A 230686-nucleotide genomic window follows, 5' to 3' on the forward strand; every position below is an offset into this window, starting at 1 on the left:
ACCTGGGCTCGAACCAGGGACCTGCGGATTAACAGTCCGTCGCTCTACCGACTGAGCTATTGGAGAATCTGATGCGCATTTTATGGATGAAATCTAAAAGCGTCAATAAGAATATTAAAGAAAATGAATCGTTTGCTTGATTAATATGCTTTTGTTGTATTAAAAATAAAAAAACCACCCCAAATAGGGTGGTTTTTATAAAGAAATAAAATTATTTCTCTACGCCTGCTGGTTGGCCTGCAAGTTTTGCATTTGCATAGTCCCAGTTCACTAGGCTTTCTAAGAAAGTTGCGATGTATTTAGGACGTAAGTTGCGGAAATCGATGTAGTAAGCATGTTCCCATACGTCAATTGTTAATACAGCAATTTGACCATGTGCAAGTGGAGTGTCTGCATTAGAAGTTTTAGTAATAGATAATTTACCGTTTACTTCATCAGCAACTAACCAAGCCCAACCTGAACCGAATTGAGTTGTTGCAGCAGCAGCAAATTCTTCTGCAAATTTTTCGTAGCTACCAAAAGCTTCTTCAATTTTAGCAGCGATTGCGCCAGTAGGTTTACCACCACCATTTGGCTTCATAGAATTCCAGTAGAATGTATGGTTCCAAACTTGAGCAGCGTTGTTGAAAATACCAGCTTTAGATGCATCACCAGCAGTTGCTTTGATGATTTCTTCTAAAGTTTTACCTTCAAGGTCAGTTCCTTTGATTAAGTTGTTTAAGTTAACAACATAGGTATTGTGGTGTTTATCGTGATGGTATTCTAAAGTTTCTTTACTGATATGTGGCGCTAAATCATCATAGCCATATGGAAGTGCAGGTAAAGTAATGGTTGTCATGTTCCTATTCCTTGCATTTGCTGGGTTATACAATATTAAGTGGCTCTATTGTAAATGATTCTGTTCACAATAGGGCATCGTTTTAAAGAACTATACACAATAAAGATCTAATTAATACGCATAACACAGATTGAAAAAAAGACTTAATTAAATCGGATTATTCAATTCAAAATATTCACTTTCAATAGCGAACTGCTGTGAAATTGCTTGTGCCAATCGCTGAACGCCGTAACGTTCAGTTGCATGATGACCACAAGCAAAATAGTGAACACCTAATTCTTTTGCTTCATAGAAAGTTCGTTCACTGACTTCACCTGAAATATAAGCATCACAATTTTGCATAGCTGCTTTAGCAATAAAATCTTGAGCGCCGCCTGTACAGAAACCTACTTTTTGAATGCTTTGTTTTCCAGCAGGTAAATGAATCACCTTAAAATCAAAACTGTTTTGTAGTTTTGCTTTAAATTCGTCCACAGAAAGTGCTTGCTCTAAATATCCAATATTACCAATCGGATGTCTCTCGGTTAAATCAAGTGGTTCTAAATTCTGTAAATTTAATTTCTCTGCAATGGCTACATTGTTGCCCAAAGTTGGGTGCGCATCTAACGGCAGATGATAAACGACTAATGAAATATTATTTTTAATGAGTTTTTTAATGCGGTTACCACGCATTCCTGTAATTGGGTACGGTTCGCCTTTCCAAAAATAACCATGATGTACAAGTAATAGATCCGCATTTTGAGCAATTGCTGCATCAATCGCATCTTCGGAAGCAGTAACCGCACAAACGATACGTTTTACTTCAGTTGAACCTTCAATTTGCAGGCCATTGGGTGCGTAATCTTTAAATTCTGCTGCTTTTAAGGTTTGGTCGCACCACTGAATAATTTCATGCAAATTCGCCATGATATTTCCTGAATTGAGTAGTAAAAAATTGCTAAAGCTATAGAAACATATTTTGTTGTGTAACTAAAGCTAGACAAATCTTTTTTGAGTTTTTTGTGTATATCGACATATTTAATTTAAAATGCTTAACTGAAAACTCTTTTTGTTCAATATATTAATTTAATTAAAAACTTCTTTTCGTAGAGGATATAAACGTGCGCCGCACCTTTACATGGTTACCTTGGGTGTTACTTATTATTGTAATTGCCAGTTTTATTGCATGGCAAAAATACCATCAACCGAAACCAACTGTTGCAGTTGATGGGGTACAAATGCCTGCCGAGAAAGTTGAGCCATTGGTTGATACTTCACGAACGGGCGGGGTGGTGTCTTATAGTGCTGCGGTAAAAGTTGCAGCACCGGCAGTTGTTAATATTTTTACGACCCAGAAAGTTAAACAAAATCATCCATTGTTAAGTGATCCAGTATTCCGCGAATTTTTTGGAAATCAGGTTCCTGAACAACAACAGCAAAATGAAAATAGTTTAGGCTCTGGGGTTATTGTACGTGCTGATGGTTATATTCTTACCAATAATCATGTGATTGCTCAAGCTGATCAAATTGTAGTGGCATTACGTGACGGGCGTCGTGCAGAAGCAACGATTGTTGGAACGGATCCAGATACAGATTTAGCAGTCATTAAAATCGATTTAGATAAATTACCTGTGTTGCCATTTAAGCTCAGCGGTAACGAAGTGGGTGATGTTGTCTTGGCGATTGGTAACCCATTTGGTGTAGGGCAAACGGTAACTCAAGGTATTATTTCTGCCACTGAGCGCTCTGATTTAGGCATTAATACCTATGAAGACTTTATTCAAACCGATGCTGCAATTAATCCAGGCAACTCCGGTGGTGCATTAATTGATGTTGCTGGTAACTTAATTGGGGTAAACACTGCTATTTTCTCTCAGTCGGGTGGCTCTTTAGGTATTGGTTTCGCAATTCCAGCTAAAATTTGCCAACAAGTATTAAACTCGATTTTGAAAGATGGTCGTGTAGTTCGTGGATGGTTAGGCATTAGTTTAGTACCGCCTACACAAGACGATGTCTTGGCACCAAAACAGCAAATTGGTGTAGTTGTTGCTGATGTATTAAAAAGTGGTCCAGCGGCTTCCGCAGGTATAAAAGTTGGAGATAAGATTGTTCAGGTCAATAATGAACCAATCACTTCGGCATCTCATTTGATTAATTACGTTGCATTACAAGCGCCTAATAGTGAAATTAATGTAGTGGTTGAGCGAGCTGGGAAGCAAGAAAACTTTGTGGTAACAGTTGGCGAAAGAAAAAACCAAAATAGTCAATCTCAATTTATACCGTTACCTAAACAGTAAAATAAAAAAGCCTCTTAGTGAGGCTTTTTTATTGGCTTAAATTAAGAGTGGGTTGGTGTCTGATGTTGATGTTTGAACTCAGTTAAAGCATCAATACGATATTGAATTAACATTTCGCCAATTTCAGCACCCTTAATGTTGTCTGGTAAATCCTGAACTTTAATAGAGCGAACCACTTGCATTGCATCTAACATATATTGAGCTTGAGGGTAGGGGCGATCTTCTAGACCTAGTCTTCCTCTAGCATCGCACTCACATGCCTGTACAAAAGCTTCAACTCTCTCAGGACGACGTAACACATCAAGGCGTTGTAATAGACGCCATACCGTTCCTGGTTTTAAAGACATAATCTGATGACATTTTAAATGCTCTTTACACACAGATAATGCCAACTGTCGAGTTTGTGTCGGAACTTTTAAACGTTCGCATAATTCGGTAACTGGTTTCACGCCACGCTCTTCATGCATGATATGGCGAGGAAGTTCGTTAACTGGCGTTAATGCTTTACCTAAATCATGTACTAAAACAGCAAATCGAACATCAAGCGAGTAGTTTGACTTACACGCTTGTTGCAAAGACATGAGAGTATGTATGCCGCAGTCTACTTCAGGATGATATTCAGGGCGTTGTGGTACACCAAACAGGGCGTCAATTTCAGGGAAAAGATGCTTTAACGCACCGCAATCGCGTAATGTCTGAAAATAAATATCTGCATGATCTTCTAAAAGAGCACGTGAAGTTTCTTTCCACACACGTTCTGGCGTTAATGCATCAAGTTCACCTGATTCAGCCATCGTTTGCATGAGTTGTAAGGTTTCAGGTGCAATATGAAAACCATATGCAGAATATCGAGCTGCAAAGCGTGCGACACGTAAAACACGTAAAGGATCTTCAGCAAAAGCTTCTGAAACATGTCGTAAGGTTTTATTTTCTAAATCAGTTTGACCACCATAGGGGTCATATAATTTGCCATCTTGATCCATTGCTATGGCATTGATGGTTAAATCACGGCGAATTAAATCTTCTTCTAAACTTACTGTGGTATCAGTAAAAAATTGAAAACCGTGATAACCCTTACCGGACTTTCGCTCAGTACGTGCAAGTGCATATTCTTCTTTCGTTTCAGGATGAAGAAACACAGGAAAATCTTTGCCTACAGGTTGAAAACCTTGGGCGAGCATATGTTCAGGTGTTGCTCCGACCACAACATAGTCTTTTTCTTGATAGGGATGCCCAAGTAGAGAATCTCGGACGGCACCGCCTACTAAATACACTTGCATGAAAAAACCTCTATTCTTCAAGCAATCATGCTACAGAATAGAGGTTTTCTCAAGTCATTAGACAGGCTTTTCGTAAAAAGCTCTTTCTAAATTACTTTTCTTGTTGTTGGATTTCCGCAACAGTTAAAGCAGTCATATTGATAAGACGACGAGTAGTTGCTGTCGGTGTCAAAATATGAACAGGTTTTGCTGCGCCAAGCAAAATTGGACCAATAGTAACGTTGTTACCAGAAGTCGCTTTCAACAAGTTAAATGAAATATTTGCTGCATCTAGGTTTGGCATAATGAGCAAGTTCGCAGAACCTTTAAAACGTGAACCAGGGAATGCAAATTGACGAATATTTTCGTCTAACGCTGCATCACCATGCATTTCACCTTCAACTTCAAGCTCAGGAGCTTGCTCAGATAAAATACGATAAACTTCACGCATTTTTTGAGCACTTGAATCAGTTTGGTCACTACCAAAACTTGAATGAGAAAGAAGTGCTACGCGTGGAGTAATACCAAAACGACGTACTTCTTCAGCTGCCAAAATAGTCATTTCAGCAAGTTGTTCAGCAGTAGGATTAGTGTTTACGTAGGTATCTGCAATGAACAAATTACGATCTTCAAGCATTAATGCATTTAACGTGAAGAAGTTGTTCATGCCTTCTTTAAGACCGATAACATTGCGTACAAAGTCAAGGTGAATGTTATAGCTACTGTAAGTACCACATAACATACCGTCTGCTTTACCGAATTTAACCAGTAGAGATGCAATTAACGTTGAACGGCGGCGAGCTTCACGTTGAGCATATTCAACTGTGATGCCTTTGCGTTGCATTGTTTGATAGTAATCTTTCCAAAACTCTTCATACATCGGGTTTTGTTCTTGATCAACAATCTCAATATTTACGCCATGTTGTAAACGTAGGCCTAATTTTTTGATATTTGCTTCAATTACAGCAGTACGACCTACTAAAATTGGTTTAGCTAAATCTTCATCAACAGCAATTTGTACTGCACGTAATACGCGCTCGTCTTCTCCTTCCGCATATGCAATACGCTTTGGATCAGCTTTTGCTTGAGCAAAAATTGGTTTCATCAAGAATGCAGAATTATATACAAACTCAGACAATTTTTGACGATATACAGCGAAATCTTCGATAGGACGAGTTGCTACACCTGAGTCCATTGCAGCTTTAGCAACTGCTGGTGCAATTTCTAAAATTAAACGTTGATCAAGTGGGCGTGGAATTAAATAGTCACGACCAAATGAAGCAGATTTTTCACCATATGTTGCAGCATCAGCTTCAACATGAGCCATACGCGCAATTGCATGTACACATGCAATTTTCATCTCTTCATTAATGGTAGTTGCGCCAACGTCAAGTGCACCACGGAAAATGTATGGGAAACATAATGCGTTGTTTACTTGGTTTGGATAGTCAGAACGACCAGTTGCCATAATGACGTCAGAGCGTACTTCATGTGCATGTTCAGGTAAAATTTCTGGATCTGGGTTTGCCAAAGCAAAAATAATAGGGTTCTCAGCCATCTGTTTCACCATTTCTTTGGTGAGAATACCAGCAGCAGAAAGACCTAAGAACATATCAGCGCCAGCCATTACTTCATGAAGCTGAGATGCTGAAATATCTTGAACATAACGTTTTTTAGATTCGTCTAAGCCTTCACGTGAAGTGGTTAATAGACCACGAGAATCGGCAACAATGATATTTTCTTTTTTAGCACCAAGCGCACAAAGCAAGTCTAAACATGAAAGTGCTGCTGCACCTGCACCTGAAGCTACGATTTTGATTTCATCAATTTTCTTATTTACAAGTTGCAATGCATTGAGCAAAGCTGAACCTACAATAATACTTGTACCATGTTGATCGTCATGGAATACAGGAATTTTCATGCGTTCACGAAGTTTCTTTTCAATATAGAAACATTCAGGCGCTTTAATATCTTCGAGGTTGATACCACCGAAAGTTGGCTCAAGAGAGGCAACGATATCTACAATTTTATCTGGATCGTTTTCTGCAATTTCGATGTCAAATACATCTACACCAGCAAACTTCTTGAAGAGAACGCCTTTACCTTCCATTACAGGTTTAGAAGCCAATGGGCCAATATTACCTAAACCAAGAACAGCGGTACCGTTAGTTACTACAGCAACCAAGTTTCCGCGAGCTGTATATTTAGCAGCAGTTGAAGGATCACGTTCAATCTCTAAACATGGCGCAGCAACTCCGGGTGAGTAGGCTAAAGCCAAATCTCGTTGGTTGACAAGTTGCTTACTTGGAGTAACGCTGATTTTCCCTGGGTTTGGATATTCATGGTAATTTAAAGCGGCCTGTTTTAAAGATTGATCGTCCATCTGAGTCTCTATTTGATACAAAAAAGCAAACTAGTCAAATCACTCATTCAGGGAGAAGGCAACTCAGTTCTTTTACTATGCTTTAATTTTTACCAATTAAGAGAATAGTAGACGAATTGCCAATAGCCCTGTAGTGAGCTAAATGCTAAAGAATATAACACTACTTCTTTATTTCTCACAGTCAAAAACGCTCATTTTTGGAAAAAGCAGCATATGTAAAAATAGAGAGTTAGAACAATTAATAAATATGCGAATCTGTTTGTAGATAAGGAATAATCTGCTCAGCTGGAATAGGGCGGCTAAAGAAATAGCCTTGTAAAAAATCACATTGCTGTTTTTGCAAATAGGTAACTTGTTCTTCTGTTTCTACACCTTCGGCGACCAATTTAAGGCCCATACTTTTACCCATTGCAATCATGGCATTTACAATAGCTTCTTGTTTGTGATCACCAATTTTAGAAATGAAAGCACGGTCAATTTTTAGTACATCAATTGGATACTCTGTCAGGTAAGCCAAAGAGGAATAACCTGTACCGAAGTCATCTAGAGCAATTGAAATATCTCGTTGTTTTATCGCATGTAATAGCGTTTTGACGTTATCCGTATTGTCTAATAAAGCCGACTCAGTAATTTCAAGTTCAAGATCAGAACCTTGTATATTATATTTTTGCAAAACTTCATCTAGATCATTAAGTAATAAGCCACGATGTATTTGCTGAGCGACAATATTTACAGAGACTTGAACGTTTGTGTAGCCCGCGTTTTTCCATTCTTGTAATTGTTTTCCAACTTTATCTAAAACGACTTTGCCAATATCTGAAATCAGGCTACTACGCTCAGCAAAAGGTATAAACATATTTGGCATGACTAATCCTTTTTCAGGATGTTGCCAACGGATTAATGCTTCAAAACCGATAATAGATTGATCTAATAGACTAATTTTGGGTTGATAATAAATGACAAATTCATCATTTTGAATGGCTTTACGTAACTCTTGTTCTAAATCAGCAGTTTTATATGGATGTTCTGCTTTATTACAATAGTAAGAAATGGTATTGCCTCCTAAGCGCTTTGCTTCTGAAAGTGCTTGTTCTGCATGGTTATTAAGATGGTCAATTTGTCGGCCATGTTCAGGAAAGCATGCCACACCGATAGAAGCTGTAATAAAATATTCGTGATTATCAATATAAAAAGGTGCATTGAGCGCTTGCAGGATGTTTTGGCAATATTGCTCAATATTTGGATGAATTGGAGAAATTTCATAAATAATTGCAAAATCGTCACTATTTAAATAGGCAACTAAAATTGCATTAATATTGATTAAGCGTAATCGTTGTGCGAACTGTTTAAGGAGTTCATCACCACTATCATTATTTAAAAATTCATTAAAAGCACGAAAACGGTCAATGTTTACTCGTATCAGTGCTAAATTTTTAATGTTATATGAAGGGTTTACAAGATATTGATGTAATTGATTGTAATAGTAAAGGCGATTAGGTAAGTGGGTGAGACTATCGTAATTTTTTAAATAGGATAGGTGTTGTTCCTGACGTTTTTGCTCAGTGAGGTCACGTGCAAATCCAATATAATTTGTAATTTGATGGAACTCATCTTTGACGACATTGATGTGTAACCACAAATAGACGCTTTTGCCGGAACTAAATTTTTCATCGAATTGACCCATATATTCTCCAGTCTCTAGGAGCTGTTGGGTAATTGAGGTGTGAAATTGTTGTTGTAATTCTTTTTGATTAATCGCAATGCTAAATAATTCTTTATTTAGAAGTTCTGATTTAGAAAATCCGGTTAATTTTTCGTAGTAGGGGTTAATATCAATATAGTTCAGATGTTCATCTAAAATGAATATGCCTTCTGCTGCTTGTTCAAGCACAATTGCCGATAGTCTTAAGTGTTCTTGATCTTTTTTCTCTTGATGTATATCTCGGGTCATCCCAACCATTCGAAGCGCTTTTTGTGTTTTGGGATCTCTGGTAATGACACGACCTACATCATGAATCCATCGCCATGAACCATCTCGACGTAAAATCCTGAAATTGATATTAAAATGATCTGTAATTCCTTCCAGATGTTGCTTTAAACGCTCGTTAAACAGTTTTTTATCACTGGGATGTACGCGATCTAAAATAGTATTGAGATGAATAACGGTCGTTTGAGTCTGCTTTTGTTGATCGAAAAAGGTAATTTCTAATTTTTGATTTTCAATATCCCAGTCCCAAGGTCGAATGCCTGCCGTTTCATTTGCAAAAGCTAAATTGTAGTGGTGGCTTTCGAGTTGCTCATTCATTTTAGTGAGATCGTATGTGCGTTCACGTACCTTTTGTTCTAGTAAATGGTTATTAAATTGGAGTTGGGCTTCAATATCTTTCGATTTATTCACTTCTTGTTGAAGTTGTACACATAACTCTTCAGCCCACTGAGTATGTTGTTCTGAAATTTGAATGAGCTGTTTATTTCTAAATAATAGTTGAGAAATTTTTTGATAGTTACGTTGAGTTGCGTATGCACAGAGTATGGTAGCTATGAAAGCGATGTTATAGGCGAAATAAAAAGGCAACTGATTAACGGGTGTATGTGTAAATTGAGCGATTAATAAGGGTAATGTACTGGGAATAAATAAGAGATAAAAGTATCGAGGTTGTTGCGTTAAAAAAGTCAGTCCAATGATATGGGCAGAAGTGATAAACAAAGCAATTAAAATATGAGCATCTGGTAGGGTAACTAGCTCTTGAGGAAGATAAAAATGAATAACCGTAACGGTTGCCCCTAATAAAACTCCTGAAATAAAACAAATACTTTGTAAGATAAGATCAGCTTTTTTAATAAAATTAATAGTACGATAGTGCGTTAAAATATTTGGAACAAATAATAGGCAAGTAAGAGATGCAATAGTCAGGCCCATAGACCAGTTAAATATTGTTATTGAAGATGAAAAATAATAAGAAAAAATAGCGTATGAAATGAGACATAGCAGTATTAAGCTAACTAAATACCAGCGTATATATTGAATTGAAAGTTTTAGCTGCTCAATTTTTGTTTGATGCTGTAAATATTCTTCCTGAAGCCCAGACATAAGATTTTTCTATCCTATTTTTTTACATATACCCAGAAAGAATCTGATTTATCAGTGATAAAGAATTTGAAATTTTATTCATACAATAAAAGTAAATTAACTTTAAATAGCGATTTAATCAATGTTCAAAGAACTTAGGTGGATAAAAACCGATAATTTAAAATAGATAAGGCGACGACTGGTGCAGTTTCTGTACGTAAAACACGGTCACCAATACACCAGTTCATAAAACCAGCTTGATTGGCTTGAGTAATTTCATTCTCGCTTAAACCGCCTTCTGGTCCAATTAACAAGGCAAGTTCAGGTTGTATGCCTGCTAATACATCTTTTTGTTCTTTTTCTGGTGCTAAAACAAATTTAGATTGAGGAAGTTCTGAAGAACTTAACCATTCATTAAGTGAAATAGGGGCTAATACTTCTGGGACTAAGTTCAAGCCACATTGTTCGCATGCTGCAATTGCAACAGCTTGCCAGTGATCTAATTTTTTTTGATCTCGGTCGTATTTTAAGCGCATTTCACAGCGGTCACTTGTAAGCAACTGAATTTGACTTACACCAAGTTCAGTGGCTTTCTGAATCGCATAATCCATTCGGTCACCTTTACTCATGACCTGACCAAGAATTGCTTTAAATGGGGCATTACGGTTATTAGGGTTGAAATTCTCAATGGTGACAAACGCATTTTTTTTATTAATTTCGGTCAGTGTCGCGAGATATTCGCCACCTTGGCCATTAAATAGAGTCGCTTGTTCTTGTAATTGTGCACGTAAGACACGCACCCAATGATGAAATACTGATTCAGTTAGTTGAATAGTTGAACCAACTGTAAGTTCAGTTTCGATAAAAAAACGATTCATTGGGTACGCCTTACAAAATTAATTTAAACCAAGATCAACAACGAGTTGACGAGTTGGTTCGACTTGATTCATTGAATAGAAATGTAAGCTTGGTGCACCACCTGCGATTAGGCGTTCACATAGCTTCACAACAACTTCATGACCAAAAGCTTTAATACTCTCGCTGTCATCGCCATAGGCTTGTAATTGTTTACGGATCCAACGAGGAATCTCTGCGCCAGTACCATCAGCAAAGCGAATTAAATTGCTGGCATTGGTAATCGGCATGATGCCAGGAGCAACAGGAATATTAACTCCAGCTTTTTCCAGACGCTCAATAAAATAAAAGTATGAGTCTGGATTAAAGAAGAATTGTGTAATTCCTGCATTAGCGCCAGCTTGTACTTTTTCAATAAAACGTTGGATATCTGAATCAAGATTTTCAGCTTGAGGGTGCATTTCAGGATAAGCTGCAACTTCAATATGAAAATGATCACCTGAGTGCTCACGAATAAAACGTACTAAATCTTGAGCATAAGGAAGTTCGCCAAGCCCGACTTGACCAGAAGGTAAGTCACCGCGTAAAGCGACAATACGGTTAATGCCTTGGGTTTTATATAAATCTAGTAACTCAGCAATACGCGCTTTATCATCACCAATGCATGAAAGGTGAGGTGCAACTGGTGTACCTTTACCATTGAAATCGTCAATAGCAGCAAGAGTACGTTCGCGAGTAGAACCACCAGCACCATATGTAATCGAGAAGAAATCTGGATTTAATAGTTGTAATTCTTGATGAACAATACGAAGTTTTTCAGCACCGGCATCAGTTTTCGGTGGGAAAAACTCAAAAGAAATGGGTATACGTTTAGTCATGTCAAATCCTTGTAAACAGCGAAACAATATTTTTAGAAAAAAGGGCAGGCGGTTCACCGTCTGCCCTTAAGTTCTTAGTATTTGTAAGCGTCAGACTTGAATGGTCCCTCAACAGCAACACCTAAATAGCCAGCTTGCTCTTGAGTTAATTGAGTAAGTACACCACCAAAACCTGCAACCATTGCCGCAGCAACTTCTTCGTCAAGTTTCTTAGGAAGAACTTCTACACGAATTTTTGCAGTTTTTTCGTTTGCAGGAAGGTCAGCAAATTTCTCTTGGAATAAGTGAATTTGACCTAGCACTTGGTTAGCAAAAGAACCGTCCATCACGCGTGATGGGTGACCAGTTGCATTACCTAGGTTTACAAGGCGACCTTCAGAAAGAAGAATGAGGTAGTTGTTTTCATCTTCAGAACGATAAACTTGGTGAACTTGTGGCTTAACTTCAACCCACTTGTAACCACGTAAATAAGCTGTGTCGATTTCTGTGTCGAAGTGACCGATGTTACATACAACTGCACCAGCTTTTAAGCTATCTAACATTGCAGCATCACATACGTGGTAGTTACCAGTAGTCGTTACAACAAGGTCAGTGTTGCCAAGTAAGTCGTGGTTAATATCTTCTTTTTTACCTGTTTGTACGCCGTTTTTGTATGGAGATACAACTTCATAGCCGTCCATACAGGCTTGCATTGCACAAATTGGGTCAACTTCAGTTACACGAACGATCATGCCTTCTTGACGTAAAGATTGAGCAGAACCTTTACCAACGTCACCATAACCGATCACAAGCGCACGGCGGCCTGACAAAAGCATGTCAGTTGCGCGTTTGATTGCGTCATTTAATGAGTGACGGCAACCATATTTGTTGTCGTTTTTAGATTTAGTAACTGAGTCATTTACGTTAATTGCAGGTACTTTCAAAGAACCGTCTTTCCACATTTCGATAAGACGTTGAACACCTGTTGTAGTTTCTTCAGTAATACCGTGAATGCATTCTAAAAGAGCAGGGTATTTTTCATGAACAAGAGCAGTTAAGTCACCGCCATCATCCAAGATCATGTTGGCATCCCAAGGCTGACCATTAACATTCACTTGTTGTTCAAGACACCATACATATTCTTCTTCAGTTTCGCCTTTCCAAGCAAAAACAGGAATACCGCGAGCAGCAATTGCAGCAGCAGCATGGTCTTGAGTCGAGAAAATGTTACATGAAGTCCAACGAACTTCAGCACCTAATTCAACAAGCGTTTCAATAAGAACCGCTGTTTGAATGGTCATGTGAATACAACCAAGGATTTTTGCGCCAGCAAGTGGTTTAGACGCTGCATAACGTTTACGTAAACCAATTAAAGCCGGCATTTCTGCTTCAGCAAGTTTGATTTCTTTACGACCGTAGTCAGCAAGAGAGATGTCAGCAACTTTATAATCTGTAAATGAAGCATTAACCGCGTTCATCAGGATCTCCTAGGGAAAAAATAGTATGGATCGTTCTGTTCGCGGATGCCGTTGTTGGTTAAAACGAGTGTTTAACCGATTGTCGAGCCTGGCAAATTGATCTTTAGTGCCGATCATTTGTCGCAGCATCCCTCGACTAGCGAAACATTGTACTTGGAAAAGCTTTTAGTGCCAATCCAGTTTTGTTTATTATCTGCCTAATTATCCTTATAGATTCAAATTATGGCAGTAAATATTCCCCAAGCTCTAGCAAACCTCGAAGCAAACTGTGGTGTTTTTACAGTTTGGATGGTGCTTCAACATCATGGAGTACAAATTGATGTTGCTGAGTTGATTAAAGTTTGCCGACACGACGAAGGGGGCACGTATACTATTGCTTTAGCCGTTGCTTTAAAGAAACTAGGATTTAACGTGTCATTTCATTCAGATGAAGATCCTAATATTAGCCCAAGCGAACGAATGAGCTATAAAGAAGCAAAGGTACTGAAAATACCGACAGGACCAGCGTTGAGCTATCAAGATATTCAAGCTGAAATTCAACATGGCAAAATGGTGATTGTCTATTACGATACTTTAGAAGGTGTTGGAAATCAGTCACTCATCTATTCTATTGACCAAAAAGAAATCTGCTTTTTTGATAATTTTGAACCTATGTCAGCAGCAGTTTTTGAAAAGCAACGTCAAGTAGAAGGGATTTGTCGTCAGGCTATCGTGATTGATGACCGTAATTTTCAGATGCATTCGACTAAATTGAATTAGATTAAAAGAGCCAGTAGATTGCTGGCTCATATTGAAGTTATTTTTGTTGATATTCTTGAATCACTTCTAAAGCAGCACGAAAAGCTTCTTGTGTAGCAGGCGCGCCGCAATATGGCAGACTATGTAATAAAGTTTCTTGAATCTCCTCAACTGTACAGCCATTGTTGAGCGCACCACGAACATGGCCTTTGAGTTCGGTTGGTGACTTAAGTGCAGTTAACATTGCCAAAGTAATTAATGAACGATATTTACGTGGTAGCACACCTTCACGCTGCCAAGTCGATCCCCATGCATGCTCGTTGATCCAGTCTTGTAAAGGCTGGGTAAAGGGCACGGTGTTTTCTTGGGCACGTTTTACAAAAGCTTCTCCCATCACTTCTGTGCGAACTTTTAATCCATTTTCGTAATCTTGCTTAGACATTAATTTCTCCTAAAAATAAAAGCGTCGATTGACGCTTTTATAGCTGTTTATTAATTAATGCGAATCAAGTGTGATTGCAATAGTGAATTAGTGGAGGCATCAGTCACACAATTCGATGAGGGTTTGACAAAGGAAGATCTTTATTTAAATCTTTATCAAATACATCTGTAAGCATGCTGTCGAATCGAATTGCATTGTATTGCAATAATTGTTGAGCTTCGCTTTCAGTAATAAAACCTTCTTTTATCGCTTGTTGAATATTCTCTTCGAAAGTCAGTCCAGTAAATTTGCCTTTAGATTCAGCTTTTTTAAACTTATCCCAAAGAGGCTCAAGCGTTCGTAAAATTTGAAATGCATGTTCTAAACGTCCAGTCACATCATCGGCTTTAGTTGAATAAAATACGTGATGTTTAAGCTGCTCTCTGAAAGGATGCTCTTGCATCATAAGTTCAGCGACTTGTTGTTTTAACTCATCGTCAGGTTTTGAAATGACACGGCCAAGAGGGAAACAGATCCATTTTACAAATGCTGCTGGAAGTTTAGCTGGGAAGTTTTCAAATAATCCCCAAAATGCTTCCTGAATATTCAAGAAAGCTTTTTGTAGAGCTAATTTGGCGTGAAGTTGTTCAGCTTCAGTTTTTTGTCCAGCTTCATAAAATTTTAAAATTGCTGTAGAAATAAAGAGGTGCGCGTGAATATCTGCCAAGCGTCCTGATAACATTTCTTTGCGTTTTAAGTCTCCTGCAAGTAAACCAAGTGACATATCCGAAACAAGTGCAAAGTTGGCACTAAAACGGTTGATGGTCTTATAGTAACTGGCAGTAAATTGATCTACTGATTGTGGAGCATCATTTGAGCCACCTGTCCAACCATAAGCAAATGATTTTGCACCACGGTTAAAGGTATAGGCTAAATGTTTAAATAATAAATCATCGAATTTTTTGACTGAATCATTCTTATCCTCAGATTGAAGGAGTTGTAATTCTTCAAAAAGATAAGGGTGACAACGCATTGAACCTTGACCAAAAATCATCAATGAACGAGTCAAAATATTTGCGCCTTCTACCGTAATCGCAATTGGTATCGCTTGATAGGTAAGGGCAAGGAAGTTACGTGGTCCAAGTTGAATTGCGCGTCCTCCAGCAATATCCATTCCGTGATTGACGACTTTACGCATCGTTTCAGTTGCATAATATTTTGCCATGGCAGTCATCACGGCAGGTGTTCCACCTTGATTTAGGCCACATGTCACTAAATAACGGAATGCTTCAAGCATGTAGGCATCGCTGGCAATTTCACTGGTCGCTTCTTGCACGCCTTCAAATTTACCTACTGAAATATTGAACTGTTGACGAATTTTCGCAAAAGCACCAACGGTTAAATAGCTCATTTCACCTGCTGCTGTTGCTAAAGCTGGAAGGGAAATACCACGCCCAACACCTAAGCACTCCATGAGCATTCGCCAGCCTTTACCAGCATTTTCTTGCCCACCAATAATCCAGTCAATAGGAATGAAAACATCTTCTCCTTCTACTGTTCCGTTCATAAATGGAGAACCTGGAAAATGACGCGCTCCTATTTTTACGCCTGCATGACTAGCAGGAATTAAGGCACAGGTAATACCGTACTCTGTTTTATTTTTATCGCCCAGTAATCCTTCAGGGTCATAAAGTTTAAATGCAAGACCTACGACTGTGGCAATTGGTGCAAGAGTAATCCAGCGTTTAGAGAAATTCATGCGGAGCCCAAGAACTTGAGCACCTTCATGTTCGCCGTAACAAACAACGCCTGAATCTGGAATGGCACCAGCGTCTGAACCTGCTTCTGGACTGGTTAAACCAAAGCATGGAATTTCCTCACCTTTAGCAAGGCCTGGTAAATATTGTTGCTTTTGAGCATCAGTACCGTAGTGCATGAGTAGCTCACCCGGTCCCAACGAGTTTGGAACCATGCAACTCACTGCAGTGGTAAGTGAACGTGAAGCAATTTTGCTCATAATACGACTTTGGGCAAATGAGCTAAATTCTTTACCGCCAAAGGATTTTGGAATAATGAGACCTAAAAAACCTTTTTCTTTAATAAATTGCCAAACCTCTGGTGGAAGATCTTTTAAGTGATGATGAATTTCCCACTCATCTAACATGCTACAAAGTAGTTCAACTTCATTATCAATAAAACTTTGTTCTTCTTCTGACAACGTTGGGTAAGGATATTTCTCAAATTGGGACCAATCAGGTGCTCCCATAAACAATTCTTTTTCCCACCAACTGGTACCTGCCTCTAAGGCCTCTTGTTCAGTTGTACTGATGCTCGGCATTGAGTTTGCTAATGTTTTATATGCAGGTTTAGTAATCAGGTTAAAGCGTAATGGTGCAAATAAAATAATGATACTAAGGGCAATGAGGGGAATACCTAAAATGAGAGCCCATGGGGTTAATATGAGTGCAGTAAATATAGCCACCGCAATCGTAATTACACTACCAATGATTCGATTCAGGTTAAAAAAGAAAATTGCCCATATTGCAAAAAGCTGAATGACAATGCTTAAAACAAAGAGTAGGAAAATCATACTTGCTCCTTGCTAGATAAGCCCTCAAGTTAGAAATTACAAAAAAGCGAGGAGAGATTTAAGGCTTAACTAGCTAATTTTAATGCTGTTTAAATTTAATTTTTTATATCGCAATTGATGTATATGCTAGAGCAGGGATATATCGTACTTTTAGGTATAAGATATTTTTCAGTGAAAGTGTAATGGCTTGTTTTATCGATTTGTCAAGAAATGTTATTGATTTTCTTATACAAATAAAAAGCCCTCTGGGTTAGAGGGCTTTTTATAGATATTTAATTTATTAAGCTTCGACGGTTTGAACAGCGATTTTCTTAGCTGGATCTACTTTACGACGAACTTCTGGTACTGGTTCACCGTGGTATTGACGATCAGCAAAATAACTAGAACGAACCATTGGTGCAGACCAGATATTTCTAAAGCCAAGTTTACGACCATGCTCTGCATAACGTTCAAACTCTTCTGGCGTTACAAAGCGGTCGATTGGCGCATGTTGTTTAGATGGCTGTAAATATTGACCAATCGTCACATAGTCAACATCGTGAGCACGTAAGTCATCAAGCAATGCAATAACTTCTTCTTCAGTTTCACCAATACCGACCATCAAACCACATTTTGTTGGGATATCTGGACAGTATTCTTTAAACATTTTTAATAAGGTTAAAGAGTGTTGATAGTCTGAACCTGGACGCATTGCTTTATATAGACGAGGCACAGTCTCGATGTTATGGTTAAATACGTCTGGCGGACATTCAGTCATAATGCGTAAAGCAATATCCATACGTCCACGGAAATCTGGTACTAAAATCTCAAGCAATGTCGTTGGGCTAAGCGCGCGAGCTTCTTTAATACAGTCCACAAAGTGTTGTGCACCGCCGTCAAGTAAGTCATCACGGTCAACTGAAGTAATTACTGCATACTTGAGTTTCAGGTTAGAAATGGTTTCTGCCATGTGACGAGGTTCGTCAGCATCGAGTGCATTTGGACGACCATGTGCTACATCACAGAAAGGACAACGGCGTGTACAAATATCGCCCATAATCATGAATGTTGCTGTACCACCACCAAAACATTCTGGGAGGTTTGGGCAAGCAGCTTCTTCACAAACGGTATGGAGTTTTTGAGCACGTAAAGTCGTTTTAATACGCTGAACTTCTTCTGGTGCCGTCATCTTGACACGAATCCAGTCAGGTTTACGCGGCACTTCAACCGTAGGTACAACTTTTACAGGAATTCTTGCGACTTTTTCTGCGCCACGAAGTTTTACACCCTGTTCAGGTTTACGGTGTTCTGACATATCTAACTTTTCCACTCGTTTATAGAGACATTGACATTGTATTATAGCGAAGTTCTTCAGTTAATAGCGGAAAATAACTATTCATATAATAAATGTGGCTATTCAGAAATATAGGGTTGAGAAATACATAAATTCACCGCATATTAGTCATAATCTATTATAAAATATGGTCATTCAAGAGAGGAAGGAGCTTTCAATGCCACGTAAAAAAGAGGTCGTTAGTGGGAATTTCGTTAAATACGATGCGGTAGTTCTCGGTTCTGGACCTGCGGGTGAAGGCGCGGCAATGAAGCTTTCAAAAGCTGGTAAGCGTGTTGCAATTGTAGATGTGCGTGATCAACTTGGTGGTAACTGTGCACACGTAGGAACGATTCCAAGTAAAGCATTACGTCAAACAGTTTCTAGTATTATTCGCTATCAGCGTGATCCAATGTTTCAAAAAGTAGGTGAATGGAAACAGTTCACCATGAAACAGGTTTTGCGTAATGCACACAAAGTGATTCAACAACAGGTTGATACACATACACGTTTTTATGACCGTAACAAGATTGGTGTCTTCCATGGTCGTGCATATATTCAAGATAAAAATACAGTCTTAGTTTTTAGCCACGAAGGCATTAAAGAGACAATTATCTGTAAGCAAATCGTGATTGCGACAGGTAGTCGTCCTTATCATCCACAAGGTCTCGACTTTGATCATCCTCGCGTATTTGATTCGGACAAGATTCTTGATCTTGATTATTCAATTCAAAAAATCATTATTTACGGCGCGGGCGTTATTGGCTGTGAATATGCCTCAATCTTTATTGGTCTAGATCATAAAGTTGACTTGATCAATACTCAGCAAAAACTATTAAGTTATCTAGATGATGAAATTGCGGATGCTTTGTCTTATCACTTACGTGAACAAGGTGTATTGATTCGCCACAATGAACAAATGGATCATCTTGAAACGTTTGATGATCATGTTGTTTTACACTTACAAAGTGGTAAAAAGATTAAAGCCGATGCCATTCTTTGGTGTAATGGTCGCTCAGGTAACACAGAAGGCTTAGGTCTTGAGAACGTTGGACTAGTTCCAAACAACCGTGGTCAGCTTTCTGTAAATGATCAATATCAAACTGAAGTTGAAAACATTTATGCTGCTGGTGATGTAATTGGTTGGCCATCACTTGCTTCTGCTGCTTATGACCAAGGGCGCTGTGCTGGCGCAAACATGAGTGGTGAAGATGCTAAACCAGTACGAGACATTCCAACTGGTATTTATACTATTCCGGAAATCTCATCAATTGGTAAAAATGAACAGGAATTAACGGAAGAGAAAATTCCGTATGAAGTGGGTCAAGCTTCTTTCCGTCACTTAGCTCGTGCACAAATTACGGGCGATACAGTAGGTGAATTAAAAATTCTTTTCCACCGCGACACTATGGAAATTTTAGGTATTCACTGTTTTGGTAATAATGCTGCCGAAATTATCCACATTGGGCAAGCAGTTATGCACAGCCCAAATAATACATTGAAATATTTCGTTGAAACGACATTTAACTATCCAACAATGGCTGAAGCATATCGTGTAGCTGCACTTAATGGTATGAATCGTTTGTTTTGATTTTAAATAAGTTTTTAATAAAAAAGCCCGCAAATCTGCGGGCTTTTTTATTTTCATTAGACCATAAGTTTTTTATATTTTTATGACAATCCAAAGGATGATTCTAGCTTTTCATCCTACTAGTGTGGACAAAATGCTTGGTTAAAATATTCAAATAAATCTGGTGTTTGTTTCCATAAAATTATAGAAAGCACCAAAAGCGTGATTAAGATAAAAGTCATAATTGTTTTCAAAAGTAAGGCATTATGCATCATGAATAACAGCCTCCTCATTCACAAAGAAGTGTACGATTACACCTAATATACTCAATGCAATAGAGCATAGCCAAATTGCATTGTAATTACCTGTTAAGTCATGGTTAACACCGCCAAGCCAACCGCCAAAGAAAGAACCGACTTGATGAGTGAAAAACACAATGCCGCTGAGCATTGAAAGATATTTAACGCCAAACATATTTGCCACAATACCGTTGGTGAGCGGAACAGTAGAGAGCCATAAAAGGCCCATAATAATTCCAAAAGCATATACCGTATAAATGCTTAAAGGTAATAACAGAAAGGCAATGATCGCGATGCCACGGCTGCCGTAAAGTGCCATTAATAATTTAGGTTTTGAGAAGCGATCTCCTAACCAACCAGCACCATAAGTCCCCACAATATTAAATAGTCCAACTAGGGCTAGAAACACAGTTCCTGTAGCTGCATCAAAGCCGTGGTCGATTAAATAGCCGGGTAAATGTACACCTAAGAAAACAACTTGGAATCCACACACTAAGAAACCTAAAGCTAACCACCAAAAGGGTTTATGTTTTCTGGCAATATTCAGTACTTGTTTAAATGTAAGCTGAGGTTGTGCAATTGCTTTTGGTGTTTGATTGCTTGGTCCTTTTAACATCCATGCAAGAGGAATAATAAGAGCAATTAGTAGTGCACTGACCATTAGGGCGGCTGACCATCCAACATTTTTGAGTAAGAGAAGGGTAGATGGCAACATAATAAACTGACCGAAAGAACCTGCTGCACTGGCAATCCCCATTGCCATACTTCTTTTTTCTGGAGGTGCCGCTCGACCTACTGCACTAAGTAAAACTGTAAAAGAGGTGGCTGATAAAGCTAGGCCAATAATCAATCCTAGGCTTAAATTTAAGATTAAGATGCTTGAGCTAAAAGCCATTAAGAGTAAGCCGAGGGCGTAAAGCAATCCGCCAACAGCAACTACAATTTTACTGCCATATTTATCTGCGATTGCACCAGTAAAAGGCTGCACAGCTCCCCAGATTAAGTTTTGCATCGCAATTGCGAGACTAAAAACATGCTGTCCCCAACCAAATTCATGGCTCATTGGGACCAAATACAGTCCAAAACCATGCCTAACGCCTAAAGAAAGAGCCAAAATAAGGGCACTACCAATCAGCATATAGATAAGTGGCTGGGAAAAGTTGTGAGCAGTTTTAGTCATGATTAATGGAAAATTATAATAATGTGGTCATTTATTGTAGAAGATATATCGAGGAATATCGATATAGATGGCAAGAATATTTAAGAAGAATTAAAAAGTGACTAATGTTAATATTTTATGATAAGAAATTTGAAGAAGCAGACACCATTTTGATCTCTGCTTCTTATAAAAATTAAGCTGTGGAATTACGTTCAAGTAATGCTTGCTCAAAAAGAACTTGTTCTTTTTCTTTATGTTCAGTTGTGAAGCGAATCAAAATTACGCTACATCCTGCGACCATTACCAGACCGCCTAAAATAAACAGGCAAGTTTGGACATCAAGTAAACCTTTGAGTAGGAAACCTGCTGCCACAGCGCCAACATTACCACCCGCACCAATAATTCCTGCGACTCCACCTAATGCAGTACGATCGATAAAGGGTACGAGAGCGTAAGTTGCTCCACATGCCATATGCGTAAACAATGCAAAAATAGTCATGGAAATAATTGCGAGCGCAACAGCATTCATTTGCGAGAAGAGGATTAAGAATAAGCCTTCACCCAAAATCATGAGTACAAGCACTTTAGTACGGCCATCTAAACCTTTTTTGAGTGCGACTTTATCGGAAATGATACCGCCTAGTGCACGAGCAAATAATGCTAAGAGACCAAAGATTCCGGCGGTTAGACCAGCGGTTTTTAAATCCATTTTGAACTGATCAACATAGTACATTGCTGCAACGTTATGGATAAAAATCTCAATACCAAAACTTGCACCATATGCCAAAAATAAAATCCAGACACGATAGTTGCGAGCGGCTTGCATTAAAATGGCAGTACCACCTTTTTTACCACTTCCGACTTCAATACCTTGTGCGCGAACTTCTTTAAAGTTCCCTTGAGGACAGTCTTGAGTTAATTTCCAGTAAAGAATGCCAACAATAACCATCATTACGCCAGGTACGATTAATGCCACGCGCCATCCCATGGTTTGTTCAACACCAAACATCACAATTGCACCGAGCAATAAAGGCATTAAAGCTTGTGTTGCTCCACCACCAGCATTTCCCCAGCCAGCCGTTGCCGCATTTGCTGTTCCTACAACGTTAGGTGCAAACATGACACTTGTATGGTATTGAGTAATGACGAAGCTTGCCCCAATCGCCCCGATAAGTAAGCGAAAGAATAGAAAAGATTCATAGCTATTGGCAGCAGCTACACCAAATACTGGAATGCTGCCAACTAATAGGAGGGTGGTATACGTAATACGTGGACCATATTTGTCGCAGAGTGGTCCGACAATAAGCCGCACTAAAATAGTAATAGCAACAGCAGCAATATTAATATTAGCAATTTGGTCTTTTGTTAAGCCAAATTCCCCTTTAATGACGGGCATTAGTGGTGCACACGCAAACCATGCAAAGAAACATACGAAGAAAGCGAGCCATGTCATGTGGAAGGCACGCATTGCTGGAGTTGAAAAACTAAATAATTTGATTTCAGTTGCTTTTTTTGCATCTAATTGGATATTTGAAGACATACGCCGTCCCTCTGAACTGAACGAAATTTAATTTGCATGGCAATTTATTGCCTATCTGCAGACTGATCAGAGCGGACATCGTTGGCCGTCTTTGTTTATTCATTGAATCATCATTGATTCATCATGCAATGAATAAAGCAAAGCTTGTGCCAAAAAATGAATTTTACTAAAAAGGAAAAATTACTTTCTAATTTTATTGAGTTAGTTTGTGAATATAAAATAATAAAAAAATTGGAAAAAATAAGAGGGTATTAATAAAAAATTGAAAAGGTTTTTTATATCTGTATTTTTTATAAAAAATGCTCATTTTTTTAGCATTTTGATTTAAAAAGAAGCAAAATGTAGATAGAAAGAAAGCTATAAAAACGTGCATAAGTTTTTATAGCTTTATGCGGGGTTAGAAGCGGTAACCAACACCAACATATGAAATGAGTGGGTCAATATCAATTTTGGTATTCGCTTTAATTAGCTCTTTACCTGTATTTTGGTCAGTTACATAGATTTTTGCTTCACTATTCATTTTGGAATAAGAAACTGAACCAACAGCAAACCAATTTGGGTTGAAGTCGTAAGTTGCACCTAAAGTTACAATAGGTGCAAAAGTATCGGTCGCTTCTAGTTTCACGATAGGATTTGCTGATGATGTTTTGCGATCTAATGCTGCCCCAGCTTTACCATCATGGATATTCTGGATCATGTGGCCCGCTTGAATTAAATCAGCTTCAATACCGGAATTCATTTTTAAATCATTAAAGTATGCATACATCACGCCAGCTCCGATATAAGGACGGAACTTATTTACACCTGTTTTACCAAATTGATAATGTAGTTCAACGGCTGGTAACCATGCGCGTGCGGTCGCAGCTTTGCCTCCCTGAGAAAGATCAGTAATATGAAGGTCTTGTTTTAAAGGAATATCTCCACCTGCCTCGGAAATTCCACCTCCTATGATTTCTCCAATCGAAGACCCATCTTTTAATGGAGTCGCTTTTCCAGAAAGAGGAGCGTAAATATTACCTTTTCCATTAATATCTACTTTAGGGGGAATACCACCTTTAATTTCTAAAGATAAATTGTCCGTAAAGTTGTAGTTAAACATAAGACCAACAGTATCAACATCACTAGCTTCTAAGCCAGAACCTTGTTGTTCCCATTGAGAAAGACCATTAACTTCTGCTGTACCTGCAAGTGAAGAGGGAAGAGTATCTGTAAACTTATCAAGAAGACCAATAGTGCTATACCAGAATTTTCCTGAAGTTTTGCTTTGGTCGATTGCATCTAAAACTGCTTTTGTAGATACATCTCCAACTTTAGATGTTGTACCTTCTGCAACGCTAGTATTGATATTGACAGGGTTTCCTGAGCCTTGAGGCATTGCATGTAACCAGCCAGCAGAGACTGAAAAACGTTTGAAACCATCACCATCTTTTAAACTAAAATATGGCGAAGCGGCGTTAGTGATTGTTGGCAGGGCAAAAAAGGCAGCTGTCATACAAAATAATGACTTTTTCATCATAAAAGGACTCCATGTCCGAACATTTGTTTACTGATTTTTATTGAGCCAACCATACCGCGTTTTATTAAAATGATTGTTTATTAAAAATTAATAATTGTAATTTTTTTGAAATATTTGTTTATATTTGGAAAGTTTTATTAATAAAAAGTACAAAATAAAAAATAAAAGGCTACATAAAGTAGCCTTTTATTTAAGTTTGTTAAACTATTAGTTGAAGCGAGATAAGTCCTCTTCAGGGCGTGCAGTTAAAACTTCAATGCCTGTTTGAGTCACTAAAATAGTATGTTCATATTGAGCTGAAAGTTTGTGGTCTTTCGTTACAACAGTCCATTTATCGCCTAATAGTTTAGTTTGCCATACGCCAGCATTTACCATAGGTTCAATAGTAAAAGTCATACCAGCTTCCAGACGCATACCTGTTCCAGCTTGACCATAATGTAATACTTGAGGTTCATCATGGAAAACGGTACCAATACCGTGGCCACAATATTCACGTACTACACTAAAACGTTCTGATTCGACATATTTCTGGATTGCATGACCAATGTCACCTAAATATGAACCATCTTTAACAGTTGCCATACCTCGATACATCGCTTCTTGAGCAACTTTACATAGACGATTGGCTAAAATAGACGTCTCACCACCGACGATATACATCATGTTTGTATCGCCGTGATAACCATCTTTAATTACAGTCACATCAATATTTAAAATATCGCCGTTTTTTAACGTTTTATTTTCAGAAGGAATGCCATGGCAGACAACATGGTTAACCGAAGTACAAATAGAGTGCTGAAAAGCAGGGCGTCCAGGAGCGCCACCATAGCCGACACAGGCAGGAATAGCATGTTGTACATTTTCAATGTGATTACGGCAAATGGTATCAAGTTCAAGTGTACTTACACCCGCCTTGATATACGGCTTGATCATCTCTAGAACTTCAGCCGCCAGTCGTCCTGCAATGCGCATTTTTTCAATTTCATCTGGAGTTTTGATTAATCGACGTGGAGCTGTATAAGTACTGTTCATGATCTCTAAAAACTTTTGGTAATTTACAAGTGTCTATGGTATAAATAGCCGCCCATTTTATCAAATGCTTTTCGTGAATATCTTTTACGAACAAATTTGATAGGTGGAGTAAAAAATCCGCACATATATCGTCACATTACTCTGGGTGCCTGTAAAAGGGTGGAGAATGCGGATATATGGAGGCCTAACCCAACTTTTAAGGTAAAGAAAATGGCAGATTACAACGTAAGCATGCGCGACCTTCTTCAAGCAGGTGCGCACTTTGGTCACCAAACTCGTTTCTGGAACCCAAAAATGCGTCAATACATTTTTGGCGCGCGCAACAAAATTCACATCATCAACCTTGAGCACACTGTTCCTGCGTTAAATGATGCTTTGAACTTCGCTAACCAATTAGCAAGCAAAAAGAACAAAGTTTTGTTCGTTGGTACAAAACGTGCTGCTTCTAACATCATCCGTGAACAAGCTCAACGCGCTGGTCAACCATATGTAGACCACCGTTGGTTAGGTGGTATGTTGACGAACTGGAAAACACTTCGCCAATCTATCAACCGTTTAAAAGATCTTCAAACTCAATCTCAAGACGGTACTTTTGCTAAGCTTACTAAACGTGAAGCTTTAGAACGTGCTCGTGAGATGGAAAAACTTGAGCGTTCTTTAGGCGGCGTTAAAAACATGGGTGGTTTACCTGACGCATTATTTGTAATCGACGTTGATCACGAAGCGATTGCAATCAAAGAAGCGAAGAACTTAGGTATTCCTGTTATCGGTATCGTTGATACAAACTCTAACCCAGACAACGTTGATTACGTTATTCCGGGTAACGACGATGCGATCCGTGCAGTAACTCTATATGCTTCAGCTATGGCTGACGCAATTCTTGCTGGTAAAGAATACGCTCAATCTCAAGCGAACGCTCAAGCAAAAGGCGATGACGCTGCGAAAGACGCTTCTGAGGCTTAATGCGTTTTGACGCAGGCTTGTCATTTTTGCGACATGTAATGGTGGCAAATTAAGCGTCGAGAGTGCAAACGGCCCAGAGTTTCTTTGGGCCGTTTTTGTTGAAAAGATTTATTTTCTACCGATTTTAGGAGATCAACATGACTGCAATTACTGCAAGCATGGTAAAAGAATTACGTGACCGTACTGGTCTTGCAATGATGGAATGCAAAAAAGCATTAACAGAAGCGAACGGTGACATCGAGCTTGCTATTGATAACCTTCGTAAATCTGGTCAAGCTAAAGCTGCTAAAAAAGCTGGTAACATTGCTGCTGACGGTGCAATCACAATCGTTCAAGAAGGCAACAAAGCAATCCTAGTTGAAGTTAACTGTCAAACTGACTTCGTTGCTAAAGACGAAAACTTCTCTAACTTCTCTAAAGCTGTTGCTACTGCTGCTTTAGCTGCTGGTGAAACTGATGCTGCTAAAATCGCTGAATTAAAATTAGCAGACGGTCAAACAGTTGAAGAAGCTCGTATTGCGCTTGTTCAAAAAATCGGTGAAAACATCCAAGTTCGTCGTGCGAAAATCGTTGAAGGCGAAAACTTGGCTATCTACAAACACGGTTTAAAAATCGGTGTTGTAGTTTCTTATACTGGTGATGCTGATACTGGTAAAGGTATTGCAATGCACGTTGCTGCATTCAACCCAGTAGCTGTAAATGCTGAAGCTGTTCCTGCTGACCTTATCGCTAAAGAAAAAGAAATTGCTGAAGCGAAAGCGTTAGAGTCTGGTAAGCCAGCTAACATCGTTGAGAAAATGGTAACTGGTTCAGTTGATAAATACTTGAACGAAGTTGCTCTTGATCGTCAAATGTACGTAATTGACAACGACAAAAAAGTTGCTGATGTATTAAAAGCAACTGGTACTACTGTTGCTAACTTCGTACGTTTCGAAGTTGGTGAAGGTATTGAGAAAAAAGCAGAAATGAGCTTCGCTGAAGAAGTTGCTGCTGCTCAAGCTGCTGCGAAGTAATTCGTATCACAATAAAAAAAGCCCCATTGGGGCTTTTTTTATCTCAGTTAAATTAAGGATAGAAAATGACAAATAAAAAAAATCTCAGTATTGGTGGTGTCATAATTTTATTGATTGCTGCATATTTTGGTCTGGATTTATCTGGGCATAAGCAAAATCAATCGCCATCATTAGTCATACCCGAAGCTCAGCATACTGAAACTACACTTTCAAATAATGGGGCGGATACAATAAAAGCTGCTTATGAGCAGAGACAAAGTAATGTTCAAGTGCAGGGAAGTGGCCGAGTAAAAGCAATTTTAAGAGATGATAATGATGGGTCGAGACACCAGAAATTTATTCTTGTACTAAAAAATGGCCTTTCAATTTTAGTCGCACATAATATTGATTTAGCACCTAAAATTCCTAATTTGAAAAAAGGTGATGCGGTAGAGTTTTACGGTGAATATGAATATAACCCAAAAGGCGGTGTATTGCACTGGACACATCGTGATCCACAAAATCGTCATGAAAGCGGTTGGCTCAAACATGATGGGCAAATCTACCAATAAAGCCGAATAAACAAATAAAGAGATTGTTTTTATAGAGCAATTTTATTCTATTCAGTTTCTTAAAACATGCTATGGTTTTTTTATTGAATAGATGAGACGTATTTATGCAGCGGGAGCAAGCCGATTATCTGCATGTGCGAGAGCTGGGCGGTTTAGAGTTACTAAAAGCACATTATCACCAAACACAATTTTCGAAGCATACTCATGAAGGGTATTGTATTGGTGTAATTGAAGAGGGAGCACAGTCTTTTTTTAGGACGGGCCAACTACATGTAGCTCCCAAAGGCGATATTATTTTAGTAAATGCTGACGAAATTCATACGGGCTCATCTGCTGTTGAATCAGGTTGGCGATATCGGGCAATTTATCCTACACCTGAAATGTTGGCAGAAGTCAGCCAAGATTTTTTTGAAAATTCACGCGGAGCTCCATGGTTTCCTCAAGCTGTCATTCATGACTTAGGTCTGGCTCAACAACTTTGTTTACTCTTTGATTTATTAGAACAAAAAGATAATTTTTTACTTAAAGAAACAATGTATTTATCAACTTTAGCCTGTCTAATGAAGCGACATGGTAAATCAAATCATACTTTTTGTGAGTTGCCAGAAGCATATTCAAAAATATTAAGAGTTAAAGAATTACTAATAGAAATGCCTGAAACGAATTTTTCTTTGCAAGATCTGGCTGATATGGTGGGTCTAAGCGCATGGCACTTCTTAAGACAATTTAAAAAATATGTGGGCTTGCCACCTCATGCTTGGCTTGTTCAAGCACGCTTACAAAAAGCAAGACAATTATTAAAACAGGGTGACCAAATTGCGATGGTGGCACAGCAATGTGGTTTTTCTGATCAAAGCCATTTTAATCGTCACTTTAAAAAAGCAATGGGAGTGACGCCTACTCAATATGTAGTTAGCCTAAATAACTAGATTATTAAAAATTTATTTACAGCAATTTTATTCAATATAAATCAACTCTCATTACGCATTTTATAGAGAGATCTTTTATCTTGGATTTTATATATGAATATTCAGCTTCATCAGTTGGTGAGGTTTCCAAAAAATAAGCCATCCTATCTTTTTTTACGTGGGGCAATGGATATTTTGCCTTTGTCAATTTCTGTTATTCCTTGGGCAATCTTGGCTGGCTCTATGGCAATTCATGCAGGTTTATCTTTTTATAAAGCCCTTGCGATGTCGGGAATTGTTTTTGCTGGAGCAGCTCAATTAGTTAGTTTAAGCATGGTAATAGAAGGGGCATCTACTTTTACAATTTATGTGACGATTTTCTTTTTAACGGCTCAGCATTTTATTTATGCATTAACTTTAAGAAATGACATTTCTGCTTTGTCTCTTTCGAAACGGTTAAGTTTAGGTTTTTTATTAACAGATGAATTATTTGCGGTGTGTGCATCTGGTGAAAAAAGACAGCCAGAATATCTGTTAGGTGCAGGTCTGTCTTTTTATTTATTCTGGGTAGTTTTTAGCTTGGTTGGAATACTTTTGGCAACAGTGATTCCAGATTTACTAAATTATCATTTAGATTTTTCAATTGTGGCTATTTTTATTGCCATGATCGTGCCGCTATGCAATGGGGCGCCTGTAATTGCTGGTGTACTAATGACTTGTTTCAGTGGATTTTTCTTTAAATTGTATCAAGTTGAAGGGGCAATTTTACTTTCAGGATTAATCGGGATGTTGGTTGCTGTGTTAACTGAAAAAATAGGTAAGGAGCAATAATATGTCTTGGTTTATGATTTTAGGTTTGGCAGCAATCGTCTTTTTTAATCGTTATTATTTTTTAGAACCTAACGTTAAAATTAAATTGCCGCTTATTATGAATAAGATGCTTAATTATTCTGCACCTTGTTTATTAACAGCAATTTGTATTCCAGTTGTTTTTTTTGATGACGATAATTTAAAAGGAATTATTGATAATCCTTATGTTTATGCAGCAATCTTTTGTATTGTGATTGCCTTTTATCTGAAGAAAGTGCTTTTAAGTGTTATTGCTAGTTTGGTTTTTTTCTATTTTATAAATTTTCTAATAAATTACTAAAATGTAAAAGCTGAATCGAGATGATCCAGCTTTGATTGAAAAATTAGGATATAGCGTGTTTTTGTCTACTTTTCCATTTAGGTAAGATTTTTCCTAGATAAGCATCCATACACCAGACCGGGCCAATGAGTAAAAATTGTAAATCTTTAAAGAAAGATGGTTTTTTACCCTCAACTTTATGGCCATAGAACTGTCCGATCCAAGCAATTACAAAAATAGCAATATAAAATCCTACTCCTACAGGTAGGGTGTAAATGAGCCACGCCATAACAACAAGTAAAGCTGCCATAGCAACAGCAAGTACAAGATCTAAACGGGCATAAAATACTAAAGTGAGTACAAGTAGTAGAGCAGTTAGTAAAGTGCTGAAATGGGCAATGATTCCAATAATAGAAAATAAAATGGCAGGAACGCAGAGCCAGTGAATTTGTTTGTTAGTTGGATTTTGATGGCTTTCGCTATATTCGTCAAACCATTCTGTAACGGATTTCATTAATGGCACACTCCTTGTTTTTACTTTGATTTATTTTTTCTGGATATATTTTAGCCTGTTCTGGAGGAATTCGACAAGAAACCAACACTATTCAACTATAGCAACTTGGTAGTAAAAACTTTGGAGCGGGTAGGTGAAAAAATAATATGGCAATGATTGAAACAATAGTCCATTCGAACTCAAAAAAGGGTGCAATATTTCATAATATTTTTTCTGTGTTGCTCAATGATGAAAACACCAAAAAAATTGTAATTTTGAGATGGGTGGGAAAATTGTGTGAAAAAGCTCTACTCATCTACTCTAAAAACGCCATAAATAGCCCTTATTTTAGAAAAATGGTACTAGGGTAGCGCAAATTTATTAAAGTCGCTCTAAGCGCAATTTAGAGGCAAAATAGACTTTGATAAAATAAAAGCAATTTTTTGTTCAAAGAATATCCAAAACTGGGGTTGAAGAAGAGCTAAAAAAGCTAATTTTTTTACCCTCAGTTAGGAATTATTTTTATAGTTGAAAAAATAAAAAAGCCGCAGAAAAATTGCGGCTTTTTACATGAGCTCTAGAGTCTATAACTTATGAAGTTGGACCATCAACGCGCTCAATATTTACTTTTGCAGTTCCAGCATTGGTAATACCAAGACGTTTAGCTGCACCGTAAGATAGGTCAAGTACACGATTGCCATGGAAAGGACCACGGTCATTTACTTTTACAACCACACTTTTGCCATTGTCTTTATTCGTTACTCGAATGTAACAGTTCAACGGTAGGCTACGGTGAGCAGCAGTAAGCGCATTCATATCGAATGTGTCACCACTTGCTGTTTTGCGACCATGGAATTGACGACCATACCATGAAGCCATACCAGTTTGGCTAAACTTACGAACAGTGTTTGAAGCTACTGTGTTAAGTTTTTCAATCACTGAAGGCTCATCTTCAGGGATTTCAATTTTTGCTGCGATCGCTTGACGACGGATTTGATCGCCAGAACGTTCAGTGATTGAAAGACTGTTAATGTTAGAAAAACGAGAATTAAAATTTTGAGTATCTTTACTCAATACACGTGCTGCTAAATTAGAACCATCTACATCGCTATTTAATGATGAAGATTGCACCATTTCAGCGTGCAATGGGGCTATGCTTAAACTAGCCGTCAGTGCAAGAACGTATTTCAGCGATAACTGCATTTGTATAAACTCCTGAGAACATGTACTTTTTTCTTTCAGCGATTGACTGAAATTTAAAGTGAACATGTCTTATTATTCACTTTTGCAATTGCTACATTGGGGTGGATAATATTCATCGCTTACGGAGAGTGTCTAGTCTTTAACGAGAAATAGTTACAAAAAGGGCAAAAACTTACAGTTATGGGTTAAAAAATAATCAAAATTGTAACAAAATATTAAATTTGTGTATATTGTGATCTATTTAACAAAAATATTTATTGACTTTTACATAACTAATAAAAAAGCTAGCCTATCGGCTAGCCACTTCAGTGCCTAATAACCATACAGCAGTCGCATACATACGGCTTTTATTATAGGTCGTAATTACTTGAAAATTCGGGTAAGTCAAATAGTAAATTGGACCATTATAGTCTTGTAATTGAATAACATTCACCATATCCAGGTCATCAATTTTAACTAAAGGATTTAAGGGTGAAACCCCGAGTGTCTTTAATGCACCATATGGAAAAGGTTGAGTTAAATCTTTAGCAATAACACTGTCTGGATTTGAGCCTGTGTAACGTGCCATAAATCCGATAGGTTGATCGCGTTGCCATCCTTGTTTTGCTAAGTAATTTGCGATTGAACCGATTGCATCTTCTGCAGAGTTTCTTAAATCGATGTGTCCATTACCATCATAATCGACCCCATATTTACTAATATTACTCGGCATAAATTGTGGATAGCCAATTGCACCTGCATAGGAACCTACAATACTACTTGTTGGGTAACCTTCTTTATAAGTCCATGCAATAAGAGCAGCAAGTTCATCTCCAAAATATTCAGCACGGCGAGGGTAACCAAAAGCAAGTGTGGCTAATGCATCACGTGTAATAAATGAACCTTTATTTGCGCCATAACCTGTTTCAACACCCAAGATGCCCAAAATGACAGCTTGAGATACACCATATTGTTGTTCAGCACGGTTTAAAGCATCTGCATATTGGTTTTTAAAACGGACACCACGTTGAATTGTTCCTTCAACCAAAAACATAGAGCGATAGTCATACCAAGGTTTGCTTTCACCTGGACGAGTCATAATATTTAGAATGTTTGGTAAATTTTTTGCACCATTCATGGCTGCATCAACTTGATCGCCACTTAAACCATAAGCACTCATCGTTTTTTGTTTAAAATTTACATAATCAGGATGCGTGGCAAAATCGTTGGCCTGAGCGAAGTGACTTGTACTGATTAAACCAGTACACAAAGCGAGCATTTTTAAAGTTTTATTTAAGTGTTGAGACAACATATCGTTTTAAAATTCCAGATTATCGATGTGTATGAATGGACATGACTAAACCAAAGGTGGCCATTAAAGTAATAATAGCTGTTCCGCCATAACTCATAAAAGGTAAAGGAACACCTACTACAGGTAAAATACCACTGACCATTCCCGCATTTACAAATACATACACAAAAAAAGACAAACCAAAGGCGCCAGCAACTAAACGTCCATAGTTATGGAAGCTTTGTAAACCGATTTGGAATGTTCTAAAAATAATAGCAAAATAAAGAATAACTAAAATAAGTACACCGATAAGCCCAAACTCTTCGGAGTACGCAGCAATAATAAAGTCGGTATGACCTTCAGGTAAAAAGTGCAAATGTGATTGGGTACCTTCAAGAAATCCTTTACCTGAAAAACCACCAGAACCAATTGCAGTTTTAGATTGAATAATATTCCAACCAGTACCGAGTGCATCTGCCTCTGGATCAAGTAAAGTTAAAACCCTTTGACGTTGGTAATCGTGTAAAAGAAATTCCCAAGCAATCGGAATGACCACCGCGGCACAGGCTCCCGCAGCACCGATCATACGCCACGATAGTCCACTTAAAAATAAAACAAATATACCGCTTGCTAATACTAAAAGTGATGTCCCTAAGTCAGGTTGTTCTGCAATCAATAAAAAAGGAATGCCAATTAACATTAATGATAAAACAACTTGTGAAAAACTAGGGGGAAGGGGTTTACGTGCTAAAAACCAGGCAATCATCATGGGCATGCCGATTTTCATGAATTCACTGGGTTGCACACTTCCGAAACCAGGAATATCAATCCAGCGCTGAGCACCCATTCGGACTTCACCAAATATCATGACTGCCAAAAGTGAAAATAAGCCAAATAAATAAAAATAGGGTGAAAAAGCTTGATAGACCTTAGGTGGAATTTGGGCTAGGCCAATCATCACTAGAAAACCAATACCAAAACTCATGGCTTGTTTACTCACTAACCCTACATCTTGTGCAGAAGCACTATATAGTACGGTTAAACCTAATAGCGCATTTAAGAGCAGAAATAGGCATAGCCAAGGGTCAACATGGAGTTGTTGCCACTTTGAAGGTTGCATAGCAGTGCTAAGACCATCTCGAGGAGCTTGGCGTAAAAATTTATATTGCGGACTAGGAGACATGCGGCGTTAACTAAGGTCAATCAGTGCTTGGCGCATGCTAACATAAACTTGGTTAATGGCAATGTATATCAATATTTTGCAATAAAAAAACCTAGCTTTCGCTAGGTTTCCGATAGTCTATTTTTTATTAGTTAAAGAATAAACCATCATGATATTCAGCCATCGCTTTTAGTTCAGTACGATTTAAGCTTGGAATCAATTTGTCGATCGCAATGTGAACAGCTTTTGTTACAGCTGCTGCACCAATATCGGCTGCTTTACGCTTAATCATGCCAAGGTCTAATGTTTTATTAAAATCAGACATGAAGTGTTTAATCATGGCATCGCCGAATTGTTTATATAACTCAGCTAAAGCAGCTTTATTAATGTCATTGCCTGCTTCAAGCTCAGCAAAGTTATGCTTAAGGTTAGTCACTAAACCTGCATCTAAATTTACGCCTACTTTATATTGGCCTTGTGGGTCTTTAAATAAGCTTTTTTCAGAAAACTCTACTGATTGTTTAACCACATCATTTGGTGCTTTGCTTAACAATTGCTTTAAAAGAACAGCCACAGTTGATTTGACATAGCCTGCTAGTTTTTCGGCAGTATCGCGCTTTTCACTTGCAGGAAAATGCTGAACTAACTGAATTAAGACATTATCAATAATCTCTTCATTAAGTTGTAAAGCAATCTTATCGCGAAGTGGATATAAAGGTTCGCTAGAATTTTTATTCGCAATTCCAGTTTGTATATCGTTCAATAAGCCTTCAGAAGGGGTAAAACCAAAAAACGGCATGGTGTATCCTCAAATTATTCGTTTTATTGTCGTGCCAATCGAATCGGTTTTGGCATCCATGAAAGATCCGATACTCGGCAAGGGTTAATATCAAGTCCGCCGCGACGAGTATAAGTTGCATAAACCATCAGCTTCTCAGGCTCTAGATTTTGCCAAATATCGGCAAAGATCTGTTCAACACACTGTTCGTGAAAGCCGTTATGCTGACGGTACGAGATAATATAAGCTAAAACACTACGATAACAAGGTTTTTTGCCTTTAAAACGAATAAAAACTGTCCCCCAATCTGGTTGTCCCGTGACTGGGCAGTTACTTCTCAAAAGATGAGAATACAGCTCAATTTCAACTTCTTCACCAGACTCATCTCGTTTTAAAAGAGTTGCATCCGGATGATGCTCTAAACGTTCTGGTGCAAGGTCATCAATACAAATGCCTTGAGGTTTAGAAATCTCTAAATCATCAACCTGAAATAAGGTTAATTCAACTTTTGCACCCGCAGCAGCTGAGAGATCTTTTTCAACCGTTTCAATGAATGAATCTTTCGAATCAAATTGAGTGAAATTAAGACTATTGAAGTAAAGTTTTAATGACTTTGACTCAATTAAATTCGGTGAAGAAGCGGGTAGTGTAATTCTGCCAATCGCAACTTGTGGAATACCATGAGCGTTTAACCATGAGATTTCAAAAACATGCCACCAATCTTTACCTTGAGTAATGCCTTCAATATGTGAATAGCTTTCACGAGACTGAGCACGGGCAATTGGAAATAAAACATCAGGTTGATAATTAGTTGGATATTGGGTTTCTTTACCCAATAAAGACTGTTCGACACTCATTCACGCATTCCTGAACCACGAGCAAGTAAATAGTAAGCAATTCCGTAAAGTACAACACAGCATGATGTCACAATGATTAAAGAGAATGAAACATTCACATCACTATGACCTAAAATGCCGAAACGGAAAGCATTAACCATATAAACAATAGGGTTAATTAAAGAAAGTTTTTGCCAAAAAGGACCAAGTGCACTAATGGCATAAAACACACCACCTAAATAAGTTAAGGGTGTAAGAACAAAGGTGGGAATAATAGAAATATCATCAAATGATTTTGCATAGACTGCATTAATAAAACCACCTAATGAGAAAAGAACCGATGTAATTAAGACTGTATATATAGTTACGAACCAGTTGTGTATGAAAAGGTCAGTAAAGAACATGCTCATTGCAGTCACAATAGCGCCCACTAATACACCACGGCAAATACCGCCAATGACATAGCCCCATAAAATGATATGGAGTGGCACGGGGCTCATGATGAGTTCTTCAATACTTTTCTGGAATTTTACGCTAAAGAAACTTGAAGATACGTTGGCATAACTATTAGTAATAACAGCCATCATAATTAAGCCGGGCACAATAAATTGCATATAGCTCACGCCACCCATTTGTCCAATGCGTGAACCCACCAAATTACCAAAAATGACAAAGTACAAACTCATTGTAATTGCAGGTGGTAATAAGGTTTGTGGCCAAATGCGTAGAAAACGGCGTACTTCTTTACGAACGATGGTCCAGAGAGCAATTTGCAGTTGGCTAAAATTCATTTTGCCTCTCCTTCAAGATTTTTCTCGACCATTTTGACAAATAACTCTTCTAAACGGTTCGATTTATTACGCATACTACGAACACGAATACCTTGAGATTCTAATAGCTGGAATAGGTCATTTAATGTATGAGCTCTATCCATCGTTACTTCTAAAGTATTGCTATCAATTAAGTTAAACTTTACACCAATAATATTTAACTGAAGCGGCCCAATCGGTTCGGCTAAATCGAAGATAAATGATTCTTCATTGAGCTGATTAAGGAAGCTCTTCATGCTGGTATCTTCTTTAATTACACCGCGGTCAATAATCGCAATTTGACGACACAACATTTCTGCTTCTTCTAAATAGTGGGTCGTTAAAATAATAGAAGTACCGCTTTCGTTCATTTCGGTGAGAAAATCCCACATAGAACGGCGTAATTCAATATCTACACCAGCAGTAGGTTCATCTAGAATAAGAAGCTTAGGCTCATGCATCATGGCACGGGCAATCATCAGACGACGCTTCATACCACCAGACAGCATGCGTGCTTGTATATTACGTTTTTCCCATAGGCCGAGCTTTTCTAAATAATGTTCGGCACGTTTTTCTGCAATCTTTTTGTGGATACCATAATAGCCAGCTTGAGTGACTAAAATATCGAATGTTTTTTCAAACTGTCCAAAGTTAAATTCTTGAGGAACGACACCAAGCTGCTGTTTTGCCAGAGATGGATGGGTATCGAGATTATGCCCAAAAATCTCAACAGTTCCTGAGGTTTTTTTCGTGAGGGAGCTGATAATACCAATGGTTGTTGATTTGCCGGCACCATTTGGACCTAACAACGCATAAAATTCACCTTCAGGCACAGTGAGGTTAATACCTTTTAACGCCTGAAAACCATTACGATATGTTTTGGACAAATCTCTTAAAACCAAAGCATCAGTCATGAAATTCTCACATTATGAAAGAGGGGTATATTTTGAGCGATAATGATTAATAAACCAAGTAAAATAGTCGGAATTTTATAAAATTGAGATAAATTTATGAAGTTATTATATAAAAGCTGGTGCGCCCGGCGCGCTCACGAAATGAAACATAAGTTAATGATTTTAATCTATTAAAATGTTCACTTTGTGGGATCATACCGTATAACTTACCGTAAAACTCAAAAATGCCTAAAATTGTACCCGCTTTAACCGACTCTAAAATTAAGTCTGAAATCGCTAAAAATAAGAAAGATATTGAGAAAAAAACTCAAAAACTTTCTGATGGTGGTGGATTATACCTATTAATTGATAAAAAAGGGGCTACAACGTGGCGATTCGATTACACCCGGCCAATTATTAAGAAACGCAACACCATCTCAATCGGCCCATATCCTGAAATATCTCTGGCAGTTGCAAGACAAAAGCGTGAGGAATTCAAAAGCCAAATTGCACAAAATATTGATCCAGTCGAACAGCGCAAACGAGATATACAGGTTAAAAAAAGAAATCTAGTTTCAACCTTTGCAGCGGTAGCGGATGAATTTAGATTAACAGAAGAAATCACCGAAAGTACTAAACAGAGAAACGATTCAATCTGGGAAAAACTTTATTTAAGTGTTGGTTCAATTCCAATTTCAGAAATCACAGCTCTACAAATTTTAGATGCATGTAGATTGTACGAGAATCAAGGTAAATATGATTCAGCAAAAAGAATGCGTTCTAAAGCCAGTCAGGTTTTTAAGTATGCGATCGTGTTAGGGCTTTGTCAGTTTAATGTGGCAGATCAAATATCAGGTATTTTAAAATCAGGTACAGTTAAGCACTACGCAGCAATTACTGATGAAGAGCGATTAGGACAACTGCTTTTGGATTTATCAGAACCAAATATTAATGGCTCAATCATCGTTTACTTCGCCACATTAATATTGCCTTATGTTTTTGTTCGTCCAGGTGAACTGCGTTGGGCGGAATGGGAAAATATAGATTTAGAAAAAGGCCTTTGGGCATACACACCACCAAAGACACAAAACAAGACTCAACTGGAACATATAGTTCCTTTAGCTACGCAAGTAGTTGAGTATTTAAGGAAGCTCTACAAATTAACCGGAAGTACAAAGTATGTCTTTGCTTCAATGAAAAAGGGAAATCCTGTTATTAGTGAATCCACTATTAATAAAAGGCTTAAAAATTTTGGATTTGCAAATGGTGAAACCACGGGTCATGGATTACGGGCAACTGCACGTACTTTATTAGATGAAGTACTTCACTATCCGATTGAGCGCATTGAACAGCAACTCGCGCACCAAGTTAAAGATATGCATGGTAGGGCATACAACCGAACAAAATACTTAAAGGAACGTAGCGAAATGATGCAGGCTTGGGCGGATTATTTAGATAGGTTGCGCGAAGAAGCTAGAGTAAGAAGAGTTAATTAATTAAAAAGGCCTTATCAAAATAAGGCCTGAATTTTTTCTTTGTACTTCTCATAAAGTTCTTTGGAAAGTTCAACTCTAGTTGAACCGCCCAATTTAACTTTTTTAAGTTCACCTGAATCAAACATTCTATAAATAGTTGTCTTTGATAAATTTGTGACTTGAATTGTCTGATTAACTGTTAATAACATTTATCCCCCTCCTTACTTTCAGCTTTGGGATTAGCCCACCAAAGTACAGGGCCATCTTCTGAATCAAATGCTGCAATTAAAAATAATCCTTGTTCAGGTGGTTCAGGCTTCCAGTTTGGCCAAACTACTGCATCTTCCGGTATATTTGGAATTTCATCGTAATCTAATAGTTGAGTTTCAATTTTAACTCCAAGACTTAACTGAAGTTGTTTCCACTGATCTTTTGTATAGCTTTCTGTACCTTCTTCAATGGTGTCAAATAGCTCAATGTCTGGATGGAACCAGTTAAAAAGGTTTTCAGGTAGTTCCATTGGCTGGATTTGATATTTAAAACCACTTGGCCCTGAATCACTTACTCCATTTGGCAATTTCATCCAGTGAGTTACATCCTCATATTCAATAAAGTCATCATGGAAATCGTCTTGCCAGCCATCAAACTTTATGTACTCGCCTTTCATTTCGGAGTACTCTTCATCCTGAAATAGATAACCCTGTACAGTTCCTTTATTTGTTTTTATCAAAACCAACTCTTCAAAGGTTGGAAGACGGTCATTAACACTAATCCATCGCGTTACCGCCTGAGCTTCTGCTTTTTCTCGCATGAAGATCACGGCTTTTTTCCACATCGCCCAGCCACTATTTACTCGATGATATATTTCAACAAGGTCATCTTCACTAAAATCTGTTTTTATTCCTTCAGCAAGTTCAAAACAACCGCCAATCATGTCAAATTTAAGTACTTCTAAGTGATCAGGAAGCCAGTATTTTTCTTTAAAAATTGGTAGCTGTTCTACCCAAAATGCTTGTTTAGTTTTTAAGTCAATCATTCACGCCACCATTTTATAAATACGTTTAACTTCTTGGTCTAGCTCATCCATTGCAGAACGACCTTCTTTGAAATACTTCAAAAGCATTAACTTGTAGCGCTCTTGAGCAGCTTTGTTCATTTCACCTTTCTCAGTCAAGGTGAGGGTAGCTTTGTTGCCTTTAATTAGGTTTACGCCATGAGGTGTACCTCTGCCGCGATAACCTGCATTCACATTGAAGACTATGAACTTCTCGAAAAGCTGCTGTGGTAGCAGCTTTGGCTCGAAAAGAAACTCTGGAGAAGTTTGGTTCATCAGGCTTGTTCCTCCAGTAAATACTCAGGGTTTCCTTTCTCCAATAATGCTAAACGAGTGGTAATCGCCTTTAAGAGAGGTTCCATTTGTTTATCAGACCAACCACGGGTATAGCGATAAACAGCATTTACTTCTACTGTGGTTTTAGATTCACTAACTCGTTGAAGTAGGGTGTCTAGAGTTTTTTTATATGCCTCATCCAAGATTTCAGTTTGCTCAACAGGATCTTTTGATGACTCATTTTCAAATGCTGCTATTTCATTTTTAGCTAAGGTTTCAATGTCTTGTTTAACTGCTGTAAGTTTTGATGCTTCAATTTGAGTAAGGGCATCTATTCCTAAGTGTTCACAAACGGTTTTTACATCTAGTCCGCACCCATCAATGAAAGCCTGTAATTCATCACGCTGTTCATTTGAAATACCTTTAAACTCAGGCGGGTTTTTCCACTTCTTCTGCTCTTGGTCAAATGTGCAATTCATTTCGCGGGCACGCAATTGAACTGCATGCCACATAGGCAAGGCATATTTATGTTCTCTATCGAGCGATTCAGTAAGTTGGTTTAAATCACCAGCATGATTAGCTTCAGTACAAGACTGTTTGAAGTTACTGAGATCGGCTTGAGCTTTAATCTCAGCTGCTTGCATTGGAGTCAATGTATTAATGTGGTCTTTAGCCTGCTTAAGTAGATCAGCCAAGAAAGTAGGGGAGCTACTTAATTCTGGTACTGGTACTTGGCCGGTACAAATTTCAGCACCACTCGAAGTAGTCATTACCGCCCCTAATCGGCCGGAGTTTTTAGCATGATGAGTAGGCGTAGGATTGAATAGAATCGTACGATTGGTATCACCATTCTCATCTGTAGAAGAGTGTAAATAGCCCATTACATCGGCCATTCGGTAAAGTAAATTTCTGTTTTTACCAGCTAGATCTGGTCTATACACTTTGAGTTTTTCTTTGCCTGCTTCCTCTTCAACAGCATGGGCAATAAATACAACATCTTTACCAAAGCTCTGCCATTTGCGGACCATAGTCATAAACTTGTTACCAGCTAAACCTTGAGCTTTAAGGGTGAGAGTTTGGTCACGCTGTCTATTATCAGGATTCTTTAAAAGTTGATCCTTAATAGCATCTAACATAGCCCCAACCGTATCGGCCACAATTGTTTGATAGTTGTCGTAAAAACTATCCTTTAAGTTTTCAAGGTCTAACCACGTGTCAATGCGTACAATGGTGCCACGTCGAAGCTCAGGCGCTACACGATGTTGACCTTTGTCAAAGTCAAAAATTACAGGCTTGTTAGCTGTATGAGCAATGGAACTTTTACCAAGACCAGGGTCTGTATATAGGTAACAAATTACGCTTTGAACCAATAACGTTTGTTCGGGTGTAAAAACTTCAATAGCCATAATATTTTGCTCCTATCGACTGCCAGTAAAGCCGCGTTTTTGCTTATACGATTTGCGTTCAATTGATGAGATGTGAGAGTTACCAAGGTCTATTGCCAGCTTTTTCTTTCGTTGAAAGCTGATCTCTTGGGTAAGTACTTCCCACACTTTGGGATATTCAGATTGGAACTTTATTACGTCTAAAGGCGTCTTAACGTCACTTTTAACCTTGTAAAGAACTGTGCCATTTGCATTAGATGCATAAACGATCCACCCAATACGCACTGAGTAAATGCCTGTGTTGTCACGGCCTAAATATGACTTGTATCCGTCAGGGTGTTTTTTGAAGTTAGTCATGATTAGCCTCCAAGCATCCAAGATGCAGCGGCTACTGCAATCACCCAAAGGATGAAAGAGAGGACAATAAACTTTACGAAGTCTATTGCGTTGGCTTTGATAGTGGCGAAACGAGAAGGGCGCTGTTCTTCAACAGTAGGATGTTGATATAAGCGTGCAGTCGTTTGACTAGGGATAGTGTTTTGTTTCATACTTATCTCGCAGTTTGCAAAGCACATCGGAAGGTCAGAGAGTCGGTGTGCTTTTTTGTTGTCTGTGAGATAAATATAAGAAAACTTAGTTTTTGAGTCAAGTAAAAATATAAGAATACTTAAATTAATTTTAAGATAACTTATTTTTCATGTTTTAATAAGCAAAAGAAAACCCACCGTGGTGGTGGGCGAGGTGTCTATGAAATTAGAAAGTCTTGTGTTGATTGGCAATCGTCTTTTTGAAAATTCAACTCAATTATATTTTGAGAACTTTCCTTTTAATGGGGATGAATTTTATGTACCAGTTGGGGATTATACTAAACCAATTGGTTTTCTAAAGTTTAAGCAAATTGCTAAGGCAGGCTGCTTTGAATTATCCGAATTAGTGTCCCTAGATTATCCCAACCCAAATCCACAATTTTCGTTGTCAGGTGTTTTATACTCTCGGAAGAAAGCGCTCGAAGCCCATCAATTAATTTGTGCTTATCAGCAGGCAGTAAGTCGGCTGCCATAATTTTAGATTCAAGAATAGCTTTCAGTTGAACGGCTTCAAATTTAACAGTCACAACTCCTAGAATTGCAGATAAGCCACCATCATCAGCCAGAAAATCCATCCCATTCTGGTTGATTGTGGATGAGCCAAATTGAAATTTTTTAATTCCTTTATCACCGATAGATGCTGAAGCGATTACACTATCGGACTCTACAAGTTTGTGTTGCATTAAGTAGTATAAATTAGCAACAGCCGTATCATACTCAGTGGTTCCGTGATTATATTCTTTGTTGAAATCATAGAAATTAGGGTAAGCCGAACTCATCTTAGTTAATAATTCAAGTTGTAAATTTCTGTCTAGTATCATGGCCTAATTCTTTAGAAGTGTTTTAAATAATAGTGTCGGGACATGGTTTCAATTACACAAAAAGCTGAATCCGCTTAAATTCTTTATTAGCTTCAATATGGCTTCTATAAAATTTATCTTTATCTTTTGAATCAATAAATTCTTTGAATGTATTTGCTTCTATAAGTCTATAAATAAACCTTTCACCTGTTCTGAGCACTACCGTCAATAAGAAATGCTGGTAAAGAACATGGCTAATATTCCGGGAATTAACTTCAATTTTTTCCATATCTTGATTCCCTTTTTTTGAAAATATTGTGTTGTGTACTCATTAATTCATTTTTAACTTTAAATTATAGCTTCATGCTAGATATTGAAATATTCTTTTTCCTAAATAAATATAATGTATTAGGTCATAATTTTCTTTAATTAACTTTTGCGAACTCTTCTTTTTGCGCGATATGTATACCTCATTGAATCAATCACTTGTCCAATGAAGTGACAATTTTCATCAATTGGTAAGATGTTTGGATGAAAGTTCGGGTTTATTGCCTTGAGATATCGTGAGCCGTCAGATTCAATAACTAACTTCTTGAAAGTCGCATCTTTATCATTTCTTACAACAATGATGTCTCCAGATTGCATATCAGAATAATGAACTGTTGGATCTACAACAATGTAATCACCTTCAATGAAGTCTGGCTCATTACTTACACCTTTGACTTTTAGGTAAAAACATTTTTCGCAGTCATCTGGTAATGGAAACCATTCGACAACCTGAGACATATCTACAGATTCAACATTCGTAAAGTTACCTGCTTGAACCCAAGAGAGAACTGGAGCCATTCGAGCTTGAACAGGGGCTACATTTGTAGATGCTTGAACAAGGATTTCACCTTTACCTGTCAGGATATATTCAGTTGTAACTCCAAATGCATTAGCCATTGCCTCTAGCGAACCTGCTTTGGGTAAATAACTGTCTTTTTCCCATTCCGTAACAGCAGGCGAACTAACTCCTGCAATCTTCGCTAATTGCACTTGAGTTAATTTTTTAGCTCGTCTGAGCGCACGTATGCGCTGACCAATAGTATCTATATTCATATAAGTTATCTTACATATTGCTTTTATAAGTTTTCTTTGATTAAATACTAAGAAATCTTACTTTTTGGGTGTGGTTATGACTAAAGAAGAAGCATTTAAGTTGCTTGGGGTGAATGGTGTGGAGTTGGCTGGAAAGTTAGGCATTGAGCCTTCAGCAGTTTATCAATGGCCAGATCAGAAAATCCCATTAGCTCGTGAATACCAAATTCGTGATTTAGCTGAAGGCAAAGTGCCACTAAAACACAAAGCAGCTGTTGAATAAGGAATTTTTTATGAGCCTTGAAAAAGAAGATCTTCGTTTGAAGATGCTCCCCGACATGATGGAGCGATTGCGTCTTATTGCAGACGTTCGAGGGAATGATTATGCACATCAAGCTATTGTCCTTTTAGAAAAAGCAATTATGGGTGAATACCATGAAGTTAGCTTAATGCTTGAAAGAGCTAATAAAAATAGGAAGAAAAGGGAGAGCTTGGGAATTCTTGGTCGTGTTGGGGTAAACCCTGATTCACATATTTTAGAAATTAAAAAAGCCTGATGGTCAAGATCAGGCTTTTCAATTCATCAATACGGAAACCAATGAATATGCAAACTAATTTATCAAATGAGTCAACAAAATACAATCAGCAGGATTTTCTACCCGGTGATGTAGTCGTGCTTGTAAATCCAACTTCATCAAATGATTTATATGAAATCGAAGCATTTCAGCCAAAAGAATATTACTGGCTGGTTGGTAGTGGAATTACTCACAAAAATGAAATACGTCCGGCAACAGTGGCAGAACTTAATGCCAAACGCCGTCTAACAAATGCTGAGCAAGCATTAGCGGAGGTTTCATGAGTATTTCAGAACAACAAAGCCAAAAAAATATCCAATCGTGGCATGAACCAGCATTAAGAACACTGTCTGGTTTATTGGAAGTCCGTAAGAAAAATCTATCACGCCAAAATCGGGATGAGAAAAATGCTGCTGTTACTCGTGAAGAATTTATGCAAGCCCTTATAGATCAACATGGCAAACACGGTCTTTATCTCGGTCATGCTGGTCAAATTATCTCAAGTTTGTATCGGGCAAAGCGGATCCGTTACTTAGGTAGCACTTTCATTCAGATGAATGAAGAGGGGAAGCAATGAGCTTAGACGCATCCATTTGGGCTTTTAAAGCAGAGGTCAAAACCTCTAGTCAAAGACTCGTTTTATTGGCCTTAGCTGATAGAGCAGGTGAATCGCACAAGTGCTACCCAAGCATTAAGCGAATGGTTAAAGATACTCTTCTCAACCGTAAAACTATTATCAAAGTTTTAGATGAACTTGAAGCTGGATCTTTTATTAAATTCACTGGTGAAATAACTGGAAATGGCGTGAAGGTTTACCAGTTAATTGGTGTGATAGGCCGTGAAGAAAATGATTTAACCAATCCCAAAAAAGGGACTAGTACCAATAATGGAACTAGTACCAATTTAGGTACTGGTTCCAAAAGCGGGACTAGTACCAATAATGGGACCGTAACCAGTCCCAAAAACGGTACCGAGACCAGTACCAATATTGGGACACAGAACCTATCAATGAATCTATCAGATGAATCTATAAATAAAAAAACATGGTTGAGTTTGAAAAAACTTGGTGAAGAAATTCGTTTAGCAACAGATCAGGAAACTTACGAGCAGATCAAAAACGCAACTTGGTTTGATCGTGAACTTCGAGCATTTGAACTCTACAACGCTGAAAAGAATCTTTGTGATGAACTCATGAATTACCACTTTGCAGATTGGTTAATCAACGCCTGTGGAAAATACAAATCACGTGAGCAAACTAAAAACTCAAACACTGGAACACAGGTTCGAGTCTCGCAGGGGGATTCAATCGCACTCAGTTCAAAACAAATTTACTCATTCGCTCAAAAACTTTCTGTCCTTCCTGAATTCGCTAGCAAGTATGCGGAAGGAAACGAAAGTTATGAGCAACTAGCTGCACGTATCGCAGTAAAACTTGCAGATGCTGAGCAACAACAAAAATTGATGCCATACCTAAAGCAAGTCGGATTTCAATCAAAACGTAATGGAGAACTAGCATGAACAAATTTGAAATTTTAGCGTGGGCAATGCTCATCTCAATCGTAACTGGAGTCATCTGTGGCGTTGTAGTGCTTTGGTGGCATACGCGAAAGGAGGCAATTCAGGAGTGAGTTCAATGAGCCTTGCTGAATATCGTGAATTATTTCCTATTCAGAAAAATAAAAAGCGCCGTTCAGCAAAGCAAACACGGGAACCAAGTGTGGGGGAGGTTTTATTAGCAACACATCTTAAAGCTTGCAAGATTGATTTTGAGCAGGAATATAAATTCCACCCGAAACGCAAATGGCGGGCGGATTTTTTAATTACGGGAACAAAGATTTTGGTTGAGGTGGAGGGTGGTATCTGGAGTGGTGGACGTCACACAAGAGGCAAAGGTTACATCGGGGATATGGAGAAATATAACTCGGCGGCAATGATGGGTTTTACAGTTTTACGGTTTAGTACAGAGCAAGTGAAGTCAGGTTTAGCGGTTCAGCAGATAGAGAAAATGGTTGGGGGAATGAATGACACTAATGATCGATAAGAAGCATGTTATGCACTCAGTGGACTGGACACGATTCGATCTGGAGGGTTGGTTATATCAGTTCGGTGCATGGTTAGATCAAAAGAGTTTTACCGGTATTCCTTCAGGTGCTTACAGTAACCCGATTGCCTCAGCGATGGTGCAAGTTGAAAAGCAGCGCCGTATAAAAAGATTAGGTAAGAAGAAACAACGAGAGATTATTGCGAATTACTTTGTGAGTGAATCAGATCCATTCCGTAAATCTAAATCTAAAACTCAGTGCCAGATTGATGACAATGAAGCCCGTGCTGTACAACGTTTAATATTGGACTTAATGGGGCAGAGTGAAGTTATGGATGAATGGATGGAAGCGATTATTGACCGTTACTTTCGTGGGCAGTCATGGCCTGAGATGGTACGAGAAGATCGTTCTCAATCAGATGCACGTAGTGATGTAAAGTGTGGGTTAGCAGTGTTGCATTGTCGATATGGGTTTATTGGGTATTAACTATAATTTTAATATCCTTTAAACTGTTCAGGTAAAATAATTAGTCTCCATAAGACTAATTATTGATCCCTTTTAATATAAAAATAAGATATAAAGTACTTTGTTTTTTATTTATTGGGGGTAGTAAGTGGACACTAGAGAATTACGCGTCAAATATAATAATGAATGGCCAAAAAAATTTAACTTTCCTGTAGAAGATATATTCTTTCAAAGAGTTGAAGAAAAAAAACTTGATCAAATATTTTTTCCTGTATCACTTTCATATTCTGAAACATGGGAGTTTCAATATTATTTAGGGTATTTATTAGATGCATTGGATATGTTGCCAAATAGACCTGATTTAGCGTTTGATCATATTTGGAAAGCATTAGATTTAGAGTTTTTTAGAGTAAGAGATGAGCTGGTTTCATATAACGCTTCAAGATTTGACGCATTTGTAGATAAAATTCTCAGTAATTCAAATACAGCAAAAAGTATATTGATATATTTGAAACTTATTCCTTATCAAACTTGTGAGTACGCTGCTAAAAGAATTATTGAGGCCTCTGCTAAAGCAGATGCAGATAAAAATGCGGAAAATTTATTTGATAGAGCAAAAAAAGCTTTAGGAGAAGATTTTATCTTAAAGTTTGTTGAAAAATATCCTGCTCAAGATAACAACAAACCATCATCAGCTGACCAGAGAAAGGCTGGAAGACTGTTAAAGTTGATTTTTGCTGGGAATGAAATTGAAATCAAAGGAGTGAAGTTTTTAATTGAGGAGAAGAAGCTAGCAGTTTTTCTCCTCAAGGTAGTTCTAGCTAACTCAAGAAATGAAAGGTTTCATGGGAGTGTATTTCCGCCATTTAGAAGCAGTGTTGCAAGATTAGAAACATATGCTCATGCTTTTTATTTATTCCATATTTCATATGCTTTATTAATGGATGTATTTTTATATCGTAACTATGGGGAGATTGACTCTTCTACAGTTGAACTTAATATGCAGAAAAATACAGAAATCTTCAGTACTTTATTTGATGGACTTTAAGTAAGAAGAATAAGTAGTTCTTATATTTCAAATTAAAGAGATGTTTTATATCAGCATCTCTATTATTTTTTGAGTTATCAAAAGTCTATTAAGTAATATTTTTAAAACTAAGTGGTTTTAAAGACAGAGAAAAAAGTAATGAAATTTAAAGGATATTTGGACTATACCGATGGATCAAAAGATTATATTGAAGTCATTGAGTTCATCATTCGAGAAAAAAACTCGATTGCATTTGAACTTAAAACCTCGTGGTCTGAGCAAGGTTTTTGGATTTTTAATGGGGTCGCAAAATTTCAAGGCAACAATGTTTATAAATCAGATCATTTAAAGGGACGAATGGCTTCTGATTTATCAATTGAAGAATCAAGTAAGGCTGTTATTGTTTTTCAAATAATGAATATTGATGCAAAGAATTCAGAAGTTGATATTATTGGATCAGTCAACTATGGATTAGAAGTTTTTAATTTTGAAGGACTCCTAGAAAAAGATATTTAATAAAATAGATCATTAATACCTTGAACCTGTACAGGGTAAATGTTATTTTTGCGTTATAGTGGTCGAAGTGTAAATAAAGATCACGTAAGTTATTTAAAAGCTCGCCATATATGACGAGCTTTGTTTTATTCTGGATAAATAAAATTATGAAATTTCTTTTGTTGGGGCTTGTTTTAATGCTGAGTGGTAATTCATTCGCCAATGATAAAACCTCCAACCCTCAAGATGGAATTTTGTGGAAGAATGCGCCATATATCAATGGTCAGAATTTATTGAAAGGCAAGCCAACTTCAATCACTGTTGAAGTGGAAAGTGATGAAGCTGGTAAAGTGGTATCTGTAAGCGTAATTAAAAGTAGCCAGATTTTAGAACTTGATAGCTACGTGGTTAATGCTTATAAAAATGCAAGTTTTTACCCTTTTGTAGAAAATGGAGAATATTTTCCAATTAGAATCCAACAAACAGTTGACTTTATAAAGGATGAAAATGATTCATTTAAAAATAAGTTAATTAAATTTCTTAAATGATATTAATAAGTTAGGTTTTGAAGCTCATCATTTAATGGGCTTTTTTGTTGTCTATGATATATATTTTGATAGATATAAGAGGTTTAAGTCATGGATATGGAAGAATACTATTTAGAATTTCCAGATCAAAATCCTGAAAACTTTGATGAGAACGGTAATTTAAAGGAAGAAATAGCTATAGAAATAGCATTAGAGAGAGATTTTTTCTATCTTGAGAAATTGCAGAAGGTAAAAGACATTCGAGAAGAGCAGAAAGCTCTTTTACTAAAACATAAAGGTATTAAATAATCCTATCTTTTCTGGTTACTGAAAGGTTCAGATCTACACGAAATGTCTAAATTAGTTCTAAATATTTTAAGAGCACCTAAAAATTAAGTATAATATATATTGTAAATACATGTATTAAAGTATAGTATTTATATCAAATACTGCGCTGAAAGTTTTTTGTTTTTGACCCGTTTCTTTTTTAGAAGCGGGTTTTTTAATTTATAATTTGATTTCATTAGAATAATTTAGATTAGAAATTTTATGGAACGGGGAATCCTTTTAGAAAAATCATTAAAAATGATTTTGGAACTTAAAGAAGAGATCATTAGTAGCAAAGTGATCGATTGTGGACCTAGATTAGATCTAGTTGAACAATGTATCTATATTTCATTTGAACATGGAATTGGAGTTAATACTTTATTAACGTTAGATATGCCAATTCAAGCAATGGTTTTATCTCGTGCTCAGTTCGAGTCTGCAGTACGAGCTTACTGGTTATTGTTTTGTGCATCTAATTTTCAAATTTCTAAATTAAGTTTTAGTTATACTTTTGAAGAACAGTTTCTTAAAGATACATTTCCTACGTTAACTGAAATGTTGGAAATGCTGCAGAAATTAGATTTACCTGCTAAAGCAGTAATTAATATGTTTGTTGAATTTAAAAAGTATCATCTCAATCAACTAAACTCATTTGTCCATACAGGTAAACATTCTTTTACTCGTGATGTAATGGGTTTTGATGAAAATTTAGTTCTGACTTTACTAAGACAAACTAATAATTTAATTACAGCTACATCGCAAATTATGTTGACACATACTGTTGCCGATAAACAGAAATTCATTCACTTGTTGATTGAAAAATATCGGGATTGTTTCTTTTTGCAAGAAGATTTAGACCCCAAAGTGAAAGCAAGAGTAGATAGTTATTTTAGCTGATTTTTTAATTTACCGAACGTATTACAGCACAGGAAGCCCCGCTAAATATTGATTATTGGCGGGGCGGTCTGTATGTTAAGTGCAAATTTCCCATACAAAATCAACAGGTACTGTGTAGATAAAAGTTGAAAGTGGCTGCCCCCATGTATTAATTACATTTTCCACATCTGGAATGGATAAATTGGGTTCAGTAGTTGATATGTCTTGAATTTCAAAATGTGCATTATTAAAGCTAGGGTGAAATGGACGTGTAGGTGGAATAAGCACAGAAATTTTATCTCCAGCTGTTTTAACCAAGTAACCTAATACTAAGTTGGCACTTCCAGGATTATCGATATTATTAACCGCCAACTTAATAATTGAATTTATAGCTGGGTTTTTAAGTTGTTGCGTAATTCTAAATTGTTGATCAACAGTTCTTTTTTTAAAGAAAAAAAGTTTATTGGCCCAAGCCGGCTCATTTTGAAGCCCTTTAATTAGGTAGTCTCTAATTAGTTCGGATTTTGATATTTTTGTAGAATCACAAAAGGTATTCAACTGTTCCACTAATCTGGCTGGTAAGTGAATTTTAACAGGGACCGATTTGGTGTCTGTTAAGAAATCTTCTTGGATAGTATTCATTAAGCAACTCCTTAAGTTTAAGTTCTGTATTTGGAACTTTATGGTGACATGTATGGAACTATTATGTTGATTTATTATTAACAAGTCAAATTTATATCAAGCTCTGCTTTTATTTTTGCTTACTTAAACTTATAAAATATCTCGATATCTTTATAGATCACCCAAGTGGTTTTTTTAATGGGCGCAATTTATGAATGAAAAGGAATACTTCTGGAAAACAAAAAAGCGCCCGCCTAAGTCCAAACCACCTACCAGACCATTGCTAAAAGCTAAACAAAAATATTTGGAAGCTGAAGAAACGTTATTTCAAGAATTAGAAGAACATCGAATTGGATATCGACGAAAATTTCAATTTGAATCAACCAAAAATTGGCGGTTCGATTTTTATATTGTGAAGTTGAATCTACTTATTGAAATTGCTGGTAGCCCTTGGGCCGTTGGTCGCGGTGGAAAGAAGATAGCAAATGCCTTGGGTAAGTATGATCTTGCTTTGGATAGAGGTTATGTATTTGAGCGCCTTGAACCTCACCAAATTGAATCAGGTTATGCAATTAACTGGATTAAAAGCGAATTAGCGAGAATCGAAGATGGATCAAATAAGACCATTTCCACCAACTGATTTTATTGACCAAGCTGAAGAAGAGGAAGCAATTCGTATAATTCCAGCACCAGATTTAAAGAATTGGGTTGTTTCAAATTATTTAAAAATTGGTGGGCCTCTTCATAACCCTGATCATGACCATATTGCTGAGCTGCTTCATGATAATGATGAGTTTTTGGCATTTGCTTGGGCTTCAACAGCATTTAAAAGTAAACAGACTATGGTTTTAGGCCAATGTGAAAAAGTTATGTTTAATGTTGGAGGCTGGAAGAAAGCACGCCAGGAACAACAAATGCGTGATTGGTTCGGAGCTGTGCCAACATACTTAATTACTGTCGATGCTTCTTTTTGCGAGCGGGCTAATGATACAGAATTCTGCTATTTGATTGAGCACGAGTTGTATTACATTGGCGTTATGAAAGATGAAGATGGCGAGACCCTTTATAGCGACAATACAGGTTTACCTAAGCACTATCTTGCTGGTCACGATGTTGAAGAGTTTATTGGTGTAGTTAAACGGTATGGACCAAGCAAGAATGTTAAGCGGCTTATTGAAGTCGCCAAGAATCCGCCGTTTGTTTCGGATCTAGATATATCAAGATGCTGTGGTAACTGTGTAATCAACTGAGCCTTGCGGCTCTTTTTTTTAACCTGTTTGCTGTACGTAGCTGTACGAAGGGGAATTTATGGCAGCACTTAAAGAGCCTGTGAAAATATATATTGTTCAAGCTCTTGCATGCCGTGATACCCCTCAAGAAGTGGTTGAACAGGTCAAGCAAGAGTTTGGTGTTGATATTAGTCGCAGCCAATGCGAATGCTATGACCCAACAAAATATTCTGGCAGAAACTTAAGTAAGAAATATGTTGAGCTTTTTGAAGGGACCAGAGAAAGATTTGATGAAGGCTTAATTGATATTCCTATTGCGAATAAGTACTACCGTCTGAAGCAATATCAAAGACAGCTTGATAGAACTAGAAACGTTAAAACAGCGCTAAAAATTCTAGAACAAGCTGCAAAAGATATTGGTGGACAATTTACTAACCGCCAAGAAATAACAGGCAAAGACGGCGGACCAGTTCAAACGGTCAATTCTGATATTCCAGTTCCAATGGAAGAGTATTTAAAAGCGCGGAGGGAGGTCTTAGATGAGTACTGATGCGGCTCGGGATAAAGCCATCCGGATCGAGGCGCAAGAAGATTTATATTTCTTCACAAGGTACATGTTTAAGGAGCGCCGTGGTTATAAATGGATGCATAACTGGCACCATTTAGAACTCTGTGAGGCTTTAATGAAAGTCTATCGCGGAGAAACAAAGCGGTTAGTTATTAATTTGCCACCTCGTTATTCTAAAACTGAAATTGTCGTAATTAATTTTATGGCATGGTGTTACGGTAAAAAGCCCGATTCTGAATTTATTCATATTAGCTATTCGGCAATGCTGGCAGCTAATAATGCATTTCAGATTAGGGGCCTTGTTCAAGAGGAAGCCTATAAGAAAGTCTTTCCTAACTTTGCTTTGAGAGATGACAGTAAGGCAAAAGACTTCTGGCGCACATCTGAAGGCGGTGTCTGCTATGCGACTGGTACAGGCGGTACCATTACCGGGTTCGGAGCAGGAAAACTAAGAGACGACTTTGGTGGTTGTATCATTATTGATGACCCACATAAAGCACATGAAGCATCTTCTAAAACTATTCGAGAAGGTGTGATTGACTGGTTCCAGAACACACTCGAGTCACGTACAAACTCACCTGAAACGCCGATTATTGTCATTATGCAACGTTTGCATGAAGATGATTTAGCTGGCTGGTTGTTAGGTGACAGAAAAGACGGCGTACCCGTTGCTGGGGGTAATGGTGAAGTTTGGGAGCATCTTTGTCTCTCAGCCATACAAGAAGATGGATCTGCGTTATGGCCAGCAAAACACAATATTCAAAAATTAAAGCAAATGGAGCAAGCTGCTCCATATGTTTTTGCCGGGCAATATCGACAAATGCCATCACCGCCAGCAGGCGGTTTTTTTAAGCCTGACAATATTGAAATTGTAGATGCTTTGCCTGCGGATGTAGTGAAGCAGGTACGAGCGTGGGACTTTGGTGCAACTGAGAATGAAGGCGACTTTACAGCAGGTGTGAGAGAAGCTTTAGGTTCAGATGGATATACATACATAGTCCATGTAACGAAGGGGCAACTTGGGCCAGACAACGTAAATAAGCGCTTAAAGCAAACTACTGAGTTAGATGGAATGGGCGTAATGGTAAGGATCCCTCAAGATCCTGGTCAAGCTGGTAAATCACAAGCCAGTTCATTCGTAAAACTTCTTGCAGGATATGACGTCAAAGCTAAACCTGTTTCAGGTGACAAACTCACACGAGCTCAACCCTTTGCGGCTCAAGTTAACGTGGGCAACGTCAGAATGCTTAGAGGTGATTGGAATAAAGAGTTTATAGAAGAGCTTCGAAATTTTCCAAATGGAACGCATGACGACCAGGTTGATGCTGGTTCAGATGCATTTAATGAATTGAATGGAGGTTTTGAAGCCTTCTTTGCTGATATGGGATTTGCTCGATGAGTGACGTAACTTTTAAACATCCTGAGTATGTTAAAAACTTGCCATACTGGCAAAAACTGGATGATGTTTGTGAAGGTGAGGATGCTGTAAAGGCTAAAGGTGAAAAGTATTTACCCAAGCCAAATGCGCATGACAAAACGCCAGCAAACAAAAGTGCTTACTTAGCGTATTTGGTACGTGCTGTGTTTTATGAAGTTACAGGTACAACATCAAACAGTTTAGTGGGTGCTGCATTTGCTACAGATCCAAGCTTTAAGTTTCCAACTCAACTTGAGCATTTAGAGCGCAATGCCAACGGCGCAGGCTTAAGTGCTTATCAATTGGCACAGACGGGAATTAGACACTTATTAAAGCATTACAGATGCGCTTTATATGTTGACTACCCAACAGTTACTCCGGCACGAAATCTTGCTGAGTTTAAACAGCAAAAAGCCTATCCGATGATTCATTTATTAAATGCCATTGATGTAATCAATTGGGATTCAATGATGATCGATAACCAGAAAAAGCTTTGCTTGGTGGTCATCCGTGAATTTACTTCTGAACGTGGCACTGATGGTTTTAGCAAAACTGAGGTTGAGCAGTTCAGAGTTCTGCGTTTAGAACCTGACAGTGAAGAAAATTATATCTATTCAGTTCAGGTTTACGCTAAAGGTGATAAAGGTACATGGGTAGGTGGAGAGAAGAAGTTTCCGACTGATTATAATGGTGATTTTTGGTCATATATCCCCTTTACCTTTGTGGGGGCAATTGACAACTCTGAGGAGATTAAGAAGCCGCCACTGCTTCCATTAGCTAATCTTAATTTGGCTCATTATCGAGACAGTGCGGACTTCCAAGAGTCCGTTTTTTATATGGGCCAACCACAGTTTTATGCAAAGGGAGTCAATTGGGCATGGTATGACGAGGCCAAAAAGCGTGGCATTTATATCGGTGCAAAAGTTCTATTACCTTTACCTGAAAATGGTGATTTGGGAATTGTACAAGCAGATCCAAATACTTTAGCTCGTGAAGCAATGAAGGATAAATGGGACCAAATGAAAGAAATGGGTGCTCGTTTAATAGAAAAGGGTTCGGCAGCTAAAAAGACAGCTACCGAATCAAACAGTGATGACGCTGTTCAGCATTCAGTTCTTTCATTATGTGTTGTGAATATGAATGAAGCCTTTTCGATGGCTTTAAGATGGGCAGCTAAGTTTGTAACGCCTAATGTTGATGTTTTAACTAAAGATGAGCTGATGTTTGAAATCAGTCAGGAATTCAATAAGCAAGGTTATCTCGCTGAACTTGCTCGTCAATTATTTGAAGCAGCCTTACAAGGGCGTTCTTCATTTAAATCTTGGTGGGAATATAACCAAACTGGAATGTTCCCTAAACAAAAATATGAACAAGAGCTGGTCAATGTCGAAGCCGAAAAAGACGGAACAGTAAATCTATAGGTAGGGTGATATGGCTAAAGATAATAAAAATCTTTTAGAGGTACTCACTCAACACCAGGCTTATCTTTATCGTGCTTCTTCGCAATCAGTAAATGAATTATTGGGTTTATTCAATGATGATACGAACGCAATGCTTTCAAAGCTTCGTGATTTACTGGATGAACTTAGTGATTCAGAAAAGATTGCTTTAGCTGGAGGCAAATACACAACTTCAAATCTAAAGGAAATTAGAGATTTAATTACCCTATGGTTCAGTAGTGTTAATACAAGCTTACCTGAAGCATTCGCCGTATCGGCTACGGCAATGGCCGTTTATGAAGCCAGCTATATGGCAAAGTTGTTTGGCACAACGATAAATAAACCAGATGGAGAAAAGCTCTATTCAGCTGCAAAAAAGGTACCACTTACAGGCGGTGCTCTTGTTGAAGACCTTCTATCAAGAATTGCAGAAAGTGCCCGGCAAAAAGTTGAATATGCAATTCGTGATGGAATCAGCACTGGAAAAACAAATCAACAAATAGTTCAGCGTATTCGCGGTACCAAACGGCTCAATTATGAGGATGGAATCTTAAATGGTACCAAGACGGATATTGACCGCACTGTTAGAACTGTAAGAAGTCATGTAGCTAATCAAGCCTATCTGAATAGCTTTAATCAATTAGGCTTTGAATATGTACGATTTGTTAGTGTACTTGATGGAAGAACTTCTAAGTTATGTGCCTCGCTTGATGGTTCAACTTGGGAAATAAACGACCCATCTAAACGTGTACCGCCGTTGCATCCGCATTGTCGCAGTATCTTAGTACCAGTGGAAAAAGATGGGCAATTAGTTGGTGAGCGACCGTTTGTAATGGATGAGCGAAAAGTTAAAGACATCCCGAAAGATGAGCGCAGCCAATTAATAGGGCAATTGGATGCAAACACCACATTTAAAGAGTTCTTTAAGAAAACAGATGATTTCTTCCAAAAGGAGTGGCTAGGGCCAAAGAGGTACAAGCTTTATAAAGAAGGAAAGTTTGATTTTGAAAAGTTCTTTGACCCGGATGGGCGTTTATATAGTTTAGATGAGTTAAGAAAGTTGGATGAGCAAACCTTCAAGGAGTTTGGATTATAATTTTATGCTAGAGTGTTTTTATTAGAAATTTATATAAATACTTGTCATGGAACATTTAATCAAAGCTAGTTTAGACATTTTTAGAACTCATAATATTCTTCTTTACGTTGTTGCCATTACTTCGGGCTTGTTGTCTTACAATACATTTGGCGTAGCAGATTTAACTGGGTATGCTCTGATTAAAGAAGAGTACAAAAATTATATTGGGCTTATTTTTCTATTGTCTACAATTACTATTGTAGTGTTATGCGTAAAATCAATAATCAATTATTTGCGTAATTCGTTAAGTAAAAGTAGCTTCAAAAAACAAGCCAGCAAAAGGATTGACCAAAAACTTGCTAATCTTACGAATCAAGAAAAAGCTGTTTTATTACAATTCTTCATTCAGCAATCAGAAACTATTTGGTTGCCTTTTAGGACACAAGAAGTAGTTGAACTTATTAATTCGAACATACTTACATTGGCCAGTAATGCTGCGAGGATGACCTTAGTGGGAGAGGCAGCTATGTTAAATCTTTCAATAGATATGAAACAAAGACTAGCTAATTCTTATCCGGAAATCTATTCAGAAAACTATAATGAAACGGAGGTAAAAACACTATTAGGTAAATTCACTCCTAAAAGTGTAATAGAGGTTAATAGGGATCGGAGAACGATTGGATATTAACCAGTTTTTAAGTGTTTAGTACAGAGCCGAAAGGCTCTTTTTTATTGCCTGTAGTTTGGATGAATAGGGCGCAACGAGCGGATGCTCATTTTAGATATAGGGTCGGATGACTTATGAAACTTAAAACAGTAACAATCGACGGTAAAGTTTATGCGGAAGTAGAAGGTGATAAACCTATCTATATTCATGATGATGGCAAAGAGACACCTCATGATGCCGCTCACTCTGTAGCAACTATTGCACGTTTAAACAATGAAGCTAAAACAAATCGTGAAGCTAAAGAAGCTGCGGAAAAAGCCTTAAAAGCTTTTGAAGGTATCGATGATCCAACAGCAGCTAAGAAAGCAATTCAGACTATGCAAAACCTTGACGATAAAAAGCTGGTGGATGCTGGCGAAGTTGAGAAAGTGAAAGCTGAAGCTATCAAAGCAGTTGAAGAAAAATATGCTCCTATTGTTGAGCAGCGTGATGCTCTACAAGCCTCTTTGCATAAAGAACTTATCGGCGGTGGTTTTGCTCGTTCTAAGTACATTCAAGACAACATTGCAGTACCAGTTGATATGGTTCAAGCGACCTTTGGCCAGCACTTCAAAATCGAAGAAGGCAAAGTTGTTGCCTACGACCAAAAAGGGGAAAAGATTTATTCCCGTGTTCGCCCTGGTGAACTTGCCAATGTAGATGAAGCTTTAGAGTCCTTGGTTGGTGGATACCAGCATAAAGACTTAATCCTTAAAGGTGGTAAAGGAAATGGCGGTGGTTTCCAAAGCGGGGGCAAAGGTGGAGCACCAGCAGGTATGAAGCGCAGCGAGATGTCAGTATCTCAAAGAGCCGATTACATCAAAGAACATGGCCAAGAATCCTTCCTAAAACTACCGAACTAATTATTAAACATTTGGAGATAAGTCGTTATGACTACAGTAAATTCAGACATGATCATCTACAACCAATTGGCTCAAACTGCCTATTTAGAGCGTTTGCAAGATAATTTGAATGTCTTTAATGAGGCATCTGCTGGAGCGATTGTTTATCGCAATGAAATCATTGAAGGTGACTTTAGCAAAGATTCTTTTTACCGAGTGGGGGGAAGTATCAAGCATCGTGATGTGAACTCAAATGCTAAAGTTAATCCTGAAAAAATTGGCGCTGGTGAATCTGTAGGGGTGAAAATTCCCTACAAATATGGTCCTTATGCTTCTACTGAAGAAGCTTTTAAGCGCCGTGCTCGTACCCCTGAAGAGTTTGCAATGATTCTTGGCTATGATCTGGCAGATGCTTTAGTTGCAGGACGTTTACAGTACAGCTTGGCTTCATTGAAAGCAGCAATTACAAGCAATCCTGATATGGTTGCAAAAGGCAGTATCGCAGTAGATGGTCGTAAAGCTTTAACCAAAGGAATGCGTAAGTTTGGCGATAAGTTTGGCCGTATTAGTTTGTGGGTAATGAACTCAGACACCTATTTCGATATTGTTGATGATGCAATCACTAAGCAGATTTATGGCGAATCTGAAATCGTTATCTATGGTGGTTTACCAGGTACTTTAGGTAAGCCGGTATTGGTTACTGATGCCGTAGGTGATGATGATGCATTTGGTCTGCAAGTGGGAGCGGTGACTGTCACGGAATCACAAGTGCCAGGCTTCCGAGCTTACGACATTAATGATGAAGAAAACTTGGGAATTGGCATGCGTGCTGAAGGTACTTTTAACATGGATCTTCTTGGATATAGCTGGGATACAACCAAAGGTATTAATCCTGATCTTTCTTTACTGGGTTCAAGTACAAACTGGTTGAAACATGCAACCAGCAACAAAATGACGGCTGGTACATTGCTTGATTTGTCGGGTACGCCTTAAAACCTTAAACACCTAAATGTATTGGAGGGCTATTTAGCCCTCTTTTTAATTATTAAGAGAAAAGTATCATGAAGTTAATCTATACGCGTATTGCCGCAGCAGCAGCTTTAGAAGTCGGGACCATTGCTAACCCTGACTACTATGAAAATCCAAATCGTAGTGCTGAAGAAGTAATCATTTATGGTGAATATCCAAAAATTAAAAATGATTATGAAGCTTTGAATATTCCAGTTGAAGTTCGCAAACTGGAAGAGCCTGCAAAAACGACTTTGGCCACAGTAAATGTCGCAGTGGGAATTACCCCTGAGCTGCAAGAGGTCATTGATAATACAAAAGCTGAGTGTGAAAAAGTTATTGAAGAAAACGGGCAACTTAAACAGAAAATCGAAATCTTGGAACAGGCAAGTGGTGATAGTTCTGAATTAATTTCTGAAAACTCACGTTTAAAAGATGCTGTAACCCAAGCCGACAATACAACTAAAGCGGCTGAAGGAAAGGTAGTTAGAATCCAAGCAGAATTTGATGCTTTTAAAAATGATGTTGCTGCTATGCAAGCGCGTATCTCAGAGCTTGAAGCAGGTACAGGTAAAACAGCTCAGCCTGAAGCATCGAACCCAAATGATTATGAAAGCTGGACCAATGAACAGCTCAAAGAGTTTTTAGCGAGTAAAGATATTGGCTATAAACCAACTGCAACAAAAGCAGAACTTCTTAAATTAATCCCGAAGGTATAATCCTATGAGCTTTATTACTTTAGATGACGCAAATTCAATTTTGGGTAGCGATTTTGCACCGGATAGTGATAAAGCTCGTCTAGTCCAGCTTGCAAATGTATGGATGAAAAAACGCATTGGATTTGTGCCGGATCCTATAGATTCACTTCTTAAAGATGCTGCTTGTGAAATCATTAAAGGTATTCTGGCCAAGGTGATTTATAACGGCAAAGAGCAGCTGCTTAAACGAAAGAAAGTTAAAGCTGATTCAGTCGAATCTGAAAAAGAGTATCAAGAGGGTACTGAAGCGATTTCTAGCTTTGAACAGATAGCAATTGATTATATTGAATCGCTCGATTTGAAAGATCCTAATGCAAGTTTTAATAGTTTTGGTATTCCACTTTATAGAGCATGATTTATGGGCCTACGTGACGAAATTCAGGCAGATATTGCTGAAGCACTTAATGACGATTTGGCGGACGCCGTTCATGCTTTTACGTGTGAGCGGATCTCAAAAACAAATTGGGATCCTAAGACTGAAACTTATGTTGAAGTTAAAGAAAACTATTCTGGTCGTGGCGTTCTATTTGGCTCTTACAGTCAATACGAGATTCAGACACTTGGAGTACTGGCCACAGATAAGAAAGCGACTGTGCTTCAAAATGAAGTGACTATGGCCCCAAAAATTGATGATGAGTGGATTACAGCCTTAGGTTCATTCCGGGTAATTCATATTCAACAAGATCCTGCCTCTACTATTTGGAAATGTCAGTTGAGGAAGGTTTAAAGTCTTATAAATTTAAATCTACTTAAAAGCAAAAGTAATTAGCACAGAATATTTTGTAGAGAAAAAATGATTAATTGTTATATTAGCTAAAAGTATATATATAAATTAATCATATTTTTATCACATTCTATTGTATGTTTTAGTCAATAACCGTTATTTTATATTTATGTAAAGAGCGGAAATAATAAATGTTAGTAAGAGGTAGTTATAAAATTGTTCCTATAGAAGATATGGGGGGCGGATCTTTCGGTTTTGTGCAAAAAGTTGAACTTTATAATCAGAAAGACCATCTATGCGGCTTATTTGCAATGAAGACAATGAAGTCAAATGCAAGAGAAATAGAATCTTTTAGAAAGAGGTTTGTTAGAGAAGGACATCTACAAGCCAAATGTAGTCATCCAAATATTGTTCAAATTTATATCTGTGATCTAGAGAGCGTAGAGCCTTGGTTTGTAATGGAACTGGGCGAAATAGATGTAGAAAAATTAATAATAAATGGTAAATTTCCAAATAAAGAAAGATTAAAATGTATTTTAGATTTACTTTTGGGAATGATTCATATTCATCAACAAAAACTTTTACATAGAGACATTAAGCCTTCAAACATGGTAAAAGTTGGTGATAAATATAAAATTGCTGACTTTGGTTTAGTTAAAGATACTGTTTCTAGCCCCGAGACAACACCATTGACTGCTATTGGTCAAGGAATGGGCACTCCAGGATTCCTTGCGCCTGAAGCAGTTTTTGGGCATTTTAGTGATCAATCAGATATCTATGCTATTGGTACATTCTTAGAGTACATGTGCTACTTAGATGATGAGTTAGCTCGAAAGTTAGCTCCAATTATTAATAAGTGCAGAGCACATGTACCTTCTGACAGATACCAGTCAGTTAATCAAATATTGAAAATATTTTTACCAATTTATGAGGAGGGGATGAATGTTTGAACTAACTAATGTAGCTGCTTTCACGCACTCTAAATCTTCAAATAAAACAAATGAAGACTCTATTCTTCTCCCTTTGAAGCTAAATGGCGGATATATTTTTGCTATTGCTGATGGTGTTGGTTCATATCCTGGTGCAAAATTGGCTTCAGAGTTAGCTATTGAATGTATTTCTAAAATAGAAAAAATACCTACAGAGAGTGAAATAGAACATTTATTATTAAAAATTAAAAATAAATTAAGTGGGCTTGAATTAATCAATCCAGAGTTTTTTCAGGCAGCGACAACTTTAACAGTTGGAGTGGTTGAAGAAAACGGTGTACATATTATTCATGTTGGTGATAGTCGGCTCTATATAAAATCTGAACAGAAATTAACTTGTCATACGAAAGACCATACTCAACATCAGAAGTTATTAGAGGCTGGGCTATACACTGAGCGTCAGCTTAAAAAAATGCCAGGTAAAAATATACTGGTAACGGCCTTATCAAAGAGTATTAATTTAGAATATCAGTATTCATTTCTTATGATGAAAGATATTATTGATGAGCAAGGAAATTTAGTTGTAAATATTATGTCTGATGGAGCTTATGAATTCTGGGAAAAAAGACCAAAATTTTCCTTGAATACTATGAATAATCCAACAGCTTTTAGTACTAGTTTGCTTAAACGGATAGAAAAAAATGGGCCAATTGATGATTATTCTTTAATTTCTACAAAATTTAAAATTGGTATTTAAACATATCATTTATTTTAACTAACCACCCTTCAAGGTGGTTTTTTTATGCCTAATTATAGGAATCTTTATGATAAGCACGGATTATGTTCCTTTATGGCATATCTCACCATTTCAACATGTGCATTACACGCTGGCTCGAAATCAACTACACATGGATCTTCTATTTGAGGATATGAATAAGGTTGATCAGTTCATGTCTATAGAAGGAACAGCAGCTCAAGTCGATTACTATTTTGATGGCGCTTATGCAATTGTTCAGATCGGGGATACTTCAGAAAGAAAACCGATTGAAGTCTATGGTTTGCTTTTACATGAAGCTGTTCATGTTTGGCAGAAAATCAGAAAACTAATGGGTGAAAAGGAACCTAGCTAAGAATTTGAAGCTTACTCAATTCAAGCGATCGCTCAAGACCTTTTCGAAATGTACGATGAAAGTGAGGTAAAGCATGGGATGGAAGGGGAAAAAGCCGACTGATTTTAGTATTGATGTGACTAAAACAGCAGAAGACCAGGTAAAGAAAATCACGATGGATACAGTGCAATCATTAGTTGATTCAAGTCCAGTTGATACCGGTGCTTATCGTTCTTCTCATATTGTTTCAATTGGATCAGGTGAGTATGGAGTACGAGGACCAGAAACAAACGCCGTTCAGGATGCTGCTATTCAATCTGTGAAGTTTAAGCTCGGCAATTTAGTCTACATACAAAACAATAAAGCATATGCTGAACGCCTAGAAGATGGTTGGTCAGATCAAGCACCGCAGGGTATCTACAGCACAACATTCACTTATATTACTCAAAAGTATGGTGGTTAAGATGGCAATGACTTTAGAGCAAACTAGACAAGCTATTATTGACCGCATGCAAAGCTTTACAGGCATTGCTCAGGAACGAATTCAGTATCCAAATGCACCAGGCTTTACGGTTCCAAAGGAAGGCTTGTGGTGTCGTTTGACTATTGCTGGTGGACCAAGTTTTATTTCAGGCATTGCTGATAATCCTTGTACACGGCGTACAGGAAATATTATGGTCCAGTGCTTTGCACGTCATCATAGTGGTGTGAAAGGATTAACTGAGCTCAGTGATGCATTACTTCATCATTTTGAATACTTCATCTTAGATCATCTTGAATGTTTACATGGACAATCAATTTTTGTCGGTCAAGATGCTGACTTTATTCAATATAATATAACGATTGGTTATAAAATCCACTAAAATACTCGCGTAATTTTTTAATCGAGTTTGGTTTCTTATGGATTTACTAGAATGGATAAAGACTTTAATTTCTGGAGTATCTACAATTCTAATACCGATTTTAATATGGCGATTAAACAGAAATAGTACCGAAAATAGTAAGCTAAAGCTGCATTCGGATATTGATTTAGATATAGAAGCAGCTAAAGACTTCGAAAAACTAAAAAATGATTCTTCATTATCTAGATTGACCAAGGATAGATTCTCAAAAAAGCTATTCAATAATTCAGCTATTAATTTTGATGAGGCTTCTTATTTCACTCAATATAGAGATGCTGATAAGCTTGTAAATATCTATGTCTTATATAAAGATAGGATTAAATTAATATATGATTCAAATAATTTGGTTAGCTCTTTAGAACCAAAGGCACCCAAAAAACAGCGAATTTACTTTTTTCTTTCTTATATTTTATTTGTAAGCTTAGCAGTAACTCCTTATATCTTTTTTGGAGAATATAAGGCTTATATTTTAAATTATTATCATGCGCAAAACTATACGGTAACTATGGAGCTTATTCTAGGTCCGTTACTGTGTTTTATAGTTGGGATAATGTGCTTAAACGAAGGTGGAAAACAAAGTAGCGTTATACGTTTTATTGATAATTTGAAAAAGGAAGAAACTAAAGTAGATGCTACTGATATGGATGAAGAATTATTGAATTAAAGTGAGAGGAATTTACTTCTAGAAAAAGCTCTCTTTATAGATGGCTTTTTTATTTAACTATTACCACCTCATCGGTGGTTTTTTTATGCCTATAGGAATCACTTATGAGCAATTTTGTTTTTAAGCGTGGTGACACATTCAACTTGAATTTACAGCTAGTTGATATGGATGAAACCCTGCAATATCCACCTGATGATGTTCGCCGTGCTATTGATCTCACAGGCTATACGTTCACATCGCAAGTTAAATCATTGGTAGATGGATCAGCGGTGGCCACATTGACTTGTGCACCTTTAAGCCAGAGCACACAAAAAGGTTGGCTTAATGTGAAGTCGGGAGCAAGCACAGCATCATGGCCAGTAGGTCTATGTCAGATGGACATTAAAGCGGTAGTGAGTGGAAACACTCAACATACTGAGACCTTAACTTTTCAAGTGATTGACGGGGTAACAGCATAATGGCAAATCTTGTATTTAAGTTTAATTGGGACCATCGACCATTCCAATTAAACTCAGCTCAGGGTAAGCGGCAATTTATGCTGCCTTTCGCTTCAGGTATTCCCAACCTAGCTCCCAACTTTTCTCAAGTTGTTGGTACAGCAGCTATCTCTCAAGGTGGTACAGGGGCGACAACGGCAGCTGATGCTCGATCAAATCTCGGAGCTGCTGAAAAGGGTGTGAACAGTGATATCACAGAGCTCAAGGGCTTATCTACTGTTCTTTCGATCGCACAGGGTGGTACAGGCGGCAATACGGCAATTAATGCAAAAGTTGCATTAGGTTTGGGTGATGCAGGTGTTTTGGGTTATTCAGCAAACGTTGTTGCTTCTCTTTTTGATAAATCACTAGTTTCACAATGGGTAACGGTTCTGGGCCTAAATCGTTTAGTGAACATTTCCCATGGTGATTGGCAAGGTGGAAGTACATCTAATCCTCTATTAATGCCAATGCGTTACGGAACCCTTATGGGTTACCAAGCGAATGATTCGATCGGCACTTATTCATGGCAATTCTTTAAAGGTGTGCAAGGGCACCAGATGTCATATCGATATGGTGCTGGATCTGATGCTTGGTCAGCATGGGGGCATTTAAAGACAAGCTTCAACACATCAGTTGATGCAAATGGATTCTTAAAATCAGCATCACCAGTTGTGAAGTTATTTAATGATCACATTGAACTGAATGAAGATGCTCAAAAGCAGCCAATCGAATTTAAGAAAGTAGATGTAGGCGATTATTTACTTAAAGGTTCTTTAGGATTTGCTCAGGAAGGCTGGTATATCGAAGTACCTAAGGATGCAAATGGAAATACAATCGTAGCCGTGGTGTATGACACATTAGAAAACGGTGACATTTCGATTAAGACTTATAAACGTAAGTTTGATTTTGAACTTGCGGCAGTAGTAGCCGATTTAGAAATGCCTATGGATATTCCAGAAGCACGCTGGGTTGATATTCGCTTACATGAAGAACCGGAGCCTGAACCAGAACCACCTACAACTGAAACGCCTTTTGAGTTTCAGCCAACTAATTTATCCGAAGCAGTAGCAGCTGCCATGGTCGGTATTGCACCGCCAGAACTCTCAGAAGAAACCCAGTAAAGACCCGCTAATTTAGCGGGTTTTTTTACGCCCCCCTTTTTTTAACGACCCGCTCATGAAGCGGGTTTTTTTATGCCTAAATTTTGGAGAACTATAAATGAGTTCAGGCGCGAAAATTCGATTATATGCTTGTGAAGAAGCAGTTTTAGGAATGACTCCAGCAAATCCGATTTGGTACACAGTTCGCCGTGTAACGGATGGCTTATCAGAAAACGTCTCTACTGAAGAAAGCAGCGAGGTGGTTGATTCCCGCTATCGTCAAGGTGGGGTAGTTACTGAAGCGGAAGTAGCTGGTCAGTTAGAGTTTGAATTATCACTTGGTACCTTCGATCTATTCTTAAGTGCATTAGCTTTTAATAACTGGGCAACTAATAGCTTAACCATTGGTGGCACAGTCCGTAAGTCATTAACGCTAGTTAAAGTTTTTGAAGATGTTGGACAGGTATTTATATACCGTGGTGTCCAGGTGAATACGGGTGAAATCACTATTCAAACAACTGGGAAAATCACAGGTAATTTTGGTCTGGTAGGTAGCTCATTCACTCGTCAGACTACAAACCCGGTTGTAAATCCTGTTGCTGCTACAACTCGACCACTAGTTAGCATGCCGAACGTTGAAAGCTTATTAATTAATGGCCAATCAATTCAAGGCAAAGCTTGCATGCAATCACTTACGCTTTCGATTAACAACAATCTGGAAGCAATCCGTTGTATCGGTTCAGGTAAGTACACACCAGAGTTCTATTTAGAGAAGATGATGGATATTGAAGCAAATGCTTCATTCATGTTCTCAGCAACGGCAGCAGGCTGGATTGATGCAATCAAAACTCGTGATGTATTTACTCTGGCTTTCGATATTAAAGACAGCAAAGGAAGTAAATACTCGTTCAACTTCCCACAACTAGAAGTAATGGAAGCTAATCACCCGGATGGCGGTGGCGACGATATCATTACTGTAGATATCAACTTTGCCCAAGTTCGTATGGCTCCAACGATTGTGCGCGCTCTTGTGTAATTCAAATTAATAAACGATAGAGCCTGTGGAATCCCATGGGCTTTTTTATTTTCTAAATTTTCGAGGTAGGTATGGCTTTAAAAGTTGGAATTGTACGAAGCTCTGAAGTATCGAAGTGGTGTACGTTTGAAACTGCAGCTGGGCAGGCAGAGTTTAAAATTCGAGGTATTGGTTATAAGCCGTTTCAAGTTGCATTGGAAAAGGCAGGCAATCAGATCTCGTCTAAAGGCTATGATGTGATGGTAAAAGATGAAAACGGAAAGCTTTATCATGAGCTTTTGATGGATGCTGCTGGAGCGCATTTAATTGAAGACTGGAAGGGCGTTGTTTTTGCTGAGGTGGTGGAAGGTGAAACAGTTGAAATTGATCAGCCTTACACGCCTGAGAATGCCTCCAAGCTACTTAATCTCGGTGATATTGGACTATTGATCTGGTCATTCATTAAAGAACAAGCCCGGAAGATCCAGGAAGAAGCAGATAAGGACAAGGCGAAGATTCTGGGAAAGTCATCGAACTCTACAAGTATCGAAAAACCTATGCGTCAAAAACGTCGCACGAAATCGAACAAATCAAGTTCTTAGGTGGTCATGTTCCAGATCTACCAGAATATTCTTATGCGGCTGACTCAATTCTTGCGGCATTTAGCACGATTATCAGATCTAGACGATATGAGCAAAGCGTACCGTTATGCTTAGATCAGCAGGCTATCAATGTCTATGCTGAGCATAATGATATGCCAGTTGATGCTCATATCTTCAATGACTGTATTTTTGCCTTGGATAATCTATTTATTGAAGAGGCTCATAAGAAGATTTCGACTAAATCCAAAAAGTAATAAATAGCTATCTTCGTGATGGCTATTTTAGATAATGAATTTTGATTTATAGAAATATATAATATTTACAATAAATTATATTGAAAATTAATATGTTAGTAAAACTTTTATATACATTAGGGTTGTCTATTTCTTTGGTGGTTTTAGTTAGCTGTACTAAACAAGGGGAAAATAAGGCACTACCACCTTCAGTTGAAGCTCAATTCATGAGTGCGGATAAAAAAATAGGGAAGATGCTCGATGACCTGGAAAATCGAGATATTTCACTTCAAAGAAAGCGGGAGATATTGTGCAACACCTATCCTGATGTCTACAAAAAACAGTACATGCCATCTCTACTTAAGCTTTCACCAAAAGATTACACCGAACAAACGTTAACTAGAGATTTTGAGGCTGTGATTAGCTTTTATAAAAAAACTTTTGTAGTTAATTGTGGTTGATTTTGTCATTTAAGGATTTAATAGTATATGTCTTACTTCAACAAGTATTCAAAATATCATTTTAAATTCTTAAAGGTGAAAATTGTGTCAAATCAAACAAAATTCATATTTGGTTCAATAATTGTCATACTGTTTATAGCGGGATATAGCTATTTTAAAGATTTAAACTTAGTCAACTGGGGACAAAAAGCTGGGTCTTCAGCCGGAAATGAGATTAATAAAAACATGAATAATAATTAAACTACCTTCGGGTGGTTTTTTAATGTCCTAAGTGTTAAATTTTACTCATTATTAAAATGGGTATTTTCATGAAAAAAATTATTATGTTAGGGTTAATTTGTTTGTCTTCGTCTTCATGGGCAGAAAATAAAAACCTCGGTACATGTGAGATTTCAAAAGATAAAATTATTGTTGGTGATGTGGGGCTGGGGAAATCAGTTAAGGAATTAGCATCAAAAGATTATAGAAGGCTTGAACTTGCGAATGATGTTTTTAACAAAAAAGGATCAAAGGAATATCGTGTTTCGATCTTAAATAGGACTAATGATATTTGGTTAGGTAGTCAACCAATCCGTGATTTTAACTTCATTACCTATGATCCAAACAATTATAAAATTTTGAGTTTTGGATTAAGTCTAAGAATGGATGATTTTCCAGTTGCCAAAGTTAAAGATGCCCTTATAACTTTATATGGTTTACCTAAAGTTGGCTGGAGTTTGACTCAAGAAACTGATCCTAGATACGGGCAAGTCAATGAATATCATTATAAATGTAAGGATTATTTGATAGAAATCACACAATCTGGATTAGGAACAAGTATGAGAATGTATGATAAAGGTGTAACGAGATGAAGAGGATTGTTCTCATCGGAAGTTGTTTAATCTTGAGTTCGAGTTACGTTTCAGCAAATGAAAATAAGAAGGAAAGCTTTTGTAGAGGAATCTATGATTATACTGAAATGGTTATGACTAACAGGCAAGATGGTGTTTCTATTAAGGTTATGTTTGATTCTTTAGAAAAGACTAGTGCAAGTGAGGATCAAAAAAAATTAAGCAAAAAATATATTTTAGATGCTTATGAACGACCTAAATATAGTACTAAAGAAAAACAACGTGAAGAGATTAATGAGTTTTCCAAAGATAAATTCATAAGCTGTATTAATAATTTATCTTAGTCTTAACAAACTTAAAACCCCGCAAATGCGGGGTTTTTTATTGCCTGGAGAAAAGTAAAAATGGCACAAGAATCCCGTCTGGTCATTGTTATTGATTCGCAAAATGCTGAACGTAATGCGCGCAATCTAGGCAATGAACTCAATAGTATTGAAAAGAATGGCGACTTTGCATCTAAGTCCATGGACCGTATGTCTGTTGCTACTCGTACATTAGCAGGTTATATGGCTGGGCTAGTAACAGTAGGGGCTGCTATTAGTAAGATGGACCTCTACACTGGTATTAATAACAAATTAAAATTAGTGACTAGTAATCAAAAAGAATTAAATCAGGCAATGGATGATACTTTTGAAATTGCACAGCGCTCTGCTTCATCTTGGAGTGCGGTCAATGATGTGTACTCCAAATATATGTCCAATGCAAAAACACTAAATTTAACTCAAGAACAAACAGCGAAACTAACTGAAATTACTTCGAAAGCAGTAGCTATTAGCGGTTCAAATACTGAATCAGCTGCAGCTGCACTCTTTCAATATGGTCAGAGCCTTGATGGGAATATTTTGCGTGCAGAAGAATATAACAGCCTAGTTGATGGTGCAGGTGGACTTCTAAATGCGATGGCTAAAGGGTTAGGCGTAACTCGAGGTGAACTCCGTCAAATGATGCTTGATGGAAAACTCACTGGAGAAGTTATTACTAAAGCCTTATTAAAAGCTGGCGATAGTGTTGAACAGCTTTATGGGAAAACTAATAAAACTATTGGCGCATCTCTTGAGATGCTGAGTAATGGAATTACTAAATTTGTAGGTGAAACTGGGCAGGGTTCGGGCGCTGCACAGTCTTTAGCTGGAGCTATTCAAATTCTTGCAATGAATTTGGATTTGATTGCGGATGGTGCTTTCGTAATTGGTATTGGATATGTCACTAAAGCAATTACTGCCAAATCATTAGCTGTCTATGCTGATATAGCTGCAACTACTGCAAGCATTCAGGCAAGTCGTTCAAAAGCATTGGCTGAGTTGGCTGAATCCTCAGCTGCTGTTAAGTCTGCCCAAGCTCAAGTCACAAATACTCAAGCTACTTTAACTGCGTTGACTGCGGAAAAAGCATTAGAGGCGGAACGCTTAAAATCACAGATCAATTCAGTTGGGCGCACTCAATCTATTACACGTATGGCTGAGATTAAGAAAATTGAAGCTCAGGTAACACGTGAACTTGCTGCAGCAGAGACTACTTTAGCAGTTGCCCAAACTCGCAATGCAACGGCTCAGAAAGCAGCAGTTGGACTATCAGGTGCTATGTTAGGTGCGGGCCGTAGTTTATTAGGTGTTTTGGGTGGTCCATTAGGTATGGGAATAACAGTAGCTACCTTGGCTGCTGGATATTTGTTGATGCGTGATAATGGCAATGAAGCCAATGACATGCTTAAGGATCAGACACGATATGCTGGAATGGCAGCAGATGAACTCACTAAACTTAATGGTGCACAAAAGCGTGCAGCTGAAGGAGAACTTACTAAGCAATTAAACTCTCAGTCAGCTCAACTTAAAAAATCTCAGAATGAATTCTTAGCATTGACGCAAACTATTGCTGATAGTAATAAAAAGAGTACAGAGGCATATCGCATCTGGGCAGAATTAACTACTGAAACAATAGGAGTAAATCAGGCATTTGAAAGACTAAATCAATTAGATTTTATCAATTCAGACCAGATTAATCAGTTAGTTGACAGTAAGAAGAAAGTTGATGAAAACACTATTGCAGTTAACAAAACTAATGCTGAGTTAAATTTAGTTAGAACAACTGGAGCAAATGCTAAAGCAGGTTTAAACGATGTTGGGCAGGGAGCTAAAAATGCTGCAACTGAGGTTAATCAACTCCACGACAAGCTTAAAGATATCAATAAAACTTTAGCTGATCGTAAGTGGGATGCTGCTTTCAAAACTACACTTATAAAAAAATACGGTAGGTCAGTTGAAGAAGCAGATTTGTTATTGCAAACATATCGAGAAAATCAGAAAAAAGGTTATTCTGGAGTTACTGTTGAGCAAGACAAAATAATTAAAGGGATTGTAGGTCAGGAGAGTGCGCTTGAAGCACTTGTAAATAAGGACAAGGAGCGAACAAGAGAGCTAGAAAAACAGGAAAAAATCACGAAACGCCTAGTTGGTGTTTCTGGCCAATCTGGTATTGGTACAGGCCCTCATCTTGATGTTCGTTATGGTGGCTCAATGTCTGGCCAAAAAGTTTCTAATGAGCATCTCGCTAGGTTGCAGGCGGGTGGCAAACCATTGTCATCCTACAAGATCAGTTCCAACTATGGTCCAAGACAAGCCCCTACTAAAGGGGCTTCTTCATTTCACAAGGGTATTGATTTTTCAATGCCTGAAGGTACGCCGATCACGACCAATGTTGCTGTGAAAGATATCAAGACAAGATATGACAGCAAAGGTGGTGGCTATGTTAGTGAGGTGATCTTTGAAGATGGTGTAACACTTAAACTTCTGCATCAGTCTCCAAGTATGCAAAGCAAGGTTAAAGGTGGGGCAAGTAAAGGGAGTGATAAAGCTTCAGGTGATATCCAATCACAACTTGATCGTCAACTAGATTCCCAACGTTCCCTTGAAAATGAAGTGGCCACTGAAGTACAGCGGATTCAGAATAACTTAAAAGTTAGACTGGAGGATGTTGATAAAGCTGGCTTTACTCCAGAGCGTACAGTTGAAATTAAGGCTGAATTACAGCGCCGTGCTGATAATGAAATTGCGATCGCCAAACAAGCTATTAGAAGCAAACTAGAGGACTATAAGGAGTTCCAGAAAACTGAGGAACAGTTACTTGAAGAGAACTTTAACCGTAAAAAGTTCAATGCAGCTCATGATATTGAATTAAGTAAATCTGAACAGAAACAGGCCGTTGAGTTAGTCAAAGAACAGTATAAACAAGAACTCGCGCTTATGCAGTTGGCACAAGAACAACGTGCATTTCAAGCTCGTTTATCTCTGCTTTCCGAAACTCAAGCCATGCAGGAACGCTATAGACTCGAACGGGAGGAAATTCTTAAGAATACAAAGCTTTCAATTGAAGAACGCCAAAAACTAATCGCGTTGTCTAAAGCTACACAGGACAAAGAGACACGCGACAAAGTGAACAATGCTGTTCAGAACTGGGGCGGTATTCAGGCTGACATGAATGGTAGCAGTGAGTTCTTTAGACAGGATCAGGAACGGTTTAGCCGCTTGGGTGCTGCAAATGATTTAGCTGATAGCCAATATGCAGCAGTTGATTTAGACGAACAAAACGGTCTGGATGGCTTGAATGCACAAATGGAAGCTGGATTAATTCAGCAACAGGATTTTGAAAATCAAAAGACTGCCATTATTCAAGCTGCTCAAGAGCAAAGAAGTCAAATTTACAATGAATTTGCCCAGAACACTAAGGACATTGAAGACAAGCATCAACAAGATAGATTAAACACACAGATTGCTCTTGGTGGGCAAATGATGGGTTCAGTCACATCTATGTTCGGTTCTATGTTTGGGGAGCAATCTAAAGCCTACAAGCTCATGTTTGCTGCCGATAAAGCTTATGCAATTGCTGCCGCTGGTATTGCTATTCAGCAGAATATCGCAGCAGCTTCAAAAGCTGGTTTCCCGTATAACTTACCTTTAATTGCTGGGGCGGTTGCGCAGGGTGCTAGCATTATTGCAAACATCCGGGCAATCAAGGATCAGGGCTTTGCTGATGGTGGTTTTACTGGATATGGTGGCAAATATGATCCGGCAGGTATTGTTCATAAAGGCGAAGTGGTCTGGTCACAGGATGACATCCGCCGTTGGGGTGGTGTTGGTTTAGTCGAGAATATGCGTAAGAGCTCAGGCCCTGAAGCATTTATCAATAACCATGCTCAAAACAACACTTCTACAGAGAATGTCTTTAATCGTTCATTCTTAAGCTCAAAAGCTTTTAATGATAGTCAAAGTACCTCGAATATTTTTAATCAACCTACTCGAGATGATCAGATTATTGTTAAAGCCCTCAAGCCAAGCAATAGCACAGTATCTAAATTAGGAGATGTTCAGAACATAACTAATCAATATGCTCCGAATAACTCAAGCTTTAGTAAAGTGCTGGGTAAATCTATTCAAAGTAGCAAATCCTTTAGTGACAGCAAATCCAATATCTCTAATTTCTCTAACTCGAAAATCTTAAATAGTAATGTTTCGAACAGTACTGTTCAGAATGCTCAGAAAGAATTGCTAAAGGAAGTTGCTGTATTTAGAAGTGATTTAAGCTCAAATCAAATTGTCGTGGATGGCTCGAAAGGCTTTGCTAATGGAGGATATACAGGTAGAGGTAAAAAGTATGATGTAGCTGGCGCTGTGCATAGAAATGAGGTTGTCTGGTCACAAGATGATATTAGAAATTGGGGCGGTGTCGAGAAAGTTGAACAATTGAGGAAGGCTAGAAGTCCAGAATCATTTATATCTAACTATGCTCAAAATAACACCTCTTTTGAAAATATCGTGAATCGGGCAAATCAAAGTTCAAGAGCATTTAAACAAAGTAGAGATATTTCGAACATCTTTAATCAGTCTTATCAAGATGATCAGATTATCTATAAGGGAAATACAAGTGCAGCCAACCCATCTAACATGGTGAACTCAGATCTATTCCATGACGGTAAAGTTTACTTCTCATCAAATGGTTTAGTTCAGGATCGTTCAAATATTGATGATGTCCAGGACTTTACCTTAGGACAGGCTGGTCGTCCTCAATCTGATGTTATGACTTCGTTTGAACCGGCTTCACCGACTATCAACTTTAAAATTGAAGTTGTGAATCAGGTAAATGGTGCAACAGTTGAAACAGAACAGCTTGATGAGAAAACTGTTCGAATCATTGTGAAAGAGGAGTTGGATAAACAGCTTCCAAGAGCGGTACCGAAATTAGTAAGTGAGGATATTAAAAATCCAAACTCTCTAATTAGTCGTTCTTTGACTGAGAATACGACTGCAAGACGAAATCGTTAATGAAAAACCACCTTTCGAGGTGGTTTTAGTCGAGCTATTAAGTTTCATTTCACCCTTTTTAAGAAAGTTTTAAATCTTAAAAAAAATTGAAAAAATGTTAATTTTTAATAGATTCGTAAAACTTTTTAATACCTTTCAGCGACAAGTTAAGTCGTTTATCATTCTCAACCTCTTTCTATTGTTAATTTAGTGATATTTTTCTTTTGAATTAGATTAAAAATGCCACATTGACGAGACGGCCAGAAAAGTTTATATTTCGCGAAAGAAACAGATCGTTCTACTTGAAGCTAGTAATTATCTGTTTTACTTAAATTATCTATAACAATGATAAATTCAATTTTATTGCTAAGATTAAAGAGAATCCAGTTATATGCTAAATCCTGAGCTAATTGAATTGCCAGAATTTATCTTCGCATTTGAGAAAAAATATCTCAATGACGAAGTCACTGCGGATCTTCTAAGTATTATTGAAAGACTTAAAATGGTCAAAGGAGAACATGTAGCTAATGCATATAATAGAATTGGTATCATTCAAGTTTATTTAAACCATTATGAAGATGCCCTAGATTCTTTTCTGTTTTCATTTCAATCCAAATTTCATGATGGTACTTATAGAAATTATCTTCAGACTTTAGAAAGAGTTGGAGCGTATGATCGTCTCTTCAATCAAGGGATTGAAGTATTATGTTCTAATCCTAATAATAGGATAATTTTTGATTGTTTATTAGATATAACTGTTAAGTATTCAATGAAATCAAATTTTGAAATTCTAAAAAAATATGAAAAATATATAAATCAAAATGATAGCTTTCCTGATTTTTATGAAAAGATGGAAGCTTCTGAAGAAGCTATTATAAATGATGTGAATATTATTGAATACAATAATATTAATATTGATTATTTTAGAAGAGTTACGAATATTGGATTCTGTGAGTTTAGAAAATTTTCAAATGAAGAGTTAAGATTTGCAACTAAAACAAATGATTTTGGTGAAATGAGTATTAGATTGCAAGCTAATATTTCTAAATCTGATCTACGTTATTTAAACTATATGTTTGATAAAAAAATTGCTGAATCCGTAACAAGTGGATATTTATCTTTTGAGGATTATAAAACTCATTTAAATAAAATGAGTTTTGGGTATGAAATTAAAAATATCAGTAAGTTAGAGGGGGCCATAGCTTAATATGGATCATGCTAAATTTTATGAATCTGGTACTAAGTTTAATTTCGATCAAATTGAAAATCCTGAAGAAATTGAAATTAGAAATGCTGTAGGAAGAATTTACTATTATATTTATCATGAAGTATTGAAATGGGTTAACTCTGATAATACTTTAAGACCTATTTATTTAAATTTAGATATTAAATCTTTCCATTTAAAGCTTAGAAAAGTTTTTTTTGAAATGGTTCAAGAAACTAATATTGAGTTATATGGTAAAATTTCGAGATTATTAGAAAATTTACATCAAGCTAGATGTGATTGCGATTATGATTTATTAGAAGCAGTTGATAAAGATCTTTTTGATACTTTTATTGTCAATTTCACAGATTTAAAGCAAGCATGCTTAAAATTTAAAAATGACATCTTTCCAGCTTTTGAATGTGAAATTTTGGAAGAGATAGCTTCAACAAATATTGAAAATGCAAAAATCACTATTTTGAAAAAAGGCAAATCTGATAAACCAAAACTTCGAATATTGTAGTATCAATTTATGTACAACTGTTAATTAATTTGTTTTTAATATTATGAAATAGCCCCTTTGGGGCTTTTTTATTGCCTGAAGGAAAGTTATGTACAAGTTAAAGCTAAATCCTCAAACAAATGGCTACGGCGTAACACCAGGTGATGATGTAAAGCGTCAGCAAATGGATGGAGGGCGAGGACGCTATTACATCGATGTAAAACGTAATAGCCACATTGTTGATGTGAACTGGAATTTAAGTAAAACCGATTTCAATAAGATGATGGCTTTTTGGCGACTTTACCAAAGCAAGCCAGCATCATTTTATGCTGATCTGGTGATTGACCAGGGAACACGCCAGCAATATCAATGCAACTTCATTCCCAACTCATTCAAAACTAATGAAGTGAATGGAAATCTTTACCGGGTAACTGCCCAGCTAGAAGTTATTCAAAACCAGCCTAACGCTACTGCTGATCAGGCCCTTATTAGTGATTGGGTGGTGTAATGGATAACGAATACGCTAAGTTCTTTCTCAATCGTAAAGTCGATATCTATCAACTGGAGTGTATTGAGTTATCACACCCTTCTTTTATAAACACGTATCGGGTTGTACGTAATGATGATCGCGGTGTCTATGTACAGCACAAAGAAGGGTCAGGCCAGTTCTACTATGAATATTTACCATTAACGATCCAAAGATCTGGAATGTTAGGTGATCTGGACCAGACTTTAACGGTCTCAGTTTCTGGTCTTGGCGATATATTGCCGGATGAGTTTGAGCGAGTGCTGGAAGGCCAATTTGCAGATGTGAAACCTACTGTCAATTACCGCCTATACAGTTCAGATAACTTGAATACACCAATCCATTATTTGTTAGGACTGCAATTGGCAGGTGTTTCAATGAACAATAAAGCAGTTACTTTTAAAGCTGAATCCCCTCGTTTAAATACTTCCAAAACTGGTGACATTTTCTCCCTGGATAGATTTAGTGGGCTGAAGGGGGCTGTATGAAAAGTCATGATCATTTACTTGATAAGCAATACGACGAAGAGCACTACAACTGTGTTCACTTTGCACATGAAGCCGCTCTAGATCTTTATGGAGTAGACCGGAGTGAAGCTTTGGATTTGTTCATGAAACCTAAAGGTCATATCGAGTTTAAAGTCTCACGATTAAAACTCTTAAATCCGCTGCCCATGCCCAAGGAAGGCTGCATAGTCGCCTTCCATCCAAGACAAAGAAATAAGCCCCCGCATGTGGGGCTTTTTCGTGGGCAGAAGGTTTTACACCTCATGGAGAGTGGAGTCACTTATTTAGCTGAAGACGTCATTAAAGCAATGGGGTTTTGTCGGGTTAGTTACTATGATTAAGATTATTTATAAACAAGATCCTTTGTCTGAAGAGAAGACAATTGAGCAAGCCGAAACTATCGGGCAATGGCTTACTTCAAAATATGAATACTTACCTGAGCATGTCCGTATTTTTCACACATCAAGCAACATGGATCATGCGGAGATCTCTTTTGCCAATGAAGTTACACCTAAGAATGCTTATGACTTAAAGCAGCTTGATTTCTTGCCAGGCACTTTTATTGTGATTGAAAACCCAAAAGGTATGCCTGCACTTATTGCTGCTATCGTTTCTATTGTTTTAAGTGTGGCGATTGCATTTTTAATGCCCGCGCCGTCAATTGCCCAAACCACTCAGAATAACAACCAATCTTCATCTGCAAATAACGAACTTTCAAACCGCGAAAACAAAATGCGAGTGAATGGCCGTATTGCTGATATCTATGGTGCTGCTTGGGATACGCCTGATTTAATTGCAGTTCCTTACAAGGTCTATGAAAACAACGTCGAGGTTGAACATCTTGTTGGCTGTATTGGGCGTGGTCACTATCACATCAAAGGCGCTTACGATGGTGAAACCAATATTGTTGATATTGCTGGTGCGTCGGTAGAAGTCTTTCGACCAGGTGTCGATATCATCTCTGGACAGCCTTATTTTTCGCTTGGTAGCGAAATTACTACACCACCATTAACTGTCCAGCATCAAAACTCAGTGAATGGCCAGATATTGAGACCAGCCGACACGCAAAGTCTGGAGGGTACAAATTATCTTCAATTTGCTTACCCAAACGAGATCCTGCGAGCAGCTGCTAACAATACCGATTTAACAACTAAGTTTGTCAGCAATGACCGTGTAGAAATTACAAATGCCTCTTTTACTTATAACGGTCAAACCTACGATTTAAACGGTTCGTACAGCGTTTTATCCGTAGCTGATGACCGAATGGCCTTATCAAATCCAGCAGCGGTAAATCCGAACTGGCTAAAGCTAAAAGAACTAACTAACCAGCAAACAGGTGCTATATCTCCAAAGCTTTCATCCATTGGTGAAAAATGGATTGGTCCATTTATTCTGGACAACCTTGAACGTAGTCGTGTCATCTTTAACTTTGTGGCGAATAACGGGCTTTATACAGTCTCTTCAGGCGGTAACCAGGCGGCAGTCAATGTCACAATTGAAGTTGAAGTAACGCCAGTGAATGAGTCTGGGGCAGCTATTGGCAACCCAATGCTAAAGCAGATCATTCTCAAGGGTTCAGCTAAGTCACGGCAAACTGTTGGCACGACGCTAGATATGGTCACGTTTCAGGGGCGCTGTAGTGTCCGTGCTCGACGTTTAACACCAACCCCGGCAGTTACAACTGTAGTTGATGAGGTGAAGTGGCAAGCGCTATACGGCGCATTTCCATTGCAAAGCACAATGTATGAGCATGAAACAGTATTTCGTGCACGTACATATGCAACAACTGGAGCTTTATCTGTTAAGTCGCGCAAGATCAATTTTGATCTTCAGCGTATGTTGCCCACCTATAAAAATGGAGCAATAACGACTGAGCTATTTCCAACATCTAGTTTTGCAGATGCACTGGTTTCAATGGCGCTCGATGACAAGATTGGTCGCCGTACGATCGACGAGATTGATATTGAAAACATCTATCGTACTTATAACGATATTGTCGATTACTTCGGTACACCTTTAGCGGCTGAGTTCTGTGCCACCATTGATGATACTAATCTTTCTTTTGAGGAGCTGGTCACCAACCTTTGTGATGCTGTGTTTTGTACTGCTTATCGTCAAAACAACAAGCTCAAGATTTACTTTGAACGACCGACTGATAATTCGGTATTGCTGTTTAACTTCAGAAATATCATTCCAGATAGTTATAAGCATGATCTCACGCTTGGCATGATGGATGACTATGATGGATTGATCTATGAATATACGGATCCTGCCGACGACACCCGCATAAATATCTATCTACCGGATAAAGGAGTCAAAAAACCCAAAGAAGTTAAATCTGTTGGGGTGCGTAATAAATGGCAAGCCCGGTTTAATGCGTACCGGCTCTGGAACAAGCTCCGCTTCCAGCGTAAATCAATTACTTTTGATGCAGCCCCTGAATCGGAATTACTGGTTTTACGGGACCGAATTGCTGTAGCGGATTATCGGAATGGCATCCATCAAAGCGGTGATGTGGTTAAACAAGAGGGCTTAATTCTCACTCTAAGCCATGATGTCGATTTTATAGCTGGCAAGAGCTATGTGATTTATTTGCAAATGGGAGATGGTACCGTTGATCTACTTCCTATTACTGCTGGATCTGCTAAGAATAAGGTGGTCTTAGGCCGCTTGCCAAATGGTGCTCTCAAGCTAAGTTCTGATGATTTTGTTAATACCATTTATACCGTTGTTAATGACGATACAAAGGACTCACTGCCTTATCTGGTAGCAAAGAAGGATCCGGTTGATCAATTCTCAAATACGATTACGGCAGTGAATTACGATGTGCGTTATTACCTCAACGATAAAGATTTCATTGATGTTCCAGTTGATGATTCTCCAATCTACATTCGATATGACCAGCTAGATATTAATCTTGCGCGGTTATATCAGATGCAAAGAGGTGATTTACCAACTACAGGTGAGATTAGTTTTGTAGTTGAAACCGGTGCTTTAGTTTCCAGCTCAAGTACCTACCGACCAGAAACTAGGTTTGTCTATAACCCTAAGTATGACGGCAACCCTCCTAAACGGGTATTTACTGTTGCAGGTGCTAATGAACTTCCTGCAATTGATACGGGAGAATTTCCGCCTGATCTGGTTGTTAATCTTACGATTAAGGGATCTGTAGTAGGACGTGGTGGGGATGGCGGATTACCGCATCTTGCATATGGCGCTTGGGAAACAGATTCTGATTTCAACTTTTCTAAAACACGCCGTGATGGGTTTCAGGGTGCACCTGGTTTATTGAACAAGCACAGTAAATTGAACTTAATTATTAATGGAGGAACTTTAGCTCGGGGTGGATCTGGAGGTGGTGCGACCCCAAGTGGTATTTATGCGGATTCATCATTTGGGGTACAAGGTTGTGCTGGAGGAGGAGGTGCTCCATTTGGGCGTGTGATGTCTGGCCAGCCAGTTTACAGTGATTCTCAGGATTGGAGACTGTACCTTGACGGTTATTTAATAGTTATGAAAAGTACTGATGCTGATGCCGAAATACCTGGTAAAGGTTCAAGAGTGGTAAATAGCTATGTTACCTCGCCATTATCCGGAGATGGTGGAAACTGGGGCGAACGTGGCACCAAGTCCATCAATGATGGAACATGGAACTGGAATTACCATGGCACAACAGAAGGTCAGCCGGGAGCTGGTGGAGCCGCCATAGTTGGAGTGGCACCGTTAACAACACAATTGATCAATGGAGGGAAGATTTTACAAACCCTTTAATACTTTGAAAGAACTTAGAGCACCCATATCGGGTGCTTTTTTTGCCTATGATCTGGAGGAAGGCATGCATGAACGATCAAACAAATAGCGTAGTGGAAGCAGCTGCAAGTACGGCTGCGGCGACTGCAACTAAATTCACTTATGGCTATGTAGTGGGAGGCAGCTTGATCGGGGTAATTGGAAAAATTGACTGGGCCGTTGTCTTTTCAATCTTAATCGGTATAGCCACATACTTAACGAATCTCTATTTTAAAAGTCGAGATGAAAAGCGAAAGAATGAGATTCATGATCTTCAAACGAAGCAATATGAATTAACTAAGAAACGAATCCAAGGAGATAGTGATGAGCAGCGAACAGACTAGAGCATACCTTTCATTTGCTCTTGTGGCGTTAATGTTTGTTTTGGTGATTGCATTATTCTTTGTGGAAATGCCACGGGAAAATAGTACTCTTTTAAATACAGCCTTAGGTTTTATTGCTGGGGCAATGTCTATGGCTTGCGGCTATTACTTTGGTAGTTCCGAGCTAGAAAAGAAAAAGAAAACAGAAGATATAAAGCAGCTGTAGCAAACACACATTTAATGCCGCCTTCGGGCGGTTTTTTATTATCTGAGGAAAAGTGAAATGAACATTGAACAATATCTAGATGAGCTTATTAAACGCGAAGGCGGGTATGTTAATAATCCTGCGGATCGAGGAGGTGCTACCAAATATGGCATTACTGAAGCAGTAGCACGTGCAAACGGGTTTAAAGGCAAAATGCGAGATTTACCACTTGAAACAGCAAAAGCTATTTATAAAAAGCAGTACTGGACAGCACCACGATTTGACCAGGTGAACTCTGTTTCTTCTGCAGTTGCTGAAGAGCTTTTAGATACCGGTGTAAATTGTGGTACCGGCTTTGCAAAACCGCTCTTACAACGCGCTTTGAATTTACTGAATAACCAAGGTAAAGCTGGCTGGCCAGATTTATCAGTAGACGGAATTTACGGACCAGCCACATTAAATGCACTTAAAACTTACTTGGCCAAGCGAGGGAAAGATGGGGAAAAAGTATTGGTGCGAGTACTCAACATCATGCAAGGCCAACGTTACATTGAAATTTGTGAACGCAATAAAAGCCAGGAACAATTCTTTTATGGCTGGATCGCTAACCGGATCTCATAATATGAAAACCTTTCATTTTAAGCGTTCTAAGTTTGGATTTATTCTAACGATGTTGTGCATTCTATTTTCAGGATGCACAGCACATACGATCAATAGTAAAGTAAATATTGGTATTTGTGTTAAAGCCCTCTAAGGAGGGCTTTAAATAAAGATATATTCTTGTAAACCCTTAAATTTTTTTTACTTTTAGAATTTTAGTCATCATAATAATCAAAAAGGTTAATTATTAAATAATTTCTCTTAATAAGAGAATGGAGGTGAACGGTGCAAGAGGGCAAAATGCCAACTAGTGATCTAGTTAAAATCATAATATTTTCATTATTACAGATACCTTATATATTTTTTATAGGCTGGGGAGGGGTGCCAGTTTTAATTTTAATTTTAGGCTTCTTTCTAGCAAAAAGAGATCAAAAAATAAGTACATTAAATGCATCAATTATATGGTGTAAATATTATTTATATCTTACAGCTGTGATTATGTGTCTTTGTGCTTTATATATTGTATTCATTGAGCATACATATGCCACTAATGAAATTTTTCAATATGTGATCATTCCTTTGATAGCTTTTTTATTGCTACCAATAAGCTACTTTCTCTTTTTAGAGCATCTTTACAGACGACCAATTCAAAATAATCCGCACACCTTCCTTGTATCAACAAAAAGAGAGGAACTAAGTATTCTAAAAACTGAGAATATGAAAAGTTATTCCGTTGCAGACGAATTATTGAAATGGAAAGAGCTTAAGGATCAAGGGTTAATTACCGAGAAAGAATTTGATGAAATGAAGAAGAAAATTATAGGTTCATAATTTTTAATTACTCTTTTTTAAGCTGTGCATCATTAATGATGCACAGCTTTTACGATCAATACTAATGCGAGTGTCAGCATTCGCGTGGAAGCCCCTAAGAAGGGTTAAAAATTTTACAAATCTAATTGTTTTATCGCGATTTCAGCTACAACTTTAGCACCTAGATCGGAAGCAAAATCCTTAAATTTGGTAAGAGCTTCTTTAAATTTCCATTCACCTTTCATAGTTTTTTGATGATTTTTGAGAGTGGTAAGTTTAGCTAGTAATTTTGCTTGAGTCACCTCATTCTTAAGAGTTTGAATCTCAGATTCTAGTTGAAGTAATATTTCATTCCGCTGAATAGTTATTTTGCTGGCAAAACTTTCAGGAGTGTGAACTTCATTTCCTTCAGCATCCAAATGAATAATTTCTCCATTTTCTTCAACGTTTACTAAAGCATCTATTTGGGATACATCATCTACAACAATCATATTTCTTTTAATACCCATGTTATGGACTTTGGCACCCTTACCTAAATTTATAAGTTTCATTATTACTCTTTACTGTTTATAAATGTAAATACATTCTATAATCTTTTTTCTTTATTTACTTCAATTCATGGTTAGTATTTAAAATATTTTCAAATATAAAATAATCTTTAGGTTTTAAATTCTCTTCATACTCACACTGAATCCCAGCTTGGGCTTACATATTTTCCTTCAATCAACAGCTTATCTTGTCAACACTGGAATAATTATGATTGAAAAAATATTTGCTCAAAAATTAGTGAAAAAGATTAAATTTGATCAAATCTTTTCTCATTTTCGTAATTACTAATAACTCATACCACTTAAAAGGATTTCTACTCAACTTATCCCTACTCATGGACCAGTTTCGACCAGAGACAATTCTTTTACGGTTGGATAGCTAACCGAGTTTCACTATGAGGATAGTGGTTTTTTTGTGCATTCTGTTATCTGGATGCACAGCTCATGCGATCAATAGTAATATGAATGTAGGCATTTATGTAATCCCTATAAATAAGTTCTTATGAGAGGGTTTAAAAAAATTAATGTAAAAGCAATAAATTTTATAAATCAAGTCATTATAAAAATTACAATTATGATAAATTATAGAAAACTTTTATCTCACAAACTTGGTTAATAGGTATGATGTGTGCTGAAAAAACAGGAGGTTTTAACTTGGTAAACTAAACACACTCATCAGGAGTTTACCATGAGCAAGAAACACAAGACTTACACCACAGAATTTAAAGCTGAAGCCATCAAATTAATTGAAGCCAATCAAGGCAATGTCTCGGAAACAGCCAGACAACTTAGCATTTCAATGCAAACTCTTTCAAATTGGAATACCAAAGCAAAGGCTGGAACTTTAGCAGGTACAAAACAGTATTCACCTGATCTAAACGCTCTACTCGAAGAAAATAAAAAACTCAAACAACAGCTCAAAATAGCTGAAATGGAACGTGAATTTTTAAAAAAGGCAGCAGCGTACTTTGCCAAAGAAAGTCAGTAAGGTACGCCTATATGAAACAAAAAAGATATTCTTTTCCAATTACCTTAATGGCTCGATTACTTCATGTTTCAGTTTCATGTTTTTATGATTGGCTCAAGAGAGGCGTGAGCAAAAGAACGATTCAACGAAATCAACAGACGATATTGGTGAAAATAGCCCATGAGGAGACAAAGCAGAGCTATGGTTATATTCGATTAACCAAATACTTACAAGCTCAGGGCATAAAAATGAGTATGTACGCTGTACGTCAGATAAAAGCGCTGAACCACCTGTATTGTAAGCGACACAAGCGTTTTAAAAGGACTACGAATAGTGACCATAATCGAGCGATCTATGAAAACCTGCTGGAGCAACAATTCTCAATGACTAGACCAAATCAAGCATGGTCAAGTGATATTACGTACATATGGACTGTTGAAGGATGGCTGTACTTAGCAGCGGTAAAAGACCTTTACACGAAGCAAGTGGTTGGCTATAGCTTAAATGAGCGCATGACAACACAGCTTGTTTGTAATGCGCTAAATATGGCTATTCACAATCAAAAACCAACCAAAGAACTGATTGTGCATTCAGACAGAGGAAGTCAATATTGCAGCCATGAATATCGAAATATACTTGAGCAATATGGTTTTCAAGGTTCAATGAGCAAGCGCGGAGACTGTTACGATAATGCACCGATTGAAAGCTTTTGGGGAATACTGAAAAATGAGTTAGTGCATCATTACAACTATCAAACCAGAGAAGAAGCCAAAGCAGATATTATAAAATACATTGAATTATTTTATAATCATCGAAGAATTCAAAAGGGTTTGGGTTTTAAGACACCAAATCAAATGGCCGAAGACTTTTATAAGTTGGCTGCCTAGAATCTCCCAAGGGAAAGTCTCCTGATAATTCAGCGTATATCAGTAATCTATGACTAAAGATGAACTCGAGGCATTATCTGACTTAAGGTTAAAAGAGTCCAAAACTCTATTTGAAAATGAATTATACCAAGGTGCCTATTATCTGTGTGGTTACTCAATAGAGTGTGCTTTGAAAGCATGTATAGCTAAATCTTTTAAACAAAATGAATTTCCTAATAAAAGACTAGTCAATGATTCATATGTTCATGATTTAAATCAATTACTTAAACTTGCAAATTTAAGTATTCAATTCGAAAGTGATTCCAGAACTGACTCTCAATTAGAAATCAATTGGGCCATAGTGAAGGATTGGTCTGAACAATTTAGATATGATCCTTCAATTGAAAAAGTTAGTGCAGAAGAATTAATTAATGCTGTTAGTGATCAACAATCAGGAATACTTCCATGGATAAAAAAACATTGGTAATCCAAAGGGAACTCTCAAAAGATATGGAGTTTTCTGGTCAATTTTTGCTAAAAGAATTGGTTAAAAAAAAGGTTGATATTGATGCTGCGATGTGGTTTCTACAATCCGATTTAAACGAGTGGAAGTATATTTTAGTATTTGATGAGTTTTCTAAAAAAGGTTCCTCTTTTGTTTATGAAATGATTAGCAACATAAATAGAAATAGTTTATCTAAGAAATATAAAGCAATTCCATTAAATGCTGTTGAGGTTAAACCAAAGAATTCTTTTATATACAAAAATATGAAAGGACTTGTTCATATGGATAATGGTATGTGCAGAATTTCTAATTCAATGATAAATGGTTTTGAAATTTATGACTGTTTAATTTATAGATTTTTATAAGAATTATAATTAACTGCCTTATCTATATTGGTATAGTTGAGAAATCATTCTGACTATCTCAATATAGATAATACTTAATATTTCATTTGACGATTGTTAGCTGATCCCACATAAATGGGTTCTTAGTTAGTTTATCCCTCGACATTGACCAAGTTCGACCAGGTAAATAACAAGGACCAACACCGAGCTTTTTCTTTCCGAATTTAGTGTGCACGTTATCTAGTGTTTTCATCAATTGTTCTTTCTTTTCTATTGCTTCAAAATCTGTGAGCAGGTCATATGTATGGCCAGCCTTAGGTTCTAAACCTGTTAGTATCACGCCGCACTTCTTATACTTAATACCTTCTTTATAAATGTGAGATACCATTTTTGTTGCAGCTTTTACGAAATCTAAAGCGCTATCTGTAGGTTCAGAGAAGGAACCCGTGATTGATTTATTATAATAAGGGGCACTTTCATCAAATGGACTTGATTGTACAAACACTAGGAGACAGCCACAAAGTGACTCTTCATCACGCAAACGTTTGCAAGCTTCTTGTGCGTGCATGGCTATTGCTTCTTTCAAATCAGAGAGTTCAGTAACTTTTGTACCAAATGAACAAGACTTTATTATTTGTTTTTTTGAGGTTGGTGTATCTTCAATTTCAATGCATGAGATGCCTTGTAATTCGTAAATGGTTCTTGCCATAACAATCGAGAATTTTTTCTGCATCTCTCGAGGTTCAGCACAAGCTAGATCTAAAACAGTATTAATGCCCATTGATTGCAATTTCTTTGAGTGTTTACGACCTACGCCCCAAACTTCAGATACTTCAATTAATGAGAAGTAATATTCTTTGTTGCAAGGATCCATATTTACGAGATCGCACACACTATTAAAACCGGGATTCTTTTTAGCAATGTGATTAGCAATCTTAGATTCTGTTTTACTTCTGCCGATTCCAACACATACTGGTAAACCGAGCCATTTCCATATTTGCTGCCGCATTTGTTGACCGACCTTTTCAAGATCGAAATTCTTTTCATAAGCAGAAAAATCAACAAAGCATTCATCAATCGAGTACGGCTCAACTTCTTCATCAGTTACGTATGAAGCAAGGATTGTATGAAAACGTCTCGACATTTCAGCATACATTGCATAATTGCTTGAAAGTACGATTACGTTGTGCTGCTGAACAATGTCTTTAATTTGGAATAACGGCACACCCATTTTTATATTTAGGGATTTCGATTCATTGCTGCGCGCCACGGCGCACCCATCATTGTTACTGAGAACAATCACAGGCTTATTGTTCAAACTAGGATCAAAGACTCTCTCGCATGAAACGTACATGTTATTTACATCAATGAGAAAGAAAACTTTGTTTTCATGCTTCATGACTTTTTTCTTGTCATTTTAATGATATGAGTAACAACACCCCAAATTATTAATTCTTGGCCATCCGCTAAATAAATATTTTTATAATCTGGATTTTCTGCTTTGAGCCATTGGCCAGACTCATCGATCATTAAGCGCTTAACTGTGAAATCATTATCAATTAGTGCCACGACAATATCGCCGTGTTTTGCATCGAGACTACGATCGACAATGAGCTCGTCATCAATATCGATACCTGCATTTAACATTGAGAGTGAAGCAACTTTCACAATAAACGTAGCGGTTTCATTTTTTATTAAATGCTCGTTCATATCGAGCGCTTTATCTACATAATCTTGTGCGGGGCTGGGGAATCCTGCAGAAATCTTTTCTAAAGCATAAGGGACAAGTATATGGGTTGAGGGTACAACTAGCTTAATAGATACAACATCAGATAAAACAGCCCCTTGTAAATACGGCTTTATCTGGATAATGGATGGTGCAATTTCGCTCATAGAATATCCCCTAACTTGAATTTGTAACATATTCAAGATGATATGCTAGAGCTTAGTTAAATTTCAAATTTAAAAACTTGTGGATAAATAATGACTAGTCGTAACTTGTCGCTCAATTTTGTGCGTTTGGTCGGAAATTCTTCATATGATAGCTCCTTATAAGAAGACATATTTTAAAGGTGAAAGTTTTATATAGAGCTCATGACAATCATACTTTTTAAGATCTAAATGATAAATTTGCTAGTGGAATTTCAACGATACCGCAGGCTTTATAGGCATGAGGTAAATGATTCGTAAAGAATAAAAATAAAGATTGTTCGTCAAAGGCAAAGTCTAATTTATAGGTATCTATCTCATTTAGAGTTCGAAGTAATATGTCTTTACACCCATCTTCGGCATATTGATTAATTAAATCTGATAAACCTTCAATGTGAGGAATTTCAAAAACTTCGTATATATTAACTTGTCGGGTAGGGGTTAATTTAAAGTTTATTGAATAATTATAGTAATTTGGGTGTATAGAAGCAAAGTCATCAGAATGAGAAAGTGAAATACTTAAATACTCTTGGTCAAATCTATGAATAGTATAATAAGACTGAACTTCAAATGGGTACTTTGAACTAAGTTCAATAAGATGGTCTATTTCGGTGGAAGCATATGTACGAATATCATTAATAATTTCATATCCCAGTCGTTGTATAAAAATATTAATAATATTTAAATCTATATTTGTAGCACCAGAAAAAATAGGAATATTTATTTTAGAATCAATGTTGATTCTTTTATCAATTTCAAGTGGTAATGTCATATTTTTGTAAGAAATTCCATTATAACTGTCTTTAATTTTTTTCTTAAATATATAAGTCCCACCTGCATCCCCCTGTATACTTAATGACCCATACTCTGGTGTCTGTTTCCTTGTACTTGAAAAATTTTTGATAGTGTTTTCACAAAATGCATTGAAAGTTAAAGTATCACTATCATTTTCATTCAAAGTTAATTGGATAGCTTTATTAAAGGGGCTATTATCATTTTCGTGTCCATCACTAACCTTTTCTAATCCTCCAGAAGTTAATGCTTGTCTAGACTTCTTATCTTCTAAGGCATCTAGTCCACCCCCTCTAGTTCTATCAAAAATTGAACCTGAAAAGCAGCTATCAGAAATTACAGCAATATGTTTAGCTTTCGAGTATGAAAGAAATGAAATTAAGTTATTTATATCAAACCATGTAGTAGGATCATCAAATTTGCTATCAGAGCAGAGCCAATAACCTTTCCGTAAATAATGATTATATTCGCCATGACCTGCAAATATTAATAAAATAGAATCATTTTCTAAGGAATTCATAAACTCCTCATTCAATACTCTGTATAAATATGAAAGTGTTGTCTGCTCAGGCTTATTATAAAGTACTAGTCCTAAGTCATCTAAATTATATTCATAATCAGTGTTTAGTATATTAATAATACTATTAATATCATTAAGGCAATTTTTTAAATTTTGATCTGGAGCGTTGCTGTACTCATCTATAGCAATAGCAATTATTTTATCCATTAATTTCCCCTTATAAACTTTGATCCGAAATTTTCTCTAATGTTATGTTTAGTATAGCTAAAATTTTTGTCGGTTATAATTTAATTCAAAAAATAGATTAGATTAAGCCCTTTTTGTTGAATCTCGGAAAATAATTAGATTTAAATCCAGTTAAAGGCATTTCAATGAAAAATTGATTTGCATCTTCATGTTTACAGTTTAACCAATCCTTTCTAAATTCTGGAGGTATGACGATTATTGATCTTTTCTCATCTTCAGGCTTATGAAACTGGTTCATGAAGGGATGGGCATCAGCGTTGATAGTGAGCATAGACATAGATCGAACTTGCTGCCCGTCAATTACGGTTGAGTCATAAATTGCAGCGACTGTAAATGGCAAACCATCTTCTCTATAAATTCCCCAACGTTCGGCTTTACCATTCACATATCTTGGCTCATAAATTTTTTCGACGGGTATTAGTGCAAACTGACTTTTAGCCCAAGCGTGTCGAAAGCTCGGTTTTTTATCAACTGTCTCAGTTCTGGCGTTATAAGTGTATTTCGAAAACTTTAAGTCATGGTTCCATGGTGGAATCATACCGAATTTGACTTGTCGCCATTCAATGTGGCCATCTTTAGAAAAAATAAGAGGGCAGTCGTAACCCGGATAAATATCAGCTTTATAATCGAAAGTAGGTTCAAAGAGATCAAGCAGGTGAACTCGATCCTTGCTTATTGGCTCATAGTTTGCGCACATTGATTAAGCCTCAGAAAGTTCTTGTATTTCTTTAATCCTTTGTTCTGCAAGAATCTTTTTCGATTCATTAGTTGGACAAAGATTAAATGAATTTAGAAGGTCTAAAATATTACACTCAATAAATGGAAGTCTATTTTGCTTAATAGAAATATTATCAGTTTTCCTCCAAGTCTCAGTTGAAAAAAAGAAATAATATTTAACTTTTCCAACTATTTTGTAGAATTTACATGCTTCTAGGTCATAACCAGTGGTGTCAGCTGGTCGATAGGCAAAATACCGATCTAAAATAGTGATCGAATTAACAAGATCAAAATTATACATTCCAACTATCCACAATATCCTCCCAACCCTGCATCATTTCTCTTTACTTAGCTTCTTATCACGCTAATAACTATATAATTATTCTGCAAGCCTAAAGACCAACCGATCTCTTTATAGAATGGCTCACCATATTTGATTGTGTGCTCAATATAAAAATAGACCCAATCTTTCATTTGTAAATTCTCAATTATTCAACTTGCGATTTAATATTTTAGGGGCCAATTAATTAGGCCTACTTCTTACAATGTTAGCTTAATCTTACAAACTTTTTTCTTCTGCTTTTTAATTTGAGTCTAATTTTTAAAAATTAGATATCTTTTTTTGATCCAAGTGAACATAATTTAATCGGCAAAAAATCTTCTAGTACAAATGATCGTACTAAAAATGTTCAATGATTTTAGTTAAATACGGGTTACAAAGAGCTTTTAGGACAAAATTAAATAGGTTTTTTACGGTATGAATTATTGCGGTATCAGACTGTACTGGAAAAAATACCGTAAAGATTACGGTAACTGGTGGAACGTTTTGGTACTTTATGAAACTAATTAGAGTTTGTTATAGTAGTGGTATCAATGGTTTTGGTAAGAATTGATACTTGCTGAAACTAAAAATTGGTGCGCCCGGCGGGGATCGAACCCACGACCCCAGGTTTCGGAAACCTGTACTCTATCCAACTGAGCTACGAGCGCATGCGTGGGGCACATCATAGGAAAAAAACACTGGCAGGTAAAGCACGAAATACGTGCCAAGTGAATTTAATGCTTAATTAAACAGCAAGTTGTTTAATATTTATATACTTTCTTGAAGAAGCTGAATTGAATAGTTAATTGTATGCAAAGCACTTGCAAGTTCCTGAGGAGGAATGCGGGATTCCTGCAAACTGGTAATCCATTGCATTTGGCACAGTTTAAGCTCTTGTATTGTTGTGGCTTTCTCTATTTTTTGAACTAGTGGTTTAGTCATTAGTCCACAATAACTGCTAAGAGTTTTCATCATTAATAGTTGTATTTCTTCGAAAGAAAGAGCCTTAGAAGATATTACTGGTTGAAAATATGTAGTACTGGACTGATCTAAAGTTTTTTGCTCGGAAAGCTGGATTTCTCCAACAAGATTCGCGGAATGTGCTATGGAGCTACCAACAGATTCTTTTTGATTTTCTTCTACTTTATTTGTTGGTAATGTTTTTAAAATAATTTCTTCATCAGTTAACGTTTCTGTAGAGGCAGTTGAGGCAATAAGTTCTAAGTCGACAAGCTGTTGAATCAATTCTGGAGAAGCAATACGTTTTTTAAATTCAACATTTAAGTTTTGAAAATCTTCATGGTCTATTAAGAGTAATAAACGTCTTTGTTTTGCATTTAAAACAATATTGCGTTGTTGAAGCGCAACTCTTCCTAAATTGGTTCTATAAAAACCAGCCATGATGTTTCCCCAATATAAAAAAAAATCAGACTGTTCAATCTTCTGAGTTGAACAGTGCTGTTTTTAATAAAATATAAATGGGGTTAACCATAAAACTCAAAAATGACAATATGATGAAGAATTGATGAATATCATCTATTTAAGTCATTAAAGTACACTTTCTAATGCTTTGCGAAGGTAAATATCAAGCTCATCTTGGCGTAATAACCATTGAATATAGTCTTTAGGAAGTTCAGCAATTGCTGTGCCTTTATGCTTACCAAAGTTAACCGTCGTGGGGATACGTGCTTCTTCAGAAACTCGGTATAGCTCTTCAATATCTTGAATATTTAAATGATAGACAATATGCATCAAAATATTGGCAGTCAAAATAATATCGGCATCGGCACGGTGTGCACCTTTGAGTAATTCACGAGCTTTACTGCTGCCTTGTGAAATCATATAAATGAGGGCGGAGATATTATGTGCTTCTGCTTCAGGCCAAACTTTACGTGCTAAAGCTAAAGTGCAAATCGGTTTAATATTCGATACATCAACACCACAACGAGCAATTGCGGCAATATCGTAATCAATATTGTGACCAATAATATAAGTTGTGGTCTCTGGTAATTCAAAGGTTTTATAGTGAGGCTGGTTTTCTAAATCTGACTCTAATATATGGTGAACTGCCATAGCCGCGTAAGAAATAGGAGTACCCACTTGATAGAGCTGATCAAACAATTTGCTTTTATCTAAGGTGAGTTTGCCTTCATTAAGTTCAATCGGGGCATACGCGATTTCAATAGGCAAACCATTTAGTGTATGTGTTTCTGTATCTAAAATAATGGCTTGCATATTTGGCCTTTCAAATAATTACGAGTAGCTATGAATGGTAACAGTTGGCTATTCACTTTAAAACATGGAGTAGAGCCAGAAATTAGCGAGAATGACAATTCATGCTCAAAAATAGAGTCTTTCATGGATTAATTTTGCTCAAATATGACTTGCCAAAAATTAAGTTTAGGCGTAATTGTTTTTAAGGCATTAGAAAATGTTGATTAAAAAACTAAAGCACAACAAAAATGGAATTTAAGGGAAGATATACCAATGAAAATGAAACTGTTCATGACCAGTGTTCTTAGCACGAGTTTATTTTTAGTCGCTTGTGGAGGAGGGAGTAGTGATGACAGCCCAGTAACTACTAATCCATCTGGTACTCCAGCCAATAATATTCAAAATCCAGTAGTTAAAGTAGATGCTTACACAAGTACTAACTTAGGATCAGTTGCCGCAGAAAGTAGTATTCTGACCTATAAAATGTTAGGTCAAAGTGGCCAAGAAGTACAGGCAACCAGTTTGGTATTCACACCAAATACACCACCACCAACAGGTGGTTGGCCAATTGTAGTCTGGGCACATGGCACTACAGGTGTTGCTGATGCCTGTGCACCGAGTAAAGCAGCTTTAACAGACAGTACAAAAGATTTAATTAGTAAGTTACTTGCAGCTGGTTATGTTGTTGTTGCACCAGACTATGAAGGTTTAGGTACTTCAGGCATACATCCATTTTTAAATGTTAAAAGTGAGGCTTTCTCAATTACAGATGCTGTGGTTGCAACGCGTAACTATTTATCACAGCGTAACTTATTAACTTCAAAAAAATGGCTTACAGTCGGACATTCCCAAGGGGGACATGCTGCGTTGAGTGCTGCACAATATGCGAGTCGTGCACAGCTAGACTATAAAGGTACAGTAGCCGTAGCACCAGCTTCTAATTTAGGTTTTATTTTAGTTGCAGGTGAACAAGCGGTTGCTAATACAACTATAGATAAAAAGATTCCGATGTATGCACAGCTTGATACCTATACTGCGTTAGTTACAGCAGGTATTCGAAATACACAGCCAAGTTTTAATTATTCGCAGGTATTTACTTCACAAACAGAAAGTACAGCACAGCAGGCAGAAACGATTTGTGCGGGGCCATTAGCCCAAGCTTTGGTAGTTAATATGCAAACCTACGCAGCAACACATGGCGGCACACTGGATGGTTTTACGCGTACACAACCTAACTTTATGGTAGTACCCTTGGTTAAAACATTCTTAGATAAAGATTCTCAACCTTTACAGGCAAAAGTATCTACACCAATTATCATTTATCAGGGTCTAGCAGATACAACAGTTCCTAAAGTAGCTACAGATATTTTGATATCTAATGCCACTGTCGTAGGTACTAAAATTAATAGTTATGTGACTGGTAACTGGGACCATAATACGGCGATGAGTAGTAATGTAGACAACATTGTTGGAAATGTTCAGACCTTGCTAACAGCACAATAGAGTTATTGATATTTAAAGTATTTTTAACCTTATTGTAAGCTAAAGTGAATGAGGAAAAATTTTTAAATATAAGCTTTAAACCAGCTTTTTTATTGATTTATAAACAATGGCTCATTTTTTATAAAACTTGAGCCATTTTTATTTAAAACTGAGCTAACTTCATTCTGTTTAATTATAAAGTTCATGCTACAATATGTCGCAATCTTAGCACGGCTTAAAAGCCCTAATTTTATAGGACCCCCGCTAATGTTTGCCAATATTTCCATTTCTGAATTTGATCCAGAATTAGCTCAAGCAATTGCTTCTGAAGGTGAGCGTCAAGAAGCACATATCGAGTTAATTGCTTCTGAAAACTATTGCTCTCCTGCTGTGATGGAAGCGCAAGGATCAAAACTTACGAATAAATATGCAGAAGGTTATCCAGGTAAACGCTATTATGGCGGTTGCGAATATGTGGATATCATTGAGCAAATGGCGATTGATCGTGCTAAAGAACTTTTTGGTGCAGATTACGCAAACGTTCAACCACATGCTGGCTCACAAGCTAACTCTGCTGTTTATCTAGCACTTCTTAACCCAGGCGATACTGTTTTAGGTATGAGCTTGGCTCACGGTGGTCACTTGACTCACGGTGCTAAAGTAAGCTTCTCTGGTAAAACTTATAATGCAGTTCAATACGGTCTGAACGCTGAAACTGGCGAGATCGATTATGAAGAAGTTGAACGCTTAGCATTAGAGCACAAGCCACGTATGATCGTTGCTGGTTTCTCTGCTTACAGCCGTGTTGTAGATTGGCAACGTTTCCGTGACATCGCGGACAAAGTTGGCGCTTACCTTTTTGTTGATATGGCTCACGTTGCAGGTCTTGTAGCTGCTGGCGTATATCCAAACCCAGTTCAAATTGCTGACGTAACTACAACTACGACTCACAAAACACTTCGTGGTCCACGTTCTGGTTTAATCCTTGCGAAAGCGAATGAAGAAATCGAGAAAAAACTTCAATCAGCTGTATTCCCTGGTAACCAAGGTGGTCCATTGATGCATGCGATTGCTGCTAAAGCAATCTGCTTCAAAGAAGCAATGTCTGATGACTTTAAAGCTTACCAACAACAAGTTGTGAAAAATGCTCAAGCTATGGCTGAAGTATTGATTGCACGTGGTTATGATGTTGTTTCTGGCGGTACAGACAACCACTTGTTCTTGTTATCTTTAATTAAACAAGACGTAACTGGTAAAGATGCTGACGCTTGGTTAGGTGCTGCTCACATTACTGTGAACAAAAACTCAGTTCCAAATGACCCACGTTCTCCATTCGTGACTTCTGGTATCCGTATCGGTACTCCAGCGGTAACAACTCGTGGTTTTGGTGAAGCTGAAGTTCGTGAGCTGGCTGGTTGGATCGCTGACGTGATTGACAGCAAAGGTGACGAAAAAGTTATTGCTGACGTAAAAGCGAAAGTTGAAACTGTTTGTGCAAAATTCCCTGTATACGCACAATAAGTTGTAAATGTAAAAAAAGCGCCGTATGGCGCTTTTTTTACATCAAGTTAATTAGGGAAGAATTAACTTTCCGATTTTACCGATGACTCGGCATTATGCCAGCCACCACCTAATGCGCGGATTAAATTTACACTAGCCATCATTCTAGTGCCGTTAAGCTGTGCAGAAAGTTGCTCTTGTTGCAAAATAGTCCGATCCGAGTCAATCACATCAAGATAGCTAATTGCACCTTCTCGATAACGTAAATGAGAAAGCTGATTTGCATGACGAGAAGAAGAGAGCGCTTGGCTTTGAGTCTGAATTTGCTGATCGAGAATTCTTTGATCAGATAAACCATTTTCAACTTCGCGAAATGCATTCAATACAGTTTGGCGATAATTCGCAACGCTTTCTTCATAGGCAGCTCGTGCTTGAGCGACTCCAGCTTTACGTTGTCCGCCATCAAATAATGGCAAAGATAAAATAGTGCCTGCGACTGGACCAAGTAAGAATGTACGGCTCGACCATTTACCTAAATCACCTAAAGTTGATGATTCATAACCGAGTGCACCTGTCAGGTCTAGTTTCGGGAAGAAAGCAGCGCGTGCAATTCCAATACGTGCATTATCTGCTGCCATCGCACGCTCGGCAGCAGCAATGTCAGGTCGTCTTTCAAGTAAAGCTGAAGGTAAACCGGCTGGCAGACGGAGGCTGTTTGCAGTTAAAGGTTCAATTGCCAAGCTAAATTCAGCTGGTGTTTTGCCTAACAATACTGCAAGTGCATGCTCTGCATTGGCCCGGTTACGAGCAATGTTCAGTGCATTGGTTTGGGCGGTAGCTAGTTCAGTCTGTGCGCGAGAAACATCTAATTCATTGACTAATCCATTTCTAAAACGTGTTTGAACTAAGTCTCTTGTCTCACCAAGCAGTTTAATAGTGCGATTATAAATTGCTTGTTCAGCATCTAACTGACGAATGAGAAAGTAACCTTGGGCAACATCTGCTTGCAAAGCTAAAAGAGCCGACTGATATAAAGCTTCTTGTTGCTGTACATCAGCTGTTGCTGCATTGACACTACTGGCGATACGACCAACTAAATCGAGCTCATATGAAACATTCGCTTGAGCACGCCATAAGGTTTGTGCAGATGTATGAGCGTTGTCATCTAAGCCTAATGAAGCAGGAGAGGGTTTTTGACGAGTTGGGCCAAAGCCAGCACCAATACTTGGCAAACGTTCAGCTTGGGCTGCTGAACGTAAAGCACGTGAAGCTTGAATATTAGCTGCTGCCGCTTTAAGACTCTGGTTTCCAGAAATGGCTTGTTGTTCGAGCTCATTCAATTGAGGATCATTAAAAACACGCCACCATTCACCTCGAATCTGCTGATCGGCAGGTTGGGCAATTTTCCAATTATTGTCTTCAAGTTTTGGGTCAGACTCTTTAAATTTGACTGGAACTATCACTTTTGCAGGTTGATATTCTGGAGCCAAAGAGCAGCCTGCAAGCAGCAGGCTTCCCATGAGTGAGGACAATAATAAGCTTTGTTTTGTTGTAGCCATCAAATATCCTCCTTAATGATCATGTGGGGTAGATAAAGGTGCTTCATGAACTGCTGCCGAATGCAATTTATGTTTGCTGTTCAATGTACGAATCAGGACATAAAAGGCTGGGGTCAGGAACAAACCAAACAGCGTTACACCGATCATGCCGAAGAACACCGCAATACCCATGGCATGACGCATTTCAGACCCAGCACCAGTTGAGGTAACAAGTGGGACTACACCCATAATGAATGCAATAGAAGTCATTAAAATTGGACGTAAACGTAGACGACTGGCTTCAACAGCCGCTTTAAAGGCAGTTGCACCTTGCATTTCGAGTTCCCGTGCAAATTCGACAATTAATATGGCATTTTTACAGGCCAGCCCGACCAGCACCATCAGACCAATTTGGGTAAAGATGTTATTATCTCCACCTGTCAGCCACACACCCGTCAGAGCTGCCAAGATTCCCATTGGTACAATTAGAATTACAGCTAAAGGCAAGGTTAGACTTTCATATTGAGCAGCCAGTACCAAGAACACGAGTAATACACTAATTGGGAATACCCAAAGCCCTGCATTACCAGCCAAGATTTTTTGGTAGGTTAAATCTGTCCATTCAAACTTGATACCACGTGGTAGAGTTTGAGCAGCAATACGTTCAACCGCAGCTTCTGCTTGGCTAGATGAATAACCCGGTGCAGGGCCACCATTAATGTCCGCTGAGGTATAGCCGTTATAACGAACGACCATTTCTGGACCATAAGTTTGAGTCACATTCACTAGTGAAGATAACGGAACCATTTGTCCGGCACTGTTACGGGTTTTAAGCTGCAAAATATCTTCAGGATTAGCACGGAAAGGGGCATCTGCCTGTGCTCGAACCTGATAAACACGTCCAAAGCGGTTAAAGTCGTTAACGTACTGAGAACCTAAATAAATCTGCATGGTGTTGAAAACATCAGTCACAGCAACACCTTGTTGTTTGGCTTTTACACGGTCCAGATCTACGTTCAGTTGAGGTACGTTAATTTGATAACTTGAGAACATTGGACCCAGTTCAGGGGCTGATTGTGCTGCTTTCATAAAGTTTTGTGCAGCATCATTCAATGCTGAATAGCCTAAGGCACCTCGGTCTTCGAGTTGGAGTTTAAAGCCGCCCATGGTGCCTAAGCCCATCACTGGTGGGGGTGGGAAAACCGCAATATAGGCATCTTGAATGGCTGAATATTTCTGGTTGAGCGCACCAGCAATTGCATTTGCAGATAAGTCTTTAGCCTTACGTTCATCGAATGGCTTTAAGGTCACAAAGACAATACCGGCACTTGAGCTGTTGGTAAAACCATTAATTGATAGGCCAGGGAAGGCAACTGCACTTTCTACACCAGGCTGTTTAAGAGCAGTGTCACTCATTTTACGAATGACAGCTTCGGTACGATCTAAAGACGCGCCATTTGGTAATTGAGCAAAGCTAATCAAATATTGTTTGTCTTGAGCGGGAACAAAGCCACCCGGAACAATATAAGAAATACCAACAGTTAAACCTAAAAGTACAGCATATACACCCATTGCCGATGCTTTATGGGAGATAACACGACTTACGCCTTTACCATAGTTGTCTGACGCACGTGTAAACACACGGTTAAACAGCGTAAAGAAACGTCCAAATACACGGTTCATAAGGCGTGTTAATGCATCAGGTTTAGCGTCATGTCCTTTCAGTAGCATGGCTGCTAAAGCAGGAGATAGAGTAAGGGAGTTAAATGCTGAAATAACAGTTGAAATGGCAATAGTCATGGCAAATTGTTTATAAAATTGCCCTGTTAAGCCTGTCATAAAGGCAAGTGGAACGAACACGGCAACCAGCGTTAAAGCAATGGCAATAATCGGCCCACTCACTTCTCTCATTGCGCGATAAGTTGCATCTCTTGGGCTTAAGCCTGCTTCAATATTCCTCTCGACATTTTCGACGACGACAATCGCGTCATCGACCACAATCCCGATGGCAAGTACCATCCCGAATAGTGATAGCGCATTGATTGAGTAACCAAAAGCGAGCATGAGTGCGAACGTACCAATAATTGAAACCGGTACGGCAAGCAATGGAATAATGGAAGCTCGCCATGTTTGCAAGAATAAAATTACAACAACAACAACCAGTGCAATTGCTTCAAGTAAGGTATGAACGACCGCTTTAATACTGGCACGTACGAACTGAGTCGGGTCGTACACAATGTCGTATTTAATTGAAGATGGGAAATCTTTTGAAAGCTCCTTCATCGTGTCGCGCACTTGATCGGAAACTTGCAATGCATTGGCACCAGGTGCTTGGAAAATTGGAATCGCGACTGCTTGTTTATTATCAAGCAATGAACGCAAACCATATTGTGAAGCTGCAAGTTCAACACGAGCAACATCACCTAAGCGAGTGACCGCGCCATCTGGTGCAGTTTTTAAAATGATATCTGCAAATTCTTGCTCAGTCGTTAAACGACCTTGAGCGTTCACCGAAAGTTGTACAGGAGAATTAGTTGGCGATGCGCCAATGGTACCTGCTGCAACTTGAATGTTTTGTTCGCGGATTGCACTCACAATTTCAGTTGCTGTGAGATTACGTTGCGCTACCTTTTGTGGGTCGAGCCACACACGCATCGCATAGTCACCTGAACCAAATAAACCGACTTCACCAACACCTTGTAAGCGCGCCAAACGGTCTTTTACGTTGAGCACCGCGTAGTTACGCAAGTAGGTCATGTCATAGCGATTATCTGGCGAAGTCAGATGCACAACCATGGTTAAAGTAGGTGAGCTTTTTAAAGTGGTGACACCTAAACGCTGTACGTCTTCAGGTAAGCGAGGCATGGCCTGAGATACACGGTTCTGAACCAATTGCTGAGCTTTATCTGGGTCAATACCGAGCTTAAAGTTCACTGTAATGGTTAAGTTACCGTCACTGTTTGCCTGAGATTGCATATACAGCATGTCTTCAACGCCATTGATGGATTCTTCAAGCGGAGAAGCAACAGTTTCAGCAATCACTTTTGGATTTGCCCCCGGATATTGAGCACGTACCACCACAGATGGTGGAACAACTTCCGGATATTCTGAAATCGGTAATTTAAATACCGAAAGCAGACCAGCGAGTAAAATCAATACTGATAACACACCAGCAAAGATCGGCCGATCAATAAAGAATTTAGAAATATTCATATGAGATTAACCTTTTGCCGGAGTTGATGTTTTTTCTATTGGCTGAGGTTGAGGAGTGGTGCTGCTCGCAGTGATTTGTGCATTTGGCATTGGAACAAGATGCGGGGTAACAGGGTCACCCGGACGAATCCGCTGTAAACCATTTACCACAATACGGTCACCCGCTTGTAATCCGCTATTTACGATTTGCAAGCCATCTTGTTGTGTGCCAAGTTTTACTTCACGGTAAGCGGTCTGATTTTTAGCGTCGACTACCACAACAAAACGTTTATCTTGATCGACGCCGACCGCGGTTGGACTAATCAAAATTGCTGAACGAGGTTGACCACCACCTAAACGAATTCGAGCATATAAACCCGGTAATAAAACTCCGTTTGGATTGTCGAAAGTCGCGCGAACGCGAATCGTACCTGAGGTCGTATCTAGATTATTGTCGATTGAGTTGATGACTCCTTCACGAGAAAACCCAGTTTCATTGGCAAGCCCCATATAGACAGGAACTTGTGCAGAATTACGCTGATTACTGATGTATTTGAGGTAAGTTTGTTCATCAACATCGAAAGATGCATAAAGGCGAGATACAGAGACTAAACTTGTTAAAACCTGTGCTCCATTACCAGCAGAGACCACGTTGCCCACAGTCACTTCGGCACGAGAAATTCGACCACTGACTGGTGCAGTAATGCGCGTGTACTCAAGATTCAAACGTGCAGATTGAACGGCTGCTCTAGCTGCTTGCAAGTTGGCATTGGCTGAGCGTGCATCATTTTCTGCTAAATCCAGCTCTTGGCGCGAGACAGCATTACTTTGAATTAATCGTTGAATACGAGAAAGATTTGAACCCGTATAAGTCACTTGTGCTTCAGCGGAAGCAAGTTGTGCTTGAGCACGATTGAGTTCTGCTTCGAAAGGACGTGGGTCAATGGTAAAAAGTAACTCGCCTTTTCTAACCAGACTGCCATCTTTGAAATGTACGGCGATGAGTTTACCTGAAACCTGAGGCCGAATATCGACTTGATCAATGGCTTCTAAGCGACCGGAATATTCTTGCCAATCGGTAATGGTTTTGCTAATGACATTAGAAATATCAACAGTAGCAGCTTGTTGGGCTGTTGTCGGTGCAGCTTTTGCATCGGCATTTTCATGTAAAAATATAAAACTGCCTCCTGTTGCTAAAATGGCAACAAAGATGGCAGACAGTGCGAACTGTTTGCGTGAAAATGACATGAGGTGCTCCTAATCATCTGGATACCTGTTTTCAGACTTTTAATTATGGTCCGTATGGGAGAAACAGGGTTTATGGGATGGACGGAGCATAAAAGTTTGTCAATCACGAATAAATATATTAAATTTGATAACACTATTCGTATTTTTATAACAATTGATGTGTTTGAATGAAAAATGCATGAATTGATAGGAGTGTGCGTGTGGATCTATTTCATGCGATGAGAGTATTTAATAAAGTTGTCGAAACAAATAGTTTCAGTTTAGCGGCTGACAGTTTAGGCCTACCGCGTGCTTCTGTGACTACAACCATTCAGGGTTTAGAAAAACATTTACAAGTTCGCTTATTGAACCGAACCACTCGTAAACTCAGTTTGACACCAGATGGGGCGGTTTATTATGAACGTTCTTCGCGAATTTTAGCCGATGTCGAAGACGTAGAATCAAATTTTCATGATTCGGAACGTGGACCGAGAGGCCGACTGCGTATTGATGTTAAAGCTTCGATTGGACGCATGATCTTAATTCCAATGCTCTGTGACTTCCATACACGTTATCCAGATATTGATTTGGTGATTGGAATGAGTGATCGTCCGGTCGATTTGGTACAAGATGCGGTGGACTGTGTCATTCGTATTGGTCAGTTGAAAGATTCAAGTTTGGTTGCACGTCGTATTGGAACAATTCAGTGTGTGACGGTTGCTGCACCGCGTTACTTGGCGGAACATGGCGAACCCAAAATTATTGATGACTTAAAAAAACATCAGGTTGTGCATTACTTTAACAGTCGTACCGGACGCAATATTGACTGGGATTTTATGGTAGATGGTGAAATTCATAGCGTTGGTGTGAAAGGTCGCGTTTCTGTCAACGATGGCGACTCATATGTTGATTTGGCTGTACAGGGGTTTGGCTTAATTCAATGTCCATATTATATGGTAGCTAAACATCTGGAAGATGGCACACTCAAGGAAGTACTCACTGAATGGTTGCCAGCACCTATGCCAATATCAGTCGTATATCTGCAAAATCGTCATTTATCGCCTAAAGTTCGCGTGTTTGTTGATTGGGTCGCTGAATTATTTGCAGGTTGTCCATTGTTGAGTGGTTGCTCAATGTTATGGGATCAGAAATGTGAATTTGCCAGTGCCAAAGAACATAACCATGAATATACGATTCGGACATTGGTCGAAAATGAAAATATGGCAGAGGCTTATACACTCAAAAATTAGCTTCATATTTTGAGTGATTTTTCAACATTTAATCAGTTAATACAATCCACTGTTTAGTCATCTTCATAAATCCTTAATTTACTGGTATAGAAATTGCAATTATTTCGGCAGAAGAGTAATTTAGAAATACTCAAATTTTTATCACCTTATTTGGATTTTAAGGAGAAGCTTCAAGATGGCAAGCTTTATGAAAAAAATGTTCGTTTCAACAACCTTAGTTTTGGCTGCTGTTGCAACGAATGTACAAGCAAAGGATTGGAAGGTGATTCGTTTTGGGACTGAGTCCTCTTATGCGCCGTTTGAATATAAAACACCAGATGGCAAGTTAACTGGTTTTGACGTTGATTTGGGTAATGCCATTTGTGCAAAACTCAAAGCCAAATGTGTTTGGGTTGAAAACTCTTTTGATGGGATGATTCCAGCACTTAAAGCGAAAAAATTTGACGGTATTCTTTCATCAATGACGGTGACTGATGAACGTGCGAAACAAATTTTATTTAGTAGCAAAATCTACAATACGCCAACACGTATGGTTGCAAAAAAAGGCTCACCGTTATTACCAACAGCTGCATCATTGAAAGGTAAGCGTGTAGGGGTACAACAGGGCACAATTCAAGAAACTTACGCTAAAGCTTATTGGGCACCAAAAGGTGTGAGCATTGTTCCTTATCCAACTCAAGACTTGATTTACCAAGACATGATGTCTGGTCGCTTGGATGCAACTTTACAAGATGCAATCATGGTTGATGGTGCTTTCTTAAAACAACCAAAAGGCAAGAACTTTACTTTTGTCGGTAGCAATGTGGTTGATGCAAAAACACTGGGTGTAGGCGCAGCGATTGGTTTACGCAAAGAAGATGCAGATTTGAAAGCGAATATTGATAAAGCTCTTGCAGCAATCATTGCGGATGGCACATACAAGAAACTCGAGAAAAAATATTTCTCCTTTAACATTTACTAATGATGTGAAAAATGTCGGCTGAGTGCCGACATTTTTAGATCTATTCTCATCTCATCAATATTAGATATTGTTTTTAAGGAGAAGATGAGTCATGTTTTTATCTGGCTATGGGCCACTCCTTCTCAGCGGAACATGGATGACCATACAGCTTGCGCTGTTGTCACTTTTGCTTTCTGTCATTATTGGCTTAATTGGTGCGAGTTCAAAACACTCTAATATTAAAGCTTTACGTTATATTGCGACTGCTTATACCACGCTCATTCGTAGTGTGCCTGATTTGGTGATTATGCTGCTGTTATTTTATAGTTTGCAGTTAGGCTTAAACCAAATCACTGAAGCATTACAAATGGACCAGATTGATATCAACCCATTCGTGGCTGGTGTTATTACTTTAGCGTTCATTTATGGTGCATATTTTACAGAGACCTTTCGTGGTGCATTTCAATCGGTTCCAACGGGTCAAATTGAAGCAGCAATGGCCTATGGTATGACCCCTTGGCAGGTTTTTCGACGTGTTTTATTCCCTCAAATGATGCGTTTTGCACTGCCGGGTATTGGTAATAATTGGCAAGTTTTGATTAAGGCAACCGCACTTGTTTCCATTATTGGCCTGACTGATATTGTAAAAATTACGCAAGATGCGGGTAGAAGTACCATGCAATTGTTCTTTTTCAGCATCGTGGCTGCTGCGATTTATTTGGCAATTACCACCGTGTCGAACCTCATTTTAATGTGGCTTGAACGTCGTTATTCTGCTGGTGTGAGGAAGGGACAATTATGATTGAAATCCTTCAACAATATTGGCAGGCATACCTTTGGACCGATGGCCTACAAATGACTGGTGTCGCAATGACTGCTTGGTTATTGGTACTTTCTATTGGTATTGGCTTTGTGCTTGCTGTGCCTTTATCACTTGCACGAGTATCAGAAAATCTTTGGTTGCGTGGTCCAGTTTGGTTGTTTACCTACGTTTTTCGTGGCACGCCCCTATACATCCAATTGTTGATTATTTACTCAGGTATTTACAGCTTTGATTACATCCATGAACATCAAACACTCGATGCATTTTTTCGAGAGGGCATAAATTGCACCATTTTGGCGTTCGCGCTCAATACTGGTGCATATACGATTGAAATCTTCGCTGGAGCGATTCGCTCTATTCCACATGGCGAGATTGAAGCTGCCCAAGCTTTTGGAATGTCAAAATGGAAACTCTACACACGTATTATCATTCCGTCGATGTTACGTCGTGCTTTGCCATTTTACGGTAACGAAGTCATTTTGATGTTGCACGCGACAACCATTGCATTTACAGCCACTGTTCCAGATATTTTGAAAATTGCGCGTGATGTAAATGCGGCAACCTATGACACCTTCAATGCTTTTGGAATTGCCGCGGTGTTATATGCGATGTTGGCATTCATTTTGATTTGGATATTTCGAAAGTTGGAAAAACGTTGGTTGGCATTTTTAAAGCCATCGAATCATTAGGAGACATAAATGGAACACGTTGCAAAACTAGTGATTCGTGATTTACACAAAACATTTGGTGATCATGAAGTACTGAAAGGAATATCACTTGATGCAAATGCTGGCGATGTAATTAGTATTATTGGTTCATCCGGTTCAGGTAAAAGCACCTTGCTGCGTTGTATCAACTTTTTAGAACAACCGAGCAATGGCACCATTAAACTCAATGGTGAAAAATTACGCACAGTCTTTGATAAAAAAGGCAATTTAAAAGTGGTTGATCCAAAGCAACTACAAAAAATGCGTACTCAACTGATGATGGTGTTTCAGCACTTTAATTTATGGTCACACATGACAGTGCTTGAAAATGTCATTGAAGGGCCAATTCATGTGCTTGGTGTGAAGCGTGCTGAAGCCGAAGAGCGTGCGCGGAAATATCTACGCAAAGTTGGATTGCCTGAAAGCGTTGAGAATAAATATCCAGCATTTTTATCTGGTGGCCAGCAGCAACGTGTAGCGATTGCTCGTGCTTTGGCAATGGAACCGGAAGTGATGCTATTTGATGAGCCAACCAGTGCACTTGATCCGGAGCTGGTGGGTGAAGTACTCAAGGTTATGCAGAGTTTAGCTGAAGAAGGCCGTACCATGATTGTGGTGACACATGAAATGGGCTTTGCACGTCATGTGTCTAATCAAGTGATTTTCTTGCATCAAGGGAAAATTGAGGAGCAGGGCCATCCTGATGAAGTACTCAACAATCCGAAAAGTGAGCGTTTAAAACAATTTTTGACGGGCAGTTTGAAATAAGCTGCTCATACCGAGTAAGGTGAAATTTTTTAAAAAAGGATTTGCATCTTACTCGGTTACTTTTTTAATTATATTTTATAGATGAGTATTTTTAGAAAACACATTAATGATTACGATACCTGCAATCATTAAAGTAAGACCAATACAGGCCGCCAAGTCTAAATGCTGTTTGTAAAATATCCAGCCAATTGCAGAAATTAAAATAATACCCGCGCCCGACCAAATGGCGTATGCAATTCCGATTGGAATCGTTTTTAATGTCAGGGACAGTAAATAAAAAGCAATTGCATAGCCCACAACTGTAATGATGGATGGAATGGGAACAGTAAAACCTTGAGATGCTTTTAAAGCTGAAGTTGCAATGACTTCACAAGCAATCGCAATTGCTAAATAAAGATAAGACATGGGGAGCTGCGCCAGAATGAGTTTTAATCAATCTACATGAAATGTTGAAATGGTTTGGCAGTTTTAACGATTGTTTAATTTTTTTGGTACAAAATGTCCATTAAATCAAACTGAACTGATAAATTGATTTTATCACTAGCAAAGTGGTCTCAGCTATTTATTCATTTATTTAATCATTGAGCTGCATAGTCATTTAAGAGGAACAGCAACTTTAGTCTGATCCTCCATAGACTTTTTAAAAAGCTAAATTAGCTGAGTAAATTTAGGCCCTTAAATTTCTCTAGCAGTTGCTCTTTATTTTCAACATGCGCAGGGTCTGGTTTTATGCAATCGATTGGACAGACTGCCTTACACGTTGGCGCATCGTAAAAGCCTACACACTCGGTACAACGAAGTGGATCAATTTCATAAACTTTGCTCCCTTCAAAAATAGCAGTATTGGGGCATTCAGGTAAGCACATATCACAGTTAATGCAGTCACTTGTAATCAAAAGTGCCATGTTTAACTCGCTGAATAAGCTAAAGTTGATGCGGTAATATTTTCCTTAGCATGCGGCAAATTACGTACGAGTAGGGCATAACTAATGTCAACATCTTGTGAGAGTGGAATGTCAACAAAATGCCCTGAACCTTTAGCATCTGTAATTGGGTTACCTTTTAAATCACGCATCTCAGTTAAGGTAAAGGTGATGTTGCCTTGAGGTGTCATGAGTTCAAGAGAATCGCCAACTACAAAACGGTTTTTAACTTCAATGCGAATATAATCGCCATGACGTTCTAAAACCTCGCCGCAAAATTGTTGATAGTCAAAATGTGATGAACCATCAGCATAGTTTTGATATTCGCTATGCACATGCCGTCTTAAAAAACCTTCGGTATAACCACGGTTTGCTAAACCCTCGAGTTGAGACATTAAGCTTGAGTCAAATGGTTTACCTGCTAATGCATCATCAATTGCTTTTCGATAAATTTGAGCAGTACGGGCACAATAAAAATAGGATTTAGTACGGCCTTCAATTTTCAGTGAGGCAATGCCCATTTGGGTTAAACGATCTACATGTTGTACAGCACGTAAATCTTTGGAGTTCATAAAATAGGTGCCGTGTTCATCTTCTTCGGCAGCAAACATTTCTTCATCATTGCGTTGTACAAGCAAAGTTTGAGCTGAAGTTGTCTCTGATTGTGCTGATGAGCAGCAAGATTTTTCAGGTTTATTGAGCTGAGTGACTGGAATAACATCGCCGTTTGCATCTTCTTGGGCCTCATGTAATTTATAGTCCCAACGGCAGGCATTGGTACAAGCGCCTTGGTTGGCATCACGTTTATTCATATATCCTGAAAGTAGGCAACGGCCTGAATAGGCCATGCATAGTGCGCCATGTACAAAAACTTCGAGTTCAATATCTGGCACGTGTTGCTGGATTTCTTCTATTTCTTCTAATGACAACTCACGAGATAAAATCACACGGCTTAAACCGTAATTTTTCCAAAATTTAACAGTGGCCCAGTTAATGGCGTTGGCTTGAACAGATAGATGAATTTGTACTTCTGGGAAATGCTCACGCACCATCATAATTAAGCCTGGGTCAGACATAATGAGCGCATCTGGCTGCATAGCCACAATCGGTTCAAGATCACGAATAAAGTTTTTTAATTTACTGTTATGTGGTTGGATATTCACCACAACATAAAACTTTTTACCTAAAGCATGCGCTTCATCAATCCCAATTTTTAAGTTGTCATGATCAAAAGCATTATTACGCACACGTAAACTGTAACGTGGTTGGCCTGCATATACGGCATCTGCGCCGTAAGCAAATGCATAGCGCATGTTTTTAAGTGAACCAGCGGGAGAGAGGAGTTCGGTTTTCATAAAATAAAAGGCATAAAAAATATATGGTTTTATTTTATTAACTCTGCATTTTTGATTCAACCTACTGAATTAGTAGGGATTTGACCTATATCTTTTTGTATGGGCAGCATATTTTTTGCTAACTCTCCTAAGCGCATCAAAGCATTTAACATTTTAGGATTTAGCTCGAAACACGCAGCTATACGTAAACAATGACTAAAACGTTTATCAGCCGAACATAGAATTCCCGGCATACATAAAATTTTTTCGTCCATTGCTTGGTGAAAAAGTTCTAATGTATCTATCGATTCAGGCAGCTCTAACCATAAAATAAATCCCGCTTGCGGACGACTGACTCGAGTACCGAGTGGAAAATAACGACATATATAAGATTTGATGGTGTCAATTTGTTGTTGATAGCGTTTTTTAAGATGCCTTAAGTGTAGGTCATAACCGCCATTTTCTAAGAAAAGTCCTAAAGTTTCTGTAAGTAAAGCTGGCTCGGCAACTGTCGTTGTTAATTTAATTTGCTGCACAATATTACGAAAGCGCCCAGCTTCTAGCCAACCAATTCGATAGTCGGGTGCCACAGTCTTGGTATAGCTACCACATACGAGTACCCATCCGTTCTGGTCAAACGCCTTAATGTTGGGTAAGAGTGGTTCAGTGAGTTGTAATTCGGCATACATCGCATCTTCAATGACGGGAATTTGAAACTGATTAGCTAACTCTGCCAAGCGACGACGGTTACTTTCAAGCATGCTAAAACCGAGAGGATTGTGTCCTGTTGGAATGGTTAAAATGGCTTGTACACTTTTAGATTTTAACAGTTCTTCAAGAGCATCTAGGCACATACCTGTATGCGGCGAGGTCGGCACTTCTACAATTTTTCGGCCTAAATTATGAAGGAGTGGGTATAGGTTATGAAAAGTAGGGATCTCAAGTGCAATGCTGTCACCCGCTTGAGTGGTTGTCATAATCGCGAGACTTAAAGCCTCCATCGTGCCATGAGTGAGTACAATATCATCTGCTGAAAGAAACATACCAAGTTGTAAACTTCGCCTCGCAATTTGAGTGCGTAAACGTATAGAGCCGGGCGGTAAAGTATAGTTTTTAAAAATGTCTGGCTGTGTTCGTAAAACTTGAGCAGTTAAGCGTTTTAAGCGTTCAATTGGATAGAAGTTTTCTCCTGTAGGGCAAGCTAAGGCCAAATTAACATAGTCGGGATCCATCTGCTTTTTAACAATTTGTGCGAGAAAACAGCTAATTCCTGAAAGAGATACTTTTTCTTCACTGACATAACGTTCTTCGAGTTCTAGTAAGTTTGAAGGTGCATGGCAAACATAGTAACCAGACTGTGGACGAACTGAAATTAAACCTTGGTCTTCAAGCTGACGATAAGCTTCTTTTACGGTGTTAATGCTGACCTGATAATGATTTGCGCAGTCGCGAATTGATGGTAAGCGTGAACCAATAGGCTGCCTGCCATTCTGAATTTGAAGGGTTAGGTCATCACTCACTTTTTTATATTTGTACATGTCAATTCATTAAAAAGCCAAAGCAATGGACACACTTTATAGTGATCTTTTATTTAACTCAAATATTGTGATTGCTTTGATTAGTTCATTTAACACAAATCTAAACTTAAAAACTGTGTCTATTATTTTTCATATTAACTGATACTGTGACCATTAAAAATAAATCAGTAAGATCAAAAAATGGTAAGGACTTAAAAACCATATTTTTTAATTTTAAAAATCAGTAGGAGTGGTCTATGTCTGTTGTTGCATTTAAACAAGTTGATGTTTTTACTTCACAAGCATTTAAAGGGAATCCTGTCGCAGTCATTATGGATGCCAGTACTTTAACGTCTGAACAGATGCAGGAAATTGCGAACTGGACCAATCTTTCTGAAACGACATTTGTGCTCCCTGCGACCGATTCGCAAGCGGATTATCAGGTTCGAATTTTTACTCCGCAAAGTGAGTTGCCATTTGCAGGACATCCTACAATTGGTACTGCCTATGCTTTGCTTGAAGCAGGCCTCGTGACAGCTCAAAAAGGTAAGCTGGTACAGCAATGTGCTGCGGGTTTGGTAACTCTTACCGTGAGTGACTCAGGGCATATTTCATTTGAACTCCCTAAGCCTAAAATTACTCCACTTGACGCAATGCATACTGAGAAATTAGCAGAAATTTTAAAATGTGAAATTAATACTCAATGGAACGCTGCATTGGTAGATGTAGGGGCGCGCTGGATTGTATTACAAGCTGTTAATGCTGAGGCTGTTCTAGATAGCCAACCAGACTTTGCCGCTTTAAAAGAACATGATTTAGAAATGAAAGTTACCGGTGCGACAGTTTTTGGTTTTCATGAAAATAATGATGAACAAAAACACATAGAAGTTCGTTCATTTGCACCTTCATGTGGTGTAAACGAAGATCCGGTTTGTGGTAGTGGCAATGGTAGCGTAGCTTCATTTATTCGTTACTATGGAATTCTGTCTGCACAAAATGATGTCGTACTTTCTTCACAAGGTAGGGCAGTAGGTCGAGACGGACAGCTTCAACTTGAATTATATCAAGATAAAATTTTAGTAGGCGGAACTGCTGTTACCTGTATCGATGGCACAATTAAGTTGTAAAACAGAAATAAAAAACCGAGGACTGTGCCTCGGTTTTTTTATGTCTAGAAAAAATTATTTTTCTACAAACGCACGTTCAATGACGTAGTCGCCCATTTCACCCATACGAGGTGATTCAACTAAACCGTGTTGGTCAAGTAATGCAGCCACGTCTTTTAAGAATGCAGGGCTACCGCAAAGCATTGCACGGTCAGTTTCACGGTTGAAGCGTGGTAAACCGATTTTTTCAAATAAAGCGCCAGTTTCAATTGCAGTTGTTACACGGCCTTGAGTGTGGAAAGGTTCACGAGTAACAGTAGGGTAGTAAACAAGCTTGTCTTTAATACCTAACTCTTCAAAGAACTCATGGTTTGGTAATTCGTTCAAGATAAGGTCTTGATAAGCTAATTCAGAAATATAGCGTGTACCATGAACAACGATTACTTTTTCAAAGCGTTCGTAAGTTTCTGGGTCACGAATAATTGATAAGAATGGTGCAAGCCCAGTACCAGAAGATAAAAGGTACAAGTTTTTACCCGGTAAAAGGTCATCATGAACTAAAGTGCCTGTCGGTTTTTTAGAAATTAAAATTTCATCGCCAACTTGTACTTTTTGCAAAATCGAAGTTAAAGGGCCATCTTGTACTTTAATTGAGAAAAATTCTAACTCTTCTTCGTAGTTTGCACTTGCAATCGAATACGCACGCATTAACGGTTTACCATTCACTTCTAGTCCGATCATTACGAACTGACCATTTTTAAAACGTAAGCTGGTGTCGCGTGTAGTTTTAAAACTGAAAAGGGTGTCATTCCAGTGATGAACATGAGTAATGCGTTCGACGTTAAAAGCAGCCATTAAAGGTCTCGATCACGATTAAAAGAAAACAGATTGCTATTCTAATCTAATTTCATTCCCGATAAACTGAATATATTTAATTGTGTTTATAAGAAAAAGTGATGATCAACTCTGTCACCTTCCCCATAATTGGCCACATGTGTTCCCCATATCGTGAAAAATTTGGCATTCCACGCCAGCCTAATTTGGTAAATATTGAGTCTTATATCGAAATTGCAGAACCTTATAATGACTTATTGGCATTTGAGGGAATTGAGCAGTTCAGTCATCTCTGGCTAGTTTGGCAGTTTCATGACAATAAAAATCAGGAGAGTGCAGATAAATTCCGTCCACAGGTTCGTCCACCACGATTAGGCGGTAATGAAAAAATTGGGGTGTTTGCTACACGTAGCATGTATCGACCATCTCCAATCGGGCTTTCAGTTGTAAAATTGAATAAAGTGGAAAAAGTCGGGAAGTCTGTTCGGGTCTATATCACGGGAAGTGATTTATTAAATGGCACTCCAATTTTAGATATTAAACCTTATATTCAGTATTCTGATGCAATTATTGATGCAGAAAGTGGTTATGCACATGCAGAACCTGAACGGAAGTCGGTCGTTTGGTCAGAAGCTGCGTTAACAGCGCAAAAATATTTTCTGCAAAATAATGAAATGAATTCACAGTACATTGATGAGCTTGAACAAGTTTTATCTTTAGATCCTCGGCCTGCCTACCAAGAAGACGCTGAACGAATCTATAAAATGAAATTTTCAGACTTTGATATTCATTTTAAGGTCGATCAATTTGTAGTTACTGTCGTTGATGTGGTGAAGACTTCTTCGCTTGCGCAATAGGAATTTTTAAAACCAATGGATGTTGAGCCAAAGTAAACTAATAAAAATAGCCATATGAATGAGTTGGGCTGGAACGAAAGCAAGTGCATAGTGCAGCCCACCCGAAATTGCAGAGTTCACACTTTTGGCAAGGGCATGAACTGCGAAACCTCCTAAAAATGCAATTAATAAAGGTGTCATATGCGTGCTATCAGGTTCACCTTGCACAATGACTGCCGCAATAGCTGCGTGTATTTCAAACAAAGAGCCAAGTAGGGTTCCAGCGATTAAGCCCGCATCTCCCAAATATAGACTTAGGCCATATACTCCAATCTGAATGAGAGTGAGTGTGCTGGCAATAATAATTGCTTCTTTTAAGCTGAACATTCTTGAGTCGAGTTCGGGCGAAGTTGTACTGGGCTCTGCTTTACGTAATAAAATGAAGGCCCAGATTGCTAAAACTACTAATGCAATAAGTGTAGGAAATATAATCAGTTTAAACCAAGCAAAGCTAATTCCAATCACAATAATTAAAGTTTGAATGAGTGTTGAAACGCAAGACATCAATGCAGCACCTGCATTTGTCGTTGCATTGGCTTTGCCTGAGCGTACCTCTAAGCCTAAACTGGCAATAGTCGCTGTACTAGAAACAAATCCAGAAGCTAAAGAAGAAAGCAACAAAGCATTTTTAGATGTCAAAAGCCGCTTTGCTATATGGGCGAGGGCTTGCACAAATAAGATTAAAGTCAGTAATTTTAAAATCACATGTGGATTTAGGACTGGCCCCCAGAAAGGCTTATTAGGTACTAAAGGCAGCGCTATTAAAAGTAAGGCAAGTAGGAAAATGCCATCACGTAATTCTGATTCAGTAATCCACTGACTGGCAATGCCATGCATAGATTGTTTAGCCAATAAAATAATCGTCATGATTACGGCAAGTCCAGCCGCCAATGATATATTCCAAATGCACAGTGCCCCAATAAAGTAAGTCATAATAAAGGCAAGTTCGGTGGTCACACCAGGGTCATTGGGCTGATTTTTGAGAGAGGCAATGCTGATCGCGCCAATAAGGAGAGCGCCTACAATTCCAATTTCAGTGCCGAATAAAAAACAGATGGCGCCTAATAATGAACTAATTGCAAAAGATCGAAATCCAGCAAACGTTTTGTATTCATGTTTAAGCTTACTTCGCTCACGTTCTAAACCAATTAATAAGCCACAACCGAGCGCCGCAGCAATCACGGTAATGAATTCTTCAAATGAAGTTGTTTGTAATGACATTGTCATTGGAAGCTCCATGTTACTTCCTCTTTCGTTTATTGTTATAAGTCGATTTGAATCGTTTTAAAAATCATATATTCACGTTCAGTTTATGCTTTTTATTATAATGAGCATAGTGCCTTTTTTAGACAAAACCACAGACACAGTTTCTTTATAAATATGAACTATGACGCAAAAAAATATTAAGTTGAGAATTGGTTTAATTATCTGAAGTTAAAGAATATTTAAAAGTACAGTTTAGCAATTTTGTGACGAGCTAAATCAAAAATATCTCTGCTATATTATAAAAATATATTGGGGATAACGCATGAATGCACATGTACAAATAGATACGTATTGGTGTCTAGAACAATTATTACAAGAAGGTCGTATTACAGAACGAGATAAATTACTGGTACAGTCAAGCCACCGTCAAAAAGACCAATTAAAGTGGCACCCATTACAGTGGATTGCACATTTTAATTTAAAAGATCAGCAGCACACACATGCTCATTTAAGTTTAAACCGCTTATGTTTATGGTTTGCAGATCGGGTTCAGCTCCCTTTATTCGTGATTGATCCTTTAAAAGCAGATGTCAGTGCTTTAACACAAGTAATGTCACAAGAGTTTGCCATTCGCAATCATATTTTAGCTGTTGAAATTCATGCCGACCGAATCGTGATTGGAACAGATCAACCATTTCAAACAGATTGGCTAACCAATTTAGAGCGGAGTCTAGCGCCTAAAAAAATTGAGCGGGTATTACTTAACCCTGAACAGTTGCAACGCTATTTGCGTGAATATTATCAGGTCAGCCGTGCGGTAAATTCCGCTCAAAAAGATGCAGCTCATGAACGTGATACTAAAAATGTTGAAGCGCTTTTGCAGCTTGGCGATAGTCAAAATCCAGATGCAAATGATCAGCATATTGTGAAATTGGTTGACTGGATTTTACAGTTTGCATTTGAGCAGAGTGCCAGTGATATTCATATGGAACCACGTAAAGACAATGGTAAAGTCAGGTTCCGTATTGATGGTGTGTTGCACACTATTTATAACATGCCTTCAAATACGCTGACTGCTGTGATTTCCCGAATTAAAATTTTAGGGCGTTTAAATGTAGCGGAAAAACGTAAACCGCAAGATGGTCGATTAAAAACACGGACACCTAAAGGTCAAGAAACTGAACTCCGTTTATCAACCTTACCAACAGCGTTTGGTGAGAAACTGGTCATGCGTATTTTTGATCCCGATGTGTTGGTACGTTCTTTTCATCAACTTGGTTTTGAAGAGGGCCTCTTACAACAGTGGCAGCAATTAACAAAAAATAGCCATGGGATTATTTTAGTCACGGGGCCAACAGGTTCCGGTAAAACCACAACGCTATATTCTTCGTTAAAGCAGCTTGCAACAGATCAGGTTAATGTCTGTACCATTGAAGATCCGATTGAAATGTTAGAGCCTAGTTTTAACCAAATGCAGGTCAATAATGCAATTGAATTAGGTTTTGCAGACGGTGTTCGTGCACTTATGCGACAAGACCCAGACATTATTATGATTGGGGAGATTCGCGATCAAGATACAGCGAATATGGCCATTCAGGCGGCACTCACAGGTCATTTGGTGTTATCAACTTTACACACCAATGATGCGCCGTCCAGTTTGACTCGATTGCATGATTTAGGTGTGCAGCCATTTTTAACAGCAGCAACTATTTTAGGTGTATTGGCACAGCGTTTAGTACGACAACTTTGTCCACTCTGCAAACAGCAAACTCATATTAATGAAGATGAATGGCAACATTTAACATTTGACTACATTATGGATATGCCAGAAAAAGTTTATCAGGCAGTTGGGTGTGAACAATGTCGTCATACCGGCTATAAAGGGCGAGTTGGTATTTATGAATTTATGCCAGTTAGTCTTGAGCTTAAGCATCTTATTAGTAGCCATATGACCTTAAATGATTTGAGAACGCAAACTAAAAAAGAAGGTGTAGAACCTTTAAGAATTGCTGGGGCCCGTAAGGTGATTGATGGTCTTACGACATTAGAAGAGGTATTGCGGGTTGTGCCATTAAATTAAGTTTTTCTTAAGATTCACCTCATTTATGCTTGATTTAATTGCTTTATCCCAAGAGGGAACCATAAACAGAGGGTAATAATATGAAAATACTTAAAGCAATATTAATGACTACAGGTCTAACTGTTACTTGTGTAGCTATGGCAAACCCGCCTGTGAATCAGGCAGCAATTGCTCCAGCAACTCTGACAACTGTTAAGCATGCATTAACGGCGAAAGATAATACACCAGTCAAATTACATGGTCAGGTTGTAAAGTCTTTAGGTGATGAAAAATATCAATTTCGTGACAAGACAGGTAGCATTACAATTGATGTAGATGATGAACTTTGGCAGGGTCGTCCTATTTCAGCAAATACAAATGTCACTCTAATTGGTGAAGTAGATATCGACTATAAACCTTTAAAACGTGTAGAAATTGATGTGGATCAAGTTCAGTTTTAATTCATGAGTCTGTAGATCTACTACTTTTAGCCGCATTTAAATGATGCGGCTTTGCTTTTTTTATAAAGGCTTGGCAAGATCAAATCAGGATATAACAGGAAAAATAGATGAGAATTTTGCTTGCAGAAGATGATCGCTCTCAAGCTGAAAGTATTCAATCATGGTTAGAGTTAGATGGTTATCAGGTCGATTGGGTCGAAAGAGGTGATTATGCGCTTACGGCAATTGAACAGCATAACTATGACTGTATTTTGCTTGATCGGGGACTGCCGCAATTGGCTGGTGAAAAAGTTTTAACAACGATCCGTCATAAACAAAAAAATGTTCCTGTTATTTTTATTACCGCACGTGACAGTATCCATGATCGGGTAGAAGGACTAGATTTAGGTGCAAATGACTATTTGGTTAAGCCTTTTAGTTTAGAAGAGTTATCTGCTCGTATCCGTGCTCAATTACGCAAACAAACTTTGAGTCAACAATCAATTTTAACGTGGGGTGACCTGCAACTTGATACACAAGCAAAAGTTGTATTAAGTGCGGGCAAGTCTATTGATTTAACGGCAAAAGAATTCCAAATATTGCGTAAGCTTATGATGCAGCCCGAGCATATTATTACCCGTGATCAATTAGAAGAAGCACTCTATGCATGGGGTGAGGAAATTGAAAGTAACGCGATTGAAGTATTTATTTATCAGCTCCGCAAAAAAATCGGAAGTAGCAGTATTAAAACCATACGGGGGCTAGGTTACCGTATGGGAGATTTAAAATGAAATCGAATCGCTCATCCTTGCAGTCGCAACTGGTTAAAACCACAATGTGGAGTAGCGTTGTGGTGGGGCTGTTGGCTTTAAGTTTACTCACCATATTTTCGATCTATCACAACATGTCAGTGCAAGACGAAATTATGGATGAAATTTCAGATACTTTGTTGGTTTCTGACCTTTCTGGACACTCCATGAAACAGTTTGATGAGCTGAGTGATGAATTTGATATTCAGTATGAGTTATTAAACACAGGCCAAGTATTGACCCATTCCCATAGCTATCAGCATGAACTTTTTGAACAAGGTAACTTGTCAGAAGGTTTTTCATATTTTTGGTTTGATGGTCAATTATGGCGTAGTCTGGCTGCACAACAAGAAGACTCTCAACTACAAGTTGAAGTCTTTCAGCCAATGAGTACACGTATTGAAGAAGTACTCAAAGCACTTGCCGGATATAGTGGTCTTATGGTGTTGTTCTGGCTACTACAATGGGTCATTGTAAGTTGGCGTACCGAGCATCAATTGGCCGCACTAAATTTACTCTCAAAACGTATTGCTCAAAAAACTGCATCAAATTTAGAACCGATTCAAGAACCAGATGTCATTACAGAAATTCAACCTGTTATAGATGCTTTAAACCAATTACTTGCAAGATTGCAAAGGGCTCTCGTTGCTGAGCAGCGTTTTACCGCAGATGCTTCGCATGAGCTACGTTCTCCGTTATCTGCCATACAAATGCGTCTTCAGGTTTTACAGCGTAAATACCAGCATCTTCCGGAGCTACATCAAGATTTTGAACGTATACAAGAAGACGTTTCTAGAAGTACAAAGATACTTGAAAATTTACTACTTCTAGCTCGTTTGGAACCGAATGAAGCTGAGCAGCCACAACTTCCTAAGACAGTTATCGATTTAAATTACTTATTGGCAAGAGTTATTGAAACTGTAGATTTAGATGCGAAAGCTAAACAGATGTTGATAGAGACAAATACTTTATCGACAGAAACTAAAACCTTTGCGAATGAAGAATTACTGTTTATTGCTTTTAGAAATTTATTTGATAATGCCATTCGTTATAGCCCGAATTTAGGTTCTATTCATGTCGAGATTAGTCAGGACGAACAGCAAATTAAGGTCGCTATAGAAGATACAGGAAATGGTGTAGATGATGAGGTATTGCAACGTTTAGGGCAGCGTTTTTTTCGAGTATTAGGTACTCAGCAGCAAGGTTCAGGGTTGGGAATTTCCATTACTCGAAAAATTATTGAATTGCACAATGGTGAATTGCGTTTTATGCATGCTGAACAGGGTGGTTTGAGGGTAGAGGTTAATCTTCCATTATAAAAAATAGCATGGTTACCCATGCTATCCATTTTTTGTTTTCCCACGAATATTATTGAAACGCGAGTGTATTTTCTATTTAGTTAAAATTAGACGATTGTTGCGAGTGAGGCGTAAACGATATTCCTCGCCAGCATGCATAATGCGGATTTCACGGCCTAATGCAAAGAGGTTATTAGAATGTAACATTGGTAAGGCATGAGCTGTTTCATTGTTACGAGTAAATAAGCTAAAAGGTGCGTTCATTTGTTGTGCTCCGTGGTATGTTCTTGAACGATTTAAATGATAATCATTATCGAATAGATCTGTCAATGAGATTTTTAAGATTTTATAAAATGATAAAATTTGCTTACACTTGAGAAAAGTTTTAGAGAGTAAAAAAATGCCCAAACCAATCGTCGATGTCGCTATAGCAATCTTGATCCATCGTGGAAAAATACTAGTTGGATGGCGCGAAGAGCAGCAGCATCAAGGTGGAAAGCATGAGTTTCCGGGGGGGAAGGTTGAGCAAGGTGAAACACCCGAAGAAGCCTGTCGCCGTGAAATCTATGAAGAAGTGGGTATTGGTTTAAAAGATTGGCATCAATTTGATTATATTCATCATGAATATGACGACATTATTGTCAATTTACATTTATTCCATAGTTATGTGCCTGATGAACTATTAAATCTTATTCATCAACCATGGGCATGGTACACACGTGAACAATTACTTCACTTAAACTTTCCAAAAGCCAATAAAGACATCATAAAAAGATTATATTGGCCACATTTTATTAAAATTAGTCCTACACTGGCACCAGTCGAAAATGATGACACTTTAGTATATTGGCGTAGTGAAAAAGATAGTTTTGATCAGGTAGATCTAGAAAAATTAGCTATTTTGGATTCTAATCAGCTTTCAAAATTAATCGTGAATTTCGATGTTTGGCACAAGCTAAAACCTGAGTTAAAAACTCATATAAAAACAGTACATCTTAAGCAATCCCAATTAATGAGGTTGCATAAAGGCGACTTAGAAGTGGGAGTACGTTTTATTGCTGCTTGCCACGATGCAGTTTCTTTACAGCATGCTCAGCAAATTGGCTGTGATGCTGTTTTTGTAAGTCCTGTCAAAGTGACAGAGACCCATCCAGATGCGAGCGCATTAGGGTGGGATCGTTTAACTGACTTGATTGAAAAATGCCAGATTCCCGTATTCGCTTTGGGAGGTATGAGTCCTGATGATTTAGCCACAGCACAGCAACACGGTGCGTATGGCTTGGCGGGTATTCGTAATTTTTAATAAAACATAAAAGCATTAAAAGCTAGAGCGCTTTTAATGCTTGCTGTGCTTCTTGAACAGTTTTTTGATTATTACGTTGTTGCCCAGCTTTTAAAATAGTTAGCCAAAGCTGTTTTTTCATGGCCTGACTTTGGGCAAAACTCAAACCACGTCTGGCAAGAGACTCAGCATTAGAATATTGCTGTTTATGATTTGCAGTAAGTGCAAGAAATAAATAAGTCTCAGCTGCTTGCGGTGCTAAACGCTGTGCCTGAAGTGCATAGCGTTCAGCTTCTGACCATTGCTGGTTTTTATAAGCCTGCTGTGTTTTTTGCATTAAGACTTTAAATGCAGGTAACTGGCTGCCATCATCACTAAAATGTTGAGGCTTTTTCTGTTGAGGAACAATCACCTGTAAATTTTTACGTTGAATTTCCGGATGATCATAAGGTGTAATTTTTACACCCGATGGATTTTCCGTCTTTTTGACTGGAGGAGTAGGTGTTTTCTCTTTGGAGTCAGAATGATCAGGCAAAGTTGTACAGCCGACCATAAGAACAGCACCAATATAAAAAACACCTTTCTTCAACATATCCTAATTTCCTGTTTACGCTTAGTTGTTATAACTACCACTTGAAATTACACGTGAGTTATTTGACAGATCTTGTTGCATCTGACTTTCACTCTCACGAATATAACTGTCGGTATTATCATCCTGAGAGTCAGGCGTTGTGTTATCACTTTGTGGCGTATATGTTGGATCAACTTGATAATAAGGTGCTCCACATGGAGTAGCACGGTGCGGAACCGTATGGGTTAGCATCGGAATATACATAGCGCCATCACAAGCCTGAGCAGATAAATCACCTGTTGCACGATCAATCCACTGCCACTGTACAGTGTCTGGTTGACGTATATTCACAGGAGTTTGGCGTAACTGTTTCATCACGTTAGTCCATACTGGCAATGCACCAGATGAACCAGTTAAACCAGTTACTTTATTGTCATCTAAACCTAACCATACTACAGCGACATGGTTACCCGAATAACCTGCAAACCATGAGTCACGTGTATCGTTAGTCGTACCTGATTTACCTGCCAATTTTAAAGCTGGAGATAAGCTACTGTAGGCTGAACGACCAGTACCCGAAGACATGACCTGTTGTAAACCATAGTTCATGATATAGCCAACAGCCGGATCAATCGTTTGTTGAACATTCAGGCCATAACGGTCAAGTAAACGACCATTCGCATCTACCACAGATCGAATTGCACGAGTTGGATATTTAAAACCGCCTGTAGCGAAGTTCTCATAAATCCCGAGCACTTCCATTGGTGACATATTGACTGCCCCAAGGAAAATAGAAGGGTAGGCAGGAATCGTTGATTCAACACCAAACTTTCTTAGATTATTGCTAAATGTTGATAAACCAAACTCTTGACCCAAACGTACAGCAGAAAGGTTATATGAGTTTGCTAATGCTTCGCTCAGACTTACTACACCATGTCCACCACCACTATAGTTTTTAGGTGTCCAGCTTTTACCGCCGTCTACAGGAACACTGATTGGAGCATCTTCAATTTGGCTTGCCCAGTTATAACGTCCAGATTCAATCGCACTTAAATAAATTACAGGTTTCAATAAAGAACCGACTTGGCGTTTTGCATCTAAAGCACGGTTAAAACCAGTAAAGTCTTGTGTAGAGCCAACTGCTGCAACAAGCTCACCATTTTCAGGATGCGCAATCAGTACAGCACCTTGGAGGTTTTTCAAACGTGCTGGGTTGCTGTTTGCTAAGCGGTCTACTGAAGCTTTAAATGCATTTTGAACTTGAGTTTGAGTAATTGGGTCTAAGGTCGTAAAAATACGTAAGCCCTGATTGGTTAAATCACTTTCTTGATATTCTGTACGCAATTGACGACGTACAATATCTAAAAAGTCTGGGAATTTTGCAGGCCCTAAACTTGGTTTGCTTAATACATTTAAAGGACGTGCAATTTCATCTTCATATTCGGCTTGAGTTAAATAACCCATCACACGCATATTATTTAATACGGTATCGCGGCGTTTTTTTGCACCTTCAGGGTTTTTCCAAGGATTATATAAAGAAGGACCTTGTACCAAACCTACTAAATAAGCTTGTTGAGCAACACTAAGCTCACGTAATGGTAAACCAAAATAAAATTGTGAAGCCAAACCATAGCCATTAATTGAGTAGCTACCGTTTTGGCCCAGATTCACTTCATTTAAATAGGCTTCTAAAATTTCATCTTTGCTGTAATGCAGCTCGATGAGCAAAGCCATTAAAGCCTCATTAACTTTACGTTTTAATGTACGCTCAGGTGTGAGATAGAAGTTTTTAACTAATTGTTGAGTCAGGGTTGAGCCACCTTGACGCTTTCCACCCGTGATATTACTCACTAGTGCACGAGCCGTACCGCGAATTGAAATACCATGATGATGATAAAAATTGCGGTCTTCTGTAGAAATTAAAGCTTCAATGAGTGGTTTAGGGACATTATTCAATTTAATGAGTACACGGTCTTCATTGTGTTGAGGATAAATTCCTCCAATGAGTAACGGTTCTAAGCGTGCAACGCCAGTTGAAGAAGGTTTAGTACTTCGAACTTCAACAACTTGATCATTTGCAAAACTTAACTCTAAGACTTGTTCAGGTTCAACACTGTCGCCGTAGTCAAAACCACGTGTGTGAATATACATGTTGCTGCCTTGAGCAACATAACTTCCCGATTTGTCATAATTACTTGAAGTTTTGTAACCCAGTAGCTTCAATTCTTGAGTGAAATTTGCTTGGGAAATAGGTGCGTTGTTATAAATTTCCAGAGGTCGTGCAAACACTTTGGCAGGAATATCCCACCGTTGTCCTTCAAATTTTTCACGGATAATATTATCTAAACGAATCAGATAGATACTAAGAGCAATAAAAGCACCAATGACCAAAATGGAAAAGATTAGTGCAAAGAAACCGATACCACGTTCAAACTTCATAAAAATGAGATAAAACCCTAACAATGCCTGTAATGATGCGATAGCTTGTCATCAATTTGCAATGATAAAACTGTGAATAATTGGAAAACTTAGATTGAATTTTACAGCATCTTGTAGTTATGTTTTTTTAAATTAATCAGGTTAATGTTATTATAGGCAAGTATCGCAGCGGAGCTTACTCATTCGTGCAAATTTCACATAAATCCTTCAGAAACGTCGGGTTAATCGGTCGACCAGATAAATCATCAGTTGTAGAAACACTATGTTTAATTCATGATCATTTATTGAACCTAGGTTTAAACCCCATTTTTGATCAGGAAACTGCTGAATTAGTGCCTTATGATCATGCACAGGTAGTAAGCCGTCATTTATTAGGTGAAGTTGCTGATTTAGTTATTGTAGTAGGCGGAGATGGTTCTTTACTCCATGCGGCAAGAGCTTTGGTTCGTTACAATACACCTGTTATTGGTATCAACCGTGGGAGATTAGGTTTTCTAACCGATATCAAACCGTCAGAAGCGATTTTTAAACTTGACCAAGTGCTTCAAGGGCATTTTCAACTTGATCGCCGTTTCTTACTTGAAATGGAAGTGCGAACAAATGGCGAAGTCATTTATGATGCCATTGCTTTAAATGATGTCGTTTTGCATTCGGGTAAGTCGGTCCACATGATTGACTTTGAACTCAACATTGATGGCCAGTATGTTTATCGCCAGCATAGTGACGGTTTAATTGTTTCGACTCCAACTGGATCAACGGCTTATGCGTTGTCAGGTGGTGGACCAATTTTACATCCAAGTATGGATGCGATTGCATTAGTTCCAATGCATCCCCACACATTGTCATCACGTCCTATCGTAGTCGGTGGACAAAGCGAAATTAAGATTGTTATTCGCGAAAATCGGGTGTTACCGATGGTGAGTGCAGATGGTCAACATAGCATATCGCTCAATGTTGGAGATAGTTTACACATCCGCAAACATCCATTTAAACTAAGTTTATTGCATCCACCAGGTTATGATTTTTATATGGCCTGCCGTACCAAACTTGGTTGGAACCAAGATTTTGAATCTTTCCAAAGAGATGAATCATGAATATTGAACAAATGCTATCTATTTTAAACCCTGAGATTGTAGAGCGTTTAAAAACAGCAGTAGAAATTGGTAAATGGCCAAATGGCGTTGTTTTAACAAAAGAGCAGCGTGAAACTTGTATGCAAGCTGTAATCGCTTGGGAGCTAAAGAACTTACCAGAAGAGCAGCGTAGTGGTTATATTGACCGCGGTACGAAAGAAGAGGGTGAGGTTTGTGAAGATGATCATCACAAACATGAGCCAGAATTTAAACCAATTCGTTTTGTTTAAAACAGCATTTTAGAATAAAAAAATAAATCGTATTAGCATTTGCTATCGCGTGGGCGACATGGATGTCGCCTGTTGAGCAACAGTACAAGAACGTACTGTTTGCTCGACGCAAGATTTTTGTTACTTTTCATCTTTGAAAAGTAAGTATTGCCTCTATGTAACCATATCGAAGAGACATGGCGTATAAGGCTGTATGAACTAAATTTTATCTTTTAGCCCTAAATTTCTTGTTTCCCATAATACTTTTGCTTTCTGCATTGCCTCTTCAAAACTAGCAACAACGCCCATCGTATATAGCGCGATTCCGATGGTTTCTGTTACTGCCATTTCTCCATATTCATGGTGCTGTTGACCTAACCATACTGCTTTAAAAGTTGCTAAATCTAACTCTTCTTCAGTTGGACTACGTTCAGGCGTGAGTTTTGGTAACTCGTGTTCATAAAGTTCACCATTTTTAATGCCACAAATGAGAGTTTTGGCGTCTGGATTTCGCTCAAATTCACCGCCTTCACCCTTAATCACAGCACTATTTTGATAGCCTAAGCGCAGTGCACTATGTTGATGAGAGGTTCTATAAGCTGGATGGAATATCGCTTGTAAGGTGGCTTTAGCATTAAAAGGATTGATTAAGCGGGCTAAAGTATGAATCGGCGAGCGTAGGCCCATTACATTTCTTAAAGAAATTAGTTCACTTAAAACCGGTGAAATCACTTCTAGTGGTAAGTAGGCAAAATTTTGCTCTGTTAGATGCGCGCGAACTTCTTGTTCAGAGTGACAAATTTGATAACCCAGATATTCTAAAACTTGCTCGGTATAGACGCGGTTAAGCGTGTGGCCTGATGCACCATGCATAACAATCTTATAGCCATGTTGGGCAAGCGTAAGAGCTGTTAACAAAAACCATGGGTAATGTTTACGTTTACCCGCATAAGATGACCAGTCTAAATCAACTTCCAAAGATTGAAAATTGAGTTGATCTCTAGTGGCTTGAACAAATCCCGCGAGTTCATCAATGGATTCTTCTTTAACACGAAGTAGCATTAAAAAAGCACCTAACTGAACATCAAGCACTTCACCTTTTAAAATCATGCTAAATGCTTGATAAGCTTCTTCATAGCTTAAAGAGCGTGAACCACTTTTTCCCTTACCTAAAATACGGACATATTGAGCGAATGGGTGTTCAGCATCTTTATAGATATTACGTTTAGTATTCATCGTGGTTCAAAACAATAAAAATGATGGGATGTAGGCAGCTCAGAATGAAATGTCCACAAGTATTTAATCAATATGACATAAAAAACTGTCGAAAAAATATCAAAAGTGTTTCTTATACTAAAGTCTTAAGGCTGCATGAGTGTTTTTTGCGCGTATTAGCTAAAAATTTAACCGAATCATTATTTAATTCGAGTACACTTTCCCGTGCTTTTTTGAGCACTCATATCATAATTTTCTGTGATTCTCCTATATCTTCAGCTTTTTATTGAAAAAGTAAGAGGTTATTTCTAACTACTCAAAGTGGTTAGAAACTTCAGGTATTCTCCTGTTTTAGAAAACAACTTTTTTTGTTTTCATTGAGGTAGTAGGAAGGTTTTTTGTTTACAAAGAACCGTTTCCCTTTTGCGGTGTTCATGTGAAAGGTTAGGGCTGTGTATTCGTAAAGAATAGACGTTTCATTTTGGTATTTCCAACGGACTTGGAAATATAGATTGAAGTAAAGTTATGGCTAAAAAACCGATTTATAAATCACTTTATTTTCAGGTGATTATTGCGATTATTGCGGGTGTTTTGGTAGGGCATTTTTCCCCAAGCTCAACGCAAATTGTCAATGGTGTTGAACAGCATATCCCAGGTTTAGGTGAGAAACTCAAGCCATTAGGTGATGCCTTTATTCGTTTGATCAAGATGATCATCGCTCCAGTTATTTTCTGTACCGTGGTCAGCGGTATTGCTGGCATGGAAAGCATGAAGTCAGTCGGAAAAACTGGCGGCGTCGCGTTATTATATTTTGAAGTTGTTTCAACAATTGCACTTCTGATTGGCCTTGTTGTAATTAACATTGCTAAACCAGGTGTAGGGATGAATATTGACCCTACAACTCTAGACACCTCGGGCATTCAAAAATACGTCAGTTCTGGTGAGTCACAATCTACCATTGATTTCTTAATGCACATCATTCCAGATACGGTTGTTGGCGCATTTGCAAATGGTGAAATCTTACAAGTCCTTCTTTTTGCAATTCTCTTTGGTTTTGCTTTACATAAGTTAGGTGATGCAGGACGTCCAGTTTTAAAATTTATTGATCAAGTTGCACATGTGTTCTTTAACATTGTGAACATGGTGATGAAACTGGCTCCGATTGGTGCATTCGGTGCAATGGCATTCACCATTGGTAAATATGGCGTTGGTTCACTTGTACAATTAGGGCAATTAATTCTCTGCTTCTATGTTACGTGTCTACTCTTTATCTTCTTGATTTTGGGTACAATCAGCCGTGTTAGTGGATTCAGTATTCTCAAAATGATTCGCATGATTCGTGAAGAGTTATTAATTGTACTTGGTACATCTTCTTCTGAATCTGTTTTACCTCGCATGTTGCGTAAACTCGAAATTGCAGGTTGTGAAAAGTCTGTAGTCGGTTTGGTTATTCCAACAGGTTATTCATTTAACTTAGATGGAACGTCAATTTATTTGACTATGGCAGCAATCTTTATTGCTCAGGCAACGAATACTCAGCTTGATATTCAACATCAGATCACTTTGTTATTAGTACTCTTAATCTCATCTAAGGGTGCGGCGGGTGTAACAGGCTCTGGTTTTATTGTTATGGCGGCAACTTTGTCTGCTGTAGGACATATTCCAGTTGCAGGTTTGGCATTGATTTTAGGTATTGACCGTTTCATGTCAGAAGCACGTGCTTTAACTAACCTTGTTGGTAACTCTTTAGCGACAATTGTTGTTGCTAAATGGGTTGGTGCTTTAGATAAAGATAAGCTCAATGATGCTTTAAATAATCCAGATGAAGTCGACAGAAAAATGATGGAACCAAAAAGTCCTCAAGTCGCTGAAGGTCTAGATTAATTCAAAGAAACCTATATAAAAAGGAAGCTAAAGCTTCCTTTTTTATTGGCTGACTGAAAAGTACAGTTTTAATGAGCAGCTATGCCATGACAGTTGCTAAAAAAATGATTAGCATGCACAGCAATGAGATTCGATAAAACAATAAAGCTGAAGGAAAATATTATGTTGGCATACGATGCAGATTTAGAATTATTCCGTGATAATTTTAAACGTTTTATGAGTGAGCATATTGCGCCTCACTATGACCAATGGGAACGCGAAGGAATCATGCCTCGTTCAGTTTGGAATCAACTGGGTGAAAATGGCTATTTATGTGTAGATGTTCCAGAAGAATATGGTGGTTATGGGGTTCCAACCTACTATTCATTGATGCTGGTTGAAGAATCTGCGCGTGCTGGTTTTTGTGCATTATCAACAGCTATTTCTTGTCACTCTGAAATTGCTGCGCCGTATATTTTACACATCGGGACAGAAGAACAAAAACAATATTGGTTACCGAAAATGGTAACAGGTGAAGTTGTTGGTGCAATTGGTATGACTGAACCAGGAGCAGGCTCGGATTTACAATCAATGCGTACCAGTGCCATTTTGCAAGACGATCACTATTTATTAAATGGTTCAAAAACATTTATTTCAAATGGGCAGCATGCGGATCTTGTTGTGCTTGCAGTAAAAACTGATCCTCAAGCACGCGCGAAAGGTGTGTCATTATTATTAGCAGACACACATCTGGAAGGCTTTAAAAAAGGTACCAACCTCGACAAAATCGGCCTACATTCTCAAGACACATCTGAGCTGTTTTTTGACAATGTGAAAGTACCTAAAAACCAGTTACTTGGTCAAGCTGGGCAAGGTTTTGCTTATTTAATGCAAGAGTTACCTCGTGAACGTACTGCAATTGCATCTACTGCAATTGGTGCAATTCGCGGTGCAATTGATTTGGCAACAGCGTATGTAAAAGAGCGCCAAGCATTTGGTCAACCCATTTCACAGTTCCAAAATACTCGTTTTGTTTTAGCACAAGCAAAAATTGATGAGCTTGCTACAGCAGCTTTTTATGAAAGAAACGTTGCCTTATATCAAGAAGGCAAACTAGATGTAGAAACAGCTGCAGCATTGAAAAGTTTCAGTAGTGATATGCAAATGAAGGTTGCAGACAACTTACTCCAACTTTTTGGTGGTTATGGGTATATGACTGAATATCCAATTTCACGTTTCTTTGTAGATGCCCGTATCCAACGTATTTACGGTGGTACAAATGAAATTATGAAAGAAATCGTAGCGCGTGGATTAATTGGCAAAGCCTAATTAAGCATAGAAAAAAACAGCCTGTCTTAGAACAGGCTGTTTTGTTTTTAGCTATTTAGTCTTCTGTTGAATGACAGGATAGTCTTGTTGTTTCGGTAATTGCTGTAATGCATGATTCATCTTTCTTAAAAACTCATCTGCTTCATCTTGATGAAATGAATCTTCGGTGTATTCACTACGTTCTTGAAAGACGACACCACAACCAGTTATTTTCATATTTTCAGGATTAAATGACCAGTCATTTGGATTCTTTAAGTTAATGTTTAAATCACTTTCACAACTTTTCCATAAACGTAAAAAATCATTTGATAACTCTGCTTTAAATCCTCGTGCTGGATAGACCGAGAAGCCTTTCATTTCGGGATTAGAAAACTGTATAAACATGTCTACTGGCATACCGCCCCAAATGATTGCTGTATTTTCTGGTAAAGTAATACCTGATAAATTTTTCTCTTTTAAAGCATGTGATTGCTCAAATTTCTGCCTGAAATTTTGGGACTGATAGGTGAGCTTGGTTTGGGGTGGGATTGGAATACCACGAACTTGATTACTGACAGTTGTCATATAGTACGGAGAATTATCAGTACCATTGCATCCTGCGATTAAGGGGCAACCACCACAAGCCGTTAAACTAAAACTTGTAAGACCCAGTAAGCCTAAAACAATAATTTTATTCATTCTATTTTACTGTTGTTATGACATATTGGGTCAGTATAACCAATCTATGCATTAAGAGGACTATGTTTAAGAACAACGAAATAATCATCTTTAAATGTAATTATGTTTTTACTTGACTGGCTGCTGCAAAGGCGGATCAAATAAAGATTTACAGCTCTCTAGGTCTTTGCACGAAGCAAACATAAGGGCTTTAGGTAGACTCGCATACAAATTTGTAATGTGTTGCTCAGCCGGGTTATAAAAATGCCAATAAGTAAATTGATCTGAATGTTTATTTTCCAGAGCTTTAAAGAAATCTGTTTCATTAAATTTATTATCAAGTTGAGTACGAGGCCCGCCTTGCTCATGTGTACCGACTGTGGTCAAAAGCATCGGAGAATTGCTTTGTTTTTGACTTTGCCAATGATTTAACTTTTGAAATAACATGCCTTGGTCAAACCAAAGAGAAGGGCTTGCAGCAAAGTAACGTTGGAATGCATCTGGCTTTTGAAAAAAATGATAAAGAACCAATAAGCCGCCAAAAGAATGCCCATATAGACTCTGTTGTTGACTATTAACTGGAAACTGTTTTGCAATTTCTGGTTTGAGTTCATCATTTAAGAAATTGATGAATTTGTCAGCACCACCATATTTATATTTACCTTGTACCTGAAATTCAGCAGAAGGTTTTGGTGTGTAATCATAAGCACGTTTTTGCACATCAAAAGTTTTTTGCTGCGGGTAACCAACCGCGACAATCATGAGCGGGTCTAGGCCTAATTTTGCAGAACCTGCAGCAATAGACTGGGCAATATTGGCAGCACTTGGAAATATTGCATTGCCATCTAATATATAAAGTACTGGATAACCATGTTGGGGTGGGGCAACGGGTGGTTTATAAATTTGAATAAGATAATCATGGCCTGTATTTTTAGATTTAATTTGAAACTGTGCCTGATTATTTTGAAAAACGATTTTTGATTGATTTTGTGTAGAAGTTTGAGCCAAAACAGAGCTACTTATTAATGAGCTCAAAAGGAAACAGCAAGGTAAAAAGAAAAATGATTTATACATAATGGGGAATAATAAAATTTATTACACAAATGATAAATGAAAATCATTATCAAATAAAGCAATTCAAGAAATGTGTGCAAAAAGGTTAATGAAAAAAGCTCTTACAGCTATATTGCCTAACAAATCAAAGCAGACTATTGTTATACTCTCGTTTAAAAGATGATTTTACTGAGGCTGCATTCTAATGATCAACGATGATCAAAACAAAACGACTTCTCTTAGTTTAGAACAAATTCGCGAAGATATTGATAGCGTGGATCAACAGATTCAAGAATTATTAAATCGACGCGCAAGCCTTGCTGAAGCTGTTGCGAAAGCTAAATTTGCTTCCGAAGAGAATCCTTTGTTTTATCGTCCTGAACGTGAAGCGCAGGTTTTACGTAAAGTGATGGAGCGTAACCAAGGTCCTTTGTCTGATGTAACCATGGCGCGATTGTTCCGTGAAATTATGTCTGCTTGCCTCGCTTTAGAAGCACCGCAAAGTATTGCATTTTTAGGGCCAGAAGGTACTTTTACTCAATCTGCTGTGCTTAAGCATTTTGGTAAGGATGCGGTTGTACGCCCACTTCCAACGATTGATGAAGTCTTCCGTGAAGTGGAAGCAGGTAGTGCACATTACGGTGTAGTTCCAGTCGAGAATTCATCTGAAGGTGTTGTAAACCATACCTTAGATTGCTTTAAGACATCGAATTTAAATGTGATTGGTGAAGTTGAATTGCGTATTCATCATCAATTCCTCGTTTCTGAAAATACACGTAAAGACAGTATTAAGCAGATTTATGCTCATCAGCAAACTCTGGCCCAATGTCGCCAGTGGTTAGATGCGCATTATCCAGGTGTTGAGCGTGTTGCTTTAAACTCAAATGCAGAAGCTGCGCGCCGTATTCGCAATGAATGGCATTCGGCAGCGATTGCATCTGATATTGCAGCAGGCATGTATAACCTTGAAATCTTACATAGCAATATTGAAGATAATCCGGAAAATACGACACGTTTCTTAGTGATTGGCCGTGAAAAAATTCCACAAAGTGGTAATGACAAAACATCGTTATTGATTTCAGCACATGATCGTGCGGGTGCTTTATTAGAAATTTTAGCACCATTTGCAAAACATAATATTAGCTTAACAAGTATTGAAACTCGTCCAGCATTACCTGAAAAGTGGGCATACGTATTCTTTATCGATTTAGAAGGTCATATAGAACAAGAGAATGTTGCTGCTGCGATTAATGATATTCGCCCAATGGTGAAAGAGATTCGTATTTTAGGTTCTTATCCTGCCGCTGTTCTGTAATCACTTATGTTGGAATAATGACATGCATCAAGATAAGCATGTCATTATGCTTAAAAACAAATTGCTCAATGGTTTAAATAACCTTGAGCAAAAGCAAAGTTGAAGTTATGTCACAACCCCTATTTAAAAAAGTTGCATTTATTGGTTTAGGACTCATCGGGTCGAGTTTAGCTCGTGTTATTGTTGCAGAAAAGTTGGCCACAACAGTTGTTGCATCTACACGCTCACAGAAAACTTTAGAAGATGCAAAATCACTTGGCTTAATACAAGAAGGATTTTCTGATCCTGTTGAAGCTGTGAAAGGGGCAGATTTAGTCGTTTTAGCCTTGCCAGTACGTGCTACGCAAAAAGTGCTTGAGCAAATTAAACCTTATTTGTCAGAAACCACAATTGTAACTGATGTGGGGAGTACAAAAGGTAATGTCGTTGATGCAGCAAAAGCTGTATTTGGTGAAGATTTACCAGCAGGTTTTGTACCGGGACATCCTATTGCAGGTAGTGAACACACGGGTGTTCATGCAGGTAAGGTTGATCTATTTGCAAATCACAAAGTAATTTTAACGCCGTTACCAACAAGCGCAAAATGGGCAGTTGATAAACTGATTCAACTTTGGTCAGCAGCTAAAGCTGAAGTCATTTGTATGGATGTTGCCAAGCATGATGAAGTGCTGGCGCATACGAGTCATCTACCACATTTAATGGCATTTAATCTGGTCGAGCAACTTGCAAATCGTGAAGATAATCTTGATATTTTCCGTTATGCAGCAGGTGGTTTCCGTGACTTTTCAAGGATTGCAGCTAGTGATCCTCAAATGTGGCATGACATTTTCTTTGCCAATAAAACAGCGATATTAAATGCTGTAGATGGCTTCGAAAAACAACTTACCGTACTTAGAAAATTGATTGAAAACGAAGATTCTCATGCATTAATGGGTTTACTCGGCCATGCTCAAGCTGCACGTCAGCATTTCAATCATATGTTAGCCAAAAAACCTTTAATGGAGAAAAATAAGGTGACACAGCAATTCAGTATCTTACCGGGAAATAAGGCCTTTAAAGGTAAATTTACCGTACCGGGTGACAAATCTGTGTCACATCGCTCCATTATGTTTGGTGCTATTGCCGAAGGCACTACCCATGTAACTGGCTTCCTTGAAGGTGAAGATGCTTTGGCAACTTTGCAAGCTTTCCGTGATATGGGCGTAAGCATTGAAGGCCCTAAAAATGGTGAAGTGACTATTCATGGTGTAGGCATGCATGGTTTAAAAGCACCAGCAAGTGCATTGTATATGGGTAACTCGGGTACAAGCATGCGTTTGCTTTCAGGCATGTTATCAGCACAGAAGTTTGATTCAGTGATGACGGGTGATGCGTCACTTTCTAAACGTCCAATGGAACGTATTGCTAAGCCATTACGTTTAATGGGTGCGCAAATTCAGACTACAGGTGAGAAAGGTACACCACCTGTCAGCATTACTGGTGGTCAACAATTAAAAGGCATTCAATACGATTTACCTATGGCATCTGCTCAAGTGAAGTCTGGTATTTTACTTGCGGGCCTATGGGCTGAAGGTGAAATCTCTGTTACAGAACCAGAGCCAACTCGTGATCATACAGAGCGCATGCTTCGTGCATTTGGTTATGATGTTAAAACCGAAGGCAACAAGATTTCTCTTGTTGGTGGCGGAAAATTAGTAGGTACTGACATTCAAGTACCATCAGATATTTCGTCAGCTGCTTTCTTTATGGTGGGTGCTGCAATTACTGAGGGTTCTGATGTTATTCTGGAAGCTGTAGGTATTAACCCAACACGTACTGGCGTAATTGAAATTTTAAAACAGATGGGTGCTGACCTAACTGTTGAAAATGAACGTATTGCTGGTGGTGAACCTATTGCTGATATTCATATTAAAGGTTCACGCACGCTTAAAGGCATTCATATGCCCGAAGATCAAGTGCCTTTGGCAATTGATGAATTCCCAGCTTTATTTATTGCAGCAGCTTGTGCCGAAGGCCAAACGGTACTAACTGGTGCGGCAGAACTTCGTGTGAAAGAATCTGACCGTATTCAGGTTATGGCAGATGGCTTAAAAATCATGGGTATTGACTGCACGCCAACTGATGATGGCATCATTATCGAAGGTAAGGGTAAGTCAGGTGATTGGTCACCAATCTTTGCTGGTGGTGAAATTGAATCACATCATGACCACCGTATTGCCATGAGTTTTAGTATGGCAGGCCTTCGTAATTCTGGTCCGATTACCATTCAGGGTACTGAAACTGTGGCGACAAGCTTCCCAACTTTCACTGAGTTGGCGAATCGTGCAGGCTTAACAATCGAAGTTAGCCAATAACTTTTGACTTAACACATTTTATAATTGCTAACACAATAGCAACGGCAGCAGCGGGCTAAAGGCTTGGCTGCTGTTTGTTTATTGCTTATGCTAAGCGCAGATAATGATAAAAGTGTTAGGACAAAGGATGAAAAAATTACAATTTATTGCCAGTTGCCCACAACATGGGGTGCTTGATCATCCACCAAATGAATGCCATATCACTCAAGAATATGTAGCGGCTTTACTGTTTAAACAATTGGGGCACTATGGCTTTGATGCACAGCATATTGTGCATGAGCATGAAAAGGTAGAAGTGAGTATTGATAATCACCTTTTACCCTTGTCGATTACTTGTCAGAAAACAGACCACGATGGGCATTTGATGTGTGAAATCTCTGCCAATCCAGATGAAGAGCAAGACTGGTTTGAAAAGATTGAAACACAAAGCATTATTCGTCAACTTGCGCAGGCCGTTGAAAATAGTTTGAAAGCTGATCATAGCTTTTCAGCATTTGAGTGGAAAAACTAAAAAATACGCTTGTTAATATTTATTTGTGAAGTACGACCTTTTAAAAAGTCGTACTATCTCTTTAGATTAAAGATAAAAATACAAAATCTTTCCTGAAATTCCTACCTATCTTTAATGCATTGTGTATATTGAAATTATTAAGATATTTACATAATTAGAGTGTGGTTTTCATGACACAAGTTAATATTGCAGCGTTATCTCCTCAAGTGGTTTGGCAGCATTTTCAAACACTTTGCACTATTCCTCGTCCTTCAAAGCATGAACAGCAGCTTCGTGAATTTTTACAAAACTGGGCACAAAGTCGGAATTTAGAAACTTACGTAGATGAAGTCGGTAATTTAATTATCCGTAAGAATGCGACTGCGGGTAAAGAACATGTGTCTGGAGTCATTCTGCAAGGCCATTTAGATATGGTTACACAAGCCAACACTGGCACAGTACACGACTTCTTTAAAGACCCGATTCGTCCAGTTCTTGAAGATGGCTGGTTAATTGCTAAAGATACAACTTTAGGTGCTGATAATGGCATTGGTGTAGCTTTAGCTTTGGCAGTTCTAGACTCAAATGATATTGCTCATGGCCCAATTGAAGTTCTTTTAACTGTTGATGAAGAAGCAGGTATGAGTGGTGCACGGCTTTTACAGGCAGGTGTGCTAAAAGGGAAATGGCTATTTAATATTGATACAGAAGAGTGGGGCGAGCTATATCTCGGATGTGCTGGCAGTATTGATGTTGAAGTTGAGCAACCACTTAATTATGAACCAATTCCTGAAAACTTGATGGTTGTGAATATTCAGGTTGCTGGCCTTAAAGGTGGTCACTCTGGTGTAGATATTCATTTAGGACGTGGCAATGCCAACGTTATTCTGGCCCGCTTTTTAAATGAGTATTTAGCAAAGCTGGGTGGACACCTTGTTGAATTTACAGGTGGTACAGCTCGTAATGCTTTACCTCGAGAAGCATTGGCAACTATTGCAATTTCGCCTAACCAATTACCTGAATTAGAAAAATTACTCGCTGAATATCAAACGACATGGAAAAAACAGCTACAAGGTATTGATGACAATCTGCAATTAACTATTCAGCCTAATAGTGCTGAAGTGACCGAAGTAATTGCTCAACAACAGCAAAACGAGTGGTTACAAGCTTTAGCAACAAGTCCTTATGGCGTTGCAAGTATGAGTCAAGCTCTCCCAGATGTGGTTGAGACTTCAAATAATATTGGGGTGGTGAGACTAAATAGAGAAGGCGGAAAAGCTGTTTTAATGGTTCGCTCAATGGTGAATCAAGAAGCTCAAGATTTTGCAGAAAAAATTCAGGCACATTTTAGTCAATTTAATATCGCCTCTATACTCACACCATTAGTTTCAGGTTGGACACCAAATCCTGACTCGGCTGCTCTAAAGTGCTTACAACAAGCCTATCAAAATGCATTTAATATTGAGCCCAATCTTAAAGTGATTCATGCTGGTTTGGAATGTGGAATTATTGCCGAACATTATCCACATTTACAGATGGTATCGTTTGGCCCAGATATTCAAGGGGCGCATGCGCCGGGTGAGCGAGTGAAAGTAGATACCGTAGATAAATGCTGGAAGCTGTTGGTAACGGCTTTGGCATCTGTAGAGTAATTTTTTAGAAATAAGAAGCTCAGTCATGAGCTTCTTAAACTTTGACCTTTACATGAAAATGATTTTTACCTAACTCGATAAATTCGATTTCATTCCTAATATAACTTTTACTCGATTTTTAAAAGCTGTCCTGTTTTGCTTAAAGTAAACTCATCAAAATCATTTGCTAAATAAAAATGACCTTTATAAAACTGGCGAACTTCTTCAGCAATAGCTTGCTGTCCAGTTCTATCCTGATGTCTAGGGCTAAAGTGCGTCAGAATTAAATTACCCAGAGATTGCTGCTCTGCAAATTGAGCCACCATTTTTGCTGAACTATGCATTGGACCTTTGCCGACTTTATCTAAAACCGTTTGCAAGTAAGTTGCTTCATGAATGAGTAATTGAGCATCTTTGCAAGCCTCTGCTAATAGTTCAGGTTGATCATTATCACCACCTATAATTGCATGGATTTGCTGATTCTGAACTTTGATAAAGTCTTTCGATTTTAAACTTTGTCCTTCAAACTCAACATCGTAGCCTCGTTTTAAATGTCCCCAAATATCGCCTTTGGGTACACCAAGCTGAGTTAAAGTTTGGATATCTAACTTCTTCTATGTAGATTTTATATAAATGCTAAAGGCAAAACTTGGGACACGATGGCTAAGAGGATGGGCCTGAACGATAAAATCATCAGAGATCTGCTGAGACTCTATTACCTCATTAACATCAATGAAATTGATGGGATAGGGCAAATATAAATCTGTAAGTTGGGCAGTGACTTCAAACCATTGCTGAATTTCTTTCGGTGCAATCACGATTAAGGGTTTGCTACAGGCATTCATGCCTGCACTTGCCAATAAACCAACTAAACCATAACAATGGTCGCCATGAACATGTGTAATACAAATGGCAACTAGGTTTTGTAGTGAAAGTTTGGCTTGTTGAATGCGATGCTGTGTCCCTTCGCCAGCATCAATTAAAATCCAGTCCTTATTTTTGCTGTTACGAACTGCTAATCCTGAAACATTACGTGTAAGAGTGGGTACACCTGAAGAGGTACCTAAAAAAGTAAAATGAAGCATATTCTTGGAATTTTTAGTCAAATGTTTAGAGAGATTATAGACACTTATAAAATTTTATAGAAATTATAGTGAACAAATAATAGCGACCGAGTAAAAAATATTTGGCCCATTTTGGATTAAGTTGGAATAATTTTTAGAAGTTACAGGGTTCAAGAAATGAGGGACATCGATCGAATCTATGTCCCTCAAACTACGTTTATTTCATGATAATAAAGCGTGTAATGATTTGACGAAGCTGTTTTAAATAGCCTGTAAAGAAGTGATTAGCGCCCGGTAAAATCGTAATTGGGTGCTTCTGCGGTTTTGCCCATGCAATCGCATCTGAAAGTAAGGTAATGTCATCTTGCTCACCATGAATGAGTAGAATGTCACCTTGAATTTCAGGAGTTTTATAGTGGCGTAAACCTACTACTGTAGCCGTCGGTAAGCCGCATAAAATTAACTGTATAGGTCGTAATTCAGGATTAAGCTGTGCAAAGCATTTTGCTAAAACATGTGAGCCGAAGCTAAAACCGCCTGCATAAAATGGTAGGTCTTCATGAAGCTTACGAACATGTTCAATGACAGCTAAGATATCTTCAGTTTCACCATGGCCTTCATCATGAACGCCTTCACTACCGCCTAAACCACGAAAGCTCGGGCGGTAAACAATGCAACCATATTCATTAAAGATTTGGGTTAAAAGGGCAGGGACTTTATGTTGAGGGGTTCCACCTTGCAATGGGTGCGGATGACAAACAACCGCAAAGCCTTTGATTTCACCTTCAGGGCGGTCAACGAAAAGTTCAATTTTACCTACTGGACCCTGGATGAAAGTTTGCTCAGACATATAAGAACCGCTAAATAATAATACGTGATGCTATTTTACCGATAGTCGTCATTGAAAACACGAGTTAGCATTAAAAAATATCTACTGTTATAGTTGGTATTAAGAATAATTTTTTCAGGTTATGTATGCTTGCTTTAATTTCTCCTGCAAAAACTTTGGATTATGAAACAGCGTTACCTACAGATGAGTTTACTCAGCCTCGCTTGTTAGAACATTCAGAACAATTAATTGATGTTAGCCGTAAACTTTCTGCTTCGGAAATTGCGAGTTTAATGAGTGTTAGTGAAAAAATTGCCATATTGAATGCAGACCGATTTAGAGATTGGAAGCCCGAATTTGATTTTTCAAACGCTCGTCAGGCAATTTATGCATTTAAAGGCGATGTCTATACGGGTTTAGATGCGTACCATTTAAAAGATAAAGATATTGATTTTGCACAGCAGCATTTGCGTATGCTCTCTGGTCTATATGGTTTATTACGTCCTTTAGATTTAATGATGCCTTATCGTCTTGAGATGGGCACTAAATTAAAAAATACGCGTGGTCATAATTTGTATGAGTTCTGGGGTGAAATTATCACCAATCAGATTAATGAAGATTTGGCAGAAATAAGTTCTGAATTACTTGTAAACTTAGCTTCAGATGAGTATTACAAATCGGTCAATGAGAAAAAAATTAAGGCTGAAATTATTAAGCCTGTTTTCCTAGATCAGAAAAATGGCAAATATAAAGTCATTAGTTTCTATGCGAAAAAAGCACGCGGCTTAATGGCTCGTTTTATGATTGAAAACCAATTAGATAAAGCTGAGGATATTAAAGCGTTCAATACCGATGGATACTACTTTGATGTTGAGAATTCATCAGCAAAAGAGTTGGTATTTAAGCGCGATGAGCAAGTGGCTTAGCCTTACTCAAGTTAAACTCTTGTAAGCGGTAACTATCGTGAAGTGGCATGGATGCCACCGTTTCGCTGTATTACATGGATGTAATATCAGCGAAACAAAAGATTTTTGTTACTTTTCATCTTTGAAAAGTAAAATGCCTATACAAGTTGCACTAAAATTACAACGGCAATTAAAGGCTGTGTTCTTGCAAGAAATAAATTATTTAAAGAAATAACCTGTTTCTGGTGAGCTTGCATTTGCCATACGCTTACGTGGCATACGACCAGCTAAAAATGCTTCACGTCCAGCTTCAACAGCTTTTTTCATTGCAGAAGCCATCAAAATAGGATTTTGAGCAGCTGCAATTGCTGTATTCATCAGTACGCCGTCACAACCAAGCTCCATAGCAATAGCTGCATCACTTGCTGTACCAACGCCTGCATCTACCAAAACTGGTACTTTTGCATTTTCTTTAATAATTGAAATGGTGTGAGGGTTTAAAATACCTAAACCTGAACCAATTAGACTACCTAAAGGCATGATCGCAACACAGCCCATACTTTCAAGTTCTTGCGCAATGATCGGGTCATCAGAGGTATAGACCATAATCTCAAAACCATCATCAATCAAAGTTCGAGCTGCTTTTAAAGTTTCGGTTACATTTGGATATAAGGTCTTTTCATCGCCTAGAACTTCAAGTTTTACTAGGTTATGACCATCGAGTAGCTCACGCGCTAGCATACAAGTACGAACTGCGCTATCAGCATCAAAACAACCTGCGGTATTTGGCAAAATTGTATATTTTTCTGGTGGAATGACAGACAGTAAATTCGGTTGATCTGGATTTTGTCCAATATTCACACGGCGGATTGCGACAGTTACGATTTCTGCACCACTGGCTTGAATAGCTAAATCCGTTTCATTTAAGTCTTTATATTTGCCAGTTCCTACCAATAAACGAGATTGAAAAGAACGTGAACCAATAATGAGAGGGGTGTCTTGCATGGATAACTCCGACTTAGCCGCCGCCAACAGCGTGAATAATTTCGATACGGTCATGTTGAGCAATAGTGATTTGCTCTAATTTGCTTTTAGAAACGATTTGCTGATTGTGTTCGACAGCAAAGCGTTTTCCTTCAAGTGCCATTTCCTGAATGAGTTGCAACAGGTTTTGACAAGGCGTGTCCGTTAATTCGCCATTTAAATAAATTTGCATGATCACATTCCAATTATTTTGCGTATTTGAGGGCATTCCAAGCCAAAACGAGCCATCCAGCTATCATAAATGCTCCGCCAATTGGTGTAATTGCCCCTAAAATTCTCGGTAATCCAAGTGCCATGATATAGAGTGAACCACAGAAAAATAAAATACCGATCTGAATCAATAAGAATGGTAATTTAATGGGGAACGTCAGGATAACTTTGCTTAAAATACCAAGTGCTAATAAGCCTAAAGCATGGTAGAAAAAGTAGTCAGTTGCAGTATGCCACCAAACAAGTTGCTCGGGACTCGCGTGAGCTTTAAGACCATGTGCTCCAAAAGCACCCAACATGACTGCAAAGGCAAGATTAAGGGCTGAAATGGCAATCCACATAACAAAAAACGCAAATGAATAATGAAAGGCAACGTTATCATAGATTGGGTTGGCTAAACATAGCCAGATAAAACAAAAGGGCTAAACGCCCTTTTATTTTTAAACTTATTTTTTAGCTTGCAGACATAGCAATTTTAATTTTTTCCATTGCATTCTTTTCAAGCTGACGAATACGCTCTGCTGATACATTATATTCGGCTGCTAACTCGTGGAGAGTAGATTTATCATCATCTAACCAACGACGTTGTAGAATATTACGCGAACGATCATCTAACTGATCCATTGCATCATGTAAAGCAGAGGTACTTTGCTCTTCCCAGTCTTCATTTTCAACTAAACGAGCTGGATCATAGCGATTATCTTCAAGATACAATGCAGGTGCAGTATGCGGAGTGTCATCGTCGTCGTCGCCTTGAGCTTCGAAAGCAGCATCATAAGCGGTTAAACGACCTTCCATCTCCAGAACTTGTTCTGCAGTAACATTTAAGTCATTCGCAATCGATTGAGCTTCTTCGAGCGTTAATTTTTTACTCGATTTTTTTAAACTACGCAAATTGAAAAATAATTTACGTTGTGCTTTGGTCGTTGCAATTTTGACAATACGCCAGTTACGAATAACGTATTCGTGAATTTCTGCTTTAATCCAGTGGACGGCAAAAGATACAAGACGCACGCCCATATTTGGGTCGAAACGCTTCACGGCTTTCATTAAGCCTAAATTACCTTCTTGAATAAGGTCGCCTTGTGGTAGGCCATAACCTGCATAGCTGCGCGCAATGTGAACGACGAAACGTAAATGCGACATTACCAGCATTTTTGCGGCATCAAGATCTTGGTCATAATAATAACGTTCAGCAAGTTCTTTTTCTTGCTCGGCCGTTAAAATAGGAATCTGATTGACAGTACTGATATATGCACCAAGGTTTACACCGGGCGCAGACAATGACAGGGGCATCAATTGATTGCTGCTGTCACTCATGATTTCTCCTTGTAGGATCGGATGGGATAACCAATAAATTCATCTTAATTTGAATCAGCTTCATAATTAAGGAAAATTGGGTAGAGAAATGTAAAATTTTATGCAATTTCTAATCTTTTAGTTTATCAAAGAATCATTGAGTTTCAATTAAATAGTGAAATTCTCTTTCGGATATATGTGTTGTCTGACACATAAAATGATGTAAACCACAGTAACGAGTTACATCTATTTCACTATGAGGGTCAGAAGATTTTAATAAGAATAGCTGTTTACCCGATACTTTTTTGAGTTCGCGTTTTAGCATTAATAAAGGCATCGGACAGGGTTGGCCTAAAGCATTAATTTCAATGGGCGCTGTAGTAGAAGAAGTGTTGGTCATTCATCATCAAAACAACTAAAAAAATTATTCTAACAAATTTTTTTATAAATGCTGCACATTTTATAAAAGAAGAAACAAGCAATTACCTATAAAAAATATTGTAATAAGCTGTTTAAAAAAACGACTAAAAATACGGGGAATAATTGAAAAAAATTCTATTAATTGTCATAAACCCGTGGTAAGCTCGAACCGTTTTAAGATTTACCACACACTTAAATTGGTTTAAAAATCTTATAACAAATGGATGTAACCGGAAATTGTTGATAGTTTTACAGAATGATTACAAGCTTTAAGATTATAAATATTTTAAACACTTGTTTGCTCTGCTGTTTGCAACACCGGAAGGTCCTTTTTTCAACATCTGAGGATTGACTTATGACAGCTCGCGAACAAGGCGTAGTAAAGTGGTTTAACGACACTAAAGGTTTTGGCTTTATTCAACGTAACGGTGGTGATGACGTATTTGTTCATTTCCGCGCAATCGTTGGTGACGGTCACCGTTCTTTACGTGACGGCCAACGCGTAGAATTTAGTGTAGTACAAGGTCAAAAAGGTTTTCAAGCTGAAAACGTTCAGCCTTTAGACTAATTCATCTTTTTGATGAATCATGGACGCTCCAATTTTTGAATTGGGGCGTTTTTGTTTATAATGATCTTCTCATTAGAGAGATTGTTTGTTAGAGCACGTATTTATGACATCTGGTTTTGAAACCTTGAATTTACATCCGCAACTTAAAAAGGCGATTGATGCTTTAGGGTTTAAGCAAATGACCCCGATTCAGCAAAAGGTTTTAAAATATACGTTGGGCGGGCATGATGCGATTGGTAGAGCGCAAACAGGAACAGGTAAAACTGCTGCTTTCCTTATTAGTGTAATTAATGACTTGTTACATAACCCAATTCAAGAGCAGCGTTTTCGTGGTGAGCCACGTGCCTTGATTTTGGCGCCTACGCGTGAATTAGCATTGCAAATCGAAAGCGATGCAAAGTTACTCACAAAATTTTCAGATTTACACATCGTGACACTGTTGGGTGGCGTAGATTTCGATAAGCAAAAGAAACAGTTGGATGCTAATTTTGTCGACATCATCGTTGCCACTCCTGGGCGTCTAATTGATTTTGTAGAACAAAAAGAAGTTTGGCTCGATCAAATTGAATTTTTAGTCATCGATGAAGCTGACCGCTTATTGGACATGGGTTTTATTCCTTCTGTAAAACGTATTGTGCGTTATTCCCCACGTAAGGAACAACGTCAAACGCTCATGTTCTCGGCTACTTTTAGTTATGATGTGCTTAATTTGGCAAGACAATGGTTGTTTGAACCAATCACTGTTGAGATTGAGCCTGAGCAAAAAACTAACAATGATGTTGAGCAGCGCGTTTATGTCGTCGCTAAACAAGATAAATATCGTTTGCTACAAGATATTTTGCGTGAAGAGCCTATCGATAAAGTTATGATTTTTGCGAATCGACGTGATCAAGTACGCCGTCTTTATGATCATTTAAAGAGAGATGGATATCGCGTCGGTATGCTTTCAGGTGAAATTGCTCAAGATAAACGTTTAAAAATGTTAGAGCAGTTTAAGCAGGGTAAAAATAATGTCATGATCGCAACTGATGTTGCAGGCCGTGGTATTCATGTTGATGGCGTATCTCATGTGATCAACTATACTTTGCCTGAGCAATCAGATGATTATGTACACCGCATTGGACGTACAGGTCGTGCTGGGTCACAAGGTGTAAGTATAAGTTTCTTATCTGAAGATGATGCTTTTTACTTGCCGGAAATTGAAAAAGCAATTGGTAAGAAATTACCATTAACCCGTCTAGACGGTTATTGCTAATAAAAAAATCCCAATCAGTTGATTGGGATTTTTTTTGATTAATTAATTTTACAATAGAAGGTAAGGGTTGTTTGATAATCATCGTCTTTTGCAAGTGATGCATTTTTGCCAGTTAAGGTGCCAATTACACCAGCCGCCGCTTCAACCATTTGACCAGTTTTTTCGCTTACAACATCTTTTAATACACCGTTGTATGTTGTTTTTTCATCTACTACAACAGGACTGGTGCTTTTTGAACAAGTTTTTTGAGCGGCAGTAATCGCATTATTTTTTGCAATTAGGTTCGTTTTTCCAATACCTGTGACTTCAAATTGATTATTTTCTTTTTGAACTGCCAAAGTGTTCTTAGGGGTAGTGGCACAAGCACCTAGTAATAAAACAACACTACTCAACGCACTCGCTAAAATTATTTTTTTCATGTTTCACCTAATATCGCTAATTGCTAAAATAATTATATATTTGAACACAGCTTTTCTAATTGTTTTTGAAGACGTTGTATGAGTTTTGATGTTTTGTATTAAAAAATGTCAAAGCATGACCTGATTGTTTTTATGTTTTAGATACGATGGTGGATTATCTGTAGATTATGCTAATCTATTTTGAATTTTTTGAGTTAGATCAATATTAATGACGGATTCAGCAATACAGATAATTCATCAGAATATTCACCAACGTCAATCTATTGGTCAATTGATTGAGCCTGCGCCAAATGCAGATCAATTAGAATTGGCTTTTCAAGCTGCGTTAACTGCTCCTGACCACCATAGACTTAAACCAACACGTTTTGTCGTTATCGAGGCTGAACAACGTGCTGCTTTTGGTGAAGTTTTAGCAAAAGCTTTGGCTGATTTAGGTGAAACTGACTCAGCGCAACTTGAGCGGGTTAAGCAACATCCTTTCCGCGCACCTTTACTCATTTTAGCGCTTACGCAGCTGCATGATCACCCCAAGGTTCCTCATTTTGAACAGATTTTAAGTACGGGGGCTGCCGTACAAAACCTTTTATTGTCTTTACAAGTTCAAGGTTTTTCTACCATGTGGCGTAGTGGCGCTGTTGTCGAATCAAATTGGTTAAAACAGCATTTAGGATTGCAACCACATGATTTAATCTCAGGTATTATTTATGTGGGCACAGCAGCTAAAGCGATTGCACCGCGTGCAGATATTGAAAGTAAAGAATTCGTAAAAGTTTGGCAGGCATAAAAGTCTGTAGAAGTAAGAAATAGGATAATAAAGCATGGCTGAATTTAAGTTTACAGATTTAGTGGAACCTGTTGCGGTCGATAAAAAAACAGCATTACGTATTACTGTTTTAGGTGGAGGCAGTTTTGGTACGGCTATGGCGAATTTAGCTGCACGTAATGGCTGCGACACCATGATCTGGATTCGTGATGCTGATACAGCAGAAGAAATCAATAAAACCCATATTAATAAACGTTATTTGCCAGACTTTGTTTTAGAGTCCTCATTGCGTGCTGTGTCTGATCTTGAACAAGCAGTATGTGATCGAGATATTATTTTAGTGGCCATTCCTAGCCATTCATTTCGTGATGTCTTAAAACAAATTGCTCCTTTTATTACTGCACAAGCGATTGTCTCTCTAACCAAGGGTGTCGAGGCTAAAACTTTTAGCTTCATGAGCGATATTATTCGCGAAGAATTGCCAGAAGTGCCTTATGGGGTATTGTCTGGACCAAACCTCGCTAAAGAGATTATGGCAGGTATGCCATCTGGTACTGTTATTGCCAGTGATTCTGAACTCGTTCGTTATGCTGTACAGCATGCTCTGCATAGTGCGTTATTCCGAGTTTTTGGTAGTGATGATGTGCATGGTGTTGAACTGGGTGGAGCACTTAAAAATATTTATGCCGTTGCAATGGGAATTGGTGCAGCTTATAAAATTGGTGAAAACACCAAGAGTATGATTTTAACGCGTGCTTTGGCCGAGATGAGCCGTTTTGCAGTCAAACAAGGTGCAAACCCATTAACGTTCTTAGGTTTGTCTGGCGTTGGTGACTTATTTGCAACCTGTAATAGTCCATTAAGCCGTAATTATCAAATTGGTTATGCTTTAGGCTCAGGTAAAACACTTGACCAAGCGAGTAAAGAATTGGGGCAAACCGCTGAAGGAATTAATACGATTGTTCAGGTGCGTGGTAAAGCAGAAGAACTAGACGTATATATGCCAATTACCAACGCTTTATATGAGGTTATCTTTGAAGGGGCACCTCCTTTGAATATTGCATTATCTCTTATGAAGAATGGGCACCGTAGTGATGTTGAGTTTGTTTTACCTCATCATGAAGTCTGAAGAAGAAATGTCATAAATTACGGTTATAATGCAAGAATTATTAACAAGGAATATTTATGCAACTGACATTAGTTCGTCATGGGGAAGCTGCTCCTCCAGTAAATGGTAATGATACTAAACGTCCACTTACTGCTCGTGGGCATGCTCAAGCTGAACAGACAGCAACATTTTTAAAAGATATTGTTAAGCCAGATATTTTTGTAGTGAGTCCATTATTGCGTGCTCAAGAAACATTAGCGCATATTCAAACTTATTTTAAAGATGTTCCCGTGCTGTTATGCGATAAAATTAAACCAGATGATAATGCGAAAGAAGCGGTTGAGTGGTTGTCTCAGGTTCCGTATGAGTCAATTGTAGTCGTCTGTCATATGAATGTAGTAGGGCATATTGCTGAACTATTGACTCATGAAAACTTTAATCCATTTGCACTTGCCGAAGCTCGAATTTATGATCAGGCGGTGATTGCTACTGGTTTATCAACACAAAAAAATAGTTTTGTACCCACAATATAATTAAAAAGGTCATTTAGCCCATTATGCTGTATTTATGGATGCCTGAAACCAATGGAATATGGCATTGGTCTAACGGAGAAAACTGGTTGCAGGCAGCAAGTCTTGATCAATTAATACAAGATCTGCAACTACATCAAGGAAAAGAAGCTGTCATCTTTTTCCCTAGTCGCCATGCTCAGGTACTCCAGCAGCACATGGCAAAGTCTCATTACAAGCAACTCGGGGCAGACGGTGTTAAATATTTGCTTGAAGAATTTGTGACTTTGCCGATTGATCATATGAAAGTGGTTCACCATTTTCATGCTGATCAATTGACTATATTGGGAGTGGCAAAAACAACAGTAGAAACATGGCAACATGCAATGGCTTTGCTGCCTATTAAACTCGTTGCTTTATTGCCAGACTTTTTAATTTTACCGGAACCTCAAGATCAGCAAGTGGTCTTATGCAATATTGACCAGAAATTACTTGTGCGTGAAAGTAAATGGGTCGGTAATTCTCTAGATGATTTAGGATTGTTTTTAGAGTTCCAGCCGGTTGAAACCCATTATCAATATAGTGGTTTGACATCAGAGCAATTAGAAAGCTTGATGGCAGCATCAAGTGCTGAGCAGCGTTCAGAATTTATTTATCAATTTCAGGCATTAGATAAACCTAAACAGCATCCTTTTAATGTTCTACCTAAAGCTAAAGGGCAAGAGCAATCGGTTTCAGGTTATTGGAAAGCATGTGCTGCTGTTATTTTAGCAATTATAGTGGTTCAGTTTAGCTATGACTTGTTGCGCTGGGTAAAGTTAAAAAGTGTGGCTAATCAAACCGCTGAACAGACGATTGAGCAATATAAATATTGGTTTGGTTCTTCTAGTCGTGTAAATGAGCAGAACATAAAAAGCCAATTTGAAAGTCATTTACGCATGAGTAAGCAAGGTGATACACAAGCACTTTCTTTATTGAGTCGTGTTGGACCTATTTTAATGCAAAGACAAATTTTAGCTCAGCAGTTAAATTATGATGCGTCAATATTAACAATGGCATTAAAAGCAAAGTCGGCAGATGATTTACAAGCTTTAACTCAGCAACTTAACCAGCAGGGATTTAAAGCAGAGCTCGGTAATGTTCAGGCCGACGGTGGTGGGGCAATTGGGGTGGTGAAAATACAATAATGAAAATGATAACTCAATTGCAAAACCGCTTTGATCAGTGGGTTGAACAGATCGTTCAATATTTGGATCGCTTAACTGTACGTGAACGTATTATGGTCATCTTTACTACAATCTTTGTCGTTGTGGCTATTGTAGGAGCTTCACTTTGGAAAATGCATTCTTTGGCAGAACAACAACAACAACGCTTAAATGATTTAAAAGATTTGATGGTATGGATGCAGAGTAATGCGGTTACCATGAAACCCGCAAATGAACTTGAGTTGGGTCAATCGGAAAAAATACAACGTGTAGCTCAGCAACAAGGCTTAACCGTTACTTCTCAACAAAATGGTGAGCAGTTACAAATTATTGTTACTCATCAGAATTATGCAATTTTAGCGAACTTTTTGACCCAACTTGCTCAAATGGGCTTAAGTATTCAAAAAATGGAAATGGTTTCAAGTGACGGACAGATTAAATTAACAGCGACGGTTCAATAACATATTAAAATATGGTGTTCTTAAGCATGGTGTTTTGTGCTGCCTGTGCCTATAATATGCCTACCTAAAATCAGTAGACTGTGATTGGTATGTTATATTCACTTGCTCGCCCGATGTTGTTTAGTTTAGCACCAGAGCGTGCCCATGAATTAACATTATCTATGCTTGATAAAGCACATAAGTTCGGCCTGCTACGCCAGAGCGTAGAATCAAAACCAACAACCTGTATGGGAATTGAATTTCCAAATCCGGTGGGTTTGGCGGCTGGACTTGATAAGAATGGTGCACATATTGATTCTTTAGCCGGACTGGGTTTCGGTTTTATTGAAATTGGAACAATTACACCGCGTCCTCAATCGGGTAATCCACAACCGCGATTGTTCCGTATTCCTGAAGCTAAAGCCATTATTAACCGCATGGGTTTTAACAATGATGGTGTTGATAAGCTTGTTGAGAATGTCAAAGCTTCAAAATTTAAAGGAATTCTAGGTATTAACATTGGTAAGAATGCAGATACGCCTGTAGAAAAGGCTGTTGATGATTACCTGATTTGTCTTGAGAAAGTTTATAACTACGCCTCTTATATTACTGTTAATATTTCATCTCCAAATACTAAGAACTTAAGAAGTTTACAAAGTGGCGATGCATTAACTGAATTATTGCAAACATTAAAAGAAAGACAACTTGAGCTTGCCGAGCAATATAACCATTATGTTCCTTTAGTTTTAAAAGTTGCGCCTGATTTAACAGCTGAAGATGTTGAGTTTATTGCAGCACAATTATTGCAATTTAAGATTGATGGTTTAATTGTTACCAATACGACTTTATCTAGAGACGGTGTAGAAAACCTTCCTAATGGTAATGAGTCGGGCGGATTATCAGGTGCGCCTGTTTTTGAAAAAAGTACCGAATGCTTACGTTTATTTGCCCAAACGTTAAAAGGACAAATCCCGTTAATTGGCGTGGGTGGAATTTTGTCGGGTGAACAAGCAGCAGTCAAACAGCAAGCTGGAGCAACATTAGTACAAATCTATAGCGGATTGATTTATACCGGTCCTATATTAGTAAAACAATGTGTTGCAGCCATGACTTAAGTGAATATGAACACAATTGATATCATTATTCTGATACTTTTGCTCATTGGGGGGCTAAACGGTTTGCGACAAGGATTTATCAAAGCCTTTGCGAACTTGATAGGATGGATCATTGCATTAATTATGGGTGCAAAATATGCTGTCCTTCTTGCGCCGTCCATGTCTGGTTTGAGTCATGATCCGGTTGTTCAAAAAATTGCAGCTTTCGCATTCATAGCACTGATGATCATTGTTTTAACATGGATCGTCACTGCATTTTTAAATGGCCTCTTGAAAAGTCTGAAATTGGGGCCATTAAATCGTTTAGCAGGTGGTGCTTTTGGTTCCTTAAAGGGCTTGTTGGTTGTGTTGATTACAATGCAAGGCGTTGGGCCTTGGGTTGAAAGTTCACCAAATTGGAAACAGTCCATACTTATACAATTTTTACTGCCTTATGCACCTTTAGCGACCGAATTGTCTAAGGATGCTGCAAGTGAGGCATTTCATCAAATAACATCTGGAGGTAGTGCATCAAGCACCCCTTCAAAACCAATGGACGAATCGGAAGATTTAGAAAACCGATCCGACCATTCGACAAAGAATCCTTTTTATTAATTCCTAGCTTGTCTGCGAGGTTGCTATGTGTGGAGTTGTTGGTATAGCCGGTAAATCGCCAGTGAACCAAATGTTGTTTGATGCTTTAACGATGTTGCAACATCGTGGGCAAGATGCAGCTGGAATAGTAACCTGCCATGAAGGCCGTCTTTTCCTTCGTAAGGATAACGGTATGGTGCGTGATGTTTTTCATACTCGTCATATGAGAGCATTACTTGGTAATTATGGTATTGGCCATGTACGTTACCCAACTGCTGGTTCTGCTAGCAGTGCTGAAGCACAACCATTTTATGTGAACTCACCTTACGGTATTACGCTTGCACATAATGGTAACTTAACCAATGCCGAAGATATTCATGATGATCTGTTTAAAACAGATTTACGTCATATGAATACGGACTCTGACTCAGAAGTTCTTTTGAACGTATTCGCGCATGAGTTGCAAAAGAACGGTACTTTAAATCCTACACCAGATGATATCTTTCACACAGTTTCTCGTGTACATGAGCGCTGTCTGGGTGCATATGGCGTAGTGGCAATGATTACTGGTCATGGTTTGGTTGGTTTCCGTGATCCAAACGGTATTCGCCCACTGATTTATGGTTCACGTATGACTGAAAAAGGCGAGATGGAATACATCATCGCTTCTGAATCAGTTGCTATTACAGCACTTGGTTTCAAAATTGAGCGTGATATTGAGCCAGGTGAAGCAATTTTCATCAATTCAGATGGTGAATTGTTCTCAAGACAATGTGCAGCTAATCCAAAATACCGTCCATGTATTTTTGAATATGTTTATTTTGCACGTCCTGATGCCATTATTGACGGAATTTCAGTTTATAAAGCTCGTTTAAAAATGGGTGAAAAACTTGCCCATAAAATTTTACGTGACTGGGGTGAGGACCACGATATTGATGTGGTTATTCCAATTCCGGATACGAGCCGTACTTCAGCATTAGAACTTGCAAATATTCTAGGTGTGAAGTTCCGTGAAGGTTTTATGAAAAACCGTTATATCGGTCGTACCTTCATTATGCCAGGTCAGCAACAACGAAAAAAATCAGTACGCCAAAAATTAAACCCTGTAGAACTTGAGTTTAAAGGTAAGAATGTTTTATTGGTTGATGACTCAATTGTTCGTGGCACAACCTGTAACGAAATTATCCAGATGGCACGTGATTCTGGTGCAAAAAAAGTATACTTTGCGTCAGCCGCACCAAAAGTGATGTATCCAAACGTTTATGGTATTGATATGCCTGCTAAAGCTGAGCTTATTGCTTCAGAACGCAGTGTAGAAGAGATCCAGGAAATTATTGGTGCTGATCGTTTGGTTTTCCAAGAATTGGAAGACTTGAAAAATGCTGTACGTACCAGCAAAGTGCCTGATCTAACTGAGTTTGATTGCTCTGTGTTTGATGGAGTTTATGTAACAGGTGATATTGATAGTGCTTATCTAAATAATTTGGAGCAGAAGCGTAATGATTCTGCTAAAAAGAAAAAAGATGGCTACATTGATGTGAATGTTGACGCTGCTTCTGTAGATTTAACAGGCATTAAAGAAGAATAGAAATAGCTGAAAAAAGCGGGTGTTTCCCGCTTTTTTCTTTTATGATGAAAACTAACAATGTAATTGGGAATATTTACATTGAAAGAAGTAAGCCACTATCTAATCGAAAATAAGAATATGGCATGGTCCATCACTATGTGTTTGGTTGCTGTGTTGCTTACTATTTTTATCTTAAATTTAATTTTAGGTTTACTCGTCCATTTTTTTGATTATAGTCAGCCCATCTGGTGGCATACCTTAAGTCCTTATTTCGTCGCGCTATTGCTTTTTATTATGGTTTGGTCGGTAGTTACTGAACTTTATATCTTGCGTAAAGGTGGGCATTCTTTAGCAAAACAATTGAAAGCGCGTCGATTAGTAAAAGAAGAAAGTACACCTGAAGAGCTTGAAGCATTAAAAATTACTGAATATTTGGCGCAAAATTTTACGCTTAAAGTTCCCACCTTATATGTTTTGCCTGATGAAGTAGGTGTAAATGCGCTTACGGCAGGTTTTCACCCTAAAGATATTGTGATCATTTTGACATGGGGAGCTTTGCAAAATCTGGATAAACTTGAACTATATGGTTTGTTGGGTCATGAGTTTAATCAGATTCTATCGGGTGAAGCTGTTGAGAATACTAAATTAAAGATTTTATATAGCGGATTAACGACATTTAGTCAGTGGGGCAGTAAATTAGCGAAACAAGGTTTTAAACGCTACAGCCCAGGTTATAAACATAAATTTGAAACAGTATTTGTTGCAGTGGGTGGTGTCATTTGGCTAGCTGGAAGCCTAGGCGTACTAATTACCCGATTTATTAAATACTTAACTTTGAGTGGACGCACATTTCGTAATGACCAAAAAACGGTACGATTATTAAAAAATAGTGCTAATACCCAGACTTTGTTGCGTATTTATGTCCACCATTCTGGCTCACAAATCCATAGTGCCTATTCTGAATCAATCGCGCATATGTGTTTTGCTAACTCACTGAGTCCGCAAAGTTGGATGAATATTCACCCAAGTATTCGTGAGCGTATTTACGAGTTAAATCCGACTTTGCTACAAGATTTACAATTAGAAAATTTAAAAAAGCTTCGCAATCGTCCGTTATTTAGTTTATTTCATTTTTTAGAAGAATCTGAAAAAGAAATTTATGTTCCGTGGTCATCTCCGCAACCTTTACCCTTATTAAGGTTGTCACCCATTAGTTTTGCATTAAATGATGCTATTAAGCCTCTTAGTAGTGATGTGCGTCGAAATAAAAAGCGTCCTGAGCTTATTCAGCGTGCACTTCAAACTGCTACGGGTTCACGTGAGGTAATGGTCGCTATTTTGATGATTCGCCAATATCGAGAATTCATACCTAAAGATGCACCAGTTAGCCATGCCATTATTGATGCTTTATTAAATCTTGATGGGCGTATCCATATTCAGATATTTCATGATGCGTGTAAAAATATTGGGCATATGCCAGCAAGTATTGCGCGGCAATTTCTAACAAAACTAGCGCTCATTATTCAAGAAGATGGCGAAATTGGCTTGCTAGATGCGCTTTTGCTGGAGCGGGTCAAATATGAGTTGAATTTAATGCCGTTACATTTGCCAACAGCATTTGAAGAAGTAAAACCTCAAATTGTTCGTTTAATTGATGCCTTGCTTCATGTTCAGCAAATTAATAGTCCAAATCAGTTAGAAGTACGTGAACGTATTTTACGTTCGTTACTTAATCCAGATGAGATGTATGTCTATGATGAAATTTCAGATGAGCCTTTAGATTTAGCTGAAATTTTAAATGACATTGCAGGTTTATTATTACGTGACCGTCTTAGTATTCTTGCGATCGCAGAAATGTGCTTGTGGAGTGATCGTATTATCACACAAGACGAACTAGATGTACTTGAATTACTTTATTGGCGATTTGGCTTTGAAACAGAAGAAATTGTTGAGCAAATGCAAAAAAGAAATAGTGTGATGATTATTTAAAAGACATCTACGATTATAAAAACAGCTGAACGAAATAAAACACTGAAAAAAAAACTCAAGCCCGTTAGAATGTAGCTTAAGCAGAGGTATTGATTCAAACATGATTGGGCAGCAAAGAAATATATTGGCGACTTTAGGGATTGATGTATGGATTCCTAAGACACAGGTGTGCCAAAAAAATAATGCTCAAAGCCTTTGGCGAGATCATGTCGTAGAAGAACAAGAACCGATCATATTACCCTCTGTAGAACCCATAGTTCTTGAGCAGCCTACAAAGCCACAAATTAACGATATTCCAAAAGTTGAACCTGAAATTGTGGCGCCAGTTTCAATGCCGGTTCAACCTATTATAGAACCTCGTAATGAAGTGCAAGCATCTGCCATCAAGATTGCATCATTTGAGTTGCAGGCTTTTTCTCTTGAAAAATGTGTTATTTTTTTAGATGTTACAAATTTAAGTGAAGAAGAAAAACAGCTTTGGAATAACATACAAAAAGCGAAAATAGGGCAATATGCTGAACTAAAATGGCCTTTCCCTTTAGCTGCTTATCAAGATCAGCGGGGAGCTGGTTCATATATACAAGGCTTTTTAGATGCTGTTGCAGCAGACAAAAAGATCTTATGCCTTGGTGAATGTTCTTATATTCAACATGCCAATATTATCCATTTGGCAAGTTTAAAGGAAATGCTGGAGAAACCACTCCTTAAAAAAAGGTTATGGAAATTAATGCAAGATAACAACGAGTAGTAGGGATTTACATGAAAAAAGTTGTAGTTTTTAGCCAAATTGATGAAGAAATTTTGTCTCGATTACAACAGAATTATCATGTTGTAGTTCTTAACCCCAAATTGGGTGATATTAATGAACAAATACGACAACACGTTGTAGATGCTGACGGGATGATTGGTGCAGGACGGTTACTCAATGAAAGTAATCTTGCGCCGGCACAAAAACTAAAAATTATTTCATCTGTAACGGTGGGCTATGACAATTATGATTTAGCTTATTTAAATCAAAGAAAAATCTGGTTATCAAATACGCCTCATGTTTTAACAGAAACAACAGCTGATCTTGCTTTTACATTGTTACTAAGCGCTGCTAGAAAAGTTCCTTTTCTTGATCATTGGACTAAACAAGGTGAGTGGAAAAGAACTGTAGGGCCTCAGCAATTCGGTTTAGATGTTTTTGGAAAAACATTGGGAGTTATTGGACTTGGTAACATTGGGGCTGCAATTGCACGACGTGGTTTTTATGGATTTAACATGAATATTGTTTACCATAATCGTCGTGAAAAGCCTGAACTAGCTGAACCGTTAAATGCAGAATATCTTGGTTTAGATCAGTTACTACAGCGGTCCGATTTTGTAGTAACCGCGGTTGATTTAAATAATGAATCGAAAGCCTTAATGGGTAAAACTCAGTTTGAACTTATGCAAAAACACGCTATTTTTATTAATATTGCGCGTGGTTCTGTGATTGATGAGCAAGCCTTAATTGAGGCTTTGCAGCAAAATCAGATCTTTGCTGCTGGTTTAGATGTGTATGAAAAAGAACCTTTACAAGATTCGGCACTTTTTAAATTGCCGAATGTAGTGACTTTACCTCATGTAGGTTCAGCTACTGCTGAAACCCGTAAAAAAATGGCAAATCTTGCCTATAGAAATTTGGTTGAAGCTTTAGAAGATAAAACACCTAGATATTTGGTAAACCAAAACTTTATATAAATGATTAATAACACTTCATTGCAAAACTAGTCGATTTCGGGTGATATAGTAAAAGTCTATTGATTGAAAACCAATTTTTTGTGGTTTACATCAGTAGGCTTTTTTTATGGTTTAATTTTAATAGAGAAAAACTTTTGAGATTTTTGCCAGTTATTTTAAGTGCAACTTTTATAGCAAATGCTTCGTATGCACAGTCTTTCGACCCACAGCCATCTGCGAATCAGGTGGAAATTCCGAATATTGGAAGTGGAATAGGTTTGCTTGATCAACAAAAAGAAAAATTTATTGGTGAAAAAGTTTTCCGTGAAGTTCATAAACAAATGCCCGTTATCCAAGATATCTGGCTCGAAGATCAATTTTTTCAAGTATTTTCAAGTATTTTGAGTGAGACTCAGCTCGGTCAGCCTATTGGTCTAGTTGTTATTAAAGATCCACAAATCAACGCGTTTGCCGTTCCGGGCGGTCTATTTGCGCTCAATACAGGACTTATTGCTTCAGCTCGCAATATTGATGAAATTGCTGGGGTGATGGCGCATGAAATTGCACACGTATCACAAAGACATTTTAGTCGTTCAGAGGAAGCCTTTAAGGGGCAAACGTTATTAAGTTTAGCTGGGCTTTTGGCGGGTGTGGCCATAGCTGCACAGGGTGGCGGAGATGCAGGAGCAGCAGTGATGTTAGGAACGCAGGCTGCATTAATGGATAGCCAGTTAACATACAGTCGAAATCAGGAGCGTGAAGCTGATCGTATTGGCATGCAATATATGTATGCAGCGGGTTATAACCCGCAAAGTATGGCAGACTATTTTGAAACAATGCATCGTGCGACTAGTCGGGTAAGTTTTTTACCAGATTTCTGGCTGACTCATCCATTGACGACCGAACGCATGAGTGAGGCCCGACTTCGTGCGAACCAGATGCCTAAAGTTAAAAATCGTATATATGATGTCGATTTTGAAATTTTAAAATGGTACACAATGGTAGTTTCAAATCAGGCTACCGAAAACCAACTACAGAGTTTAGCCTCACAAAAAAATATTGCGGGTCTTATTGCTTTGGCAGCTTTTTATGTAAAACAAGGTGATTATGCACAAGCGCAATCTACTTTAGATCAAGTCAAATCTAGTGGAAAACCTCTCGTTACACTCTTGCAGACAGATATTTATCTGGGGCAAAACAAGTTGGATCAAGCCTATACTTCAATTGCTTCTACACAAATGACTATGCCTGAAAATAGAGCTTTCAGTTATAAGTTGGCTGAAGTGTTGCTGCGCCAAGGAAAATTTTCACAGGTTCAAACTCTTGTTCAACGGTTTATCAATAAAAACCCAAGAGATATCCAAGGTTGGCAATTTTTGCAGCAGGCTGCTAATTTGGACAAGACAGGACCGCTGAGAGCAGTCAATGTTTTACGCTATCGAGCAGAAGCTGAATATTGGTCGGGGAGTGAAGAGAATGCAATTAAATCGATGTTGCATGCTCAGCGATTAGCAAAAGACAATCAAGCAATGTCAGCTAGAATAGACAGTAGATTGAAACAAATGCAAGATGAGCGAAGAATGAAAATTTGAAAATATATCTTTCAAAAAATTCAATTATATAAACACGCCCAAACTAAAAGGAACTTTGGTTTGAGGGAATATAAAATTTTAAGAGAAGAGATTAAGCTAATTTAGCTTTAATTTTTGCTGAAACTACAGAAGGATCGGCACGCCCGGCTATGATCGGACGTAGAGAATTCATCACCTTACCCATATCTTTCATGCTAGTTGCTTCTTGAGCAGAAATCGTTTGCTCAATGAGAGAATCAAGCTCTTCCTCAGTCATAGCTTCTGGTAGAAACTGAGATAAAATCTCAGCTTCGGCTTGTTCTTTACTAGCTAAATCATCACGACCAGCACCTTCAAAGGCTTTGATCGATTCTTTACGTTGTTTAATTTGCTTTTCAATGACCGCAAGAACCTGAGCGTCGCCAAGCTCTATGCGCTCATCGACTTCGATTTGCTTAATTGCTGCTTGTAGACTACGCAAAACCGTCACTGTTGCCATATCTTTGGCACGCATAGAAGTTTTTAATGCATCAGTAATTTGGTTTTTTAAAGTAGTCATAATTCAGCAGTCAATCACAAATTAATTAGTAAAGGCGAGTAGTACGTACAGATTCGCGAGCCAATTTCTTTTGGTAGCGTTTAACTGCAGCAGCTTTTTTGCGCTTACGTTCTTGAGTTGGTTTTTCGTAGAATTCACGTTTACGAACGTCAGCTAAAACACCAGCTTTTTCGCATGAACGTTTGAAACGACGGATAGCTACGTCAACTGGTTCGCCTTCTTTCAACTTAACTTGTGGCATGTAAAATCCTCTAGATTATGGATAAGATCAAGCACACTATTGTGCCGGATCACAAGTGAAGGTCAGTATTTTACTCATTTACAACTCATATCACAAGTCTATAATAGCGATTGCAATATTTTGACTCATATAAAAGGCAGTTTTGATGATTGTTTTAGGCTTGGAAACTTCTTGTGATGAAACAGGGTTGGCACTTTATGATAGCGAACTCGGCTTGCGGGGACAGGTTCTTTATAGCCAGATTAAACTTCATGCCGAATATGGTGGGGTAGTACCTGAACTTGCTTCTCGTGACCATGTTCGAAAATTAATTCCTTTAATGAATCAATTGCTTGAGCAAAGTGGTGTAACAAAACAAGAGATTGATGCGGTTGCTTATACGCGTGGTCCCGGCTTAATGGGAGCCTTAATGACAGGGGCTTTATTTGGAAGAACTTTAGCTTTTTCTTTAAATAAACCTGCCATTGGTGTTCACCATATGGAGGGGCACATGTTGGCACCTTTACTCTCAAGTCAACCGTCCGAATTTCCATTTGTTGCTTTATTGGTTTCAGGTGGGCATACACAATTAATGGCAGCTCACGGTATTGGTCAATATGAGCTTTTAGGTGAATCTATTGATGATGCAGCTGGGGAAGCCTTTGATAAAGTTGCAAAAATGATGAGTTTGCCATACCCAGGTGGCCCTAATATTGCGAAATTGGCTTTAAGTGGTAATCCATTAGCGTTTGAATTTCCACGACCAATGCTTCACCAAGGTCTAGATTTTTCTTTTAGTGGTTTAAAAACAGCTGTTTCTGTGCAATTGAAAAAGTTGAATGGCGAAAACCGAGACGCAGACATTGCAGCTTCATTCCAAGAAGCAATTGTAGATACCTTGGTAAAAAAATCAGTAAAAGCCTTAAAGCAAACTGGACTTAAGCGTTTAGTTATTGCGGGTGGAGTAAGTGCAAATTTACGACTACGTGAACAGTTGGAAACTTCATTAGCTAAAATTAAGGCACAAGTTTATTACGCAGAACCTGCTCTTTGTACTGATAATGGGGCAATGATTGCTTTTGCAGGCTATCAACGCTTAAAAGCAGGTCAACATGATGGTTTAGCTGTAACCACAACACCACGTTGGCCAATGACTGAGTTGTCTATTCCTGAGTAAAATTAGTTATCTTCAAAGGCCTGTTGGTTTTCAATATCTATATATTCGATATAACCACGGCCTTGAACTTCATTACCAAAATAATTACCAGTAAATATATAACTACTTGCATAACCTCGCCCATGACCGTAGCGGAGTGGGCAGTCAATTTCTGCCTGAATATTTAAAATAATTTGTTTAGCTTCATTTCGAGCAATCCACGAAAAGAATTTAGGAAGTCGCATCTTTTGCCCAGTCGGTGAGATGTAATCATCAACTTGGTGAGAAATAATATCAAAACTGACATCTGTATAAACTTCTGCGGGTCGATCAAGATATCTAATATGCAAAGTATAAGCTGCTGTCTGACCGGCAATATCTGCTTTGGTAAGAAGAAGTTGAGTGGTCTCATTTAAATTGATAATTTGATAAGTAAAAAAATCAAGCGGCAGTTTATAGGCTTCAGGAATAAGTTTATCTGCGATGGAATGAGCTCCAACTGCTCGAGCATATTCATAAGTGCAGAGCCCCTCACTTTCAATACGTTTTGCTTGATAGGTTAAGAAACCTTTAAACTTTGCCAACAAGCTAAAATGATCATAAATCGGTGTTTTTATAAACCATGAAACATGGGAGGTAACATCAATGTCAAAGTCGAAATCAAGCCCCTCATAATGTCCATTAATGTGAATTTTTGGGAATTTTCCTTGAATTGAGATTTCTTGTCCTAGTTCGATTAAGCTTCCATCTTCATTAATTTTTGTATCTTCAGGAATGATATAAGCCTTAAGCAAAGCTTTTTCTACTGCGGCTGTACTTGAAAAGAAAGTCGCTGTTTTTCGAGGATTTCCATAAATTATGTCATCATGATCAAATGCAAGAGCACCAGGTGTGCCTAATAAAATCATAATATTTAAATAGCGATGCGGCTCGGGCAAAAGTGGGAAAAAGATACCGTAATGAGTCCAGCTATAATATTTTTCATCGACTCGGGGCTGAATGATATGAGACTGAGAAAAAGGAAGAGTTGAGTATTTTTCTGCTTTATCTATAACACCTTGCGCAAGCAATAAGCTTTGACCTAAAACTTTGCTGCCTATAGAAATTTTCGGCAATTGTTTTTTCATATATAAACCTAAATGAGGATAGGACTATCTTTGTTTTAGGTTATGAAAAACAACTATCAAAACTAAGCGGTTTTCAGGCCAAAGCTAAGGCTTTGCGGGACATTTTATTTAATTGTTAGACAACTCTTTTAAGCCATTTAAACCAATCCAGTGCTTAGAAAACTGATATGCAGCACGTCCTGAACGTTGACCACGCATTTGACACCAACGTAAACTTTCAGCGCGAACTTCATCGTTAAAAGCCATGTTTGCTTTATGAATGTAATGCTCCACGATTTCTAAATATAAATTCTGGTCCATAGGGTAAAAAGATAACCACAAGCCAAAACGATCTGATAAAGAGATCTTTTCTTCAATCGCTTCTTGTGGGTGTAACTCAGTATATTGTGGTACATCGACCTTGGTTACAGGCGTATTCTCATGCATAAATTCTGGTAATAAATGACGACGGTTACTGGTTGCATAAATAATAAAATTACTTGAACCAGACTGTAATGAACCATCCAATACACTTTTTAAACTACGGTAATTTTCATCTTCAGCATTAAAGGCTAAGTCATCACAATACACGATGTATTTTTCAGATCGGTTTTGAATGAGTTTCTGAATTTTAGGTAAGTCTGCTAAGTCATCACGCTCAATTTCAATTAAACGTAATCCTTGCGGGGCATACTCAGTCAATAAAGCACGCACAATAGATGACTTTCCTGTACCACGTGAGCCTGTTAAAAGCACATCATTGGCTGGTAAGCCATTTAAAAATTGCAAAGTATTTTGAATGATTTTTTCTTTCTGACGTTCAATGCCTTTTAAGTCATCCAGATAAATATTTTTCGGTGTGTGGATGGCTTTAAGTTGTTGATTTTCCCATCTAAAAGCAGGTGCAGTAAAATCTGTCTCTTCTCGAGGTTCAGGTAAGACCTGCTGTAGCTGATTTAATACAAGTGATAATGTTTGAACTAAATTCTCTGGTAAATCAATGGTAGCCATGGTTAATCAATCATGTTAAACAGTAATTTACTAGGATACTAACACCGAAATTAACAGGCTGACAAAAAACTTATTGCCTATACACTTTATCGGTTTTGCAATTGATTGAAATGTTCAGACCGAGCATAGTGTTGTCATGTCTATTTAGTAAAATCATCTGAGAAGATGAGGACGAAATATGTTTGAAAAATTACGAAGTGATATGAATCCACATCAGGCTTACCGTATCAAAAAATTACAACGTCAATTAGACATGGCTGAATCTTATGAAGAATGGAAGTCTTTTGCATTAAAACTAGATGAAGAAACAGGAGTGCAAGAGTGGAAATTTGATAATAGTTCACCTTACTTCGATGCCGAGCTCATTTCTTATCGGTATACCTTACTCAAAAGATATCGCCAGCAACATCGAACGCTAGATCTTATTTATTTACTAAAAGAAGGTCTAACCTACGATATTGCAAATATTGGTCACCCTATGTTGTTTGCTGCAACTCATGTGGGAACGAAAAAGTTAATTGAAGATTATATTGAAGAGGTGAGCCAAAGCTTGGCCTATATTGCTTCAAGTGAATGTATTACTTTCCAAAGAAAAGAAAAAATTGAGTTTTTTGAAAATTGTGAAAAAGCATATGGCCAACCAGCCCTTATGTTCTCAGGTGGAGCAACTTTAGGCCTTTTTCATACTGGGGTATGTAAGGCTTTAATTGAACAAGATTTAATGCCTAAAGTGTTGTCTGGCTCAAGTGCTGGGGCAATTATGACGGGCATGCTTGGAACTTCAGCCAGTGAAGATGTTCAAAATTTATTAAATGGAGAACAATTCTTTAGTGATGCTTTTCATTTTAGAAAACTTCGTGAACTCATTAAAGGAAATGGTGGAATTGCCGATGTGCACTATTTGAAAAAATTCCTTGTTGAAAATCTGGGGGATCTCACATTTGAAGAGGCTTTCAAAAAATCTGGTTTAAACATTAATGTGGCAGTTGCTCCCTATGATGCAACAGAAAACCCGCGCATCATGAATGCGATTATGACGCCTAATGTTTTAGTGTGGAGTGCTGTGTTGGCTTCATGTGCTGTACCTGTGTTATTTCCACCCGTACGTTTAACTAGCAAACGTTATGACGGTGAACATACACCTTACATGGCAAACACAAAATGGGTAGACGGCAGTGTAAGAAATGATTTTCCACAAGAAAGAATGGCACGGCTTTATAATTTAAATTACACCATCGCTAGTCAGGTGAATCCACATATTGTTCCATTTATGCAAAATGATGCAGACCGCTTTCGTAAAGACGTTTTAAGTTGGCCTGAACGGATTTTAAGACGTCAAGGTAAAGTGTTATCCATGGGACTTATGGATTTTACACGTCAAAGACTTGGTTCTATTTCTCCAATTAGACGGTTACTCGATCATGGCTATGGGGTAATGGGGCAGCGCTATTATGGTGATGTGAATATCATTGCTAAATATGGCTTGAGTCACTATACCTATACTTTGCAAAACCCACGTCCACATTTGTTTAAACGCTTACAGCGAGAAGGGGAACGTGCGACTTGGCCAAAAATTTCTTCGATTGAGACCCATGCTCGTATTGGCAAGACGATTCAGCATTGTTTAGAAGTTTTACGTTTTGAAGAAAAGCAACAACAGCCAGAGTCTTACTATGCTGAAGCATGATTTTGCTTCGCATATACAAAACTTAAAAAGTGTGACAAAACCTGCGAGTGCCGCTTTAGGGCGGTATCTATGGACATGTAGCATAGATAACAAAGACTATTGGTTAAAATACCATTTACCTGAAACAGATGTTCAAAGTGAGCAAGATTTCATTCATGAACAATTGTTTTACGAAGAAATTAATCATAAGAAACCTGCGTGGCTTTTACCTCATAAATTAATTGGAGTTAGTGCCATTCCTCAATTAAACCATTCTTTAGGTAAAGTTTTAATTTTACCTAATACTGATTTGTGGTTTGGTTCTTTGCCTCATGAAACAGATTTAACTGATGTATATCATGCGATTGGGGCCGCACTAGATAAGCTCGCAGAACTCCACGAATTTGGTTGGATTCATGGAGATATTAAGAAAGAACATTTTCGAAAGTTTGAGCAAAATGCTTATTTGATTGATTTTGAGAAAGCCCGACTTATATCGGGCTCAGATTTAAGAATGGATGCTACACCACGATATATGGCTCCAGAGCTGTTTAGAGGCGCTTCTAAGGATATACAAAGCGATTTATACGCATTTGGTATCGTTCTATATGAATGGTTAACTCAAACTCGCTTAGAAGCAGGAAGTTACTATGATTGGGCAGTATTGCATTGCCAAAATTTAACCATTCAATTACCGACACAACTTATGAGTTTTTATCCATTACTTTCGGGTTTATTGCAAAAACAACAAAAAAATAGGTTTGCAAACGTGTTTGAAGCGATGAATTGTTTAAAAGCACATTCAAACTTATAAAAATCATTGATCTAGTATCTGTATACAATTTACACGGTCAGTTTTTTTTAGAAAAAAAACACTTGTCACTGTTAGATCTTATCGCTAATATACACAGCCATCGGGGGCGTGGCGAAATTGGTAGACGCACTGGATTTAGGTTCCAGCGCCGCAAGGTGTAAGAGTTCGAGTCTCTTCGCCCCCACCACTTTAAGTTAAAACTTAAAGTTAATGTAGATGTTAAGTCATCTATGTTTTGGAAGAGGATTGGTGTAATGGTAGCATGACGGTCTCCAAAACCGTTCGTCAAGGTTCGAGTCCTTGATCCTCTGCCACATTTATTTTAAATAAATGTCCCAGATGGGGGCGTGGCGAAATTGGTAGACGCACTGGATTTAGGTTCCAGCGCCGCAAGGTGTAAGAGTTCGAGTCTCTTCGCCCCCACCATTAAAAGAAGCAAGACGATGTTCTTGCTTTTTTTATGATTAAATCATTAGTTGTTTAATCATAAATATAGAGGATTGGTGTAATGGTAGCATGACGGTCTCCAAAACCGTTCGTCAAGGTTCGAGTCCTTGATCCTCTGCCAATAATTTAAAAATGAAGCTCCTGTTTAGGAGTTTTTTTATTGCCTGAATTTCTAAAGTTCAAATTATTTAAAGTCTTTTTTATATTTCATTCCGCCATTTCACGCGTCCTAAGCGCTGATTTTTCTATTCTTCAACAATTTATATAATTGGATGTAAGTTGTTGGTTCGGTAGGGAATATACTAAGTTTTTAATTGCACTATTAAGTTATTGTTTTTGGGTTTTTTATTATAATTTATAAAATTTTTCTCACAAAAAGCTTGAATAGAAATTTATTTCATGTATCATGCTCTTAACTAGAAAAAAGTCTTGTTAGTAAATCTTCTTTAAAGTATCGTAGTTTTAGTCATAATCCTTCGTTTTTTAAGATCTTAACTCAATTTGTTATTCTTTTTTCAAAGTTATGTTAGTGTCATTATTAAATGATACTAAAATATTAGAAATCAGTAGGATATATCATGTCTAATACAGTAAGCGGTACAGTAAAATGGTTTAACGAAACTAAAGGTTTCGGTTTCATTCAACAAGACAATGGTCCAGACGTGTTTGCACACTTCAAAGAGATCTCTGGTTCAGGTTTCAAAACTTTGCACGAAGGTCAACGTGTAACGTTTACTGTTACTCAAGGTCAAAAAGGCCCAAATGCTGTAAATATTATTCCACAATAATATTTCAGTAAGAAAAAAAGCACTATTTAGTGCTTTTTTTTATTTTAGTCTTATAAAAGAAATTTTATTGTTCTTTTACAGGCTATAAAAGCCCTCTCACTAGAGGGCTTTTTTTTGTTTTATATCTAATCATTTGTAAGTCTGATAACTTTCGTTATTCTTTTACCGGTGGTTTGTTTGGAATAGATATTAAGTGTAGGGATGAAATATCAATTATCAGGAAGAAATATATGTTAGATTGAAAAATCTTTAGATAAAGAAATTTTATATTTCACGGAATTGTTAATGAACGTTCGCTTGTGTTATGCCAGTCAACGAAACGAAAAAAATGAAGATTTATTGCAAGATTTACGTGATATTTTAACAGAAGCTAGAAATTTTAATTATTTGAATCAAATTTGTGGTGTGCTCTATTATGCTGATAATGCTTTTTTTCAATGTTTAGAAGGCGAACAGGAGTTAGTGGAGCGATTATTTGAAAAAATTAAAGATGATCAAAGACACTACAATGTTAAATGGTTGTGTACATATTCCATCGAGAAGAACTTTTTTCAGCGTTGGTCAATGAAATATGTACAGCGTAATACAAATATTGAATCTTTCTTTTTAAATATGGGAGAAACTAGTTTTAATCCCATTTGTCTTGATGAGAAAAATTTAAAAATTTTCTTAAATGAATTATTAAGTGCTGAACAAAGCAAAGTTAATGTGGTTAAGAAAGTAGGTATGGTTAAGCGTGGGGTGAACCCTTTTTAGCTATAACGCCGAAATGGATGGTCTTGAATTTAGGAATCATTTTGGTCATCACTAGATAGACAATGACTGAACTTGCGAGCATCCATATTACCTCTAGACTTTGACTAATTACAAACATTGCCCAGTAAAAAAAGCTAAATAAGGCGAGACATAGTCCGCTACCTTTAAAATACCAAGTAATAAATATTCCAAAAAGTGCTGAAGAGAGCAGGAGGTTAATCGTCTCGTTCATTCCAAGGTAGTTAAAGAAAATAATCATTAAGCATAAAGCTAACATTGATAGTAAATATATAAATATATTTTTTGCAATAAACATTCTCTATACCCTATCTGATGATTTAAAAAGATCTTTCCTCTGTTGCCAGAGGAAAGATAGTACATATTAATTTTTTGAGATTCTTTTTCTATTATTAAGAGTATTTATATTAATAAAGATAACGTTGCCGTTTCTCCAGATCTCTTCATTAATACTCAGCTTTCTATTTAATAGTAAAGAGGGCTTATATGTACTGAAATTAATTATAGGAAAAACAATTGCTTATGTTGTACGTTTTAACTTACATGGTTGTGAGAAATTGCCTACATTTGTATAAAAAATAGACTAAATTTACAAAGCAATGTTGTTATAAAAATTATATTTAACATATAGTTATTGGATTTTATTGTTAAGATAAGCTTTACATAAATAACAAAAAGCAACATGTGTTGTGAGGGAGGTATGTTTCTAAAAATAAAAGTCATTAAATTATTAAATGAATATTCAGTAAAAGTTATTTTAAGAAATTATAAAAACAAGTAATTATTAATATGAAAAACTAATAATTAAGAAGATCCAATAATCCTCTTTAAAACTGAATGCGACTTCATCTAGGTATAAAATTTGCCAAGCAGGATACTAAACCAAATATCAAAGCACTGACTCCAATAATTTGAAAGAAAGTTGATAAACTTGCATTAAAATATAAGACAGAGATACTTCCAATAACAGCAGCAATGATCATTCTGATCGTACCTGCTAAAAGAGGACCTAATAATCGTTTTGAACCTTGGCCGGCAAAATAAAGTGCCATACCAATACCTATCGCACCATAAAAAGGTGCAACATGCTGCAAGTAATTTGTTCCAGTCTGAAGAACAGATGGATCATGACTAAAAAAACCAAGCCAAATGGAGGGAAAAATACTAAAGAAAAGTCCTATTGAACCAGTAATAAGAAACGTAATGAAAACCCCGATCCATGTTATGCGGCGTGCTCTTTGAAATTGTCCAGCTCCATAATTAATACCAACCATGGTCATAATTGCTGAACCGATACCGAACATAAGTGGAACTTGTATGTAGTCTAATCGAGACGCAATACCGTACCCAGCAATTGCATCAGATCCAAATTGACCAACTAAGGTAGTTATGAGGACAACAGTTAAATTGAGTTGAATTATTCCAATAGCGGATAGTGAACCAATACCAAGAATATCTTTGAACAACTTAAAATTGATGGGTTTGATCGATAATTTGATAATACTATGCGTTGTTCGCATGTGCTTAATTAAGCATATGATGGCAAAAATATAATAACTTAATACAGCGAGTCCAGCTCCGGCTACCCCAAATGAAGGAATGAATCCCCAGCCAAAAATGAAAATAGGTGATAGAGGTAAAAGTAGCACTCCACCTAGAAGTGTTATGCGAGCTGGGGTTTTTGTATCACCTGCACCGCGTAAAGCTGCTGAGAGTAAGGCCACAGCCCATATGAGAGGTGAACCAATAAAAATAATATTGGAATATTTTAGAGCGGCGTTCAAAGCTAAGCCCGTAACCCCCATTAAGTGGTAGATCATGGGGGCAGCGCTGAGCATAACAATACTAAAAATTCCTCCCAAAAGGCCAGCAAGAATGACACCATGCCAGACAAGGGAGTGGACATCTTCTGATTGACCTGCTCCAGAAGCTCGAGCAATTGCTGAGGCTAAACCTCCACCAAATCCGCCATTTGCTAGCATTTGCATGAGCATAAGAATGGGGAACACAACGGCTACACCCGCCATTACATTAGTTCCCAGAGAACTGACAAAATATGTCTCTAGTAATCCAATTAATGTTTGTACGAGCAGAACAGCTATGGTTGGTAACGCCAGTTTCAGCATTACTTGGATAATTGGGCCGCTTAAGATGGCATGATTTAAATCGGGTGTACCTAAAGACTGGCGTACGGATTGTTCTCGCATAACAGATTCTCGTTTTATGAATTACGTGCCTACCACTGCAATAGGGTTGTCTTAAAACTTTTGAGGTTGCCAGCCGCCACCTAATGATTTGTAAACTGCGACAGCTGCAAGTGCTGAATCAGTTTGTGCTTGAAGTTTTCTATCTGAAAATTGCAAAGCATTTGAATGTGCTTGTAATACTTCTATTCGACTGTTAATCCCTTTTTGATAGGCGATTAAAGCGATTTTCTGTGCATGCTTTAATGCATTTTCTCCATCTTGAAGAGCCATTAACTGTTCTTGTTGTTTGGACAAAGTTGATAATGAGTTTTCTACATCTTCCGCTGCATGTAAGACTGCTAATTGGTAGGCTGCAAGCTTTTCGGCTTCTTGTCCCTTAGCTAAGCGAATTTCTGCATTAATTCGACCAAAATCAAATAAGCGCCAACGCAAACCTAATAAACCAGCAGCTTGATTTGCACCACTTGAAAATAAGTTTCCACTTGCTGTGGTTGCACTACCTATCAAACCGCCTAAAGAGACCTTTGGGTAATATTCTGCAATCGCACTGCCAATGCGTGCATTTGAAGCTGCCAATTGTCTTTCAGCCATGATGAGATCTGGTCGTCTACGTAAAAGATCACGAGGTGTTCCGGTTTCTGTAATCTGAGGAATAACGGGAATTGGTTTTACTTCTGCTAGTTCTGCTCGGTGAGTTCCTGGTACGGTTCCAAGCATAACGTCGAGGGCATTCATGGCAATGTCTAGATTCATTCCAAGAGCAGGAACAACAGCTTGAACTTGGGCGACATTCGCTTTAGCTTGTTTGACCTGAAATTCGGAAGCTAATCCTTTGCTGTATAAAAGATTAATCGTTGAAAGGAGTTGTTGTTGGGTTTGTAATTGTTGATGGGCAATGTCTAATCGAGATTGCAAGCCGCGAATATTAATGTAGATATTGGCAGTTTGAGCTGCGACCATTAAACGGACGGCTGAAGCTCCTGCGTTTGAAGACTGATAATTTGCAAGAGCAGCTTCACGATCTCTGCGAAGGCCTCCAAAAATATCTAACTCCCAAGTTGCACTTAAATTTGCATCATAAGAACGACCATGTCGGTCAAAATCTGGCATTGAATTTAAAACTTGTCCCAACGGTGTTTCAACAGATTGATAAACTTTAGCTGCTTGTGCGCCAACTGTACCTATTGGTTGTAAAGAAGCATTAGCTGCCGATAATCCAGCCTGAGCTTGAGTTAATCGAGTATATGCTTGGGTCAGATCAAGATTTTGTTTTAAAGCTAATGTGACATATCGAGTCATTTGAGGATCGTTAAAACTTTGCCACCATACGGCAATATCTGTTTTGCTATTGTCATTTGATGAGTTTAAGGGTGTGCCAAGGTATTGCTCGGGTAGAAATATATGAGGGCGTTTATAATTAGGACCTACGGTACACGAAGTAAGAGTACTTACGATGATGGGTAGGAGAGCGATAGATCTAGATAACATATTTCCCCCGTGACGAGATTTTGAACAATAGTTTAATTGTGACTATAATACAAATTGGTCACTAGTTGTCAATATCATTTCGCAAGAGTTAAACTGCCACTTTCAGATAAAGGTTTAAATTGAAAATATGAGTAAAGAAAAAAGTAGTTATCCTGTTTCAAAGCGAGGACCAGAAGATCATGATGTAAGAGATCAAATCCTGAGTGCCGCTACAGAGCATTTCAGCCGATATGGGTATGAGAAAACTACAGTTTCTGATCTCGCAAAATCTATAGGTTTTTCTAAAGCTTATATTTATAAATTTTTTGAATCTAAACAGGCAATTGGCGAAATGATTTGCGCCAATTGTGTGCGCGGTATTGAAGAAGAAGTGAATGCTGCAATTAGTGAGGCTGAGTATCCTCCTGAAAAGCTAAGAGTTTTATTTAAAGCAATTGTTGAAGCAAGTCTTCGTTTATTTACCCAAGATCGTAAGCTTTATGAAATTGCAGCTTCGGCTGCCTCTGAAAAATGGGATGTTACAATCGCTTATGAAAATCGAATTCTTAAAGTAGTACAGAACATTATTCAAGAAGGCCGTCAATCTGGTGATTTTGAAAGAAAAACGCCAATTGATGAAGCAGTTAAAGCAATTTATTTAGTGCTGAGACCTTATCTTCACCCACTCCTTTTACAACATAGTATTTCATATAACACCGATGCTCCTCTCTTGCTTTCTAGTCTTGTACTGAGAAGTTTATCGCCATAATAGATTTGTGACTATTGACTAAATTGGTCACTTGATTAAAAATGAGTCTCCTGATTAATTTCTTAAGGGGGGCTCAAATATGCTTTATCGTCGCCTTATTCCGTTTACAGCAATATGTATATTTCCTTTTTTCTTGCTCGGTTGTGCGGAAGAGACACAATCTGACCCCCGTACTTCGGCACCATTAGTACGAGTCGCAACTGTTCAAAATGAAATCACTTCTGATTCAAGAGCATTCACAGGCACGATAGGGGCACGGGTAGAAAGTGATCTGGGTTTTCGTGTCTCTGGTAAAGTCATCAAACGATTTGTTGAAGCAGGGCAGACGGTAAAGCGCGGTCAGTTACTGATGCGTATTGATCCGGTCGATTTAGAACTTGCAGCCAAAGCCCAGCAGGAAGCTGTGGGTGCAGCCAGAGCCCGAGCTGAACAAGCAGAGAAAGATGAAGCCCGATATCGTGATTTGCGTGGAAGCGGGGCTATATCTGCTTCTGCCTATGATCAGATTAAAGCGGCAGCGGATACGGCGAGAGCGCAGCTCAGTTCGACTCAAGCTCAAGCTAGGGTTGCATTAAACGTGAGTCATTATGCCGATTTAATTGCGGATGGTGATGGTACGATTATGGAAACACTGGTTGAACCCGGTCAGGTTGTCAGTGCGGGTCAAACAGTCATTCGCTTAGCTCATTCTGGTCAAAGGGAAGCAATCATTCAGCTTCCAGAGACATTACGTCCCACAATAGGGGCTATTGGTCAAGCTACACTCTTTGGTAAAGAAAATATAAGTGTCCCAGCTAAACTTAGACAGTTATCAAATACAGCAGATCAACTCACTCGTACTTTTGAGGCACGTTTCGTCTTAGAAGGTGATTTAGCAAATGCTCCTTTAGGTTCAACGGTTACTGTACGTATTGCTAATCAAAATCAGAGTTCACAACATTTTTTACAAGTGCCAGTCGGTTCCTTACTTGATAAGGGTAAGGGAGCTGGAGTCTGGGTAATTAATGGAAAAACTCAGAAAGTAACGTGGCGTCCAGTTGTTGTTAAACAGCTTGATGATGAATATGCCTATGTCACTGGCAATATTCAAAGTGGAGATCGAATTGTTGCTTTAGGTGCGCATTTGCTTCGAGAAGGTGAATTGGTACGTATTGCGTCACAAGCGAGTCATCCTTCAGTTGGAAATGAAGGGGACCACTCATGAGTGAGAAAGGTTTTAACTTATCAGCCCTTGCTGTACGTGAACGCGGTATCACGTTATTTCTGATTTTTTTGATTTCAATTGCAGGCATCGTTGCTTTTTTCAAGTTAGGTCGAGCCGAAGATCCAGCTTTTACAGTGAAGGTGATGACCATTGTGACGGCTTGGCCAGGGGCAACTGCTCAAGAGATGCAAGATCAAGTTGCTGAAAAAATCGAAAAACGTATGCAAGAGCTACGTTGGTATGATCGAACAGAAACTTATACCAGACCAGGCTTAGCTTTTACGACACTGACTTTACTTGATAGTACGCCACCATCACAGGTTCAGGAGGAATTTTATCAAGCAAGGAAGAAAGTAAATGACGAGATGGGTAACTTACCTGCTGGTGTAATTGGACCACTCGTTAATGATGAATATGCAGATGTAACTTTTGCTTTATATTCATTAAAGGCAAAAAATGAAGCGCAAAGATTATTAGTACGTGATGCAGAAACAATTCGACAGCAGTTACTTCATGTACCGGGCGTAAAAAAAGTCAACATTATTGGTGAACAATCTGAGCGTATCTATATTGAATTTTCGCATGAGCGCTTGGCGACACTTGGTGTAAATCCACAAGATGTCTTTGCTGCGCTGAATAATCAGAATGTGCTTACACCCGCGGGTTCTATTGAAACCAAAGGTCCTCAAGTTTTTGTCAGATTAGATGGTGCTTTTGACAAGTTACAAAAAATTCGTGACACCCCGATAACGGCTCAAGGTCGCACCTTGAAATTGTCAGATATTGCGACGGTTAAACGCGGCACTGAAGATCCTGCAACATTCATGATTCGTAACGGTGGAGAGCCAACCTTACTGTTGGGCGTGGTGATGCGCGAAGGATGGAATGGATTAGATCTTGGTAAATCATTAGAGAAAGAAGTTGGTTCCATCAACGAAGATTTACCTCTTGGCATTAGTTTAAACAAAGTAACTGATCAAGCGGTCAATATTAGCTCATCGGTAGATGAGTTCATGATTAAGTTCTTTGCAGCATTACTTGTGGTTATGTTTGTAAGCTTTATTAGCATGGGATGGCGCGTTGGTGTCGTGGTTGCTATGGCTGTGCCGCTTACATTAGCCATTGTTTTTGTAGTGATGTTAGCAACGGGTAAAAACTTTGACCGAATTACACTTGGTTCTCTTATTCTTGCTTTAGGGCTTTTAGTTGACGATGCCATTATTGCGATTGAAATGATGGTCGTAAAAATGGAAGAGGGATTTAGTCGTGTTGCAGCCTCCGCCTACGCATGGAGTCATACAGCAGCACCAATGCTTTCTGGAACATTAGTCACCGCTGTTGGGTTTATGCCAAATGGTTTTGCTCGATCTAGTGCGGGTGAATATACCAGCAATATGTTTTGGATTGTTGGTATTGCACTGATTGCTTCATGGATTGTTGCAGTAGTTTTCACTCCTTACTTGGGTGTGAAAATGTTGCCTGATTTTAAAAAGATTGAAGGCGGCCATACTGCAATTTATGACACACCACGATATAACCATTTCCGTCAAATTCTTGAACGTGTGATTGCACGTAAATGGCTTGTTGCAGGCAGTGTTATCGGGTTATTTGTTTTAGCCGTAGGCGGAATGGCATTGGTGAAAAAACAATTTTTCCCAATCTCGGACCGACCTGAAGTGCTTGTTGAAGTACAGATGCCTTATGGTACATCGATTACACAAACAAGTGCCGCGACAGCAAAAGTTGAAACTTGGTTATCTAAGCAACATGAAGCAAAAATTGTGACATCGTATATTGGTCAAGGTGCGCCACGTTTTTATTTTTCGATGGGGCCAGAGTTACCAGATCCAGCCTTTGCCAAGATTGTGGTACGAACTGACAATCAAGAAGAACGTGAAGCGTTAAAACACCGTTTAAGACAAGCTATTTCAAATGGGCTTGCGACTGAGGCGCAGCTACGTGTAACACAACTTGTGTTTGGACCCTATTCGCCATATCCAGTGGCTTACCGAGTTTCAGGCCCAGATCCAGAAAAATTACGTGCGATTGCAGCTCAGGTTCACCAAGTTATGAATGCTAGCCCAATGATGCGAACTGTAAATACAGATTGGGGAACTCGTGTACCAGCTTTGCATTTCACATTGGAACAAGATCGTCTACAAGCAGTTGGTCTTACATCAAGTTCAGTTGCACAGCAATTACAGTTTTTGTTAACGGGTATTCCAATTACATCTGTACGTGAAGATATTCGTACAGTGCAAGTGATTGCTCGTTCAGCAGGCGATATAAGACTAGACCCTGCAAAAATTGGTGATTTCACACTGACAGGAGCAAATGGACAGCGTATTCCTTTAGCACAAATTGGCAAAATTGAAGTACGGATGGAAGAACCTGTCATCCGCCGTCGAGATCGGGTGCCAACAATGACCGTTCGTGGAGATATTGCTGAAGGATTACAACCACCAGATGTATCAACTGCAATTACCAAACAGCTTCAACCAGTCATTAAAGATTTACCAAAGGGTTATCAGATTGTAGAGGCGGGTTCCATTGAAGAGTCTGGTAAAGCCACTAAAGCCATGCTTCCTATTTTTCCGGTCATGTTAGCCATGACTCTACTCATTATCATTCTTCAAGTGAGGTCTATTGCTGCAATGATTATGGTGTTTTTAACCAGCCCGTTGGGATTAATAGGTGTGGTACCAACGCTTCTGTTATTTCAGCAGCCCTTTGGCATTAATGCATTAGTCGGGTTGATTGCATTATCTGGAATTTTGATGCGTAACACGCTCATCTTAATTGGACAGATTCAGCAAAACAAAGAAGCTGGGCTTGATCCGTTGAATGCAGTGGTTGAGGCCACAGTACAACGCACCAGACCTGTAATTTTGACAGCTTTAGCAGCTATTTTAGCTTTCATTCCTCTGACTCATTCTGTGTTTTGGGGAACGCTTGCTTACACACTCATTGGCGGAACGCTTGCAGGAACCATTTTGACTTTGGTTTTCCTGCCAGCAATGTATTCGATCTGGTTCAAGATCGGGGCTAAACCAGCAGTTTAATGATCAAATTTTCAAAATTAAAAAGTTATTGGAGTTCATATGTCAAACTCAAAAGTGGTTGTAATTACAGGTGTTTCATCTGGTATTGGGCAAGTGACGGCAGAAAAATTTGCTAAACTCGGCCATAAAGTTTTCGGTACAGTCAGAAATAAAGTCAAAGCTCAACCTATAGAAGGCGTTGAGCTTGTTGAGATGGATGTGTCAGATGAAGACTCTGTCCAACTCGGGATTCATTCTATTATTGATAAAGCTGGGCATATTGATATTTTGGTTAATAATGCTGGAGCAAGCTTAATTGGTGCAGTAGAGGAGACCTCGATAAAAGAAGCAGAATTTTTATTTAACACCAATGTATTTAGCATTCTTCGTACCACACAAGCGGTATTGCCTTATATGCGAATACAGCATTATGGAAGAATTATAAATGTTAGTTCAGTATTGGGTTTCTTACCTTCACCTTATATGGGGTTATATTCGGCTAGTAAACATGCGGTTGAAGGATTGTCTGAGTCTTTAGATCATGAGCTTCGCCAATTTGGCATTCGTGTATCCATTGTTCAGCCTTCATTTACTAAAACCAATTTAGATAAGAATGCACCCGTAGCAAGTACAAAAATTCCTGAATATGACAATGAGCGTGATCTCGCTACTCGTGCAGTATTGAAACAGATTGATCAAGCACCTCAGCCCGATAGTGTTGCTGATACAATTGTTACCGCGGCACTCAGTGATTGGCAAATGCGCCGTACCCCATCTGGACAAGCATCTTTGTTAAGCAAGTTGCGCCGATTTATGCCGAGTGGACCAGTTGATAAGAGTATTAGAAAGACTTTTGGTTTGAAGTAAATCACGAGTGATTTTTGCATAAACCCCAAGTGCAAATTTTGCACTTGGGTTTTTTTTATATGCTCTTATTCAATTCTAATGAATAGCTTTTATTAATTAAAAATGCTTTTAAAAATATTAAATGAATCTATCTTTATAATTTTTTTAAATTTCAAAGAATTGTTTTATTTATTTTTTATGAAAGTCACATTGTAGGTTATCTAAGAATTAAGAACTTATTTGTAGTGAAATTTTGAATAAATAAAGATTTTTTAAGCGGGCAGATCAGCGCTTTTTTGTTCATGATTCCATAAATTAAATATACATATTCTTGCGACGAGCCAACTAGTGCAAAGAGCTGATCTTGTTGATCAATACTAATTAATATTTCATTACTTAAATTTAACAGATCAAAGGGTGATGCATTTTTTTTTGCCTCAACTGATATATTGAAATTCTCGAAAGTTTTCTTGATATCAAGTAATGAATAATGGAAATTTTTCTGATTTCGTTGAGCTTGTAGATAAACATTAATAAGGTCTAAATCTATTTGTTTATCGTATTTTGCAGCAATTGCGGACGCAATAATAAAGGCGATGTTTGAACTATTTGACTCTATTGATCCTACTTTAAGTTTAGAAATAGAACTCTGGATATTATTAGGTATATGTTGGACTGAAGCTGAGCACATATTTATTGACCTATAGACTGTGGTAGCTTGGGTTGTATTCAGCCCTGCTAATAATGATATAAAAATGATGAGTTTTTTTAATTTAATTGCCATATAAATTTTTGTATGCCATTTTTACTTAGCAAAACTTTAAGTTTCCGTAGCAGTTTTTAATGCCTACCTGTCCAGAGTCGATAGGATTAATAATCAATTCTCGGCCAACTAACCCTCCTAATGCTTCCCCAAGTCCTACATCAATCCGCTGTTGTGTTTCGATATCAGTGAGTAAAACTTTCGGTAAGGAAAGCCACCATCCAGGTTGAGCAGCTACAGTATTTTCGAAGCTACCAGAACTTATTTTTTGCCACTGGATAGCTTGCTTTTGTAAAGACAGTGATGTGTCACTAGTAGGAATTGTTCCTGCTGTATCTTGGGCGAGTAAAATTTCATGAAAACCAGAAAGAGGATAATCTTTTAATGTGGCATTACTTAGAGTTAAACCTAAAGGTAGATCTAAGATACCTAATAGTCTTAGTGGACCAGTTTTAGCGACTACATTATCTAGCGTTGCTGATGTAGCACGGTTAAGAATAAGCGGTTTGTTATAATCATTAATATGTGCTTCTGTAGAGATCAATCCATTTTCAATGACTACATTCTTCAGAACGGTATTCGTAAGCGTTAAATTCAAATCCCCAGATAAAGAGTTAATTCCTCCTGTGTCATCAGCTAATGTTGTTAAATCTGTATTTGATCCCAATCCAAGTTTGCCTAATATGCCTAATGCCCCAAGGCGAAAGCCAACAATTTCTCGAGTAGAAGCCTTGTCCGGCGATTTAATAGCAAACTCGATAAAAGGATTAGTAATAACGGCATCTGATTCTGCATAGCTACCATTTACGAGGAGGACCCCTGCTAAGCTAATATTTTCAATATCAATGTCGCAACCTACTCCTTTAACTCCACCGCAACCTAACTGTAAACGTTTAATATTTGCATTTAACTCTACTTGTGCTTCCATTCCGAGACGATAAAAACCTACATCTGTATTTGGATTACCATTTTGATTAGCTGCAATATTGGTTAGATTAAATAAGGCTTGACCAGTTACACTCGCTAAACTTTTATCATTTAAGGCATAGAGTTCGGCGTTTACAAGAGAACTGACCAACATTAATGGTATTGTAAATAAGAAAGCCTGTTTTATACTTCTGAGATTATTCATATCAGTTCCTTTGCTTAAAGATGATTAGACTCAAAAGAAAGCTAAAAATTTACTTTATGAGTCCAAGCTCTTTTGCCTTACAGCCTTATTGTTTAAGTGCGACTTTTAGGTAATTGTTTTGTTTAAGCATTTTTACTGAACAAAATAGGATTTATTCTCTTTGGAGGATAAAACTACAAGCAAAAGCATAATGTGTTCAGTGCCCACATTATGCTTATAGTATGTGCGCGGTGTCAACATGTCTTTAAAGCAATCAGAAAACTTAAGTCAAAAATCAAATTATCATCATGGAAATGTACGTGAAGAATTATTAAATGCAGGGCTGGTTCATTTAGAAAATAATGATGCAGAAAGTCTAAGTTTTAGGGAAATGGCAAGGCAAATTGGCGTAAGTGCTAACGCGGTATATCGACATTTCGAAAGCAAAGATAGCTTTCTGGCTGCATTAGCAGCAAAAGGATTCCAACTTTTACAAGAAGAACAAAATCAGGCTATACAAATGGCTGATTCTCAAATTCAAGCATTAAAAATATTTGGTTTAACATATATAGATTTTGCAAAAAATCATCGGAATCTCTTTGCTTTGATGTTTAATCCTGACTTACAAAAAAATGAAATACCCGAGTTAAAAGAGGCCGCAGACAGTACATATGCTCGGTTGCAAAGCTTAACGGCTTCAATTTTGGGTGTAAGCGAAAATGATACTCAAGTTGAAGTATTAGCGATGTTATGTTGTAGTCTAGTACATGGACTATCTCATCTTTTACTGGAAGGGCGTTTAGCTGAATCTGAAGAAAAGGCTAATAATTTAGTTTTATTAATTATGAATTATGCTACAGGTTTACTAGCTTCTTCGGCAGAGATAAAGTCTTAATTTATTCTATATCTGAAGTCTAAAAAACAGCCTAGATTTTACTAGGCTTCATAAATCACGACCAGGTAGTGATTACCTATGCGCGGCCATGAACATGGCGACGGCTGATTTGCAATAGGATTCGATTTCGTTATCGTCGTTTGCTTTGGTTTCATCGAAGCGTGCAATCATCAAGAGATCACATCCTTTAAAAAGCGCGGCAAACATTCGCGCAGATTGATGAGGATTAGGCACGTTCAGAAGCGCTTTTGTATGTAATTGACACAGCATGGCCTCGATTTGGGCAATGACATGGGTAGGGCCAGCTTCATAATGGAGTTTGCTTAATGATTTTTGATTTGTTTTGTCGGCTACAATCATAGCCTCGACACTGCGAACATCTGAGCTTAACAATGTACGCAGTAGAGATGATCCCACAGCCATAAGCTGTTCTTCGGCCGAACCTTGGATTCCTTCAAAAAGAGTTTGTGGTGCAAATTGTTGGCATCGGGCTAATATTGCTGAGCTGAAAAGGGCTTCCTTGTTCTCAAAGTGCCGATAGATACTGAGTTTCGATATCTTTGCTTTTTGGGCGACTTTGTCCAATGTTGCTGCTTGAAAACCCAATTCGACAAAAAGTTCATACGCAGCATCGACTATCGTTTGGGCTAATGCTTGATTTACTGGCCGACCGCGCTGACTTCTTTTTTCTTCGCTCACAACAATTACAGTCCTTGACAGTATCTTAAATAATGAATTAGGATACCACTAAGTATCCAAAATGTGCAAACCATAGGCTAGGTATTAACTCATTATATCCTGCAAGTGTGGTTCGTCCTGCAATAGCCAATGCAGTATCGTCCAGTGGACAACACAGTGATGGGTGATTTTTTCTGCAATTCCCAAGAGTTTTCATTAGCTAATTATTTGATTTACATTGGAGCCTATCACTATGGATGACGTCATTATTATAGGCGGTAGCTTTGCTGGTCTTGCCGCCGCTTTGCAACTTGGTCGTGCTCGTCGCAAGGTCACCGTTCTTGACACGGGTCTGCCGCGTAACCGCTTCGCTGGCCATTCACATGGTCTTCTTGGCCATGATCATAAGCCACCACTAGAAATCTTAGCTGAGGCACGTCAGCAGTTAGAGCGTTATCCAACTATTAAGTTAGTCAAGGCTCAGGCCGACAGCATTTCTGGCTCTATCGATAATTTCTCTGTCCATACTAGCGATGGCAAAAGCTTGGGCGCACGCCGCCTAATCTTAAGTTATGGTGTTGTTGACCAAATGCCTGATGTTTCTGGTTTTGCAGAAAATTGGGGAGCGTCTATTGTGCCTTGCCCATATTGTGATGGCTTTGAAGTCGCTGAACAGCATTGGGGACTGATTTGGTCTGGTCCAAAGTCCCATAATTATGTACGTCTGTACCATGACTGGACGAGTGTATTATCAGTCTTTACAGATGATCATGATATCTCACCTGATATTCGTGCCGATCTCGCACGTCGCAATGTAAATGTCATCGACGGTCGGATTGTTCAAATTGCACGTAATGAAGGGCGCACTGCAACTGTATACCTTGATAATGATCACAATGTTACGGTTGATATCTTGTTCGCTCATCCGAGTACCAAACCGTCCGCACGGTTACATGAATCACTAGGCCTTGCTACAGTCGATACACCTTTTGGTATTGTTCTTAAGGTTGACGAACGTCGCGAAACCTCTATGCCTGGTATCTATGCTGCCGGTGATCTTGCTAATCCTGCCATGGCTTCAGTCACCATGGCAACATCGCAAGGTGCAATAGCAGGTATCTCCGCTCAACAATCTATGTTGCTATAAGGCACAGATTCTTTTTAATCTGAACGTGTAGCTAACCAATTACTCATTTCTGGCCAAACCGCAGTAGGGGCTTGGCTTCCAGAAACCACACCCATATGACCACCTGGAACGACTTTAAAGGTTTTGTCTTGGCTGCTAATTAAATCCATGAGTGGCTTAACAGCATCGGCGGTCACAATAATATCTGTGCTGCCACCCACTGCGAGTACAGAACATTCAATATCTTTTAGATAGGCTGTAAGTTCACCGAATTTAATTACGCCATTGGATAGTTCATTATCAATCCAGAAACGAAGGATAATGTCACGCATGACACCGCCCGGATAGGCCAGCATATTATCGATAAATGAACTTGAGGTTGCATGGTCGACAATAAATTCTCGGTTATCAAGATTCTTGAAAAGTTCCCAATATGTTTTCAAATTTCCAATCGGGTCCGTTAATTTAAAACCTAGCGTATTTTGCCAGCCATGAATGTGAAATGCTTCACTTGGCACATGGTGACGAATGCGAAATGGTGTATGTTTACGAACCCATTCGGCAGGTTTAGTCAGACTGCCGTAGAGTTTCCCCATATAACCCGCTTTATGGGTATCGATAGGGGAAGCGAGAATAATTAGATTCTTAATATCTTTATCTTTAAATAATGCGGTATAGCAGAGTGAAAGTGCACCGCCTAAGCTCCAGCCATGTAAAGACAGCTGTTGCTGACCACTGTGCTCGCGAACCTGCTTTAGCATTTGAGGCATAAAGACTTTAATGTAGGTGCCGAAATTGTATTTTGCTTGGTGTCGGGTTGGCACACCCCAGTCAATTAAATAGACATCAAACCCTTGTGCCAAAAAGAAGCGTACAAAACTGCGAGTTGGAAACAGATCATAAATGAGCATGTTCACTGCTAATGGCGGAACAATTACTAAAGGAACGCGGTGTTTAGGTGTAGATGTGTCGGTCTCATTTCTATAATGGCGTAAGCTAATAATTTCATGCTTATAGATCACGTCAAAAGGTGTTTTTCCTGACAAGGCAATTTCAGGACCTCTAAAAAATAGATCCGATGCATTGATCAGCATGTGAGGCAGTTTTTGGCCCGCACGTGTCTGAAGAGATTTTTTAATAGACTGTAGCTGAGGAACGTTCTGACGAATTTTAAGCAATAAACTCATTGAATATAAAACCTATAAAAATGTTGCCCAGAGCGATAAGGAGCTGGTCTTTTCAGGGATATTAAAGGGAATGAGTTCTAAGTTCAGTGACCCAAAAGACAGTATTTTCTGCTTAAGGTATCAAAGGTTAATTTTTTATATTTAAGAATGGCTTTATTTAAGATTTTGAAATTAATAGTAAAATTATTTTTATCTAAATTTTTATATAAAATATTTAAGAAATTAAGCTTTTTTTAAGAATAATAAAAGTTTATTGCTAGAGTAATTTTGTAAAGTTTGTTTGTGTTTTTTTTACATATGAAAAAATAAAATATAATTATTTTACAATCGATTAGGAATTTAATTAGAAAGTAGCATATATGGAATTTGTTTTTAATGGTTTTTATACACTAATTTCGGCGGTTATCGTCTTGTTGTTAGGCCGCTTTCTTGTTAATCGGATTAATTTTTTACAGCGCTATAATATTCCCGAACCTGTAGCAGGTGGTTTGGTGGCTGCGGTCATTTCGCTACTTGTCCATACATTATGGGGATATAGCGTTGTCTTCAGTAGTGAGTTGCAAACCAGCTTTATGCTTGTCTTCTTTGCTTCAATTGGTTTAAGCGCCAATTTTATGAAGCTTAAAGAAGGTGGTATGGCTTTGGTTATCTTCTTAGTTTGTGTAGCTTCTTTTATTGTAGTACAAGACGCGGTAGGCATGAGTCTTGCGACTTTGCTTGGTCTTGACCCATTAATTGGCTTAATTGCTGGTTCAATTACCTTAACAGGTGGTCATGGTACAGCAGGAGCTTGGGGAGAAATTTTAGAAACTCAGCATGGTATTCAAGGTGCTCTAGCTTTAGGAATGGCGAGTGCAACTTTTGGTTTAATTATTGGCGGTGTGATAGGTGGACCATTAGCGAAACTGCTTATCAACCGTTACAGTCTGGCTCAACCAAAAACCAATAATGAAATTCATTATAGAGATACGCATGTTGAGCAAAATTCGGATGATCTTGCACCGTTTGAAAACCCTCATCAAGTTCGTTTAATTACTGCCGATAATGCAATTACTACACTAGGTATGTTTGCAGCATGTTTGGCGTTTGCTGAATTTATGACAGGTTTTAGTAAGGGAACTTGGTTTGAGTTACCAACTTTTGTTTGGGCACTCGGCGGCGGTGTAATCTTAAGAAATATTTTAGAAAGCGTGTTGAAAATTGATATTTTTGACCGTGCGATTGATGTGTTTGGTAATGCGTCTTTGTCTCTTTATTTAGCAATGGCATTGCTTTCTTTAAAACTTTGGCAACTGGCTGACTTAGCTGGACCGCTTGTGGTTATTTTAGGTGCTCAAACACTTACCATGGCTTTATATGCAGCGTTTGTAACTTTCCGCGTGATGGGCAAAAACTACGATGCAGCAGTACTAGCAGCAGGCCATTGTGGTTTTGGTATGGGAGCAACGCCAACAGCAGTTGCAAATATGCAGGCGATTACCAACATGTATGGTCCATCGCATAAGGCATTTTTAATTGTTCCGCTTTGTGGTGCATTCTTTGTCGATTTAATTAATGCAACGGTTATTCAGCTCATGTTGAAATTCGTTGTTTAATCAAAAAAAGCCCGTAAGGGCTTTTTTTATGAGTGCTTAATTATGAACCTTAAAAATAGAGATATATTTTGTTCATATGGATACTCTAAATTTTAATTTTCGGACGATTAAAGTCATTGTATTTTTAGGATGCTTTTTCTCAAAACTAATAATCGCCCTCAAATCTAGTTTCACATAGAATAAATTGCAGATAAATAAAATGAGAAATGTATGAGCTCAGAAGCACATTCAATTAGCTTGGTTGCCCCCGTAGTTTTATTGGCAGCAGCTGTTATTGCAGTCCCTATTTTTAAACGTATTGGCTTGGGTTCAGTATTAGGTTATTTAATTGCGGGTCTGATTATTGGCCCATTCGGGTTTGCTTTTTTTCAAGATTCTGCCGCGATTTTGCACATTGCCGAGTTGGGAATTGTGATGTATCTATTTGTGATTGGTTTGGAAATGCAACCCTCACATTTATGGAGTCTTAGACGCGAAATTTTTGGCTTAGGCACACTACAGATCATCATTTGTGCGCTGGCTTTGACTGGCGTTGGGCTGTTATTTGGTTTTACGTGGCAAGTGGCTTTTATTGGTGCGGCAGGGTTTGTATTAACCTCGACTGCGATTGTGATGCAGTTATTGGGCGATCGCGGTGATTTGACCCAACCTCGTGGGCAAAAAATTGTAGCCATCTTACTTTTTGAAGATTTATTGATTGTTCCATTACTGGCTATTGTCGCTTTTATGGCACCGAATCATGTAGTTGAAAGCACATCGGTACGTTTGGAAAATATAGGAATTGGTTTAATCGCAATTGCAGGTCTTATTGCAGCAGGTTATTGGTTACTTAATCCATTATTTAGACTCTTGGCTGCCGCTAAAGCACGAGAAGTCATGACTGCCGCCGCACTATTGGTGGTGTTGGGTGCAGCGTTACTCATGCAAGTGAGCGGATTGTCTATGGCGATGGGTGCTTTCTTGGCGGGTGTGCTTTTATCTGAGTCGACCTTTAGACATCAAATTGAAGCGGATATTGAACCATTCCGAGGAATCTTGCTGGGCCTCTTTTTCCTTGGCGTCGGTATGTCACTGGATTTATCAGTGGTTGCTCAAAACTGGCAATTGATTGTGAGTGGTGTAATTACCCTGATGTTTGCTAAAGCTCTCATGATTTATATTGTCGCTCGATTAACAAAAAGTCCTCATACTGAAGCGTTGGATCGCGCTTTACTTATGGCTCAAGGCGGAGAGTTTGCTTTTGTACTTTTCTCTGCCGCGTTAAGTGCACAAGTTATTGATAGTACCGTTAAATCTAATCTGACTGCTATTGTGGTACTTTCGATGGTATTGACCCCAATTGTTGGTATTCTTTTTAAACGTTTCACTCAAACTAAAGTGGATGTTTCATTAGAAAACGTCAATATTGCCGAGGGTTTAAGCGGTAGTGTTTTAATGATTGGATTCGGACGCTTTGGTCAGGTCACCAGTCAATTGTTGTTAGCACGAGGGGTAGATGTCACCATTATTGATAATAATACCGACATGATTCAAAACGCCGAAAAATTTGGTTTTAAAATTTATTATGGCGATGGTTGTCGCCTAGATATTTTACATGCTTCTGGTGCTGCAACTGCACAGGCAATTGTGGTGTGTGTCGACAGTAAAGACACCACCAATAGAATTGTAGAATTGGTTACCCATGAATTTCCTTTAGCAAAATTATTAGTCCGTTCGTATGACCGTGAGCACTCACTGCATTTAGTCAAACAAAAAGTGGACTTTATGATTCGCGAAACCTTTGAATCTGCGATTAAGTTTGGCGAAATTATTTTACAAGAACTTGGCGTAGATGAAGACGAAGTAATAAGAATTAGCGAGGAAATTCGAGATCTGGATAATGAGCGTTTTGAAACTGAAATTGCAGCAGATGATGTATACGCTGGAGTTGGTTTGCAATATACACATGCTCATCATCCAAGACCAACAGCACCGTTAATTCGACCAAAAAGAGAAGGGCAGATTTTAAATAAAGAAGATAGCTCAGATAGCGATTCTTGATATGTATGAATTTCAGTAGAAGCCTTTTAAGAAGAACTTCTACTGAACAATTTCATGGCGAGAAGAGTTTAAAGCGCTAAATTTGACTATAAGTGCTCTAATGCTGTGCCTTTAACTGGGTTTCTGCGCCAGTAATAAGGTTGCAAAAATCTAAGAAAAAGCTTCCATGGTGAAATCCACGCGATACGTCGGTTGGCTTTTTTATTTTGCATAATTTGCTTAGCTAAGTACGCACAAACCACTTCTGGTGAATCAATCACAAAGAAAAATAACCGCTTCATCTTTTTCCAGTGTTGGATGTTGCCATTGGTCCAAGATGAAACCAACAAATCGGTTGCAACCATGCCCGGGCTTAGGGTACCAGTTAAAATTGCTGTCGATTTAGTCTCTTTATAAAGTGCTTTACTAAAATAACTTACCGCTCGTTTTGTGGTTGCATAGGGTGTCATGCCGGCACTCCATTCGCCGTTGCTTCCCCAACCTTCCATGTTAAAGATTTGACCATAACCTTGTTTGAGCATGCCTTTTAAAGCCACTTGCGAACCTAGCATCGTACCTAAAATATTGGTTGAAACCGCCGCGTTTAATTCGTTAGGTTGAAGGTCGACAAAGTCTTTGGTCGGGTGGCAGCTTCCAGCATTATTAATCCAAACATTTACATGTCCAAAATGCTCAATTGCACCATCCCATAGGGTTTGTACATCGGAAATTTGAGTCACATCACAGCATAGACCCATAAATTTTTCTTTATTGAACTGAGTTTCTAAGTGGGTGAGGGCATGATTTAAGTGTTCTAAGTTTCGTCCAGCAATCACAACTGAACATTCTAGTTTTAAAAAAGCTTCGGCGAGTGCCAAACCAATACCTTTGGTACTACCTGTAATGACTACACAACAAACGTCGCTTTTAGATAAACTCATTGAAATCTCTATATAAAAATTAGAATGTTATTGAGCGACTCTATGCAATTGAGTAGTTTGCTCTTTTAATAAAAGTAGATAGATAATTGATAAACTTATCATCGAAATATTCATTACGATAGGGTTGTAAGGCAAAATAAGCGTAGATGGAATTAAAACACCAATTAAAACAAGCAGGCCGAGTAAACCCAAAATACTTAAATAATGAATATATTTATGCGCAGAAAAGAGAAAACATAAACCAAAAATAATTTCGGCAATACCGCTCGCATGGCCTGCAAGTTTTGCATTTGCTAAAGACAATCCTATCGATTGCCACACAAAGATTTCATCAGAATTAAGAAATAGAAATTTGGGAACAAGTCCTTGATAAATCCATAAAAGAGCGAGAATAAGGTTTATAAATTTGAAAACTTTAATATTTGTCATTAAAACTACTCTGAGCTTTTTAAAGGTTGTTACTCGTTCTGAGGGGGGAGTAATAAGTAAATGATTATATAATATGTATTATTATAGATTTTAAATTCTCTTATTGTTTTAAATTAAAATTGATTTACATCAGTTTTTAAATATAGAAATCATTCTTTTATAAGAACTAAATTACATCACTATCAATATCTTGCTAAATATGTCTATGAGTACTTTAGGGAGAAATCTTTTTTCAATAGAGATTGGCTTCTTCGTAAATCATAATGTCCCTTATTAACATTCATTTGAAAATTATCAAGTTCTAATATGGAACTCTATTGTTGAGCAAATTAAAATAAAGGATTTTAAAACAATGCTAATCTCAAGCCATAGATTACCAAAGGGTCTTAAGCGTAAAGCCAATCGAAAACTTGCTAAACTTTCAGGTTCATTGTTAGGCGCTGTTACACCTGAGCGGCAGTCAACATTGCCAAAAGACTTTGAACTCACTCCTCATACTCTTTATAAACGCTTTGGGAGCACACATTACGGGATCATGGTACCTGACTTACCTGAACCATTTCGATACTTATCTTGGGCTTCAGTTTTAGGTTATGTAGGATTTACGATTACAGATACCAACTATCAAATGTCTAAGGATGGAAAAGGTGATACCGCTTCGTTAGTGCATGGAACCGCATTATCGACAACGTCTGAAGCTTATAGAACATATTCAATTAAAAATGATATTAAATTTAGCCAAAATCCTTTTGGGATTAATTTTGACAATCAAACTATCATGCATGAGCAAGGCGATGGGTTCGTACTCATTACCAAAAGAGAAGACTTAGAGCTAGAACTTTATTTAAAGCCCACTAAAGCTATTTCATGGTTTGCCTATAGTGGCCTATATAAGCACTTTAGTGTGCTCATGCAGTATGAAGGTCATATTAAACAAAAGGGAAATAGTGAAATTGTTCAGGGGCTATGTACACTTGAGTCGTGGAAAGCCATAGCTACCTCAATGCTCAAGAACAAATGGTTAGTTGAGAATATACAACTTCCCGTAAAAGTCTTTAGCTATCAAGTGATCAATATTGATCATGAACAGCAGTTGTTGTTAGCTTTTATCTGCTATGAAGATCAACCGATTATGACTTCTGTTTACTATCGCCATGTAAATGGAACGTCAATTCAATATAACGGCGATATCCTTTTTGAAGTAACGAGTCTTCAAGCAGAACCACAAATTACGCCTGATAATTTTTCAATGAATGTTCCAAATACTTTTCGCTGGGTTGCTTATCACAATGATCAAAAAGTTTTAGATATTTCAGCACATGTAGATACCCCATATTGTTTTGGATTGGCTGCCGGTTTCGTTTCTTCATATGCATGGCAAGGTGAATTTCATGATCAGGCATTAGTTGGTAGGGGGTATCTTGAATATATAGACCGAAGATAAAATCACTATAAAGCTTAATCTTTATCTATAGCTTTAAGCGAATTGGGAAAATTTCTGATTTATAAACCCAATTTAACAACAGATTTTAATTATTTATCCTTACTTTTTAATGATCTATTTTAAAGCAGATGTCATTTTGTGTGCTTGACTGTAATAGGGTTGAGCACTATCCTTTGCCTGCTGGCCTACATCGCCAGCCGGCTTTGACAGGCTGTTTTTCATCTAGGGCACCAAGAAAGTAATTTTTTGGTGACGAACTTGTTCGTCCTGCCTTCGTAGCGGTAGGACGGAGGTGGGACGCCTTGTGCGTGCCGGTTCCTAGATGACTGGTCTGTCAACCCACCTTCGTTCTGCCACCATAATTATTTGACAGTAATTCGGTAGAACTTCTATTTCATCTAGGAGTCCGCCATGCGTACTATTTCTTCTTATTTTTTGGCCTTTGCCAGATTCTCTCTACCCATACCGCTCAACTGGTCTTTAAAACGGTTTAAACATTTATAGGTTTAACCTTTAAATCATTACGACTAAAAAATCATTTCAACAATAAAGCTTGAGATAAGTTCAGGCATGGTTTCGTGTGCATGAGAATGTTCGTTTTTATCGCTCATTTTAAGAGTGACGGCATTTCTATCTCTTTTATATACAACAAAAAATTATCTTTGAGCAGAATATTTATGCCAAATTTAGAATATTCATTTAGAGCATTAAAAGTGCTCCACGCGGCAACAGACCTATTTAATCAACATGGCTTTCATAATATAGGTGTTGACCGAATTATTGCTGAAGCCAGAATTTCCAAAGCGACTTTCTATAACATCTTTCATTCAAAAGCACGACTCATCGAGATGAGTCTCACTTTTCAAACAGATGCACTCAAAGTAAAAGTACTTTCAATTTCCAATTCTTATCGTGAGCAAATGGTGCTCGATAAACTCAAGGAGATTTATTTTCTGCATGCTCATTTAGAAGGTTTTTACCATTTGCCATTTAAAGCTATTTTTGAAATTGAAAAGCTCTATCCCAATGCCTATAAGTTGGTAATTGATTATCGTAACTGGTTCATTAATGAAATTTATAAGCTGCTTTTAACGCTAAAATCGACTGCCTCAGTCCAAGATGCCTATATGTTTTTATTTTTGATTGATGGCGCAATGGTTCAACTTGTAGGGCAGAATCAGATAGATGAGCGAGATAAGCTTTTAGATTACTTTTTACTGATGATTTCTTCGGTTTAGACTAAGTGAAAGCTCCTTTTTAGAAAGGGGCTTTTTTATATCCTTTTCTGTTATTTCTATAATTTAATAAAGTAAACGGTAGAGTCGTTATTCAATTTTCTCTTGAAGAAATGAGATTAGTTTGGCACATTGCTTAGAAGTAGAATTTTATGCAAGCGTTGTAGCAAGCAGTTCTGACAAAGTAAAAATTATAAATTTCAGAGTATAACTATGCGGCTTAAAGAATTAGCAGGTTGTGAGGAGTGCGATACAGTCTATCGTAGAACCCCGCTTGCTTATGGAAAAAGAGCTTATTGCGTATGTTGCGGCGCTGAACTCTATCGGCACACCAAGCCTTTTTCGACATTGCTGGCTTTAATCTTAACTGCATTAATCGTATTTATTCTTGCCAATAGCTTTCCTATTGTAAAAATTGAATTGCAGGGAAATATCTCTGAAACCACTTTACTTGGTGCGGTTTGGGTGATGTTTCATTATGATCGGGCTTTTGTTGGCGTACTGATCTTAATTACTACTTTTATTGTTCCGCTTTCCTATCTTTTATTACTTTCCTATGTGCTGGGTACAGTGAGTATATTGAAGAGAAGACCCACATTTTTGGTGTTTGCCTTACGCACACTCTATTTTATGAGAGTGTGGGGAATGGTTGAGGTGTTCTTAATCGGGATTTTGGTCACACTTGTGAAGTTAATCGGAATGGTCTTAGTCATTCCAGAGATTGCTTTATGGGCATTTGCGATCTTGAGTGTATTGTTGGTTTATATTACTTCTATAAAGGTGAGTGATATTTGGAACGAAATTGATAGGTCACTGCCATGAAAACGATAAAAAGCGTGACCCAGACAAAAAGCTCGCAGCAAGCATCGATGATTCAACAATATCCAAGAGCCAAAGATCTCTCATTAATTGTGTGTCACTGCTGTGGTATCGTAAATTCTGTTAAAAATGAAAAAAAACGACTCAACCAAAACTCTCAAGTTTTACGTTGTATTCGCTGTAATAGCGTACTGCATTCACGTAAGCCAGCGAGTTTAAATCGAACTTTTGCTTTAGTGGTGGCTGCAACTATTCTGTATATTCCAGCCAATGTACTTCCAATGACGGTAACTGACTCACTTTTAGGTAGTCAGCAAGATACCATCATGAGTGGTGTCATTTACTTTTGGCAAAGTGGAGACTATCTGGTTTCAGTGGTTATTTTCATGGCCAGTATTTTTATTCCAATGTTAAAGCTGCTGATTTTGTATTTTTTATTGGTAGCGGTATATCTTCAACAATCGTCAGCTTGGAAATTTTTACCTGAGCAGTGCGTAAAATTATATCGAGTTGTCGAGTTTATCGGGCGCTGGTCAATGATTGATGTTTTTGTGGTAGCCCTCTTAACAGCGCTTATTCAGATTCAATCGCTTGCCACCATTTTAGCAGGGCCGGGTTCGATTGCTTTTGGTGCGGTTGTGGTGTTGACCATGTTTGCATCTTTAAGTTTTGACCCGCGACTGATTTGGGATAACTTCTACGCATCTCAAAATACAAACAAACCTTCTTCTTTTGCTTCAGAAAAACCAACGATTATTCAGGCAGAACATCCGCCGTTGAATAATGATTCCATTAATCCCAGTCAATAAAAGAACAATGAGTATGTCTGAAAATGAAATAACCACTGGTAACTCAGATCGTCGTGATACAGATGTTGAACTGGATAGCATGAATGATTTACCAGAACCCCAAGAAAAGAAAAGTCGGTGGAGACCTCTTTTAATTTGGCTCATTCCATTGATTGCTCTTTTAATTGCGCTTTCATTAGCGATAAAAGCGCTCTTGTCTCACGGCCCTACAATTGACGTATCTTTTAGGACGGCTGAGGGGCTGGTTGCGGGTAAAACAACTGTTCGTTATAAGCAGGTGGATATTGGTGTAGTACGACAAATTGATCTTTCGGAAGATCGTTCCCACGTGATTGCCAGAATTGATTTGCGTAAAGACGCGAGTAACTTTGCAGCAAAAGATTCACGATTTTGGGTAGTGCGACCACGTATTGGGACGAGTGGGGTTTCAGGCATCGATACTTTATTGTCAGGTTCATATATTGAAGTGGATGGGGGTAAATCGGAGGAGAAAAAACTTGAATTTACTGGGTTAGAGATACCGCCAGTGATATCTTCAGATGTGCCCGGAAAAATATTTTTCTTAAATGCAGATGATTTGGGATCTTTAGATATCGGTTCTCCGATTTATTATCGTCGAATTAATGTGGGGCAAATTACAGCTTATAAATTATCTGATGATGGTAAAAATGTTGAACTGCAAACCTTTATTCGTGCACCGTATGACAAGTTTGTCACTACCGATGCACGTTTTTGGCAGGCGAGCGGAATCGATGTAACTTTAAATGCTTCCGGCTTTAATTTAGATACCCAGTCGCTTGCAAGTATTGTTGCGGGTGGTATTGCTTTTGGATACCCTGAAAACTCACATGCGACCACAGCAGCAAATCATAGCCGCTTTAACCTTTGGGATTCAAAATCTGATGCATTGAAAGATCCAGATGGACAACCTCGTGGTGTGATTATGTATTTTGATCATTCATTGCGTGGATTGGCAGTCGGTGCACCAATTGACTTCATGGGTATTGAAGTTGGTAATGTTAAAGCGATTAATGCTGAATTTACTAACGACTATAAGCAGATGCGTATGCGTGTTGATGCCGTCTTTTATCCTTCACGTGTTGAAAAAGGTTTGGCACTTAATCCGAATAGTGAAATCTTCAAAGACTTTGTTGAACATGGTTGGCGTGCTCAAATGAGAACAGGCAACTTACTGACGGGTCAAAACTATATTGCACTAGATAAGTTCCCTAAAGCTAAACCAGCCAAATTACAAATTTTGAGTGATGATCGCGTAGTGATTCCAACTACACAGACCGAACTCAGTGGCTTACAAGCACAAGTTTCTCAGATTGCTGACAAGTTAACGAAATTCCCGTTAGTTGAGATTGGGCAAGATGTACGTAAAACGCTCAACAATATGAACACGGCCATTGCCTCTACCGACAAACTGGTTAAGCAGTTGGATGGAAAAGTTGCACCTGGTTTACAAGCAACCTTGGACGATGTCCGTAAAACGGTAAGATCATCTGAGTCTATTTTGTCGAGTGATGCGCCGTTACAACAAGACGTACGTAAAGCATTGCAGCAAATGACACGTGCGGCAGCTTCATTACAGTTAATGGCAGACTATATTGAACAACACCCTGAATCAATTATTCGTGGTAAAACACCAGAGACCGATGATGAAAAATAAAAACACTCTATCTTTTCAGCATCCTAAAGCAGCCAAATGGCTGCTTGGGAGTGGCCTGTTTTTAACAGCAGTTGCCATGACGGCCTGCTCGAGTTCACCGACACCAAACTATTATACGATGTCTCCTAAAATCACTGCGGCTACAAAATCAACTGTGCAGGTGATTGAAGTATTACCGGTCGGGATTCCAGACCGATTGGACCGTGCGCCTTTGGTGCTACAAGACAGTAGTGGTAAATCTACGGTATTAAATAATGAACGCTGGACATCGACTATGGGTACGCAATTACGCGATACCTTGTCGGCGGGTTTACAGCAAAAATTAGGGGCAATTGACAGTTATAGCAGTGGGCTGGCTGGAAACAATCAACCGTTATATCGAGTTTCTACGGACTTTTCTCATTTTGATATTGTAGATAAAAGCTATATTAATATTGCGGTATCTTGGGTGGTGAAGCGTCAAATACCACCCACTCAATTAGAGTCAAATAATGCAAAAGTCATCACTAATGTAGGATCCCAGCTCAATTGTCGAATTGCTTTTAAACAGCCGATTGATCAAAAAGCTAAAAAGATGGATGCAATTGTGAGTGCTTCAAGTGAGGCCATGACTCAAATTATTAATACGGTTTCTTCTTCAATTGTGGCGTTAGATTCAAATAAAAAATCGGTTATTAGCAATGGTGTTTGTTCTTAATATTAAATCTATACACGTTTTATCCGGTTAAATGCCGGATAAAATTTGATAATTCCATCCGGTTTTAGGTTCTTTAATTGTTAGTTAAAAGCTGTGAGGAAAAATTTACTCATGTGAGTGTTTTAAATCCCATCCTTTTTCAATACAAATTTGATCAAATGATCTTGCAAGATCGGCTAGAGTAGTTTCTTTTAAATGTTGAATCAAAATCGCCTGTGCAGCTTGAATACTTGTATCTAGAGCTGCATTGACGACTTGTTCTACAGCACATTCCGGATTTTTTCTTTCATTGCCGATTGCAAAAATTGTAGGTTCACCAATAGCCTTATAAATATCAAGAAGCGTAATTTTTTCTATATCTCCTATTAAGTGCCAACCACCGCCAGGCCCTTTCTCTGATTGTACAAAGTTAGCCTGTTTTAACCCAATCATGGTACGACGAATAACTACAGGATTAGTTGATAACATTTTGGCAATTTCTTCAGAAGTAAAACTGCGATTTTGCCTCGCCATGTGTAAAAGCACATGAAGTATTCGGGAAAGTTTATTGTCTGTACGCATAAGCACAAAAAACAGCGCGATCAATAGAATGTATAAAATGTAACATGAAAAGTTGCAAATTAAAATAAAAGGCATTAATGTAACTTCATAAGTTACTTATTAAGGGTGAATAAAATGCTGTATGACGTTGCGATTATTGGTGGCAGTTATGCGGGTTTATCAGCAGCAATGCCGTTGGCCCGTGCACGTAGAAACATTGCGATAATTGATGCAGGGCAAAGAAGAAATCGTTTTGCTGAATATTCTCATGGATTCCTTACCCAAGATGGAACTCAAGCTAATGAAATTGTTGAAATTGCAAAAAAACAATTAGAAGTTTATAGCACTGTTGAATGGCAAAATGGGAGAGTTAAAAAAATTGCAAAAATAGATGAAGGTTTTTGTATTTGTATTGATGGAGTGTATTCCATTCAAACTAAAAAAATTATTATTGCGGCAGGAGTTAGTGATCAGTTGCCAGAAATAGCGGGTTTGGCTGAAAGATGGGGAAAAACGGTTTTTCATTGTCCATATTGCCATGGATACGAGTTAGAAAAAGGAAAAATCGGTATTTTGGCCACGTCAGAACACAGCTTACAATTGGCGATGATACTGCCTGATTGGGGCCCAACCACGCTTTTACTTAATGGAAATGATCAACTCATTCATACAGAATGGCATACTTCCTTACAAAAACGTGGAGTGATTGTAGAGCCATGTGTTATTCATGAAATCAGAAGTGAGGCAGAGATTGTGTTTACGGATGGAAAGGTTATTGCTTTGGATGGACTGTTTATTCCAACACGTACATATATTACTCAACCTTGGCTGGCCGAGCTTGGATGTGAAGTCGAAGACACGCCGTTTGGACAAATAATCAAAACAAATGCGACAAAAGACACCACGGTAAAAGGGGTTTTTGCTTGCGGTGATATTGCACGTTTAGGTGGTTCGGTTCCATTCGCAGTTGCAGATGGAATGATGGCAGGGGTAAGCGCTCACCGTTCGCTTATTCTTAATGGTTCATCGTAAATTAGGAAAACTGCATTCTACTAAGATCATCACGAATACAGGATCCCAGCTCAATTGTCGAATTGCTTTTAAGCAGCCGATTGATCAAAAAGCTAAAAAGATGGATGCAATTGTGAGTGCTTCAAGTGAGGCCATGACTTAAATTATTAATACGGTTTCTTCTTCAATTGTAGCTTTGGATTCAAATAAAAAATCAGTTATTAGCAATGGCGTTTGTTCGTAAAACGCATCGCTTTTAACCAACCCCTTTATTTGTGCACAACAGATAAAGGGGGTTTCTATTTTAGTTGCCTCGATAGGTTGAATAACCGTAAGGGCTAAGTAGTAACGGAATATGGTAGTGATTTACGCTTCCATCCACTTTAAAAATTACAGGAACCTCGGCAAAAAAAGTTTGTTGTTTGTTCTTTTTAAACCAGTCTTCAGTTTTAAAGGTAACTTTATAAACCCCTTGCTCTAGTTTTTTGTTTTCTGGATAGAGCGCAGTAATACGACCATTTGAATCGGTCACTTGCTGGTTGAGCTTAACCCACTGGTTATTGGTGTTTTTTTCTAAAACCACTTCAACCTGAGAAGAGGGCAAACCCGTTTCTAGGTTTAACACATGCACACTTAGCGGATTAGTTTGAGCAAACGTAGTCGAAGCAATAAATAATGAAGATAAAGCAATAATTGATTTAGTCATGGTGAACTCCTTATGAATGAAAAACGGTATCAATAGCTTTGCTTGCGCATTGATTGTCATTTTGTGCACCACCAGCACCTGCAACGCCAATCGCGCCGATCACTTGGTTCTCAAAACGAACAGGTACGCCGCCGCCTAACAAAAGTAAATTCGCTACGGTGGTTAAATTTTTTGCATCGGGGTTTTGGTTACTGTTTTGGCTTAAAACTAAGGTCGATGTTTTGGTAGATAAAGCGGTATAGGCTTTTTTCTCGGCAGCCATTAAATTATGCGGACCCACCAGCTCATGCCGTTCGGCAGTTAAAGGATTACCGCCGCGATCTACAACAACGACCGCAATATTTTGATTTAGTTTTTTGCAGGCCTCTTTAGCACTGTAGGCTAGCAGATGCGCAGTTTTTAGATCTAACGAATAAACTTGATTCAAAGCAGGGGGCTGTGCAAAAGTACTATTACCGAATAGCACGGCTGTTAACATCAGCCAGTTTAATTTTTTCATAATGATCGCCTCTATGTCGCTTTGAAAATCTTAAACACATTGCTTAACTTCAAGCGTGACAATCACATTACAAAGTTGTCATCTTTCAAATGAGTCTCTACAAAATGCGTATCCTTATTATTGAAGACGAGATCAAGATCGCCACTTATTTGGTCAAAGGATTAAAAGAGTCTGGATATCAAGCGGAGTGTGTTCACTTAGGGCTGCAAGGTTTGGAAATGCTAAAGAGAGATCAATATGAATTGCTTATTCTTGATGTCATGTTACCGGACATAGACGGTTGGAGTGTATTACAGGTCTTACGCCAGTTTTCAAAAATTCCGGTGATTTTCTTAACGGCAAAAGATCAGGTCATGGATAGAGTTAAAGGTTTGGAGTTGGGCGCAGATGATTACTTGGCTAAACCATTTTCGTATATTGAACTGTTGGCACGGATTAAAAGTCTGTTAAGAAGACAGCAATATCTTCAAGAAAACGAGCTATCTATTAGTGATCTAAAAATGGATGTGGTCGGCCATAAAGTATGGCGTAACGGAAACGTAATTGAGCTGAGCAAAACCGAATTTAATTTGTTGCGTTACCTGTTGCTCAATAAAGAACAAATCGTGACCCGCAGACAAATTGGTTCCGAAGTTTGGAATATTAACTTTGACACTGATACCAACTTTATTGATGTTGCTGTACGCCGTTTACGAAGCAAAATTGATGAAGGATATGAATTAAAACTCATTCATACCATACGTGGCTTGGGCTATAAAATTTCGGTTAGCTTATGAACTTTAAATTTCTACGTTCTCTTGAAGTCCGTATTACATTACTGGTCACGCTTTGTTCGGCCTTAATTTTATGTTCAGTCGGCTTTATGACCTATTTAGGCATTAACCAGATTTTATTAAAGCAACAAGATAAAGCTTTAGCAGACAGAATTAACCGTTTGGAAATTTTGCTCCAAGATAGCGAAAATGTAGAGCAAATCATTGCGCGTCCTAAGCTGTATCAAAACATGCTTGGTAACCAAGACAACTTGTTTCTGCTCATTCATAAAGACAAAACTCTAATTAATATCAATCCGCTCCATATTCATTTACCTGAACTTGCACAGCGCGACAGTCTTCAATTTCAAGATTTAGCAAACAATTCATATCCAACGCGTATTGCTTGGAAAACTATAAAAATTAATAACGAGCCTTATCTACTGATTGCAGGTAAACAGTGGTCGGAACGCATCAACATTCTTTTACCTTTTCAAGAAAGTCTCTTGATGTATGTGGTTGGGGGCTTGTTTGCAATCTTTGTACTTTGCATTTTAGCGTGTCATTTAGGTTTAAAGTCGCTGCAACAGCTTCGCAAGCAAACCCATTCTATTAACGTAAATCAGCTCCAGAAAAGATTAAATCTATCAAATTCACCTTTAGAAGTTGAGCTACTTTCCAAAGATATAAACCACATGCTTGAGCGTATCGAAAAAGGCTATATACAGCTCAATCGTTTTTCTGAAGATATCGCTCATGAGTTTCGTACGCCTTTAAATAATCTGATTGGGCAAACCGAGATTGCTTTAACTGGCGAACGTTCGATTGAGCAATATGAAGATTTGCTGGTGTCTCATTTAGACGACTACCACAGATTAAAACGCATGATTGATAGTATGCTTTTCTTGGCAAGAGCCGATCAGAAAATGGTTCTTGTAAACAAGCAGGAAATAAACGCCCAAGATGTTATAGATGGCTTATGCCAGATTTTTGAATATCAAGCTGAAGAACAAGAGTGTCATTTTAGGTTTAACTTAAAAGCTCAAACCTTATTTGCAGATCCTGAGTTATTTCAAAGAGCCGTTTATAACCTGATTTTAAATGCGCTGGTTCACGGTGGTGACAAGCAGATTATTTATATCGCAACTAAACATAAAATGATTGAGCATAGGCAATGGGTGAGCTTGACTGTGGTAACGGGAGGTATTTCAATTGCTGAACATCAACTTGAGCATCTTTTTGAAAGATTCTACCAATGCCACTCAAGCCGAAGTGATGAGAACCAGACAGGTGGATTAGGTTTGTCGATTGTCGCTTCAATTATGGACCTACATCATGGCCTCTATCGAGTTTATAACACAGTCGAAGGTGTGTGCTTTGAGCTTGCTTTTCCAGTTGTAGATGCTGCAAAGAAATACAATTAAATCCTTATTAATGTTCCTTAATTTTTAAAATTCACACTTTATTCACAGCCCTCTGACGTATGTTTAAACACATGAAATAAACAGAAGAGGGTAGTCATGAAATTATTATTTAAGTCACTGGTCATGAGCAGCAGCCTTGCAGCGGTGAGCTTAATGCTTCCTTTAAGCACCTTTGCAGACACCAATACTAAACCTGTCGCTGTTGATTCTATTGATATTAATAAATACGCGGGTAAGTGGTATGAAATTGCACATTTACCTATGTTTTTTCAGCGTAATTGTGTAGCCAATACAACTGCAAACTATTCTCTTAACGCGGACAAAACCGTTGGTGTTTTAAATAGTTGTACGAATAAAAATGGAGAAACGATTTCATCAGAAGGCGTTGCTTATTCGCAAAATGAAGGCAACAGTAAACTGAAGGTGAGCTTTCTACCTTCTGGCCTTAGATGGATTCCTTTTACAAAAGGCGATTACTGGGTTTTAAGAGTTGACCCAAATTATCAGGTCGCTTTAGTGGGTGGCCCAAGCCAGAAATATTTATGGATTCTTTCTCGTAGTCCTCAAATTGATGAGGCGACATATCAGTCTTATCTGCAAACCGCAAAAAGCTATGGCTACGACGTTTCTAAACTCGTTAAGACAACCCAGTCTAAATAGCGAAGTGCTGGTTGCGTAGATGCTTATATTTATCTCGTAAACGAGTGAACTTCACATAAAATTCATTGCGCATTTTCTAAATTAGAACCAAAAGAAATGCTTTAGATCAGGAAGAATCAATGTCTAAATTTTTTCTGCGCTGGATCGATAGCTGGTCAGATTCAGAAAATGCGCAAGTGGGTACTTCTAGCGAATATGTCATTGAAAAGAACATTCAATGGTTAAGAATTATTCCTTTTATTTTACTGCATATCGCTTGTTTAGCTGCGTTTTGGGTGGGTGTATCTTGGTTTGCGGTTGTTTTCATGCTGGGGTTTTATTTTCTTCGCATGTTTGCAATAACCGCTTTTTTTCACCGCTATCTTTCGCATAAAACTTTTCAGACCTCACGTATTGTTCAATTCATTTTTGTACTCATTGGAACGATGAGCGCGCAGCGCGGACCATTATGGTGGGCAGCACATCACCGTTATCACCATCACTTTACCGACACCGATCAGGACCCGCATTCAGCGAAAGCAGGCTTTTGGTATTCCCATGTAGGCTGGTTTTTAAATGAGCAGAATTTTGCCACTCGAAAAAAAGTCATTAAAGACTGGTTGAAATATCCAGAGCTGATTTGGCTAGACCGATTTAGTTTACCTATTGTGATTTTGACGGCCTTAGCAATTTATGGTTTAGGTTCATGGCTTGCACAACATTTCCCTGAGTTAGGTACGAATGGTTTACAGCTTTTAGTGTGGGGATTTGTGATTTCCACAGTTCTATTAACGCATGCAACCTTGTCTATTAATTCACTCGCTCATCGTTATGGCACACGTGAGTTTAATACCCCAGATGACAGTCGTAATAACTTCCTTCTTTCTTTAATTACCTTGGGTGAGGGATGGCACAACAACCATCACTTTTACGCTGGTAGTGTGCGTCAAGGTTTTTATTGGTGGCAGATTGATATCACCTTTTATGTGCTCAAACTAATGTCTTTATTTGGTTTGGTATGGGGACTAAAGCCAGTACCAGCGAAGGTCTATCAATATAAAAAGATTAAAGATTTATCGATAGAGAAAATTGAAAACGGTGAAGTGTTATGAAAATTGCCATTGTGGGTTCGGGTATATCGGGACTTTATGCTGCATGGAAATTGTCTAAAAAACATGAGGTCACCGTATATGAAAAAAATAACTATTTTGGTGGTCATACTGACACTCACGAGCTAGAGATAGAAGGCGCTAAAGTCGCGGTAGATAGTGGTTTTATTGTGTTTAATGACTATAACTATCCGTTATTTACCGACATGCTTAAAAAATTAGGTGTAGAAACTCAAAGTAGTGATATGAGTTTTTCGGTCAATAATCTAGTGAGTGGACTTCAATATAATCCTTCAAAAAAATGGTCGCTCTTTGCTCGTCCGCAAAACTTTCTAAACCGAAAGTTTCTGCAAATGCTCTCAGATTTACTACGTTTTTATGATGATAATAAAAATATTGACGTGGCAGATATTGATCCTAATTTATCTATTGAAGAATATTTAGACCTTCACAAATATAGTCATGAGTTCCGTTATGAACATCTTTATCCGATGTGTGGCGCATTATGGTCAGCTCCGGTTGAGCAGATAGGCCAAATTCCATATCGATTTGTAGTGAGCTTTTTTCAACATCACCGCATGTTACAGCTAAAAGAGCGGCCGCAATGGCAAACGGTTAAACACGGTTCAGCAAGTTACATTCGTGCTATTCAAAAGAATTGCCCATCCATTGAGTGGAAGTTTGCAGAAGTAAAAAATGTGAGCCGTTCACAAGAAACTGTGTTTATCGAAACGACTGAAGGGCAAGCAGAATATGACTGGGTAATTTTCGCAAGCCATGCCGACGATAGCCTAAGTTTAATTAAAGATGCTTCATCTCTTGAACGAGAAATATTAAGCCAGTTCAGCTATCAAGATAATCACATGGTGGTTCACCGTGATATTTCGATTATGCCTAAAAGCCGTTTGCAATGGGCAAGTTGGCATGTACATGTAACGCCAACATCGCAAATCCAAAACGATGAGTCCGACATACATTATGGTTTTACCTACTGGATGAATAATTTGCAGAATTTATCCTGCAATACTCAAGTTTTTTCTACTTTAAATCCGAATATGAAAATTAAAGCCGAAGACATCTTGGTTGAACGCCAATATCGTCATCCTGTGTTTGATGCAAAAGCGATTCAAGCTCAATCTCGCTGGCAAGAAATTAATGGACAAAATCGTACTTCGTTTTGTGGAGCGTATTGGGGGTGGGGCTTTCACGAAGATGGCGCCCGTAGCGCAGCACGTGTTTTAGAACAACTTTTAGCGTTATAACAATAAGTAAGGAGCTTCTCAAATGTTATTAAATAAACTTGCTATAGCTCCTGCACTTATTCGTCACAGACGTTATAGCCCTAAACAGCATCAATTTACATCGACCCTAAACTATTTATGGTTCGATCCAGATCAATTAAATGAGATTTCAAAGAGTTGCTCACTTTGGTCAACCGACCATTGGAATGTATTAAAACTATCTGAAAATGATTTTTTAAATATGTATGAGGGTTCTATAAGGGAAAAAATAGAAAAAGCGATACTGCAAAATAACAACTCACATTTTAGACCAGAGTGGCAAATCAGAGTGTTGGCTTTGCCTCGTTGTTTAGGTTTTAGGTTCAATTCGGTCATATTTTATTTTGTTTTAGGTAAAACCGGAAAACCTCTCTTTATCCTAAGTGAAATAACCAATACCCCTTGGAATGAACGTAAAGTTTATATACACGACTGTGTAAAACAACACAGCCATGTAGGGGATTATGAGAGTTTCGATTTTCATTTTGAAAAATCATTTCATGTCTCGCCGTTTATGCCTATGCAGTTGACTTATCGCTGGCGGTTTAGTTTTTCAGATCAGCAAAATGTCATTCACATGCAGCTCTTTGAAGAACAAAAACCACTGTTTGATGCCACTATGCGGTTTGAACTTGTGCCCATCACATTTCCTTCACAGCAGTATCGATATGCTCTTATGAACAGCTTAGCCCCTTTTAAAATGTTGTTTTCAATATATTTAGAGGCATTTAAGTTGTGGCGAAAAAAAGTTCCATTTTATCGTCATCCTAAAAAGATCAAGGTAGATAAGACATGATAAAAACATTTCTTTATGGTGAAGATGACTCACTACCAGTGCTACTCAAAAGTCTTCTCAAACTACGCCATGGACAGATCACTTTTCAGGGTGCATGGAATGGTACGGTTGGTGAAGTATCAGACTTGCATGCTGTAATTGAAGTTCACAATCCTTTGCTTATGGATCTCATTTTGAAAAATGGTGTTTTAGGGGCTGCGGAAGGCTATATCCGTGGTGACTGGAGCAGCGAGCAACTTGTAGAGTTGATTCAGATCTTGGCACGTAATCGAGATGTACTAGACCAACTTAATCAAAATGTTATTGCTCAAGCGAGCCAGTTTTTTCTTAAGGCTTGGTATCAAAATCGAAAGAATTCTATAAGTGGCAGCCGTAAAAATATTGCTGAGCACTACGACTTAAGCAACGACTTTTTTAAATTATTTTTAGATCCATCTTTAATGTACTCGAGTGCAGTTTTTGAAAATGAAAATATGACACTCGAAGAAGCATCAGAGCTAAAAAAAGAGATCATCTGCAAAAAGTTAGATTTAAAACCAATGGATCATTTGGTTGAAATTGGAAGCGGTTGGGGCGGTTTTGCAATTTACGCGGCTGAGCATTACGGCTGTAGAGTGACCACCATTACCATTTCACAAGCTCAATATGATGAAGCCGTTATCCGTGTAAATGAAGCGGGTTTGGCACATCGAATTGATGTGCAACTCAAAGACTACCGCTTACTTGAAGGAAAGTTCGACAAGCTTGTTTCAATTGAAATGGTTGAGGCTGTTGGAGCGCAATATTTGCCGACATATTTTGATCAATGTAAAACACTGTTAAAACCGAAAGGTCTAGCCTTTATTCAAGCCATTACCATTGAAGATTTTCGATATAAAAAAGCATTAAATACAGTTGATTATATTAAGCGCTATATTTTTCCTGGTAGCTTTATTCCTAGCGTGAGTGTATTAACTCAAACCGCCTCTGAAAGTGGTTTAAGGCTAAAGCATTTAAATGATATCGGTTTAAGTTATGCACAAACAATTCATCACTGGCGAGCACGGTTTTTAACCGCACGAGAAGAAGTATTGGCTCTGGGTTTCGATGAAAACTTCATTCGCATGTGGGATTTCTATTTATGTTATTGCGAGGGTGGTTTTAAAGAAGGCGTGATAAGCAATGTTCACTTGTTGTTTGAAAGTAGCAGTTACTAACTCAAACAGCTCAAGTAAGGAGACTGCTGATGTTTTTGAATTTACTGATTCTAGACTTATTTATCATGTTGATAAGTTGGTTACTTGCTACCGCAAATGGCCGAGCTGGAATTGTAGATGCCGCATGGAGTTTCTGTCTGGCATTAAACATTATTGTGTCTTCTTTACTCATTTCAGTTGCTCCTGTTGAAGTACGTCTGTTTATTGGTATTTTTAGCGGCTTATGGTTTCTAAGATTATTTTGGCATCTGTTAAGACGTTATCAATCTGAACAAAAAGAAGATGGTCGTTACGCAAACATGCGTAAAGCGATGGGTAAGTTTCAGCATGTTGGCTTCTTTTTATTTTTTATCTTTCAAACACTTTTAGTGTGTTTATTCTTTTTACCAATGTGGACACTCCTCAATGTAGAAGCAACTGAATGGAGTAGTGGATATAAAGTCACTTTAGTGATTGCAGCTGTAATTATGGCGATTGCTTTCATTGGAGAGCAGCTCGCTGATCAGCAGTTATATCGATTTAAATTAAATCCAGAACATCATGGCAAAACGATGGATCAGGGTTTATGGCGTTACTCACGTCACCCAAATTATTTTTTTGAATGGTTACATTGGTTTGCCTATCCAATCATTGGTTTAGCGGCAGGCCAATATTTATTGTGGATTTATCCGTTACTGATGTGGCTGTTTTTATATTACGTCACGGGTATTCCATTTAGTGAAAAACAAGCAATTAAAAGTCGCGGTCAAAATTATCTTGATTATCAACAAAAAACATCAATGTTTATTCCGCGAAAACCCAAAAAATAGGTGCGCATATGGATTTTATTGTTCATCAGTCTTTGAAAATTGTTGAAAGTGGTGTGATTCCAGATCATGCCATTCGAGCTGCAATTCGTGCTTTAAGCAAAAAACGCTTAATTCAAGAAGGCCGTTATGACCCTGAACAAGGGGCACAGCGCTATATGGATGTACTTAATATGTTAAAACGGAGTGAAATCGCCGTTGAAACAGATAAAGCAAACGAGCAGCACTATGAATTACCCACTGAGTTTTTTCAGGCGGTGCTTGGAAAAAGACTCAAATACAGTGCATGTTATTTCCCGACTAAAACAACAACTTTAGATCAGGCAGAGGAACTCGCACTTCAGCTTTATTGTGAAAGAGCACAACTTAAAAATGGTCAACACATCTTAGAGCTAGGCTGTGGCTGGGGTTCTTTAACTTTGTGGATGGCAGAAAACTATCCACGTTCACAGATTACGGCAGTTTCTAACTCTGCTACACAGAAGAAGCATATTCTTGGGCAAGCAAAGTTAAGAGGTTTAAACAATATTGAAGTACTTACCTGTGATGTAAATGTACTTGAACTAGAAAAAGGTCAGTTTGACCGAGTCGTATCGGTTGAAATGTTTGAACATGTTCGTAACTATCAACGTCTTTTTGAAAAAATTCAGGGTTGGTTGAAAGCAGATGGCTTACTCTGGTGCCATATTTTTTGTCATCGCTTTTTACATTATCCTTTTGAAGTGAAATCAGATTATGATTGGATGTCCAAGTATTTCTTTACTGGCGGGTTAATGCCGTCGACTTCCACTTTTTTGCATTTTCAAGAGCATTTAGAGTTGGCTCAACAGTGGCAGTGGTCGGGTGAGCACTACATGAGAACGGCAAATGCTTGGCTTGATAACATGGATAACCAAGAAGTCGAACTGAAACCACTGTTTAAAAAAATCTATGGAAAAGATGCCAACATCTGGTGGCAACGCTGGCGTATTTTCTTCATGGCTTGTGCTGAGCTATTCGGTTTTGAGCAAGGACAAGAATGGGTCATTGGTCACTTTTTATTTAAAAAGAGAGCATTGTAATTTCTACAGCCTATCCCGGCGATAAAGATATGATAAGAACTCGAAACGATGGCAAAGCTAGTCATCCATTAGCCCAAATATTCAATCGATATTATTGGTTGCAGATTGGTCTGATTGCATTATCGATCGTGGTCGGGTTGGCTTGTAGTGCTTGGGTGATTAAAGGCTCTTTACTTAAAACTGCTTTAGAGCAGGAAATGGAACATTATTGGTTACGCATCGAACGTAATCCAAATGCAGATTTACCAGATACCAAAAATTTATATGGATATCGGTGGAATACACAGGTCGCACCACAACCCTTTAAAGATATGCGGTTAGAAAGTGGTGTGCATCGAATATTTGTTGATGGTAAAGAGCGGATGACGGTATATGGGGAACATAACGGTCAGCATGTTCTATTGGTATTTGGCGAAAGTAATGTCAATAAGCTGATCTGGTTATTTGGACTTGCTCCACTTATGTTCAGTTTATCTGTTCTATATAGCTTTCTGTGGTGGTCAAACCGAAGAGCAAGACGCTATTTTTCCCCAATTACGCGTTTAGCAAATGCTTTAGAAAATATTGATTGGGCACATCAAGACACTCAAGCTTCTCCTTTTAAAGATATTAATACCAATGGCAATATGGAAGCAGAATATCTCAAACAAGCCTTGGAAAAATATCATCAGGTTTTAAGCGATTTTATTCGACGCGAAAGAGAATTTACTGGAGATGTGAGTCATGAGTTACGCACTCCGCTCACAATCTTAAAGGGTAATGTGCAACTTTGTCAGGCGAAGTATGGAGAAGATAAAGCCCTAGTTCGACTTCATAATACGATTGAGGACATGCAGTTATTAGTCGACACCTTACTAGCAATCGCACGTAATACAGTAAAAAGCTTACCGTCTGAAAAGAATTTTTTATCTAAGACTGTAAATGAATTAGTCGAAAGTTTAGATGCGGTCAGTGAGAGTAAGGGCATACATATTCATATTCAACCTGATCTTTCTGAACAGCCGCGTTGGATATATCCTTCTATGACACAAATGGTGTTAAGCAATATTTTACGTAATGCACTGAACTATTCGCAAGGTTCACAAATCAACATTATTCAACAAAAAAACAGCCTAATTATTGCCGATAATGGAATTGGAATTTCTTTACCTAACGATGTCAAGGTGCAAGAGCTCAGCGATTCACAACTGTCTTTAAAGGCTAAGGGTCATGGAATTGGTTTGCAATTGGTACAAAAGCTTTGCAAACAATTAGGATGGCGAGTCGAGTTGTTTGATCGACAATATTATTTAACCACCCATCCCGAACTCGATTTGGAACCGACCACGGGCTTAATTGTTGTGGTTTATTTGAGTTAACTTGTAGAACTGTCTAAAGCAATTTTTAAACCGACACCTGCTACTGTGTGTAATAATTTAGGGTCAAAAGGTTTATCAACCATTTTTCTTAAGTTGTAGATGTGACTGCGTAACGCATCACTTTCAGGTTCTTCATCGCCCCATAGCTCCATCATCAGTTCTTGTTTGGTCACCACTTTTGGAGACTGGCGCATCAAAATTTTTAATAGTTTAAATTGAATAGGGGGTAACTCGATATTATTTCCGGCACGAACCACGGTTTGAGTTGCACTATCAAGAATTAAGTCGTGAATCTGAATTTTATGATGAGTAACTTCACCAGCTGCTCTTTTTATTAATGCACGGATTCGCATCACTAATTCATTAAAATCAAATGGTTTTACCAAATAATCATCTGTGCCAGCAGTAAAGCCTTTAAGTTTGTCATCTAAAGTATCTCTTGCTGTTAGCATAAGAACGGGAATATCCACACCTTGTTCGGTGCGTAGCCAGTTGCATAGATCATAACCTGAGCCATCGGGCAGATTTATGTCGAGCAGCAAAAGATGATAATGCTGCGATTTGAGAAAAGTCCGTGCAGCATCTAAATTGCGAGCATGATCGATCACATAACCATGCACTTCAAGAAATTCGCAGACCGTTGCTGCGAGTTCAAAATGGTCCTCAACCATGAGGATAAAGTGATTACCCATGAGATTTTATTAAGCCATTAATTTAATAGTTGTTGTTTTAATTTAGCATTAAATGGTTCGCTACCAAACCAGATTTTAAAATATTGATTTGCATTCGGATTGTTTAAAGAACCCAGTAGCTTCTGGTTTAATTTTAGTTCTAGTTTTTGATTTTCATGTTGGTAATAGAGACTATAAAGATCTCCACTTTTAATTGGCCTATATAGTTCATTAATATGATTAAGCGGAGATTTTGCATCAAAGCCGCTAACATTTTTCTTCAAAAAGTGGGCTGCTGCGCGTTTAAATGCCCACTCGGGAATATCGCGATTATAGCTAAAGTCCAGTTTGATGCTTTGGCTTTGCCAATTTTTTAAGCAGTCTTCAGCAAAGTAACTGACATTTCCTACATTCTTACTCGTCACCATTAAAGGTGCTGAACTGCATTTTTTTAGTTCAGCCGCATTCGCCTGAGATGCGATTAAGATTCCTAGAAATATCAAGACTCGACTTTTTTGAACGGTAATACCCATTTATATACTCCTCCAAATATTGGTAAAGAACGGTAAAGGCCATTCGCTGGATCCCAATAATCTTGCTGGAAAATAATTTTTTGTTGCTCATTAATCTTAATTTGACTAATTCCATAAGAAGCCATGGTTTTTGAGCGACCTAACATTTTAAAGTCATAGGTCATGTACCAATGAATGTAGGCTGTATCTTGGTGATGAGTTGCACTAATGAGTTTTACAGTGACATTACTCACTCGGGCATTCATGCCTTCAAAATGCTTAATGAGATCTTGCTTTTGAGAGAACTGCGAGAGTGTATCGTTGATATAAAGTTGATCAGCGTAAAGATGACTCGCGTTATTCACAAAAGAAGGGGTGCCAAGCGTATTAAATGCGGCAACAAAACGATTACCGATATCTAGTGCCTGTTGGTCATTTAATTCTATTCCCGTAATTTTTTGTTCAGCTTTGCCATAGTCACCTGAGTAACTAGGCACACTTTTACACGCTGTTAAACCTACCAAAGTAATCAGCCCAAGGGCTGTAGTTATAATTTTCATGTCGATATCCAAGCCAACTTTATAAGATTAAATTAAAGAGCTGGTCGTGAAGTTTGCGTGAATTCTTATATTTATGATTTGGGTTTGATGGAGAGAGTTTTCTGTTTTGGAAATTTCATCAATTAGGTCTATTCAACTTACAAATTTCTATCGACTTCACAGCGTTTAAGATTAATAAATAGGATAAGCAAGAAAAAATTTAAGAAAGCAATTTTATTCTAGCTACGCTTTACTCATAAGAGATATAGATAAGTTTTACATAAATAGAAGGATTCAATAATGAAAACAATCGGCTTATTAGGCGGAATGAGTTGGGAATCTACAGCGCTTTATTATCAACAAATCAATAAAATGGTTCACAGTAAATTAGGAAAATTGCACTCTGCTAAAGTCATTATTAATAGTGTCGATTTTGAAGAAATAGCAGCCTTGCAAGCGCAGGGTTTATGGCAAGAAGCTGGCGCATATTTAGCTGAGCAAGCACAAAATTTAGAAAAGGCAGGAGCAGATTGTATTTTGGTGTGTACTAACACCATGCATAAAGTTGCTGCACAGATTGAAGATTCAATTTCGATTCCTTTCTTACACATCGCTGATGCAACTGCAAAAGAAATTTTGAGTCAAAACATTGGTAAAGTTGCTCTGTTGGGGACAGCTTTTACAATGGAGCAAGATTTTTATAAAGCTCGATTGCAAGATTATGGAATTGATGTCGTTATTCCAAATGAAGCCGACCGAAAGATAGTTCATAGCATCATTTATGAAGAACTTTGTTTAGGTGTGATCAGCCCAGATTCACAGCAAAAGTACATCGCTATTGTAGAAAGACTCATAGCTGAAGGCGCCCAAGGCGTTATCTTGGGTTGTACTGAAATTTGTATGTTGATTGGTGAGCTTAAATTCTCGGTTCCTTTATTTGATACGACCGCCATTCATGCAAAAGAGGCGGTCAGTTTTAGCTTAAATGAAAATAAAAATTCTGTTAGCGACAATCTACATAAGTCTGCTGCAATTGCTGGGAATACTATTTAGCCCTTTGTCATTAAACGTTAAGCTTGTGTCGTCAAATGTAAAGTGGCCCATATCCTAACTGTTGTAATTTTGGTTATTGCTTTTATAGGCACTCAATAAAAAACCAAAATATGGAATAGGACATGACGTTGACGAAAGCTATACGTTTCTATGGAACAGGAACGCCAGAAGTAATGCGCTATGAAGATGTAGAAGTAGGAGATCCTAAAGCTGGAGAAGTACGCCTACGTCATATGGCAGTCGGCCTAAATTATGCCGATACATATTTTCGTAATGGAACCTATCAAATTCCAATGCCTAATGGTATGGGCGTCGAAGCTTCAGGTGTCGTTGAAGCTTTAGGCGAAGGAGTGACCCATCTTAAAGTGGGTGATCGAGTTACTTATACAGGTTTTTTAAATACCTTAGGTGCATATAGTACTCACCGTCTAATTCCAGCAAATGCTTTAATTAAATTACCCGAAGAAATTTCTTGTGAAACAGCGGCAGCCATTACCATGCGAGGGCTGACCGCTGCTTATCTGATGCGCCGCATTTATGACTTTAAAGCGGGCGATTCAATTTTATTACATGCAGCCGCTGGTGGTGTTGGGCTGATCGTTTCTCAATGGGCTAAATTACTTGGCTTGACTGTTATCGGGACCACATCTTCAGAAGAAAAAGCTGCCGTAGCGCGAGCTCATGGTTGTGATCATGTCATTAACTACAGCCATGAAAATGTTGCCGAACGTGTACGTGAGTTAACAGGCGGCGTTGGTGTAAATGTCGTTTTCGATAGTGTCGGTCAAGCCACTTTTATGAGTTCATTAGACTCACTTAAACGCCGTGGTTTGTTGGTCTGTGTAGGAACAGCGTCTGGTCCAATTCCTGCTTTTGATCCGGTATTACTCGCCGTGAAAGGATCATTGTTTGTCACACGTCCGGCTTTGGCAGATTACATTGCAGATCCTGCCGAGAAGAAAGAACTGGCAAATGAATTATTTGATCATGTTCGACATGGACGAATCAAAATTGAAATTAATCAGCGCTATGAGCTAAAAGATGCCGTGCAAGCTCATCGTGATTTGGAAGCACGTAAAACAATAGGTTCATCAATCTTTGTAATTTGAAGGGATTTCTTATGCAAATTGAACAGTTAACTTGCAATATTGGTGCAGAGCTCAGTGGCATCAAACTTGCTGATGCGATTTATGATGATGGATTATTTGCTGAAATTCGCACTCAACTACTTAAACATCGTGTGTTGTTCTTGCGAGATCAGCACTTAACCCGTCAGGATCATGTCGCATTTGCGGAAAAATTTGGACAGCTCGAAGATCATCCCGCAGTAGGCAGTCATCCTGATCATCCGGGTTTGGTGCAGATATATAAACATCCTGAAAGTCCTGTTGATCGTTATGAAAATGCTTGGCACAGCGATGCAAGCTGGCGCAAGGTTCCACCGATGGGATGCGTGCTGCACTGCGTTGAATGCCCACCAGTAGGTGGCGATACCATGTGGACTAATATGGTGATGGCCTATGAGTCGTTACCCAACGATATTAAGGATAAGATTGCTGACTTACGTGCTTATCACAGCATAGAAGCGAGTTTTGGTGCGGCTATGCCGCTTGAAAAACGTTTGGAGTTAAAAGCAAAGTTTCCTGATGCTGAGCACCCAGTAGTACGTATTCATCCTGAGACGGGCGAGAAAATTTTATACGTCAACGCGTTCACAACCCACTTCAGTAACTATCACACCAAAGAGCGCGTCAGATTTGGACAAGATGCCAATCCAGGCGCAGCTGAACTACTACGTTACTTAATTTCTCAAGCCTATATTCCAGAGTTTCAAGTGCGTTGGCGTTGGAAGCCTAACAGCATTGCCATCTGGGATAACCGCAGCACACAACATTATGCAGTCATGGATTACCCACCTTGCCACCGAAAAATGGAACGGGCCGGCATTATTGGTGACGCAACCTATTAAATCTATAGGTTAATAATTTTATCTAATTGAAAATTCTAAAAAATATATGAGGAGATGCACATGCAATTCTTTGACGACTCATTGCACCCAGAAAATATGGAAAAAGTGGTAATCACGGTTGCACCGTATGGACCTGAATGGATGCCGGAAGACTTTCCCGAAGATATTCCAGTGACCATGGATGAGCAAATACAAAAAGCGGTTGAGTGCTATGAAGCGGGCGCGACGGTGCTGCATTTACATGTCCGTGAGCTTGATGGCAAAGGCTCTAAACGCTTGTCAAAATTTAATGAGCTTATTGCAGGGGTTCGTGAGGCTGTGCCTGACATGATTATTCAGGTAGGTGGTTCAATTTCATTTGCACCCGAAAGTGAAGGTGAAGCGGCTCTATGGCTAAGTGACGACACCCGACATATGTTGGCTGAACTTACACCAAAGCCCGATCAGGTTACGGTGGCAATTAACACCACTCAAATGAATATTATGGAATTGCTCTATCCTGAATATTTAGAAGGGACTTCATTGGCACATCCAGCGACTCAGGCAGCATATGCAGAGATGACTGTGCCAGCAGGGCCTGCATGGGTCACTGAACACATCAAGCGCTTATGTAAAAACAATATTCAACCGCACTTTCAGTTAACGGGTATGCATGGACTTGAAACCCTAGAACGTATGGTGCGCAAAGGGTTGTATATGGGGCCGTTAAACTTAACTTGGATTGGAATCGGTGGCGGTTTCGATGGTCCAAACCCATTTAATTTCTTTAATTTTATTCATCGCGTACCGGATGGATGTACTTTGACATCAGAATCTTTGCTCAAAAATGTATTGCCTTTTAACACCATGTCGATGGCAATGGGTTTACATGCCCGTGTGGGTAATGAAGACACGATCATTGATCATCACGGACGCCGTTTTTCATCTGTAGAGCAAATTAAGCAAACCGTTCGGATTGCCCATGAATTAGGCCGTGAAATTGCCTCAGGAAAAGAAGCCCGTGAAATTTATCGTATTGGGGTGCAATACAACAGTATTGAAGAAACCCTAATCGCAAATGGTATGGCACCTAATCGTAAAGCAGGGCAAAAGGGTGTGCCGCAGCGTAACTAATGTGACAAGGTCTAACGGAATTTAGACCTCAAATGTAGTGCAGTTTATTCGCTTTGTTTTTAAAAGTGCGTTGCTGCACTAGCTAAATAGAAATTATAAAAAATACAAGGAGGTCGTATGAATGCACATCAGTATTCAGATCAGATGAGCGATGTTGATACGTCAATCAGTATACCTCGTCGTTATGCATGGCTTGTTTTTGCTTTGACATTTGGTTTGCTCATTTCAGATTACATGTCCCGACAAGTCTTAAACGCAGTCTTTCCTTTACTTAAAAATGAGTGGTTGCTCAGCGATAGCCAGTTAGGTTTGCTCAGTGGCATTGTCGCGTTAATGGTGGGTTTACTGACTCTGCCGTTGTCTTTAATGGCAGACCGTTTTGGGCGAGTTAAAAGCTTGGCGATTATGGCAGCTCTATGGAGTTTGGCGACTTTAGGATGTGCACTTGCTGAAAATTATGAGCAAATGTTTATTGCTCGTTTTATGGTTGGTGTGGGTGAAGCTGCTTATGGCAGCGTTGGAATCGCGGTGGTTGTGGCTGTTTTTCCAAGGGAAATGCGTGCAACACTCGCCAGTGCTTTTATGGCGGGTGGTGTATTTGGCTCGTTTTTGGGTGTGGCTTTAGGTGGTGTACTCGCACAGCATTTCGGTTGGCGTTGGGCTTTTGGAGGTATTGCTTTATTTGGTCTCATTTTGGCTTTTCTATATCCAATTTTAGTGAAAGAAAACAGAATAAACGCAGCACCTCACAATAAAATTCGTAGCAAAACCCAGCACATTAAAAGCCCTTTAAAAACTTTATATTCAAGTCGTTCAGTCATTGCCACTTACATTGGTAGTGGTCTGCAATTATTTGTTGGTGGCACGGTGATTGTCTGGATGCCGAGTTATCTCAATCGCTATTACGGCATGAGTACCGACAAGGCAGGCGTAATGGCAGCGGTCATTTTGCTATGTAGTGCAGTAGGCACCATTCTATGTGGCATGTTGTGTGATTATTTGGGCCGTAACTGTCCAGATCGTAAGGTCAGTTTAGCGATTACGTACTGCTTGGTCGGTTGTGTTCTTTTATTCATTGCTTTTGCTGTGCCTGCGGGACGTAACCAGTTACTTCTCATCTGCCTCGGAATGTTTATTGCCCTTGGAACTAATGGGCCATCTAGTGCCATGGTGGCCAATCTCACACATAACTCAGTTCATGGCTCTGCATTTGCAACACTCACCTTAGCTAACAATTTTCTTGGTTTAGCGCTTGGTCCTTTAGTCGTTGGCAAAGTATCTGATGTGATTGGTTTACATAGTGCATTTCAGCTCATGCCATTGGTCAGTATTGCAGCCGCAGCCGTATTTTTTTATGCCAAACGTCATTATCACAAAGATATCGCGCGTTTTGAGCAGCAAGGAATAACTGAGCTTAAAAATCATTCAGGTAACCAAATACAAAAATGCGGGATGAATAACAAATGATGATTCGGCAATTACATATTGATGTATTTTTTGACTTTATTTGTCCTTGGTGTTTGATCGGAAAACGTCAGTTACTGATCGCTATAAATAGATTTTATCAGCTTCACCCCAAAGTCAAAGTTGTCGTGCACTGGCGAGGTGTTCAGCTCATACCGGACTTAGCAGTTGAAGGTGTACCGTTTCAAACGTTTTATTTGAAACGGTTAGGTAGCTTAACAGCAGTTCGTATGAGACAAGAACAGGTCAATAAAGCTGCACATAAAGTTGGGCTCAAGATCGATTTTGAGCAAATTAAACGCATGCCAAATACGGCCAAAGCTCATCGCTTATTTGATAAAGCTTTAAAGATAGGAACTCCTGAGCAGTGCAATGCATTGTTAGAACAACTCTTTGCTGCATATTTTTATGATGGGTTAGACATCGGAAATACCACTACTTTATACAAAATCGCGAAACGTTGTGGTTTCTCACCTGAGCTTATCAAAGATTTACTTATTCAAGATCATCAAGATTTTATCTCTGCAAGTACAGGAGGTAATGGCGTGCCTTATTTTATTTTTGATCGGGCTTTAGCCTTAGTGGGCGCGCAATCAGCAGATGTACTTTATCAAGCGATGCAAGAGGCAATGGTGGCACAAGGAGCGTTGATATGAGCAATCGATTTGAAGTGCCTTTTGAGAAAATACCGAATTCAGGTGAGCGAGCTTTTTTAAAAATTGGAGATAAAAATCTCGCACTATTTAACGTTGCGACTCAGTTGTATGCAATCGATGACAGTTGTCCTCATCAGGGGGCATCGTTATTTAGTGGACGTCTAGAAGGACGAGTGATTCAGTGTTGTGCCCATGGTCTACGTTTTGATTTAACAAATGGCTGTTTAGTTAATTCTGCTCATCTCAAAGTTGCAACCTATCCCGTAGAAGTGATCGAGGACAAGGTATTTATTGTGATGGGCTGTGGGGAAAACCATGAGTAGTTTAGTTTTGAAAAATTTTTCCCAGCGTACAAGAGAATTAGCACCAGGCTTTGTGGTCAGTTCGGTCGTTGCTGCGGCTGCCTGTTTTTTATCAGAGCACTATGGTGCGCCAGTCATGTTATTTGCACTATTACTCGGCATGAGTGTGAATTTTTTAGCGGCTGAAAGTAAATGCAAGGCGGGGATCGAATTTACCGCACGGAGTGTGCTGCGGATGGGTATTGCCTTACTCGGAATGCGTATCACTTTGGGGCAAATTACCGCACTAGGTTGGCAGCCTGTTGCGTTAGTCGTCACTCTGGTTATTGTCACAATCGCCGTTTCTGTTATTGCCGCTAGAATCTTAGGCTTCCAAAAACTATTCGGCATGCTCACTGGTGGATCAACGGCAATCTGTGGTGCTTCAGCTGCATTGGCATTATCTGCTGCTTTTCCAAATCATCCGCAAAAAGAAAAAGCGACTTTATTTACCGTGATTGGCGTGTCGGCACTTTCAACATTTGCAATGATTGTCTATCCGATGATTGCGAAGTGGCTAGAGTTATCGCCACAAGCGGCTGGTGTGTTTCTTGGTGCTACGATTCACGATGTGGCACAAGTGGTCGGCGCTGGCTATAGCATGTCTACTCAAACAGGTGATACGGCGACTGTTGTTAAACTCATGCGTGTGGCGATGCTGCTTCCAGTCATTGTTTGTGCGGCTATGATTACCCGTATGCAAGGAGCAGATTCAACTGGAGAGCGGCCACCATTACTGCCTTGGTTTGCTGTTGGCTTTTTAATACTGGCTTGTATTAACAGTACAGGATGGGTACCAACGATGGTTCAAAATGGAATTAATGATTTATCACGCTGGTTTTTAGTCATTGCAATTAGTGCTTTAGGAATGAAAACTCAGTTAAAAGAATTAGCATCTGTCGGCATTAAACCGATTCTTTTAATGATCGGCGAAAGCATCTTTTTAGTGGTATTGGTTCTTGGGCTTATGCGCTTGTGGTTTTAATTTTAAAAATTAGATTTTTAAGGAAGCTATGGAGTAGTTCTCCAGCTTCCTTATATTTTAAATGACTTCATTTGGCGTCAAATAAAGAGAAATTAACTGAGCAGAGCTTTATTGTGACTACGCCACATATTTGGTGATATACCAAATTGGCTAATGAACCAACGTGTAAAAGAACTCGGCATTGAGTAACCTAAAATATCAGACACTTGAGCGAGTGAATAATTTAGATTTTTTAAATAACGAAATACGAGATCTTTGCGTACCTCATTCATTAAATCACTAAAACTCGTTTGAGCTTCTTCTAAACGACGCTGTAAGGTCCGAACATGAATACCATGTGTTTGAGCGACTTGATCAATCGTAGCGCGACCCATTGGCAAAAGAAGATAAATACTTTTACGAATATCAAAAATCATGGTCGATTCATTGCTATTCTGCAAAATATCTAAATAACGCTGTGCATGGTTGGCCATAGCCAGATTTGCTTGAGGGTTTGTTGTATCAAGTTCGGCCGCCGTACAAACAATGCCATTAAAGTCACTACCAAACTCGAGCGCACAGCCAAAAATCCGCCGATGCAAAGTTAAATCACTAGGCGGGTTATGGGTGAAGTGTACACTTAATGGCCGCCATTTTTGCATCATGAGTGCTGCACAAAAACGATGGGTGATTCCTAAAGCAAGTTCCGTCGCTTGGCGACTATACCCGCAAGTTGTTGTCACTACTTCCTCTCGAATAACAACCGTATCGTCAATTTCTTCGATATATATTTCAAGTGAGTTATTGAGTAAATTTCTATAACGAACAATCGTTTGTAGCGCTTCTCTCAAAGTATATTGGTAACTTAATAATAAGCTCAGTTCACCAAAATCCGCGATTTCACGTTGCTCTGCCATATATAAACCGAATACATCACAATTACTCATTTGGGCTGAGTCTTCAAGCAAGGTAATGGCTTTATCTACAGGAATACGTTGTTTAAGATCATTCAATTGAGTTTGGCTAAGCCCAACACGTGATAATAAATGGTAGGGATTTAGATCTAATTGCTGAGCAACTGCCAAATAATTTTTTAAAGAGGCGGTATGCGCAAGAGGCACCATTTTATTATCTCCTGTTCTTAATCAGCCATATTCCTTACAGCTCATATCTAGTTATAACTAAAATATCTACATTACAAAAGCTTTTATTTAAGAGCCTAATCGTGATGTCTACTTAATTTTAAAACTATTCTTTTGGCTCACTTGTAATTACAAAAACTATTTTAATTAATTTACGAAATTTTAAAAAGATGTGTCGTCAAATGAAAAGTCCGTGACGCCTTATGTACACCATTAACTGAAATGAGCCTTTATTGTGAATGGAGTTTTATAGAAATTCTTAGGGCTCCTAGATGGCAAAATTCACAGGCGTTGAAATGGAAAAAATACAAACCAAAGCAACAATTTTAATTATTCCGGGGTTGCGCGATCATGTTCCCGAGCATTGGCAAACGATCTTAGAAACAAAGCTAGCAAAGGTTCGCTCTGTACCACCTGTACAAACTAATAAACTCAATTGTGAAAATAGAGTTGCCGCCATACAAGCACAACTCGAACAAATACAAGGCCCAGTCATTTTGGTTGCACACAGCGCAGGCGTGCTGATGGCACTACACTGGGCTGCAAAATATCAACGACCAATTCAGGGTGCTTTACTTGTGGCTCCCCCTGACTTAAACGAAAGCTGGCCAGAAAATTATCCAAGCCCAACTGCACTTCATCAAGAAGGATGGAGTCCTTTACCAGATCAAGAACTACCTTTTCCCAGCATTTTGGTTGCAAGCACCAATGACCATTTAGCTCGTCATGAAGCTGTAGGTGAAATGGCAGAAAAGTGGGGTAGTCGACTCGTAAATTTAGGTGAAGTGGGACATTTAAACCCTGCATCTGGCTTTGGCTATTGGCCCTTGGCTGAACAATTCATTCAACAATTAGATCAGGTTGAACAACCAGCCTAGGGCAAAAAATAACTGCTTATGAAAACCATTTAAAGCCAATGGATGGCTTTGAGTAATAAGCAATAAATAAGAAAAATCATATTTATAGGGAGATAATATGATGGGTCATTACGTCTATTTAAATCAAAGAAATAATCACGTTTTATATATTCAAAAAATAGGTGTTTCATTAAGCCTAATTTTATTCATGTCTAAAGCAAATGCAGCGAATTTTGATATTGATAAAGACTGGAAGTTCGAGACAAAAACCACATTAAGCCTAGGTGCAAGTTGGAGTACACAAGATCCAACCGCTTCATTACTTTATCGGCCAGATGCAAACAAAATAGGCAAACAAGGTGCTAGCATTGATGTGAATGGTGATGATGGGCGCATGAATTTTAGTAAATATGATGCCATTTCACAGATCATCAGAGGTATAACTGAAGTTAAGCTAAATGGAAAACATCAAGGTGCAGTTATTAGCACTAAATACTGGTATGACCATGCCTATGAGACAGGACAAGGAGACTTTAAAACCTTTAATGACTCAGCATGGCCAAGGCTCGCAAAGTTCAAAGGTATCGATTTATGGAATGCCTATATATGGAAAGATTTTGAACTGGGTGGTGTAAAAAATATCAATTTAAAATTAGGCAAACAGACTTTAAATTGGGGCAAATCTCAGTTTTTTCAAAATGGTTTAAATTCGGTGAGTGCATTTGATTTTGCTGCGATTAACCGACCGGGTGGTGATGCAAAAGAAAGAATCATTCCAACCGAAATGTTTTCATTCGACACAAGCATTAATAAAAATTTGAAAATAGAAGGTTTCTATCAATTTAAATTTAGACCTTCAGTTGTTGATGGTAACGGAACTTTCTTTGAGATTTCGGACTTTGTGCCCGAAAATGCAGGCCCAGTTCTGATTGCTGGAGGTGGAGATAAATTATCAGATACCGCAATTCGTTTACGTACCTATATTCCACGTGCAGAAAGTAGAAAAGCAAAGGACAATGGCCAATATGGCATTGCTTTAAAACAGACATTACCAAGTTTAAATAATGCTGAGTTAGGTATTTACTATGCGAACTACCATAGCCGTAATGCAAACTTTGATGGAATGGCTGTAACAGCAGCAGGACCCGAACATTTTAATACCGCAAGTTATTTTTCTATCTATCCTGAAAATATCAAAATGTTTGGATTAAGTTTGACTGGGAAAGTTGGAACAACAACCGTTTTTAGTGAATTAACCCACAAACCTAATCAACCTTTGCAACTAAACGGTACAGACATTGTCTATGCTCAAGTGCTATCGGAAGGAACACCATTTGCGCCGCCGGGAAAAACTGTTGAATTGGGTCAATATATTCAAGGATATGTACGCTTACCCGTAACACAATTTTCGGTTGGAGCAACTGACAGCATATTCAATATTTTGGGAGCAAATTCGATGACATGGTCTACAGAGTTTGCCTTAAATCATATTGCAGATATTGGTAATCATCGGTTTGGCCGGACAGGCGCATTTGGCCGTAGTGAGCTTTCAACAGGTGCTTATAATCCTGAAACAGGCGAGTTTAAATGTACGCCGTATGGTACAGCCCATCTTACAAATGCAGAAATAGACAATTTAAATGAACGCTTTTGCAATAAAAACGGATTTTTTAATGAATGGTCATTTGGCTACCGATTACGTGGTGCATTAAATTATCAAGATATTTTACCCTCTACAGTGATTATGCCAAGTCTTAGTTTTAGACATGATGTTTATGGATATAGCCAAAACTTTCAAGAAGGGCAAATGAGTGTAAGTGCGGCGTTATCTATGACTTATCAGCAAAAATATACAACAGAGATTGCCTATAATAACTTTTTTGGTTCTAATGAATTTAGCACAATAGATGATCGAGATTTTGTATCATTAACATTTAAAGCTAATTTTTAGTTCAATTATTTTATAAAAAATATAGAAAGTCTCGTTATAAATAACATTTAGATGTGGAGAATAACTTTTGAAATTTAGATCAAAAATTGATTGGTGGCTTTTATTAATATTTATTGTTATCACTGCCAATATTGTTATAAAAATTTATGAAGCAAACCATCTTTATTCTTTAGCTTCAAATTTTCCACATCTCGTCATTTATAGTTTAATTATTTTTCTTATTTGGCTTCCCATATTTAATACTTATTATTTGGTAGAGAACGACACTTTAATGATTAAGAGTTTGGTATTCCGATGGAAAATTAATATTAATGATATTACCCAAATAGAGCCTACTCATAATCCACTTTCATCTCCAGCGCTCTCATTAGATCGGCTTAAAATTTATTATATGAAAAATGGAGAAATTACTTCAGTGATGATTTCACCAAAAGATAAAGAACGTTTTTTGCAAGCCATAAACAAAAGACTCCATTAAAGTTGCTTGTTTAATTGCAAACATAAATTACGCTATTTCCATGACGACAAAAAATAAATGGAGATAACCCATGACGACACGTTTTTTGCTGCCAGTTTTAGGCACTACGGTTTTAATTACATTAGCTGGATGCGCTTCATCCTCGCAATATCCGATTACTGAGAGTTATGGTCCAGATCCAAAATTACCTGAACCTAAATCAAGTTTATTTCCCACCGTTAATATAGCGCCAGCAGAAGGCTGGCCGAGTGGGGTAATGCCAAAACCCGCAGAAGGTTTAAAGGTAAAAGCATTTGCCAAAGGACTTGAGCATCCACGTTGGCTTTATGTATTGCCGAATGGTGACGTATTGGTTGCGGAAACAGATGCTCCACCTAAACCTGAAGACAGCAAAGGCATTAAAGGTAAAATTATGTCTTTTGTGATGAAGCGGGCAGGCTCATCTCATCCAAGTGCAAACCGTATTAGCTTACTTCGTGACACCAATGGAGATGGCGTCGCTGACCAGAAAACGGTATTTCTTCAAAACTTAAATTCTCCATTTGGTATGGCATTGGTTGGTAATAACTTATATATCGCCAATACGGATTCGCTTGTGCGTTTTCCTTATCAAGAGGGTGAAACTCAAATTACAGCCAGTGGAACCAAAGTGTTGGATTTACCGGGTGGTCCTTTAAACCACCATTGGACCAAAAATGTAATTGCTAATCCAGCTGGTACAAAGCTCTACATTACCGTTGGTTCTAACAGTAATGTTGCTGAAAATGGTCTAGATCAAGAAAAAGGCCGTGCACAAATTACAGAGTTTGATATTGCAAGTGGTCAGTCACGCCCATTTGCAACAGGACTGCGTAATCCTAATGGTATGGCTTGGCAACCGCAAAGTGGAAAACTTTGGACGGTTGTTAATGAGCGCGATGAAATTGGTAGTGACTTAGTACCTGACTATATGACGTCAGTCCAAGATGGAGCTTTTTATGGCTGGCCATATAGCTATTATGGTCAACATGTAGATGTGCGAGTAAAACCACAAAATCCGGAAATGGTTGCTCGTGCAATTAAACCCGACTATGCACTAGGTAACCACACGGCTTCTTTAGGTCTTGCATTTTACACAGCTGAACTCATGCCGCAATTTAGAGGAGGCGCATTGATCGGCCAGCATGGTTCTTGGAACCGTAAGCCTCACAGTGGTTATAAAGTCGTTTTTGTACCATTTAGAAGTGGTCAACCCTCTGGTCCACCACAAGATATCTTGACCGGATTCCTGAGTGATAAAGGCAAAGCGTATGGTCGTCCTGTGGGGGTAGCAATTGATTTTTCAGGTGCCGTATTAGTTGCAGATGATGTAGGTAATACGATTTGGCGCGTTTCACCGGTTGCCGAGACAACTTATGAAGCTCCAATGAAACATGCTATTGGAACCCCGCCAGGCACACCATAAAGTCTGTCAAAAATAATTGATTAGCATGGACGGCCTCTAAGCTTTATAGAGGCCATCCAATTGGCTATTATTTAATTTTTAAATAATTGAACAAAAAAAATACTAATTGGACTTTATAAGCCAACTTCTCAAAAATGAATATGTGAAAACGATAATGATGTTTAAGGAACAAACACATGAATACACATATTCGAATTGCCGTGGTCGGTAGTGGTATTGCTGGTCTGGCTTTAGCAAGTAATTTAAGTAAACATGCCCATTTAGATGTCCAAATGTTTGAATCTGCACCTCAGTTTTCTGAAATTGGGGCAGGGATTTCTTTTGGTGCCAATGCGGTCAAAGCCATTGAACTGTTAGGTTTAGCTAACGAATATCATGCAATTGCAGATAAAGTATCGCCACCATTTCAAGATGTTTGGTTTCAATGGCGCAATGGTTATACCGATGAATATTTATCTGCATCTATAGCGACAGGTGTAGGGCAGTCATCTGTTCATCGTGCTGATTTTCTAGATGCCATTATTCCTCACATGCCTACGCAAAATGTGCATTTTTCTAAACGCCTAGAGGCGATTGAAGAACAAGATGATCAGGTAATTTTGCACTTTAATGATGGTAGTCAGCATGAGTGCGATTATTTGATTGGGGCTGATGGTATCCGCTCGGTGGCGCGCCAATATGTTTTAGCTTCTCATCATTTACCACTAGTTCATCCACGTTTTTCAGGAACTTGGGCATATCGTGGAATTATTTCTTACGCTTCATTTAAAGAAGCTTTGCAGCAAATAAATGGCGATACAGATTTAGCAGATATTCCCCAAATGTTATTGGGTAAAGATAAACATATTTTAACGTTCCCCATTCGTAAAGGTGAGCAAATTAATATCGTTGCTTTCTGCTCAAACCGCGAAGATACAGTACTACCAGCCGATACACCGTGGACTAAGCCTGTCGATAAAGCTCAAATGCTTTCCGATTTTTCAGACTGGAGTGAAAGCTGCCAAACATTACTCGGTTTAATTGAACAGCCTACCATTTGGGCTTTACATGAAATTGAAGAGCTTTCGACTTATCAAAGTGCCTCAGGTCATGTCATTGTCATGGGCGACGCTGCACATGCGATGTTACCCCATCAAGGTGCAGGAGCAGGACAAGGTCTTGAAGATGCATTAATCCTTGCAGCATTATTGTCGACAAAAAACTTACAAGCAGATCAGTTAATCGATGTGTCTTCAATTTATGAAAAGCTCCGTTTAAAACGTGCTTGTCGTGTTCAACAAACTTCTCGTGAGTCTGGCGAAATTTATGAGTGTTATTCGACTCAGTACCCAACATTTACCGAAATTGGTGAACATCTTGAACATCGGTTTGATTGGTTATGGCAACACGACCTAGAACAGGATGTTGCAGAAGCAAAGCAACAATTACATCAATTAAAAATGGCAACCATTTAAATAAATTTTTGTTTTACACAAAATTTGCTAAGGAAAGCAATTATGGAAAAACTAAATGCAAATCAATTGATTGATGATGCAAGATTAACGCCATTACATTGGCGGGTGATCTTGCTGAGTGCGCTCATTATTATTTTTGATGGCTATGACTTAGTCATTTATGGTGTGGCATTGCCTAAGCTCATGCAACATTGGCAGTTAGATAGTATGACTGCTGGATTGCTGGGCAGTGTTGCATTATTTGGTATGATGTTTGGTGCCATGATTTTCGGTAGCTTAGTCGATAAATTAGAGTCTTATGGCTTTAGCCGTAAGCGTTTAATTATGCTGTGTGTTTTCATTTTTAGCAGTTTTACGGTGTTATGTGGTTTTGCCAACAGTCCTAAAGAGTTTGCCATTTATCGTTTTATTGCCGGCCTAGGTTTGGGCGGTGTAATGCCAAATGTCATTGCCATAATGACCGAGTTTGCCCCAAAGAAATTACGATCAACTTTGGTATCACTCATGTTTAGTGGCTATGCGATTGGTGGCATGAGCTCAGCGCTTTTAGGTATGTGGTTGGTACCTAAGTTTGGTTGGCAAATCATGTTTATTTTGGCGGGTATTCCACTCATTTCACTACCTATTATTTGGAAATTTTTACCCGAATCAATCGATTATCTGGTTCGCCAAAAAAAATGGAATGAGGTGCGTGATTTACTTAAACAGTTAGCGCCAGAACAAAACATAGCTGATCATACGAGCATCGTATTACATCAAGAAAATCAACAAACTGCGGCTCGACCTTTGGTTGCTCTATTTACTGAGAATCGTGCTTTAGTCACTGTGTTTTTCTGGCTGAGTGTATTTATGGCTTTACTCATGGTGTACGCGCTCGGTAACTGGATACCAAAACTCATGGTCGAGGCCGGATATGATTTATCAACCAGTCTGGTCTTTTTATTGGCGCTAAACTTGGGCGGGATGTTGGGTGCAATCGGTGGAGGCTACTTTGCTGATCGTTTTCACCTAGGTAAAGTCATTTGTTTACTCTTCTTAGCGGGTGCAGTGTCGCTCTACTTGTTGAGCTATGCTTTACCTATGGTCATTTTATATCTCTGTGTTGCCATTGCTGGAGCGGCATCTATTGGCGGGCAAATTTTATTGCTAGCTTATATGGCTCAGTTTTATCCTTCACCAATCCGCAGTACTGGCATTGGTATGGCTTTAGGAGTAGGCCGTATCGGGGCGATTTTAGGTCCGATTTTATGCGGCTGGCTTTTAAGTTTGCATCTACCCATTGCGTATAATTTTATCGCTCTAGCCATCCCTTGTGTGCTGGCAACCTTAAGTGTTATTGCCATAAGTATTTGCAATCGAACTAAACGCGTAATGCTAAATTCAAGTATATCTCCATAAGAATGAAGCATTTTTATTCCTATAAAAGGAACTAAACTCTAAACAAAGAAGTTAAAGTCTTTGTTTAGAGTATTTAAAGGATCAGAACCATGGATTTAGGTTTGATTAAAGTTTTTGTCTGTATTTATGAGTCTCGGCATATTAGTAAAGCTGCTGATAAATTAAATTTGAGTCAGCCTTCTGTGACTTATAATTTGAACCGTTTACGCCGTCAGTTAAATGATGAGTTGTTTACCCGAAGCCGAGGTGGGGTCGAACCGACAAAAGTTGCGCATGAGCTTTATCCAATTTTTCATCAAGCGATTTTTAATATTGAATCAGCGATCGCTCAAGCACAGGAATTTCGTCCTGAAAACTCAAATAAAACTTTCCGAATTGGACTGTCAGATGCTGGGGAGATTTGTCTCTTGCCTAGTCTTATGGCTTTTTTGCAGAAAACAGCGCCCTATATTCAAATTGAGATTGAAGAGATTCAGTCGTCTAAGGTTGAACAGTGGCTTATTGATGGCTTTTTAGATCTGGCAGTATTTAATAGTACACAGACTATAATGCCTAAAATAGAAACACGCACTCTATTTGAAGAAAGATATGTATGCATTGCTAGAGCTGACCATCCAAGGCTACAGCAGCAACTGACATTAGAGCAATATTTGCAAGAAGATCATGTTGCCATCAAGTCATCAACAGGGCATATCCAAGTTGAGCAATATTTAAAAACAATGGATTTGAAGCGACGAATTCGTTTAGAGGTTCCACATTTTAGCGTTTTACAAGGTGTTTTGCAGAGTTCAGATATGTTAGTGACATTACCGTCGCGAGCAGCTCGGCATTATCTAGCTCATGGTAATGTCCAAATGTTTGAATTACCTTTTGCTATGGATTCTTTTAAAGTGAGCTTGAACTGGTTTAATCGCAGTGATGATATTATTGCCAGAAAATGGCTGATTCAATCTGTCGGTCAAATATTTGAAGTTTTATAAGAACTATTTACAACTATTTAAAATTCTATTTTCAGATTAAGGGCTTTGATCTGAGAAGTGAGAAGTTAAAGTTCTTTCCAATTTATTATTAAATTTTGATAGCATTCGCGTTATACACAATAAGAATTGTATATGAATTATGACAGATCAATTAAGAGCAAAATTTGAGAATTTAGAACTGAACGCAGGTTTAGGGAAAATCAGCGCCTTTATTTCAATGTCACTCAGCTTACTTTGTCTGTTTGGTGCATTATGTTTTTTATTTCCCAGTGTATTAACGACCCCAGAACTCCGTCCTATTTATGCAAAACATTATCATCTTTTTTATTATGGGCTGATCACAGGCATTATTATTAGCGCTGGCTTTGGTGCATTTAGTGCAATTATTCGTCAAAACCGATATGGTTTTTATGGGTTGTGTTTTTCACTTGTGGCAGCGGTTTTGGGCTGTGGTGTAATTGAAGCACCCGTTTTACCAAGTGTACCGTTTTATGCAGGTATCGATTATTTTGTACTGACCTTATTTATTTTAGCTTTCATTTTTATTCCACTTGAAGGCTTTTTTGCTAAAAATCCCGAACAAAAAATATTAAGAGTAGGGTGGGTGACCGATATGAAGTATTTCATGGTTAGTCATATTGGCATTCAATTATTTAGCTTTTTAACGGTCATGCCGATTCAATATTGGATTACACATCTACCTGATAATCCAATTGTGCCTTATGTACAAGCTCAGCCGATTTGGCTGCAATTTATTGAACTATTAATTGTAGTCGACTTTACAGTGTATTGGTTGCACCGCGCTATGCATGAAGTTAATTTCTTATGGCGCTTTCACGCAATTCATCATTCAACTGAATATATGGATTGGTTAGCTTCTTCTCGTCTGCATGTCATTGAAGTGCTAATGACTCGCTTTATTGCGACATTACCTATTTTCCTGTTGGGCTTTCATACTTCAGCTGTTTTTGCTTATTTAGTTTTTATTTCGTTTCACGCTATTTTTATTCATTCCAATGTGCGTTTTCGTTTTCCATATTTGCGCTGGATTATCGCTACGCCAGAATTCCACCATTGGCATCACTCTTCAGAAAAACCTGCCATTGATAAAAATTACGCTGCGTTTATTCCATTTTATGATGTCATTTTTAAAACCGTCTATATGCCTAAACATTTGGCAAGTGTGTATGGAACAGTGGGCTATAAAATCCCAAATAGTTTTATAAAACAGTTTACTTGGCCTTTTAAAAAGTATGTAAAACGTTTTTTGAAACCTTGGAGTGATCAATAAAGCTTCATTTTTAGCTTATAAATGTAGAATGGATAAATAACATGTTTAAGCATTCTTCTTGGCATCTGCCGCTGCAAAATGAGCCATTTGGTCAGCATACGCTTTTTGAAAAGAAGGGCGTGTAGTGGCTCTTTGAACATATGCGAGACAATGGGGAAACTCTGTTAATCCATCAAATCTATTTACCAATCGTAATACGTCAGCCATAACAATGTCAGCAATAGAAAATGACTGCGTTAGCCATTCTCGCTCAGCAAGAATTGACTCCATATGTTGGAGTCGAGAGTGAAGAAAGGCATCAAATTGTTCGTGGGTGGGAGTATCTGTCTGAGCATTAGAAAATTTTAATAAAGCCCAAGGAAGGCTCGCCATTTCTACTGAATTAAGCGCTGCAAATAACCATTCTATAACTTCATTACGCTGTTTTGGATTGGTAGGTAAAAGTACAGCGCTACGTTCACCCAAATAAAATAGGATAGCGCCACTTTCAAAAATTGAAATATCACCATCTGTTAACCAAGGAACTTGCCCAAAAGGTTGGTGAGAAAAATGATCATCTCCTCGTTCATAAAAAGATACGCTATTTATTTTATAGGGCATTTTTGCCTCTTCTAATGCCCATCTTATCCTTATATCTCTTACAAAACCTCGTGGTAATTCTGGAACCCAGTCAAAAGTTGTCAAAATGAAATTATTCATAATAAATTTCCTTATATTTTATGATGATAACTAAAAAATCCTTTTGAATATTTTATTTGTTTTGTATCGAAACTCATCTTACGAGTGAATTTTGATATTAAAAATAGTCTAACGAATTTCAACAGACATCAATGTAGTAATCGGAAGCTAAATTATTTATTTAAGTATCATTTGTTTTAAATTATTTAAGTCAGCTTCATTTGAAACTGACTTTTTAACACATCCTTATTTACTTTTAATATTTTTAAAAATCATTAGAAGGGCGATCAGTGCAAGCCCAATAATTAAACTCATATAAATATTGGCACTGTTCATAAGTCCGATTTTACCCACAAAGTAGCCTGCCAAAATTGCTGGAACACTAAAAGCCAAATAGCTTTCAACAAAGAATGCAGCCATTAAACCTGCGCGTTCTTCGGGTAAAGCGAGAGGCATGACAGTACGAATTGCTCCCATGAAAGCTGTACCAAAACCCACTCCGGTAATAATAGAACCAATAAGTAGAACCACGGCACTTGTAAAATTGATCGCTAAAAATAAAACGGTTGCACCAATAATGATGGATAAGGTGCCCGTGAGCAAAATACGAAAATTGGTGGATTTTCTAAGCGTCAGAATCCCTGCCGCACCTGAAAGGGCGAGCGCCATAAACATACTGCCGTTTAGCCAAGCTGAAGATGTCTGAAAAATTTTTGCCAGTAAAGAGGGCATAAGTGATAAGAAAAAACCACTCACCATCCAAAGCGCAATATTAATAGGGCTAATACTTAATAGAGCACCTCTTGCTTGATGAGGAATAGCCATGTTGGGTTTTAATGAAGCCAGAGCTCCTGATCTTTTACGTACAGTCTCAGGGTTAAAGAAACTTAGAATAAGTTCAAATGCAAACAAAACACATAAGAGTTCAAAAACCAAATGTAAGGGTTGAGCTGAAAATTGCAGAATAAAACATGTAATAAAAACGCCTACTGCCATGCCGACCATGGGAGCAATACTATTAATTAGGGAACCATGATGCTTACTAAAATCTAAAATTGCAGCTCCAATTGCAGAAACGGCAAGACCTGTTGCGATACCTTGTAGGCCACGCGCAATAAATAACATAGAAACATCTGAGGCAAAAAGAAAAAAGCTCATTGAAGCGATTTGCAAAAAAATTGCTGAAATAATGACGGGCCGACGTCCGATATAATCAGATAAAGAACCAATAATGAGTAAAGAAGCAAGTAAGGTAAACGCGTAGGTCGCAAAAATTAAAGTTAAGATAACGGGCGAAAATTGCCATATCTGCTGATACAAACGATATAAAGGCGTAGGGGCACTAGACGCCGCCATAAAGGTCATAAGCGTGATTGTGTTTAAGGTCAATGCTACTGTTGAATCTAACTGAAAAATTGATCCAGACCGTTTTGAACTTGAATTGTTCATATAAGATGAATAACATAAAAGCGAATATTTAGCTTTTATACATGATTTTTACACTAAAGCAAATCATTAGCTTTAGTGTATTTTGTATATACAAATATTATTTTAATCGTTTTTATTGAAGTAGAGCTAATTAATGGCAAAAGTTGTTACTGGGTTACGCCCGGGTGGTCGTAGTGAAAGAATTCAAACAGCAGTTCATCAAGCAGTAAAAGAGCTTCAAAAAAACTTGGAGCAAAGCCAAATTACTATACCCATGATTGCTGATGAAGCAGGTGTAACACCTTCTACCATTTATCGTCGTTGGGGAGATATCAAACAGTTATTTTCAGATGTTGCCCTTAATAAACTTAAACCCGATATGGAGCCAAAAGATTTAGGCTCATTTCAACTCGATATCACGTCATGGATTGAACAATATTTTGAAGAGTACTCTTCTGAAGTAGGGCAAACATTGCTACGAGATTTGCTATATGCAACTGAATCTTCAAACGCTCGAAAGTGTGAAACTTTAATCGTTCAACAACTTGATATTATTCAAGCCAGAGCAAAGGCGCGTAATGAATTAACTATAGAAAATCAAGAAATTATCGAAGCTGTGATTGCACCTATGTTATTCCGCATCTTATTCACTGATCGTACATTAAGCTTAGACTATGTCCATATTTTATTAAAGCGGTTATTTAAGGCCCACCCTAATTTTAATTAATTTATCACAGCTTATTAGTGTAATTTTTTAACAAGAAATAGGGATTTTCTCTTGTTAAAAAATTATATATCAATTTTTCTTATTATTTTTAAATTAAATTTTCATAATTTAAAATTTACATGTTTTTAATAAAATCATTTATTTAATAAATGGTAGTCCTGAATCAGTTAAACAAGTCCTTAAAGCCGATTTCATTACCTTTAATAGAGTTAAATTTTAATATAAACAATAATTTAATATTTTTTTTAATAAATATTATAATTTTTCAAATCTTAAAATAAAAAGTATTCTATACAAATTAATGCATGATTTTTGAATTTGACATTTTTTAAATTTATAACACAGGGTGTTTTTTATTCTTTACAATGGCTTTTCCTTGTTAAAGCGGCTTGTGGTGCTAGCTTTATATTTTATTTTTTTATCCCCATCGAAAAGGTATTTAGATAATGGATTTCAATACCCTTGACCAAGAAACGGTACAGAAAAAACAGAAATTTCACCAAATTTTGTATGTACAGGTCATTTTTGCAATTATTTTGGGCATTTTAATTGGTCATTTTTACCCAGAACTTGGCGAAAGTTTAAAACCGCTTGGTGATGCATTCATCAAGATCGTTAAAATGATTATTGCTCCCGTCATCTTTTTAACAGTTGTTACAGGCATTGCCAGTATGACAAACATGAGCCGTGTGGGTCGTGTAACTGGTAAAGCGATGCTTTATTTTCTGACCTTCTCAAGCTTGGCTCTTGTGGTTGGTATGATTGTGGCAAATATTATCCAACCGGGTAAAGGCCTTAACATCGATCCTGCCACCTTAGTCAACGACAAAGTAAATACTTATGTTGAGAAGGCACATGCAACAAATATTACCGATTTCTTCATGAATATTATCCCGCAAACCTTAGTCAGTCCTCTGGCTGGTGGCGAGATTTTGCAGGTGTTATTTGTAGCGGTTCTATTTGGTATTTCTTTGGCTGCTTTAGGCGACCGAGCACGCCCAATTACCGATTTCTTAAATAACTTAACAGCTCCAGTTTTCTACTTGGTTGGTATGTTAATGAAGCTTGCTCCAATTGGTGCTTTTGGTGCAATGGCTTTCACGATCGGTGCTTATGGAATCGAATCAATTGGTAATTTATTACTATTAATTATGACGTTCTATATTACTGCGGTGTTATTTGTCGTAGTGATCTTAGGTGCAGTAGCTCGTTATAACGGTTTTTCAATTATTCATTTAATTCGTTATATCAAAGATGAACTTTGGTTGGTTTTAGGCACAAGTTCTTCAGAAGCAGCTTTGCCATCTTTAATGGACAAAATGCAAAAAGCAGGTTGTGAAAAATCGGTGGTAGGTCTGGTCATTCCAACGGGTTACTCATTTAACCTTGATGGTACAAATATCTACATGACTATGGCAGCTCTGTTTATTGCACAAGCGTGTAATGTAGATTTATCAATTAGTGAACAAATTGCATTACTTCTTGTTGCAATGGTAAGTTCTAAAGGTGCAGCAGGGGTGACTGGTGCAGGCTTTATTACTCTGGCCGCAACTCTATCAGTTGTGCCGGCTGTTCCTGTCGCGGGTATGGCTTTAATCCTTGGTATCGACCGTTTTATGTCTGAATGTCGTGCATTAACAAACTTAGTTGGTAATGCTTGTGCAACAATTGTAGTGGCACGTTGGGATAAGGCTTTAGATAAAGATCTTCTTGATAAAGCATTAAAGAACCATAAAGCAGATTAACCTTATAAAAAAATCTGTAGCTAAGGGCAATTTGGGAGAGTAGCCCTGCTACAGATTTTTTATTTAATAACTAAAAAATATATTTTAATTAAGCCATTCTAAAGTTCTGCAACATTACTTGTCTTTCAATAAAGACAGTACTGTAATTAAAATCGAATCGTGAAAAATTATGCTTTTAAGTGATCCTCAAACTCTTCACCTAATTGCATAGCTAATGAATTACCTGCTAAATCACAAGTGACCAAACCATATTCTTTTTTAAAACTAAAAGTAAAACCTTTCCCGTCAGCGAGATTTTTAACTGAATACCCTAACTTTTCTAACCAAATACGAAACGCAATCAAATTTTTAGCTTTAACAACCTTTTTCACGTGAGAACTCCTTCTATCCGTGGCATTACATCTTATTTATTAATAGGGTTTTAATTAGATTTTTTAAAGGGGCAAAACTTTGTTTTATTTTGCAACTTGTAAAAAAAGTAAGATAAAGAAATAAAAGATTTCATTTTTATAAAATT

General features: G+C 38.2%; 231 protein-coding genes, 5 tRNA genes and 5 pseudogenes. 152 read left to right on the forward strand and 89 right to left on the reverse strand.

Annotated features, from left to right (window positions below; translation table 11 throughout):
* Positions 1-211: 211 nt before the first annotated feature.
* A complete protein-coding gene (locus F968_RS05190) occupies positions 212-838 on the reverse strand; it encodes a superoxide dismutase (RefSeq protein WP_003650584.1) in 627 nt (208 codons plus the stop codon).
* 147 nt (positions 839-985) lie between these two features.
* Complete coding sequence (locus F968_RS05195) at positions 986-1744, reverse strand: Nif3-like dinuclear metal center hexameric protein (protein WP_004790969.1); 759 nt, start codon at positions 1742-1744, stop codon at positions 986-988.
* A gap of 194 nt (positions 1745-1938) precedes the next feature.
* Between F968_RS05195 and F968_RS05200 the strand changes: the two genes are divergently transcribed.
* Positions 1939-3114 carry a S1C family serine protease gene (locus F968_RS05200; protein ID WP_004790970.1) on the forward strand — a complete coding sequence of 392 codons (1176 nt, stop codon included), beginning with the start codon at positions 1939-1941 and terminating at the stop codon, positions 3112-3114.
* A 41-nt stretch (positions 3115-3155) separates the two neighbouring features.
* Here the strand turns inward: F968_RS05200 and F968_RS05205 are convergent, their stop codons facing one another.
* From F968_RS05205 to ahcY, 6 genes are all read right to left on the reverse strand, one after another.
* Positions 3156-4394, reverse strand: coding sequence for a multifunctional CCA addition/repair protein (locus tag F968_RS05205; protein ID WP_004790972.1), 1239 nt, complete (start codon positions 4392-4394; stop codon positions 3156-3158).
* A 91-nt stretch (positions 4395-4485) separates the two neighbouring features.
* On the reverse strand, positions 4486-6756 hold the full coding sequence (locus tag F968_RS05210; RefSeq protein ID WP_004790974.1) for an NADP-dependent malic enzyme: 2271 nt from the start codon (positions 6754-6756) through the stop codon (positions 4486-4488).
* Positions 6757-6994: 238 nt separating this feature from the next.
* Positions 6995-9847 (reverse strand): GGDEF domain-containing phosphodiesterase, encoded by a 2853-nt coding sequence (locus F968_RS05215; protein WP_004790975.1) that lies wholly within the window; start codon positions 9845-9847, stop codon positions 6995-6997.
* 134 nt (positions 9848-9981) lie between these two features.
* Entirely contained in the window at positions 9982-10704 is a 723-nt protein-coding gene (locus F968_RS05220) for a 16S rRNA (uracil(1498)-N(3))-methyltransferase (RefSeq protein ID WP_004790977.1), read from the reverse strand.
* An 18-nt stretch (positions 10705-10722) separates the two neighbouring features.
* On the reverse strand, positions 10723-11559 hold the full coding sequence (metF, locus tag F968_RS05225) for a methylenetetrahydrofolate reductase [NAD(P)H] (RefSeq protein WP_004790980.1): 837 nt from the start codon (positions 11557-11559) through the stop codon (positions 10723-10725).
* A 74-nt stretch (positions 11560-11633) separates the two neighbouring features.
* On the reverse strand, positions 11634-13016 hold the full coding sequence (gene ahcY, locus F968_RS05230) for an adenosylhomocysteinase (protein WP_004790982.1): 1383 nt from the start codon (positions 13014-13016) through the stop codon (positions 11634-11636).
* 222 nt (positions 13017-13238) lie between these two features.
* On the opposite strand from ahcY, the gene F968_RS05235 reads away from it, so the two are divergent.
* A complete protein-coding gene (locus F968_RS05235; protein ID WP_004790984.1) occupies positions 13239-13775 on the forward strand; it encodes a cysteine peptidase family C39 domain-containing protein in 537 nt (178 codons plus the stop codon).
* A 37-nt stretch (positions 13776-13812) separates the two neighbouring features.
* Here the strand turns inward: F968_RS05235 and F968_RS05240 are convergent, their stop codons facing one another.
* The 3 genes from F968_RS05240 to lipA form a co-directional block, all read right to left on the reverse strand.
* Positions 13813-14196 carry a carboxymuconolactone decarboxylase family protein gene (locus F968_RS05240; protein WP_000043120.1) on the reverse strand — a complete coding sequence of 128 codons (384 nt, stop codon included), beginning with the start codon at positions 14194-14196 and terminating at the stop codon, positions 13813-13815.
* A 103-nt stretch (positions 14197-14299) separates the two neighbouring features.
* Positions 14300-16765 (reverse strand): acyl-CoA dehydrogenase, encoded by a 2466-nt coding sequence (locus tag F968_RS05245; protein ID WP_004790986.1) that lies wholly within the window; start codon positions 16763-16765, stop codon positions 14300-14302.
* Positions 16766-17045: 280 nt separating this feature from the next.
* A complete protein-coding gene (lipA, locus tag F968_RS05250; protein WP_004790988.1) occupies positions 17046-18059 on the reverse strand; it encodes a lipoyl synthase in 1014 nt (337 codons plus the stop codon).
* Between the two features lie 196 nt (positions 18060-18255).
* On the opposite strand from lipA, the gene sthA reads away from it, so the two are divergent.
* A complete protein-coding gene (gene sthA, locus F968_RS05255) occupies positions 18256-19668 on the forward strand; it encodes a Si-specific NAD(P)(+) transhydrogenase (protein ID WP_004790990.1) in 1413 nt (470 codons plus the stop codon).
* Positions 19669-19911: 243 nt separating this feature from the next.
* Here sthA and F968_RS05265 read toward each other — a convergent pair whose 3' ends face one another.
* The 4 genes from F968_RS05265 to map all read right to left on the reverse strand — a co-directional run bounded on the left by F968_RS05265 (position 19912) and on the right by map (position 25193).
* Positions 19912-21126: an MFS transporter gene (locus tag F968_RS05265; protein ID WP_004790994.1), complete on the reverse strand. Its 1215-nt coding sequence runs from the start codon at positions 21124-21126 to the stop codon at positions 19912-19914.
* Between the two features lie 172 nt (positions 21127-21298).
* Positions 21299-22645: an MFS transporter gene (locus F968_RS05270; protein ID WP_004790995.1), complete on the reverse strand. Its 1347-nt coding sequence runs from the start codon at positions 22643-22645 to the stop codon at positions 21299-21301.
* Between the two features lie 397 nt (positions 22646-23042).
* A complete protein-coding gene (locus F968_RS05275) occupies positions 23043-24161 on the reverse strand; it encodes an OmpW/AlkL family protein (protein ID WP_004790997.1) in 1119 nt (372 codons plus the stop codon).
* 207 nt (positions 24162-24368) lie between these two features.
* Positions 24369-25193 (reverse strand): type I methionyl aminopeptidase, encoded by an 825-nt coding sequence (gene map / locus F968_RS05280; protein WP_004790999.1) that lies wholly within the window; start codon positions 25191-25193, stop codon positions 24369-24371.
* A 210-nt stretch (positions 25194-25403) separates the two neighbouring features.
* Here map and rpsB point away from each other — a divergent pair, with 210 nt between their 5' ends.
* From rpsB to F968_RS05310, 6 genes are all read left to right on the forward strand, one after another.
* On the forward strand, positions 25404-26156 hold the full coding sequence (rpsB, locus tag F968_RS05285) for a 30S ribosomal protein S2 (RefSeq protein WP_002118204.1): 753 nt from the start codon (positions 25404-25406) through the stop codon (positions 26154-26156).
* A 137-nt stretch (positions 26157-26293) separates the two neighbouring features.
* Complete coding sequence (gene tsf, locus F968_RS05290) at positions 26294-27169, forward strand: translation elongation factor Ts (RefSeq protein ID WP_004791001.1); 876 nt, start codon at positions 26294-26296, stop codon at positions 27167-27169.
* 65 nt (positions 27170-27234) lie between these two features.
* Positions 27235-27720, forward strand: coding sequence for a DUF3465 domain-containing protein (locus F968_RS05295; RefSeq protein ID WP_004791003.1), 486 nt, complete (start codon positions 27235-27237; stop codon positions 27718-27720).
* 104 nt (positions 27721-27824) lie between these two features.
* Positions 27825-28649, forward strand: coding sequence for an AraC family transcriptional regulator (locus tag F968_RS05300; protein ID WP_004791005.1), 825 nt, complete (start codon positions 27825-27827; stop codon positions 28647-28649).
* Between the two features lie 93 nt (positions 28650-28742).
* On the forward strand, positions 28743-29459 hold the full coding sequence (locus tag F968_RS05305; RefSeq protein WP_004791007.1) for an AzlC family ABC transporter permease: 717 nt from the start codon (positions 28743-28745) through the stop codon (positions 29457-29459).
* 1 nt (position 29460) lies between these two features.
* Complete coding sequence (locus tag F968_RS05310) at positions 29461-29778, forward strand: AzlD domain-containing protein (protein ID WP_004791010.1); 318 nt, start codon at positions 29461-29463, stop codon at positions 29776-29778.
* Positions 29779-29821: 43 nt separating this feature from the next.
* Here F968_RS05310 and F968_RS05315 read toward each other — a convergent pair whose 3' ends face one another.
* The 8 genes from F968_RS05315 to F968_RS05355 form a co-directional block, all read right to left on the reverse strand.
* Complete coding sequence (locus F968_RS05315) at positions 29822-30271, reverse strand: Mpo1 family 2-hydroxy fatty acid dioxygenase (RefSeq protein ID WP_004791012.1); 450 nt, start codon at positions 30269-30271, stop codon at positions 29822-29824.
* 570 nt (positions 30272-30841) lie between these two features.
* Positions 30842-31453 (reverse strand): septal ring lytic transglycosylase RlpA family protein, encoded by a 612-nt coding sequence (locus F968_RS05325; RefSeq protein ID WP_004791014.1) that lies wholly within the window; start codon positions 31451-31453, stop codon positions 30842-30844.
* Positions 31454-31742: 289 nt separating this feature from the next.
* Entirely contained in the window at positions 31743-32744 is a 1002-nt protein-coding gene (gene mltB, locus F968_RS05330) for a lytic murein transglycosylase B (protein WP_004791015.1), read from the reverse strand.
* A 19-nt stretch (positions 32745-32763) separates the two neighbouring features.
* The gene (gene rodA / locus F968_RS05335; protein ID WP_004791019.1) at positions 32764-33906 is read right to left on the reverse strand and encodes a rod shape-determining protein RodA; all 1143 of its coding nucleotides are present in this window, start codon (positions 33904-33906) and stop codon (positions 32764-32766) included.
* Between the two features lie 127 nt (positions 33907-34033).
* The gene (locus tag F968_RS05340; protein ID WP_004791021.1) at positions 34034-34684 is read right to left on the reverse strand and encodes a hypothetical protein; all 651 of its coding nucleotides are present in this window, start codon (positions 34682-34684) and stop codon (positions 34034-34036) included.
* A gap of 23 nt (positions 34685-34707) precedes the next feature.
* Positions 34708-35520: an NADPH-dependent 7-cyano-7-deazaguanine reductase QueF gene (queF, locus tag F968_RS05345; protein WP_004791023.1), complete on the reverse strand. Its 813-nt coding sequence runs from the start codon at positions 35518-35520 to the stop codon at positions 34708-34710.
* On the reverse strand, positions 35517-36290 hold the full coding sequence (locus tag F968_RS05350) for an ABC transporter permease (RefSeq protein WP_004791025.1): 774 nt from the start codon (positions 36288-36290) through the stop codon (positions 35517-35519). The genes queF and F968_RS05350 overlap by 4 nt, the downstream gene beginning before the upstream one ends.
* The gene (locus tag F968_RS05355; protein WP_004791028.1) at positions 36287-37222 is read right to left on the reverse strand and encodes an ABC transporter ATP-binding protein; all 936 of its coding nucleotides are present in this window, start codon (positions 37220-37222) and stop codon (positions 36287-36289) included. Before F968_RS05355 ends, F968_RS05350 begins: the two co-directional genes overlap by 4 nt.
* A gap of 224 nt (positions 37223-37446) precedes the next feature.
* Between F968_RS05355 and F968_RS05360 the strand changes: the two genes are divergently transcribed.
* Positions 37447-38697, forward strand: a complete 1251-nt coding sequence (locus tag F968_RS05360) for a tyrosine-type recombinase/integrase (protein ID WP_004791030.1) — start codon at positions 37447-37449, stop codon at positions 38695-38697.
* 14 nt (positions 38698-38711) lie between these two features.
* Here F968_RS05360 and F968_RS05365 read toward each other — a convergent pair whose 3' ends face one another.
* The 9 genes and pseudogenes from F968_RS05365 to F968_RS05410 form a co-directional block, all read right to left on the reverse strand.
* Positions 38712-38885: a helix-turn-helix domain-containing protein gene (locus F968_RS05365; protein WP_000927794.1), complete on the reverse strand. Its 174-nt coding sequence runs from the start codon at positions 38883-38885 to the stop codon at positions 38712-38714.
* Positions 38876-39712: a DUF551 domain-containing protein gene (locus tag F968_RS20760; protein ID WP_004791032.1), complete on the reverse strand. Its 837-nt coding sequence runs from the start codon at positions 39710-39712 to the stop codon at positions 38876-38878. Before F968_RS20760 ends, F968_RS05365 begins: the two co-directional genes overlap by 10 nt.
* Positions 39713-40009, reverse strand: coding sequence for a hypothetical protein (locus F968_RS05380; protein ID WP_085944184.1), 297 nt, complete (start codon positions 40007-40009; stop codon positions 39713-39715).
* Between the two features lie 245 nt (positions 40010-40254).
* Positions 40255-41412, reverse strand: a pseudogene (locus tag F968_RS05385) (ATP-binding protein); the annotation flags it as partial.
* Between the two features lie 12 nt (positions 41413-41424).
* Positions 41425-41748, reverse strand: a complete 324-nt coding sequence (locus tag F968_RS05390) for a hypothetical protein (RefSeq protein WP_004791039.1) — start codon at positions 41746-41748, stop codon at positions 41425-41427.
* Between the two features lie 2 nt (positions 41749-41750).
* On the reverse strand, positions 41751-41939 hold the full coding sequence (locus tag F968_RS05395; RefSeq protein ID WP_004791040.1) for a hypothetical protein: 189 nt from the start codon (positions 41937-41939) through the stop codon (positions 41751-41753).
* A gap of 353 nt (positions 41940-42292) precedes the next feature.
* Positions 42293-42799, reverse strand: a complete 507-nt coding sequence (locus F968_RS20205; protein ID WP_004791042.1) for a hypothetical protein — start codon at positions 42797-42799, stop codon at positions 42293-42295.
* Positions 42800-42851: 52 nt separating this feature from the next.
* Entirely contained in the window at positions 42852-43067 is a 216-nt protein-coding gene (locus F968_RS05405) for a KTSC domain-containing protein (protein ID WP_004791044.1), read from the reverse strand.
* A gap of 140 nt (positions 43068-43207) precedes the next feature.
* Positions 43208-43879 (reverse strand): LexA family protein, encoded by a 672-nt coding sequence (locus F968_RS05410; RefSeq protein WP_004791046.1) that lies wholly within the window; start codon positions 43877-43879, stop codon positions 43208-43210.
* A gap of 76 nt (positions 43880-43955) precedes the next feature.
* Between F968_RS05410 and F968_RS05415 the strand changes: the two genes are divergently transcribed.
* The 13 genes from F968_RS05415 to F968_RS20320 all read left to right on the forward strand — a co-directional run bounded on the left by F968_RS05415 (position 43956) and on the right by F968_RS20320 (position 50213).
* The gene (locus F968_RS05415) at positions 43956-44141 is read left to right on the forward strand and encodes a Cro/CI family transcriptional regulator (protein ID WP_004791047.1); all 186 of its coding nucleotides are present in this window, start codon (positions 43956-43958) and stop codon (positions 44139-44141) included.
* A 10-nt stretch (positions 44142-44151) separates the two neighbouring features.
* The gene (locus F968_RS05420; protein WP_004791049.1) at positions 44152-44415 is read left to right on the forward strand and encodes a hypothetical protein; all 264 of its coding nucleotides are present in this window, start codon (positions 44152-44154) and stop codon (positions 44413-44415) included.
* A 47-nt stretch (positions 44416-44462) separates the two neighbouring features.
* Positions 44463-44717: a hypothetical protein gene (locus F968_RS05425; protein WP_034596154.1), complete on the forward strand. Its 255-nt coding sequence runs from the start codon at positions 44463-44465 to the stop codon at positions 44715-44717.
* Complete coding sequence (locus F968_RS05430; protein ID WP_004791052.1) at positions 44714-45010, forward strand: hypothetical protein; 297 nt, start codon at positions 44714-44716, stop codon at positions 45008-45010. Before F968_RS05425 ends, F968_RS05430 begins: the two co-directional genes overlap by 4 nt.
* The gene (locus F968_RS05435; protein WP_004791054.1) at positions 45007-45951 is read left to right on the forward strand and encodes a helix-turn-helix domain-containing protein; all 945 of its coding nucleotides are present in this window, start codon (positions 45007-45009) and stop codon (positions 45949-45951) included. Before F968_RS05430 ends, F968_RS05435 begins: the two co-directional genes overlap by 4 nt.
* A complete protein-coding gene (locus tag F968_RS20210; RefSeq protein WP_004791056.1) occupies positions 45948-46061 on the forward strand; it encodes a putative phage replication protein in 114 nt (37 codons plus the stop codon). Before F968_RS05435 ends, F968_RS20210 begins: the two co-directional genes overlap by 4 nt.
* Positions 46058-46474: a DUF559 domain-containing protein gene (locus F968_RS05445; RefSeq protein ID WP_034596155.1), complete on the forward strand. Its 417-nt coding sequence runs from the start codon at positions 46058-46060 to the stop codon at positions 46472-46474. Before F968_RS20210 ends, F968_RS05445 begins: the two co-directional genes overlap by 4 nt.
* Positions 46455-46961, forward strand: coding sequence for a P-loop NTPase family protein (locus F968_RS05450; protein WP_004791061.1), 507 nt, complete (start codon positions 46455-46457; stop codon positions 46959-46961). The genes F968_RS05445 and F968_RS05450 overlap by 20 nt, the downstream gene beginning before the upstream one ends.
* 127 nt (positions 46962-47088) lie before the next feature.
* Positions 47089-47988, forward strand: coding sequence for a hypothetical protein (locus F968_RS05455; RefSeq protein ID WP_004791063.1), 900 nt, complete (start codon positions 47089-47091; stop codon positions 47986-47988).
* A 138-nt stretch (positions 47989-48126) separates the two neighbouring features.
* Complete coding sequence (locus F968_RS05460) at positions 48127-48483, forward strand: hypothetical protein (RefSeq protein ID WP_004791066.1); 357 nt, start codon at positions 48127-48129, stop codon at positions 48481-48483.
* 146 nt (positions 48484-48629) lie between these two features.
* On the forward strand, positions 48630-49010 hold the full coding sequence (locus F968_RS19445; protein WP_004791068.1) for a TonB family protein: 381 nt from the start codon (positions 48630-48632) through the stop codon (positions 49008-49010).
* A 90-nt stretch (positions 49011-49100) separates the two neighbouring features.
* Positions 49101-49298, forward strand: a complete 198-nt coding sequence (locus F968_RS05470; protein WP_004791071.1) for a hypothetical protein — start codon at positions 49101-49103, stop codon at positions 49296-49298.
* A 240-nt stretch (positions 49299-49538) separates the two neighbouring features.
* The gene (locus F968_RS20320) at positions 49539-50213 is read left to right on the forward strand and encodes a DUF6988 family protein (protein WP_004791073.1); all 675 of its coding nucleotides are present in this window, start codon (positions 49539-49541) and stop codon (positions 50211-50213) included.
* 75 nt (positions 50214-50288) lie between these two features.
* On the opposite strand, the gene F968_RS05480 is transcribed toward F968_RS20320, so the two are convergent.
* On the reverse strand, positions 50289-50834 hold the full coding sequence (locus F968_RS05480; protein ID WP_004791075.1) for a ribbon-helix-helix domain-containing protein: 546 nt from the start codon (positions 50832-50834) through the stop codon (positions 50289-50291).
* 190 nt (positions 50835-51024) lie between these two features.
* On the opposite strand from F968_RS05480, the gene F968_RS05485 reads away from it, so the two are divergent.
* From F968_RS05485 to F968_RS05665, 36 genes and pseudogenes are all read left to right on the forward strand, one after another.
* On the forward strand, positions 51025-51453 hold the full coding sequence (locus F968_RS05485; RefSeq protein WP_004791076.1) for a hypothetical protein: 429 nt from the start codon (positions 51025-51027) through the stop codon (positions 51451-51453).
* Complete coding sequence (locus tag F968_RS05490) at positions 51422-52063, forward strand: putative metallopeptidase (RefSeq protein ID WP_004791078.1); 642 nt, start codon at positions 51422-51424, stop codon at positions 52061-52063. Before F968_RS05485 ends, F968_RS05490 begins: the two co-directional genes overlap by 32 nt.
* Before the next feature lie 58 nt (positions 52064-52121).
* Positions 52122-52592 (forward strand): DUF2280 domain-containing protein, encoded by a 471-nt coding sequence (locus F968_RS05495; RefSeq protein WP_004791080.1) that lies wholly within the window; start codon positions 52122-52124, stop codon positions 52590-52592.
* Positions 52582-54009, forward strand: coding sequence for a phage terminase large subunit (gene terL, locus F968_RS05500; protein ID WP_004791083.1), 1428 nt, complete (start codon positions 52582-52584; stop codon positions 54007-54009). The genes F968_RS05495 and terL overlap by 11 nt, the downstream gene beginning before the upstream one ends.
* A complete protein-coding gene (locus F968_RS05505) occupies positions 54006-55448 on the forward strand; it encodes a DUF4055 domain-containing protein (protein WP_004791085.1) in 1443 nt (480 codons plus the stop codon). The genes terL and F968_RS05505 overlap by 4 nt, the downstream gene beginning before the upstream one ends.
* Before the next feature lie 10 nt (positions 55449-55458).
* Entirely contained in the window at positions 55459-56562 is a 1104-nt protein-coding gene (locus tag F968_RS05510; RefSeq protein ID WP_004791086.1) for a minor capsid protein, read from the forward strand.
* Positions 56563-56608: 46 nt separating this feature from the next.
* Complete coding sequence (locus F968_RS05515; RefSeq protein WP_004791088.1) at positions 56609-57229, forward strand: super-infection exclusion protein B; 621 nt, start codon at positions 56609-56611, stop codon at positions 57227-57229.
* A 113-nt stretch (positions 57230-57342) separates the two neighbouring features.
* Entirely contained in the window at positions 57343-58110 is a 768-nt protein-coding gene (locus tag F968_RS05520) for a DUF6651 domain-containing protein (RefSeq protein WP_004791090.1), read from the forward strand.
* A 27-nt stretch (positions 58111-58137) separates the two neighbouring features.
* Complete coding sequence (locus tag F968_RS05525) at positions 58138-59082, forward strand: major capsid protein (protein WP_004791091.1); 945 nt, start codon at positions 58138-58140, stop codon at positions 59080-59082.
* Between the two features lie 68 nt (positions 59083-59150).
* Positions 59151-59816: a hypothetical protein gene (locus F968_RS05530; protein WP_004791093.1), complete on the forward strand. Its 666-nt coding sequence runs from the start codon at positions 59151-59153 to the stop codon at positions 59814-59816.
* A gap of 4 nt (positions 59817-59820) precedes the next feature.
* Positions 59821-60210: a hypothetical protein gene (locus F968_RS05535; protein WP_004791095.1), complete on the forward strand. Its 390-nt coding sequence runs from the start codon at positions 59821-59823 to the stop codon at positions 60208-60210.
* 3 nt (positions 60211-60213) lie between these two features.
* Complete coding sequence (locus F968_RS05540; RefSeq protein ID WP_004791097.1) at positions 60214-60582, forward strand: hypothetical protein; 369 nt, start codon at positions 60214-60216, stop codon at positions 60580-60582.
* Positions 60583-60770: 188 nt separating this feature from the next.
* Positions 60771-61529: a serine/threonine-protein kinase gene (locus F968_RS05545; protein ID WP_004791099.1), complete on the forward strand. Its 759-nt coding sequence runs from the start codon at positions 60771-60773 to the stop codon at positions 61527-61529.
* Positions 61522-62265 (forward strand): PP2C family protein-serine/threonine phosphatase, encoded by a 744-nt coding sequence (locus F968_RS05550; protein ID WP_004791101.1) that lies wholly within the window; start codon positions 61522-61524, stop codon positions 62263-62265. The genes F968_RS05545 and F968_RS05550 overlap by 8 nt, the downstream gene beginning before the upstream one ends.
* Positions 62266-62332: 67 nt before the next feature.
* Positions 62333-62740, forward strand: a pseudogene (locus F968_RS05555) (hypothetical protein).
* Entirely contained in the window at positions 62712-63080 is a 369-nt protein-coding gene (locus F968_RS05560; RefSeq protein WP_004791104.1) for an HK97 gp10 family phage protein, read from the forward strand. Before F968_RS05555 ends, F968_RS05560 begins: the two are co-directional and overlap by 29 nt.
* A 1-nt stretch (position 63081) precedes the next feature.
* Positions 63082-63480: a hypothetical protein gene (locus F968_RS05565; RefSeq protein WP_004791106.1), complete on the forward strand. Its 399-nt coding sequence runs from the start codon at positions 63082-63084 to the stop codon at positions 63478-63480.
* Positions 63481-63517: 37 nt separating this feature from the next.
* A complete protein-coding gene (locus F968_RS05570; protein WP_004791108.1) occupies positions 63518-64183 on the forward strand; it encodes a hypothetical protein in 666 nt (221 codons plus the stop codon).
* 104 nt (positions 64184-64287) lie between these two features.
* Complete coding sequence (locus tag F968_RS05575; RefSeq protein WP_004791110.1) at positions 64288-64641, forward strand: hypothetical protein; 354 nt, start codon at positions 64288-64290, stop codon at positions 64639-64641.
* Entirely contained in the window at positions 64641-65783 is a 1143-nt protein-coding gene (locus F968_RS05580) for a phage tail fiber protein (RefSeq protein WP_004791112.1), read from the forward strand. Before F968_RS05575 ends, F968_RS05580 begins: the two co-directional genes overlap by 1 nt.
* A 97-nt stretch (positions 65784-65880) precedes the next feature.
* The gene (locus F968_RS05585; protein WP_004791114.1) at positions 65881-66798 is read left to right on the forward strand and encodes a phage tail tube protein; all 918 of its coding nucleotides are present in this window, start codon (positions 65881-65883) and stop codon (positions 66796-66798) included.
* 71 nt (positions 66799-66869) lie between these two features.
* Positions 66870-67379 (forward strand): hypothetical protein, encoded by a 510-nt coding sequence (locus F968_RS05590; protein ID WP_004791116.1) that lies wholly within the window; start codon positions 66870-66872, stop codon positions 67377-67379.
* 346 nt (positions 67380-67725) lie between these two features.
* Positions 67726-68073, forward strand: coding sequence for a hypothetical protein (locus F968_RS05595; protein WP_004791118.1), 348 nt, complete (start codon positions 67726-67728; stop codon positions 68071-68073).
* Positions 68074-68381: 308 nt separating this feature from the next.
* Positions 68382-68924 carry a hypothetical protein gene (locus F968_RS05605; RefSeq protein WP_034596156.1) on the forward strand — a complete coding sequence of 181 codons (543 nt, stop codon included), beginning with the start codon at positions 68382-68384 and terminating at the stop codon, positions 68922-68924.
* Positions 68921-69247 (forward strand): hypothetical protein, encoded by a 327-nt coding sequence (locus F968_RS05610; RefSeq protein WP_004791124.1) that lies wholly within the window; start codon positions 68921-68923, stop codon positions 69245-69247. Before F968_RS05605 ends, F968_RS05610 begins: the two co-directional genes overlap by 4 nt.
* Positions 69248-69307: 60 nt before the next feature.
* The gene (locus F968_RS05615) at positions 69308-74278 is read left to right on the forward strand and encodes a tape measure protein (protein WP_004791125.1); all 4971 of its coding nucleotides are present in this window, start codon (positions 69308-69310) and stop codon (positions 74276-74278) included.
* A 370-nt stretch (positions 74279-74648) separates the two neighbouring features.
* Positions 74649-75464 carry a hypothetical protein gene (locus F968_RS05620; protein WP_004791128.1) on the forward strand — a complete coding sequence of 272 codons (816 nt, stop codon included), beginning with the start codon at positions 74649-74651 and terminating at the stop codon, positions 75462-75464.
* 1 nt (position 75465) lies between these two features.
* A complete protein-coding gene (locus F968_RS05625; protein WP_004791129.1) occupies positions 75466-75984 on the forward strand; it encodes a hypothetical protein in 519 nt (172 codons plus the stop codon).
* A gap of 88 nt (positions 75985-76072) precedes the next feature.
* Positions 76073-76471 carry a hypothetical protein gene (locus F968_RS05630; protein WP_004791132.1) on the forward strand — a complete coding sequence of 133 codons (399 nt, stop codon included), beginning with the start codon at positions 76073-76075 and terminating at the stop codon, positions 76469-76471.
* Entirely contained in the window at positions 76471-76977 is a 507-nt protein-coding gene (locus F968_RS05635) for a DUF1833 family protein (protein WP_004791134.1), read from the forward strand. The genes F968_RS05630 and F968_RS05635 overlap by 1 nt, the downstream gene beginning before the upstream one ends.
* Complete coding sequence (locus F968_RS05640) at positions 76974-77336, forward strand: hypothetical protein (protein WP_004791136.1); 363 nt, start codon at positions 76974-76976, stop codon at positions 77334-77336. The genes F968_RS05635 and F968_RS05640 overlap by 4 nt, the downstream gene beginning before the upstream one ends.
* The gene (locus F968_RS05645; protein WP_004791137.1) at positions 77329-80766 is read left to right on the forward strand and encodes a host specificity factor TipJ family phage tail protein; all 3438 of its coding nucleotides are present in this window, start codon (positions 77329-77331) and stop codon (positions 80764-80766) included. The genes F968_RS05640 and F968_RS05645 overlap by 8 nt, the downstream gene beginning before the upstream one ends.
* 68 nt (positions 80767-80834) lie before the next feature.
* A complete protein-coding gene (locus F968_RS05650; protein WP_004791140.1) occupies positions 80835-81128 on the forward strand; it encodes a phage holin in 294 nt (97 codons plus the stop codon).
* Entirely contained in the window at positions 81109-81333 is a 225-nt protein-coding gene (locus tag F968_RS05655) for a hypothetical protein (protein ID WP_004791142.1), read from the forward strand. Before F968_RS05650 ends, F968_RS05655 begins: the two co-directional genes overlap by 20 nt.
* Before the next feature lie 57 nt (positions 81334-81390).
* On the forward strand, positions 81391-81933 hold the full coding sequence (locus F968_RS05660) for a glycoside hydrolase family 108 protein (RefSeq protein WP_004791143.1): 543 nt from the start codon (positions 81391-81393) through the stop codon (positions 81931-81933).
* A 264-nt stretch (positions 81934-82197) separates the two neighbouring features.
* Positions 82198-82743, forward strand: a complete 546-nt coding sequence (locus F968_RS05665) for an SHOCT domain-containing protein (protein ID WP_034596157.1) — start codon at positions 82198-82200, stop codon at positions 82741-82743.
* A 113-nt stretch (positions 82744-82856) separates the two neighbouring features.
* Here F968_RS05665 and F968_RS05670 read toward each other — a convergent pair whose 3' ends face one another.
* Complete coding sequence (locus tag F968_RS05670) at positions 82857-83273, reverse strand: hypothetical protein (protein WP_004791147.1); 417 nt, start codon at positions 83271-83273, stop codon at positions 82857-82859.
* A gap of 685 nt (positions 83274-83958) precedes the next feature.
* Here F968_RS05670 and F968_RS05680 point away from each other — a divergent pair.
* The 3 genes from F968_RS05680 to F968_RS05690 all read left to right on the forward strand — a co-directional run bounded on the left by F968_RS05680 (position 83959) and on the right by F968_RS05690 (position 85973).
* A protein-coding gene (locus F968_RS05680; RefSeq protein WP_085942227.1) for an IS3-like element ISAba22 family transposase occupies positions 83959-85124 on the forward strand; the annotation gives its coding sequence in 2 pieces (ribosomal slippage) (positions 83959-84217 and positions 84217-85124; 1167 coding nt in all).
* A gap of 49 nt (positions 85125-85173) precedes the next feature.
* Entirely contained in the window at positions 85174-85590 is a 417-nt protein-coding gene (locus F968_RS05685; protein WP_004791150.1) for a HEPN domain-containing protein, read from the forward strand.
* Positions 85569-85973, forward strand: a complete 405-nt coding sequence (locus F968_RS05690) for a hypothetical protein (protein WP_004791153.1) — start codon at positions 85569-85571, stop codon at positions 85971-85973. Before F968_RS05685 ends, F968_RS05690 begins: the two co-directional genes overlap by 22 nt.
* Before the next feature lie 82 nt (positions 85974-86055).
* Here F968_RS05690 and F968_RS05695 read toward each other — a convergent pair whose 3' ends face one another.
* From F968_RS05695 to F968_RS05730, 8 genes are all read right to left on the reverse strand, one after another.
* The gene (locus F968_RS05695) at positions 86056-87351 is read right to left on the reverse strand and encodes a Y-family DNA polymerase (RefSeq protein WP_004791155.1); all 1296 of its coding nucleotides are present in this window, start codon (positions 87349-87351) and stop codon (positions 86056-86058) included.
* Positions 87348-87845, reverse strand: coding sequence for a LexA family protein (locus F968_RS05700; protein WP_004791156.1), 498 nt, complete (start codon positions 87843-87845; stop codon positions 87348-87350). Before F968_RS05700 ends, F968_RS05695 begins: the two co-directional genes overlap by 4 nt.
* 217 nt (positions 87846-88062) lie before the next feature.
* Positions 88063-89400, reverse strand: a complete 1338-nt coding sequence (locus F968_RS05705; RefSeq protein WP_004791157.1) for a caspase family protein — start codon at positions 89398-89400, stop codon at positions 88063-88065.
* A gap of 97 nt (positions 89401-89497) precedes the next feature.
* On the reverse strand, positions 89498-90136 hold the full coding sequence (locus tag F968_RS05710; RefSeq protein WP_004791159.1) for an SOS response-associated peptidase: 639 nt from the start codon (positions 90134-90136) through the stop codon (positions 89498-89500).
* Between the two features lie 3 nt (positions 90137-90139).
* Positions 90140-90457 carry a hypothetical protein gene (locus F968_RS05715; protein WP_004791161.1) on the reverse strand — a complete coding sequence of 106 codons (318 nt, stop codon included), beginning with the start codon at positions 90455-90457 and terminating at the stop codon, positions 90140-90142.
* A gap of 612 nt (positions 90458-91069) precedes the next feature.
* Positions 91070-91146 (reverse strand) — tRNA-Arg (locus tag F968_RS05720).
* Positions 91147-91246: 100 nt separating this feature from the next.
* Positions 91247-91879 carry a hypothetical protein gene (locus F968_RS05725; protein WP_004791165.1) on the reverse strand — a complete coding sequence of 211 codons (633 nt, stop codon included), beginning with the start codon at positions 91877-91879 and terminating at the stop codon, positions 91247-91249.
* Between the two features lie 147 nt (positions 91880-92026).
* On the reverse strand, positions 92027-92713 hold the full coding sequence (locus F968_RS05730) for a 3'-5' exonuclease (protein WP_004791168.1): 687 nt from the start codon (positions 92711-92713) through the stop codon (positions 92027-92029).
* Positions 92714-92965: 252 nt separating this feature from the next.
* Between F968_RS05730 and F968_RS05735 the strand changes: the two genes are divergently transcribed.
* Positions 92966-94195, forward strand: a complete 1230-nt coding sequence (locus F968_RS05735; protein ID WP_004791170.1) for an alpha/beta hydrolase — start codon at positions 92966-92968, stop codon at positions 94193-94195.
* A gap of 92 nt (positions 94196-94287) precedes the next feature.
* On the opposite strand, the pseudogene F968_RS20575 reads toward F968_RS05735, so the two are convergent.
* Positions 94288-94380 (reverse strand): annotated as a pseudogene (locus tag F968_RS20575) (hypothetical protein); the annotation flags it as partial.
* A 61-nt stretch (positions 94381-94441) separates the two neighbouring features.
* On the opposite strand from F968_RS20575, the gene glyA reads away from it, so the two are divergent.
* The gene (glyA, locus tag F968_RS05740; protein WP_004791172.1) at positions 94442-95695 is read left to right on the forward strand and encodes a serine hydroxymethyltransferase; all 1254 of its coding nucleotides are present in this window, start codon (positions 94442-94444) and stop codon (positions 95693-95695) included.
* A 62-nt stretch (positions 95696-95757) separates the two neighbouring features.
* Here the strand turns inward: glyA and F968_RS05745 are convergent, their stop codons facing one another.
* From F968_RS05745 to adeF, 3 genes are read right to left on the reverse strand one after another with little or no spacing between them, the layout of a single operon-like run.
* Complete coding sequence (locus tag F968_RS05745) at positions 95758-97233, reverse strand: efflux transporter outer membrane subunit (protein WP_004791175.1); 1476 nt, start codon at positions 97231-97233, stop codon at positions 95758-95760.
* 12 nt (positions 97234-97245) lie between these two features.
* A complete protein-coding gene (gene adeG / locus F968_RS05750) occupies positions 97246-100425 on the reverse strand; it encodes a multidrug efflux RND transporter permease subunit AdeG (RefSeq protein WP_004791178.1) in 3180 nt (1059 codons plus the stop codon).
* 6 nt (positions 100426-100431) lie between these two features.
* Entirely contained in the window at positions 100432-101652 is a 1221-nt protein-coding gene (gene adeF, locus F968_RS05755; protein WP_004791180.1) for a multidrug efflux RND transporter periplasmic adaptor subunit AdeF, read from the reverse strand.
* Between the two features lie 200 nt (positions 101653-101852).
* Between adeF and F968_RS05760 the strand changes: the two genes are divergently transcribed.
* The 5 genes from F968_RS05760 to F968_RS05780 all read left to right on the forward strand — a co-directional run bounded on the left by F968_RS05760 (position 101853) and on the right by F968_RS05780 (position 106119).
* Positions 101853-102881 carry a LysR family transcriptional regulator gene (locus tag F968_RS05760; RefSeq protein ID WP_004791182.1) on the forward strand — a complete coding sequence of 343 codons (1029 nt, stop codon included), beginning with the start codon at positions 101853-101855 and terminating at the stop codon, positions 102879-102881.
* A 175-nt stretch (positions 102882-103056) separates the two neighbouring features.
* On the forward strand, positions 103057-103842 hold the full coding sequence (locus F968_RS05765; protein WP_004791183.1) for an ABC transporter substrate-binding protein: 786 nt from the start codon (positions 103057-103059) through the stop codon (positions 103840-103842).
* Positions 103843-103933: 91 nt separating this feature from the next.
* Entirely contained in the window at positions 103934-104623 is a 690-nt protein-coding gene (locus F968_RS05770) for an ABC transporter permease (RefSeq protein WP_004791186.1), read from the forward strand.
* Complete coding sequence (locus F968_RS05775) at positions 104620-105333, forward strand: ABC transporter permease (protein ID WP_004791187.1); 714 nt, start codon at positions 104620-104622, stop codon at positions 105331-105333. Before F968_RS05770 ends, F968_RS05775 begins: the two co-directional genes overlap by 4 nt.
* A 9-nt stretch (positions 105334-105342) precedes the next feature.
* On the forward strand, positions 105343-106119 hold the full coding sequence (locus F968_RS05780) for an ABC transporter ATP-binding protein (protein WP_004791189.1): 777 nt from the start codon (positions 105343-105345) through the stop codon (positions 106117-106119).
* 75 nt (positions 106120-106194) lie between these two features.
* Here F968_RS05780 and abeS read toward each other — a convergent pair whose 3' ends face one another.
* The 4 genes from abeS to F968_RS05800 form a co-directional block, all read right to left on the reverse strand.
* Entirely contained in the window at positions 106195-106524 is a 330-nt protein-coding gene (abeS, locus tag F968_RS05785) for a multidrug efflux SMR transporter AbeS (RefSeq protein ID WP_004791191.1), read from the reverse strand.
* A 248-nt stretch (positions 106525-106772) separates the two neighbouring features.
* Complete coding sequence (locus F968_RS05790) at positions 106773-107024, reverse strand: YfhL family 4Fe-4S dicluster ferredoxin (protein ID WP_004791193.1); 252 nt, start codon at positions 107022-107024, stop codon at positions 106773-106775.
* 2 nt (positions 107025-107026) lie between these two features.
* A complete protein-coding gene (yegQ, locus tag F968_RS05795) occupies positions 107027-108397 on the reverse strand; it encodes a prephenate-dependent tRNA uridine(34) hydroxylase TrhP (RefSeq protein ID WP_004791196.1) in 1371 nt (456 codons plus the stop codon).
* Positions 108398-108453: 56 nt separating this feature from the next.
* Complete coding sequence (locus F968_RS05800; protein ID WP_081399484.1) at positions 108454-109920, reverse strand: aminotransferase-like domain-containing protein; 1467 nt, start codon at positions 109918-109920, stop codon at positions 108454-108456.
* Between the two features lie 230 nt (positions 109921-110150).
* Between F968_RS05800 and F968_RS05805 the strand changes: the two genes are divergently transcribed.
* Positions 110151-111020, forward strand: coding sequence for a PhzF family phenazine biosynthesis protein (locus tag F968_RS05805; protein WP_004791200.1), 870 nt, complete (start codon positions 110151-110153; stop codon positions 111018-111020).
* 54 nt (positions 111021-111074) lie between these two features.
* Here the strand turns inward: F968_RS05805 and F968_RS05810 are convergent, their stop codons facing one another.
* Entirely contained in the window at positions 111075-111854 is a 780-nt protein-coding gene (locus F968_RS05810; protein WP_004791202.1) for a ferredoxin--NADP reductase, read from the reverse strand.
* A gap of 101 nt (positions 111855-111955) precedes the next feature.
* Between F968_RS05810 and tsaA the strand changes: the two genes are divergently transcribed.
* Positions 111956-112690 carry a tRNA (N6-threonylcarbamoyladenosine(37)-N6)-methyltransferase TrmO gene (tsaA, locus tag F968_RS05815; protein WP_081399485.1) on the forward strand — a complete coding sequence of 245 codons (735 nt, stop codon included), beginning with the start codon at positions 111956-111958 and terminating at the stop codon, positions 112688-112690.
* A 6-nt stretch (positions 112691-112696) separates the two neighbouring features.
* On the opposite strand, the gene F968_RS05820 is transcribed toward tsaA, so the two are convergent.
* A complete protein-coding gene (locus tag F968_RS05820) occupies positions 112697-113968 on the reverse strand; it encodes an MgtC/SapB family protein (protein ID WP_004791206.1) in 1272 nt (423 codons plus the stop codon).
* 289 nt (positions 113969-114257) lie between these two features.
* Between F968_RS05820 and F968_RS05825 the strand changes: the two genes are divergently transcribed.
* The 4 genes from F968_RS05825 to F968_RS05840 all read left to right on the forward strand — a co-directional run bounded on the left by F968_RS05825 (position 114258) and on the right by F968_RS05840 (position 118562).
* Complete coding sequence (locus F968_RS05825; protein ID WP_004791208.1) at positions 114258-116015, forward strand: type IV pilus assembly ATPase TfpB; 1758 nt, start codon at positions 114258-114260, stop codon at positions 116013-116015.
* A gap of 80 nt (positions 116016-116095) precedes the next feature.
* Entirely contained in the window at positions 116096-116455 is a 360-nt protein-coding gene (locus tag F968_RS05830; RefSeq protein ID WP_004791209.1) for a NirD/YgiW/YdeI family stress tolerance protein, read from the forward strand.
* Positions 116456-116562: 107 nt separating this feature from the next.
* Positions 116563-117225, forward strand: a complete 663-nt coding sequence (locus F968_RS05835; protein WP_004791211.1) for a response regulator transcription factor — start codon at positions 116563-116565, stop codon at positions 117223-117225.
* Positions 117222-118562: a sensor histidine kinase gene (locus F968_RS05840; RefSeq protein WP_004791213.1), complete on the forward strand. Its 1341-nt coding sequence runs from the start codon at positions 117222-117224 to the stop codon at positions 118560-118562. Before F968_RS05835 ends, F968_RS05840 begins: the two co-directional genes overlap by 4 nt.
* A gap of 72 nt (positions 118563-118634) precedes the next feature.
* Here F968_RS05840 and hemP read toward each other — a convergent pair whose 3' ends face one another.
* Positions 118635-118805 (reverse strand): hemin uptake protein HemP, encoded by a 171-nt coding sequence (hemP, locus tag F968_RS05845; protein ID WP_004643472.1) that lies wholly within the window; start codon positions 118803-118805, stop codon positions 118635-118637.
* 136 nt (positions 118806-118941) lie between these two features.
* Between hemP and F968_RS05850 the strand changes: the two genes are divergently transcribed.
* The gene (locus tag F968_RS05850; protein ID WP_004791215.1) at positions 118942-119844 is read left to right on the forward strand and encodes an NUDIX domain-containing protein; all 903 of its coding nucleotides are present in this window, start codon (positions 118942-118944) and stop codon (positions 119842-119844) included.
* Between the two features lie 22 nt (positions 119845-119866).
* Here F968_RS05850 and F968_RS05855 read toward each other — a convergent pair whose 3' ends face one another.
* Both F968_RS05855 and mrcB read right to left on the reverse strand, forming a co-directional pair.
* A complete protein-coding gene (locus tag F968_RS05855) occupies positions 119867-120415 on the reverse strand; it encodes a hypothetical protein (RefSeq protein WP_004791217.1) in 549 nt (182 codons plus the stop codon).
* 21 nt (positions 120416-120436) lie between these two features.
* Positions 120437-122833 carry a penicillin-binding protein 1B gene (gene mrcB / locus F968_RS05860; protein WP_004791219.1) on the reverse strand — a complete coding sequence of 799 codons (2397 nt, stop codon included), beginning with the start codon at positions 122831-122833 and terminating at the stop codon, positions 120437-120439.
* A 185-nt stretch (positions 122834-123018) separates the two neighbouring features.
* On the opposite strand from mrcB, the gene F968_RS05865 reads away from it, so the two are divergent.
* Both F968_RS05865 and F968_RS05870 read left to right on the forward strand, forming a co-directional pair.
* On the forward strand, positions 123019-123927 hold the full coding sequence (locus F968_RS05865; protein WP_004791221.1) for an NAD(+) kinase: 909 nt from the start codon (positions 123019-123021) through the stop codon (positions 123925-123927).
* Positions 123924-124196 carry a YeaC family protein gene (locus F968_RS05870; RefSeq protein WP_004791223.1) on the forward strand — a complete coding sequence of 91 codons (273 nt, stop codon included), beginning with the start codon at positions 123924-123926 and terminating at the stop codon, positions 124194-124196. The genes F968_RS05865 and F968_RS05870 overlap by 4 nt, the downstream gene beginning before the upstream one ends.
* Positions 124197-124394: 198 nt before the next feature.
* On the opposite strand, the gene F968_RS05875 is transcribed toward F968_RS05870, so the two are convergent.
* Positions 124395-125411: a glycosyl transferase family protein gene (locus F968_RS05875; protein WP_004791225.1), complete on the reverse strand. Its 1017-nt coding sequence runs from the start codon at positions 125409-125411 to the stop codon at positions 124395-124397.
* 504 nt (positions 125412-125915) lie between these two features.
* Between F968_RS05875 and F968_RS05880 the strand changes: the two genes are divergently transcribed.
* Complete coding sequence (locus tag F968_RS05880) at positions 125916-127274, forward strand: dicarboxylate/amino acid:cation symporter (protein ID WP_004791227.1); 1359 nt, start codon at positions 125916-125918, stop codon at positions 127272-127274.
* 162 nt (positions 127275-127436) lie between these two features.
* Positions 127437-128582: an acyl-CoA dehydrogenase family protein gene (locus F968_RS05885; RefSeq protein ID WP_004791229.1), complete on the forward strand. Its 1146-nt coding sequence runs from the start codon at positions 127437-127439 to the stop codon at positions 128580-128582.
* A 51-nt stretch (positions 128583-128633) separates the two neighbouring features.
* On the opposite strand, the gene F968_RS05890 is transcribed toward F968_RS05885, so the two are convergent.
* Positions 128634-129260 (reverse strand): hypothetical protein, encoded by a 627-nt coding sequence (locus tag F968_RS05890; RefSeq protein WP_004791231.1) that lies wholly within the window; start codon positions 129258-129260, stop codon positions 128634-128636.
* Between the two features lie 108 nt (positions 129261-129368).
* Complete coding sequence (locus tag F968_RS05895; RefSeq protein ID WP_004791233.1) at positions 129369-130313, reverse strand: alpha/beta hydrolase; 945 nt, start codon at positions 130311-130313, stop codon at positions 129369-129371.
* 184 nt (positions 130314-130497) lie between these two features.
* Between F968_RS05895 and pheA the strand changes: the two genes are divergently transcribed.
* The 4 genes from pheA to F968_RS05915 all read left to right on the forward strand — a co-directional run bounded on the left by pheA (position 130498) and on the right by F968_RS05915 (position 136103).
* On the forward strand, positions 130498-131607 hold the full coding sequence (gene pheA / locus F968_RS05900; protein WP_003650703.1) for a prephenate dehydratase: 1110 nt from the start codon (positions 130498-130500) through the stop codon (positions 131605-131607).
* A 107-nt stretch (positions 131608-131714) separates the two neighbouring features.
* Positions 131715-133961, forward strand: a complete 2247-nt coding sequence (locus F968_RS05905; protein WP_004791235.1) for a bifunctional prephenate dehydrogenase/3-phosphoshikimate 1-carboxyvinyltransferase — start codon at positions 131715-131717, stop codon at positions 133959-133961.
* A gap of 127 nt (positions 133962-134088) precedes the next feature.
* On the forward strand, positions 134089-134472 hold the full coding sequence (locus F968_RS05910; protein WP_004791237.1) for a hypothetical protein: 384 nt from the start codon (positions 134089-134091) through the stop codon (positions 134470-134472).
* Positions 134473-134642: 170 nt separating this feature from the next.
* On the forward strand, positions 134643-136103 hold the full coding sequence (locus tag F968_RS05915; RefSeq protein ID WP_004791239.1) for an aminoacyl-histidine dipeptidase: 1461 nt from the start codon (positions 134643-134645) through the stop codon (positions 136101-136103).
* Between the two features lie 107 nt (positions 136104-136210).
* Here F968_RS05915 and F968_RS05920 read toward each other — a convergent pair.
* Both F968_RS05920 and F968_RS05925 read right to left on the reverse strand, forming a co-directional pair.
* A pseudogene (locus tag F968_RS05920) lies at positions 136211-137167 on the reverse strand (ribonuclease Z).
* A gap of 196 nt (positions 137168-137363) precedes the next feature.
* On the reverse strand, positions 137364-137996 hold the full coding sequence (locus F968_RS05925) for an alpha/beta hydrolase (RefSeq protein ID WP_004791245.1): 633 nt from the start codon (positions 137994-137996) through the stop codon (positions 137364-137366).
* 125 nt (positions 137997-138121) lie between these two features.
* Between F968_RS05925 and yaaA the strand changes: the two genes are divergently transcribed.
* Entirely contained in the window at positions 138122-138901 is a 780-nt protein-coding gene (gene yaaA, locus F968_RS05930) for a peroxide stress protein YaaA (protein WP_004791247.1), read from the forward strand.
* A 198-nt stretch (positions 138902-139099) separates the two neighbouring features.
* Here the strand turns inward: yaaA and F968_RS05935 are convergent, their stop codons facing one another.
* From F968_RS05935 to F968_RS05955, 5 genes are all read right to left on the reverse strand, one after another.
* Positions 139100-139885: a thiazole synthase gene (locus F968_RS05935; RefSeq protein WP_001154366.1), complete on the reverse strand. Its 786-nt coding sequence runs from the start codon at positions 139883-139885 to the stop codon at positions 139100-139102.
* Positions 139886-139898: 13 nt separating this feature from the next.
* Positions 139899-140096 (reverse strand): sulfur carrier protein ThiS, encoded by a 198-nt coding sequence (gene thiS / locus F968_RS05940; RefSeq protein ID WP_004791249.1) that lies wholly within the window; start codon positions 140094-140096, stop codon positions 139899-139901.
* 13 nt (positions 140097-140109) lie between these two features.
* On the reverse strand, positions 140110-140475 hold the full coding sequence (locus F968_RS05945; protein ID WP_004791252.1) for a DUF423 domain-containing protein: 366 nt from the start codon (positions 140473-140475) through the stop codon (positions 140110-140112).
* A 112-nt stretch (positions 140476-140587) separates the two neighbouring features.
* Positions 140588-141454 carry an RNA polymerase sigma factor RpoH gene (rpoH, locus tag F968_RS05950; protein WP_004791254.1) on the reverse strand — a complete coding sequence of 289 codons (867 nt, stop codon included), beginning with the start codon at positions 141452-141454 and terminating at the stop codon, positions 140588-140590.
* Positions 141455-141587: 133 nt separating this feature from the next.
* Positions 141588-141833, reverse strand: a complete 246-nt coding sequence (locus F968_RS05955; protein WP_004791256.1) for a sulfurtransferase TusA family protein — start codon at positions 141831-141833, stop codon at positions 141588-141590.
* 375 nt (positions 141834-142208) lie between these two features.
* Here F968_RS05955 and F968_RS05960 point away from each other — a divergent pair, with 375 nt between their 5' ends.
* A complete protein-coding gene (locus tag F968_RS05960) occupies positions 142209-142421 on the forward strand; it encodes a cold-shock protein (protein WP_000126912.1) in 213 nt (70 codons plus the stop codon).
* Between the two features lie 103 nt (positions 142422-142524).
* The gene (rhlB, locus tag F968_RS05965; protein WP_004791258.1) at positions 142525-143676 is read left to right on the forward strand and encodes an ATP-dependent RNA helicase RhlB; all 1152 of its coding nucleotides are present in this window, start codon (positions 142525-142527) and stop codon (positions 143674-143676) included.
* A gap of 38 nt (positions 143677-143714) precedes the next feature.
* Here the strand turns inward: rhlB and F968_RS05970 are convergent, their stop codons facing one another.
* Complete coding sequence (locus F968_RS05970; RefSeq protein WP_003650739.1) at positions 143715-144095, reverse strand: hypothetical protein; 381 nt, start codon at positions 144093-144095, stop codon at positions 143715-143717.
* 208 nt (positions 144096-144303) lie between these two features.
* Between F968_RS05970 and F968_RS05975 the strand changes: the two genes are divergently transcribed.
* From F968_RS05975 to F968_RS06030, 12 genes are all read left to right on the forward strand, one after another.
* Positions 144304-144879, forward strand: a complete 576-nt coding sequence (locus tag F968_RS05975) for a nitroreductase family protein (RefSeq protein WP_004791260.1) — start codon at positions 144304-144306, stop codon at positions 144877-144879.
* A gap of 34 nt (positions 144880-144913) precedes the next feature.
* Positions 144914-145987: an NAD(P)H-dependent glycerol-3-phosphate dehydrogenase gene (locus F968_RS05980; protein WP_004791263.1), complete on the forward strand. Its 1074-nt coding sequence runs from the start codon at positions 144914-144916 to the stop codon at positions 145985-145987.
* A 56-nt stretch (positions 145988-146043) separates the two neighbouring features.
* Complete coding sequence (locus F968_RS05985; protein ID WP_004791265.1) at positions 146044-146499, forward strand: SixA phosphatase family protein; 456 nt, start codon at positions 146044-146046, stop codon at positions 146497-146499.
* Positions 146500-146522: 23 nt separating this feature from the next.
* Positions 146523-147662 (forward strand): type II secretion system protein GspL, encoded by a 1140-nt coding sequence (gene gspL / locus F968_RS05990; RefSeq protein WP_004791266.1) that lies wholly within the window; start codon positions 146523-146525, stop codon positions 147660-147662.
* On the forward strand, positions 147662-148141 hold the full coding sequence (gene gspM / locus F968_RS05995) for a type II secretion system protein GspM (RefSeq protein WP_004791268.1): 480 nt from the start codon (positions 147662-147664) through the stop codon (positions 148139-148141). Before gspL ends, gspM begins: the two co-directional genes overlap by 1 nt.
* 89 nt (positions 148142-148230) lie before the next feature.
* Positions 148231-149235: a quinone-dependent dihydroorotate dehydrogenase gene (locus F968_RS06000; RefSeq protein ID WP_004791270.1), complete on the forward strand. Its 1005-nt coding sequence runs from the start codon at positions 148231-148233 to the stop codon at positions 149233-149235.
* A gap of 6 nt (positions 149236-149241) precedes the next feature.
* Positions 149242-149829, forward strand: a complete 588-nt coding sequence (locus F968_RS06005) for a CvpA family protein (protein WP_004791272.1) — start codon at positions 149242-149244, stop codon at positions 149827-149829.
* Positions 149830-149854: 25 nt separating this feature from the next.
* A complete protein-coding gene (gene purF / locus F968_RS06010; protein ID WP_004791274.1) occupies positions 149855-151396 on the forward strand; it encodes an amidophosphoribosyltransferase in 1542 nt (513 codons plus the stop codon).
* Positions 151397-151474: 78 nt separating this feature from the next.
* Positions 151475-153364: a M48 family metalloprotease gene (locus tag F968_RS06015; RefSeq protein ID WP_004791276.1), complete on the forward strand. Its 1890-nt coding sequence runs from the start codon at positions 151475-151477 to the stop codon at positions 153362-153364.
* Between the two features lie 100 nt (positions 153365-153464).
* Complete coding sequence (locus F968_RS06020; protein WP_004791278.1) at positions 153465-154112, forward strand: hypothetical protein; 648 nt, start codon at positions 153465-153467, stop codon at positions 154110-154112.
* A gap of 11 nt (positions 154113-154123) precedes the next feature.
* A complete protein-coding gene (locus tag F968_RS06025) occupies positions 154124-155089 on the forward strand; it encodes a 2-hydroxyacid dehydrogenase (RefSeq protein ID WP_004791280.1) in 966 nt (321 codons plus the stop codon).
* Positions 155090-155232: 143 nt separating this feature from the next.
* On the forward strand, positions 155233-156660 hold the full coding sequence (locus F968_RS06030; RefSeq protein ID WP_081399488.1) for a M48 family metalloprotease: 1428 nt from the start codon (positions 155233-155235) through the stop codon (positions 156658-156660).
* Between the two features lie 91 nt (positions 156661-156751).
* On the opposite strand, the gene F968_RS06035 is transcribed toward F968_RS06030, so the two are convergent.
* Entirely contained in the window at positions 156752-157198 is a 447-nt protein-coding gene (locus F968_RS06035) for a GatB/YqeY domain-containing protein (protein WP_004791284.1), read from the reverse strand.
* 25 nt (positions 157199-157223) lie between these two features.
* Positions 157224-157439 carry a 30S ribosomal protein S21 gene (rpsU, locus tag F968_RS06040; protein ID WP_001136722.1) on the reverse strand — a complete coding sequence of 72 codons (216 nt, stop codon included), beginning with the start codon at positions 157437-157439 and terminating at the stop codon, positions 157224-157226.
* Between the two features lie 145 nt (positions 157440-157584).
* Between rpsU and tsaD the strand changes: the two genes are divergently transcribed.
* Positions 157585-158595 (forward strand): tRNA (adenosine(37)-N6)-threonylcarbamoyltransferase complex transferase subunit TsaD, encoded by a 1011-nt coding sequence (gene tsaD / locus F968_RS06045; RefSeq protein ID WP_004791286.1) that lies wholly within the window; start codon positions 157585-157587, stop codon positions 158593-158595.
* Between the two features lie 2 nt (positions 158596-158597).
* On the opposite strand, the gene F968_RS06050 is transcribed toward tsaD, so the two are convergent.
* Both F968_RS06050 and F968_RS06055 read right to left on the reverse strand, forming a co-directional pair.
* Complete coding sequence (locus F968_RS06050) at positions 158598-159701, reverse strand: DUF6670 family protein (RefSeq protein ID WP_004791288.1); 1104 nt, start codon at positions 159699-159701, stop codon at positions 158598-158600.
* Positions 159702-159809: 108 nt separating this feature from the next.
* Positions 159810-160691 (reverse strand): ATP-binding protein, encoded by an 882-nt coding sequence (locus F968_RS06055; protein WP_004791290.1) that lies wholly within the window; start codon positions 160689-160691, stop codon positions 159810-159812.
* Between the two features lie 178 nt (positions 160692-160869).
* Here F968_RS06055 and F968_RS06060 point away from each other — a divergent pair, with 178 nt between their 5' ends.
* The 8 genes from F968_RS06060 (at position 160870) to F968_RS06095 (ending at position 165162) form a co-directional block, all read left to right on the forward strand.
* On the forward strand, positions 160870-162378 hold the full coding sequence (locus tag F968_RS06060) for a DUF3336 domain-containing protein (protein ID WP_004791293.1): 1509 nt from the start codon (positions 160870-160872) through the stop codon (positions 162376-162378).
* Positions 162365-163171 (forward strand): protein kinase domain-containing protein, encoded by an 807-nt coding sequence (locus F968_RS06065; protein ID WP_004791295.1) that lies wholly within the window; start codon positions 162365-162367, stop codon positions 163169-163171. The genes F968_RS06060 and F968_RS06065 overlap by 14 nt, the downstream gene beginning before the upstream one ends.
* Before the next feature lie 102 nt (positions 163172-163273).
* Positions 163274-163358 (forward strand) — tRNA-Leu (locus F968_RS06070).
* A gap of 53 nt (positions 163359-163411) precedes the next feature.
* Positions 163412-163485 (forward strand) — tRNA-Trp (locus F968_RS06075).
* 27 nt (positions 163486-163512) lie between these two features.
* Positions 163513-163597 (forward strand) — tRNA-Leu (locus F968_RS06080).
* Positions 163598-163665: 68 nt separating this feature from the next.
* Positions 163666-163739, forward strand: a tRNA-Trp gene (locus F968_RS06085).
* A gap of 457 nt (positions 163740-164196) precedes the next feature.
* Positions 164197-164406 carry a cold-shock protein gene (locus F968_RS06090; protein ID WP_003650775.1) on the forward strand — a complete coding sequence of 70 codons (210 nt, stop codon included), beginning with the start codon at positions 164197-164199 and terminating at the stop codon, positions 164404-164406.
* Between the two features lie 285 nt (positions 164407-164691).
* Complete coding sequence (locus F968_RS06095; RefSeq protein WP_004791296.1) at positions 164692-165162, forward strand: AnBLUF65 family BLUF photoreceptors; 471 nt, start codon at positions 164692-164694, stop codon at positions 165160-165162.
* Here F968_RS06095 and F968_RS20220 read toward each other — a convergent pair.
* The 3 genes from F968_RS20220 to F968_RS20590 form a co-directional block, all read right to left on the reverse strand.
* Positions 165137-165478: a hypothetical protein gene (locus F968_RS20220; RefSeq protein ID WP_004791299.1), complete on the reverse strand. Its 342-nt coding sequence runs from the start codon at positions 165476-165478 to the stop codon at positions 165137-165139. The two genes, F968_RS06095 and F968_RS20220, sit on opposite strands and share 26 nt — an antisense overlap.
* A gap of 547 nt (positions 165479-166025) precedes the next feature.
* Positions 166026-167387, reverse strand: a complete 1362-nt coding sequence (locus F968_RS20585; RefSeq protein ID WP_004791301.1) for an MATE family efflux transporter — start codon at positions 167385-167387, stop codon at positions 166026-166028.
* Positions 167388-167438: 51 nt separating this feature from the next.
* Entirely contained in the window at positions 167439-168875 is a 1437-nt protein-coding gene (locus tag F968_RS20590) for an efflux transporter outer membrane subunit (RefSeq protein WP_004791303.1), read from the reverse strand.
* A gap of 127 nt (positions 168876-169002) precedes the next feature.
* Between F968_RS20590 and F968_RS06115 the strand changes: the two genes are divergently transcribed.
* The 4 genes from F968_RS06115 (at position 169003) to F968_RS06130 (ending at position 174735) form a co-directional block, all read left to right on the forward strand.
* Positions 169003-169623: a TetR/AcrR family transcriptional regulator gene (locus F968_RS06115; protein ID WP_004791305.1), complete on the forward strand. Its 621-nt coding sequence runs from the start codon at positions 169003-169005 to the stop codon at positions 169621-169623.
* 79 nt (positions 169624-169702) lie between these two features.
* Positions 169703-170827, forward strand: a complete 1125-nt coding sequence (locus F968_RS06120; protein WP_004791306.1) for an efflux RND transporter periplasmic adaptor subunit — start codon at positions 169703-169705, stop codon at positions 170825-170827.
* Positions 170824-173889: an efflux RND transporter permease subunit gene (locus F968_RS06125; protein WP_004791309.1), complete on the forward strand. Its 3066-nt coding sequence runs from the start codon at positions 170824-170826 to the stop codon at positions 173887-173889. Before F968_RS06120 ends, F968_RS06125 begins: the two co-directional genes overlap by 4 nt.
* Positions 173890-173928: 39 nt before the next feature.
* On the forward strand, positions 173929-174735 hold the full coding sequence (locus F968_RS06130; protein WP_004791311.1) for an oxidoreductase: 807 nt from the start codon (positions 173929-173931) through the stop codon (positions 174733-174735).
* Positions 174736-174931: 196 nt separating this feature from the next.
* On the opposite strand, the gene F968_RS06135 is transcribed toward F968_RS06130, so the two are convergent.
* Together F968_RS06135 and F968_RS06140 are read right to left on the reverse strand one after the other, a co-directional pair.
* Complete coding sequence (locus F968_RS06135) at positions 174932-175405, reverse strand: hypothetical protein (protein ID WP_004791312.1); 474 nt, start codon at positions 175403-175405, stop codon at positions 174932-174934.
* A 118-nt stretch (positions 175406-175523) separates the two neighbouring features.
* Positions 175524-176609: a hypothetical protein gene (locus tag F968_RS06140; protein ID WP_004791315.1), complete on the reverse strand. Its 1086-nt coding sequence runs from the start codon at positions 176607-176609 to the stop codon at positions 175524-175526.
* Positions 176610-176847: 238 nt separating this feature from the next.
* On the opposite strand from F968_RS06140, the gene F968_RS06145 reads away from it, so the two are divergent.
* Entirely contained in the window at positions 176848-177483 is a 636-nt protein-coding gene (locus F968_RS06145) for a TetR/AcrR family transcriptional regulator (RefSeq protein ID WP_004791317.1), read from the forward strand.
* Between the two features lie 72 nt (positions 177484-177555).
* Here F968_RS06145 and F968_RS06150 read toward each other — a convergent pair whose 3' ends face one another.
* Positions 177556-178182, reverse strand: coding sequence for a TetR/AcrR family transcriptional regulator (locus F968_RS06150; RefSeq protein WP_004791318.1), 627 nt, complete (start codon positions 178180-178182; stop codon positions 177556-177558).
* 232 nt (positions 178183-178414) lie between these two features.
* On the opposite strand from F968_RS06150, the gene F968_RS06155 reads away from it, so the two are divergent.
* Complete coding sequence (locus F968_RS06155) at positions 178415-179308, forward strand: NAD(P)/FAD-dependent oxidoreductase (protein WP_004791320.1); 894 nt, start codon at positions 178415-178417, stop codon at positions 179306-179308.
* A gap of 14 nt (positions 179309-179322) precedes the next feature.
* Here F968_RS06155 and F968_RS06160 read toward each other — a convergent pair whose 3' ends face one another.
* Entirely contained in the window at positions 179323-180474 is a 1152-nt protein-coding gene (locus tag F968_RS06160) for an alpha/beta fold hydrolase (protein ID WP_004791324.1), read from the reverse strand.
* Positions 180475-180833: 359 nt separating this feature from the next.
* Here F968_RS06160 and gltS point away from each other — a divergent pair, with 359 nt between their 5' ends.
* Positions 180834-182069, forward strand: a complete 1236-nt coding sequence (gene gltS, locus F968_RS06165) for a sodium/glutamate symporter (protein ID WP_004791327.1) — start codon at positions 180834-180836, stop codon at positions 182067-182069.
* Positions 182070-182279: 210 nt separating this feature from the next.
* Positions 182280-184109, forward strand: a complete 1830-nt coding sequence (locus F968_RS06170; protein WP_004791328.1) for a monovalent cation:proton antiporter-2 (CPA2) family protein — start codon at positions 182280-182282, stop codon at positions 184107-184109.
* 86 nt (positions 184110-184195) lie between these two features.
* On the opposite strand, the gene F968_RS06175 is transcribed toward F968_RS06170, so the two are convergent.
* Positions 184196-185029, reverse strand: a complete 834-nt coding sequence (locus F968_RS06175; RefSeq protein WP_004791330.1) for an SDR family NAD(P)-dependent oxidoreductase — start codon at positions 185027-185029, stop codon at positions 184196-184198.
* A gap of 27 nt (positions 185030-185056) precedes the next feature.
* Entirely contained in the window at positions 185057-185458 is a 402-nt protein-coding gene (locus F968_RS06180) for a DoxX-like family protein (protein ID WP_004791332.1), read from the reverse strand.
* Between the two features lie 352 nt (positions 185459-185810).
* Between F968_RS06180 and F968_RS06185 the strand changes: the two genes are divergently transcribed.
* The 6 genes from F968_RS06185 to F968_RS06210 all read left to right on the forward strand — a co-directional run bounded on the left by F968_RS06185 (position 185811) and on the right by F968_RS06210 (position 192137).
* Entirely contained in the window at positions 185811-186902 is a 1092-nt protein-coding gene (locus F968_RS06185; RefSeq protein WP_004791334.1) for a DUF6670 family protein, read from the forward strand.
* A gap of 677 nt (positions 186903-187579) precedes the next feature.
* On the forward strand, positions 187580-188140 hold the full coding sequence (locus F968_RS06190; RefSeq protein ID WP_004791336.1) for a TetR/AcrR family transcriptional regulator: 561 nt from the start codon (positions 187580-187582) through the stop codon (positions 188138-188140).
* A 210-nt stretch (positions 188141-188350) separates the two neighbouring features.
* Positions 188351-188959, forward strand: a complete 609-nt coding sequence (locus F968_RS06195) for a paraquat-inducible protein A (RefSeq protein WP_004791338.1) — start codon at positions 188351-188353, stop codon at positions 188957-188959.
* Positions 188956-189765 carry a paraquat-inducible protein A gene (locus F968_RS06200; RefSeq protein ID WP_004791339.1) on the forward strand — a complete coding sequence of 270 codons (810 nt, stop codon included), beginning with the start codon at positions 188956-188958 and terminating at the stop codon, positions 189763-189765. The genes F968_RS06195 and F968_RS06200 overlap by 4 nt, the downstream gene beginning before the upstream one ends.
* A gap of 7 nt (positions 189766-189772) precedes the next feature.
* Complete coding sequence (locus F968_RS06205) at positions 189773-191440, forward strand: PqiB family protein (RefSeq protein ID WP_034596573.1); 1668 nt, start codon at positions 189773-189775, stop codon at positions 191438-191440.
* The gene (locus F968_RS06210) at positions 191430-192137 is read left to right on the forward strand and encodes a PqiC family protein (protein WP_004791343.1); all 708 of its coding nucleotides are present in this window, start codon (positions 191430-191432) and stop codon (positions 192135-192137) included. The genes F968_RS06205 and F968_RS06210 overlap by 11 nt, the downstream gene beginning before the upstream one ends.
* A 105-nt stretch (positions 192138-192242) precedes the next feature.
* Here the strand turns inward: F968_RS06210 and F968_RS06215 are convergent, their stop codons facing one another.
* Positions 192243-192698 carry an Rrf2 family transcriptional regulator gene (locus F968_RS06215; RefSeq protein WP_034596577.1) on the reverse strand — a complete coding sequence of 152 codons (456 nt, stop codon included), beginning with the start codon at positions 192696-192698 and terminating at the stop codon, positions 192243-192245.
* A gap of 105 nt (positions 192699-192803) precedes the next feature.
* Here F968_RS06215 and F968_RS06220 point away from each other — a divergent pair, with 105 nt between their 5' ends.
* Both F968_RS06220 and F968_RS19625 read left to right on the forward strand, forming a co-directional pair.
* Entirely contained in the window at positions 192804-193709 is a 906-nt protein-coding gene (locus F968_RS06220; RefSeq protein WP_081399489.1) for an NAD(P)/FAD-dependent oxidoreductase, read from the forward strand.
* Positions 193710-193725: 16 nt separating this feature from the next.
* Positions 193726-193932: pseudogene (locus F968_RS19625) on the forward strand (hypothetical protein); the annotation flags it as partial.
* Between the two features lie 60 nt (positions 193933-193992).
* On the opposite strand, the gene uraH reads toward F968_RS19625, so the two are convergent.
* Together uraH and F968_RS06235 are read right to left on the reverse strand one after the other, a co-directional pair.
* Positions 193993-194394, reverse strand: coding sequence for a hydroxyisourate hydrolase (uraH, locus tag F968_RS06230; protein WP_004791348.1), 402 nt, complete (start codon positions 194392-194394; stop codon positions 193993-193995).
* 10 nt (positions 194395-194404) lie between these two features.
* Entirely contained in the window at positions 194405-194872 is a 468-nt protein-coding gene (locus tag F968_RS06235) for a GlcG/HbpS family heme-binding protein (RefSeq protein WP_081399610.1), read from the reverse strand.
* Between the two features lie 125 nt (positions 194873-194997).
* On the opposite strand from F968_RS06235, the gene F968_RS06240 reads away from it, so the two are divergent.
* From F968_RS06240 to F968_RS06285, 10 genes are all read left to right on the forward strand, one after another.
* On the forward strand, positions 194998-195669 hold the full coding sequence (locus F968_RS06240; protein ID WP_004791353.1) for a heavy metal response regulator transcription factor: 672 nt from the start codon (positions 194998-195000) through the stop codon (positions 195667-195669).
* Complete coding sequence (locus F968_RS06245) at positions 195666-197069, forward strand: heavy metal sensor histidine kinase (RefSeq protein ID WP_004791355.1); 1404 nt, start codon at positions 195666-195668, stop codon at positions 197067-197069. Before F968_RS06240 ends, F968_RS06245 begins: the two co-directional genes overlap by 4 nt.
* A 96-nt stretch (positions 197070-197165) precedes the next feature.
* The gene (locus tag F968_RS06250; protein WP_004791358.1) at positions 197166-197729 is read left to right on the forward strand and encodes a lipocalin family protein; all 564 of its coding nucleotides are present in this window, start codon (positions 197166-197168) and stop codon (positions 197727-197729) included.
* Positions 197730-197848: 119 nt separating this feature from the next.
* On the forward strand, positions 197849-198820 hold the full coding sequence (locus F968_RS06255) for an acyl-CoA desaturase (protein WP_004791359.1): 972 nt from the start codon (positions 197849-197851) through the stop codon (positions 198818-198820).
* A complete protein-coding gene (locus tag F968_RS20135; protein WP_004791362.1) occupies positions 198817-200079 on the forward strand; it encodes an NAD(P)/FAD-dependent oxidoreductase in 1263 nt (420 codons plus the stop codon). The genes F968_RS06255 and F968_RS20135 overlap by 4 nt, the downstream gene beginning before the upstream one ends.
* Positions 200080-200101: 22 nt before the next feature.
* Complete coding sequence (locus F968_RS06265) at positions 200102-200893, forward strand: DUF1365 domain-containing protein (protein ID WP_004791363.1); 792 nt, start codon at positions 200102-200104, stop codon at positions 200891-200893.
* Positions 200890-202089: an SAM-dependent methyltransferase gene (locus F968_RS06270; protein WP_004791366.1), complete on the forward strand. Its 1200-nt coding sequence runs from the start codon at positions 200890-200892 to the stop codon at positions 202087-202089. Before F968_RS06265 ends, F968_RS06270 begins: the two co-directional genes overlap by 4 nt.
* Positions 202090-202118: 29 nt before the next feature.
* Positions 202119-202898, forward strand: a complete 780-nt coding sequence (locus F968_RS06275) for a DUF1295 domain-containing protein (protein WP_004791367.1) — start codon at positions 202119-202121, stop codon at positions 202896-202898.
* Positions 202899-202906: 8 nt separating this feature from the next.
* On the forward strand, positions 202907-203956 hold the full coding sequence (locus tag F968_RS06280) for an SAM-dependent methyltransferase (RefSeq protein WP_004791370.1): 1050 nt from the start codon (positions 202907-202909) through the stop codon (positions 203954-203956).
* 29 nt (positions 203957-203985) lie between these two features.
* Positions 203986-205314 (forward strand): sensor histidine kinase, encoded by a 1329-nt coding sequence (locus tag F968_RS06285; protein ID WP_004791372.1) that lies wholly within the window; start codon positions 203986-203988, stop codon positions 205312-205314.
* Here the strand turns inward: F968_RS06285 and F968_RS06290 are convergent.
* Genes F968_RS06290 through F968_RS06300 form a run of 3 tightly spaced genes read right to left on the reverse strand, consistent with a single transcriptional unit; the run spans position 205311 to position 207057 of the window.
* On the reverse strand, positions 205311-206006 hold the full coding sequence (locus tag F968_RS06290; RefSeq protein WP_004791373.1) for a response regulator transcription factor: 696 nt from the start codon (positions 206004-206006) through the stop codon (positions 205311-205313). The two genes, F968_RS06285 and F968_RS06290, sit on opposite strands and share 4 nt — an antisense overlap.
* Positions 206007-206023: 17 nt before the next feature.
* Positions 206024-206518, reverse strand: a complete 495-nt coding sequence (locus F968_RS06295; protein WP_004791375.1) for a chalcone isomerase family protein — start codon at positions 206516-206518, stop codon at positions 206024-206026.
* Positions 206485-207057, reverse strand: coding sequence for a nuclear transport factor 2 family protein (locus F968_RS06300; protein WP_004791377.1), 573 nt, complete (start codon positions 207055-207057; stop codon positions 206485-206487). The genes F968_RS06295 and F968_RS06300 overlap by 34 nt, the downstream gene beginning before the upstream one ends.
* A gap of 279 nt (positions 207058-207336) precedes the next feature.
* Here F968_RS06300 and F968_RS06305 point away from each other — a divergent pair, with 279 nt between their 5' ends.
* The 8 genes from F968_RS06305 to F968_RS06340 all read left to right on the forward strand — a co-directional run bounded on the left by F968_RS06305 (position 207337) and on the right by F968_RS06340 (position 214617).
* The gene (locus F968_RS06305) at positions 207337-208089 is read left to right on the forward strand and encodes an aspartate/glutamate racemase family protein (protein WP_004791378.1); all 753 of its coding nucleotides are present in this window, start codon (positions 207337-207339) and stop codon (positions 208087-208089) included.
* A gap of 122 nt (positions 208090-208211) precedes the next feature.
* Positions 208212-209198: a quinone oxidoreductase family protein gene (locus F968_RS06310; protein ID WP_004791380.1), complete on the forward strand. Its 987-nt coding sequence runs from the start codon at positions 208212-208214 to the stop codon at positions 209196-209198.
* Between the two features lie 11 nt (positions 209199-209209).
* The gene (locus F968_RS06315; RefSeq protein ID WP_004791382.1) at positions 209210-210058 is read left to right on the forward strand and encodes a TauD/TfdA dioxygenase family protein; all 849 of its coding nucleotides are present in this window, start codon (positions 209210-209212) and stop codon (positions 210056-210058) included.
* A 60-nt stretch (positions 210059-210118) separates the two neighbouring features.
* Positions 210119-211171, forward strand: a complete 1053-nt coding sequence (locus tag F968_RS06320; protein WP_004791385.1) for a beta-keto acid cleavage family enzyme — start codon at positions 210119-210121, stop codon at positions 211169-211171.
* A 117-nt stretch (positions 211172-211288) separates the two neighbouring features.
* Positions 211289-212638, forward strand: a complete 1350-nt coding sequence (locus F968_RS06325) for an MFS transporter (protein ID WP_004791388.1) — start codon at positions 211289-211291, stop codon at positions 212636-212638.
* Positions 212635-213291 (forward strand): DsbA family oxidoreductase, encoded by a 657-nt coding sequence (locus tag F968_RS06330; protein ID WP_004791390.1) that lies wholly within the window; start codon positions 212635-212637, stop codon positions 213289-213291. Before F968_RS06325 ends, F968_RS06330 begins: the two co-directional genes overlap by 4 nt.
* Before the next feature lie 14 nt (positions 213292-213305).
* The gene (locus F968_RS06335) at positions 213306-213614 is read left to right on the forward strand and encodes a Rieske (2Fe-2S) protein (protein WP_081399612.1); all 309 of its coding nucleotides are present in this window, start codon (positions 213306-213308) and stop codon (positions 213612-213614) included.
* The gene (locus F968_RS06340) at positions 213607-214617 is read left to right on the forward strand and encodes a YeiH family protein (RefSeq protein WP_004791394.1); all 1011 of its coding nucleotides are present in this window, start codon (positions 213607-213609) and stop codon (positions 214615-214617) included. Before F968_RS06335 ends, F968_RS06340 begins: the two co-directional genes overlap by 8 nt.
* A gap of 92 nt (positions 214618-214709) precedes the next feature.
* Here F968_RS06340 and F968_RS06345 read toward each other — a convergent pair whose 3' ends face one another.
* The gene (locus F968_RS06345; RefSeq protein ID WP_004791396.1) at positions 214710-215720 is read right to left on the reverse strand and encodes an AraC family transcriptional regulator; all 1011 of its coding nucleotides are present in this window, start codon (positions 215718-215720) and stop codon (positions 214710-214712) included.
* A 290-nt stretch (positions 215721-216010) separates the two neighbouring features.
* Here F968_RS06345 and F968_RS06350 point away from each other — a divergent pair, with 290 nt between their 5' ends.
* From F968_RS06350 to F968_RS06385, 8 genes are all read left to right on the forward strand, one after another.
* Complete coding sequence (locus F968_RS06350; protein ID WP_004791398.1) at positions 216011-216616, forward strand: RBBP9/YdeN family alpha/beta hydrolase; 606 nt, start codon at positions 216011-216013, stop codon at positions 216614-216616.
* 100 nt (positions 216617-216716) lie between these two features.
* A complete protein-coding gene (locus tag F968_RS06355; RefSeq protein WP_081399613.1) occupies positions 216717-218546 on the forward strand; it encodes a DUF1302 domain-containing protein in 1830 nt (609 codons plus the stop codon).
* Between the two features lie 67 nt (positions 218547-218613).
* Complete coding sequence (locus tag F968_RS06360; RefSeq protein WP_004791402.1) at positions 218614-219024, forward strand: PH domain-containing protein; 411 nt, start codon at positions 218614-218616, stop codon at positions 219022-219024.
* A 70-nt stretch (positions 219025-219094) separates the two neighbouring features.
* Entirely contained in the window at positions 219095-220468 is a 1374-nt protein-coding gene (locus F968_RS06365) for a PQQ-dependent sugar dehydrogenase (RefSeq protein WP_004791403.1), read from the forward strand.
* A gap of 176 nt (positions 220469-220644) precedes the next feature.
* A complete protein-coding gene (salA, locus tag F968_RS06370) occupies positions 220645-221922 on the forward strand; it encodes a salicylate 1-monooxygenase (RefSeq protein ID WP_004791406.1) in 1278 nt (425 codons plus the stop codon).
* Positions 221923-221964: 42 nt separating this feature from the next.
* Positions 221965-223320: an MFS transporter gene (locus tag F968_RS06375; RefSeq protein ID WP_004791407.1), complete on the forward strand. Its 1356-nt coding sequence runs from the start codon at positions 221965-221967 to the stop codon at positions 223318-223320.
* Positions 223321-223409: 89 nt separating this feature from the next.
* Entirely contained in the window at positions 223410-224300 is an 891-nt protein-coding gene (locus F968_RS06380; RefSeq protein WP_004791409.1) for a LysR family transcriptional regulator, read from the forward strand.
* Between the two features lie 139 nt (positions 224301-224439).
* Positions 224440-225591, forward strand: coding sequence for a sterol desaturase family protein (locus F968_RS06385; protein ID WP_004791411.1), 1152 nt, complete (start codon positions 224440-224442; stop codon positions 225589-225591).
* Between the two features lie 45 nt (positions 225592-225636).
* On the opposite strand, the gene F968_RS06390 is transcribed toward F968_RS06385, so the two are convergent.
* Both F968_RS06390 and F968_RS06395 read right to left on the reverse strand, forming a co-directional pair.
* Positions 225637-226290 carry a glutathione S-transferase family protein gene (locus tag F968_RS06390; RefSeq protein WP_004791413.1) on the reverse strand — a complete coding sequence of 218 codons (654 nt, stop codon included), beginning with the start codon at positions 226288-226290 and terminating at the stop codon, positions 225637-225639.
* Positions 226291-226515: 225 nt separating this feature from the next.
* A complete protein-coding gene (locus F968_RS06395) occupies positions 226516-227718 on the reverse strand; it encodes an MFS transporter (protein WP_004791414.1) in 1203 nt (400 codons plus the stop codon).
* A 133-nt stretch (positions 227719-227851) separates the two neighbouring features.
* Between F968_RS06395 and F968_RS06400 the strand changes: the two genes are divergently transcribed.
* Positions 227852-228424, forward strand: a complete 573-nt coding sequence (locus F968_RS06400) for a TetR/AcrR family transcriptional regulator (protein WP_004791416.1) — start codon at positions 227852-227854, stop codon at positions 228422-228424.
* Positions 228425-228870: 446 nt separating this feature from the next.
* Positions 228871-230169, forward strand: a complete 1299-nt coding sequence (locus tag F968_RS06405) for a dicarboxylate/amino acid:cation symporter (protein ID WP_004791418.1) — start codon at positions 228871-228873, stop codon at positions 230167-230169.
* 167 nt (positions 230170-230336) lie between these two features.
* Here the strand turns inward: F968_RS06405 and F968_RS06410 are convergent, their stop codons facing one another.
* Entirely contained in the window at positions 230337-230540 is a 204-nt protein-coding gene (locus F968_RS06410) for a hypothetical protein (RefSeq protein WP_002119766.1), read from the reverse strand.
* Between the last annotated feature and the right edge of the window lie 146 nt (positions 230541-230686).

It is taken from the genome of Acinetobacter sp. NIPH 817 (assembly GCF_000368405.1).
Lineage (GTDB): Bacteria > Pseudomonadota > Gammaproteobacteria > Pseudomonadales > Moraxellaceae > Acinetobacter.

What these genes read in the sequence shown, in the direction of transcription:
- F968_RS05190 (WP_003650584.1), bottom strand. Translation starts at nt 838, where the DNA reads ATGACAACCATTACTTTACCTGCACTTCCATATGGCTATGATGATTTA.
- F968_RS05195 (WP_004790969.1), bottom strand. Translation starts at nt 1,744, where the DNA reads ATGGCGAATTTGCATGAAATTATTCAGTGGTGCGACCAAACCTTAAAA.
- F968_RS05205 (WP_004790972.1), bottom strand. Translation starts at nt 4,394, where the DNA reads ATGCAAGTGTATTTAGTAGGCGGTGCCGTCCGAGATTCTCTACTTGGG.
- F968_RS05210 (WP_004790974.1), bottom strand. Translation starts at nt 6,756, where the DNA reads ATGGACGATCAATCTTTAAAACAGGCCGCTTTAAATTACCATGAATAT.
- F968_RS05215 (WP_004790975.1), bottom strand. Translation starts at nt 9,847, where the DNA reads ATGTCTGGGCTTCAGGAAGAATATTTACAGCATCAAACAAAAATTGAG.
- F968_RS05220 (WP_004790977.1), bottom strand. Translation starts at nt 10,704, where the DNA reads ATGAATCGTTTTTTTATCGAAACTGAACTTACAGTTGGTTCAACTATT.
- metF (WP_004790980.1), bottom strand. Translation starts at nt 11,559, where the DNA reads ATGACTAAACGTATACCCATTTCTTTTGAGTTTTTCCCACCGAAAACT.
- ahcY (WP_004790982.1), bottom strand. Translation starts at nt 13,016, where the DNA reads ATGAACGCGGTTAATGCTTCATTTACAGATTATAAAGTTGCTGACATC.
- F968_RS05235 (WP_004790984.1), top strand. Translation starts at nt 13,239, where the DNA reads ATGGCAGTAAATATTCCCCAAGCTCTAGCAAACCTCGAAGCAAACTGT.
- F968_RS05240 (WP_000043120.1), bottom strand. Translation starts at nt 14,196, where the DNA reads ATGTCTAAGCAAGATTACGAAAATGGATTAAAAGTTCGCACAGAAGTG.
- F968_RS05245 (WP_004790986.1), bottom strand. Translation starts at nt 16,765, where the DNA reads ATGATTTTCCTACTCTTTGTTTTAAGCATTGTCATTCAGCTTTTTGCA.
- lipA (WP_004790988.1), bottom strand. Translation starts at nt 18,059, where the DNA reads ATGTCAGAACACCGTAAACCTGAACAGGGTGTAAAACTTCGTGGCGCA.
- sthA (WP_004790990.1), top strand. Translation starts at nt 18,256, where the DNA reads ATGCCACGTAAAAAAGAGGTCGTTAGTGGGAATTTCGTTAAATACGAT.
- F968_RS05265 (WP_004790994.1), bottom strand. Translation starts at nt 21,126, where the DNA reads ATGACTAAAACTGCTCACAACTTTTCCCAGCCACTTATCTATATGCTG.
- F968_RS05270 (WP_004790995.1), bottom strand. Translation starts at nt 22,645, where the DNA reads ATGTCTTCAAATATCCAATTAGATGCAAAAAAAGCAACTGAAATCAAA.
- F968_RS05275 (WP_004790997.1), bottom strand. Translation starts at nt 24,161, where the DNA reads ATGATGAAAAAGTCATTATTTTGTATGACAGCTGCCTTTTTTGCCCTG.
- map (WP_004790999.1), bottom strand. Translation starts at nt 25,193, where the DNA reads ATGAACAGTACTTATACAGCTCCACGTCGATTAATCAAAACTCCAGAT.
- rpsB (WP_002118204.1), top strand. Translation starts at nt 25,404, where the DNA reads ATGGCAGATTACAACGTAAGCATGCGCGACCTTCTTCAAGCAGGTGCG.
- tsf (WP_004791001.1), top strand. Translation starts at nt 26,294, where the DNA reads ATGACTGCAATTACTGCAAGCATGGTAAAAGAATTACGTGACCGTACT.
- F968_RS05295 (WP_004791003.1), top strand. Translation starts at nt 27,235, where the DNA reads ATGACAAATAAAAAAAATCTCAGTATTGGTGGTGTCATAATTTTATTG.
- F968_RS05300 (WP_004791005.1), top strand. Translation starts at nt 27,825, where the DNA reads ATGCAGCGGGAGCAAGCCGATTATCTGCATGTGCGAGAGCTGGGCGGT.
- F968_RS05305 (WP_004791007.1), top strand. Translation starts at nt 28,743, where the DNA reads ATGAATATTCAGCTTCATCAGTTGGTGAGGTTTCCAAAAAATAAGCCA.
- F968_RS05310 (WP_004791010.1), top strand. Translation starts at nt 29,461, where the DNA reads ATGTCTTGGTTTATGATTTTAGGTTTGGCAGCAATCGTCTTTTTTAAT.
- F968_RS05315 (WP_004791012.1), bottom strand. Translation starts at nt 30,271, where the DNA reads ATGAAATCCGTTACAGAATGGTTTGACGAATATAGCGAAAGCCATCAA.
- F968_RS05325 (WP_004791014.1), bottom strand. Translation starts at nt 31,453, where the DNA reads ATGCAGTTATCGCTGAAATACGTTCTTGCACTGACGGCTAGTTTAAGC.
- mltB (WP_004791015.1), bottom strand. Translation starts at nt 32,744, where the DNA reads ATGTTGTCTCAACACTTAAATAAAACTTTAAAAATGCTCGCTTTGTGT.
- rodA (WP_004791019.1), bottom strand. Translation starts at nt 33,906, where the DNA reads ATGTCTCCTAGTCCGCAATATAAATTTTTACGCCAAGCTCCTCGAGAT.
- F968_RS05340 (WP_004791021.1), bottom strand. Translation starts at nt 34,684, where the DNA reads ATGCCGTTTTTTGGTTTTACCCCTTCTGAAGGCTTATTGAACGATATA.
- queF (WP_004791023.1), bottom strand. Translation starts at nt 35,520, where the DNA reads ATGAGTGTCGAACAGTCTTTATTGGGTAAAGAAACCCAATATCCAACT.
- F968_RS05350 (WP_004791025.1), bottom strand. Translation starts at nt 36,290, where the DNA reads ATGAATTTTAGCCAACTGCAAATTGCTCTCTGGACCATCGTTCGTAAA.
- F968_RS05355 (WP_004791028.1), bottom strand. Translation starts at nt 37,222, where the DNA reads ATGACTGATGCTTTGGTTTTAAGAGATTTGTCCAAAACATATCGTAAT.
- F968_RS05360 (WP_004791030.1), top strand. Translation starts at nt 37,447, where the DNA reads ATGCCTAAAATTGTACCCGCTTTAACCGACTCTAAAATTAAGTCTGAA.
- F968_RS05365 (WP_000927794.1), bottom strand. Translation starts at nt 38,885, where the DNA reads ATGTTATTAACAGTTAATCAGACAATTCAAGTCACAAATTTATCAAAG.
- F968_RS20760 (WP_004791032.1), bottom strand. Translation starts at nt 39,712, where the DNA reads ATGATTGACTTAAAAACTAAACAAGCATTTTGGGTAGAACAGCTACCA.
- F968_RS05390 (WP_004791039.1), bottom strand. Translation starts at nt 41,748, where the DNA reads ATGACTAACTTCAAAAAACACCCTGACGGATACAAGTCATATTTAGGC.
- F968_RS05395 (WP_004791040.1), bottom strand. Translation starts at nt 41,939, where the DNA reads ATGAAACAAAACACTATCCCTAGTCAAACGACTGCACGCTTATATCAA.
- F968_RS20205 (WP_004791042.1), bottom strand. Translation starts at nt 42,799, where the DNA reads ATGATACTAGACAGAAATTTACAACTTGAATTATTAACTAAGATGAGT.
- F968_RS05405 (WP_004791044.1), bottom strand. Translation starts at nt 43,067, where the DNA reads ATGGAAAAAATTGAAGTTAATTCCCGGAATATTAGCCATGTTCTTTAC.
- F968_RS05410 (WP_004791046.1), bottom strand. Translation starts at nt 43,879, where the DNA reads ATGAATATAGATACTATTGGTCAGCGCATACGTGCGCTCAGACGAGCT.
- F968_RS05415 (WP_004791047.1), top strand. Translation starts at nt 43,956, where the DNA reads ATGACTAAAGAAGAAGCATTTAAGTTGCTTGGGGTGAATGGTGTGGAG.
- F968_RS05420 (WP_004791049.1), top strand. Translation starts at nt 44,152, where the DNA reads ATGAGCCTTGAAAAAGAAGATCTTCGTTTGAAGATGCTCCCCGACATG.
- F968_RS05425 (WP_034596154.1), top strand. Translation starts at nt 44,463, where the DNA reads ATGCAAACTAATTTATCAAATGAGTCAACAAAATACAATCAGCAGGAT.
- F968_RS05430 (WP_004791052.1), top strand. Translation starts at nt 44,714, where the DNA reads ATGAGTATTTCAGAACAACAAAGCCAAAAAAATATCCAATCGTGGCAT.
- F968_RS05435 (WP_004791054.1), top strand. Translation starts at nt 45,007, where the DNA reads ATGAGCTTAGACGCATCCATTTGGGCTTTTAAAGCAGAGGTCAAAACC.
- F968_RS20210 (WP_004791056.1), top strand. Translation starts at nt 45,948, where the DNA reads ATGAACAAATTTGAAATTTTAGCGTGGGCAATGCTCATCTCAATCGTA.
- F968_RS05450 (WP_004791061.1), top strand. Translation starts at nt 46,455, where the DNA reads ATGACACTAATGATCGATAAGAAGCATGTTATGCACTCAGTGGACTGG.
- F968_RS05460 (WP_004791066.1), top strand. Translation starts at nt 48,127, where the DNA reads ATGAAATTTAAAGGATATTTGGACTATACCGATGGATCAAAAGATTAT.
- F968_RS19445 (WP_004791068.1), top strand. Translation starts at nt 48,630, where the DNA reads ATGAAATTTCTTTTGTTGGGGCTTGTTTTAATGCTGAGTGGTAATTCA.
- F968_RS05470 (WP_004791071.1), top strand. Translation starts at nt 49,101, where the DNA reads ATGGATATGGAAGAATACTATTTAGAATTTCCAGATCAAAATCCTGAA.
- F968_RS20320 (WP_004791073.1), top strand. Translation starts at nt 49,539, where the DNA reads ATGGAACGGGGAATCCTTTTAGAAAAATCATTAAAAATGATTTTGGAA.
- F968_RS05480 (WP_004791075.1), bottom strand. Translation starts at nt 50,834, where the DNA reads ATGAATACTATCCAAGAAGATTTCTTAACAGACACCAAATCGGTCCCT.
- F968_RS05485 (WP_004791076.1), top strand. Translation starts at nt 51,025, where the DNA reads ATGAATGAAAAGGAATACTTCTGGAAAACAAAAAAGCGCCCGCCTAAG.
- F968_RS05490 (WP_004791078.1), top strand. Translation starts at nt 51,422, where the DNA reads ATGGATCAAATAAGACCATTTCCACCAACTGATTTTATTGACCAAGCT.
- F968_RS05495 (WP_004791080.1), top strand. Translation starts at nt 52,122, where the DNA reads ATGGCAGCACTTAAAGAGCCTGTGAAAATATATATTGTTCAAGCTCTT.
- terL (WP_004791083.1), top strand. Translation starts at nt 52,582, where the DNA reads ATGAGTACTGATGCGGCTCGGGATAAAGCCATCCGGATCGAGGCGCAA.
- F968_RS05505 (WP_004791085.1), top strand. Translation starts at nt 54,006, where the DNA reads ATGAGTGACGTAACTTTTAAACATCCTGAGTATGTTAAAAACTTGCCA.
- F968_RS05510 (WP_004791086.1), top strand. Translation starts at nt 55,459, where the DNA reads ATGGCTAAAGATAATAAAAATCTTTTAGAGGTACTCACTCAACACCAG.
- F968_RS05515 (WP_004791088.1), top strand. Translation starts at nt 56,609, where the DNA reads ATGGAACATTTAATCAAAGCTAGTTTAGACATTTTTAGAACTCATAAT.
- F968_RS05520 (WP_004791090.1), top strand. Translation starts at nt 57,343, where the DNA reads ATGAAACTTAAAACAGTAACAATCGACGGTAAAGTTTATGCGGAAGTA.
- F968_RS05525 (WP_004791091.1), top strand. Translation starts at nt 58,138, where the DNA reads ATGACTACAGTAAATTCAGACATGATCATCTACAACCAATTGGCTCAA.
- F968_RS05530 (WP_004791093.1), top strand. Translation starts at nt 59,151, where the DNA reads ATGAAGTTAATCTATACGCGTATTGCCGCAGCAGCAGCTTTAGAAGTC.
- F968_RS05535 (WP_004791095.1), top strand. Translation starts at nt 59,821, where the DNA reads ATGAGCTTTATTACTTTAGATGACGCAAATTCAATTTTGGGTAGCGAT.
- F968_RS05540 (WP_004791097.1), top strand. Translation starts at nt 60,214, where the DNA reads ATGGGCCTACGTGACGAAATTCAGGCAGATATTGCTGAAGCACTTAAT.
- F968_RS05545 (WP_004791099.1), top strand. Translation starts at nt 60,771, where the DNA reads ATGTTAGTAAGAGGTAGTTATAAAATTGTTCCTATAGAAGATATGGGG.
- F968_RS05550 (WP_004791101.1), top strand. Translation starts at nt 61,522, where the DNA reads ATGTTTGAACTAACTAATGTAGCTGCTTTCACGCACTCTAAATCTTCA.
- F968_RS05560 (WP_004791104.1), top strand. Translation starts at nt 62,712, where the DNA reads ATGGGATGGAAGGGGAAAAAGCCGACTGATTTTAGTATTGATGTGACT.
- F968_RS05565 (WP_004791106.1), top strand. Translation starts at nt 63,082, where the DNA reads ATGGCAATGACTTTAGAGCAAACTAGACAAGCTATTATTGACCGCATG.
- F968_RS05570 (WP_004791108.1), top strand. Translation starts at nt 63,518, where the DNA reads ATGGATTTACTAGAATGGATAAAGACTTTAATTTCTGGAGTATCTACA.
- F968_RS05575 (WP_004791110.1), top strand. Translation starts at nt 64,288, where the DNA reads ATGAGCAATTTTGTTTTTAAGCGTGGTGACACATTCAACTTGAATTTA.
- F968_RS05580 (WP_004791112.1), top strand. Translation starts at nt 64,641, where the DNA reads ATGGCAAATCTTGTATTTAAGTTTAATTGGGACCATCGACCATTCCAA.
- F968_RS05585 (WP_004791114.1), top strand. Translation starts at nt 65,881, where the DNA reads ATGAGTTCAGGCGCGAAAATTCGATTATATGCTTGTGAAGAAGCAGTT.
- F968_RS05590 (WP_004791116.1), top strand. Translation starts at nt 66,870, where the DNA reads ATGGCTTTAAAAGTTGGAATTGTACGAAGCTCTGAAGTATCGAAGTGG.
- F968_RS05595 (WP_004791118.1), top strand. Translation starts at nt 67,726, where the DNA reads ATGTTAGTAAAACTTTTATATACATTAGGGTTGTCTATTTCTTTGGTG.
- F968_RS05605 (WP_034596156.1), top strand. Translation starts at nt 68,382, where the DNA reads ATGAAAAAAATTATTATGTTAGGGTTAATTTGTTTGTCTTCGTCTTCA.
- F968_RS05610 (WP_004791124.1), top strand. Translation starts at nt 68,921, where the DNA reads ATGAAGAGGATTGTTCTCATCGGAAGTTGTTTAATCTTGAGTTCGAGT.
- F968_RS05615 (WP_004791125.1), top strand. Translation starts at nt 69,308, where the DNA reads ATGGCACAAGAATCCCGTCTGGTCATTGTTATTGATTCGCAAAATGCT.
- F968_RS05620 (WP_004791128.1), top strand. Translation starts at nt 74,649, where the DNA reads ATGCTAAATCCTGAGCTAATTGAATTGCCAGAATTTATCTTCGCATTT.
- F968_RS05625 (WP_004791129.1), top strand. Translation starts at nt 75,466, where the DNA reads ATGGATCATGCTAAATTTTATGAATCTGGTACTAAGTTTAATTTCGAT.
- F968_RS05630 (WP_004791132.1), top strand. Translation starts at nt 76,073, where the DNA reads ATGTACAAGTTAAAGCTAAATCCTCAAACAAATGGCTACGGCGTAACA.
- F968_RS05635 (WP_004791134.1), top strand. Translation starts at nt 76,471, where the DNA reads ATGGATAACGAATACGCTAAGTTCTTTCTCAATCGTAAAGTCGATATC.
- F968_RS05640 (WP_004791136.1), top strand. Translation starts at nt 76,974, where the DNA reads ATGAAAAGTCATGATCATTTACTTGATAAGCAATACGACGAAGAGCAC.
- F968_RS05645 (WP_004791137.1), top strand. Translation starts at nt 77,329, where the DNA reads ATGATTAAGATTATTTATAAACAAGATCCTTTGTCTGAAGAGAAGACA.
- F968_RS05650 (WP_004791140.1), top strand. Translation starts at nt 80,835, where the DNA reads ATGAACGATCAAACAAATAGCGTAGTGGAAGCAGCTGCAAGTACGGCT.
- F968_RS05655 (WP_004791142.1), top strand. Translation starts at nt 81,109, where the DNA reads ATGAGCAGCGAACAGACTAGAGCATACCTTTCATTTGCTCTTGTGGCG.
- F968_RS05660 (WP_004791143.1), top strand. Translation starts at nt 81,391, where the DNA reads ATGAACATTGAACAATATCTAGATGAGCTTATTAAACGCGAAGGCGGG.
- F968_RS05670 (WP_004791147.1), bottom strand. Translation starts at nt 83,273, where the DNA reads ATGAAACTTATAAATTTAGGTAAGGGTGCCAAAGTCCATAACATGGGT.
- F968_RS05685 (WP_004791150.1), top strand. Translation starts at nt 85,174, where the DNA reads ATGACTAAAGATGAACTCGAGGCATTATCTGACTTAAGGTTAAAAGAG.
- F968_RS05690 (WP_004791153.1), top strand. Translation starts at nt 85,569, where the DNA reads ATGGATAAAAAAACATTGGTAATCCAAAGGGAACTCTCAAAAGATATG.
- F968_RS05695 (WP_004791155.1), bottom strand. Translation starts at nt 87,351, where the DNA reads ATGAAGCATGAAAACAAAGTTTTCTTTCTCATTGATGTAAATAACATG.
- F968_RS05700 (WP_004791156.1), bottom strand. Translation starts at nt 87,845, where the DNA reads ATGAGCGAAATTGCACCATCCATTATCCAGATAAAGCCGTATTTACAA.
- F968_RS05705 (WP_004791157.1), bottom strand. Translation starts at nt 89,400, where the DNA reads ATGGATAAAATAATTGCTATTGCTATAGATGAGTACAGCAACGCTCCA.
- F968_RS05710 (WP_004791159.1), bottom strand. Translation starts at nt 90,136, where the DNA reads ATGTGCGCAAACTATGAGCCAATAAGCAAGGATCGAGTTCACCTGCTT.
- F968_RS05715 (WP_004791161.1), bottom strand. Translation starts at nt 90,457, where the DNA reads ATGTATAATTTTGATCTTGTTAATTCGATCACTATTTTAGATCGGTAT.
- F968_RS05725 (WP_004791165.1), bottom strand. Translation starts at nt 91,879, where the DNA reads ATGGCTGGTTTTTATAGAACCAATTTAGGAAGAGTTGCGCTTCAACAA.
- F968_RS05730 (WP_004791168.1), bottom strand. Translation starts at nt 92,713, where the DNA reads ATGCAAGCCATTATTTTAGATACAGAAACACATACACTAAATGGTTTG.
- F968_RS05735 (WP_004791170.1), top strand. Translation starts at nt 92,966, where the DNA reads ATGAAAATGAAACTGTTCATGACCAGTGTTCTTAGCACGAGTTTATTT.
- glyA (WP_004791172.1), top strand. Translation starts at nt 94,442, where the DNA reads ATGTTTGCCAATATTTCCATTTCTGAATTTGATCCAGAATTAGCTCAA.
- F968_RS05745 (WP_004791175.1), bottom strand. Translation starts at nt 97,233, where the DNA reads ATGGCTACAACAAAACAAAGCTTATTATTGTCCTCACTCATGGGAAGC.
- adeG (WP_004791178.1), bottom strand. Translation starts at nt 100,425, where the DNA reads ATGAATATTTCTAAATTCTTTATTGATCGGCCGATCTTTGCTGGTGTG.
- adeF (WP_004791180.1), bottom strand. Translation starts at nt 101,652, where the DNA reads ATGTCATTTTCACGCAAACAGTTCGCACTGTCTGCCATCTTTGTTGCC.
- F968_RS05765 (WP_004791183.1), top strand. Translation starts at nt 103,057, where the DNA reads ATGGCAAGCTTTATGAAAAAAATGTTCGTTTCAACAACCTTAGTTTTG.
- F968_RS05770 (WP_004791186.1), top strand. Translation starts at nt 103,934, where the DNA reads ATGTTTTTATCTGGCTATGGGCCACTCCTTCTCAGCGGAACATGGATG.
- F968_RS05775 (WP_004791187.1), top strand. Translation starts at nt 104,620, where the DNA reads ATGATTGAAATCCTTCAACAATATTGGCAGGCATACCTTTGGACCGAT.
- F968_RS05780 (WP_004791189.1), top strand. Translation starts at nt 105,343, where the DNA reads ATGGAACACGTTGCAAAACTAGTGATTCGTGATTTACACAAAACATTT.
- abeS (WP_004791191.1), bottom strand. Translation starts at nt 106,524, where the DNA reads ATGTCTTATCTTTATTTAGCAATTGCGATTGCTTGTGAAGTCATTGCA.
- F968_RS05790 (WP_004791193.1), bottom strand. Translation starts at nt 107,024, where the DNA reads ATGGCACTTTTGATTACAAGTGACTGCATTAACTGTGATATGTGCTTA.
- yegQ (WP_004791196.1), bottom strand. Translation starts at nt 108,397, where the DNA reads ATGAAAACCGAACTCCTCTCTCCCGCTGGTTCACTTAAAAACATGCGC.
- F968_RS05805 (WP_004791200.1), top strand. Translation starts at nt 110,151, where the DNA reads ATGTCTGTTGTTGCATTTAAACAAGTTGATGTTTTTACTTCACAAGCA.
- F968_RS05810 (WP_004791202.1), bottom strand. Translation starts at nt 111,854, where the DNA reads ATGGCTGCTTTTAACGTCGAACGCATTACTCATGTTCATCACTGGAAT.
- tsaA (WP_081399485.1), top strand. Translation starts at nt 111,956, where the DNA reads ATGATCAACTCTGTCACCTTCCCCATAATTGGCCACATGTGTTCCCCA.
- F968_RS05820 (WP_004791206.1), bottom strand. Translation starts at nt 113,968, where the DNA reads ATGGAGCTTCCAATGACAATGTCATTACAAACAACTTCATTTGAAGAA.
- F968_RS05825 (WP_004791208.1), top strand. Translation starts at nt 114,258, where the DNA reads ATGAATGCACATGTACAAATAGATACGTATTGGTGTCTAGAACAATTA.
- F968_RS05830 (WP_004791209.1), top strand. Translation starts at nt 116,096, where the DNA reads ATGAAAATACTTAAAGCAATATTAATGACTACAGGTCTAACTGTTACT.
- F968_RS05835 (WP_004791211.1), top strand. Translation starts at nt 116,563, where the DNA reads ATGAGAATTTTGCTTGCAGAAGATGATCGCTCTCAAGCTGAAAGTATT.
- F968_RS05840 (WP_004791213.1), top strand. Translation starts at nt 117,222, where the DNA reads ATGAAATCGAATCGCTCATCCTTGCAGTCGCAACTGGTTAAAACCACA.
- hemP (WP_004643472.1), bottom strand. Translation starts at nt 118,805, where the DNA reads ATGAACGCACCTTTTAGCTTATTTACTCGTAACAATGAAACAGCTCAT.
- F968_RS05850 (WP_004791215.1), top strand. Translation starts at nt 118,942, where the DNA reads ATGCCCAAACCAATCGTCGATGTCGCTATAGCAATCTTGATCCATCGT.
- F968_RS05855 (WP_004791217.1), bottom strand. Translation starts at nt 120,415, where the DNA reads ATGTTGAAGAAAGGTGTTTTTTATATTGGTGCTGTTCTTATGGTCGGC.
- mrcB (WP_004791219.1), bottom strand. Translation starts at nt 122,833, where the DNA reads ATGAAGTTTGAACGTGGTATCGGTTTCTTTGCACTAATCTTTTCCATT.
- F968_RS05870 (WP_004791223.1), top strand. Translation starts at nt 123,924, where the DNA reads ATGAATATTGAACAAATGCTATCTATTTTAAACCCTGAGATTGTAGAG.
- F968_RS05875 (WP_004791225.1), bottom strand. Translation starts at nt 125,411, where the DNA reads ATGAATACTAAACGTAATATCTATAAAGATGCTGAACACCCATTCGCT.
- F968_RS05880 (WP_004791227.1), top strand. Translation starts at nt 125,916, where the DNA reads ATGGCTAAAAAACCGATTTATAAATCACTTTATTTTCAGGTGATTATT.
- F968_RS05885 (WP_004791229.1), top strand. Translation starts at nt 127,437, where the DNA reads ATGTTGGCATACGATGCAGATTTAGAATTATTCCGTGATAATTTTAAA.
- F968_RS05890 (WP_004791231.1), bottom strand. Translation starts at nt 129,260, where the DNA reads ATGAATAAAATTATTGTTTTAGGCTTACTGGGTCTTACAAGTTTTAGT.
- F968_RS05895 (WP_004791233.1), bottom strand. Translation starts at nt 130,313, where the DNA reads ATGTATAAATCATTTTTCTTTTTACCTTGCTGTTTCCTTTTGAGCTCA.
- pheA (WP_003650703.1), top strand. Translation starts at nt 130,498, where the DNA reads ATGATCAACGATGATCAAAACAAAACGACTTCTCTTAGTTTAGAACAA.
- F968_RS05905 (WP_004791235.1), top strand. Translation starts at nt 131,715, where the DNA reads ATGTCACAACCCCTATTTAAAAAAGTTGCATTTATTGGTTTAGGACTC.
- F968_RS05910 (WP_004791237.1), top strand. Translation starts at nt 134,089, where the DNA reads ATGAAAAAATTACAATTTATTGCCAGTTGCCCACAACATGGGGTGCTT.
- F968_RS05915 (WP_004791239.1), top strand. Translation starts at nt 134,643, where the DNA reads ATGACACAAGTTAATATTGCAGCGTTATCTCCTCAAGTGGTTTGGCAG.
- F968_RS05925 (WP_004791245.1), bottom strand. Translation starts at nt 137,996, where the DNA reads ATGTCTGAGCAAACTTTCATCCAGGGTCCAGTAGGTAAAATTGAACTT.
- yaaA (WP_004791247.1), top strand. Translation starts at nt 138,122, where the DNA reads ATGCTTGCTTTAATTTCTCCTGCAAAAACTTTGGATTATGAAACAGCG.
- F968_RS05935 (WP_001154366.1), bottom strand. Translation starts at nt 139,885, where the DNA reads ATGCAAGACACCCCTCTCATTATTGGTTCACGTTCTTTTCAATCTCGT.
- thiS (WP_004791249.1), bottom strand. Translation starts at nt 140,096, where the DNA reads ATGCAAATTTATTTAAATGGCGAATTAACGGACACGCCTTGTCAAAAC.
- F968_RS05945 (WP_004791252.1), bottom strand. Translation starts at nt 140,475, where the DNA reads ATGTGGATTGCCATTTCAGCCCTTAATCTTGCCTTTGCAGTCATGTTG.
- rpoH (WP_004791254.1), bottom strand. Translation starts at nt 141,454, where the DNA reads ATGAGTGACAGCAGCAATCAATTGATGCCCCTGTCATTGTCTGCGCCC.
- F968_RS05955 (WP_004791256.1), bottom strand. Translation starts at nt 141,833, where the DNA reads ATGACCAACACTTCTTCTACTACAGCGCCCATTGAAATTAATGCTTTA.
- F968_RS05960 (WP_000126912.1), top strand. Translation starts at nt 142,209, where the DNA reads ATGACAGCTCGCGAACAAGGCGTAGTAAAGTGGTTTAACGACACTAAA.
- rhlB (WP_004791258.1), top strand. Translation starts at nt 142,525, where the DNA reads ATGACATCTGGTTTTGAAACCTTGAATTTACATCCGCAACTTAAAAAG.
- F968_RS05970 (WP_003650739.1), bottom strand. Translation starts at nt 144,095, where the DNA reads ATGAAAAAAATAATTTTAGCGAGTGCGTTGAGTAGTGTTGTTTTATTA.
- F968_RS05975 (WP_004791260.1), top strand. Translation starts at nt 144,304, where the DNA reads ATGACGGATTCAGCAATACAGATAATTCATCAGAATATTCACCAACGT.
- F968_RS05980 (WP_004791263.1), top strand. Translation starts at nt 144,914, where the DNA reads ATGGCTGAATTTAAGTTTACAGATTTAGTGGAACCTGTTGCGGTCGAT.
- F968_RS05985 (WP_004791265.1), top strand. Translation starts at nt 146,044, where the DNA reads ATGCAACTGACATTAGTTCGTCATGGGGAAGCTGCTCCTCCAGTAAAT.
- gspL (WP_004791266.1), top strand. Translation starts at nt 146,523, where the DNA reads ATGCTGTATTTATGGATGCCTGAAACCAATGGAATATGGCATTGGTCT.
- gspM (WP_004791268.1), top strand. Translation starts at nt 147,662, where the DNA reads ATGAAAATGATAACTCAATTGCAAAACCGCTTTGATCAGTGGGTTGAA.
- F968_RS06000 (WP_004791270.1), top strand. Translation starts at nt 148,231, where the DNA reads ATGTTATATTCACTTGCTCGCCCGATGTTGTTTAGTTTAGCACCAGAG.
- F968_RS06005 (WP_004791272.1), top strand. Translation starts at nt 149,242, where the DNA reads ATGAACACAATTGATATCATTATTCTGATACTTTTGCTCATTGGGGGG.
- purF (WP_004791274.1), top strand. Translation starts at nt 149,855, where the DNA reads ATGTGTGGAGTTGTTGGTATAGCCGGTAAATCGCCAGTGAACCAAATG.
- F968_RS06020 (WP_004791278.1), top strand. Translation starts at nt 153,465, where the DNA reads ATGATTGGGCAGCAAAGAAATATATTGGCGACTTTAGGGATTGATGTA.
- F968_RS06025 (WP_004791280.1), top strand. Translation starts at nt 154,124, where the DNA reads ATGAAAAAAGTTGTAGTTTTTAGCCAAATTGATGAAGAAATTTTGTCT.
- F968_RS06035 (WP_004791284.1), bottom strand. Translation starts at nt 157,198, where the DNA reads ATGACTACTTTAAAAAACCAAATTACTGATGCATTAAAAACTTCTATG.
- rpsU (WP_001136722.1), bottom strand. Translation starts at nt 157,439, where the DNA reads ATGCCACAAGTTAAGTTGAAAGAAGGCGAACCAGTTGACGTAGCTATC.
- tsaD (WP_004791286.1), top strand. Translation starts at nt 157,585, where the DNA reads ATGATTGTTTTAGGCTTGGAAACTTCTTGTGATGAAACAGGGTTGGCA.
- F968_RS06050 (WP_004791288.1), bottom strand. Translation starts at nt 159,701, where the DNA reads ATGAAAAAACAATTGCCGAAAATTTCTATAGGCAGCAAAGTTTTAGGT.
- F968_RS06055 (WP_004791290.1), bottom strand. Translation starts at nt 160,691, where the DNA reads ATGGCTACCATTGATTTACCAGAGAATTTAGTTCAAACATTATCACTT.
- F968_RS06060 (WP_004791293.1), top strand. Translation starts at nt 160,870, where the DNA reads ATGTTTGAAAAATTACGAAGTGATATGAATCCACATCAGGCTTACCGT.
- F968_RS06065 (WP_004791295.1), top strand. Translation starts at nt 162,365, where the DNA reads ATGCTGAAGCATGATTTTGCTTCGCATATACAAAACTTAAAAAGTGTG.
- F968_RS06090 (WP_003650775.1), top strand. Translation starts at nt 164,197, where the DNA reads ATGTCTAATACAGTAAGCGGTACAGTAAAATGGTTTAACGAAACTAAA.
- F968_RS06095 (WP_004791296.1), top strand. Translation starts at nt 164,692, where the DNA reads ATGAACGTTCGCTTGTGTTATGCCAGTCAACGAAACGAAAAAAATGAA.
- F968_RS20220 (WP_004791299.1), bottom strand. Translation starts at nt 165,478, where the DNA reads ATGTTTATTGCAAAAAATATATTTATATATTTACTATCAATGTTAGCT.
- F968_RS20585 (WP_004791301.1), bottom strand. Translation starts at nt 167,387, where the DNA reads ATGCGAGAACAATCCGTACGCCAGTCTTTAGGTACACCCGATTTAAAT.
- F968_RS20590 (WP_004791303.1), bottom strand. Translation starts at nt 168,875, where the DNA reads ATGTTATCTAGATCTATCGCTCTCCTACCCATCATCGTAAGTACTCTT.
- F968_RS06115 (WP_004791305.1), top strand. Translation starts at nt 169,003, where the DNA reads ATGAGTAAAGAAAAAAGTAGTTATCCTGTTTCAAAGCGAGGACCAGAA.
- F968_RS06120 (WP_004791306.1), top strand. Translation starts at nt 169,703, where the DNA reads ATGCTTTATCGTCGCCTTATTCCGTTTACAGCAATATGTATATTTCCT.
- F968_RS06125 (WP_004791309.1), top strand. Translation starts at nt 170,824, where the DNA reads ATGAGTGAGAAAGGTTTTAACTTATCAGCCCTTGCTGTACGTGAACGC.
- F968_RS06130 (WP_004791311.1), top strand. Translation starts at nt 173,929, where the DNA reads ATGTCAAACTCAAAAGTGGTTGTAATTACAGGTGTTTCATCTGGTATT.
- F968_RS06135 (WP_004791312.1), bottom strand. Translation starts at nt 175,405, where the DNA reads ATGTGCTCAGCTTCAGTCCAACATATACCTAATAATATCCAGAGTTCT.
- F968_RS06140 (WP_004791315.1), bottom strand. Translation starts at nt 176,609, where the DNA reads ATGAATAATCTCAGAAGTATAAAACAGGCTTTCTTATTTACAATACCA.
- F968_RS06145 (WP_004791317.1), top strand. Translation starts at nt 176,848, where the DNA reads ATGTCTTTAAAGCAATCAGAAAACTTAAGTCAAAAATCAAATTATCAT.
- F968_RS06155 (WP_004791320.1), top strand. Translation starts at nt 178,415, where the DNA reads ATGGATGACGTCATTATTATAGGCGGTAGCTTTGCTGGTCTTGCCGCC.
- F968_RS06160 (WP_004791324.1), bottom strand. Translation starts at nt 180,474, where the DNA reads ATGAGTTTATTGCTTAAAATTCGTCAGAACGTTCCTCAGCTACAGTCT.
- gltS (WP_004791327.1), top strand. Translation starts at nt 180,834, where the DNA reads ATGGAATTTGTTTTTAATGGTTTTTATACACTAATTTCGGCGGTTATC.
- F968_RS06170 (WP_004791328.1), top strand. Translation starts at nt 182,280, where the DNA reads ATGAGCTCAGAAGCACATTCAATTAGCTTGGTTGCCCCCGTAGTTTTA.
- F968_RS06175 (WP_004791330.1), bottom strand. Translation starts at nt 185,029, where the DNA reads ATGAGTTTATCTAAAAGCGACGTTTGTTGTGTAGTCATTACAGGTAGT.
- F968_RS06180 (WP_004791332.1), bottom strand. Translation starts at nt 185,458, where the DNA reads ATGACAAATATTAAAGTTTTCAAATTTATAAACCTTATTCTCGCTCTT.
- F968_RS06185 (WP_004791334.1), top strand. Translation starts at nt 185,811, where the DNA reads ATGCTAATCTCAAGCCATAGATTACCAAAGGGTCTTAAGCGTAAAGCC.
- F968_RS06190 (WP_004791336.1), top strand. Translation starts at nt 187,580, where the DNA reads ATGCCAAATTTAGAATATTCATTTAGAGCATTAAAAGTGCTCCACGCG.
- F968_RS06195 (WP_004791338.1), top strand. Translation starts at nt 188,351, where the DNA reads ATGCGGCTTAAAGAATTAGCAGGTTGTGAGGAGTGCGATACAGTCTAT.
- F968_RS06200 (WP_004791339.1), top strand. Translation starts at nt 188,956, where the DNA reads ATGAAAACGATAAAAAGCGTGACCCAGACAAAAAGCTCGCAGCAAGCA.
- F968_RS06205 (WP_034596573.1), top strand. Translation starts at nt 189,773, where the DNA reads ATGAGTATGTCTGAAAATGAAATAACCACTGGTAACTCAGATCGTCGT.
- F968_RS06210 (WP_004791343.1), top strand. Translation starts at nt 191,430, where the DNA reads ATGAAAAATAAAAACACTCTATCTTTTCAGCATCCTAAAGCAGCCAAA.
- F968_RS06215 (WP_034596577.1), bottom strand. Translation starts at nt 192,698, where the DNA reads ATGCGTACAGACAATAAACTTTCCCGAATACTTCATGTGCTTTTACAC.
- uraH (WP_004791348.1), bottom strand. Translation starts at nt 194,394, where the DNA reads ATGACTAAATCAATTATTGCTTTATCTTCATTATTTATTGCTTCGACT.
- F968_RS06235 (WP_081399610.1), bottom strand. Translation starts at nt 194,872, where the DNA reads ATGTTAACAGCCGTGCTATTCGGTAATAGTACTTTTGCACAGCCCCCT.
- F968_RS06240 (WP_004791353.1), top strand. Translation starts at nt 194,998, where the DNA reads ATGCGTATCCTTATTATTGAAGACGAGATCAAGATCGCCACTTATTTG.
- F968_RS06245 (WP_004791355.1), top strand. Translation starts at nt 195,666, where the DNA reads ATGAACTTTAAATTTCTACGTTCTCTTGAAGTCCGTATTACATTACTG.
- F968_RS06250 (WP_004791358.1), top strand. Translation starts at nt 197,166, where the DNA reads ATGAAATTATTATTTAAGTCACTGGTCATGAGCAGCAGCCTTGCAGCG.
- F968_RS06255 (WP_004791359.1), top strand. Translation starts at nt 197,849, where the DNA reads ATGTCTAAATTTTTTCTGCGCTGGATCGATAGCTGGTCAGATTCAGAA.
- F968_RS20135 (WP_004791362.1), top strand. Translation starts at nt 198,817, where the DNA reads ATGAAAATTGCCATTGTGGGTTCGGGTATATCGGGACTTTATGCTGCA.
- F968_RS06265 (WP_004791363.1), top strand. Translation starts at nt 200,102, where the DNA reads ATGTTATTAAATAAACTTGCTATAGCTCCTGCACTTATTCGTCACAGA.
- F968_RS06270 (WP_004791366.1), top strand. Translation starts at nt 200,890, where the DNA reads ATGATAAAAACATTTCTTTATGGTGAAGATGACTCACTACCAGTGCTA.
- F968_RS06275 (WP_004791367.1), top strand. Translation starts at nt 202,119, where the DNA reads ATGTTTTTGAATTTACTGATTCTAGACTTATTTATCATGTTGATAAGT.
- F968_RS06280 (WP_004791370.1), top strand. Translation starts at nt 202,907, where the DNA reads ATGGATTTTATTGTTCATCAGTCTTTGAAAATTGTTGAAAGTGGTGTG.
- F968_RS06285 (WP_004791372.1), top strand. Translation starts at nt 203,986, where the DNA reads ATGATAAGAACTCGAAACGATGGCAAAGCTAGTCATCCATTAGCCCAA.
- F968_RS06290 (WP_004791373.1), bottom strand. Translation starts at nt 206,006, where the DNA reads ATGGGTAATCACTTTATCCTCATGGTTGAGGACCATTTTGAACTCGCA.
- F968_RS06295 (WP_004791375.1), bottom strand. Translation starts at nt 206,518, where the DNA reads ATGGGTATTACCGTTCAAAAAAGTCGAGTCTTGATATTTCTAGGAATC.
- F968_RS06300 (WP_004791377.1), bottom strand. Translation starts at nt 207,057, where the DNA reads ATGAAAATTATAACTACAGCCCTTGGGCTGATTACTTTGGTAGGTTTA.
- F968_RS06305 (WP_004791378.1), top strand. Translation starts at nt 207,337, where the DNA reads ATGAAAACAATCGGCTTATTAGGCGGAATGAGTTGGGAATCTACAGCG.
- F968_RS06310 (WP_004791380.1), top strand. Translation starts at nt 208,212, where the DNA reads ATGACGTTGACGAAAGCTATACGTTTCTATGGAACAGGAACGCCAGAA.
- F968_RS06315 (WP_004791382.1), top strand. Translation starts at nt 209,210, where the DNA reads ATGCAAATTGAACAGTTAACTTGCAATATTGGTGCAGAGCTCAGTGGC.
- F968_RS06320 (WP_004791385.1), top strand. Translation starts at nt 210,119, where the DNA reads ATGCAATTCTTTGACGACTCATTGCACCCAGAAAATATGGAAAAAGTG.
- F968_RS06325 (WP_004791388.1), top strand. Translation starts at nt 211,289, where the DNA reads ATGAATGCACATCAGTATTCAGATCAGATGAGCGATGTTGATACGTCA.
- F968_RS06330 (WP_004791390.1), top strand. Translation starts at nt 212,635, where the DNA reads ATGATGATTCGGCAATTACATATTGATGTATTTTTTGACTTTATTTGT.
- F968_RS06340 (WP_004791394.1), top strand. Translation starts at nt 213,607, where the DNA reads ATGAGTAGTTTAGTTTTGAAAAATTTTTCCCAGCGTACAAGAGAATTA.
- F968_RS06345 (WP_004791396.1), bottom strand. Translation starts at nt 215,720, where the DNA reads ATGGTGCCTCTTGCGCATACCGCCTCTTTAAAAAATTATTTGGCAGTT.
- F968_RS06350 (WP_004791398.1), top strand. Translation starts at nt 216,011, where the DNA reads ATGGCAAAATTCACAGGCGTTGAAATGGAAAAAATACAAACCAAAGCA.
- F968_RS06355 (WP_081399613.1), top strand. Translation starts at nt 216,717, where the DNA reads ATGGGTCATTACGTCTATTTAAATCAAAGAAATAATCACGTTTTATAT.
- F968_RS06365 (WP_004791403.1), top strand. Translation starts at nt 219,095, where the DNA reads ATGACGACACGTTTTTTGCTGCCAGTTTTAGGCACTACGGTTTTAATT.
- salA (WP_004791406.1), top strand. Translation starts at nt 220,645, where the DNA reads ATGAATACACATATTCGAATTGCCGTGGTCGGTAGTGGTATTGCTGGT.
- F968_RS06375 (WP_004791407.1), top strand. Translation starts at nt 221,965, where the DNA reads ATGGAAAAACTAAATGCAAATCAATTGATTGATGATGCAAGATTAACG.
- F968_RS06380 (WP_004791409.1), top strand. Translation starts at nt 223,410, where the DNA reads ATGGATTTAGGTTTGATTAAAGTTTTTGTCTGTATTTATGAGTCTCGG.
- F968_RS06385 (WP_004791411.1), top strand. Translation starts at nt 224,440, where the DNA reads ATGACAGATCAATTAAGAGCAAAATTTGAGAATTTAGAACTGAACGCA.
- F968_RS06390 (WP_004791413.1), bottom strand. Translation starts at nt 226,290, where the DNA reads ATGAATAATTTCATTTTGACAACTTTTGACTGGGTTCCAGAATTACCA.
- F968_RS06395 (WP_004791414.1), bottom strand. Translation starts at nt 227,718, where the DNA reads ATGAACAATTCAAGTTCAAAACGGTCTGGATCAATTTTTCAGTTAGAT.
- F968_RS06400 (WP_004791416.1), top strand. Translation starts at nt 227,852, where the DNA reads ATGGCAAAAGTTGTTACTGGGTTACGCCCGGGTGGTCGTAGTGAAAGA.
- F968_RS06405 (WP_004791418.1), top strand. Translation starts at nt 228,871, where the DNA reads ATGGATTTCAATACCCTTGACCAAGAAACGGTACAGAAAAAACAGAAA.